The following is a 230,686-nucleotide window of genomic DNA, read 5'->3' on the forward strand; positions in this document are numbered from 1 at the left end:
AAAGAGAGTACGGCAAGTCGTTTTTTAAGTTTTAACAAGGAAACAGGCAAATATATAGTTAAGAATACAGGCGATACTCCGTTTTTCCACCATGTTGCATTATTAAAAGAATTGAAAAAGGCAGCGGACAGCGGGAAAATATATACCTATCATTTCAATATTTTGAGAAATATCCTTGAGAAAACAGCTGCATTTCACGGATTTGATAATTTCTCAGCTTGCATAAAGCGAGAAGAAGATGATTTAGACGGTGTAATCTATGCACGAATGACAAACCTACTAAGCCATGGAAATCATTCAATGTTTAATCCTGTTGAAATGGTTGATGACAATAAGGAAATTTTCAAAAAGGTATTAACCGGGTTTATGGAAACTTATAAATTTAACGATGACTTATTTACAGAGGAATAGAGGTGCCACCTATGAATGATATACAACAAAAAGAATTAGGCAAAACCCTTTGGGGGATTGCCGATAAACTACGTGGAGCGATGAATGCGGACGACTTCCGAGATTATATGTTGTCGTTTCTTTTCTTGCGTTATCTTTCTGATAATTATGAAACAGCCGCAAAAAAAGAACTTGGAAGTGATTATACTGACTGTGAAAAAGAGATAGCAAACACTGTTGCCAATGAAACACATAATAAAGTTATTAGTCAATTAAAGAAAAAGATAATCGATTATTTTGAAGCATTGCCTGTTAATAAGCTACCTGTAAAAGAAGATGAAACTGATAAAAAAGTTATTCAAAAAGCAAGACAGACATTAATTGACGAATATGAAAGCTTACTTGAAAGTGGCAAGTTAACTCCCCTTGGTATCTGGTATATTAGAAATTTAGATCAAGTAAGTGTCTTCGAAAAGCAAATGCGTAGAAAGGTTCACTTTGTTATAAAGCCTCATTATTTATGGAGCAATATATATGAATTAGCAAGAATACAAAGCAATCAGCTTTTAAAAACCTTGCAGAGAGGTTTCAAATTTATCGAAAACGAATCCTTTGATAGTACTTTTCGTGGTTTGTTTTCAGAAGTAAATCTCGACTCTGAAAAGCTTGGTAAAAACTATGAAGCGCGTAACGAAATGCTGTGCTCAATCATAACCGAAATTGCTGAGGGCCTTGCTGAGTTCACCAATGAAATTGACCTTTTGGGTAATGCTTACGAATATTTAATTGGCCAGTTTGCTGCAGGTTCGGGAAAAAAGGCTGGGGAATTTTATACGCCACAACAAATTTCCACCATCCTTTCCCGGATTGTAATACTTGATAGTCAAGAGCCTCAAAATGGAAAGAAAAAATATATTAACAACCTTTTAGATTTTGCCTGTGGATCAGGATCATTGCTTATAAATGTAAAAAAGCAGCTTGAGCCGAATAGTATTGGTCAGATATATGGGCAAGAAAAAAATGTTACAACTTATAACCTTGCTCGTATGAATATGCTGCTACATGGCTTCAAAGATTCAGAATTCCAAATTTTCCATGGTGATTCACTACTAAATGATTGGCCAATACTTAGCGAGATGAATCCGGCGAAGAAACTAAAGTGTGATGCCGTGGTAGCAAACCCACCGTTTAGTTATCGTTGGGAACCTAATGATACTCTTGCAGAAGATTTCCGCTTTAAAAGCTATGGGCTTGCGCCAAAGTCAGCAGCAGATTTTGCTTTCCTATTACACGGATTCCATTTCTTAAGCGATGAGGGTACAATGGCAATAATCTTGCCACATGGTGTCTTGTTCCGTGGTGGAGCAGAAGAAAAGATCAGAACTAAGCTACTCAAAGATGGTAATATTGATACAGTCATCGGTTTACCTGCCAATCTGTTTTTCTCCACAGGTATACCCGTTTGTATTCTTGTGCTTAAGAAATGCAAAAAGCCAGATGATGTGCTATTCATAAACGCAAGTGAGTATTACCAAAAAGGCAAACGCCAAAATGTTCTTTTGCCTGAGCATATAAATAGAATTGTTGAAACTTATCAATTCCGTAAAGAGGATGACAAAAAGTATTCTCGCCGTGTTTCTTTGGAAGAGATAGAAAAGAATGGATACAATTTGAACATATCAAGATATGTAAGCACGGTACCAGAAGAAGAAATCATTGATATTTCAGAAGTGAAAAAGGAACTTGATAAAATCGAATCTGAAATAACTAAAGCAAAAGATAAGCATAATAAATTTTTAAAAGAGCTTGGATTAGCAGAATTGCATTAAACAAATTTTTGAATAGTATATATTAAAACTGTATCGAATTAAAAACAGTAGGTCTACCCTAAAATGAGGTATATCTACTGTTTTTCTAACGCTTAAAACTTCCTCATAATCTCCTTATACTCAAAATCCGAAAGTTCACCGCTTTGATTTTGCTCCATATAAGAAACAGCAAGCGCCACTTGTTTGTTCCACTCATCAACAGAAATTTTGCCACGATTTTTTCGTGTTTTTAATCGGTTATAAACCTTGTCGTACTCCTGCTGAGCGGGGGTACGTTTTTCTTTTTTCTGTGTTTCTTTAATGTGAGCACCAATATCTCGGCAAGTTTTAGTTTCGCCGACTTTCTTTTGATTCGGTGCAAGGTTTGAACAATAACAAGTGTTATGCCCCGATAGTAATAAAAAGTATGTTCCACAGTTATGGCATCTGCGTGGACAATGTCCATTCATTAGTGCTCGAAATAAATCAAAGTGCAAAAATGCACCCATGCTTTTAAATACAATACGCTCTGCAATTAAATATTCTTTCTCATTCTCGGGATTACGCATGGGAGCATATTCGATGCCAACTTCTCTTGTCTGTGCAAAATCAAAAGTTGGCATGGGTGGCATAGTCATACGGATTTCATTTAAAAGTTTTGTATCGGTGAAAAAACTGTAAACTCCAACAGAGTAATGTTCCTCATTGCGTTTATTTAGTTTCTCAAAATACAAATCAAGCATTACACATATATATTTTTTGAAAGCAATAGTTTCATCAATAATAGAAATCAGCTTGAAAATAAAGTGATACAGTACTTCACCTTGATGAGTGGTTCTATCAGTCATCAAGGTGAAGCCTTGTGGTTGAGAGTTAAAAATATCAACAAGCATGGAGTGCCCAAACTCTTTATCAATTAAATAGCAAAATGGCGGTAAATCAATCACTAAGTCTAAAACCTTGTTTAAATTGTTCTGTATTTCAGTAACGGTGGCAAGGTCTTTTTTTATGCGCGAATCAAATAAGGTCTGCATTGCACCTACAAGAGCATTGCGACAGTTATTCATTTCAACTAAATAATCATCACTTAAATTTAAAATATCAGTTGTGCACTGCCCCAAAGGAATTTTGTTGTCGTTAATTAATATTTGGTTTTTCCAAAACATCAAGGTGAATTCCTGCAATGTATTCACTTTTTCGTTTGTTCTTTTTGTTCCCTCAATCATAGCTTCCTCTTCCCTTGTATCAGATAAATTTTTGAAATGTACCTGACCTTGCGATACACCCCCAAAAGCTATTGAAAAGTTTTTTTAATGTGTTACCATTATTGTATCAGATATATTTGCAAATATCAATCAGTAACTTTGTATCTTGAAAATTGAATGATCGTCTAAAGGTGATACGGTTGCCAAGAACTCGAAAGAGCGAGCAACGGAAACGACGGAGAGAACCTCGGTCAGGAACTGCTTTAGGTAGAACGACAACAACAGAATTTATTATCACAGGAGGATTTTATATGTCTAATAAACTTGAAACCATGGATGCCGAAACTTTAATGACAACACCACTTGTACAACTAAAATTTATTGTAGGTGGACTAATTCCACAAGGACTGCATATTCTCGCAGGCTCACCTAAAATCGGTAAGAGCTGGCTGTCGCTGTGGATTTGCTTACAGGTTGCAAAAGGCGAAAAGGTTTGGGAGTTTGAAACTCTGAAAAGTGATGTCCTCTACCTCTGCTTAGAAGATAGCTTTGCAAGAATTCAAAATAGGCTGTTTGAAATTACGGATGATGCACCGCCAAATCTTCACTTTGCAATTATGAGCGACACTATCGGCAACGGTTTAGAAATTCAGATTGAAAACTTTATCAAGGAACACTCAGAAACAGGCTTAATTGTAATTGATACCTTGCAAAAAGTTCGTAGCAATTCTACCACAAATGTAAATCCCTATGCCGCCGACTACGATGATATCAACACACTAAAACAAGTTGCAGACAAATATAAAATTGCAATTGTTTTGGTTCATCACCTTAGAAAAACAGGTGACAGCGATCCACTCAATATGATTTCGGGCACCAGTGGAATTGCGGGTGGTGCTGATACCAACTTCGTGTTACAAAAAGAAAAAAGAATTGAGAACCGAGCAGTGCTCATCTGTACAGGACGAGATATTGAACAACGAGAATTGTTTTTGGAATTTAACAAAAATACTTTTCTTTGGGAACTTCGTGAACCAATTGAAATTGAAAAATTAGTAATTCCAGATGAGATATTTCTGCTTTCTGATTTTATTAAATCGGTTAAAAGTTTTACAGGTACAGCAACGGAACTTGCAGAAAGACTTAAAGAGTATAGCGGAACTGAATGTTCACCGCCAATTTTAAAAAAGAAAATCATCAAGCACATGGATTTCTTAATTGAAAATAGCTTTAGTTATTCTGAAAACAGAACCTTTGAAAGGCGAGAATTTACACTTGTTTATGACGGTAAAAGTGAAAATGACGGTATGACGGTTGAAAACCTCCCCCTAAATTTGCCGTCTTTACCGTCAGCACTGTCAGCAGAAAGTAATTCTGCCACCGTTGCCCCCTGTTCGCCAACGTGTGAGCCTTTGACGGATACGGTTGGATAGTAACACGGAAACGATACAGAACCGTAAATTGAGCCACCGTTGCGGACAAATTTCCGATTTATACCTATTTTAGATTAGCAGAGGGGCTTTCGGCTACGAAATCCTACCCTTTAGGGTAGGGCGAGCATAGCGTCCGCCTATACGGCGGTCACTGCTCGGCGGGAGACCCGCACCCCTTTAGAACGAAGAAACGACATATCAATGTGAAACGGAGGAATTGAATGAAACAAACAAAAGACAAGAATTACGCATTTAGAATATCTGAAAAAGACCTAAATACCATAAAACGAAAAGCCAATAAAGCAAAAATGTCGGTTACAGACTACATCACAAAATCAGCCTTAGATAAGGAAATTATTATAATTGATGGACTTCCCGATATAGTAAGTCAGCTTAAAAAGATTGGAAACAACCTCAATCAGCTGACAATGCTCAGCCATCAAGGTGTGATTAACACAGTTAAACTTGATGAAACCGAGGAAAGTCTAACCGCAATCTATTGGAAAATCAATGAACTTACAAAGGCGGTGGACGATAGTGGCAGTGTTTAGTGCAGTCAAAAACAAGAAACAAACCAAGGGTGCAATGGCAGGTGTTCTCAATTATATTTCCGACAGCAACAAGGTTTATTACAACGATATACCTCTTCGTACAGGAATTAACTGCAATTATTATAGCGGCTTTGCAGAAATGTGCCTAACCAAACAGCAGTACAAAAAAGATGATGGCAGACAGTTTTACCAGTTTGTGCAGTCATTTTCAGAAGAAGATAATGTCACACCCTTGGAGGTTCATCAAATAGGTTTGGAGCTTGCAGAAAAGTTGTTCCCCGATTTTGAGGTTATGGTTGCCACTCACTGCAACACCAAGCACCCACACAATCACATCGTCGTGAACTCTGTCAGCTTCAAAACAGGCAAAAAGCTACACCAAAACCACGATATTTTAATGGAACAGCGAATGGTAAACGATGAGATTTGTATGGCTCATGGTCTTAGTGTTTTGGAAAAATACCAAAAATTGAAACGAGGTCAAGCCTTAAACCAAAAAGAATGTCGTGCAGCACAGAGAGGTCAAAGTTGGAAGTTGCAACTCATTGCAACCATTGAAGATGCACTTTTATACTCCACCGACAGGGAAAGCTTCATTCACAATATGGAATATGAGGGTTATGAAGTCAACTGGAGCGATACAAGAAAATACATTACCTACACCACACCAGAGGGTTACAAATGCCGAGATAACAAGCTACACGATGACACTTACCTCAAAGGAAATTTAGAAAAGCTGTTTATTTTCAGACAAGAAACAGGATTTAAACCACTGACCTATGAGCCACCCGAGGGTTGGTTGGGTGAAATGCAAGCACACTATGGACTTACCGAAGATGTCATTTCACTGGGCAAAAACCTTGAAAGTATGGGCGATGTTAAGCCACCACTTACCCCAAAGGTTTGGACGGACAGAAAACAAAAACAACGTGAAAATCTTAAAAAGCTTGCGGCAGGTCATAAACTGCAAAGCGAGCAAGAGCAAGATTTTGAAATGCAGATGTGAGGAGGAAACATATGATATTAAATAAAGACTCAATGCGTGTAAATGCAACGGAAATTAGAGGAGTAAACTATGTGACCTTTAGCTTTTTTGAGGGTGAAGATTTGGTCTTTGACCACATTGGTAAGCTGATAGAAAACTCCTTTGAAACAACAGACACCGACGAAATTACGAACGGTTTTTCAGTGGATAATGGTATAGCTATTGCATAGTGATTAGGATATACTGGTACTGTCATAAACCGCTTCGTTAAAATGACAGGGTTGCACATCACATTGAAAAGCAACCCTGTCGTCAGAAAGGAGTAAATTATGCTAACGAAGCAAGACAAATATACAGCAGCACTTTACTGCAGACTAAGCCAAGATGATGGTCAAGTTGGAGAAAGCGGTAGCATACAAACACAAAAAGCTTTACTCACAAGTTATGCAAAGGCTAACGGATATGAGATTTACGACTGTTTCAGTGACGATGGATTTAGCGGAACTAATTTTGAGCGCCCAGAATTTAAGCGCATGATAAAGGCAATTGACAGTGGAAAGGTCAACATGGTAATCGTGAAAGACCTTTCCAGATTCGGCAGAGAATACGCTCAAATGGGACTGTACATTGAGCATTATTTTGAAGAAAAGTCGGTAAGATTTATTGCAATTGGTGAAAACATCGATACGATCAATGGCGTGGATAACATTCTAATGCCAATCACCAATGTTATCAATTCCATGTATGCAAGGGACTGTTCGAGAAAAACCAAGGTGGCACATCGCACCAGAGCTATGGAGGGCAAGTACCTTGGCAATCATGCTCCATTTGGTTATCTAAAAGATCCGAACGACCGTCACCATCTTGTTGTAGACCCCGAAGCTGCCGAAATTGTTAAGAACATTTTTAAAATGTTCAGCGAGGGTATCGGCTATGTTCGCATGACGAAGATACTACGTGAGCGAAACATCTTAAATCCACAAGCATACTTCAACCGAAACAATCCCGATTTTTATAAGAGTGACTACTGGCGGCAGCCATTCGATTGGCACGCAACCTCAATCCGTTCAATCATTTCAAACCCCGTATACTTAGGGCATATTGTATTCGGCAGAACCAAAACTAAGGGCTTCTATGATAAAACTCGAGTAAAGACAGGAGAAGAAGATTGGATTTTGGTTGAGAATATGCACGAGCCAATCGTTACTCAAAAAACATGGGATACAGTTCAAAAGTTGATGCAGTCCAAGCGGAGAGAAACTATTGCAAAAGAAGAAATTCAATATTTTGCAGGCTTAGTAAAATGCTCAGATTGCGGTTCTTCTCTGAATGTTTCCTACGATAAACGCAAAGGCAAGTACACAGGTTTCTCCTGCTGGGTGTATAAAAACTACGGTAAACAGCGTTGTTCCTCCCATGCCATCGGTTGGAAAACTCTCAATCAGCTTGTACTTGAAGATATTCAGCGTAACGCTCAAATTGCAAAGAAAGCCTCACAAAAATATATGGACACTTTGATTGCAATGAAAACTGAGAAACAAAAGAAAGAGGTTTCCAAATATCGCCGTGAACTTACTGCTACAGAAAAGCGTTTGGGTGAGCTTGAAAAGATTTTAAACAAGCTTTATGAGGATAACGCACTGGGTAAAATCAGCGATGAGCGGTATATCACCATGTCTAACGGCTACGAAAATGAGCAAGCAGAGTTAAAAGAGAAAAGCAAATATCTTCTCTCTGAAATTGAAAAAGCCGATGAAATATTTACAAATGCTGAAAACTTTGTTAAGCTGATAGAGTGCTATACAGATATAAAAGAACTCAATGCAAAAATACTCAACGAGTTAATTGACCGTATTGTAGTGCATGAAAAAACAGAGAACACAGACGGCAGCAAGAGCCAGAGAGTGGATATTTACTATAAATTTATCGGTTATATTTCGCTGAGCGAGATGAAGCAGGCGGTTAAGTTAGAAAAACCAGCCGATGCTGAGACCAAAAGAACAGCGTAAAATAGCCACCCTTAAATACAACCAACGGTCGCCGGTTCAAATCCGGCCAGGAGCTCCACGATTATCAGGTTATAAAAGATGCAGTTTGTGTCTTATATAACCTGATTTTTTATGTTATGATGCAGGTGAGATTATTTATATAACAAGAAAGAGAATCAAAATGAAAATTATTAATGTAAAAGACCGAAATTCCATGCTGATAAAACAACTTGTAAAAGTGTGGAAAGCTTCGGTGAAAGAAACACATTTGTTTTTGTCTGATTTGGAGATTGAAAATATTGAAAAATATGTTTCGCAGGCTTTAGCGGAGATTTCTCATTTGATTGTTGTAGAAAATCAGAGTGGTGTTCCGGTTGCATTTATGGGAATCGATGAACAAAAACTTGAAATGTTGTTTATTGATCCTAAAGAACGTGGGCACGGTTTAGGCAGAAAATTAGTTGAGTATGGCATGAAGGAATATTCTATTAATGAGCTGGGAGTTAACGAACAAAACCCACAAGCAAAAGGATTTTATGAACATATGGGATTTGAAGTTTATAAAAGAACTGAAGTAGACGAGAATGGCATGCCATATCCTATTTTGTATATGAAATTATCATAAGTTATTTTATATATGTTTTTAAATAAACCAATCGATGAAGTGAAGATCGTGGATACGCACAGCTTAATGTGGGAAGACAGCGGAGTCTTTTATATCCTTTCAGAGTATGAAGGAATGTTGGATAAACAACAAATAATGGATATGGCGAAAGAAATAGCCAACAAATAATAATTTCAAATAAAAACATGGCAGCATTTTTAAAATACTGCCATGTTTTTTTGTAGCAATCATTATTATATCAGATGATATAATCTAGGTGCATTCTTTTGTTGCGGGTCAGGCTATGCAATAAAATACAAAAGCGAAGAAAAAATGTAGGGTTTTATAAGTATCTTGCGTCTAATTATATAAAAGGAGGTAGAAGATGGAGCAATGTTCGGTACCGAATAAAGATGATATACCTGATATGGAACGGCTTATCAATCAATATGGCGATAACCTTTTACGTATGTGTTATCTTTATTTACATGATTTACAATTAGCGGAGGATGCAGTGCAAGATACCTATATTAAAGTCTATAAAAACTGGGATACCTTTAAAGGAGAATCCTCTGAAAAAACATGGATTACAAGCATCGCAATCAATGTCTGCAAATCACGTCTGAGAAGCTCATGGTATAAAAACCTGCTGTTTCACCGTGAATTAAAACAAGAACCTTATTATGAAGATAATATAAAAGATGATACCGTATTGAATGAAATATCGAAATTAAAGCCGAAATACAGAGAGGTAATTTTATTGTTTTATTACCAAGAATTGAAAGTAAAAGAGATTGTGGCCGCTTTGAATATTACAGAGTCTGCGGTGACTGTTCGGTTAAGCAGAGCTAGGGAGCAGCTGAAAAAATCTTTGAAAGGGTGGTATTTTGATGAATGAATTAAAAACTTATATTGATAATCGGCTTTCCGATATTAAAACAAACAGTAAATTAAATGAAACCATTATAAATAAAACGATTAATAATGGATCAAATAATGAGAAGCAGTATTTACATTTTTCAGTAAAAAAATTAGTATTGACAGTAAGCGTTATTTGCTTGGTTTTTGCGGCTTCTGTAACCGCATTTGCATCGGCAGTTCCTATGTTTAATGATTGGATATATTCAATCAGTCCGAAATTGGCAGAACTGCTTTATCCAGTCAATGAAAGTGCAGAGGATCAAGGAATCAAAATTGATGTATTGTATGCCGGAAATGATAATCATAATGCAGTGGTTTATTTTACGGTACAGGATATTACAGGGATGAATCGGGTCGATGAGGATTTAGATCTTTGCGATACGTGTAATATTGATGGACCATGTGCATTTAACGTAGAGATGCTTTCGTTTGATGAGAAAACCAATACGGCATTTTTTATCATGCGTGGTCTAGGCGGAGAAGGAATGTCGAATCGATTGGCAAATTTTAAAATCGGTAAAATTCAGAGTGATAAAATAACACATGACTGGTACCATACGGGAGTCGATATGGAAAGCTTGATTGACCATAAAGTAAAGAGTTTTCCGGTATCAGAGTATTTTTATACTGGGGGAAGTGAACAACCTGAAAACGGTTTATTTGTTCTGGAGCCTGATGTGATGAATGTTTCTTTCGGAGACGATATTGATTTTGTTACGATTAGTAATATTGGTTTTGTGGATGGGAAATTGCATATACAGACAAAATGGGAAGCCAGCTTTGACAACCATGGACAGCTTGTACTTTTAGATAAAAATAAGACTTCCTTTGATGACGAAAATGCGATTCTTTTTGATAATTATTACTTTAAAACAGAAGAAGATAGTGAAAATTGCAGCAAGGATAAATTTGCGCATCACATTGAATATGTGTTCGATATAAACAGTTTAGAAGAATTGTCAAGTTATCAATTATGGGGAAACTTTGTGGAAGACGGCAGTTTTATCGAAGGTGAGTGGAATGTGGATTTTCGATTGTCTGATACGGAAAAGATGAATATCAATCAAACAGATGGAATTGCAGATTATGTGGAAGTAAGTACGATTGGTGCGTATATCAAAGGTTACAACGGGGAGTATGAACAATGTGATTTTTCCATTGTTTTGAAGGATGGAACGGTAGTTTATTTTTCGCAGTTTGGTTCCAATGATTCTTATTACGGTAATTCAAATAAATTTGACGTGGATATGATGTTTGTTGATTCTCCGATTGTGTTGAATGATATTGCAAGCATATCGATTGATGGTACAAAAATTTATAATAAATAAACAAAAAAATATAGCATCCCGCAAGGGGTGCTAATTTTTGTCGTCTTTTAAATAAATATAGTAATTCCTCATAAATTCCCTTATAATTAGCCATATTAAAAGAAGATTCCAAAAGATGGAATGGTTGAAAATAGAGTTTAGAAAGTAGAAAAAAGGAGGATATTATGGGAAAAATAATTATGTCACCAAGCAAGTATATTCAAGCAAGAGGTGCGTTGAAAGAGCTGAAAACTTACACGCAAAATTTTGGAAATAGGTTTTTGATTATCACGACCGATTCCGGACTGAAACGTACACAGGCAAGCATAGAAGCAAGCTTTAATGGGACCGACAAGGAAATCGTCTTTGCAAACTTTAATAGAGAATGCTGCAAGACAGAAATCAATCGTTTAATGGGCACCTGTAAGATAGAAAACTGTGATTGTGTAATTGGAGTTGGAGGGGGAAAGCTTCTTGATACTGCAAAGGCAGTGGCACATTACCTTGGACTTCCTGTTGTGATCATACCGACAATTGCATCGACGGATGCACCTTGCAGTGCGCTTTCTGTTATTTATACCGAAGACGGCATTTTTGAAGAATATTTAGTGCTTCCAAAGAATCCGGAAATTGTTGTGATGGACACTGAAATCATTTCAAAATCTCCGGCAAGATTCCTGGTTGCAGGTATGGGGGATGCCTTGGCAACCTATTTCGAAGCAAGAGCAGCAAAGCAATCGAATGCGAAAAATATGGCAGGACTTTTACCTGCAAAATCCGCTTTTGCACTCGCAGAGCTTTGCTATGAAACCTTGATTGCAGAAGGATATAAGGCTAAGTTGGCCGCAGAAAATCAAGTGGTAACTCCGGCAGTGGAGGCCATTGTCGAAGCGAACACATATTTAAGTGGCATTGGGTTTGAGAGTGGTGGATTAGCTGCAGCTCATGCAATTCATAACGGATTTACGGTACTGGAGGATTGCCATCATTTGTACCATGGAGAGAAGGTTGCATTCGGAACTCTTGTTCAGCTTGTACTTGAAAATGTACCGGAAGAAGAATTGTATGAAGTACTCGAATTCTGCGTATCCGTTGGTTTACCGATTACTTTAAAAGAAATGGGTGTAAAGAAAGTAAAACCGGAAGAAATTATGGAAGTTGCAAAAGCAGCGACTGCACCGGGAGAGACGATTTATAATATGCCGTTTGAGGTCACTGCAGAGTCAGTTTATGATGCAATCATTGCTGCCGATGCGATTGGCAGTGATTTTATATAATTATAGATTGAATTTAAAGAGAAAACTGGTTTTAGGAAACCTTTCAACTGTAGGCAATGATACTTTACTTTGCCTACAGTTTTTTTTATACACATGTAAGACTTTTTTTCGTGTAATTAAACAAAAGTTGCTAAAAATATTGAATTTTCAACATTTGCAAAAATATTCCAGAAAACTCAGAAAAAAATTTTTATTGACTCTACATTAAATGTGTGTATAATAAGACTCAAATTCATATAAGTTTTAAAGGGCATAATCGTCGAAAGGCGGTGACGCAAAGCTATAGGGGCTAAGGCAAATAATTGCTATGCCAGCCAGTTGCAGACTTTAAAAGCATATGCATATAAAAAATCGTATTTTGCAAACGGTTTATTATATATGCTTAGTTTGTTGCACGCCCCTTACGTAATGGATTAGGAGGTGTGTTTTTTTTATTTCATCACTTTATATTCTCTTACTGGGGATATTAAAGAAAGAATTTAAAATTACATATAAGTTTTAAAGGGCATAATCGTCGAAAGGCGATGACGCAAAGCTATAGGGGCTAAGGCGAAATGATTGCTATGCCAGCCAGTTGCAGACTTTAAAAGCATATACATATAGGAATCGTATTTTTGAAACGGTTTATTATATATGTTTAGTTTGTTGCACGCCCTTTTATTTCATTTTAGGAAGCGTGTTTTTTTATTTTATAGGATATATGAGATATCATTTCCAATTATTGAAAAACAGTCTTTGTTTAGGTTTATCCGTTTGAGGACTTTATTATGAATATTTTAATAGCAATTATTTTTGGTGTATTCGGCATCGGCGTAGGATTGATTCTTCCTGATATTACCAATCAAATAATCCGATACAAAAATAAAAAAAGAACCATTGAAATCATCAATAGGAGCTTCAATAAAAAGTTCTGGGCATTTATTATAGTGTTAAATGGACTATTATGGACATATTCAGGGATTCGAATTGAAAATAGCTATATTGCTGTTTTGATTTCGCTTATTTTTTCAGTTGCAATTCTAATCGCGGTCATTGACATGCAGATACGTCTTATACCGAATGAGCTAGTTCTGCTTTTGTTTTGTCTAAGCATACCGTTTCAGCTGATTTTTTTCGGATGGAAAGCGTTATTCTATGCATTTATATGTATGGTTTTACTCGGATTTGCATTTGTCTTCATAGGCAAAATTTTGGGACTGGAACAAGTTGGAGCAGGAGATGTAAAGTTGGCAGCCGTAATGGGATTGCTGCTTGGTTATCCAAATATTACGATTGCACTTATTGGCATGAGTATTGGGATACTTCTCTTTTGCGGCATCGGGTTAATAACAAAAAAATTAACGTTATCCAGTTTTTTTCCATTTGCCCCCTTTCTTATGTTTGGGACAATTTCTACCTTTATTTATCTGATGGAGCAGATATAAATAATGGTTTTAATTTTATATAAAACAATAAAAAACGTTAAAGAAAGGAGGAAAAATGCATGAAAAATTTTTTTAATTGGCTTAGAAAGGAAGAAAGTGGTCAAGGAATGGTGGAATATGGTTTAATCATTGCTCTTGTGGCAATTATTGCGGTTGTTACATTATCGCCATTAGGTACGAAGATAGCGGCTACCTTTACTTCCATTTCTTCAAATCTCCCTTAATAACATATCGCTTTAGTGGCGCAACCCAACAGTTAGCTTTAATTATTTTGCAAGGAGGATAAGTTGGATGAAAAAGATTTTAAATTGGCTTAAAAACGAGGAAAGCGGTCAAGGAATGGTTGAGTACGGACTGATTATTGCTTTAGTAGCGATCATTGCAGTTGTTACATTATCTCCGTTAGGAACAAAGGTTGCAGCTGTATTTACTTCAATTACTTCTCAGTTGCCATAAATGAATACAGCTTAAAATGATTCTTATTATTAGTAATGATTGTGTAAAATGGCAGACCTTGGTCGCAGGGACTGGGTCTGCTGTTCTCATTTTAAGAGCATTGCAAGATTGTAAAAGTAATTTGAGAGGTGGTGGAGCTTTTGCATATCAGAAATGAAAAAGGACAGGCAATGGTAGAATTTGCATTGGTATTGCCCATTCTTTTATTGCTCCTCTGTGCTATTTGCGAATTTGGTTCTATTTTTTCCAATCAGATTCTAGCGAATAATGCCTGCCGTGAGGCAGTTCGATATGCAGCGGTCCATTATAAGGACGATGGATTAACAAAAGTGGAAGACGAAACAGACATCATAGTTAAGAACTATTCATCAAGCTTTGATATTCAAATTTCAATCTCTGCAACCGAAGAAATCAAAGCAGATGTTTCGGCAAAAGTAAAACTACTTACTCCGGTATTTAGTTTTTTGGACGATGGAAACGGTTATATCAATCTTAATTCACAATGTACTATGAGGATTGAATAAATTCATTTTGCAGGAGGAAAACGTTTGAAAAAGGTTAAAATATTTGCACTTATAGCAGCAATAGTGACGGCTACCTTACTGTTTATTTTCTTAAATTCTCTTAGTCATCGCGGAGAAGTAGAAAAGACTGGTGTATATGTTGCCGTTCAGAATATTCCTGCGGATACACTTATTGATCAGACCATGATTAAGTTATCACGATTACCAAATGAAGCGGTGATTACGGAATCGATTTCAGAGGCATCTTTAGTAATTGGGAAAGTTGCGAAGTCGGAAATATTTACAGGCGAGCAGATTTTACAGTCAAAGCTTATTACAGCCGGAAATGCCGATGAAGCTGAGTTGAGTTATGTCATTCAACCAGGGATGAGAGCCATTACGATTGCAGTGGATGGGGTCACCAGTGTTGGCTATATGATAACACCCGGCAATCATGTTGATTTAATTGCACAGTACAATGAGAATAATGTAGCTGAGACGAAACTTTTAGTAGAAAATGTGACTGTTTTAGCTATAGATTCTAGTTTATCGAAGAAAGATGAACTTGTTGATAAGGATACCACTTACTCTACAATGACACTTCAAGTTACACCGCAGCAGGCAATGGATATCAGTTATTATGAATTTACAGGTGAATTATGTGCAGTACTGCGGTCACCATTGGATGATAAAAAGGCAAGCATAAGGAGTGGACAATGAAAATTAATGTTCTGGTTATCAGTAAACTGCAAAAAAATCTTGAGGCAATGAAAAATATGATTGATGATGAAGAGATTGTCGTCCTTGGTGATTCTTCGGGAGGCGCGCAAGCATTGGAAAAAATAGAAAACGTGTCTCCAGATATTGTGCTTCTGTTTCTAGGTTCTGGCGATACGGATGTTCTTAGCTTAACAGAACGTATCATTTTGCATCGCCCAAGAACACATGTCATTCTATTGACCGAATATATGGATATAGAAATTCTTCAAAGCGCAATTAAAGTAGGCGCGCACAATGTAATTGAATTTCCGACTTCTCCAAAAGAGTTTTCAGAGTATATAAAATCTGTGTATCATAACGAAACGATACGCATTCAGTCCTTAACTGAAAAGAAAAATATTGCTTGGATGTCAAGAGTTATAACCGTATTTGGTGCAAAAGGAGGGCTTGGAAAAACGACAATTGCAACTAATCTTGCCGTTAAGCTAGCAGAAAATCATAAAAAAGTGGCACTTGTTGATCTTGATTTGCAGTTTGGTGATGTCCATATTTTTCTTGATATGGAACCGGCAGATACCATATCTGAGTTTGTACAGCAAGTACATACACCTAATATTGATTCAGTCAGAAGTTATATGACGGTACACTCGAGCGGTGTCCATGTTTTGTGTGCACCGAAGAGTCCGGAATATGCAGAATTGATTTCTGCGGAAAAGGTTCAAAACTTGCTTAGCATACTACGTACTTATTACGATTACGTAATTATTGATACACCTCCTTTTTTTTCCGATATTACCATTACTGCCATTGAATCTTCTTCAACCCTTCTTTTTGTTACCGGGCTGGATATATCGATTCTAAAGAATTCTAAACTGAGCCTATCCCTTTTGGATTCTCTGCAGCAAAGAGATAAGATTCGTTTAATTGTGAATCGTGCTGTGGATATGAGTTCCATCACCGTTCAGGATGTTCAAACCATCATTGGCTGCCCAATTTGGGCGAAAATTCCCAGCGATTATAATATAGCGGTAACTGCGCTCAATCGAGGTATTCCTTTTGTCATTAGTGCTCGGGGGAGTAAGCTCAGCCAATCTATCTCTACAGTCGCGGATGTTTTAATCTCAGGAACCGATGATTTTAATATTCAATATAATTCAAATAAAAAAATAAAAGGTTTTGGTCATAAGAATGGACGAAAAAATTTTAGCCTATTTAAAAAAAGAAAAGAAAGATACTAAAAAGAAAGTGAGCCCAATATGAGTCTTTTGGAAAAACTGGAGAAGCAAAAAATATTGCAACAGGGTAACGCATCTTCTGAGCCGACAAAAAGCATTCACAATAATGTTCCTAATATAGACGGATATTCAGACTTAAAAGAAAAAGTTCATAAGGAAATTATTGAATTGATTAATCGTGAAGCGGCCAGTGGAAATGAAATCTTTGCAAATCAAGAAGATTACATACTAAAGTCTTTGGAAGTGCTGATTGAAGAAAATTCGACTGGAATTACAAGAGCGGATCGTATGCGTATACAGAAAGAAATCTATAATGATGTAGTTGGTCTCGGTCCGTTAGAACCTTTGCTTTCCGATTCGGATATCAGTGAGATTATGGTGAATGGTCCATATAACGTATATGTTGAGCGTCGAGGAAAGTTAGAACTCAGTAATGTCGTATTTAAGGATAACAGCCATCTTCTAAATATTATAAACCGGATTGTTTCTTCTGTAGGAAGACGGATTGATGAAACAAGCCCAATGGTTGATGCACGGCTTACCGATGGTTCCAGAGTAAATGCGGTGATTCCTCCAATCGTACTGAATGGACCTACAATCACCATACGAAAATTTTCAAAAAATCCTCTAACAGTAAGTGATTTAATACGGAATTCATCGGTATCTCCAATGATGATGTCTTTTTTAGAAGCTTGTGTAAAAGGGAAATTAAATATCATTGTATCTGGGGGTACAGGCAGTGGAAAAACAACGCTTTTGAATGTTTTATCAGGTTATATTCCAGACACAGATCGAATCGTTACGATTGAGGATGCAGCAGAACTTCAATTACGGCAAAATCATGTGGTTACGATGGAAAGCCGTCCGGCAAATTTAGAGGGTGCTGGTCAGATTACCATAAGAGAGTTGGTACGAAATGCACTGCGTATGCGTCCAGATCGTATTGTAGTCGGTGAAGTACGGTCAGGGGAAACGTTAGATATGCTTCAGGCCATGAATACCGGACATGACGGTTCCTTAACTACGGCGCATGCAAATACGCCCAGAGACCTTATGTCAAGACTTGAAACAATGGTATTGATGTCAGGAATGGATTTACCGATTCGAGCCATAAGGGAGCAAGTATCCTCTGCGTTGGACGTAATCGTCCAACAGGCAAGACTAAAGGATGGGTCTCGAAAAATCATTAATATAACACAAGTTGTTGGTATGGAAGGGGATACCATTACACTTCAAGATTTGTTTGTTTTTCGACCGCGAGGCGTAGATGCACAAGGGAAAATTACAGGTGATTTTGTATCGACAGGCATAAGGCCCACGTTTTTAGAAAAGATGGTTTCAAGCGGTATTCTTGTAAAGGATGACTGGTTTATGAAATGAGGTATAGGCATGTTAATTTATTTTGTCGCAGGAAGTACAGCCATTTTCGTTTATTTATTGTTCCTTTCTGCTCTGCAACCACATGGAAAGGAATTTATTGCGGGAAGAATTACGAAATATCTTAACACTGAGAGCATTTCGGATATTCACGATCAAGTATTTCGAGAAAAGTTAAAAAAAACACGAAAGAAAAAAGGACAGAATTTTAAGATTGCAAGCAAAGAATTGAGTGATTATCTGGCAATGTCAGGCATTAAGCTTAGAGCCTCGGAATTTATTTATGGCTGGGCAGGGATGACCTTTTTACCAATTTTTCTTGTTGCATTTGCCGATACAAATTTGATTACCGGAATCGGTTCTGCAATTGTTGGTTTTATAATACCACCATTCTTCGTTCAACGTGCACGAAAAAAACGCCAAACAGACTTTAATAAGCAGCTTGGAGAATCTTTGGTTGTAATGAGTAACTGTATTAAAGCAGGATTTTCCTTTCAACAAGCCATGGAAAGCATAGCAAATGATATGCAACCGCCCATTTCTACGGAGTTTGCACACGTTATTCGAGAGCTGCGCTTTGGAGTCAATAAAAATGATGCACTTCATCATATGGTAGACCGTGTACAAAATAACGACCTTGGATTGTTAGTCTCTGCGGTAATGACGTCAGAGAAGGTAGGAGGAAATCTATCAGAGATTTTAGATGTGATTTCTGATACCATCAGGGATCGAATCCGAATTAAGCAGGAGGTTCGTGTATTAACCGCTCAAGGACGTATGTCAGGTATCGTGATAGGATTGCTGCCGGTATTTATCATACTGCTTTTAATGATTTTGAATCCGGATTATTTTATGTCATTTTTCGAAGCTACCATTGGAAAAATCATGCTCAGTGTTTGTGTGGCAATGGAACTCATCGGTTTTATTATTATAAATAAAATTGTAGATATTGAATATTGAGGGAAAAGGAATGGTTTATTATATTGTAATTGCCTTTGGAGTTTTTATCTTTTGCTGTATTGTTATAATATTTAAATCTTATGGCGAACAGCAGGATACCGTGCAAAGGCGGTTGGATGGCATTGCTAATAATTTTCAAAAGAGCTATCTGCAGGATGATGAGCTCAGTCTTCCTTTTTCAAAGCGAATGATGAAGCTTATCGTAAAACCTTTTCTTACAAAAATTAAAATATACTTAAAGAAAAAACCTAGCAGATTAAATTTATTTAAGAATATTGAAAATGATAAATTAAAGAAAAATATATACAAAGCAGGCCTCTCTATGGAGATTCATGAATATCAATTGATGCGAATAGTTGTTATTTTAGGAATCGCATCACTTGCCTTTTTGGTTGGAAAAGTCTTTCATCTAAATAGTTTGTACTGTTTAATTGCAGCTGTTTTAGGAATGTACACAGGGTATATTGCTTTAAGGTTTCACCTCTCCTCCCGAATCAGTGAACGGCGTAAAGCAATGGAACGGCAATTGCCTGAGGTTTTAGATTTACTTAGCATTAATGTAGAAGCCGGCCTTGGTTTTGAACAAGCAATTTCTCATATTATCAATCAAATGGAGGGGCCTCTTATTGATGAAATGACGATAACCTATAGAGAAATGTCGATGGGAAGAACAAGACGAGATGCTCTTTTGATTTTGGGTGAACGTTGCGATATTAATGAAATTAAAACGTTTGTCGGATCAATCATTCAAGCAGGAGAGCTAGGCATATCTATTCGTAATGTACTTCGTTCACAGGCAGCTGCAATGCGACAGAATCGTAGAAATAAAATTGAAGAAAAGGCACAGAAAATTTCTACGAAAATTCTCTTACCTATGGTTCTATTTATTTTTCCAGTTATTTTTATTATTCTAATGGGACCGGTCGTCGTTAGAATTATCCAGCAATTTGGATAAGGAGGATTATGAAGATATATTGTAATCATTTGGTCATTGCAGATAAAGTCAACATTGCAGATACTTTTATGAAACGTTTTTTCGGCTTAATGGGTAAAAAGAAACTTGATTTTGGGGAGGGATTGCTTCTTTTAAATTGTCCATCCATCCATTGCTTTTTTATGAAGATATCGATTGATGTGATTTATCTTTCAGAAGAGATGACTGTTGAAGGAGTGGAAACGCTTAAGCCGTGGAGCATAGGAAAGCATTATAAAAAAACAGCTCATGTTCTTGAGCTTAGGGAAGGAAGCGTAAATTCAAAAGTGAATTTGGGAGACCGTATCGTTTTAAGTAGAGACAGCAAGTGAAAGAAGGAAGTGATTTGTAATGACAGGGAAAATGGATGATATGAGTATAATAGAAACATTACGTTCAAAGACGGAAGAAATTGATATGGATCAATATTTAAAACGGATTATAGGAGGATATTCAAAACAGTCTGTCTTAGAATATTTAAATGTTTTGCGAAAGCAGCAGCAAACGACAGCGGAGACTTTTTATCGAAATTTGCAGGCAGTCTACAATGAAAAAGAAGAACTGAATAAAGAAAATGAAGCCATTCAGTGCAGGCTAAATAAAATAGAATCCGAATATAAAAATCTCAGCGAATCTATGATTGCAATTCAGCATGAGGATTCAGATCTGACGATGCAGGATATTCTTAATTTGAAAAAAATAATTGCAGCTTTGGAAGAGGAACTAAAGAAGAGTAAAGTAGAGAAAGATTCTTTAGAAAATAAGATGAAACATCTGAATCATACGATTGAGGATTTAAATGAAAAACGGAGACAGTGTGAACATGAAGTAACAGCAGCAAAAGAAATTATTGTCTCTGAGAAGCAAGAATCAAAAGAATTACGTGATAAGGTTGTTGCGCTATCGCTTTCCATTGAAGATAAGCTGGATGAAATAAAATATTTAAAAGCGCTACAGACGGAAGGAGAAGTTGCAGATCTATCAATACATATTGAAGAACTGACGAATCAATTGGCTACCCAAACGGAAGTGATGTCAAATCTCAATTCTACGGTAAGCATAAAGGATAAAACGATAGAAGCATTAACTTCTGAAACGGAAATGCAAAAGCAAATGATTTATGAATTAAATCGTACAGCAGATGAATTACAAATACAAAATGAAAAACTATTAAATACAAATAAAACCTTAGCAGATCAACTCAAGAATCACTATAGTGAAACAATTGATTTACTGAATGAAAAATCCGATATTACCATTGAAAAAATTGCTGCACAGCGAAAGCTGAATGAAGCAAATTCTAAAATTTCCATGTTAGAGTTAAAAATTGAAAAAGGTAATAAATTAGAAAAGCTAAAAACGACAACGGGTGATTTTAATGAGGAATGAATTCTTCAGCGAACGTGGTTCGGCAAGCATAATATTAGCGATTTCCATCAGCGTACTAATGGCTTTTTCTGCGATTGTAATTGATGTAGGAAGAGTTGCTCTTGAGAAACAGTCTCTTCAGAATGCATTGGATGCCGCAGCTCTTGCAGGCGCGCAAGAATTACCGATTAGTACGGGAAAAGCGGAACAAATGGCCATTGCTTACTTTGAAAAAAACGGATATTCAAACAATGACATTCAAAGCATAGAATTTCTGTATTCCAATGAAAGAATACGAATTTCTGCTGTTCAGACAGTAGAATATACCTTTGCAAAAATATTGGAGAATGAAGAAAATACAACGGTAAGTGTAAGTGCATCTGCACAGAGAAGCAGTGTTTTTGATGGATTTAATTATACTCTATTTTCTGGAAGTGATATGGATTTGCTGCAGTTCAAAGGACAGAATGTAATTAATGGTAACGTACACTCAAATAACAGCATTAAAAACGCAGCCGAGGTAACCGGTGTAGTTACGGCTGTGAATACAATTGATTCAAAAGTTCACGCTACGGAAGGCATCATTGAAGGATCTCCTTATGTTACTATGCCAGACCTTACCGACGTAAAGAATCTAGCAACTTTCATTGACCAAAGCACGCTAATAAATAATTATGGAGCTATATACACAGCAAATAAAAATGAATATGCGATGTCAGATGGGCAACTGAATGATTTATTAAGTATGTACCCAACTATTTTTATAAACGGAAATCTTGTGATTAACGGAAGCGGTGTTGACTCTACGGGAGGTATTATCGCAACGGGAGATATTATATTTAATGGCAGTAATGTGAATATGACTTCCTCTGCATCGGTATGCTTTTGCTCTTTGAATGGAGATATAACCTTTAACGGCGGGAATGGAAATGTAAACGGTATTCTTTATGCGCCAACCGGTACAATTACTTTAAATGGAAGCGGCGGAGTCTTTTATGGAACGATTGTAGGTGATTTGGTTACTTGCGATGGCGGAATCAACCTTTCGTACAATGAACAAGCAGCAGATAGTTTGCCACTTACGATAACAAGACTGGTTGAGTAAAAATAAGAAACCTCTTGGTTTGTGTAATGAGGCACAAACCAAGAGGAAATTTATCAAATCATCAAATTAGATTTATCTATCTTAATGGTTATTCCGTTGTTACTGTGTGAAGCTCCGGTGTAGTTGCGGTATAGTTAATTGTAGTTGCGATATCAAATACAACATTACCTTCTGTACTAGAACTGGAAATTGTTGCACTCGTACTTACATTTGGAAAGTCTTTCGATACTTCTGAAATTGAAATCCAGTCTGAGGTTCCCTGAGTTTGTGCCAATCCGGTACCTCCGGTAGCAGTAGTATAGGTCTGATATGCCATATAACTATATTGCAATCTTGCATTTTCGAGATCTAATACCTCACCAAATACCGTTACAGTCGCAGAACCGATTAGTGTTGCTGCAGCTGGTGTAACTGTTAATGTTACATTAATGGAGTCGGTAGCCGTTTCTGTTGAAGCTACATTTAAAACTGCTAAAACAGCCATAAATATCTTCCTTTCGTAAAAACACATAAAATATAGGATAAAGCATTTATCCTATTGTATTATATTCAAAGATGCTATTTTGGTGTAGAGTTAATGTTAATTACTGAAAGAATATGCAGATTTACTCACTTTTAATGCCAACCATAACTTTAGTAATATAATTATTACTGCATAACACCGATAAATCATTTACAACGGTTTCTTCATAAAAAATTTCATTAAGAAATAACTTGTTTCTTTCAGCGAATTCGAATAAACGAGTATATGCATCCGATATATTATCAAAGTTTCCATGGTGATAGGTTACTAAGTAATTTTCTTTTGATTTTATAAAATAAGAATTTTTTATTGTTTTATCCAATAGCTTTAAATAGAATTTACCATTAAGGATAAAATTATTTTTTTTAATATCATTGGAAAAGTGGAGCATACCTAGTATATTATAATACATAAAATCTATCGGAACGCTATTAATTAGATTTGCGATATTAAGAGTCATATCATAATCATTTGCTTCTGTTATTTGCTTTGAAAGTAATAGATATTCTTCTTTTTGCTCTTCTATAAATATTGATTTATCATCCATTAATACCGCTTTTTCAATTGCATCTTTCTTACTTTTGAGTACTTTTTTTAAAGCCTTTAAATGTTTTATTTGAGCTTCTATTTTTTCTTCTTGCATTTGTAAGAGATGAACCGTTTTTTCAGGCGTTCTTTGATCTAAGTATTCTTTAATTTCTTTTAATGACATTCCAAGCTCTCTTAAGGAAGCTATGGCACAAAAAGTATCATATTGTAGTGCAGAATAATACCGATAGCCATTTTTTGCAGTTATTTCAGGAGAGAAGACTCCAATTTCATCGTAATGAAATAATGTATGTTTTGTTACATTACATAGCTTTGCAAATTCACCTGTAGAAAAATAAAATTTCTCGTTATACATTTTTCTTCTCCCTATTGACTGTTGGGTTACCCTATACTTTATAGTAACTTTAGATAGGAATTGAGTCAAGGAGAAACAAATATGAACCAAATAATTTCAAAAGAATTTAAGTTTATCCAACTATTGCAATTTGCAGCTCCATCTATTGTAATGATGGTTTTTTTATCGCTATATACAATTGTAGATGGTTTTTTTGTGTCCCATTATGTCGGAACAGATGCATTGTCTTCCGTAAATATAACTTATCCTTTTTCTAGTATTTTTGTAGCATTAGGCGTTATGTTTGCTACGGGCGGAAGTGCAGTGGTAGCTACTCGAATGGGCGAAAAAAAGATGGAGGATGCTAATAATTCATTTAGTCTTATTGTGCTTTTTTGTTTTTGTATATCAATCCTTTTCGCTATACCGGCTTTAATATGGATTGAACCACTTGTAAAAGTGCTTGGTGCAGAAGGAAATTTGATTCCATTATGTATGAAGTATCTGTTCATTCAGGTTTTCTTTTCACCGATTGCAATATTACAGATTTTATTTCAAAATTTTTTTGTAACAGCAGGTAAACCAATATTTGGATTGATTTTAACTGTGATTGCTGGGCTATGCAATATGTTATTTGATTTTGTATTTTTGGGTGTAATGCATATAGGAATTGAAGGTGCAGCATATGCATCGGCAATCGGTTATTGTATCCCTGCTTTGGGTGGAATTCTTTTTTTTATAAAAAATAAGCAAGGACTTCACTTTATAAAGCCAAGATGGAATAAGATTGTTCTGATTAAAAGCAGTTTAAACGGTTCTTCAGAAATGGTTACCAACCTTTCAGTCAGTGTAACTACGTTCTTATTTAATGTACTAACCATGAAATATTTAGGATCGGATGGTGTTGCAGCCATTACTGTGATATTATATTGTCAATTTCTAATGACATCGCTATTCATGGGGTTCTCTATAGGTGTTGCCCCTGTAATCAGCTATCATTATGGTGCAGATAATTCAACGTATCTAAAAAAGTTAAAACAAATGTGCTGGAAATTCGTCATATTTTCTTCATTCCTTGTTTTTGCTTTTTCTTTATCCTGTACAGAATTGATCGCAGCTCTTTTTTCCGATCAATCATCTGACGTGTATTCATTAATATGCCGTGGAATGACTATTTTTTCTGTCTCTTTTCTATTTGCAGGAATTAATATTTTTGCTTCTGCAATGTTTACGGCAATTTCTGATGGGAAAACTTCTGCAATAATATCGTTTTCAAGAACCTTTTTATTTATCATCGTAGGATTCATTATAATGATTCAGTTATTTCATGTGGATGGAATATGGCTTTCGATGCCATTTGCAGAATTTATTACTTTATTATTGGTTATCTGGTTGTTATACAGAAGGAAAGTTAATTTAAAAAGGGATATTTTAAATTTCGATGGGAGAGAGTGAATAAAAATGAAGATAGCTAAGCCTAATTTAAATTGGAGCATGCTGCAAGAAAGCGATGATTTACATTTTTTAATTGATCAGAGCATTATGGATAATGAGGATGTATCTTTAAAACTTATTAAGGGTGTATATTTGGAAGATGTGAATTTTGATGATGTAGCCTTTGATCAAGTGGTATTTGAGAATTGTAATTTTATAAATGTATCCTTTGAAAAAGCATCCTTTAATGATGTTTTATTTCAATCTTGTGACTTATCAAACAGCAATTTCTCAGATAATTGGTTTAATCGATGTACATTTAAAAATGTTAAGAGTACAGGAGGTGATTTTGGCGGAAGTAAGTTTATTCATACAGAAATAGAAAACAGTAACTTTAAATATGCAAATTTTACGGAATCAAAATTTGATACTTGTTCTATGGCAAAATGTGATATGAGTGATGCTTTTTTTTCAAATTGCAAATTTAAACTGTTAGGTTTGAATGAGAGTAAATTTATACGAACCGAATTTTTTAAAACACCTCTTAATAAAATCGATTTTACTAGCTGTGAATTGGAAGGAATTCGTATATCTTCTGAATTTAGAGAACTTAAGGGGGCAGTGGTCAATATGTATCAAGCAGCAGAATTGGCTAAGATTTTAGGGATAGTAATAAAAGTATAGTCTTAATTGATAAAAAACTTGTAGGACAGTTGACAAATGAAATGTGTTTTGATAATATTTTAATATAAAAGTTAGCGTATGCTAACAAAAGCGTAAAGGATTCTTAATCGAATCCTTTCTTTTTCACTATGAGTTAGCAAAGGCTAACAAACAAATGAGTCTAATATTTAAATTATAGTAAAAATAAAGTTTTGAGAGGATAGAGATGAAAAATAGATTTGAAAATCTTTTGATTGAGCATTGTGCACCTACATTAGCAGGATTAAAAACTGCTAATTTATTTTGCTATGAAGCTGATAAAGAAGAATTACAAAGGAACATAGAATTTTGGAATAAAACACTCTTATCATTGGGTGTAAAGATAAAAATTATAAAAAATTGTAATTTGAAAAATAGCTCCCTTATTTACGTATTCCGAGAAAAGAGCCTGATGGAAGATTTAAAAAGTCCCGGTGTAATAGATTATTTAAAGTCTGCCGGATACTCGGAACCATTAAAGATAGAAACCTTATTATCCCAATTATCCTTCCGGTTAAAGGATTCAGTATCTTTTCCTCACGAAATTGGTATGTTTCTAGGATACCCATTGCATGATGTTATGGGATTTATCCATCATCAAGGCAGAAATTTTTGTTGCAGCGGATTTTGGAAGGTTTATCAAAATCCCGAGCAGGCACAAAGACGGTTTTCACAGTATAAGAAATGTACCGATGTTTATCGGAAAATGTATCAAAATGGAAGCTCAATTGTAAAGCTTACGGTAGCGGCTTGATATAAAAAGGATGAATATATAAGCGACAAGTTCCAATTCCAATTTAAAACCTCCTTCGCATCTCATTCGAAGGAGGTTTTAAATTATTTTTCCATTACCATAAAATATACATCTTTATTAAAATTATGATTAAATTGGTTTTCAACATTTTTTAATTCATTTTCTTCTTCTTGAGAAAGATTTGAATAATTTAATGTTTTTAATGGATTAAGATATTGTTCCTGCATAAGAATCCTCCTTAAATGTTTAATAAAAGTATGTGTAATTTATCCTATTTCATTCATGAATTTAAATTAAGAAAACAGATAAAATCCTTATTGACTCTCTATTATAAACAAGCATATAATATACAACTGATACAAAGAGAGATCGCAAAAACATAAATAGGATTTCACGATATACAAAGTAACAATGATAGAAAAATAGCATGGAAGAGGTATTGGAAAATGGTACGAAAATGGATGTATTTACTGGTTTGCACAATCGTTTTAGCAACTACGATTTTTACAGGAACATCTTTGGCAGCAGAGCCTGCTGAATACGACAATGAAATGGATTCAAAAATGGTCATTCATTTTATTGATGTAGGAGAAGGTGACTGTACTTTCATTGATTTTGGAGAGTATGAGGTTTTAATTGATGCCGGATCAAACATGGCTGGAGAGACTGTCGTGGATTACATAGAACCTTATGTAGATGGGAGCTTGGACTTGGTGATTGCGACTCATGTACATCACGATCACATCGGCGGAATGGATGATGTGCTGAAAGCGTATGATGTAAAAGAGATAATTCATAGCGGGGATACTTATAATACCCAATCCTATTTGGATTTTTATGACGCTGTTTTAGCGGAACCCAATTGTATGTATACGGAAGATGAAGATCGTATCATTGACATGGGAAACGGTGCAACGTTACGGATTATCGATGGCATTGACGGCAGTGAAAATATAAATGATAACAGTGTAATTGCATTGCTTGAGTATGGCGTGACGAAAGTACTCTTTACCGGTGATCTGGAGGAAAGCGGAGAAGCTTACTATTTAAATCTATTAGAACCGGTACAAGTATTAAAGGTAGGACATCACGGATCAGCTACTTCATCTGGAACGAATTTTTTATCGGTTGTAAACCCTCAAATCGGTATTATCAGTGCTGGATATGCAAACAATAGTATACATCCACATATTCGTGCAATGCGGCGTTTGTTTCAAGCAGAAACAGAACTATATGGAACGTTTAAAGTTGGATGTATTGTAATGACATTAGATGGTGAATCTTATTCTTTAAATACAAGTCAAACTTTGCAATATGCAGATGCAGGTATTTACCATATCATACGTGAATTTGAAGGAGAGGTTTGGAAGTAGATGTAAGAAAAACTTAAGTTTTTTTTAAAAGAACGTTAAGGGAGCTTTAAGGGAATTTTAAAACAAAGTCTTTTTGGAACTGGTATATTAAGTATATCAGCTGAAAAGGCTTTTTTTATTTATAAATTTTTGGGAAGGAGATTCATAAAAATGCAAAGGAAACGAATTACACAGATTTTTCCGTGGTTGCAGCCGTTACGCAGTAAACAAAGATGCTTGTGTTTTTATACAAAGATGTATTTTGATGGAAATCATTATGCAAAACAGAAGGATAATGAATGTTTACCTTACCTTTGTTTTGAGGCAAAGTCGATATTAATTAATGAAAATACCGGGTTTGATCGAATCTATCAGGAAAATAAGGTTTTCAATTTAAAGCTTGTGGCAGAAACTATGGACAAGCTATTGATTAAACCGGGAGAGACTTTTTCCTTTTGGCAATTAGCACGGTATGCAGAGAAAAAGGAAAAATACAAGGATGGATTGTGTTCTGTTAATGGAAGCATTGTTGCACGTCCTGGAGGAGGGCTTTGTCAGATGAGTAACTTGCTCTTCTGGATGTTTTTGCATACCCCTTTAACGATTGTTGAAAGGCACCCTCATGCAGTCAGAGAGTTTCCATATCAGGATGATGAAATACCAGAGGGTACGGATGCGACTGTTAGTGAAGGGTGGCTGGATTTAAAGATTCGAAATGATACCATGCGGCAATATCAAATTGCCTTTGGTTTTGATGAAGAAAATATATACGCAAGAGTATACAGTGATGAACCTATGGGGCATCAATACGACATCTATGCAAAGGATACATTCTATTTTCAACAAAATAAGAAAGTGTACCAAGAGGCAATCATTTGCCGGAAAAAAACAAACCTTGCAATGAATAATGAAGAACCGGAGCAAAAGCTTTATGTCAATCGTACAGAAATAGCTTATTCATTGCCTGATTCGGTTAAAATTGGCTATCGTTAATGGGGAACTAGGGGGTAATAATATGCGTCAAATGAAAGTGTTTGAACAGAATAGCAAGAAAAAGAGAATCGGAGTTTTATTTGGGGGATGTTCCTCAGAATATGCAATTTCATTGCAGTCTGCATATGCAGTTGCACAGCATTTTAATAAAGTACAGTATGAAATGTTATTGATTGGCATTACAAGACAGGGTGAGTGGTACCTTTATACGGGAGATGCTGAGAATCTTTTAATGGATACTTGGATGAATGAAAAAGACTGTATGCCAGTTGTTATTTCACCAAGTCGTGAGCTCCATGGGCTTTTACTGTTTGAGAAAAATAAGGTAAAACGGATTTCTTTGGATGCGGTACTTCCAATGCTGCATGGAAAAAACGGAGAGGATGGAACGGTACAAGGACTGCTTGAGCTTGCTGGAATTCCTCTGATCGGTTGCGGTACTTTAAGCTCTGCTTTGTGTATGAATAAAAAGTTAGCACATACTATCGTTGAATCTTATGGCATTCGTGTTCCAAAATCGTTTGTAATCGGAAGAGACTTTGATCCAAATACATTAAGTAAAAGTGCCGCATCAATTGGGTATCCTCTTTATATAAAGCCGGTAAAATCTGGATCTTCGTTAGGGATTACAAAGGTGGAGAAAGAAGAACAATTGCAGGATGCAGTACAGCGTGCTTTTTTAGAGGATGATGAGGTTATTGTAGAGGAAAATATAGAGGGATTTGAAGTTGGATGCGCATTGCTTGGAACGAAGAATCCAATTGTTGGAGCAGTCGATAAAATTGAATTGCAGCAGGGATTTCTAGATTTCAACGAAAAATATCGGAACCGAACAGCCACCATTCAAATGCCGGCTTTACTTTCGCCGGAGACGATAGATAAAATTAAACAAACTGGGATTGCGGTCTATGAAGCACTGGGATGCTGTGGATTTTCCAGAGTAGATTTGTTTGTAACTCCTGAAGAAGAACTAGTGTTTAATGAAGTGAATACGATTCCGGGATTTACAGTTCATAGCCGTTATCCAAGTATGCTTCAAGGGATTGGGTTATCCATGACGGAAGTACTTGATAAAATGATTGCAAGTATACTTCCATAATTGTTTTTAAATTTTTTCTTCTTCTTTCTTGACAAAACAAATAGAGCAATGGTATATTGAAGAAAAGAAGGGCTTTCATTACTGACGGATAAGTGGGCAAAACCACAGGGGAATGAAGGCTAATATTAAGCCGACCGTCTGGGCAACATCGTATATTTCGACGTTGTCCTTTTTTATTGTAAAAAAAGGGATGTTTGAGAAATTATGGTGTGTATAACTAAGAAGTACAAGAGACAATGGAGGTATTTATTATGTTTACACAGTGGGCCGGTTTTGTGCCGGGAGAATGGCAAAAAGAAATCAATGTAAGAGAGTTTATTCAGAAGAATTATACGCCGTATGAGGGCAATGAGGATTTCCTTTGTTCTGCAACCAAAAGAACGGAAGAATTGATGCATAAATTAAACAATCTATTTGCTTTAGAGAGAGAATTCGGTGGGGTTCTAGATATAGATACGCAAACTGTTACATCACTTTTAAATTATAAACCGGGATATTTAGACAAAGAAAACGAGCTGATTGTTGGTTTGCAAACAGATCGTCCTTTAAAAAGAGGTGTTAATCCATTTGGCGGTTTGAAAATGACAAGAGATGCCTGCAAAGCATATGGTTATGAATTGTCACGAAAGGTTGAGGATGAATTTCAATATCGTACCACACACAATGATGGTGTATTTCGTGTTTATAATGAAACGACAAAAGCAGCCAGACATTGCGGTTTGATTACTGGTTTGCCGGATGCTTACGGAAGAGGACGTATCATTGGAGATTATCGCAGAGTTGCTCTTTACGGAATTGATCGATTGATTGAGGAAAAGAAAAAAGATAAAGAAGCCATTGGGGAAGAATTGATGGACGTGGATAACATTCGTCAGCTTGAAGAATTATTCCAGCAGATTAATTTCCTTGGTAAGCTAAAAGAGATGGCAGAGATGTATGGGTTTGATATTTCAAAGCCTGCACAGAACGCGAAAGAAGCAGTACAATGGTTATATTTTGGCTATTTAGGTTCCATTAAGGAACAAAACGGTGCTGCAATGAGTCTTGGAAGAATCACAACATTTTTAGATGTTTATTTTGAACGCGATTTAAAAAACGGGGTACTAACCGAATCTGAAGTTCAGGAAATTATGGATGATTTTGTAATAAAGCTTCGCATGGCCCGTCATCTTCGAACTCCGGATTATAATGAATTGTTCGGCGGCGATCCGATGTGGATTACAGAAGCCATTGGTGGTATGGGTGAGGATGGAAGGACATTAGTAACTAAGAATTCCTATCGAATCCTTCATACTCTTTACAATTTAGGTACGTCTGCAGAACCAAATTTAACCGTTCTTTGGTCGAATGATTTACCGGAAAATTTTAAACGTTATTGTGCAAAGGTATCTTGCGAAACCGATGCCATTCAATATGAAAATGATGATTTAATGCGTCCTAAATTCGGAGACGATTATGCGATTGCTTGCTGTGTTTCTGCAATGCGTGTTGGTAAGGAAATGCAGTTCTTTGGGGCAAGAGCAAACCTTGCAAAGCTGTTGCTGTTGTCTTTAAATGGAGGAAAGGACGAAAAGAAAAACGTTCAGGTAGGGCCTGTTTCGGAAAGCTACACGGAAGAATATCTTGATTATGATAAGGTAATTACACTTCTTGATTTTTATCGTCCATGGATGGCGAAAATGTATGCAAATACTATGAATGTCATTCATTATATGCATGATAAATATGCTTACGAAAAAACACAGATGGCATTGCACGATACAAAGGTGCATCGTTATATGTCCTTTGGTGTAGCAGGAATGAGCGTTTTGGCAGATTCCTTATCTGCAATAAAGTATGCAAAGGTAAAATGTATTCGAGATAAAGAAACTGGTTTAATTTCTGATTTTGAAATCGAAGGAGAATACCCAGCATTCGGAAATGATGATGATCGTGTAGATTCCATCGCCTGTGAACAAATGGAACTTTTCTTCAAGGAATTACAAAAAACACCTCTTTATAAGGATGCAGAACACACATTGTCCATTTTAACAATAACTTCAAATGTAGTATATGGGAAGAAGACAGGCTCAACACCGGATGGAAGAAAAGCAGGAGAAGCATTTGCACCAGGAGCGAATCCAATGCATGGAAGAGAGAAAAACGGAGCATTAGCTGCACTCAATTCGATTGCGAAGATTTCGTATGAGTACTGTAAGGATGGCATTTCCAATACATTCTCAATTGTACCGGAAGCACTTGGAAAGACGGAGAGTGAAAGAATCTCAAATTTAGTGGCACTTTTAGAAGGATATTTTGCGCAGATGGCACATCACATTAATGTGAATGTATTGAATCGTGAAACGTTGTTAGAAGCTTATGAAAATCCAGAAAAATATCCGAATTTAACCATTCGTGTTTCCGGATATGCTGTAAATTTCTATAAGCTGACAAAGGAACAGCAGAGGGAAGTAATCTCTCGTACCTTCCATCAGAGCGTGTGAGGTGATTTATGCTAGGGAGAATACATTCCTTTCAATCTATGGGAGCGGTGGATGGTCCGGGACTTCGGTATGTCGTGTTTATGCAGGGTTGTCCGCTTCGCTGTGCCTATTGTCACAATCCCGATACTTGGGATAGCAGCAGTGGAACTCTTTATGAAGTGGATGAAGTGGTAAAGAAGATTTTGAGATACCGTCCATATTTTCAAAAGAATGGGGGTGTCACCGTTACAGGAGGAGAACCTCTTTTACAGATCGATTTTATAACACAACTATTCAAAAGATTAAAAGAAGAGGGGATTCATACTGCTTTGGATACCTCAGGTATTGGCTGTACAGATACGGAAAAGATAAAAAAAGTTTTCTCGTATACTGATTTGATATTATGTGATGTGAAATTCCTTTCCGAAGGAGGATATCAAGAGTATTGCAGAGGGAGCTTTAAAACGGTTTGTTCTTTTTTGGAGCTTATGAAAGAGCAAAAGAAACCGTTTTGGGTACGCAATGTAATCGTTCCTGGTCTTACCGATGCAAAGGAACACATTCAAAAACTTGGTGCATTTTTAAATCAATATCCTGATTTGGAAAAAATAGAGCTTTTGCCGTTTCGTAAGCTTTGTTTGGAAAAATATCAGACACTTGGCATTTCATTTCCATTCGAGAAGGTACCGGAGATGAAGAGTGATGATGTAAAAAAATTGTATCAATATTTAGATCGTAATATAAACTAAAAATATATTTAATAAATATTTTAATAAGAAGGGGGCACTTTTTGAATGGTGCTCCCTTATGCTATATTTTTTATCTAATAGAAAAAGCTAACGATATTTCCTATTAGATAAAAAGGGAAGTGCACCTACATTCGCAAAGCTCATTTCGCTGTCCGTTTTTCCATTACAGCTAAAGCTGTGGAAAAAAGGCATTGGGCGGAAGCCTCTTTGCCCATAAAGGAGGGTGCTCAGCGAATAAAATGAGCGCCAAAGGGAACCATGGGGTTCCCTAGTGGAGTGGCAAAGCCACTTTTTTTACTTAAGTCTTTCTTCTTAATTCATTAAAGTCTATAATGAAATGGAATGTCCCAATAGGAAGAATGAAATAGTAATATAGAGATTAATAAGGAGCTAGTATGAAACAGAGTATGGAAGAACCAAATGAACAAAATGATGCATTTTCGAGTAACTTGATTGCAATCCGAAGAGAACTGCATCGCTATCCCGAGTTGGGGTGGCAGGAATATCGTACAACAGCACGCATTATCGAGCATCTTGAAAAATGGGGTGTGGAATATCATTTTGGAAAGGAAATTCTTGATGCAGAGCTACGAAGGGGATTTCCGGATGAAAGCAATGATAAAAAAGCAGTGGAACGTGCAATTAAAGAAACCGGACGTGAAGATTTAATCGAAAAAATGACAGGCGGTTTTACTGGGGTCATTGCAGTAATTAAAGGAGAAAAAACAAGAAGTTTAAAAGCGCCTACTATCTTGCTTCGCTTTGATATCGATGCAAACGAGCTTCAAGAATGCATGAGTGAAGAGCATCGTCCTTATAGAGAAGATTTTGTATCTCAACATTCTGGGGTTATGCATGCCTGCGGGCACGATGGTCATGTGGCAATTGGATTAGGTGTGATAAAACAGCTGCAGGAAAATAGAGAATTGTTTTGTGGTGAAATACGTGTATTGTTTCAGCCAGCAGAGGAGGAAGTTCGTGGAGCAGTTGCATTTGCGCAAACGGAATTGACGAAGGGTGTCGATTATATGCTTTCCGGACATATCGGACTAAAAGCAAATCGTTTGGGAATGATTGCAGCTGCCACAACAGAATTTTTGGCAACGACGAAAATAAAGGTAACCTTTTATGGGAAATCTTCTCATGCAGGGAATTGTCCGCAAGCTGGACAAAACGCTTTAGCTGCTGCTTGTAATGCTACATTGAATATCTTGGGAATTTCACGTCATAGTGAAGGGATTAGCCGCGTTAATGTCGGGACATTATGTGCGGATGGACCTACCAACGTCATACCGGATTATGCTATTTTGGTATTAGAAACAAGAGGCAGTACAGATGAAGTCAACCAATATATGCAAAAGCAAGTTGAGACCATTTGTGAAGGTGCCGCAACCATGGAGGGCTGTGACTATAAGATAGAAATTGTAGGAGGTGCAGGCTGTGCGCAATGCAACGATGAATTAGCAGAATTTGTTGCAGAGCAAGCGAGCACCATACCTTTTTTCAAAGAAGTCATTGATGAATTGGAATTTAGCGCGAGCGAGGATGTAACCGAGCTTATAAATGCAGTTTCCGATAATGGCGGAAAAGCAACCTATATGCTTATTGGCAGTACATTAAGTGCGCCACATCATAACGATCATTTTGATTTTGACGAAGCTGTTTTGGCTCCGGCGGCAAAATTATTTTTTGAAAGCATTCTCGCATTATGCGAAGAAAGGTCACAGGATTGATTCTCTTTTGTAAGCAATCTTGTATAAGTGGCGTCAATACTGAAAGCACCAATTGGTGCAGTCAATAATATGGAAAGAACGGCAACGGTTAGTACAAGTTGACCACAGGGCAGACCCATGGAAAGTGGTATGCTTCCAATGGCGGCCTGCACCGTTGCTTTTGGTGTATAAGAAAGCATTGTAAAAATTCGTTCCTTGACAGTAAAATTTGTTTTAATGAGACAGAAGGCAACTCCAATCATACGAACGATGAGTGCTGCAAAAATAAGCAGAACTGCAGTAAAACCCGCCGACATTGCATAATTCAAATCAACGATAGCTCCAACTAAGACAAATAAAATGACTTCAGCAGCAACCCAGAGCTTGTTATATTTTACAGAAAGCAGCTCTGCTGTCTCGCTGTTAAATTTATTTAGGGCAATGCCCATACTCATGATTGCCAAAAGACCGGAGAATGGAATGAACCCTTTGATTGCTTGCTCTAATGCAATCATCAGAAATGACAGACTAAGAAGATTTATAACTTTTACCGAATCTCGTGTATGAAACTTTTGAAAGAATCGACTGAGAAGGTACCCGCAAATAGCGCCAAAAGCAATACCGAGAAGGATGGAAATCGGAATGTTAATGAAGTTTTGTGCTTCAATTCCTTTTCCACTAGCCAAAGCGACAAAAGAAGTAAATAGAACAATTACAAAAACATCGTCAACGGATGCTCCGGCTAATACAAGCTGGGGTATGCTTTTTTTAGTGCCGTAACCTTCATGAATTAAGCGAATCATTCGAGGAACAATGATTGCGGGAGAAACGGCTGCAAGTACACTTCCCAAGATTGCAGCTTCCAATGTGGAAATTCCAAATAACAATGGGGCAAAAATAGAAATGGCTATAATTTCAAAGCTTGCAGGAACAAAACACATGAGAAATGCTGGGCGGCCAACTTTTTTTAGGTCTTCCAAACGCAGGGAAAGACCGGCACGTGTTAAAATGATAACCAATGCCAATTGACGAAGATCCGCTGAAATGGAAAGAATCGACGAATCGAGTAAGTTAAAGAAAGAAGGGCCTAAAAGTATTCCGGAAAGGAGCATCCCAAGCAAACTTGGCAGTTTGATTTTTTGAAAAACCCAACCTAAGAGTAAACCCAATAAAAAAATATACGCTAGACTTGTTAACATAAAAAAATACCTCCTAAAACGCAGAAAAAGCTGACACTTCCTGCGATAAAATCACAGAAGTCATCAGCTTAATTACGCGGTTTTAGTGAAGTATGTTCACTAAGGGAGAACTTCATTCCCAAAGAATACTATATCTAATTCGTCGGAATCTGTCAATTACTTTCGCTTCATACTGCGAAGCATATTTTTAGTTTCTTTTTCCACCCGAAGCGATTCAATGGTCTTCTGTAACGCTTTATTATAAGTAAAGTTGTCTAAATGATTGTTTTGCAAGAATATCAATGTTTTTTCCGGAAATTTTACAAAGCAAACGGAAATCGCCCAAGCAATTGCCATTTTTACATAGTAACCTTCGTGTTTGATGGAATCCATCAGAGAAAGAACCATATCAATATATTGCTCAGATATGTAGTAATCCATGAGCATTACAATTGCAAAACGCAATGAAAATTCTTCCTTTGAATGAATGTAAGGCTGTAAAAAAGAAAGCATTTCTTCTTGATGCTTTTTTGTGTCTTTTAAACTGCTGCAAAAGCTGTCGCAGACAGCCCAGTTATTTATTTTAGGTACAAATGCTTTGATATAAGAAAGCCGAAATGAAAAATCCATTTTCGCACAGCCGATGACTAATCCTTGCAGTATGACTTCCTCATAATATTCATTTTCGGCACATTGTAAAAAGGACTCCCATTCTCCTTTTACAATTTCTTTTGCAAGGGTGCGTAGCATTGGAAGACGAACACCTATAATATTATGTACGCCTGGAACCAAATTACTATGGAAGTTTCGGTAAGACTCATCTGCCATAGAAAATAGCTGTTCTTTTATTTCCTTTGCTAAAGTATTCATTCATCTACCATCCTTTTACGTTTTTTTCTTCGGTTATATTTCATCCAATTTTTTGTCGCAAACAAGGCTAAGATGGTTACGACCGGAGCAAAACCCCACGAAAGAAAGCTTCCTTTGCTTGCAAGTACTTCTGTCCAAAGTTGATCCATTCTTAGATTTGTTTCATCGGATAAATTAATAAACTGTTCGGATTGCTCTAAAATCTCCATTGATGGATAAATGATTTCATTGTTTTGAATTTCCTCATCTAATAAATCGAAAGCTGCTAGATTTGGGCTGGAATAGCCAATGTATTCGATGTTATCCGCAGCCACTTTCGGTTCATTTAAAAAATTGATGTACATTTCAGCGGCTTCTTGATTGTCGCTGTTCGCTGGAATGCAAACAGCATCCACAAAGAGATTGGTACCTTCCTTTGGAAATGCTACGGCAAGATCCTCGTTTGATTCCATCATTGAAATGGCATCTCCGGCATAGTAAGGTGCAATCATAGCTTCATTTGCTTCCATTTTGTCAAAAATTTGATCCATGACATACGATTGTACAAAAGGTTTCTGTTCTTTTAAAAGGTCAGTAGCTTCACGCAATTCTTTTGGATCTTCACTGTTGAGAGAATATCCGAGTGCCTTTAGTGCAATTCCAAAGGCATCTCTGGAATTACTGAACATCAATATTTCATTTTTATATCGTTCATCCCATAAAACTTGCCAGCTTTCTATGGGTTCTTTTATTTTATTTTTGTTATAAATGATAACGACCGTTCCCCAAGTATAAGGAATCGAATAAACGTTTCCCGGGTCGTAGCTGTTATCATGAAATAATGGATTAATATAGGATGCATTTGGAATGTTTTCATGATTCAGTGGCGCCAGCATGTTTTCTTTCATCATACGTGCAATCATATAATCCGACGGAAAAATAACATCGTAATTTGATCCGCCGCTTTTCATCTTTGCATAAAGCTCTTCGTTGGTTGCATAATTCGTATAGTTAACTTTGATATCGGTTAGTTTTGTAAATTCTTCATTTACATTCATTAATCCGTCACCACCGTTGCATATATACTCTCCCCAGTTATAAACGCTGATAGATATACCTTTTCCTTGAAAGCGTTCATAATAGTTTTGATCCTTCGGCTCAAAGGCATAAGCAGGAGTTAGAGTCGAGGAAAGAAGAATTACGGTTATGGCTGCCCAGCAAAAAAATAGTCGAAAATTTTGTTTCATCGCAGTGCATCCTCCTTCTTTCGTAATTCTTTTTCTCTTCGCACATCATTAATATTTACCAAAATAAGAACTAGCAGTACAACAATAAAAATGATGGCAGATAAGGCATTGATTTCAGGACTTACACGTTTTCTCGTCATAGAATAGATGAGAATCGGCAGAGTCTGGAATTTATCCCCGCTTACAAAATAACTAATGTTAAAATCGTCCAAAGAGAATGTAAATGCCATTAGAAAGCCCGTTACAATACCTGGCATAATTTCAGGAAGGGTCACCTTCATGAAAGCCTGTAAAGGGGTACATCCAAGGTCCATTGCAGCTTCAAACAGGTAATGATCCATTTGACGAAGCTTTGGCATGACACTCAGTATGACATATGGCAAATTAAAAGTTATGTGAGCCAGTATTAAGGTTATGAGACCAAATTTAATCCCCATTAAGACAAATAATAGCATAAGGGATACACCCATAACAATTTCTGGATTAATCACCGGTAAATAAGTGATATTCATTATTGCAGTACGTGAGCGCTTCCTCATATTATGAATACCAATGGCTGCCGCAGTACCTAAAACGGTAGCTATTACGGACGCTATAACTGCAACGAGCAGTGTCGTCATAAAAGCATTTAATATAGCATCGTTATGAAATAATTTTTCATACCATCGTAAGCTGAATCCTGTCCAATGTCCTCGACTTTTACTCTGATTAAAGGAATATAAAATCAACACAAAAATTGGTGCATAGAGAAAGGTAAGCACAAGACCGATGTAGCTTCTTGAAAGCCATTTACTCATAGCAGCATACCCTCCTTTTCTTCAACCCCTTCAAACATATTGGTCAATGCCATACAGATTAAGATAATGACCATTAGTACCATGGAAAGGGCAGAACCTAAGTTTGGATTATAGGCATTACCTAAAAATTGCATTTCAATCAAATCACCAATTAACATGTTGGAGCCGCCTCCAAGCATGCGAGAAATAACAAAGGTAGAAACTGCAGGGACGAAAACCATAGTTACTCCTGTGGTGACACCGGGCATACTAAGGGGTATAATAACATTTTTTAAAACTTGGATGGAATTGCAACCCAAGTCTTGTGCTGCTTCAATCAGAGAATGGTCAATTTTTGTCATGACAGAGTATAGCGGCAAAATCATAAATGGAAGGTAGTTATACACCATACCCAAAACTACAGCTCCTGATGTATTAATCATTTCAAAGGGTCCAAGACCAAAGAGACCAAAAAATCGATTGATTAGACCGTTGTTCTCCAGTAAAGTCATCCAAGCATACGTACGAAGTAAAAAATTCATCCACATAGGGAGCATAATCAGTAATATGAGTGTTCTTTGATGATTGGCACTTTTTCTGGAAAAATTGTAAGCCAATGGATAAGCTAAAATAAGGCAAATCACCGTTGCAATAATCGCCAGCCAAATAGAGTTAAAAATGACTGGAGAATAAGCGAGAGAAGCCCTATAATTTTCTAAGCTGAAATTTCCCAAACGATCGGTTACAGAAAAATAAGCAACCAAGCCCAGAGGAATAATAATAAATAATGCCATCCATAAGAGATATGGGGAGGCAGTCGCTTTTACTTTCATGCTTCTTCCTCCTGTTTTGAATCCCCCTCAGGAGGCATCTTATGCATAATATGTATATCTTCCGGAACAACAGACATACCAATGCTTGTCCCAACTTCGTATTTTTGAGTGGTATGAATCATAAAGGATAGGTCATCATGTTTTGCGATGATTTCCCAATGAACGCCCTTGAAGATAATCGAATCCACAATGGCACTGAATTGTCCCTGTTCTGATGCGCTGATTTTCCAGTCTTCTGGACGAATGACAACATCCACAGCTTCTTTTTTTGCAAAACCAAAGTCAACACACTCTAATTTTTTTCCTGCGAATTCAACCAAATAATCTTCATGCATGATTCCATCTAAGATATTGCTTTCACCAATAAAATCAGCAACGAAAGCATTCACTGGCTCGTTATAAATATCGGTTGGTGATCCGATTTGAAGAATGTTACCATCTTTCATAACAATGACACGATCGGACATCGTAAGCGCTTCCTCTTGATCATGCGTGACATAAATAAATGTAATGTTAAGCCGCTGCTGAATACGTTTGAGTTCTATTTGCATTTCCTTACGCAGCTTTAGATCTAAAGCACCCAAAGGCTCGTCTAAAAGCAATACACGAGGATGGTTAACCAGAGCCCTTGCAATTGCAACACGCTGCTGTTGTCCACCGGATAGCTGTGTTACTTTACGTAACTCAAAGCCCTTTAGATTGACCAAAGCGAGCATTTCTTTAACCAATGCTTTTCGTTCGCTTTCTGGTAACTTTTTGTTGATTTTTAGACCGAATTCGATGTTTTCGTAGACATTCAAGTGTGGAAAGAGTGCATATCTTTGAAATACAGTATTGATATGCCTTTTGTATGGTGGTACACCATTCAGTCTTACGCCATCAAAAAAAACGTCACCCTGGTCCGGATCAATAAAGCCTCCAATGATACGAAGCGTGGTTGTTTTTCCACACCCGGAAGGACCCAGAAGTGTAACGAATTCCTTATCATTAATGTCGAGGTTAATCCCATTTAGGATTTTTTCACCATCGAATTCAACAGAAATATTTTTTAGACTAATTAAAGTATTTTTGTGCATTTTATGCATCCCCCTTTGCGGATTTAGTCATGCAGGACACTACCTCCTGCGTGGCCACAGTTGCTTTTGATATCACTCCCCCGCAAAAGGTTTTTGACCGCACCTACGGGTTTTCTATGGTACGGATTAAGGTGATACATACGCAGCTGTAAAATGGCTAGATGCTAGTTAAAGCAAGGTAAAATATATCGAGAAACGCGAAAAATGTCAATAGATTTTCATAAATAAAAAAAAAGAGGCAGTTAACCCAGCTCAAACTGGCTTTGCTGCCTCTGTATGTTATAGTTCTTTTGCGGCACGGCGCACGGTATCCATTCCACTGATCAATGCATCGAGCTGATCGTTGAGTAACGTTAAATCATCACCATGAACATTGTGATTTAGAAACAATTCTTCCATGCGGTCTGTAATGGTACAAACTTTTTCCGTTACACCAAGAAATGTTTGAAAATTACTGCTTCCAGTCGCATTTCTAAATTTATTCACATCTTTTGTTATATAATCTACAATTTCTCTTTCATCGGCAAATTTACCCTGAGGAATTGGATATGGTTTCACACGCTGCAAATAATACTTTTCTTTATGCGTGATATTATAAATATAAGATATCGTTAAGGTATCCGTTAATTCAAATTCTACAAAATACATAACACTGCAGATTTCTTTTATTTTTGTTGCACCCAATTGTCTTAAGCTTACTTCAATTAAATCGCCTTCAATTGTATTACGATTCATCATTCCACTCCCTTTCTGGATTATAACAGAGAACGATTATTAAACAAAGCGCACTACCAAATAAATAGTAGCAAGCAGCACGGATAGAATCATCATGGGGTATCCGATTTTGAGATATTGAACAAAGGTAATCGGGTATCCATGCTTGTTACTGATGCCAGATAGCACAACATTTGCAGAAGCGCCGATCAAGGTACCATTTCCACCGAGACATGCACCTAATGAGATCGCCCACCAAAGAGGCATAACATCAAGACCGCTTTGCTCCATGGTAAGAATTAATGGAATCAAGGTGGCAACAAAAGGAATGTTATCTAAGATGGAAGATAGTATAGCAGAAATCCAAAGAAGGACTAACATGGTCATAACCAAGTGGCCTTCCGTCACATCCATTAGAAGGTGTGCTAGCTTATCGATGATTCCTACTTCAACCATACCACCAACTACGATGAATAGTCCAGTAAAAAATAATATGGTGGACCATTCTACATTTGCAATGATTTCATCGACATCTTGTTTTCCAATGATAAGAATAATAGAAGCAGCAGTTAATGCAATGATGGAAGATTCAATTTCCAAAGCGCTGTGAAAAAGAAAGCCAAGTGCAACGAATGCGGTCATAATAAGACTTTTTCTCATAAGAGAGGCATCCTTAACTGATTTTTTTTCATCCAATTTCAGAACTTCTTCCATTGCAGAATCATCAACAATTAGTTTTTTTCCATAAATAAAATAGATACAAACAATTGTAATGGATAAAATTACAATAATACCCGGACCTAAATTTACAACAAAGTCCATGAAACTTAAATGTGCAGCACTTCCAATCATAATATTTGGAGGGTCACCAATTAAAGTAGCGGTACCTCCGATATTTGATGATATGATTTGCGTCATTAAAAACGGTACCGGATTAATTCGAAGCATACGAGTAATGGCGATCGTCATAGGTCCAATTAATAGAACCGTTGTTACATTATCTAAAAAAGCAGATAATATAGCAGTTAAAATCATGAAAAACATCATAATTTTCCAAGGGTCACCTTTTGCCAATTTTGCTGCTTTAATTGCAACATATTCAAAAAGACCCGAATTTCTTACAACAGCTACAAAAAGCATCATACCGATTAAGACTCCGATTGTATTAAAGTCGATGTATGAAATGCATGTATCAATAGTCAACACTCTTAATAGTACTAATAATACAGAGCCGGCTACAGCGGCTACAGCACGATGTACTTTTTCAGACATGATTGCGACGATTACCACAAAAAATATGATAACTGCGATAAATTGCTGTGATATCATTCTATTACCTCCAAGTAAAAATATTTTTTTGGGTCTATATTTCGATCTATATATAGTAAAATAAACAGATTAGACCAACTTATACATAATAGACCTTTCTATTCTTAAGTGCAACAAAAAAATTAACTTTTTAACACGACGGTAAAAAGTTAATCAAATGAGAATTTATATAATATTCAATTAATTTTCTAATGTTATTTTGGCTGACGTTCAGATAATAAAACAGCCGTTTTATAAATATGCTCTTGCTCCTCTACGGTCATGCTTTGCAAATAAGATAGTGTCTTTGTGATCAAGTAATTTTCAGTAGGACAGGAAATTTTGCTTTCAGAAAAAAATTCCACAGGTGTAAGATGCAAAGCATTCAATATTTTCTCTAGGCTGCCTATCGTAAAATTCCGCTCGCCGCGTTCAATTTTGCCTAAATGAGACGGGTTCAATCCTGCTTTATGGGATAATTCTTCAATGCTGTATCCTAAAGCTGTACGAAATTCACGTATTTTAATTCCGATTTGTACTTGTAAATCATCCATGAATAAACTCCTAACACCTGTACTTTCAATTATCATAACTCTTTTTATTTATTGCAACAAAGCCATAAAAGCAATAATAAATAGTCCTTAAAAGTATTGACATAATATCACAATCGCAATACACTAAAGATATATTTGGTTATAAAGAAATAATAGAGTGATAAATAAAATAAATGTACATTAAAAAATGAAATGAAAATCAAAAGTGAGGAGCGTATTATGAAATTACTTGGTGATTGGAAAGGTGTTACATATTTTGAACGAATTCATAATTATATTCCGGATAATCCTTTGATATTATGTATTGAAACCGTAGATGAAAAGGGCAATGTGAAAGGGAAAGTAACAGAAATTATTTTCGATGAAAGGGAAGGAAATAGTCTGCAAGAAAATAAAAGCAATACCTTTCTAGTGAGCGGTCGCTTTGAAACAAAATCAGGAGAGTTATATTTAAAAGAAGTCATTGCATCAGAGAGAGGAAATGAAAAATTATTGGAAGGAAATTTTGAGATTGTTGCCAAAGTTGATCTGGAAAAAGAAATGATGAGAGGTAAGTTTTATAATTGTCGCTGGAAAGAGAGTGTACAGGTACTAGAGCTATCAAAATGTCATTTTGAGTCTAGCGAATCTGGTTATTGCATGGGTTTAAAAGCGTTTCCATTGATTGATGCGCTTGCAGATGAAATATGCAATAATGCCGATTAAAATACCTGTAATCATACCGGAAAAAACAAGTACCGGAAAATAGTAAAAGATTTTTAAGCTTTCAATGAGCAGCGAAGCAGCTATAATTTGCCCTAGATTATGCGCAACTCCGCCTGCCATACTTACACCAGTAATACTAAACCATCCTGTTTTTTTCAAAGCAAGCATACAAAAAAAACTAAAAACAGCTCCGGCTAACGAATAAGCAATTGCAAAGACATTCCCAAAAAGGGCGCCAGACAGCAAAACGCGAAGAATGTTAATGGAAAAGGCATAAGATTCCCCGATGGTGTAAAGTGCTACGACGATTACTACATTTGCAAGCCCTAATTTAATACCAGTATTTCCGAAAGAAAACGGAATTAAAAATTCAATGTAGGAAAAAATAAGCGCGAGTGATGTTAAAGCTGCACTTATGGATAATTTTTTCGTTTTTGTGTTTAATGTTGTAATAGACATGGATTACCTCAAATAGCCGACACCATTTGGTGTCTTTTTTTAATACGAAATAGAATCGGTTGTCGTGTTTTTTTCGCCTTCAATGGTCACAATTACATGGTTAGGCAAACATACAATGCTTTGATTTACTTGCTCAATACGGCCCTGCTCGATACAGACTTTATTTTTACAATCCGATTCTATCATTTTCACTTGTTGATTTAAAATTTGAATTACATTGGTATGTCCGTTTTTTTTGATCGTTATATCTTGATTTTGTGACAAATCATAGGTACCATAGAGTTCAGAGCCTACTGACACTCTGACAAATTTTGGAGAAACATCGCTTTGGGCAAGTGCAAAGGATAAAGTAAGACAAAGGATAATCAATGCAATTCCCAAGAAAATGTCGGCTTTTTTAATCATATTTTACCACCTAAATATTTATTGAAAGAATGCGAGGAACTTATGAAAAAATTACAACGCAGACTATTAGTATGTGTTTTAATACTAATCTTTATTTTATCACAAACAGCGTGTGCAGGGAAAGCCCCTGTTTCGCAGACGGATTTTCTGTTAAATACAGTATGTACCATCACTTTATATGAGGGTGGGGATGAAGGGCTGATAAAAGAAACCTTTGCTCTTTGCAGAGAGTATGAAAATCGATTGAGTCGTACTATAGAGGAAAGCGACATTGGTAAAATAAATGCAGCAGGCGGACAAGCGGTTAAAGTGGATGCAACAACGGCAGAGGTCATAAAAAAAGGGATGGAATATGGAACGATTTCACATGGTCTTTTTGATATTACCTTAGGAAAACTGGCTGAGCTTTGGAATTTCAGCGGAGAAAATCCGTCGGTACCGGATGCAGAGGAGATTGATGCTGCATTGCCTCATATTGGTTATCAGCAAATTCATATAAAATCAAATGAAGAAATGATTGAAGTCTTTTTGGATGACCCGCAGGCGAAACTGGATTTGGGAGGGATTGCAAAAGGATACATTGCAGATAAAGCTGGAGAGTTTCTTAAGGAAAATGGGGTATCGAAAGCGGTCATTAACCTAGGAGGAAATGTAGTTTGCATTGGAGAAAAGGAAAAGGATGTTCCTTGGAGTATCGGAATTGAAAAACCGTTTGGTGAGAATAATAATGGTGAAAAAGAATTGTTAGGTACCGTTGAGATGAAAGACAAATCTATTGTTACTTCTGGCACATACGAACGAAAGTTTATTGAGAATGGAACATTGTTTTATCATATATTAGATCCGAAAACCGGGTATCCAATGGAAACTGACTTAGATGGGGTAAGTATCATTGGAGATAAATCGACAGATTGTGATGGACTCTCGACAACTTGTTTGATGCTCGGTTTTGAGAAAGGAAAGGCTTTGATTGATTCTATGCCCGAATACGAAGCGATATTTGTTAAGAAGGATGGAACAATCGTAAGTACAGATGGCGTGGTTCTAAGAGAAGAATAGCGGCCTTAAAAATGATTGTAAAGCATGGATAAATATGAAACATAAGGATATGCAAATTGACAAATGAGCATATGTTCAATATAATAGTAATTGTGATTCTTTATGCAAAAGAAAGCATTTTAAAATATGGAGGATAAAAATGAGTCAAGTGAGTGAAAGCTGCAATCATGATTGTGGAAGCTGTGGTGAAAATTGTAGTGAAAGAGATCCAAAGAGCTTTCAGGAGAAGCCACATGCAAAAAGTAACATTAAAAAAGTTATCGGTGTTGTAAGTGGCAAGGGTGGAGTTGGAAAATCTTTGGTTACCGGAATGCTGGCTGTTCTGATGAGTCGTCAGGGTTATCGTGTAGGCGTATTGGATGCCGATATTACAGGTCCATCGATTCCTAAAATGTTTGGAATTAAAGAAAAGGCAACAGGAACAGAAGAAGGTATTTTTCCTGCATTAACGAAAACTGGAATACAGGTGATGTCAGCTAACCTATTGTTGGAAGATGACACGGATCCAGTTATTTGGAGAGGTCCAGTTATTGCTGGTACTGTGAAACAGTTTTGGACTGAAGTAATTTGGGAAGATGTAGATTATTTGTTTGTGGACATGCCTCCAGGAACTGGTGATGTGCCACTTACGGTATTTCAGTCATTACCGGTTGATGGCATCGTAGTAGTAACATCTCCACAGGATTTGGTTTCTATGATTGTTGCAAAGGCTGTGAATATGGCAAAGATGATGCATATTCCAATCATTGGGTTGGTAGAAAACATGAGTTATGTGCAATGTCCACATTGCAATGAAAAAATCAATGTTTTCGGAGAAAGTCATATTGATGAAACCGCAGCAAAGTATCAACTTAAGGTTTTATCTAAGTTAGCGATGAATCCAGAAATTGCAAAAGCTTGCGACGCTGGTGCCATTGAATCTTTCAATAGCGAAGAGTTGAATGATGCTGCTCGAGTTTTGGCAGAAATAAAATAAGAAATAAATGAAATATAAAAACCGGTTGTATATGCAACCGGTTTTTTATATTTTTTACTTTGATAAGCTCTTCTTGGAGAGATCGCTTATTCTGTTTTTGCTTCCTCTGCTTTTTCAGCTGCAGGAGCTTCTTTTTTTGGTTCTGCAGGTTTTACAACTGGCTTTGCACCTGGTTTTGGAATCATATGGATGATGTGACGAGGACAAGCCTTTACGCACAATCCGCAATTCTTACACTTTTCTGGATCTATGATTGCGTGGTTGTTTTCCACATGAATCGCATCAAAGTTACAAGCCTTTTCACATAGCTTACATGCAATGCATCCAACTTCGCATACATTGCGTGTTTCTTTGCCGGTATCGCAAGAGCTGCATCCAACATAGACTCTGCTTGTTTTTGGAGCAATGCTGATTAATTGGTTTGGACAAGCTTTTGCACAAGCACCGCAACCAACACACAGATCTCTGTTTACCTTAGCAATGCCGTTGCAAATTTCAATGGCATTATAGTTACAAGCATCCTGACAGTCACCATAGCCCATACAACCGTATTTGCAAGCACCATGACCTTTAAAGAACAATTTGCTTGCTGCACAGCTTTTAAAGCCTTGGTATTCCATGTCGGATTTTGTTTTTTCTACAATACCGGAGCAGTGAACGGTTGCAACCTGTGCAACAGAAGCACCGGCATCTACGCCTAAAATAGAAGCGATGGAACTAGCTGTGTCTGCACCGCCTGGGATACAAAGGTTTGCTGCAACATTATCAGGATCTGCTGCGATAGCAGCAGCATAATCGTCACATCCTGCATAACCACAAGCACCACAGTTTGCACCAGGAAGTACTTCTCTCACTTTTACAGCGGTTTCATCTACAGGGACTGCCATAAATTTAGCAGCCAAAGTCAATATGACAGCGGCAATAAGGCCGATGACACAGACTAAAAATACTGGAGTCATAAATGCTGACATTGTGGCACCTCCTTACAGTCCGAAAATGCCATCTATTACGCCTGAGAATCCCATGAAGGATAAAGACAAAATAGAAGCAGCGATTAAAACGGATGGAATACCTTTAAAGCATTCCGGATAGTCATTGAATTCAATTCTCTGACGAACGCCGGAGAAAAGAACCATAGCTAAAAGGAAGCCAAGGCCTGCACCGAAAGCATTTACCAAAGATTGAGCAAAAGTAAAATCTTCGTCAATATTTAATACGCAAACACCTAAAACAGCGCAGTTTGTAGTAATCAATGGAAGGAATACTCCCAATGATTTATGAAGAGCCGGTACGTACTTTTTCAAAATAATTTCAACCAACTGTACAAGGGCTGCAATTACTAAGATGAATACAATGGTCTGTAAATAACCAATGCCCTTCGGCTCTAATAATAATATCTGAATTGGCCATGTTGCTGCAGTTGCAAGTACCATAACGAAGATTACGGCGCAGCTCATACCGAATGCAGAATCTAATTTCTTGGATACACCAAGAAATGGACAAATTCCAAGGAACTTTACCAATACAAAGTTATTTGCAAGGACGGCTCCTAAGATAATGATTAACATTTCTTTCATTAGTTACAACCTCCTTCGCTTGCCTGGCTGCATGCCGCTGCGGAAGGACATCCTGCACAACCATTTGCCTTATTCTTGCTTGGCTTACCATTGGTAAGCTTATTAACGATAGCAATAAGGCAACCAAATACAAAGAATCCACCCGGAGCCAATACGAAGATTGCCATTGGATCAATGAATCCAGCGGTAATGTCATGGCCGAATAACTGACCAGAACCTAAAAGTTCTCTGCTTGCACCCATTAAGAATAAAGCGAGTGTAAAACCAAGACCCATTCCGACACCGTCTAAAGCGGAATCAATAACAGAGTTCTTGTTTGCAAACATCTCGGCACGGCCTAAGATGATACAGTTTACTACAATCAACGGGATAAATAAGCCCAAAGATTTGTCCAGTGCAGGTAAATATGCCTTTAATAAGAACTGTACAATGGTTACAAAGGTTGCAATAACAACAATGTAACAAGGGATTCTAACTTTATCCGGAATGATTTTTTTCAATATAGAAATAAAAATATTGGAACAAATTAATACTGCGGTTGAAGCAAGACCCATACCGAGACCATTGACCGCTTGTGTGGTAACTGCCAACGTTGGGCAAGTACCTAATACCAGTACCAATACTGGATTTTCTTTGATGATGCCTTTGGTAATAATACCCAATTTACTTGGTTTGTTTTCCATTATAAAGCACCTCCTAATTCTGCAAATTGTTCTAATGCTGCGTGAACACCATTGAAGACTGCATTAGAAGTGAACGTAGCACCGGTAATTCCGTCAACTCTTGTTCCTTCTCCACCATCTACATTGGTAATTGCGGTTTGACCTACGAATTTTGCTAAATGTTCCGGAGTGGTTGCTTTCGTACCAAGACCCGGAGTTTCATTTGCAGCATCCGTTACTTTAACAGCAGTAATTTCACCGTTTGTATCAATGCCTGTCATAACGGTTACAGCGCCACCAAAGCCCTTGAATGCAGTTGTAACAACTACACCGGCACCGTTTGTCGCTTTGTATACTTCGGTAACACCCTCAAGAAGGGTAACATCCATTTGTTCAAATCCATCTGCTGCACTTAGTACTTCAGCACGAGCAGCATCCGCATTTTCTTTTGTAATTTTTTCAATAATAGGAGTGGTCACTTGATACGTACCTGCTAAAAGCAAAGTGGCAACAAGACAAATCACTACAAGCACAACGGTTGGTGCAAAATTTTCTTTAAAACTATTGTTTTGCATTATTTGTCACCTCCTGCAGGAACACCGTTTAACTTCAAACGAGTTAAATTATCAATATGAGGAGTCAAAATGTTCATTAACAGAATTGCGAAAGAAACGCCTTCTGGATATGAAGCATATAGACGAATAACCATGGTTAAAAGGCCGCAGCCAATACCGAAAATAATTTTACCTTTTGTAGTAATCGGAGAAGTAACGTAGTCGGTTGCCATAAAGATCGCACCAAGCATAACACCACCTGCAAAGATGTGGAATACAGGATCCAATCCTGCAGCTAATGCAAATACGAATACGGTACCGATAAAGCATACCGGAATCGTAGGTTCAATAACCTTTTTGATTACAAGGTAAACTCCGCCGATCAATAATGCAATTGCACTGACTTCACCAGTACAACCACCGATGAAACCTAAGAACATATCCATGTTGGAAGGAACATCCATACCTTTTGCAAATAATCCTAAAGGAGTTGCGCCGGTAATCGCATCTACAGTCTGCTGCGATTTAGGAAGAACCCAAGTCGTCATTGGAGTTGCGAAGGAAATGAATAAAACAATACGACCTACAATTGCAGGGTTTGCAAAGTTTTGTCCAAGTCCGCCGAATACTTGCTTTACAATGACAATTGCAACGAAACATCCAACGACTGCCATCCAAAAAGGAAGGCCGGCAGGTAAATTATAAGATAGTAAAATACCGGTTACAACAGCACTTAAATCGGAAATGGTATCCGGACGACCTAATAGTTTTCTAGTAACTGATTCAAATAATACACATGCAACGACACAAACGGCTGTCAATGCCAATGCACGAAAACCGAAAACAACAACTTCCATAATCATTGCAGGAATCAATGCAATGCAAACATCCAACATAATTTTGGATGTGTTTACAGGGGCCACTACATGCGGTGCGGAAGAAACAATTAAGTTTCCGTTTTTCATCTTACTCATTATTTCTTTCCTCCTTCCGCCAATACAAGACTTTTTGCTAATTTGTTAATAAAGCTTAACTGCTTTCTTGCAGGACAGACATACGTACAGCAGCCACAGTCCATACAAGACATAACATTATACGTCTTTAAGGCATCTACATCTTTGCGTTCAAATGCCTTGAATAGAGCAGTCGGCATTAAATTCATAGGGCAGGCTTTTACACATCGACCGCAATTAATGCAGGCAGTTTCCGGATTCATATTTGCAAAGGTTTCATCAAATGCCAATATTGCATTGTTTCCTTTAATAATACATTTTCCGTCATCCGGTAAAGCACGACCCATCATTGGTCCACCCATAAGAATCTTCTTTGGTTCACCGGTATATCCACCGCAGAACTCAATAATATCAATGATTGGTGTACCAATTGAAACTTCTACGTTCTTTGGTTCTTTTACCACATTACCGTCTACGGTAAGGCTCTTAGTAACTAGAGGCATGCCTGTAGTTAAGAACTGTTGAAGTTTTAATACTGTTGTTACATTCGAAACAATCACACCGACATCAGCAGGAAGCTTTCCGGCAATCAAGTGCTTTCCGGTGCACTCATAAATGAGAACACGTTCTGCGCCTTGAGGGTATTGTTGTAATAATTCACAAACACTGATGTTTGGCTCATTTTTTACCAATTCATTGAATTTTGCAATGGCATCTGGTTTGTTTCCTTCAATACCGATGATGGCTTGTTTCAGATTTAAATATTTTAGAATGTTTTTTGTACCTTCTACGATTTCTTCCGCATGTTCAAGCATGGTCATGTGGTCAACCGTAATATAAGGTTCACATTCTGCACCGTTTAAAATTAAAGTATCAACCTCTTCCGGATTTCTTGGATTGTACTTAATGTGGGTAGGGAATGCAGCACCGCCCAAACCTACAAGCCCAGAAGCACGTACTGCCGTTAAAAATTCTTCCTTGTTATTAATTGTAGGAGGAACTACGGTTTCGGCAACTTCTTGTTTGCCATCGGTTGTAATTTCGATGCTGGTATCAACGATACCCTGTGCAGTCATGCCCTTAACAAGAGCTGTGACTTCTCCCGATACACTGGAGTGAATCGGAGCACACACCGGAGCCGCATTGTCTCCGATTAATTGGCCAACCTTAACATGATCGCCGACTGCGACCGTTGGCTGGCAAGGTGCACCTATGTGCTGAACCATTGGAATGTACACTTTTTCCGGTACAGGCATTTTGACGATGGACTGTCCGGCGGTGTTTTTACAATGGTTGACATGGATACCCTTTAGATGTTTTGAAACTGAACTCATAAACTCTCTCTCCTTATCTAGCCTTGTCAAAAATTGTAGAATTTTAACCATTTCTTTCGTAGTTTTGTCTACACTTGAAAAGGTGGAAGACTCTTTGCTTTGCAGAAATAATACTGCCAAATTTGCATAAGGGCCTACAATAATAAAGAATACACCTATTTTTCAATTATGTAAAGTCCTTTTGTCGAGAAGAATGGTGGAAAAGCGATGCAAATTGAGATTTCCTGTCAAAAATTAAGGTGTAAATTAAGGATAGTGTTTTATTTTGTGGAAACACTAGGTAAATTGGTATAAATTATTTGGTATAAAGACAAAAAAAAGAATCGTAGTTTCTCCTTTGAAAGCGAGAAGCTACGATTCTATCTTATGCTATGGCTTTTCTTTCTAACACTTTTCTTTAACAATTCAAAAGTTTTTCAATTAAGAAGACTTTTTTCCGTAAAATATCCAGCCGCCCAAAAGACCTAAGAAGCAGATGAATACGTAAATTAGGAACAATGGATTCTGAAGTCCGGCAATCATGATAAAAAGAGAACCCATTGTTGCAAGAACCGGAAATACAATTCCCTTAATCACACCTTGTATCTGCCCTTTTTTCCAAAGACGGAAAACTTGATAATATAAAACAATGTATAAAATATAACTTACAACAATTGCAATTTCGGAAACATCTGAATTTGCTAAGATGTTATATCGCATCGTAAAGTAATGGATTGCCCACCAAATTAAGGTGATAATAAAACAAAACAGGGAAGAGTAAATCGGAATATTAAAGGATTCGTTTACTTTCTTTAAGCTGGGAATCGGTAAAGCTTCTTTTAATGAAAGGGAGTATGGAATTCGAATGTATCCGAGGATAATACCGTTTACAGTGCCCATAACTGAAATTACGACAAAGACCATAAAGAGTTTTGCAATGTTTTCTCCAAATAAAGAATTACATGCAGCGATTGCACTGCCGTCGCCCAGAGCCATTACTTGATCCGTGCCAACAGCAGAACAGATGCCAATAAAATACAGCAAGTAGCAACCTAGGATGAACAGTGGGGCTGCAACCAATGCACGAGGCATATTTTTTTTCGAATCTTTTACTTCATGTGCCACTGCGGTTGCAATAATCCAGCCATCAAAGGAATAGGCAATCGGTCCGATTCCGGCCATCCATAAAAGAGATTTTGTGGCATTGGCTGCTTCTGGAGAAGGATTATTAAATACGTTAGCAGGCTCACCAAAAAGAAGACCAGAAATGGCGATAACAAATAAAGGAATTAGTTTAATAATTGTTGAAGCATTCTGAAAATAACCGCCGATTTTTGCAGACAGCGTATTATAAGCAAAGCAAAGAATAAACCATAAAATGCCGATGAGTACTTGACCATTTAAACCCAAATCCCAACCAAAAAGCTGTGACATATAAATGCCGATAACCCATGACACGACGACGACTAGAGAAGGATAATAAATAAATACTTGGAACCAGCCGAAGGCGGCACCGAAACGAGGACTTACAAACTCTTCCGCATACGTAATAAATCCACCGGGATTATCAGTTAAGCTTGCAAGTTGGCTAATGGATAGGGAACCAAATATAATGGCGAAGGCGGCAATGCAGAATAATAGGATTCCAAGCATTACATTCCCTTGTGTATAGACCAAAATATTGTCAGATTTAAAGAAAATTCCCGAACCTATTACAATGCCGACAATCATTGCAATGGAAGTAAAAAGGCCATATTGCCGTTTTTGTGTTTCCATTCTTTTTTACTCCTTTTTAAATTTTTTGAATTTTTTATATTCTTATAATATAGAAAACACTTTCACGGGTCAAGCGTGAAAATCATTGCCTTATCAAGGCGAGAGTGATAAAATAAACAACGAGCTTCTATTATTACATATAAAATGTAAGAAAAGATTAGAAACGGGGTATACGTTATGAGTAACAGCAAATATAAAGAGGATTTTTATGAAAATCGACCGATACGGGACTTGAAGGATATGATTCACAGTTCCGCAGAACTTTATAAGGATCGAGCAGCTTATTTAGTAAAAGACAAACCCGGCGGCGTGTATCGTCCCATTTCCTTTCAGCAGTTAAAGGAAGATATTGATTGCTTAGGTACGGCATTTATGGATTTAAAGCTAACCGGACAAAAGGTTGCTTTAATTGGAGAAAACCGATATGAATGGATTGTATCCTATTTGGCAATTGCCAACGGAACCGGTGTCATCGTACCATTAGACCGTGAATTATCTTCCGGTGAAATACAAAATTTATTAATTCGTGCAGAAGTAAGTGCCATTGTTTTTTCTGCAAAGGTGGAGCGTAAAGTTTTTGAAGCGTTAGAAGGTGTAGAAGGAATTGACTGCATTATTAGTATGGACGCAGCTTCCGATAATCATAACATTTTATCTTTAAAACATTTGATTGAACGTGGAAAAAAACTCATTTTAGAGGAAAACCGTTATTTTATTGATGCAGAGATTGATCCGGAAGCAATGCATATGCTTCTATTTACCTCCGGTACAACCGGAATGGCAAAAGGTGTCATGCTCTCTCATAAAAATATCTGTGCTAATGTATATAATATGTCTAAATATGTGAATGTAAGAGACAATCAAACGGGACTTTCCGTATTGCCGATGCACCATACCTATGAGTTTACATGTCATAATATGACAGCGTTGTATCAAGGGTGCAGCATTGCTATTTGTGAAGGATTAAAGTACATTGTAAAAAATATGGCAGAAGCCAAGGCAACGGTTATGCTAGGTGTACCGCTTATTTTTGAATCCATGCATAAAAAAGTATGGAAAAAGGCAGAAGCAAGCGGAAAAGCCGATAAGATGCGTGCTGCAATTACGGTTTCAAAAACATTAAATAAGTTTAATATAAAAGCAACGAAGAAACTTTTTAAGAGCGTACATCAAGCCCTAGGCGGACATATGCGTTTACTGATTGTAGGTGCTGCGGCTATAGACCCTCAGGTAGTTTCTGATTTTAATGCTATGGGCATCACAATGATTCAAGGGTATGGAATGACTGAGAATTCACCGATCATTGCCGTTAATACGGATCGATATTATAAAGATGCTGCGGCAGGTCTTCCGATGCCGGGAACGGAGATTCAAATCATCAATAAGGATGAGAATGGAGTGGGTGAAATCATTTGTAAGGGTGATTCGGTCATGATTGGATATTATAAAGACCCAGAGGAAACGGAAAAGGTCTTAAAAGATGGCTGGCTTTATACAGGTGATTACGGTTACTTTGATAAAGATGGTTTTTTGTACATAGCAGGACGTAAAAAAAATGTAATCGTTACGAAAAACGGAAAGAATATTTTCCCGGAGGAAGTTGAGTTTCACTTAGGAAAGAACGACTACATCAAGGAAGTGCTGGTTTCCGGTATAGAAGATGAAAAGTCTGGGGAAACCGTTGTATTTGCGGAAATAGTACCGGAATATAGTGTGATTGAGGAGAAATTAGGAAAGTTGTCGGAAGAAGCGCTGCGGAAGTTGTTAAAACAAGTGATTGATGATACGAATGATCATATGGCAACGTATAAGCGAGTAAAACGTTTTAAAATTCGAGAGGAAGAATTTGAAAAAACGACAACAAAAAAAATAAAAAGAACTTACAAGTAAAAGAAATGGGGAATTGGGGATGTCAAATTTAAACAAAGAACAATGGGCAATGCAACAAATAGAAAAAATAAAAAACAGCTCGGATTCGAGGGTACGATATAAAAACGTTCGTCCCATTACTGACATTCGGGATATGTTTGTTTCAAGTGCAAAGCTGTACGCCGATCGCCCAGCGTTTTTTGTAAAAGATGAGCAGGGCGGACCGTACCGTGCTGTCACCTATCGTAAGGCTAAGGAAGATGTAGAGGCACTCGGTACGGCGTTGCTTTCCATGGGTCTATCCGGAAAGCGCATCGGCGTGATTGGTGAAAACAGCTATCAATGGGCCATTACCTATTTGGCAACCGTAAGTGGAGTTGGCGTTGTGGTTCCTTTGGACAAGGAACTTCCGGAAAATGAATTACTGCATTTGGTTCAGGAGGCAGAGATTGAATGTATTTTTTACGATAAAAAATACGAGGAAATGTTTCGACGCATGAAACAAAGTGGACAAACCAAATTGCTGTTTCTAATTAATATGAAAGGTTCAGAAATTGCAGAGGACACACTTTCTCAGAAAAGCCTGCTTGAGATTGGTTACAATCTATTGCAAACTGGAAACAGAGCTTTCTTAGATGCGGAAATTGATGCAGAAGCGATGAGCATATTATTATTTACTTCCGGAACGACAGGACTTTCAAAGGGTGTTATGCTCTCAAACCGGAACATTGCCGCCGACTTAATGTCAATGGTGACATTAGTTCGAATTGAGAAAGAGGATGTCTTTTTTTCTGTATTGCCAATTCATCATACGTATGAGTGTACGTGTGGATTTTTGTGTCCTTTGTTTTGCGGTGCGTCGATCGCTTATTGTGAGGGGTTAAAGTATATTGCAAAAAATTTAGCCGAAGCAAAGCCAACTGTTTTTTTATGTGTACCACTTATATTAGAAAACTTATACAGCAAAATATGGAAAGCGGCAAAGAAAAAAGGAGCCGATAAAAAGCTAAAGAAAATATTGAAAATTAACCATTATACAAAAAAGGTGAAATTAAATTTGGCGCCATTGCTTTTAAAATCAGTTACTTCTGTATTTGGAGGGCGCTTACGGCTTCTGATTTCCGGCGGTGCACCGGTGGATCCTGCAATCATTGAAGGAATTCAAGATTTTGGAATTAATTGTTTACAAGGATACGGTTTGACAGAATGTGGGCCGATTGCTGCACTGAATCCAGATATAAAGCGAATTCAGCATCAGCGGGTTGCATGCCTCCCGGAATGGAATGTAAGATTGTGGATGTCGATGATGCAGGCATTGGAGAAATCTGCATTCGCGGGGAAAACGTTATGATAGGCTATTATAAAAATCCGGAAGCCTCTGCTGAAGTATTGAAGGAAGGATGGTTTCATACCGGAGATTTAGGTTATATGGATCAAGAAGGCTTTTTACACATTACCGGTCGTAAAAAGAATGTTATTATTACGAAAAATGGTAAAAATGTATTTCCAGAGGAACTGGAGTATTATTTAAATAAAATTCCTTATGTAGAGGAATGTCTTATATCCGGAAGAAGGCGCGAAGAGGATGGCGAGACGGTAATTTTTGCAGCCATAAAAGCCGATCATGAAGAATTGGAAGAAGCCTTGGGAATTGGATATGAGCAGACGGAAGCAGAGCAGCTGCTTTGGGAAAAAATAGATGAGCTGAACAAGCAGCAGCCAATATATAAGAGAATACAGCGAATGGAGCTTCGAAAGGTAGAATTTGAGAAAACGACTGCTAGAAAGATAAAACGGTATGCAGAAGCAAATCGGTAGGAGGGTGAAATGAGGAATTTGAATGTAGCGATGATAGGCTTTGGAAATGCGGCAAGGGCATTTGCTGGAATACTCGCAGAAAAACATGAAGTTATAAAGAAAACTATGGGTTGTGATGTTAATGTTGTTGCAATTACAACAGGAAGTCGTGGTAGTCTGGTTTGCCAGGAGGGAATTGATTTAAAGGAGGCTTGTCGACAGATTGAGGAGGAAGGTTCTTTTAATAAAGGCTCATCGCAGTATTCAAAATTGACATCGATGGAAGTCATCGACACAGTAGATTATGATGTAATGCTTGAATTAACACCGCTTCAAATTTTCACGGGACAACCTGCAATCGATCATTTAAAGTGTGCAATGAAACGTGGGAAGCATGCGATTACAGCGAATAAGGGTCCAATTGCATGGGCATACGATGAATTAAAGGAACTTGCAAAGAAACAAGGTGTTTGTTTTTATTATGAAACGACAGTAATGGATGGTACTCCAATATTTAACTTAGTTGAAGATACGTTAAAATTCTGTAAAGTAACAGAAGTAAGCGGCATTTTGAATACCACAACCAATTTTGTGCTTGAGGAATTAGCAAAAGGAATCCCTTATGATGAGGTAATGGAAGAAGGACGCAGAAGAGGGTTTGTCGAAGCCGATCCATCTATGGATATGGAAGGCTGGGATGCAGCTGCAAAAACGACCGCATTGTTGAACGTTCTTATGGGTGCGAATATCACTCCTAAGGATATTGATCGGAAAGGCATTGAAGACATTACGGAAGAAAACATCAAAGAAGCAGCAAATAGAGGGTGCTGCATTAAGCTTTTCTGTCGTGGTGTGATAGAAGACGGGAAAGTAGTTGGAACTGTGAAGCCTATTGAAGTGCCGATGGATGAATTGATTGCTCATATTGATGGGACATCCAGTGCAGTTTCTATTACGACGGATTTGATGGGCAAGTTAACGATTGTCGAGCATAATCCGGAGCTTTTGCAAACCGGATACGGTGTGTTCAGTGATCTGATCAGAGTGATAGCAAATAGTAAATAAACGATTTATAACACAAGAAAGTAATGGTTTGATACAAATAGAAAGAGCAGAGAATTCTCTAATTAATATAGAGGACTTCTGCTCTTTTAATTTCAAACAATATCGTTTAATGACAATTTACGTTTAAATACATTGTGTATTTACATTTTTTGAGTTGGTTAAAAATAACATTGTTGTATAGCAAATATCAAATTCTAAAATATCTCCTACCTGTAAATTATCAGTATTGTCTTCAACGTCGATTATGGTATGGTCAGAACTTCCTCCTAATATTTCAATGTTTTCTGTACGCGGAAGAAGCTTGGTGAGATCGCATGCATCTAGTTTACCGAGTCCAAGCAATGCTCTTCTTCGAATACCTCGATCTTCGTATTCACACACATTCCCAAACGCATCAATAAAGATTTCTCCGACCGGGTAAGTTGGTTTGTCTTTTACTTCGATAATCTGAGCTTTTAAAGTAAATGCGTCCATATTGAGATAGCTCATGTCATAACCCCAGTCTTTTTGTAAATCATAAGCTAAAATGATACCTTCGCCGATACGAAGATGGTTAATCCTTTTTGGCATAGTACCGTCATGTACCATTGTGAAGGAACTTGTCGCACCTCCGGAGATGACTTCAAGCTGTCGTCCGATGGTATCTTCAATCTTTTCTGCAACTTCAATCAATTCGTTCATTTTTTCTGGAGTCGGCTTAATAGAGCCGTAGCATCCTAGGTTTGTACCAATACCGAGTAGATGAACGTTTTCAAGGTCTTTTTCAATGTGAAGAGCTGCCTTTGCCATTTCGTCTTTATCCCAGAATCCTTCTCGGAGATCCCCCATGTCAGCCATTAAAATAATACTATGCTTTTTATTTTGACGAATGCATTCTTCATTTAATGCGTCAATCACGGAAATTTCACTTTGTAAACTGTATTCTGCCAGAGAAACCAATCTTGGAATTTCAGTCGGCATTGGAATTCGGATCAGCATAAAAGGTCCTTCAATGCCGTAATTCTTTGCATCTTCGATTTGTTCAAGACGGGAAGAGGCAATGTAACGACAGCCGCCTAGTTTAAATTGCTCTGATACCTGAGGGATTCCGTTAAAGCCTTTGATGACACCGGCAACTTCAATTCCGACTTTGCTGCAACGGTTCACTACCTGTTCGATATTATTTCTTAATTTTTTTAAGTCAATTTCAAGTAATGGATATTGATTTGTTGTATGTTCCATTTTAATCCTCCAGTTTGGTGATTTAGTATTTTCTATTATTATAATAATACAGGATAGCTATTATTCTGACAATAGTTGTAGGGGATTTGTTACGAATATGTTAAAGAATATGTTTAAATTGGAAAACTAAAATTAGTATGATAAAATAAGTTAGATTTTTACAAAAAGGAGACGGATTTTATGTTACTAATTAAAAATACAAGTACAAACCCTTATTTTAATTTAGCTGCAGAGGAGTACTTTTTGGATCATGTAGAAGATGAAATCCTTCTTTTATGGCGAAATGATCGAACTGTAGTTGTAGGGCGTAATCAGAATGCGATCGAAGAGATAAATTTAGATTATGTAAAGGAGAATGACATTTCTGTTGTCCGAAGATTAACAGGAGGAGGAACGGTTTTTCATGACATAGGCAACATTAATTATACAATCATCCAAAAATATGATTCTAGTTTATTTTCTGATTATGAGTTTTTTACAAAACCGATTTGTGAATTCTTAAAGACACTAGGGGTAAATGCAGTATTGTCTGGTAGAAATGATTTGTTCATTGATGGGAAAAAATTCTGCGGCAATGCACAGGCACGAAGAAATGGAAAAATCATGCATCATGGTTGTATTTTGTTTTCGGCGGATGTAGCCGATCTTACGGGTTGTTTAAAGCCGAATCCATTTAAAATAGAAAGTAAGGGTGTAAAGTCAGTACGCAGCTATGTGACAAATATATCAGAGCATCTGAAAGAACCTATGGATGCTGATACTTTTTTTAACCAACTTTATTATTCTTTTAAAGAGAATATTTCTGAAATCAAAGAAGGTTCTCTTAATGAGAATGACATTTATGCTATTAATAGCCTTGCAAAAAAGAAATATGAAACATGGGACTGGAACTTTGGGCAATCACCGGATTATACAGCTAAAAAAAGCTGTAAATATGAGTTTGGTGTGGTAGAAGTTTGTTTCTCGGTTGAAGATGGAATCATACAAAAAATGAAAATTTACGGTGACTTTTTTGGGACAAAAGATATTTCTCAATTAGAAATGCAATGCTTAGGAGTTTTACATGAAAAAGAAGCGCTGCAGAATGTACTAAATAATTTTCCTATTGGTGAATGTATTTGGGGTATCAATGCAAAACAATTTTTAGAATTATTATTTTAGGGGGAGCAAATGAATATTAAAGATATTTCAATGAAAGAAATTGATGCAATTAAAGATGTCTGGGAGAAAAACAGAGAGTATCATCAAAGATTGTCAAAGGAATTTGGATATTTGTATGATGGACTGAATTTTCATGATCGGATGAAAGGGTTTTTAAGCTATGATCCATCGTTGCTTAAGATTAGTGTTGCTGAAATCGATGGAGTGATTGTAGGATATTGTATTTCAGTTTGTGATGGGCAAATAGGTGAAATTGCAACACTTCATGTTCTTTCTATGTATCGGAAAGAAGGTATCGGAAAAAAACTGATTTTGAGGCACCTTGATTGGTTGAAAAAAGTAGGATGTAAGGAAATTACCATTACCGTTTCCTATGAAAATATAGAAACGATCGAATTTTATCGTTCGTTTGGATTTGGAGAAAATACAATTGAGATGCGATTAAAAATGATTTAAATAAAAAGCAAAAAGTGGCTTCTGGAGAAGCCGCTCAGACTGTAGACAAGGATATCTCTATCTTTGCCTACAGTTTTTTTTACATAATGTAATACATTTTATTGTATTTATGGTAAAATATATGTATAAATACATGGAGGTATTTGCTTTATGATGGGTAAGAAAGATTTATTAGGTCGTGATCAATTTCAAATGGTAACCTTGAATTCTCTTGTTCCACAAGATCATATTATTCGTAAGATAGATACTGCGATTAATCTCTCTTTCATTTATGACCTTGTAAAAGATTTGTATTCTGATGTGGGAAAAGAAAGCATCGACCCTGTCGTCTTAATTAAAATTACCCTCATTCAATATACCTTTGGTATTCGATCCATGAGGCAGACCATTAAAGAAATTCAAACGAATGTAGCTTATCGATGGTATCTTGGTTATAGTTTAGAGGAAGAAATTCCTCACTTTTCTACCTTTGGTAAAAACTACTCTCGTCGGTTTCAAAATACTGACTTATTCGAACAAATCTTTCAAAGAGTCATTGCTGAAATTATGGAATATGAATTCATTAATTCAGAAAGCATTTTCATTGACGGTACACATATTAAAGCAAGTGCAAATAACCATAACAGTGAAAAAGAAACCGTTTTGGAATCCGTTAAATACTATGAAAAAGAACTAATGAAAGAAATTAACGAAGATCGCATTGAACGAGGAAAACAAGCTTGTAAAAAAAAACGGAAGCCAAAGAAAAGACAAAAGTAATCAAGAAAAGTACCGTAGATCCGGATTGCGGTGTATTTCATAAAGGAAAGCATAAGGTAGTATTTGCTTATGCTGCAAATGTAGCTTGCGATCGAAACAATTACATACTTGCTTTTCATACAAATCCAGGAAATGTACATGACTCAGTTGCATTCCCAAAGATTTATGAAAAAGTAAAAAGATATAAAGGTGTAAAAAATATTGTAATGGATTCCGGATATAAAACACCTGCAATTGCTAGAGAAATACTCAAAGATAAACGAATTCCTATCCTACCATACAAACGACCTATGACAAAAAATGGTTATTTTAAAAAACACGAATATGCTTATGATGAATACTATGATTGCTTTGTATGCCCAGAAAACCAAGTGTTAAACTATACTACAACAAATAGAGAAGGGTATCGGGAATATAAGAGTAAAGGAGAAATTTGCAAGAGTTGCCCTTCCTTATCAGAATGCACAGCAAGTAAGGACCATGTAAAAGTAGTCACACGTCATATATGGGAAAACTACATAGAGCAATGTGAGGACATTCGTCATACTCCAAAGTATCGAGATCTTTACAAACTACGGAGTCAAACCATTGAGCGAGTCTTTGCAGATGCAAAAGAAAAACATAATATGCGTTATACACAATATCGAGGGATTCAGAAGATAGAAATGGAACTGAATCTTCTTTTTGCGTCCATGAATCTAAAAAAACTAGCAACATGGATTCATAAATCTGAAAGAAGGAATCAAATGGCATAGAGATATCCTTTTATTTTTTCTTTTTTTAAAAGCTTTATAGAAAAAATAGAAAATACCTTGCAGAAATTATAAGAATATAAATTTAGCAAGGTATTTTGTCTACAGTCTGAGTGGCTTCTGGAGAAGCCGCTTTTTTTGGTATAATCATTACTTTTATTATTAAAACCGTAATCCGATAAACTGTATTCAAGAAAGTAGTTAAAAAATTAAATATAACAAGTTACTTTAAAATCGTATAGGCTTCGAACAAGAGTATGTAACTCATAAGCATCATCATCTAAGTTTTTGTTGCTTAGAACAATAAATGTTTTACCAAGCATTGGTTGTTTTAAATAATACGTTGAAAATCCTTGTGTAGAACCGTTATGATTTTGTTCTATGATATCATTTTGAGATTCGAAGATAAACCAGCCACATCGATATGTATATGATTGTGAAGGAAAGTTATGGGAAGGTATGTGATAAGCTTCATTGAGTGCTTCTTTGCTAATGAGTGTACCGTTATCAAGTGCTTGATCCCATTTATATAGATCTTCTAAGGAAGAATACACACCTCCGTCCCCGAGGACTCCGCTTGAGTAGCTTTGATCATGGGTAACATAGATACCTTTTCGTCGTTCTGCACCCAAAGCTCGGTTTGGAATGGTAGGGTCATGAACTGGATCATAAGCGACTGTTTGTGTCATATTAAGTGGCTTAAAGATGTTTTCTGTCATGAAATCAGCCAAGGAAGTACCGGAAACGGCTTCCACTACTTGACCTAGAACGGTATAGCCTGTATCTGAGTATTGAAAGTCTTTGCCTGGTTCAAAATACGTTCCGTCCATCCGTTTCACAATTTCATATACATCATGATCGGTTAATTGATTGGTTTCGGTAAATCCGCCTCCGATGAGTTCGGTAGGCTCTCCGTAATAGTCTTTTAGACCGGAAGTGTGGGTTAAAAGATGGCGAACCGTAATATCTTTTCCGTACTCAGGAAAATCTTTTAAGATTGTATGTACCGGAGCTTCGTAATCAAGACGGCCTTGTTCTTTTAATAGAATGATACACATAGCGGTAAACATTTTTGTAACGGAGGCCAAACGATAATTTGTACTTGGTGTTGCAGGGATTTTCTCTTCCACATTTGCATAACCAAATGATTTTTTATATACAACTTTCCCATGATCAGCAATCAGAACAGAGAGGGAGGGAGAGTTGGAGTCCTTTGTTAGTTTCATTAAATGGTGATCCAGTTTTTGTTCCGGTGTTCGGCTGACTGTACAGGATGTAAAAAGAAAAATACAAATTAATAGAATTAAAAATCGTTTCATTTTAAATTTCATTGATATTCTCCTCTCATTAAAACGATAAGAAAATAGATATAAGAAAGCAGGGAATTTAAATTTATTAAAGTATGATTTACTTAATAAACAGTATATCATTGCTATACTGAAACTTTATATAAGAGTTGTAAAAATTAAGAAAAATTAAGAAAATAAAAAAACGGCTCTTTTCAGAATATAAAGAGCCGTTTTTGATTTATAACTTAAAGACCATATATTTGATCGAGAAGGTTGTTTCGTTTGGATTAATGTTGTGCTTGGAAGCACGAAATAACTGTTGTACTTAATCCTGCACCTAAAGCAGCAATTGTAAATGATGCGTATTTTAAGAAGTTTGTTACAGTGATCATTTTAGATTCATCTACTGCTACGGTGATGGTGTCCCCAGTATCATCCATCCAATTGGTGTTATCAGGACTGATTTTGACTACTAATGTGATATCTTGTGAACCGGTATTTTTAATAAACCAATTATAAGAAGATTGTTGTGAAATGTCTTGTGCGTCAGCTACTACAGCAGCAGTTTCATCGACAGTTTTTGGTGTTAAAATTGTACCAGCACCGAAAGAGTCTACATTTGTGAATATGAGATCATTTTGGACTTTACCAATTACATTTGTACCTGCGGAAAGTCCTACGTTGAGTGGGGTGGTACCGTTTATAATGCCAACATCATTCGTGATATCTGTAACAGCGGTTACTGTACCTACGTTTAGCGGTGTAGCACCATTTATAATACTGACATCATTGGTAATATCGGTAACGGCAGTAACTGTGTTAACCGTATTTACAGTATCAATTGTGCTGTCGGCAGCAAAATTGACAGGCAGGTTACCTGAATTGTCAACGTGTAAAGGTACTACATTATCAGTGGTATTGTCTACAACATAAATTTGACCTTTTAATTGACTCGGTGAATTTTGGAATATAGGCATTCCTGGCATGTTTAATCACTCCATATTAAATTTTGAGTAAAAAAATTTTACTCTCATTCATAATATGAAAATTTTATAAAAAGTTTCCTTAGTACTTTACTCTTTTCCCTGATACCATACTTTGATCGGAGTCGGCTGAGAGGAAGAAATTGTTTTATACGATACTCTTACATATCTTGCAGTACGAAGTGGTTCTTGATAAACGACTTCGTTTGGCTTTATTAAAGTTGGTCCGGAATCATTGCAGATCATATTTTTATCGGGACTGATCTGAATATCTATTTCCACCTCTTGATGACCCAGATTTTGTATAAAGTAGGTATAGTCATCCATAGAACTGCAATCCATCCAATTGCAATATTGTACATGTTCTCTTGCAACGCAGTCTTCGATGATATTGATCAATCTATGACTTGGATCCGGTGGTACTGTTTCCAAAAATACTTCTAAAATAGGCTTTTTGTCGTGATAAAAAGGTTCAAATTCTTTAATGCTGCAACATTCAGATTGATTATTTGTGTATGCCCTTAAATCAAAAGGTTTTTTTCGAATCGTCTTTATTATATTTGTTACATCCCATTCGTAATAGCCTTTTTCAAAAATCATAGTACCTACATTGTTGCTGTTTATACAAATAACAGTCGGATTATGGTTGCCCCAAATCTTTTTACAGTACATTTTAAGAGTCGCTCTTACAATGGTTTCGTTTGGATTTGTGATAAATGGAAGAAAGGTTAGTTCTGCATTAAAATAAATGCAATCACTCCCTTTTCCTACTAATATGGTATCATTTATAATATTATCGCAATGCCTAGCAAAGCTTTTTATTTCTATGGGATTTATTTGTAGGATGCGCATAGGTTCACTCCCTTAAAAATTTTCTTGTATTAAAATATTCATTTTATTTCGGAAGGTTACAACAGGGTGAAAGAAACACGCCATTAAAAAAGCCGTTTTACAGTATTTGTAAAACGACTTTATAAAAACAATATTTATAGCAATTTTAAGGTTATTTTGAACGAATGTGAGCTGCTACTTTCACATCTTCTTTTTTGATGTGATTGAGAAGCCATCCTGCAATGCTGCTGTTTACTTTACCTACTAATACAACAGTAGGCCCATCTTTTTCCAATTGGGACATTAAATCATGTACAACCTTTTTAAATTCTTCGTGATATCTTTTATGATTCACATAATCCGGATATTTACTTGCTAGTTGAAGCTTTTCTTCATCTGCAAAGTGCTTTGACGTATAATTATATAAAAAGGTAGTGGTTTCTTTCAGTGCATCTCGGCCTTTTCCTTGTGAACAAGAATTAAGTAAATTATTGAGTGCACCGATTAATTGCTTGTGTTGTTCATCAATTGTTATATTTCCGGTTTCTAAATCAGCAGTCCAATTATATGCCATAATTATTACACTCCTTTTTTTTAATGCGTTTCATTTGTTAACGTCACGTTTGCTAATCTTAAGTGAGATTAACCGAAGTATCTGTTTAATAGACCTTCAAACGCGCATCCATGTCTTGCTTCGTCTTTTGCCATTTCATGAACGGTATCGTGAATTGCATCTAAATTTTGCTGTTTTGCCATAGTAGCTAATGCTTTTTTACCTGCACATGCACCATTCTCCGCTTCCACACGTAACTCTAAGTTTTTCTTTGTAGAATCAGTAATTACTTCTCCTAAAAGCTCTGCGAATTTCGCAGCATGTTCTGCTTCTTCCCAAGCTGCCTTTTCATAGTACATACCAATTTCTGGATAACCTTCTCTATGAGCCACTCTAGCCATAGCAAGATACATTCCGACTTCTGTGCATTCACCCATGAAATTATCTCTAAGACCCTGTACAATTTCAGGATCAACGTCTTTTGCAACTCCTACAAAATGTTGGTCAGCCCATTCTTTTTTACCCTCTTCTGCAAGCTTAAACTTTTCAGCAGGCACTTTACATTGTGGACATTGTGCAGGTGGCTGATCTCCTTCATGAACGTAACCGCATACGGTACAAACCCATTTTTTCATTTTTAAATTCCTCCATTTCAAATTATCATTTTTATCGGCATTATGCCATTTTATCAATTTTATGTGATTGCTCACGATTCATATATACCACATAACTCAAAGTTAAAACAAAGAAAATTTTATTTATAATAAATATATTGTTCAATGCATTACTCAATTTTTTGGTTGTTACTCGATCAAATCATCCCGAAATATTTAGTATATAAAGCAGAAACTAAGATTAAAAAATGAAGTCATTGAAAAAATTGTTCGAAAATTCGAAGTTATTTATCATTTCCTTGTAAAAACGCACAAGAATCCTTGCTTTTTCACGGTAAATTGATATAATTAAAAGGGTCTTATTAAATAGGGAAACCCTATCATTTTAAGGAGGAGAGACAATGAAAAAGATATCCCTTATGCTGGTATTAGTGATGATTTTATCAGCATTTATGGCGGGCTGTGGCGACAGCGGCGCCGATTCCGGAGCGTTACCGGAAAAAATTATTGTTGGAGTGTTCGAACCGCTTACTGGTGCCAATGCAGGCGGTGGTGAACTAGAGCTACAGGGAATTGAACTGGCTCACGAAATGTTTCCGACTGTGACCATTGATGGAACAGAAATACCTGTAGAACTTGCAATTGCTGATAACAAGTCAGATAAAACAGAAGCATCCAATGCGGCAAGAAATCTTGTTGACAGCAAGGGTGCACATATTGTAGTCGGCAGCTGGGGAAGTGGATTCTCCATGGCAGCAGGTCCGATTTTTGAGGATTCAGAAGTGCCTGCAATCGGTACATCATGTACAAACCCTTTGGTAACCAAAGGCATGCCATACTATTTCCGTGTTTGCTTTATTGATCCGTTCCAGGGTACAGTAATGGCAAAATATGCATTTGATGAAGGATTTAAAAAGATTGCGGTTGTTCAGGAAGTATCCAATGATTACGCAGTCTCCTTAGCAGCTTTCTTCAAGGATGCATTTACAGAATTAACGGGAGATGATAATTGTATCGTAAGCACTTTAAACTATAATACAAACGATCAGGATTTCAGTGCACAGCTTACAGATATTAAGAATTCCGGTGCGGAAGCGATTTTTGCACCAGGTAATTTTACAGAAACCGCTCTTTTGATGAAACAAGCAAGAGAATTAGGAATTGATTTACAGTTCTTAGGCGGAGATACTTGGGAAACACCACCGCTTCTTGAAATTGCAGGAGACGCTGCAGAAGGTGCTGTTTATTCTTCCTTCTATGATCCGGCAGCTCCTTTAACTGAAATGACTGCAACATTCTTAGATGCTTATGCTGCAAAGTATGGTGATGAACAGCCGGCAGGTGTAACTGCATGTGGATTTGATGCTTACTTACTTGCACTTGATGCGATTCAAAGAGCAGGAAGTGCAGATGGTCCGGCAATTCGAGATACTTTAGCAGAGACAAAGGATTTTGAAGGTGCAGCTGGTTTTGTTACTTTAGATGAAAATGGCGATGCAATTAAGCCTGCCGTAATTAAAACGGTTAAGGATGGGCAGTTTGTATATAAGAGTTTTGTAGAGCCGTTCTAATGAATTAATAGATTTATTTTGAATCATGAATGCAGCTTCCAAATGAAGCTGCATCCATGATTCTGTTTTAAGTAGAAATTAGAGGAGAAATTATCATATGACATTGTCCGCTTTTATGCAAAATGTGGCAAATGCGGTGTCTTTGGGAAGTTTATATGCTTTGCTTGCCATTGGCTATACCATGGTATACGGAATCCTACGTCTGATTAACTTTGCACACGGCGAAATTTTTATGCTGGGTGCATATTTTGCTTTTTATGCGGTTTCCGTTTTCCTACTACCTTGGTATATTGCATTTCCAATGGCGATTTTAATAACTGCAATTTTTGGTGTTTTACTGGAGAGAGTAGCTTATAAGCCCCTGAGAAATGCACCGAGAATTGCGATTATGATGTCTGCCATAGGCGCATCTTATTTAATTCAGAATGTAGGAATTTTAGTGTTTGGAGGTGTTCCGGTATCTTTTCCGAACATCCCGATTTTTAGTCAAGTTTGCAAGGTTGGAGGCATTAGTATTGCCCGTGTTTCTTTCGTGATTCCGGTTGTTACTTTAATTGCACTGGCTGTTTTATTTTACATAATTAATAAAACAAAGGTTGGAACCGCAATGCGTGCTGTTTCCAAAGATTATGAAGCTGCGCGTTTGATGGGTATTGATGTAAATACGATCATTACCTTTACCTTTGGAATCGGTTCGGTTATGGCTGCAATCGGTGCAATCTTATGGGGAATGAAATACCCTTCCTTGATTCCAACGTTAGGTTTGATGCCTGGTTTAAAATGTTTTATTGCAGCAGTTGTTGGCGGTATTGGAGATGTACGCGGTGCTGTAATCGGAGGTTTTATAATTGGTATCCTTGAAATTATGATCGTGGCTTTTTTCCCAGATCTATCCGGCTATCGTGATGCTTTTGCATTTGTATTACTGATTGTCATTTTGCTTGTAAAACCAACTGGCTTAATGGGAAAATCAGCGATTGAGAAAGTATAGGGGGTGCCATGATGAATGCATTAAGAACGATGAATCATGACCGACGTAATCAAATTTTGACGGCGCTTGCTATTGTATTGGTTGCTGTTTTGTTAGTCATTGCAAATATGACCTTAAGTAAATATCATTTAAGATTATTAAATTTAGGTGGAATTTACGTTATTTTATCTTTAAGTATGATTTTAATCAATGGATTTGTCGGATTATTTTCCTTGGGGCATGCAGGATTTATGGCGATTGGTGCCTATACCTGTGCTTTGCTTACTATGGAACCGGCAGAAAAAGCAGTAAACTTTTATTTGAAGCCAATTGTGCCATGGCTTGGTGAAATGCATATGGGATTTTTACCAGCAATGCTGATTGGCGGTATTTTGGCTGCAATCATAGGATTCTTGATTGGCTGGCCGGTACTTCGATTAAACGATGATTACTTGGCAATTGCTACATTAGGATTTGCTGAAATCATTCGTATCGTTTTAACAAATTTACAAACGATAACAAATGGTTCTTTAGGATTAAAGGGACTCCCTAAAATGGAGATTGATGTTTTTGGATTGTTACCGGAATCCATGCATGGTATACTCGTATTAAATTTGTCTGCATGCATTTGGATTGCAGTTATCATTACAATATTGTTTTTTGTACGCTTGATACGAGGAAGTTATGGTAAGGCATTTAAAGCGATTCGAGAAGATGAAATTGCAGCCGAAGCAATGGGAATTGATGTGTTTCACCATAAACTCTTGGCCTTTGTCATTGCCAGCTTCTTTGCAGGAATCGGCGGTGCGCTTTTGGGAAACATTATGCAGACAATCGATCCGCTTATGTTCCGATTCCTTATGACATATAATGTTGTCTTGATTGTTGTAATCGGTGGCATCGGAAGCTTGACTGGCGGAGTTTTGGCAGCTATTATTGTAACCATTTTTATGGAATTGTTAAGATTTTTAGATGCATCTTGGATGCTGGGACCGGTACAAGTACCTGGAACTGCTGGTGTTCGTATGGTGGTATTTTCTATCATATTAATGGTAATGGTTATTTTTAAACCGCAGGGTATTATGGGACGACGTGAATTTTCTTGGGATTGGTTTCTTAGTATTCCAACTCAAATAAAAGAATTTTCTTTGAATAGATCCAAGAAAGAAGCATCTGCGGATTCTAAGAAAGGATGTGAGTAATATGTCTTTGCTTAGAACGCAAAATATGACGATACGTTTTGGTGGTGTTGTTGCGGTAAAGGATTTGAATTTACGCCTTGAAAAAGGTGAGATTATTGGCTTGATTGGTCCGAATGGTGCAGGAAAAACAACTGCATTTAATATGGTTTCAGGCGTATATAAACCCACTGAGGGAAAAATTTTCTTAAATGAAGGGGATATTACTGGTCAAAAACCGAATAATATTACTAAGCTTGGTATTGCAAGAACGTTTCAAAACATTCGTTTATTCAAAGATTTGACCGTTTTGGATAATGTTATTATAGCGAATCATCTTCGCTTAAAAAGCAATTGGATTTCTTCTGTTTTAAGAACATCGAATTATGTAAGCCAAGAAAATGAAATGGAAGAACGCTCTTTAGATTTATTGGAAAAAGTAGGTCTTTTGGATGTGAAAGATGAAAAGGCGTATTCTTTGCCTTATGGGAAGCAGCGCCGTCTAGAAATTGCAAGAGCTTTAGCGACTAAACCTCAAATTCTTCTTTTGGATGAACCGGCTGCCGGCATGAATCCGCAGGAATCCGATGAATTGATGCAATTTGTTGGAAGAATTCGTGATGAATTTGACCTTTCTGTGCTGATGATTGAGCACCATATGCAGGTAGTTATGGGTATTTGTGACCGTATTTATGTATTAGAGTATGGTATTAACATCGCGGAGGGGACTCCAAAGGAGATACAAAGCAATCAAAAAGTTATCGATGCTTACTTGGGGGTGGAATAATCATGTTAAAAATTGAGAATTTAAACGTACATTATGGTGGAATTCATGCCCTGCGAGGTATCAGCTTGGAAGTGCCGGATGGCAAAATCATATCTTTGATCGGTGCAAATGGCGCTGGTAAAAGTACAACTTTAAAGTCAGTTATGGGTCTTGTTCCTAAAACAGAAGGCAGCATTGTATGTGATGGGGTAGATATTACAAATTTAAAGACGAAGGATATGGTCAAGGAAGGGATTATTCTTTGTCCAGAAGGTCGTCGTGTATTTCCGGATTTGACGGTTGCAGAGAATGTTATGCTAGGAGCGTATGTAAGAAAAGATAAAGAGCAGATTGCAAAGGATGAAAAATGGGTGTATAATTTATTTCCGCGGCTGGAAGAAAGAAAATGGCAGCAGGCGGGTACACTTTCCGGCGGAGAACAGCAAATGCTTGCAGTGGCTCGTTCGCTTATGAGTAAGCCTAAGCTGTTAATGATGGATGAACCATCTTTAGGATTGGCTCCGATTATTGTAAAAAATATTTTTAATATAATTAAGGAAATCAATCAAGTTGGGGTAAATGTACTACTCATTGAGCAAAATGCGAAGGCTGCTTTGGAAATATCGGATTACGGTTATGTAATGGAAACCGGGAAAATTATATTATCCGGGCCGGGAAAAGAACTGTTGCAAAACGATGGAGTTCGAAAAGCATATTTAGGAGAATAACAAAAGGATGGCACAAAAGAGAAAGAGAAGGATTGCATTGCTTTGCAGTGTGGTTGTCTTACTAATGAGTCTGCTTGGTGGCTGTGCGACTTTCGAAAACTTCCAACAGGGTTTCTTTACAAAGAAAACAGAGGAAGTGGTTCGCTTTGGAGTTTATCAGCCTTTATCCGGTGCAGATAAAGAAGCGGCAGCACTGGAAGTAAAAGGAATTGAACTTGCACATAAATTGTTTCCGCAAGCTTTAGGGAAACAGGTGGAACTGATTTATGCAGATAATAAATCGGATGTATTTGCTGCAGAAGCGGCGGCAAAGGAATTGGTAGAAAAACGTGTGGCTTTGGTATTAGGGAGCTATGGAAATGCGTTGAGCTTGGTTGGAAGTGATGTTTTTAAAGAAGAAAAAATTCCTGCCATTGCTGCAACCTGTACAAATCCATTAGTAACCAGCAGTAGTGACTTTTATTTCAGGGCATGCTTTGTAGACTCTTTTCAAGGAAATGCAGCGGCGAAGTTTGTAAATGAAAGCTTAGGCGTTACGCAAGCGATTGTTATGAAACAAACGGATAACGATTATGCCTCTGCAATGTCTCAAATGTTTTCGGATAAATTGGTTGCTCTCACAGGTGATCCCAATGCAATTATAAATACTTTGGAATTTAAAAAAGGTGATACAGACTATTCGGCACAATTGGATGCAATTTCAGCCTCTGGCGTACCGATTGTTTACTTGCCTTGTACCGAAGAAGAAGGAATTACAATTTTAAAACAAGCAAAGGAAAAAGGGATTACTGCTACTTTTGTAGGAACCGATAAATGGGATACGGAGAACTTCTTAAAAAAAGGTGGACAAGCAGTGGAAGGTGCAGCTTTCACAACACTATTTGATGCGGAATCATCTTTGACAGAGATGAGCCAGCTTTTTTTAGAATCCTATCAAAAAGAATATGGAGTAGAAGAAAAACCTGAAAGTGCAGTTGCTTTAGGTTTTGATGCATATTTATTGGCGGTGAATGCATTGAATAATGCAGGAACGGCGCTTAATGGTGAAGCAATTCGCGACCAGCTTTTTAAAACCAAAGAATTTCAAGGTGCAACCGGAAGTATTTCATTAAACTTAACTGGCGATCCGGTTAAATCGGTTGTCATTGAAGCGGTTGAAAATGGCGCGTTTGTGCATAAATATACAGCTGAACCTACTTGGGGACAGTAAGAAAGAAAGGAAAAAATGATGGAAGAAAAAATTATAGCTGCATTAGATAATATTAGACCGTTTTTACAAAGAGACGGTGGTGATGTGGAATTTGTCGAGCTTACTGCAGATAATGTGGTAAAAGTAAGATTGCAGGGACATTGTGCAGGTTGCCCACATGCACAGATGACGATTAAGCAAGGTATTGAACGTTTATTAAAAGAGCAGTATCCGGAAATTACTGCAGTTGAAAGTGTGTAAAGAGGGTTAGGAATGACAGCAATGCAGGGGGATAAAAGAAGAAACAACAGAAGAAGACAGATGCGTACAAGAAGACGTATATTTTTTGGAGGGTTAATCGGAATAGTAATGTTCATAGCGGGAGTATTTTTATTCCCGCTATTTTCGCATAATGGGTTAGACATTGCATTAGAACCGGAACCTATGATAGAAGAGCCCATTGATTTGAAAATTTCTTGTGTGGGTGATGTAATGGTTCATAAACCACAGTTGGAAGCACAATATAACATAGAAACAGATTCCTATGATTTTACAAACAACTTTGAATATGTAAAAAAATACATAGAGAGTGCTGATGTTGCACTTTGTAACGTGGAAACGACATTTCGAGGAGAACCGTATTCAGGGTATCCATTGTTTAGTGCACCGGAAACCTTAGCGAATGCATTGAAAGATGCTGGATTTGACGTTGCCATAACCGCAAATAATCACATGATGGATACGGGATTTTCAGGAATGCAGCGAACCATTGATGTATTGAGAGAAGCTGGGTTTGCTACGGTTGGATCTAGGAAAGCTGGAGAATCCAGATATGCATTAGTTAATGCAAAAGACGTTAAAATTGCAGTGATGGCTTATACTTATGAGACACCAAGCCAAAATGGCCAGACATCAATTAATGGAAACGTATTAAATTCAGAAGCGGAAGAATTAATCAATCATTTTAATTACAATACTTTAGATGAAGACCTGCAACATCTTGCGGATGATATAAAAAAAGCAAGAGAGGAAGGCGCTGACATTGTAATTAGTTATTTTCATTGGGGTGAAGAATACCAGCGTTCACCGAATGATTGGCAGCAAAACATTGCACGAAGAGCTGCTGATATGGGAGTCGATATCGTTTTTGCTTCACACCCACATGTACTTCAGGGAATGGAAATCATCGAAAACCCAAATACGGGAAAGAAAGTACCGGTTTTCTATTCTATGGGAAATTTTATTTCCAATCAGAGATTGGAAACATTAAATAATCGATACACAGAACAGGGTATGATCGCAACGGTAAATCTTTCTTATATGAAAAGTACGGGACAGATATTAACGATAGCTCAAGAGGTAATGCCGACATGGGTGGATAAGTATATTTCCAAAGGAAAATTAGTTTATACCATTGTACCGCTTAATGAAGATTTAGTAAACAATCCATCTTTAAAGAATTCTGGGCATATCAACCGTGCGCAGCAAGCGTTGGATGATGTAAATGCATTGCTTTCAAATTAAAGGAGGTATGTGAATGGATTTTCTCAAACAGAATAGCGAACAACATGAGATTGCATTGTCTGAGATCCAACATAGAGTAAAAGTGAACGAAGCGGAAATGATTCAAACTTTGCAAGAACTGGTTGCAATAAAAAGTGTGGAAGAACCTGCAACGGAAGCGTTTCCTTTTGGGGCAGGTGTACATAATGCATTGCATTATATGCTGGATAAGGCAAATGCCGATGGATTTCAGAGTTTAAACGTGGATGAATATGGTGGTCACATAGAATTCGGCGGTACTTTGTATAGTGAGCAAGGTGAAGTCATTGGATTTGAAAAAGAAACCATGGGGATTTTAGGACATTTGGATGTTGTACCCGAAAGCGATGGATGGGAATATGAACCTTACGCCGGAGAAATTGTAGATGGGAAAATGTTTGGAAGAGGAACCAGTGACGATAAAGGGCCGTTGATTGCAGCCTATTTTGCAATGCGTGCAATTAGGGATGCCGGCTATGAACCGCAGAAAAAAGTGCGTTTGATTTTGGGTTTGGATGAAGAAACCAATTGGAAGGGTATGGAGTATTATTTAAAAAAAGTTCCTGCCGTTGATTTTGGATTTGCTCCGGACTCCAAATTTCCTGTGATACACGGTGAGATGGGTCTTTTAGTTTTTGAACTGGCAAAAAAATAAACAAGTCAATTTCAAAAGGTTTAACTTTTCGTAGTATGAGTGGTGGACTGGCAGCAAACGTTGTTGCAGATCATGCAAAAATGTTGGTTCGAGGCGATTCCTATGATACCATCAAGGAAAAATTACATACATTTAAAGAAGAAACGGGATATGATTTAAACGCTCGGCAACGAGGGAAAAGTTTGGAGATAGAAGCAACAGGAAAAACAGCACATGGAGCAACTCCTTGGAAGGGATTAAATGCAATTTCAGTTTTGATGGCATTTGCAAAACAGATTGGTTTTGCAAATGAAGATGTGAGTGATTTTATTGACTTTTATAATAAACATATTGGGTTTGAAACAGATGGCAACTCTTTGGGATGCGGCTTATCGGATGATATTTCCGGTAATTTAATATTAAACGTTGGAGTTGTGAAAGTCGATGAAGGAGCAGCGCGTCTTTTAATCAATGTTCGCTATCCGTTGACTGTGACGGAAGAACAAGTTTATGACGGAATGAAGGAAATCGTTGAATCCTATAACTTAGGCATTATAAAGCTGGAACATAAAGGGCCGTTATACCGACCTGCTGAAGATTCTATGATTTCTACTTTAATGGAAGTGTATCAAAAGTATACAGGTGATACTAGAAGTAAACCAGTTGTTATTGGAGGTGCGACTTATGCACGCTCGATGCCGAATACGGTTGCATATGGATCTATGTTTCCAAATGAAGAGGATCGCATGCATCAAAAAAATGAATACATCTCACTAGAATCCTTAAAAAAGGCAACATCGATTTATGCAGAAGCAATCTTTCGATTGACGAATGCAAAGAAAATATCAATAGATAATAAATAAGTTAGACAAAACTCGATCTTAAAGTAAGAAAGATAATGGTTATAACAATAAATAACCGAATAACTGATTATGTTTGATTAAAATAAATAAACTCTAAAATTATTTAAAATTATAAGTTGGTAACAACTTATAATTTTGTTTTTTGAAACCATTATTAAAGATAGAATAAATTTAAAAAGTAAGCTCATAAGTCGTTTGTAACTTAAATTTTAAGTCAAGTAAAACTCCATTCCAATGCAGCTTTAAATAAATAATATTTTAAAATTGCTCAAATGATTGCAAATACTAAAGTTCCAGGATAATTAAACCTATGGCACGAACCTTGCTATATATAATAGTGCACGTTGTCATTTATTATTACTAATATAGTTTTGTGGATAAAGATAAGGAAAAAACGATGATACAAAAAGAAAAAAGCATTGGTTATGGTATGATATTTATTTCAGGTAGTTTATGGGGAACGATTGGTTTATTTGTGAATCTTTTTAATGGTTTGGGTGCAGAGTCTTCATTAATTGCATTTTTACGATTATTTATAGGATTTTTGCTTTTAGTACCCATTATGTATATAATGGGTGGTAGACAGATTTTTTTAATTAATAAGAAAAGTTTATTGTTTTGTTTTCTTTCGGGTGTTTTTTCACAAGCTGGGTTTAATCTTTGCTACACAGAAGCCGTAGGAAATGTAGGAGTAGCAACGGCATCGGTATTGCTTTATACAGCTCCTATTTTTGTTTGTATAATGTCAAGGATCTTTTTTAAAGAAACCATTGGCTGGAAGAAACTCGCAGCATTAGCTGTAAATATTGTTGGGTGTACATTAACAGTAACTGGTGGGAATTTTTCTACTGTCCAATTCTCGGTATATGGGGTATTGATTGGTGTTGCAGCTGGGTTCTTATATGGATTGATGACGATTCTTGCAAAAAAAATATCTGATAATTGTCCACCTATGACGATTGTTTTTTATAGTTTTCTCTTTGGATGGTTAACTATGGGAGTTTTCAGTCATCCTTGGGATAGTATAGGGTTGATGATAAATTGGAAATTTATTATCGTATCCATTGCGTATGGCATGATTCCTACAACGGGGGCTTACCTGCTTTACATGAAAGGATTGTCAAAAGGGTTAGAGGCATCAAAGGTACCGATTATTGCATCGGTAGAAACTGTGGTTGCGGCATTGATTGGATTTTTACTCTTTCGGGAAGAGGTTGGGATCATTAAGATTATAGGAATTGCATGTGTGTTATTTTCTATTGTAATTATGAACATTTCAAAAAATAGAAAAGACACCCCTAATTTAAAGGAAACGGTAAAGAAAGGAATGATAGCTTGAAAATTGTTGATTTGACTCATGTAATTGAAGAAAGCATGCCAGTTTATCCGGGTACCGAAGGTCCAAATTTGGTTCCAGCGAATACTTATGAAAAAGATGGATTCAAGGAAACTATACTGCACATGTTCTCGCACACAGGTACACATATGGATGCTCCGGCACATATTAAACCCGATGGGATGACACTTGATGCATTTGATGTATCCCAATTTGTAGGGAAAGCAATTGTGGTAGATTGTCATGACTTATGTGAGGGTGACCGAATTAATATGTCATACATATTAAAACAACAGAAAGAAATAGACGAGGCAGATTTTGTTCTCTTTTCTTCGGGATGGAGTCATTATTGGGGTACGGATAAGTATTATGGTGATTTTCCCGTTGCTGATACAGATGTTCTGGAATATCTTGTAAATACAGGAAAGAAGGGAATTGGAATGGATGCAATCTCCATTGAACCGATTTCAGATGAGCATTTACCACATCATCATTTAGTACTAGGAAGTGGCATGATAATCATTGAAAATTTAACAAATTTAGAATTATTGGGAACAAATTTGTTTACACTTGCAGTTCTTCCGTTAAAGTGGAAGGAAGCAGATGGTTCACCTATCCGTGCAATTGGTATTTTGGAAAAATAAGATGAAAATTATATTTTCTTTTGTATTGACAGTATGGAAGAATTTGATTATGATAAAATTAAATATAATATTCGGATGAAGGATGTGGGAGACATTGCAGCTTGTCTGCAAGGCCGAAGGTGTAATTGCGAAAAACTCTCAGGCAAAAGTACCGCATCTGGACGAAACTCTGGGAAGTTCGAATGGCATTTTTATGTTGGCGGACACCGAAGAAGCAACCCTAATAAAGGGGAATCTTTCAGGTCAGTGGACAGAGGCGTATTGAAATTTATTTCAGTACGCTTTTTTTGTTTTATAATATATGTTTTTGTGAAATAAAAAAGTGTACAGAATATCATTTGTTATTTATATATTAAAAATAATGAAATGAAAGGAAAGAATATGGAACGAAAAACTCCTTTATATGACTGCCATGTAGAATGTGGTGGAAAAATGGTACCCTTTGCAGGCTTTTTGCTTCCGGTTCAATACCAGACGGGCGTCATAGCTGAGCACAATGCAGTTCGAACAAAAGCAGGATTGTTTGATGTTTCCCACATGGGAGAACTGTTACTTTTTGGAGCGGATGCTTTGGATAATTTGCAAATGCTTTTGACCAATGACTTTACAAATATGAATGATGGGCAATGTCGTTATACTCTTTTATGCAATAAATCGGGTGGAATTGTAGATGATTTATTGGTTTACCGAATGGAAAAAAATCAATATTTACTCGTGATTAATGCAGCGAATGTAGAAAAAGATGAACGTTGGATCAGAGAACATATTTTTGGGGATGTAACTCTTAAAAATCTTTCTTCAGAACTCGCACAAGTTGCGCTGCAAGGCCCGTTATCTTTAAAAATATTAGCAAAACTCTGCATGGAAGAAAGTCTTCCAAAAAAATATTATACTTTCGTAAAAGATATAAATGTAGGGGGCATTAATGCTTTGATATCAAAGACCGGATATACCGGCGAAGATGGATATGAACTATATTGTCAAGCGGAGGATGCACCGAATTTATGGAATAAACTGCTGGAAGCAGGAAAAGAGGATGGTTTAATTCCTTGTGGATTGGGTGCAAGAGATACCTTGCGTTTTGAAGCAGCAATGCCGCTTTACGGACATGAAATGAATGACGAAATTACACCATTTGAAGCAGATTTGAATTTTGCGGTTAAAATGCAGAAAAGAGACTTTATAGGAAAAGAGGCGCTGCAAAATAAGGGCGAAAGAACACGTAAGCGTGTCGGATTAAAAATTTTAAGTCGTGGGATTGCACGAGAAGAGAGTGTTGTTTTTTTCAATGATACAAAAATTGGGATTACAACTTCCGGAACCCATTGCCCATTTTTAAAAACACCTTATGCAATGGCTCTTTTAGATATGGAATACACAAAACCGGGAACCCGTGTACAAGTTGAGGTACGTGGACGAATGTTAGACGCTGAGGTAGTAGAACTGCCTTTTTATAAAAAAGATGAACGAAAAAAATAATCATTTGTAAAGGATGAAAATGTGTGAATTGCACAGAATAGTTGAAAAAAGGAGGATGTAAAATGGAATTCAGAAGTGATCGTAATTATTCAAAATCCCATGAGTGGGTTAAAGAAATCGGTACGGATAAAGTAGAAATCGGTATCAGTGATTTTGCACAGGACGCGTTGGGTGACATTGTATTTGTAAACCTTCCGCAGGCTGGAGATGAAGTGGAGGTTCAAACACCTTTTTGTGATGTGGAATCAGTGAAAGCTGTATCCGATGTTTACAGCCCCGTAAGTGGCATTGTCTGCGAAGTAAATGAGGATCTATTAGATAATCCTGCACGAATCAATGAAGAACCTTTTGACGCATGGCTCATTCGTGTAGAACAAGTTACACAACGGGAAGCTTTGCTTTCCGCAGAGGAATATGAAGACTTTACAAAAAAGGAGGCATAACGATGGCTGGTTATGTTCCTTCTACGATAGAAGAACGGAAAGAGATGTTAAAGGTATGTGGTGTTGAATCGATTGAATCGTTATTTGAACATATTCCTGACGAATTGAAATTAAAATATCCATTGAATTTGCCGAGTGGGTTGAGTGAAATGGGAGTCAGCCGGACAATGCAGAAGATCGCTGCAAAAAATCATGTATTTGCGAATGTGTTTCGTGGTGCTGGTGCTTATCATCACTATATTCCTTCTCAAGTAAAATACATTACGGCGAAAGAAGAATTTTTAACTGCCTATACGCCTTATCAAGCTGAAATCAGTCAAGGCTTATTACAGTCAATTTTTGAGTTTCAAACGATGATTTGTGAGCTGACAGGGATGGATGTTTCAAATGCTTCCGTTTACGATGGAGCAACGGCTGCTGCGGAAGCCATTGCTATGTGTAGAGATCGAAAGCGTTCTGTGGCATTGGTTTCTGATTGTGTAGATCCGAAAAATCTGCAAGTCATTGAAACATATTGTGAAGCCAACGGTATTTCGATTCGCTCGCTTGCTTCAAAAGATGGAAAGACTGATATTAATGCACTAGAAGATGAATTGAATGAAACCATAGCCTGTGTTTTATTGCAGCAACCTAATTATTATGGTTTGTTTGAGGATGCTGAAGCAATTGGGAGCATTGCACACGATAAGGGTGCAAAATTGATTATGAGTGTGAATCCTATTTCACTCGGTTTAATGAAAACACCGGGTGAATGTGGTGCCGACATTGCAGTTGGCGAAGGGCAGCCTTTGGGTATTCCTCTCTCTTTTGGAGGTCCATATTTGGGATTTATGGCTGCTAAAAAGGATCTTATGCGAAAATTACCGGGGCGTATTGTAGGAGAAACTGTAGATGTCGATGGGAAACGTGCATTTGTATTAACACTGCAGGCGAGAGAACAGCACATCCGAAGAGAAAAGGCTTCCAGCAATCTTTGCTCCAATCAAGCATTGTGTGCCATGACTGCTGCAATTTACCTTTCGGTTTTAGGAAGCAAAGGACTTGAAGAGGTTTCTAAGCAATGTTTTTCCAAAGCACATTATGCTTTAGAACAAATATTAAAAATTGAAGGATTTGAACGAAAGTTTTCCGGTGAATTTTTTCATGAATTTGTTACATCATGTCCGATTTCAGCAGATAAGCTCCTTGCAGAGCTTGAAAAATATGATATTTTAGGAGGATTGCCGCTTTCGGAACATGAAATTCTATGGTGTGTTACAGAAATGAACCGTAAGGAAGATATTGATTATCTTATAAAGGCTATAAAGGAGGTATCGCAACATGCAGTTGATCTTTGAAAAAAGCAAAGAGGGAAGAGGCTGCGCTATACTTCCCGAAATGGATGTAGCAACTACGGAATTTCCAGTATTTCTTAAAAGAAGTACTGCACCGAAGCTTCCACAGATGGCAGAGGTAGATATCAGCCGCCACTATACAGAATTAGCGAAATGTACACATGGTGTTAACGATGGATTTTATCCGCTTGGTTCTTGCACTATGAAATACAACCCCAGAATCAACGAAGAAATGGCAGCCTTGAAAGGATTTACATCCTTGCATCCTTTGCAGCCGGAACATACAGTACAAGGTGCTTTGGAAGTATTACAGCTTGCAGAAACCTATCTTTGTGAGATTACAGGGATGGATGCTATGACGTTTCAACCATCCGCAGGTGCGCACGGTGAATTTACGGGATTGCTGTTGATACGTGCGTATCATAAAAGCCGTGGAGAATTAGAAAAGAGAAGAAAGATTCTTGTTCCAGATGCGGCACATGGAACCAATCCTGCCAGTGCTGTGATGGCTGGATTTACTGTTGTAAACATTCCTTCGAATGAGCAGGGGTGTGTAGATATTGAAAAACTGAAAGAGGCTTGCGGTGATGATACAGCAGGACTAATGCTGACTAACCCAAATACAGTGGGTCTCTTTGATCAAAATATATTAGAAATCACTAAAATTGTACACGAAGCCGGCGGTTTAGTTTATTACGACGGTGCAAATCTCAATGCAATCATGGGTATTGTACGCCCAGGTGATATGGGATTTGATGTTGTACATCTAAACTTACACAAGACATTTTCAACACCCCATGGTGGTGGAGGACCGGGTAGCGGTCCGGTAGGCTGCAAGGAAATATTGGCACCTTTTCTTCCAAGGCCTACCGTAGATAAGGTGGGGGATACAGATTGGTCTTTGGCATGGAATCATCAACCTTCAAAGTCCATCGGTGCAGTACGAAGTTTTTATGGAAACTTCCTAGTGGTCGTAAAAGCATTGACTTACATTATGTCATTGGGTCAGCAGGGTATTCGAGAAGCGGCACAAAACGCGGTGCTAAATGCGAATTATCTCATGCATTGTCTCTCCGACTTATACCCAATGGCATTTGACCGCTACTGTATGCATGAATTCGTGATGACTCTGGAGCAGAGCAAAAAAGAAATGGATGTATCTGCTTTAGACATTGCAAAGGCATTGCTCGATTATGGTATCCATCCACCAACCATGTATTTTCCTTTGATTGTACATGAGGCTTTAATGGTTGAACCTACGGAGACAGAATCAAAAGATACATTGGACCAAGCAGTTTGCATCTTACGTAAGGTTTATGAAGAAGCGATGGAAGACCCAAGTGGAATGCATCAAAGACCACTCAATACGCCGGTTCGTCGCTTGGATGAAGTGGGTGCAGCTCGCCATCCAAAATTAAGATATGAATTTTAATTGAAAAACCGCGAAGGATAAGGCTAATAGACCATCCTTCGCGGATTTTTGGATTTTTGTACGCTTTCATTTTTTATGCAAAGTGCTGAAACAGCGCAGATTAAGGAGAAAAAATATTGGATGTAAGTATTTTTGAAGTGGCAGGGCCGATTATGATTGGGCCATCAAGTTCACACACGGCTGGCGCTGCAAAGTTAGCTCGAATCGCCAGACAGATTGTAGGGGTACCTTTTACTCATGTATCATTCGGATTGCATGGATCATTTGCTAAAACTTATCAAGGACATGGGACAGATAAAGCTTTGGTTGCTGGAGCATTAGGTCTAAAAGAGGATGATGAAAGATTGCGGCAAGCATTCTCTTTGGCAGAGAAAGAAGGCATTAGCTTTGATTTTTATGAAATCAACTTGGATGAAATGCATGAAAATTCTGTGAAAATGACTTTTTTCCGGACAGATGGGATAGAAAGTGAGGTTATCGGTTCTTCTATCGGTGGCGGACAAATAGTAATCAGGTACATTGACGGATTTGAGACGGAAGTGACTGCACAATCTCCAACGCTTCTTATTCGACAATATGATCGTAAAGGCGTTGTCAGTGATATTTCAACGGTTCTTGCAAATAACAATATTAACATTGGAATTATGAAGCTCTCGCGTCTTGAAAGGGGTCAGATTGCATCAACGGTAATTGAAACTGATGATGTTATTCCGCAAGAAGTTGTTAAAAGCTTAGAGGAATTAGAAAATATTATTTCGGTAAAATCAATTTAAAATGCCTTAAGTGACGGGAGGATTTATGTATCACAATATGGAAGAACTTTTAAAGCTATGTGAAGAAAAAAGAGCACCGCTTTGGGAGATAATCTTAGAAAATGAAAAAAAACTAAGCGACTGTACAGAAGAGGAAATATGGCAGAAGGTAGAAACACGTTATGAGGTTATGGAAGAATCAACAAAAAGGGCGAGAAAAGAGCCTCTTACCACTGCTGGGAATTTAATTTCCGGTGTGGCTTTTGCACAGCAATTCTACTCTGAAAAAGAGAATACTATTTGTGGATCCTTATTAAATCGGGTAATGGCATATGCGCTTTCTTGCAGTGAAGTTAATGCTTCGATGGGAAAAATCTGTGCATTACCAACGGCAGGTGCTTGCGGTATCGTTCCGGCAGTATTGCTTTGTTTGGCGGAAAATAAAGAGCTGGAGCATAAATCTGTCTTACAGGGACTAATGACAGCATCTGGAATTGGAGCAATCATTACGAAAAATGCTACGGTTTCCGGAGCGGAAGGCGGTTGCCAAGCGGAGTGCGGCGTTGCAGCCGCAATGGCAGCAAGCGCAGCGGTAGAAATGAACGGTGGAAGTCCGCGACAGGCCTTGCATGCCTGCTCAATTGCTTTAATGAATGTAATGGGACTTGTTTGTGATCCAATCGCAGGCTTAGTACAGGTACCTTGTGCGCAGAGAAATGCGTCACAAGCAGTCAATGCATTGATTAGTGCTGATTTGGCACTGGGGGGAATGGAGAGCATCATACCTCCGGATCAAGTGGTTGAAGCAATGTATCGAGTAGGGAAATTACTTCCTTATCAATTAAAGGAAACGGCATTAGGAGGATTGGCTGCAACGAAGCGAGGGAAAGAATTATTTGAAGAAATTTTAAAATAATATTAGAATAATAATAGAAAAAAAGAGGGGGACAAACTTTTGGAAGAGAAGAAATATGATATCGTTGTGATTGGTGGAGGACCGGGAGGCTATGAAGCAGCACTCAGGGCTTCTGAGCTTGGAATGAAAGCTGCGGTTGTAGAAAAAGAGCATATAGGTGGAACTTGTTTGAATCATGGCTGTATTCCGACCAAAACACTGCTTCATACAGCAAACTGGTATCGTCATGCTAAGGAATTTGATTTGATGGGGTTGCATATAGATCACTTATCGTATGACATAAATAAAATGCAACAACGAAAAGATGAGGTAATAAAAACGCTGCGCGGCGGAATTTTATCCTTATTTAAGTTAAATAAAATAGATTATTGGAATGGGTGTGCAACCATTACCGGAAACCATGAGATAGAAATTCAACTAAACATAAATGAACAGGAAGATAGTTTAAAATCAGAAAAGAAGATTCTGTATGCTGAAAATATATTAATTGCAACAGGGGCAAAACCTGTGAAACTTCCAATTCCCGGAATTGAATTGCCGAATGTGTTTACAAGCGAACAGATTCTTGAAAAGAATGATTTATTTAAAAGGATACTTATCATTGGCGGTGGTGTTATGGGAGTTGAATTTGCCACAATGTTTAATGGATTAGATTGTGAAGTAGTTATATTGGAAGCAGAAAAACGGATTTTACCTTTATTGGATCGTGAAATTTCTCAAAAATTATCCATGATTCTGAAAAAAAGAGGTGTTCGTATTGAAACTGGTGTTCAAGTGGAAGAAATAATGCAGATGGAAAAGGATAAAAAGGACACACTGCTTATTCGTGCTTCCAACGGTCTTTCAATTGAGGCGGATGGCGTTCTTGTTTCTGTAGGCCGAAAGCCAAATATAGACAGTTTATTTTCAGAGGAATGGAGACAGTCGGAGGGGATATCTTTACAATTAGAAAGCGGAAAAATTATTGTAGACGAAAACTATGAAACTACAGTACAGGGTATTTATGCTGTAGGTGACGTAATTGGGGGAATTCAGCTTGCGCATATGGCAACGGCAGAAGGAATTTCTGCGGTAGAGCATATAGCCAATGTAAAACGTAGTATACAGTTAAAGGTTGTACCTTCCTGCATCTATAGCAATCCGGAGATTGCTACGGTAGGCATCACAGCAGAGGAAGCCAAAGCGCAAGGAATGGCTGCAAAAACCGGAAAGTATTCTATGATGGCAAATGGGAAATCTCTCATTGAAAATCAACAAATGGGATTCATTAAGGTTGTGTATCTAGAGGAGACAGGTGTTATAATTGGAGCTCAGATGATGTGTGAAAGAGCAACGGATCTTATCTCAGAATTAGCAACGGCAGTTGCAAATCAATTAACGGTAGAACAGCTTGCTTCTGTTATTCGTCCGCATCCTACTTTTTGTGAAGGCATAGGACTTGCAATTCGATAGCTTTTATTAGCAAAATCAATCAAAATATTTTTATTCTTGACAAAGAAAGACAAATTGAACTATAATAAGTTGTTATTAAGATATCTGTTTCAGGGCGAGGTGTGATTCCTCACCGGCGGTAATGAGCAATGCTACGAGTCCGCGAGCCAAAAGGCAGAATCGGTTAGATTCCGATACCGACGGTATAGTCCGGATGAAAGAAACACGACTCATTTTTAATGGATGTGTGCGTTTGGCCTTGAATATATTTCAAGGCCTATTTTTAATTACCTGACAGATTCCTACATTGCAGCAGTGATAATGAGAGCAGAAGGAGGAATCATTATGAACGATTCACAACAGATGAAAAATAAGGTAGTAAGCCGATCGGAACGAACGGCAAAACTGGTAAAAATGGCTATGTTAGGTGCAATTTCATTGGTATTGGTTATGATTGTACGTATTCCTTTCCCGCCGGCACCTTTTCTAGTGTATGATCCCGCGGACGTACCTATTTTTATAGGAACATTTGCCTTTGGGCCATTGGCAGGATTAATGATTACGATCATTGCCAGCTTTATTCAGGCATTTCCTCTAGGCGGAGACGGATTGATCGGATTTATCATGCATGTATTTGCAACCGGCAGCTTTGTACTGATTTCAGGTTTTCTGTATCAGAAAAACAAAACAAAAAAAGGTGCAGTTATCGCACTGCTAAGTGGTGTGATAGTAATGACAATCACCATGCTGTTATGGAATCTTCTCATTACACCAATTTATATGGGTGTTCCACGAGAAGCGGTAATAGGTATGATTATGCCGATTCTTTTACCTTTTAACCTCTTAAAATCAGGGATTAATGCTATTGTTACGTTTATTACGTACAAGTCCATCGCAAGATTTTTGCATAAATAAGCTTTCTTTTTAAAACAGGTTCACCAAAAAACGAAAAAATGACTGCCGAACAAGAAATAACAGGGTTTTTGTCGGCAGTTTTTTCATGAAATGGAAATGTATTTTTGCGGATTTTCATCGACAAAAAGTGTATAAAAGTGATATGATAAATTGAATATATTTAAGAGAATGAGAAAGGGAAAGTATGAAAATGAACAAGTCGGTAAAAGGTATGGTTGCTGCCATTGCGGCATCTACATTGTTTGCATTTAGTTTTTTATTTACAAAGCAAGTAACAGCTACTGTGTCGGCATTCTCCCTTTTAGGATGGCGCTTTTTTCTTGCATTTTTATCAATGAGCTTATGCATTGCAGTAGGAATTTTTAAAGTAAATTTTAAAGGAAAGAATTTTAAACCGCTATTTTTAATGGCCGTCTTTCAACCTGTTATTTATTTTACAGCCGAAACGTTTGGTATTAGTATGACTACAGCATCGGAAAGCGGGACGATTATTGCTTGTGTACCGATTGCAACCTTGTTGACGTCTACGTTGTTTTTAAAAAAATCTCCTTCAAAGGTGCAAGTAACTGGAATCTTGATTTCTTTTGTAGGCATTGTATGGATTGTTATGATAAAGGGGGCATCGGCTTCTTTTAATCTGATTGGGTATTTGATTTTGTTTGCTGCGGTTTTGTCTGCTGCTATGTTTACCGTTTATTCCACAAGAGCAGAAGAATTTTCCAGCGTAGAAAAGACTTATATTATGTCATTTTTCGGTGCAGTAGCCTTTATTAGCTTTGCTTTTATTGAGCAGGCAATGAATGGATCGATTGTTGCTTTTTTGACACTGCCGATTCATAACATACAATTTTTACAAGCGATTCTTTATTTGAGTGTAGGCTGTTCTGTGCTTGCTTTTATTTTGACAAATGCTGCGATTGAGACCATTGGAGCGAATCGGATGACTTCCTTTGTTGCATTGACTACGGTAATCACCGTTATTGCAGGCGTGGTCTTTTTAAAAGAGCCGTTTTCTTTGCTACAAGCATTTGCGACTGTTCTTGTTTTAGTAGGAGTTTTTATGGCAAACCAAGTTCCAAAGGAACCATTGCCAGAGGAGAATGCAGAGCAAAACACTCAAGAATCGGAACAATATTCCGATAGGGAGGAAATGACTTTATGAAGCAGGCAATAAAATGGGTTATGAAAAGTGAAGAAGATACGAAAAAGTTTGGACTAGCCCTTGCCAAACAATTAAAGTCAGGAAGCATTGTTGCTTTAATTGGTGATTTAGGAACCGGCAAAACGACTTTAACAAAAGCGATTGCAGAGGGACTTGGTGTAAAAGAGATGATTACAAGTCCGACCTTTAGCATAGTTCATGAGTATCATGATGGAAGATTACCTCTTTATCACTTTGATGTTTATCGTATTGGAGAGATCGAAGAGATGTATGAACTTGGGTATGAAGAATATTTTTATGGAGAAGGTATTTGCATAGTGGAATGGGCAGACTTGATTTGGGAACTGATGCCTGAAGAAAGTGTAACGATTCGGATTGAGTATGGAGAATCGGAAAACGAACGAATTTATCATGTTGAAAATTGTAATATAAAAGAGGAATAGATATGAACTTATTAGCCATTGAAACAACAGGTGCAAAAGCATCTGTTGCTATAATAGATGAAAACAAACAAATTTGGGAAGAACATTGCGATGAAACGTTAAATCATTTACGTCTTTTGATGCCTATGATTGAACGTTTACTTAGAAAGTGCAAATTAAAAATAGAAGATATTGATGGGATTGCTGTATCAGAAGGACCGGGTTCTTTTACAGGGATTCGAATTGGCATATCGACAGCAAAGGCACTTGCACAGGCTTTAAATTTAGATATTGTATGCGTTCCAACTTTAAAAACCTTTGCATATAGTGTTCCGGAAGAAAAAAGAATTTTATGTCCTATTTTTGATGCAAGAAGAAGTCAGGTATATGCAGGTGCATATGTTTGGAAGAACAGTGAAACTTGTATGCAGCTGGTTGCTGACGGTGCGTATGTATTGGATGATTTCTTAGAACAAATTAAATTAGTAATGAAAGAAACGTCAAGTATGGAACTGCTTTTTTTTGGAGATGGCATCCTGCCTTATAAAAATAAAATTGAAGAATGGACAAACCATCAAAATGGCATTGACTTCGGTTTAACGGTTTCGTTTGCACCCGAAGAATTATGTTTTCAAAAAGCATCTTCGGTTGCAGCATTAGGGTATGAACTTTGGGAAAAGGGAAATGCACAAAATTTATTTCAGATAAAGCCTGTTTATTTACGTCAGGCTGAGGCACAAAGAAAATTAGAAGAGGCAGAGGCAAAAAGGAGGACAGTGCATGAATGAACTTTTGATTCGAAAGGCTGAGGAACGTGACATCAAGGAAATGGCAGAATTGGATCAAATGTGTTTTGCAATGCCGTGGAGTGAAGAATCGTTTTATGATGAAATCGTAAAAAATGAATTGGCATTTTATATAGTAGCAGAGATAGAGAAAAAAGTGGTCGGATACGTAGGTTCTTGGATGATCTTAGATGAAGGACATATTACACATGTAGCTGTGCATCCTGGTTATCGAAAAAAAGGAATTGGACACGCAATGCTTTCACTTCTTTTTGATCATTGTGAGAAAAATGGTATTTTTAGCCATACGTTGGAAGTTCGTCCGTCGAATCAAGCTGCATTAACTCTTTATGGGCAGTTTGGGTTTAAGGAAGCAGGAAGACGTAAAGCATATTATGAGAACAACGGAGAAGATGCATTGATTTTATGGAGACGTGCAGAAGATATACTGTTGAAGGCGCAATAATAAACTTTAAAAAAGAGAATAGAAAAAAAGGCAGCAAGCTATACTATTTTTAAGCCAACAAACTTTTAAAAATACGTGTAGCCGAGGTCATACTTCTCGGCAGAGGAGGAAAAAATGAGATGGAATACCACTTCCGGTGATGATTACTATGCAGATGATTATGATTATTATCCAAATGATCAGGATTTTTATGCGAATTCATCCTATTGCAGTCGATTTACACGACGCGGGGATGTGACAGTATTCAATATGAGTGATTATCAATCGTGTGAAAATTGCAGACATATGACCGCGGACAATCAGTGCCTTTTAAAAATGCAGGGTCAATTTATTAGTGGTCGCTAAAGTTTAACAAGGCGAGAGGAAATTTCTTTGACCTGCTAAGAAAGGGAGATAAGAAATGAAAGACGGCAAATGGATAACGATGGGAATTGAAAGTAGCTGTGATGAAACTTCTGTAGCAATTTTACAAGAAGGAAGAACTGTACTATCAAATGTAATTTCCTCTCAAATAAAAGTGCATCAAGTATTTGGCGGTGTTGTACCAGAAATTGCTTCAAGGCATCATCTAGACAATATTAACGGTGTTTTAAAACAAGCTTTGGAAGAAGCACAGGTTACGCTTAAAGATGTAGATGTCATAGGTGTTACTTACGGACCTGGGCTTGTAGGAGCATTGCTGATTGGATTAGCAACTGCAAAAGGTATCGCATTTGCAATGAAAAAACCTTTAGTTGGAGTACATCACATTCAAGGACACATCAGTGCAAATTACATTGAACATGCCGATTTAGAACCTCCATTTTTAGCGCTTGTAGTTTCAGGTGGTCATACTCATATCGTAGATGTGAGAGGCTATAATGAATATGAGGTTTTAGGAAGAACAAGAGATGACGCGGCAGGAGAAGCCTTTGATAAGGTGGCTCGCGTCTTAGGATTAGGTTATCCGGGCGGTCCCAAGATTGATAAAATTGCCAAAGAGGGTAATCCACAAGCAGTTGAATTCAAACGAGTTTATTTAGGAAAAGGCAGCTTGGATTTTAGCTTTAGTGGAATAAAAACCGGAGTACTAAATTATTTGAATGCAGAAAAGCAAAGAGGCAGAGAAATCAATCCTGCGGATGTTGCGGCTAGTTTTCAGCAGGCAGTGATGGAAGTGATTGTAAACAAAGCTATTTTAGCAGCTAAGACGCATGATAAGAAGAAAATTGTATTGGCTGGTGGGGTTGCAGCAAACAGCAGACTGAGAGAAATGCTTTCTTATGAATGTAAGCGAGAGGGAATTGATTTGTATGCTCCTTCACCGATTCTTTGCACCGACAATGCAGCTATGATTGCTTGTGCAGCTTATTATAAATATCAAGAAGGACTGCTGGATGATTTAACCTTAGATGCATATCCAAATTTACCATTGTAAATAAAATAAAACAGTAGAGGAACGTATCTGTTTTCGTGAACTCCGATAAGCACATTTCTAATTTCGAAGTCGTTACTCAAACAGTTACGTTCCTCTTTTTTTTCTTATTATTCTTTATTTCTAATTTTTATAAATTTAAAGCAGTTTCAATTGCGATAAACAGCCATGGTAAAAATATTGCTGGGATCATATTTGCAACTTTAATTTGTTGCTTGTCCAAGATAAAATTAAGACCGATGGCGGCAATGATTAAGCTGCCTACTGCAGACATTTCTGTGACAATTTCAGGCGTCATGAGGTCTTTTACCATACTGGAACATAAAGCAATGGCGCCTTCGTATAGAAAAACTGGAATTGCAGAAAAGGCAACGCCGATTCCAAGGGAGGAACCGAACATAATTGAAAAGACGCCGTCTAAAATAGACTTTGCAAACAGCATTTCATGATTGCCTTGCAGACCGCTGTTCATACCTCCGATAACTGCCATAGAGCCTGTACAGAAAATGACGCTGGCAGTAACAAATCCCTTTGAAAAGTTCCCTTCACCGAAGCCCATTACTAATTCTGCCCATTTACCGAAACGATTCATCTGTTTATCAATGTCAAGCAATTCGCCAATGGCACTACCGATAACTAAAGATAAAATTAGAAGCATAACTCTTTGATTTTGTAAAGAACCGCTGATTCCTATGTATAATACACTTAAACCAAGAGCTTTGTTGGTAATATCTTCGAAGCGTTTTGGCAGACCGTTTAAAACAAAACGGCCAAGCAAAGCACAAATGATAATTGCAATTCCGTTGACGATGGGTCCTATTAATTGTTGTAACATGTTTTGTCATCCTTTTCTTCAAATTGAGGTATTTATAATTCTTTTAGATTATACACTTTATCTCTTTCTATTTTTCACTAATTCTTTTCTATTCTTTTTATTTTTTTATAATATTAGTAAATTCGTTTTATCTTAATCCACGAATTTCAATATCTACACTTGTTATATTAAAAGCAGTCATTTTTTCGATCTCTAGGGCAATCTTTTTTTGAAACTGCTTCGCTGTTTGGAGCATATTCGTTCCGTATTTTGCATAAATAAGAACACGAATGCTTAAGCCATCTGGCGTGTTATCAATGGTTGTGCGATTGATAGAAAAAATTCCTGGAATTAAAGTGCTGATATAACCAACAATTTCTGAAATCACTTTATCTGAAATCGAATAATCACCCAAATAGCTGTAAGTAGGTCGTACCACAGTTTTTTCATTAAAAGAGGATCGTTCCATGTTTTTTCCTCGAAAGATTCGCATCGGATCCAAAAAATACCCGGAAAACTGCCTTTTTACTTGAAAAGTAGGTGCAGGTATTACATGTTTCCCAAGCTCCTGTCGTTGTTTTCTAGCGGTTTCCCTCTGTGATTTCGACGTAATGGTTTCAATTGGAATTATTTCCAAAAGTGGAGGAAGCTCCAGACGATCAATGATACGTAAAATCATATCTTTTGATGTGCCTAATATCAAAATACTGGAAGGCTGAATTTCTTTAATTTTTTGAGAAACTTCTAAACGGTGTGTTTCCTTTGTAAAAAGTGCAGTCTTTACGGCACCAATCTTTGTCGATTGTCTCTTTGCAGAAATTCCTGCTTGAATTCCAGTTCCATAAATAAATAGACCATCATCAATGACTGCTTCGATGTTTCGCTGGCGACAAAGTGTCATTGCTTGAAAGCTCTTTCCAGTTCCACTTTTTCCCACTAAACCATAAATTTTCATAATCACCGTACTTTCTTCGTTCTATACGCACAAACTTCAATATGAAGCATTGGCTCTTTCTGTAAAAATAATCTTAACAGGAATTTATGCTTTCTGACAAAATATTATTGTTAAATCGAAGGCAATCTGCTATAATAACGGTACTTGTTTAAATTACAATAAAGGAGGAATTAAATTATGGCATATGTAATTGGTGAAGCTTGTATCAGCTGTGGAGCTTGTGTAGCAGAATGTCCTGTAGATGCAATTTCTGAAGGTGATGGCAAATATGTGATTAATGCTGAAACTTGCATCGAATGTGGTGCTTGTGCAAACGCATGCCCTGTAGATGCTCCAGCACAGGAATAATCTAAAGGATTAAAACAAAAATACGTAAATAACCGTTTCAAGCGAAACGGTTATTTTTTTACTCCATATGATTGATGTGGTAAGCGAGAGAATGTAAACTGTCACTTAAATGTACATTTTCTAACGCAATGTTATCCCCGACATCTAAATCCATTGGTGCAAAGTTCCATATTCCCTTAACTCTACCTAAAACCAATTTGTTTGCAATTTCCTGTGCACTGTCTTTGTTTGTGCATATGATACCGATATCAATTTGATTTTCTTCTAAATAAGCTTCTAACGTATTGGAATCCATGACTTCAATGTCATTAATTCGGAGACCGATTAATCTTGGGTTGATGTCAAACATCCCGCAAACGATGAAACCGGCTTTATAATAGTGGGTGTAATTAGCAAGCGCCTGCCCTAAATTACCACATCCCACAATAATCATTTTATATTCTTGGTCCAAGCCTAATATGTTTCCGATTTGTGTGTAAAGTCCTTTAATGTTATACCCATAGCCTTGCTGACCAAATCCGCCGAAATTATTTAAATCTTGTCGAATTTGTGAGGCGGTGTAACCAATTAATTTACTCAAATCATTAGAAGAAATCCGGTCAATGTCCTTTTTCATTAATTCTTCAAGGTATCTTCGGTATCTTGGAAGGCGTTTAATTACAGCCTTTGAAATTTTTCCATTGTCTTTCATTCTCTTTCTCCATTTCAGCAAACATTGATTTGCATTGTAAATTCTTTATAAAAAAAGCACAATGCAACGATGTGTGCCATTATAGTTTGTATTGTTTTTATAAAAATAAACACAATTTCAAGTTCATTATAGCATTTAAGTACTGGCGATACAATAAAAAAAATGATAAAATATAGTCTTGGCTGAAAGAATCTATGCCAAAAAACGTTTAAAAATGAGGTTGAACAATGATTGTATTATCAGCAAACAATTTAACAAAGCTATATGGTGTGGAACCTGTTTTGACAGGGCTTTCTTTTCATGTTAATAAAGGAGACCGAATTGGAATCGTAGGTGCAAATGGCGCGGGAAAAACGACCTTGCTTAACATATTGGCAAAAGAATTGCATCACGATGAAGGTGATTTCTTTGTATCGGAAGATACGACGTTTGGATATTTAAAACAAAAAGATCAGTTTGAATCAGAGAAAACAGTTTATGAAGAAATGCTTTTTATCTTTGATGAAGTCATTACAATGGAAAAAGAGCTTGCAAAGCTATCCCAAGAAATTGCAGATCGTTCGGCTAAAGGAGAAGATGTACATCGACTTTTACACAGATATGATGAAATGGCTGAAGTATTTAAAGATAAAAATGGATATGGGTATAAAAGCGAAATAAAAGGCATATTAAACAGTATGGCTTTCTCAGAAGAGTTTTTTGAAAAAGAAATTTCATTACTAAGCGGTGGAGAAAGAACAAGATTAGCATTGGCTGCGCTGCTTTTAAAGAAACCCGATATTCTTCTTTTGGACGAGCCAACAAATCACTTGGATATTGGTACGTTAAAATGGTTAGAGCAGTATTTAAAAGCCTATTCAGGTACCATTATATTAATTTCCCATGACCGTTACTTTTTAGACCAGACTGTCAATCGAATTTTTGAAATTGAACATCATAAACTGGTCTCTTATGATGGAACTTATACACAATATGTGCAAAAAAAACGTTTTCGGGAAGAAGATGATTTGAGACAATATGAAAGCCAGCAAAAAGAAATTGCAAGGCAAGAAGAAATGATAAGAAGGTTTAAACAGCATGGCACAGAAAAGCTTGCTAAGCGTGCACAATCGCGAGAGAAACGTTTGGATAAAATAGAGCGATTGGAGAAACCGGAAGCAAGACTTGGAAAAATGCGCATTCAGTTTAAAGAAAAATTCTCTAGTGGAAACGATGTCATTTTTGCAAGAGATTTATCAAAATCCTTTGGATTTGGACCAGAGCAGAGGCAGCTTTTTTCTGGTGTCGAGCTAGACATTAAAAAAGGCAGCCGAGTTTGTTTGGTTGGACCTAACGGAATTGGAAAGACATCTTTGCTTAAAATAATTATGGGAGAGCTGCAACCGGATACAGGTCAAATAAAAGTAGGTCATAATGTTGTATTTGGTTATTATGATCAAGAACAAAAAATGCTCAATGGTGCCAATACGGTGCTGGGAGAGCTGCATAATGAGTATCACTTGTACACTGAGACGGAATTAAGATCCCTGCTAGGACGCTTTTTATTTCGTGGGGAGACGGTATTTAAGCAGGTAGGCATGTTAAGCGGCGGAGAGAAAGCAAGGCTCGCATTGCTTAAATTAATGTTTTCTGGTGCAAATGTATTAGTTATGGACGAACCAACCAACCATTTAGACATTGCATCGAAGGAAGTATTTGAAGAAGCGCTGTTGGATTTTCCTGGCACTTTACTTTTGGTATCGCATGATCGTTATTTCTTAAATAAAGTACCTACAAATATCTATGAGTTATCTGAGACTGGAATAACAGCGTATGCAGGTGGATACGATTACTACCTGGAAAAAAAGCAGTCAATTGTTTCAGGAAAAAGTTACTTAGATGAATTAGGAAAGCAGGCGGTTTCTACACAGAATAACGCACAGGATATTTCGTCAAAAAGTGATAAGGAAATAAGACAGGAACAACGACGCCTTGCAAAAGAAAAAGAGACAGCAAAGAGACGCAGAGAAAAACGTTTAGGAGAATTAGAATCCACAATTGCGTCGTTAGAAGAAGAAATTTCTAAACTAGAAGTAGCAATGTGCAAAGAAGAAATTTTTTCGGATTTTGAGAAGAGTAAACAGTATAACGAACGTTGTGAAGAAACAAAATTACAATTAGAAAAAAATTATGAAGAATGGATGCTTCTAAATGAAGAGAAAGGTGAATAGAGAATAGAAAGTAGAAAATTGGTATCTTATTTTTGTGATTATTTTTAAATAATAGTTGCAGACTAAAGGGTGTATGCTTATAATGGATTTTGACATATGTAACAGAATCCTAAGGTTAGGATACCAAGATTCAAAAAAACAATAGAAGCGTATGCTATTTGGAGGTACATTATATGGTATTTGAAAAAATTAAGGAAATCATAGTAGAGCAGCTTGGAGTGGATGAAGATGATGTGACGATGACCACTCATCTTATGAAAGACTTAGAGGCAGATTCTCTTGATGCAGTAGAAATCATTATGGGAATTGAAGATGAATTTGAAATCGAAATTCCTGATGAGATGGCTGAAAAGTTTGAAAGTGTCGGCGATATCGTAAGATATGTGGAAGATAAAACGAACGAATAATTTGTCATTGCATAGGGCATTATTATTTGTATAAAAAGACATTTAGAAGAAAAAACAAAAATAAAATTAAGGAGCTGTTTTTTTAAAAGAAAAAATAGCTCCTTTTTTTAAAAAATATTGAGTAATACTATTGACAACAAGGAATCCGTGTATTAAATTAGTGTTAGCACTCGATAAAGGTGAGTGCTAACAGGGTAAACAATGAATTAAAATACATAATTCGAAAGGAGAGTTTGTTAAAATGAACATCAAACCTTTAGGCGACAGAGTCGTAATTAAGAAATTAGAGGCCGAAGAAAAAACCAAGAGCGGTATTGTTCTTCCTGGTGCGGCTAAAGAACAGCCACAGATGGCAGAGGTTGTAGCAGTAGGTCCTGGCGGAGTTGTAGAGGGAAAAGAAGTAAAGATGGAAGTCAAAGTTGGCGACCATGTTATTTTTTCTAAGTATGCAGGAACCGAAGTGAAGTATGATGGTATAGAATATACAATCGTTTCACAGCGTGACATTTTAGCAGTTGTAGAATAATAGGGAAGGGGAGTATTTAAAATGGCGAAAGATATTAATTATGGCGAAAATGCTAGAAGAAAATTACAATCTGGTGTAGATCAGCTTGCGGATACAGTAAAAATTACATTGGGACCTAAGGGAAGAAACGTATTAATTGAAAAGAAATTCGGTTCTCCGTTGATTACTAATGATGGTGTTACCATTGCAAGAGAAATTGAACTTGAAGATGGCTTTGAAAACATGGGTGCGCAGCTTGTAAAGGAAGTTGCAACAAAGACCAATGATGTTGCAGGAGATGGTACAACAACTGCAACCTTGCTTGCACAGAGCATTATCCGTGAGGGCTTTAAAAATGTAGCAGCTGGTGCAAACCCTATGATTTTAAAAAAGGGAATTCATGGTGCTGTTGATGTTGCAGTAGAAGAAATTAAGAAAATTTCCAAAAAAGTAGAATCCAAGGAATCCATTGCGCAGGTTGCTTCTGTTTCTGCGGCTGACGAAGAAATCGGTAACTTAATTGCAGAAGCGATGGAAAAGGTTGGAAACGAAGGTGTTATCACCGTTGAAGAATCCAAATCCATGGGAACTACTTTAGACGTAGTAGAAGGTATGCAATTTGACAGAGGTTATTTGTCTGCATATATGGTAACTGATACTGATAAAATGGAAGCAGTTGTTTCCAATCCATATATTTTAATTACTGATAAGAAGATTTCTAACATTCAAGAAATTCTTCCAATTTTAGAACAAATCGTTCAGCAGGGCAGAAAGCTGATTATCATTGCTGAGGATGTGGAAGGTGAAGCTCTTGCAACAATCGTTGTAAATAAATTAAGAGGAACCTTTGATTGCGTTGCAGTAAAGGCACCTGGATTTGGCGACAGAAGAAAAGAAATGTTGAAGGATATTGCAATTCTTACCGGTGGTCAGGTTATTTCCGAAGAAGTTGGTTATGATTTAAAGGAAGCTACCTTAGATATGCTTGGTACTGCAAATACAGTAAAGGTAAACAAAGATACTACCGTAATTGTAGATGGCGGCGGACTGCAGGCTGAAATTGAGGCTAGAGTTCATCAGATTAAGAATCATATTGAAGAATCAACTTCTGATTTTGATAAGGAAAAATTACAAGAAAGACTTGCTAAATTATCTGGTGGGGTGGCAGTGATTCAGGTAGGTGCTGCAACTGAAACCGAATTAAAAGAAAAGAAACTTAGAATTGAAGATGCCTTAAATGCAACAAGAGCTGCTGTAGAGGAAGGTATTGTTTCCGGAGGTGGTACAGCACTTGTTAATGTAATCCCTGCTGTAGCTGAATATGTAAAGACACTTTCCGGTGATGCAAAGACTGGTGCGTCTATCATTATGAGAGCTTTAGAAGAACCGGTTCGCCAGATCGCAGAAAATGCTGGCTTGGAAGGATCTGTTATCGTAGCTGAAGTAAAGAACAGCAAATCTGGTACTGGATTTAATGCAGCTACAGAGCAGTATGTGGACATGATTACAGAAGGTATCGTAGATCCGGCAAAGGTAACACGTTCTGCGTTACAGAATGCTGCTTCCGTTTCTGCAATGCTTTTAACGACAGAAGCTGGTATTGTTGATGTTAAAAAAGATGAGCCTGCAATGCCTCCAATGGGCGGTGGAATGCCAGGCATGATGTAATATCAAAGCAGATTTAAAAATAAAAACAAAGCTTCGGTGCATTTTCTTTGCATCGAAGCTTATTTTTTTTAAAAAAAAGATAGCAAAAATGGGAGCGGTTCGGATATAATAGAATGCGTGATTATTATGGGAGGCAAAGTATGGATACAACAACAGCAGTAGCAATGGCACCAACACAAGCAGAACGTAGAAAAGCAATTCTATATATGGTTATCTGTGCGACGATGTGGAGCATTGGCGGTATTTTTATTAAAATGATTCCTTGGAATCCTCTTGCGATTGCAGGCATGCGCAGTGCAATTGCGGCAGTGATTGTATATGCATACATAAGAAAGAAAAAAATTAAACTGCAATTTGTAAAATCTGCATTCTTCAGCGGTCTATTTATGAGTGGCATATTTTTAAGTTTTGTCATTGCAAATAAGCTGACAACAGCTGCGAACGCAATTGTTTTACAGTTTACATCGCCCGTTTTTATTTTAATATTATCCGCAATTTTTTTACATAAAAAAAGTCGAAGAGGCGATTTAATTACCGTAACGGTTACGCTTATCGGTATTTCGCTATTCTTTTTTGATCAATTGACACCAGGTGGTATTTTAGGAAATTGTTTTGGAATTTTAGCCGGACTTATGGTGGCTTGTGCTTATTTGGTCGTAGGGGAAGTGGATGAAGAAACGAGAATGACCGGAATTCTTTTTGGGCAGATTTTTACAGCAATAATTGGAGTTCCTGCACTTTTTATAACGCATGCGCAAATTTCTACTCCGGCAGTACTCAGTATTTTAGCTTTAGGAATCTTTCAGCTAGGTATCCCATACGTATTGTTTGGTATTGCAATGAAAAATGGCTCGGCATTGGCTTGTAATTTGATCGGTGCCATTGAACCTCTTTTGAACCCGGTATGGGTATTTCTATTTAACGGAGAGGCGCCGGGATTTTATGCTTTAATTGGAGCACTGATTGTAGTCGTTGCTATTACTTCATGGTGTGTATGGAATGAGAAGGTGAGTCGAAAACAAGAGGAACTGTCTCAAAAAATTCCTTGTGATTCTAATGTAGCAGAAAAAACAATTTAAAAGTATCGTTGATACCAATTTTTAATTAAATAGGATATTTTATAATAAAGGTGTTTTAAGAAATAGATAAAGCACCTTTATTTTTCTTTTACAATTAAATTGTATTCTGTTTCGCTCTTTTGTAAAGTCAGGTTTTTGAATTTAATGATAAGAAGGAAGGAACTTTATCAAGGCAGTAAGAACTAGATAATTTCATTTTATTATGCCTATAATAAAATAATGGAGTTTAAATTGTGATTAAAAGAAGAGGTAATAGATGGAACAGATTGCGGTGATTGCCAATAATAAAAAATACGCGAAATATCTGGCGGATAATCTAGAGACTTATTTTCGAAATGAGGTAGCATTTCATTATTATGGAACACATGAGATTGAGAAGATGGAATGCATTCGTGAGAAATATATAGTATTGTCTGCATTTACAATTTTTCAGCAAGTAAAGAGAAAAACGACGGAAGAAGCAAAACTGATACTTGCAGATTTGACATTAAACCGAAGGTACATTGATCGACTTTATAAATTACCTAAGGCAACCAAAGCACTGCTGGTTAATATAGATTACCGATCTTGCATGGAAGTCATAACCATGATATACAGTGCAGGATTTCAGGATTTGGAGTTAGTTCCCTTTTATGCAGGGTGCAAATATGATAAATCCATCCAGGTTGCCATTACCCCTGATGAAGAACAACTGGTGCCTGATGGAATTACTACGGTAATTAACATTGGAGAAAGAGTTGTAGATTTAAGCTGTGTATGGGAAATTGCGGACATCTTGAATATCACAGATCCGTTTTCTTCCGAGGAAGCAGAAAATGCTAAAAAAGATATCATATCCTCTAATGTAGGAATGGAACGTTTTCTTGGTGAAAATGAGAGCTTGACAGAACAAATTAATGTACTTTTAAAATTAGTAAGACAAGGTTTTTTGGTCACGGATGTGAAAGGGAAAATCTATTTAAGCAATGACATGGCGAAACAAATGCTAAAAAGCCGTACAGAAATTATTGATGGCTTTAACATTGCTGAGGTACTTCCGGAATTGAGAAGTACAAATAATCGCTCTTGCAATGAAGAACGCAACGGAGAACTGATTAATGTTAATGGCGTGAATTTAATTGTCTCTATTACAAAAATTATTTCTCATGATGAAGTTAAGGGAAGCGTTGTTATGCTGGATAGTTTTTTAGAGGTAGAAAACAGACAGCATAAAATCAGAAGTAAAATTACCGGATACGGACACACTGCCAGTTATACCTTTGACGATATTTTGGGGGAAAGCAAAGTATTAGAGGAAACCAAAAAAATAGCAATGCGTATGGCTAAGTCGGATTCTTCCATGATTTTATATGGAGAAACAGGAACTGGGAAGGAGCTATTTGCGCAATCCGTGCATAATTACTCTAACCGTGCAGGTTATCATTTCGTTGCAGTAAATTGTTCGGCATTGCCTGACAATCTGTTGGAAAGTGAGCTATATGGTTATGAAGACGGCGCCTTTTCGGGGGCAAAAAAAGGTGGGAAAATTGGTTTGTTTGAGCTTGCACATCAAGGAACCTTATTTTTAGACGAAATTGGAGAACTTCCATTATCTTTGCAAGCAAAGCTTCTACGTGCCATTGAAGAAAAAAAGATATTAAGAATCGGTGGTATGAATCTGATTGATATCGATGTCCGTATTATTGCAGCTACAAATCGAAATCTTTTGGATATGGTAAAACGTAAAGAATTCCGAAGCGACTTGTATTATCGCTTAAATGTACTACCGGTACACATTCCTAGTCTTAAAGACAGAGGAAAAGATATTTTTATGCTATTTGACTCGTTCAAAAAATCACTGAATGTAGAATTTGCGTTGTCCTCTGGTGCTAAGGCTCGTATGCTTTCGCACTCCTGGAAGGGAAACATCAGAGAGTTAAAGAATACAGCAGAATATTTAGCGAACTTGGGGAAAGCGGTGATTGAAGAATGTGATTTGCCTTTTAATGATGAATGCGAAAACAAAGGACTCTCTCATATTGTTTTGGAAGAAGATCAACACTTAATGGAAGAATTTTTGCAGAGTGAAGGCAGGGAATTAAATAAATATTTTTTTATTTTAGAGGAAATGGAACGATGTTATCAACAGCGTGAACGAATTGGAAGACGCCGATTGTTAGAATGTGCAGTCGAAAGAAATGTATTTATTACAGAGCAAGAAATTAAAAATGCCCTAATAAGGCTATCTGCTTTTGGGTTCGTTGTTTCCGGACGAGGACGGAAAGGAAGCACAATTACCGAATCGGGGAGATCTTTATTACAACAATTAAGAAAGATGGTATAAAATATAGGGTCAATGGGAGTGTTAAAAACCCATTGACCCTATATTTTCTTAAAATGGAATTAGAATTAAAGATTAAAGTAGGTTTGCATACCCTTTTAACATTTTATTTAATATTAAACAAATGCTTTGTTTTCAAGGCAAGCTAGTTATTATGAGATTAAAATAAAAGATAATTAAGAAAATTATATAATTTTGGCATAAACATTGCTTTAATAAAAGAGTGTCGTATTAACTTAGCTTAGAAATTTGACAAAAAAGACGAAAAGGAGGTTTGTCTATGGATGCAACTCAAGTAGTAGACTATGGAATGTTAGCACTTATACCGCCAATTCTTGCGATCGGGTTGGCTGTTTGGACAAAGAACATTATTGTTTCTTTGTTTGTTTCTATCATCGTTAGTACAACCATTTTAAATGGCTGGAATCCGGTGATTGGATTTACTTCAATGATTAAAGATTATATGTTTGTATCGCTTGAAGAATCGATGAACACACAGGCACTTTTTATGATGGTAATCATAGGGGGTTTGTGGCATTGCTTACACAATCGGGAGGTGCCATGGCATTTACCGATATGGTTACAAAGAAAGTTAATACACGTGCAAAATGTGAATCCGGTATTTGGTTAGGTGGTTTGTTTGTTTGGTTTACAGACAATGGAAATTCATTAATCGTTGGACCGATTTTTGAAGCGTTAGCAGAACGTTTAAGGGTTTCCAGAGAAAAATTTGCCTATATTTTAGACTGCACAACATCACCAATTTGTGCAATGGTCCCAATCATAGGCTGGGGCGTATACGCAATGAGTTTAATTGAAACAGAACTGGAAGTAGCGGGAATTAGCGAATTTACCAGTTGGGATGTTTTTATGCAAGGTGTGCCACTTAATTTTTACGCAATTTTAACTTTATTTATGGCTGGAATTATGGCGATAACACAGTGGGATTACGGTCCAATGCTGAAGGCTCAAAATCGTGCAATGAAAACTGGTGAAACGTTAAGAGCGGGTGGTACTCCAATGCGAAGTGAAACAAAGAAAATTGAGCTTCCGGAGGGTGTGACTCCTAAGATTTATACAATGATTGTACCATTACTTGTTTTACTTGGCGTTATGTTCTCTTATCTAACCATGAAAGGATTGTGGTATACAAAGGTAGCAGGAACGGATATCCGAACCGCAATTGCTTCTGGATTCCTTTGTGCAACCCTAGTGTTAATCGGAATCTGTATAAAAGAAAAGATTTTTACTTTTAAAAAGTGTTTGGATATTATCACGGGAGGAATGAGCAACATGATGTTTATGTGCGTTGTGTTGGTTCTGGCATGGTCTTTATCCGGCGTAACCAAAACCATTGGAACGGCTGCGTATTTAACGGATATTTCTCAAGGACTCCTAAATCCGGCATTGCTGCCTTGCATTGTCTTTGCGATTGGAGCGGTGATGTCTCTTGCAACCGGTACTTCTTGGGGTACTATGGCTATTTTAATGCCGATTGGATTGCCTATGGCAATTACCTTTGGTGTTTCCTTGCCGTTAATCTCTGCTGCAATCATCAGCGGAAGTTTATATGGAGACCACTGTTCTCCGATTTCGGATACTACGATTTTGGCTTCCATTGGATCTGCGTGTGACCATATTGATCATTTTGAAACGCAGATACCTTACGCTACTACCGTTGCTGCAATTTGTGTTGTAATGTTCTTGGTAGCAGGATGGAATCCAACCCCTATGATGACTTTGGTAGCGATAGTCGTATTAATTGCAGTTATCTTTGTATTACATAAAATCTATGTGAAGAAATATGGCTACGAAAAAGACATTGTAAAAATGAAAGCTTGATTATTTGTGCAGATGAATAGAACTATCTTTGGAGGGAAAAATGGAAAATAAAATTATTAACTTAGATGAATGCCTTGCAGAAAAAAGACCTTTACCGGATATTCAGGCAATTGACGGGGAACGTTGGTTTCCTTTAGATTCGACAATTATAGAAGATATGCCAACATACTGGGGAGGCGAATGGGGCTGTTCTTCAGAAGTTAATAAGCTTAGAGCAGTATTAATGAGAAGACCGGGTAAGGAACTGGAGAATTTCGATTATAAAGAAGTTCGGTTCCGAGCACCTGTTGATGCGGAAAAATGCAGACAGCAGCATGACTTGCTTGCAGACTATTACAGAAGCCACGGTGTAAAGGTATATTATGTAGAAGAACAAAGAGAGGATCGCCCAAATGCGATTTTTGAAAGAGATAATTTATTTATGACTCCCGAAGGAGCTATTATTACCCGATTGGCTATGCCGCTTCGCAGAGGGGAAGAAAGATATACTGCACAGACAGTTGCAAAGTTAGGAGTGCCGATTGTAAAAACGATTGCGGGAGATGGTATTTTTGAAGGAGCCAATGCAGCTTGGGTTGATCGCCATACCGTCATTCTTTCTCTGTCCAGCCGTGCAAATGCATCCGGCTATCAGCAAATGGCAGATGAACTAAGACGACAAGGCGTAACAGATATCATTACAATGCAAATTCCTTATGGGCATGCGCATGTTGATGGACTCTTAAATTTTGCAAGCAATGATACCGTCGTTCTGCATGCATGTCAGGTACCTTATGTTGTAGTAGAAGCTTTAAAGAAAAAAGGATATCGCATTATTGAGACTCCATCACTAACCGAAACGAAATATTGCTATGCAACAAACTTTGTTGCCATAGAGCCAGGACATGTAGTGATGAGTGTCGGTGCGCCAAGAACAGTAGAATTAATGGAAAAAGCAGGAATCAAAGTAGATGTATTGGATCTTTCTGAATTGAATAAAGGCAGAGGATCTGTACACTGTATGACCGCATTCCTGAAACGTGATGAACAGTAAACATCGGAAAACTTTTCTTATATAGAAGAAAAGCATGAAATCCTTTAATCACTCTAAAAGGAAAGAAGCAGTTTTTATACTGCTTCTTTCCTTTTTATAAAAATTATTTATAATTGATTATTTAATCAGTCCACCAGCTTGTACAATGCTTTCTTTTGCTAAAACTAAGAGAGGATCGACAAAACGTTCATCAAACGTATAGTAGTCAGTTGCTGCGGATAACTCCGTACAACCTAAAATGAAGACAGAAGCACCAAGCGCTTCCATTTCTTGTACTGCTTCAAACAAACCTTCTGTTCCAATGGTTAGGTTATTTTTTTTAATGCCTTCGTAAATAAAATCCATGACCTTTTTTTGATGGTTCACAGGTTTTATGAGCTTCATTTCTGCTTTTTCAAAATAATGATCGTATATTTTAGATTGTAAGGTACCGTCTGTTGCCAAAAGACCTACGGTTTTTGATGTGCCAAATTTTGTTTTGATTGCATTCACTGTTAAATCGAGCATGTTTAAAATAGGAACGCTTGCAATCTTTAATAAGTCATGGTAAAAGTAATGCGCGGTGTTGCAAGGCATAATTAAAAAATCAGCACCTGCAGTTTCGAGTCGTTTTATCGAGTTAGACATTTCCGGAATGGGACTATCACATCCTGTTAAAATACATTTGGTACGATCAGGGATCGCTGTGTTGCTGTCAATAATAATGTGTAATTGTTCTTGATCGGATTTTGCTATTGTATTTATAGTAATTTTTTTATATAAATCAGCCGTTGCCAAAGGGCCCATACCGCCTAAAATACCGATTGTTTTCATTTTTTTGTCCGTCCTTTGCTTTATATTTTGGAAAAAATTATTATTGTGTTCCTACTAAATGATTGTATAGTAAAAAAATTGTATACGCAAGAGAAACAATGAGTAACTTTTCCTTGATTGAACCATCGGTATGATGTACAATAATATACTAAAGATTAATAAAATGTAACGCAAAATGTTGCTTTTTAGGGAAAAGGGGTTTCAGAGGATAACATGAAGAGAAGAAGGAAGAATAAAAGAAACAGGGGCTTATTATTGGTTGCTTTTTTTGTTGTTTTGGCAACGATTTTTTTTACTAAAATAGTAGGGAATTCATTATTGGGGGATAAGGATAAACCGGAAGCTCTTATCTCATCAGAACAACCCAGTCAAGAGAAGACAAATGGAGAAAAAAGTGAAGAAGTGATTCAAAATCAAGAAATGCTGATTTTGGTAAATAAACAGCATGCGGTAGACGCATCCTACATACCGGAGGATTTGGCACCGATTAAATATTTTGCATCCGATCGGTCTGCTCAAAGCCGTTTTATGAGGCAAGAGGCTAGTGAACATTTTCATCAGCTTGTGGAAGGCGCAAAGGAAAGTGGATATGAACTGGTTATGACTACGGCATATCGTTCTTATGAGTTTCAAAATACACTCTATACGAATTATGTAAATAAATATGGACAAGCCGAGGCAGACACCTTTAGTGCGAAGCCTGGGCAAAGTGAACACCAAACCGGATTAGCGGTGGATATTTCTACTCCGACCGTTCAGTATCGATTGACCAGTGAGCTGGGAGAAACCGCAGAAGGTCAATGGATGGCAGAGCATGCACATGAATATGGTTTTATTTTACGATATCCTAAGGGGAAAGAAGATATCACAGGGTATCAATATGAACCGTGGCATTTACGTTATGTCGGACAGCCTGCTGCAGATGAAATATACGAGCAAGGCATTACACTGGAAGAATATTTGGAAGAATAAGGGCAAAACCCTATTTTATATAAAATGTAATACTAATAACTAATATCTAATTAATGATTAAAATAAGAATGGAGGATTCAAATGGCAACCTATTTTAATGAACCATCTCGTACCTTTAATGAATACTTGTTGGTTCCGGGGTACTCTTCAACAGAGTGCAGACCGGAGAATGTGAGCCTTAAAACACCAGTTACTAAATTTAAGAAGGGTGAGACCCCAAAGATAACAATGAACATTCCGTTGGTATCTGCTATTATGCAGTCTGTATCGGATGACAAGATGGCAGTTGCTTTAGCGAAGGAAGGCGGAATTTCTTTTATTTATGCTTCCCAGTCCATTGAGAGCGAAGTCGCTATGATTAAGAGAGTAAAGAGCTATAAAGCAGGGTTTGTAACAAGTGACTCAAATATTCGTCCGGATCAAACACTTGCTGATATATTGGCTTTGAAAGAAAAAAGCGGACATTCCACAATTGCAGTTACCGATGACGGTACTTCGGCAGGAAAGGTTGTTGGTTTAGTTACAAGTCGTGATTATAGAATCAGTCGTATGTCTTTGGATGAAAAGGTGTGTAATTTTATGACACCGCTCGAAAATCTGATTTATGCAGAGGAAGGTGTGACTTTATCCGAAGCCAATGATATGCTTTGGGAACATAAGCTGAATGCACTGCCTATTATTGATAAGAACGGAAGACTGACCCATTTTGTATTCCGAAAGGATTATGATTCACATAAAGCAAACCCGAATGAACTTTTGGATGCCGATAAGAGCTATGTAGTTGGTGCTGGAATTAACACGCGTGACTATGAAGAACGTGTACCGGCTTTAGTAGAAGCGGGAGCAGACATTCTTTGTATTGACTCTTCAGAAGGCTTCTCAGAGTGGCAGGGAATTACAATAAAATACATTCGTGAAAAATATGGAGATACGGTTAAAGTTGGTGCCGGAAATGTAGTGGATCGAGAAGGCTTCTTGTATTTGGCAAAGGCCGGAGCGGATTTTATCAAGATTGGTATCGGTGGAGGCTCAATTTGTATCACACGTGAACAAAAGGGTATTGGTAGAGGACAAGCAACCGCTGTGATTGAGGTTGCAAAAGCTCGAGATGAATATTATGAACAGACTGGTATTTACATTCCGATTTGTTCAGATGGTGGTATCGTATATGATTACCACATGACGTTGGCTTTGGCAATGGGTGCTGACTTCATTATGCTTGGAAGATATTTTTCTCGTTTTGATGAAAGCCCTACAAACAAGCTTAACATCAACGGAAACTATGTAAAAGAGTATTGGGGAGAAGGTTCCAACCGTGCAAGAAACTGGCAGCGTTATGATTTGGGCGGAGACGGAAAGCTATCCTTTGAAGAAGGTGTTGATTCTTATGTTCCTTATGCCGGAAGATTAAAGGATAATGTAACACTATCTTTGAATAAGGTTCGTTCCACGATGTGCAACTGTGGTGCGTTATCGATACTGGAATTACAGAAAAATTCAAAAATAACATTAGTATCCGCAACCAGCATTGTAGAGGGTGGCGCGCATGACGTTATTTTAAAGGATAGTTCATCGAACCCTGTAAGATAGTTTGAATTATAGATTGTAATAACAAACCTTAAAATATGCTATGAAGTGATTCGTAGCGAGGAACGACATAAATGTAAAGTGATGATAAGTAAGAAAGGAATTTCTATGGAGTACCAAGGAATCTTAGTCGTTGATTTTGGTGGCCAGTATAATCAGCTGATAGCCAGAAGAGTCAGAGAAGCGAATGTGTATTGTGAAATTGTTCATTACACAAAGTTGATGGAACGCATTGCAGAAGAAACACCAAAGGGACTGATTTTTACCGGAGGTCCAAACAGTGTTTATTTGGATAATGCCCCTACTTTACCAAAGGAATTGTTTGAGAAAAACATTCCAATCTTAGGCATTTGCTACGGTGCACAATTTATGGCGCACGTTTTGGACGGTAAGGTTGTAAGCCCTGATAATAAAGAATATGGTCGTGTAAAAATCTACAGTGGCAGCAGAAATAACCCGACAGAGAAGCATGAGAGTCTTCTGTTTGAAGGAATTGAAGCACAAACGCTTTGCTGGATGAGTCACACGGATTACATTGATCAAGTACCGGAAGGATTTGTGGTTTCTTCTTATACGGATCACTGTCCGACTGCATCAATGGAAAATGCAGCTAAGAAGCTGTATGCAGTACAGTTCCATCCGGAAGTACATCATACACCGTTTGGACAGCAGCTTCTCAAAAATTTCTTATATAACGTTTGTAAGTGTGAAAAAAATTGGGCAATGTCCAGCTTTGCAAAGCAAAAGATTGAAGAAATCAAAGAGTTTGTGGGAAATAAAAAGGTGCTTTGTGCGCTTTCCGGCGGTGTAGACTCTTCCGTTGCCGCTGTATTGGTGCATCAGGCAATCGGCGATAATCTGACTTGTATTTTCGTAGATCACGGTCTTCTTCGTAAAGACGAAGGCGATCAGGTTATGGAAGTTTACGGCAAGCAGTTTAATATGAAAATCAAACGCGTAAATGCACAGGAACGTTTTCTTTCAAAATTAAAGGGTGTAAGCGATCCGGAACAGAAGAGAAAAATCATTGGCGCAGAATTTATCAATGTATTTGATGAAGAATCCACAAAGCTTTATGAAGAAGAAGGCGGCATTGATTTCTTGCTTCAGGGTACCATCTATCCGGATGTAGTGGAAAGCGGTGCCGGAGAAGCGGCGGTTATCAAGAGTCATCACAACGTAGGCGGACTTCCAGAAAACATGAAGCTGGATCTTTTAGAACCGCTTCGTCTGCTCTTTAAGGATGAAGTGCGTGCCGTTGGTGAAGAACTTGGCATTGCGCATGAATTGGTATGGAGACAGCCATTCCCTGGCCCTGGTCTTGCTATCCGATGCTTAGGAGAAATTACAGATGAGAAGCTTCTAATCATTCGTGAATCCGATGCTATTTTAAGAGATGAAGTTGCAAAAGCAGGATTGACTGAATCCATTTGGCAGTACTTCACCGTTTTGCCAGGTATCCGCAGTGTCGGTGTTATGGGTGATTTTAGAACCTATGACTACACCGTTGGCATTCGTGCAGTAACTTCAGTAGACGGTATGACCTCTGACTGGGCTCGTATTCCGTACGATGTACTTGAAGTAATCAGTAATCGTATTGTAAACGAGGTAAAGGGTGTAAACCGAATCGTGTATGATATTACGAGCAAACCACCATCAACGATTGAGTGGGAATAGTTGATTTTATATAAACTAACCCCCGAAGTCCTGATAAACAAAGGACTTCGGGGGTTTTGTTTTTTATTATGGCTCTACTTTGGCACTAAAACTTCATTTTTTGTAATTCATCAGCCAACGCTACACCTTTATTGGGATACAGATGTGCATAAGTGTTCCAGGTAGTATCAACAGTTTCGTGTCCGAGACGTTCTGAGATTAGCAATATGGGTTGCCCCATCTCAATGAGTAACGATGCATGAGAATGTCTGAGGTCGTGAACTCTTATCCTCTTTACTCCGGCCAAGTTTGCATAATAATCTAAGTTTTTATTTAAGGTTGATTTCGCAAAATAAAAAATCTGCTCATCTTCTTTTATGCCATAGAGCTTCCCAATATAATCTTGAATCTCATCATATAGAAAATCAGGAATTGGAACTTTGCGAAAGCTCTTTGTTGTTTTGGGGTCGTAGAAGTTATCAATACCATCTTTCCTCGAGGTGGTTTTATTTATGTCTATCATTTTTTCAAGTAAAATATCTCTTGGAAACAATGCTAAGGTTTCTCCTACCCGCAATCCTGCCCAAAACATAATTTCAAAAGCTAATTTCACAGCCGGCTTATCAACTGCAGAAATAAACCGCTTAAACTCATCTAAGGTCCATATATCCATTTCATCTGCTTTCTTTCTCCCCATACTACCTGCAAGGCGAACGGGGTTCTCGGGAAGCTTATAGTATCTTACAGCATAGTTAAAAATGGCACTTAACTGATTGTTTATGGTTTTAAGATATGTTTGTGCGAACCCTTGTGAAATCAAATCCGCTTGCCATTTCCTGATATGAGAGGGCTGTATCTTGTTTATTGCTAAACTTTGAAAGGCTGGCAGTATTTTCGTGTCAAAGATATTTCTTTTATTGTCGATAGTTGTTTCTCTCAATCGAGTTTTCATATCTTCAAAATAGAGATCGACCAAAGAAGCAAAGGACATATCACAACTTGATTGTTCTTTATTAAGAAATTCTCTCTCATAATCTTGTGCGTCCTTTTTTCGGGGGAATCCTCTTTTTTTGGTTTTATGCCTTACCCCCTGCCAATCGGTATAATAAAAGGAACAATACCACGTTCCTCTCTTCTCATCTTTATATACAGGCATAATTCTACCTCCTTTCGTTCTTAGCTGAAATCATTTGTATTCAATTACCTGCAAAAGCTACACTAATCCAATCCAATCCGAATCCGAATCTAAATCCGAAGTATTGCCCGAAGCAGAACCTGCTTCAAGCAGTACTACACTATTTCTTTTAGTTTATTAATAATTTTACGATATCTACGGTCTAACTCCTTAGATGATAAAGAGTATTGTTGGTGACATTTTAAGTGTTCTACATTTTTCCAGGTATTTTTCTTTTCGATTTTTCGCTTTATTATTTGATACCGCTCATCGGCCGCATATAGGAAATGGAGCTTAACCGCAGCATTTTTCTGTTCTATGATATATACATCAGGCACAAAAAAACTAGGGGGCTCGTAGTATTCAAAAAACAAGTCTTTTCTCTTTAGTAATTCATCAAAGTGCAATATATATTCGCTCCACAAATTTTGCCTGTCATATAGGAATAACAAAAAACGACTTAATTTAATGGACCATAGCTTCTTTTCTTCATCGGAACAATTACTGTTGCTATATTCTATAACACAAATACAATAATTTATAAAATCCATTCCTCCTGTGAAATCACGCATATATGCGTAGTATTCCTGCACCCAATTCCACAACGGATAAGATAGCAGAGTTTTCACACAAAGGAATGGATTTGGTGATGTTTGTATTGCGTTGTGTAATTCGTAGATCGGCTCGCTTTTCATTATCTTGTGATAGTTGGCGGTTCTTTGCCTACCCTTTCAACCATAGCTACATCATAAGCACCAGCTTTGATTGCTTCGGAGGACGAATAAACCCACATGGTCGTTTCTTCGTATTTGTTTTTATCCACTTCATCAAAAATCAAAAGCAGTTGTTCGTCAGATACTTCATCTTCAATTATCACTCTCCACGAATGATTTTTAAGAGCAATTCCATAATCTTCTTCAGTTTCTATTTCATATTCAGGAACAGAAACAACTTCTTTAGTTTTTCCACAGCCAACCATACATAAAATCACGAATATTGTTATAAAAACAGCATAAATATGTTTTTTCATACTAAGTCTCTCCTTCTTAATAACGCATTTCGATATTTTTTAACAAACGACGATAATCGACAACAGTTTGAGCTACCATTATGTTGTACATCTCCTTTCAACCTTACAATTATTTGTATTGGTAAAGAAAGGAGGTTTTTTTATGCAATCTACATATGAAGAACTACTCAAAGCGATTGAAGATTTGAGCGATGAAGAAAGTGCAGAAGTTATTGCTTTCGTTTTGTCTTTACAAACTCAACAAAATCAATAACCTGATTTAATTCATCATCAGACAGGCCTCGCGTAGCAACAGCAATTTTCTTTTGCTCGCTGGTCAAAGACTGCTCTTTTGGAGCAGTCTTTTCCTTTCCCAAAAGATAATCAACCGATACTCCGAATATATTGGAAATCATTTTAAGTGTTTCTATGTTAGGCTCAACTGTTCCGGCTTCATATTTAGATATATTAGCCTTAGATAAATTTAGCATTTCAGCTAATTGTAACTGAGTAAGACACTTCTGGGTTCTTAAATTCTTTAATATCTGTCCGAATGCCATTAAATCACCACCTTATATAACAATTATATAGTTTCAAAAATTGAAAGTAAACGTAAGTTTCAAGAAATGAAAATTATTTTTAAAAAAAGTATTGACAGTTTCAAAATTAGAAACTATAATGGATACATAGGGTTTCCAAAAGTGAAACAAGAAGGAGGTTATAACGTGAGCAGACTTCGTGAACTACGAGAGCAGTTAGGCTTGAAACAAGATGAATTGGCTCTTGTAATTGGAACTTCATTGCCTAATTACAGCAAAAAAGAAAACGGAGAAATACGGGTTTCACTTATTGAAGCCAAGCAAATCGCTGATTTTTTCAATATGCCCATAGAGGATATTTTTTTTGCAGTTGAAGTTTCAAAAAGCGATACTTTATAATTCTATATCATAATTATAAACAAATAGGCAGGTGAAATAAATGGGAAGCAACCCAACGAAAGCGGCAAACAACATCTACTGCAAGTGTAGATACGAAGCTGCAAAATACAACGACAGGCTATATAGCAGAGAAGGTGCTTCCGAACTCTTAGGAATTTCGGTTTCCACTTTGTCTGATTATGAATTAGGCAACACCAAAGTTGTCCCAGTGGACAAGGTGGTCCTAATGGCAGATTTATATAATTCCCCTGAACTTCTCAACAACTACTGCACCACCGAATGCCCTATCGGATGCCGAAGTATTAGGAAGTTAGAGGTTGCCGAATTGGACAGGCTAACCTTAAAAGTGCTGTCTGCATTTCAAAAGGTAGGCTATATCAAAGAGACCTTAATTGATATAGCTGCAGATGGTGTTATTACAACAAGCGAAAAACCACAATTTGAAGATGTGATTTCTGCTTTGGAAAACATATCTCAATATGCACAGGAACTTAAATTGTGGGCAGAAAAGAATATGGCAAAGGAGGAATAGGTATGCAATTCTATGGAGCTCCTGATCTTGTAACAATACTTGGGGTTTCTCGTTCCAAAGCTTATGAGATTATAAGAGATTTAATATCAGACCTTGAACAAATGGGGAAATTAAGCCCAAAGGCAGGAAAAATACAAAAAACATACTTTTGTGAAAGGTTTATGCTAAATCCTGATGATTGCGATAAATTGTTACAAAACTCAAATCAGGAAAAGGAGGCTATTTGATGTGCAATAACTGTACCAAAGATAACTGCTGCGAATGTTCTATGGTTTATGGAACAGCCGAAGACGCTATTGTTCTTAGCAAAGAAACTATCAGGCGATGTAACGATGTGAGCCAATTTAACGCAGGCGATGTAATCGACCAAGAAGCTCAGACGACTTATAAAAGGTTTTTCGATACTTTCCCTAAAGTATCCAGTTATACGATTGAACAACAACAATTCCTTGACGAAAGAGCCATTCAATGGAAAGACCTTATCGAGAAAGCATATTCAGACCAACTGCATAGACGGGCAAATTATGTACCTGTGAATGTAGCCGGTGCTTCAAACTACAACTCTAAACGAATGAATAAAATTGCAGACAGTGCACTGAACAAGGCAAGTGAATGGTCCGACAAGATAAACCACTTCATTGAGAATACAAGTAAAATGCTCAATGACCTGACACCTATAGAAATTATTTTAGAAAAAATCCGTACAGGCAACATCAAGGATTTGGTTGTTCAGTCAGACGATCCTTATGCTATTGAGAAGTTGGAAGCTAAATTGGAATTTCACACAACCAAACATGAAAAAATGAAATCTATAAATGCTTACTATCGAAAGCATAAAACAATGGTTGGTTACGATGGTATTTCTGAGGAAAAAGCAAAACTATTTGATAAAAAAATTAAAGAAGCATTTAACTTTGATAGAAAACCATATCCTTCATATCATTTGTCAAATAACAACGGAATAATTAAAGCCACTCAAAAACGCTTGGAGCAACTTCACTACCATAAGGAAAAGAGTAGTTTTGAAGAATATGAGTTTACCGGAGGTTCTGTTGTTCCTAACTACGAATTGGAAAGATTACAGATTTTCTTTGATGAAAAACCCAATGATGAAACTCGCAACAATTTGAAATCTAATGGCTTCAAGTGGGCACCCTCACAATCTGCTTGGCAAAGACTCCTTAACTCAAGAGCAGAAACTGCTGCAAGAATAGCATTAAAGCAATCAGGATTATTGGAGGAATGGCGATGAAACGATTCTATAAATTGTTACTAACTGAAGCCGTCTTGGTAGTTGCTGCCATATTTTTTGCAGTCGGAATTTTTACACCTTGTGCCGAAGCAAGAGAAATGGGAAAGGTTAATAATCAAGCTGTTTTGTCGGTGGTTTCGTTGGAGTACACAATTCAAGCAAAGTATAATGCACCAAACAAAGAGCCTGTCCCTACTCCTTGTTACGATGTTCCTATATCTCAAGATACTCAAAATTATGTTTCCAAATTATGTAGGAACTATTCAGTGCCGGAAACACTGATTTACGCAATTATGTCAAAAGAAAGCAACTTTACACCTGACATAATCAGCTATACCGATGATTATGGAATTATGCAGATTAACGAAATGAACCACCCATGGCTTAGCGATGAGTTAGGAATTACTGATTTCTTAGACGAAAGACAAAACATTTTAGCAGGAGTTTATATATTGAGCGAGCTTTATAAGCAATTTGATACTACAGAGCAAGTTCTACTCGCTTATAACTGTGGACCCACTGGTGCAAGGAATCTAATTAAACAAGGAATTACACAAACCGAATATACGCAATCCGTATTGAAAGAGATGGATTACATAAGGAGGATTGAAAATGAATGACAGCAAAATGTGTCAAATGCAACTTGCTTTGGAAAATAAGCATTTACAACAAAATACCCAAAACGGGATATATATGTCCCCATTGTACTTTCAAAGAACGACAATTGAAAAGCATACAAAGAAAATGCAAAAAATCGTAAAAATTACTTTTAATGCCGTGGTATCATTAGCAGTTTCAAATATAGTTGCTCTCGTCTTAAAACCTATTGCTTATGCAGAAAGAGGATATCACGCATACGGAGGAGAAACATTTTTAGCAGTAATGCTTGTTGTGCTATTGTTCTGGCTGCTCTCCTCTGATCCAAAGAAAAGGAGGTATAGAAAATGAGTGAGGTTAGATGTGGAAGATGCAACAGGGTGTTGAAAGATATTTCTTGTATTGAAACAGGATATGGCAGAAGTTGTTATAGAAAATTGTTTGGTAAATCCATATCTAAAAAAGGAAAACAACCGAAGATTGGTAAACATCAGCCACTGAAACCGATTAAACACAAAAATGAAGAAACCCCGCCCTTATTTATGGACGAGGAAAATTTTAAGGATATGGAGGACAAGCCTGATGAATAGCTTGAAATGCTTGGTTGCGGAATATACTCAATATATTTTCACAAATGAAGAATACATAAATGCAATTAAGCCAGCGAGAAATAAATTAGAACGTATCATTGACCGCTATGGTGATGAGAATGGCGAGAGAAGAAAACCATTTTATTTTGCTCAGCTCATATCGGAACAAATCACATCGGAGCGTATGACTAATTATTGCATCGTTAAAAGTATGCTGAATATGGAAAAAGAGTGCGTTGCCAAAGCAAACGCACCCTCTATATAACAACCATATTGTAGCATATCAAAATAAAAAAATCAATATGGAGGATTTATTATGAACAACCAAAATCAAAGCAATTCCCTCGCTGTAATCAGCGAAAAATATAAGAACTGCAATCTGTTGTTACCGGCTTCTACCGAAATACAGCTCAATCCGTTTTATAAGTATACCGTAATGGAAGTACAGGCTGACATAAAGGAAAACTCGGGAGATGTTTTCAAAGTAGGAAGCACTAAACAAGGCAATAGCTATGTGGATTTATTTTCTCCTGCAAAACCACTTTTGATGAAGTTGGCTTCTGCAGCCGGCATACAGTTTGATCCAAACAACACCTATGGAGAATATCTTACAAAGAACTGCTACAAAGCAAAAGCTTATGGTGCAATGCGTATGCCTGACGGCACCGGTAAAACTCATTGTGATGAAAAGGTAATCAACCTTGATGACGAAGAAGATCGTTTTCGTTTGGAATTTATGGACAAGAGCTTGCAAGGTATCAACGACGAAAAGCAGGCTCAGGAAGCTGCCAAGTTATTTAAGGGCAAATGGATAGATTCGCAGAACAAATGGGGTAAGCCTTGTAAAGCCTATGTGATTGACGATGTTGACCGTCAAAAATACATTGACAGAGGTGTATTAGTAAATATGACCTTACTCCGCAAGACTTTTGCAGAAAAAGCTATGACTGGTGCTATTCTCCGTGTTGTGCGTGCCTTAATCGGAATGAAAGGTCAATATACTCTTGATGAATTGAAAAAGCCTTTTGCCATTCCTCGTGTTACTTTTAGTCCTGACTACAGCGACCCAGCTGTAAGAGCTGCGATGATGGAACAAGGTATGAGTTCTGTTTCCAATATGTTTGGCAGTAGCCACCCTATGCCTGCGTTAACCGCACCAAATGATGGGATAACAGGTACGATTGATACGTTCAACCCCGAAGAATTTGAAGATAATGCGGCTTTTGCTTCTGATTATCAAGAAAATCCTGCTGAGGATTTTGCCACTTCAGAACACGAAGAACCACAAGGGCAAAGTTATCAACAATCCCCTAACACACCTGTTAATAACAAAAATAACGAGGCTTTAGATATGTCTCATTGTGTAATGTGCGGAACTAATATTTCCGAAAAAGTCGCAAAGTTCTCTATGGACAAATTTAAACAACCCCTTTGTATGAATTGTCAGAAGGAGGCTTTGTAATATGGCTGAAATCAAGAAAATTACTGTTGAAAATACAGACGGAACAATCGAAGTTATTTCAAAAGGTCTTGTTGCTAATTACAGTGATGGAGAAGATAACACAGTTACTTTCAATATGGTAGGCATTGGAGGAAAAGACCTTTACGCAATCGTAATGTCAATGGTTTCTTTAGGAGAGCAAATGGGTTTTTTCGGAGATAAGGAGGTTTCACGATGAAAATATTGCATACAGCCGATTGGCACATAGGAAACTTCCCCGGACCGGAAAAGGACGGAGTAAATCTCCGTTCTGTTGACACAGGGAACTGCATTAACCATTTGCAAATGGTTGTAATGGTTGAAAAACCTGATTTTATTGTAATTTCGGGAGACCTATTCCATCAAGCGAGAGTTTGGGCAGACAGAGGACTGAATGAAGTCAAAACTGCAATCAGAGCATTGGAAGTTATCTCCGATTATGCTCCTGTTATCGTTCTCAGGGGAACACCAAACCATGATGGATCAGAGCAATTTGCAATGCTTCAAGAACATTTTAATGGTAATGATGCTGTTCGCATTATTACAGAACCTACGGTGCTTCAATTCAAAGGATACGAAACGGACCAACAATGGGCAAATGTAGCCTGCTTACCAGGTTTCGATAGGGGTGTTTATAGAGCAAAGTTCCCCGGTTTATCAAAAGAAGAAGAAAATCAAGTGTTTACTGAAGAACTTGGGAAAATCACACTTGGCTTAAAAGCGGAATGTAAACCTGAATTGCCTTCAATTTTTATTTCACATTATACTATCCCTGGTTGCAATACGGAAAGCGGACAAACTCAATTTCTTGCTCAATTTGAGCCTGTCATTCTTCCTGAAGCTCTCGATGCCGCCAATTTTGACCTTGTAGCTTTTGGGCATATACACAGACCCCAACAGCTTAAAAGTTGCAAAAACACTTTTTATTCAGGGGCAATTAATGCAATGAACTTTAATGATGAAGGTCAGGATAGAGGCTTTTATATCCATAATTTTGACGGAAACACCCTCATCAAGAGTGATTTTTACAAAACACCAATCAGAGAATTTTTAACATTGCGACTTGATGATGAAAAGATTTCTCGTTGGAATGCTGACGGAGACGATTTGTTTATCACCGACAATGTAAAAGACAAAATCGTTAGAGTTATTTATAGCTGCACCGAAGCAAATGCCAAGGCCTTAAACAAATCCTTACTGGAACAGCGACTATACGAAAACGGAGCATTTTGGGTTTCTGAGATTACTCCTGAAAAAATCAGCATTTCTGTAAACCGAAATACTCTTGATGATAAAACAGACCCCGTTGCAAATCTTACGGAATATCTTAGAGATAAGACATACACAGATGAACAGATTGCAAAAGCTATTGAAATAGGTACACCTATTATCGATGAAGTATTGGCAAACACAAAGATTTCTCGCCTAACAGGTATTTTTGAGCCTGTGGAAATCTCAGTTAGAAATTACAGAAACTACGAAGAGGAAATCTTTAATTTTAATGATATTACTTTTTGTACAATCAATGGAAAGAATGGTGCCGGCAAATCTTCTCTCTTTATGGATGCAATCCTTGACTGTTTGTATGAAGAGCCGAGAGAGGGAGAACTGACAGGTTGGATTAGAGCTGATGAAAAGGCACGTAGTGGCTCTATTGCTTTTACATTTAAAATTGGAGAAAAGACTTTCAGAGTAACACGCACAAGAGCAAAGTCAGGAAAAGCCACCCTTAACCTATCCGAATGGGTTAACGATGAATGGGTAAATCGTTCAGCTGAAAGAATTAAAGATACCCAAGAAGAGATTATTAATATTCTTGGAATGGATAGCCTTACTTTTCGTTCTTGTGCCTTGATTATGCAGGATCAATACGGATTATTCCTACAAGCTGATAAAGAAAGTAGAGTTAGCATTTTGAGCAATATCCTTGGACTTGGAATGTATAGTGATATGCAGGAATTAGCAAAGACAGCATTGGCTGAAACAAACAGAGAAATCGCATTTAATAATGCTGAAATTACTAAGCTTGGAGAGAAAATCACAGGTGCGGATGATATTGAGTTACAAATATGCGAAAGCAATATGGAACTCAAAGCTAATCAAAGCAAGTACAATGAATTGTCTTCTGAGAAGGGCAAGCAAACTCTGTCCCTTTCTATGCTCCAAAAGGCACACGAGAGGGCTATCCAAATCAAAGTCGATGTAAACACCCTTGAAGCTAAAAAGACTTCCACAGTGTCACAGAGAAGTATACAGGCTAACATTGTAGAAGAAGCGAATAAATTACTTTCTTTGGAAGATGAGATTTTGCAAGGAGTGGAAAAGCATAAGGAACTGCTTGAACAAGAAAAACATTTTATTGCTGGAAAGAACTCATATGACAGCAAAATTTCTGAACTTGCAAATGTTTCAAGTAGTATCAATGCTACCGTTTCTAAAATTACATCATTAGAAATGCAAAGTGATTCTATCTACTCCAAGATTTCTGAGATGGAAGAAAAGCTAAAGAGAGAAAATGAATTAAAACAGGCTTTTGATAGTTGGAGCTTAAAGAAATCAGAACTTGAAACCGCAAATCAAACCTACGAACTATATAAAACACTTGCTAACGATGAAATGAATATAGAGAGAGAACTCATTACTCAAAAATCGTTTTATAGCCAACATTACAACGAAAAGGCAATCCAAGTCAAGCAGCTAAAATCAAAAATGGAACTTCTCCATAACGCACAGTGTATTGATATTGAAAAAGCCACCTGCAGATTCCTTGCAGATGCCATCGAAGCTAAAAAACAGTATGAACCTTTGATGGAGGAATGCAAGATTTGGAAAACTGCTGAACTTGCAAAGTTAAGCAAACTGGAAGAAAAGCACAATTTAGCAAAGAAAAAAATTATTGATCTTAATTTCGACACTTATTTACCTCGAAAGCTGCAGGTTGAGATATCAACACTTGAAGCAAAGGCTATGGTGTATCAAGGCCTACAAGCGGTTAAAAACCAATTGGATACTACTAGAGAAATGCTCAACACCATTACTTCTGAAATTACGTCTCAAAAAGCTGAGTTGGAAGAAATGCGTAATAAGGAACATTCTCTGAAAACAGAAGTAACTGTCTTATCACAAGCTGCAGCTGCTTTTAGCGAAACACAAAAGAAGATTACCGAAACATTGGTTTGGCTTGAAAAAGAAAAGCAACTCCCTGTGGCTAAAGAGAGAAAAGTAACTGCGGAGCAACGCATTAGTGAATTGTCTACTGCATTGGCCGAGCTTGATGTGGAAATTTCGATTAAGAATTCCGAGTATCAAAAGGAAATGGAAAGTGCCTTAGGCAAAGAAGAAGTAGAGCAAAAGCTATCTCAACTAAGCTCTTTGCTAACGAGTTGTCAAGTTGAATGTGAAGAACTACAACGCAAAATAGGCTCGCTTACAAATCAGTTGGATAGTATTCACAAAGATAAAAAGCAAATGCAAGAGATTGCCCAGAAGGTGAAAAAACTATCTGAAAAGTCTGAGACACTTGATGTTCTAAAACAAGCATTCTCTTCCGATGGTGTTCCCCACAACATCATCAGAGCAATGTTGCCTATGATTACTGCAACAGCAAATAACATCTTGGGACAAATGACAGGTGGAAAAATGGGAATGGAATTTAGGACGGAAAAAGTCTTGAAATCAAATAACAAGAAGGAAGTTGTTACTCTTGATATTTTCATTGAAGAATACGGAAAGCCGTCATTGCCTTATTCCTCAAAGTCAGGTGGCGAAAAGGTTAAGTCTTCATTGTCAGCTATCCTCGCATTGGCCGAAACCAAGTCTACATCGGCAGGAATTAGATTAGGCATGTTATTCATTGATGAACCACCGTTCCTTGATGGAGATGGAATACAGGCATATTGCGATGCCTTAGAAACGATTAGGCAAAGATATTCAGACATTAAAATTATGGCAATAACACACGATCCAACAATGAAAGCTCGCTTTCCTCAAAACCTTGATGTGGTCAAGACAGATAATGGGAGCAAGGTAATCTTTGAATAATGCAAACAGGGGTGGCACCTCCACCCCTGTAATCTAAGGGAGGTGAGCGTGTGCCAAATAGGATAATCAAAGAGAGTATTTGCACGAGCGATAGCATTGAAAAATTATCGTGGTTTGAAGAAGCATTTTTTTACAGACTTATGGTAAATTGTGATGATTACGGACGAACAGATGCAAGACTGGCTATATTAAAATCCCGACTATTTCCACTGAAAAGTGTAACGGAAAAGCAGGTTGGTGAATGTCTAAATAAGTTGGCGACTGTTGGTATGATTTTTCTCTATGAGTATGATGAAAAACCGTATCTTCAATTGTTATCTTGGGAAAAGCACCAAAATGTTAGAACGAAAAAGAGCAAGTATCCACCCATGGATATTAAAACAGTCGATGATTTATTAAAAAGATACGAGCATCTGCATACAGATGAAAACACTTGTGGCACTAATCCAATCCAATCCGAATCCGAATCTAAATCCGAAGTATTGCCCGAAGCAGAACCTGCTTCAAGCAGTCCTGCCGCTATAAGTTTGATGTTGAATGATAAAAGCTTATATCCAATAACTCAGGAGCAAGTTAACAAATGGTCTAAATTATATCCAGCTGTTGATGTAATGCAAGAGCTGCGAAAAATGGTAGGTTGGCTCGAAGCAAATCCTAAAAGACGAAAAACAAGCAGTGGAATATTGAGATTTATAACGAATTGGCTTGCAGGAGAGCAGGACAAGGGTAACAAAGGAATGTTTACTCCAGTAAAAAACAAGCAAGTTGTTGATGGATCAAAATATGAAACAGACAGTAGCTTCATTAGGGGGTGATGAAATGGAGGCTATCGGTAACATAATCAATAACATTGCCGTAACACACGAAAACAATGGCGATTATCGTGACGAAGAGGGGTTTCTTGTTTGTGGAAAGTGCCATACTCGCAAGGAATCCGATATCGAAGTAAGTAAAGATTGGAAAGCTAACGGAATTTGGAGGGTTGCCACTCCCTGCGAATGCAGAAAAAAGGAAATTGAAGCAAAAGAAAAGGCAGAAGAAAGACGGAAATTCCTACAAGAGTTTGAGAGGATTCAGAAAAACGGAATAACCGATCCTCAGTATTTACAGTTTAAGTTTGAAAATGATGATATGCAAAATGCAAAAGTATCAAAGGTCTGCCGAAATTATGTAGATGAGTGGGAAACAATGAAAGCTGAAAATATGGGAATATTGTTTTCCGGCACGGTAGGTACTGGCAAATCATTTTATGCTTGCTGCATTGCAAATGCTTTAATCGAAAATTTAGTGCCGGTATGTGTAACGAATTTTCCACGCATCTTAAACAAACTTCAAGGATTGGGCCAAGATAAGCAAGCATTTATAGATAAATTGCAACGGTACTCATTGCTTGTGATTGATGATTTAGGAGTTGAAAGAGATACATCTTATAGTTCGGAACAAATTTTTAATGTAATAGATACTCGTACAAGGTCAAATAAACCAACGATTATAACAACAAATCTAACCATTCAAGAGATGGAAAAAACAACCGATATGCAATATCGCCGTATTTATGACAGGGTTCTTGAGATGTGCCCTATTCGATTGGTTATGACCGGACAATCTCGTAGAAATCAAAATGCGGCCGAGAAAAGAGAAAAAGCTTTATCTCTATTGCAGGGCAATAGTGATGAGTAGAGGAAGAATTACAACGGAAAACCCCGAGTTTATAAAACTATTTCGTACCCTTTGTGGTGGCAAATACCAAACTTGGCAGGTATGGAGCGATTTTATTTATATGACTGCAGCTGCCATATCAAACAGAGTTGATAACACTCATTTTGATGAACGAGAAGAACAATACTTAAACATCATAAGCAAGTACACAAAGACGGAGGCAGAAATATTTCCTAAAATGTATGCTGAACTCGTAAAGGCTATGGAAATTTCAACGGAGCAGGATTTCCTCGGCAATTTATATATGCAGTTGGAGTTGGGAAACCATTGGAAAGGACAATTTTTTACACCTTACTCTATTTGCAAATGTATGTCAGGAATAAATACTAAAAACCTTGTAGAGCGAATAGAAACCGATGGATATATAACCGTAAACGATCCCTCTTGTGGTGCCGGCGCAACATTAATTGCCTTTGCCAATTCGGTAAATAATGAGCTTTATCATAAAAAAAGTAATCTAAATTGGCAAAATCATATTTTATTTACTGCACAAGATATCGATACCGTAACAGGACTTATGTGTTATATTCAACTATCTTTAATGGGTTGTGCAGGATATGTAAAAATAGCAGATAGTTTGCTATATCCAATGGTTTCAAATGATGACCTTACATACTATTGGTTTACTCCAATGTACTTTAGCAGAGTATGGCAATATAGAAGAATTTTTCACGGTTTAGACAATTTGATGTTTTCATCCAAAAAGTCAAAGCCAAAAGATATTAAAACAAAAAAAGAGCCTTCCCCTCCTGAGTATAATGTAAAACTGACAGAGGTAAAGGCCGGACAGTTAGCCTTGTTTTGAAAGGAGAATAAACAATGAGTGAAATTACAAAGTTGGCAAAGGCCAAAATCGAATCAGAATTAAAAAGTTTTAAAGGTGGTCAAAAAGCAAAGGCTGTATCAAGTTATGTAGCAACTACCCTGAAAAATTTCTGTGGAAATGAGATCTTTGCTAAGGCTGTTATCGAACAGAAAAAGACATTGAGTGATTGCTGTGAGCAAATTATGAAGAGTGTAGGTAATTCAATTTCTGACATTCAGGTATATCGCAAAGCCACAGCCTTCTACTTCCCTACTGCAAAGATTGATTTCAAAATGGAAATTGTGATTAATGGAGAATTTGCAGAAAGTGACGAAGTGTTACACGGTGCAGAGGATATCAGATTACCAGAACAAAGAAAAACAAAAAGAGAGAAAAAAGACAAATCCGCAGAAACAATTCAACTTACTCTTTTTTAACGGAGGAAGTAGTTATGGATAAAAGATTTTTAGCGAAAATTCCAATCATTGAAGCATCTTTATCCACAACAGAGCTTGCTTGTAAATGCACAGGAGACAAGGTTGTGGAAGCAAAACTATATGGAGAAAAAAACGAACTCCTACTCTTATATCTCTTTAGCAAATCGCAGTTGCTTAAAGGAAATACAAAAGCAGAAGTCCGAATGTTTATTGATAAAACCGATTATATCACTCAAGATTTGAAAAGTCAAAAAATTAAATGGTATACAGGAACGCTCTCCTCGTTTCTAAATTACTATTGGAAAGGATATTCATCAACTGCAACAACAGAGACAAAAGAAATTATTGCTAATTACTTCAATTCAGAGTTTAACGAAAACGATCCGTACAGACCAATTTTTGATTTTCAAAACAAAGTGCTTGCAGAAAGATTAGCGATAAAACACCTGAAAATTACTAAACCGATAGACGAACTGATGGAGACTGTACCTGCCATACCATCAAACTTTATGGAGTGGGCAGAAAATGAGGCACTTTTAAAAAGTAGATATATTTACTATCAGTATTCGCCTAAAGTGAGAGTTAAGGGCTTCTGCACTCATTGTAAATGCGATGTAGAACTATACAAGCCTAAACATAATGCACAGATCGAGTGCCCCAACTGTAAAAGCAGAGTAATGCTTAAATCAATGGGAAAATCAAAACATGTTTCAGACGACAAATATGTTTGCCTACTGCAAAAAATTGATACAGGTTTTATTGCGAGATATTTTCATATTCGCAAGGATTATCAATCGCATTACAGAGAACCTAAGTTCTATTGTAGTGAAGAAAACAGAGATTTCTTCGACTTTGAACTACAAATAAAGTGTTATGAATGGGGTTTATTCAAGCAAAAAAGTGTCCGATGGAAAGATGATGAATATGCTTATCGTGGAAATGTTGTGGTGTACCCATACAACATCAATGAAATAGAGCAAATCATTCCTTATGCGGGATTATCACTGTTGACAAAACACGAACCTGATTTTGCTTTCGGGTTTAATGCGTTGATGGATGATTACAGAGCAGGAATATTCAATGGTGAAAGGCTTGCAAAAGTAGGATTGTTCAGATTAGCTCAAGATTATTTGCAGAGAAGAGGCTATTTCTACAAAAGCCCCGTAAACAAAAATGGAAGAAAGTTAAATAGATTTCTTGGGGTAGAAAATGACGATGCGAAATTATTGATTTCTGCAGATGTAAACCAACAGGAACTTGATCTATTTAAATTCTGTAGAAAAAACGGAAAAAGATTATCAACAGAGCAACTTATAACATTCCGAGACAACCATTTGAATTTAGATATTTTCAAGGAAATTATTGAGATTGTTCCAGTAGGAAAAGCTCTCAAATACCTTTCATCATTCAAGATGGCAGAAAAAGATATAGTATATCGAGATTATCTCAATTCCTGTAAAGAGTTAAAATATGACCTCAGCAATCCATTTGTAGCATTTCCAAAGAATCTGAGGGAAAGACACGACCAAAATGTAGAAACCATTAACGAAATATCACTTACTAAGGAAAGCAAGACGGCTAACAGCAAATATGCGAAAGTGGCTAAGAGAAAAGATACGCTAAATCAATACTATGCTTTTGAAAACAACAAATATTTCATTCGTGCACCTTCAGACGCAGGAGAGATTATTCGTGAAGGACACACACTACGTCATTGTGTAGGTGGAAGGTTATATTTAAGCTCAATGGCAGAAGGACAAACAGTAATCTTATTTTTAAGAAGAAAAGAAGCTCCTGGTACCCCGTACTACACAATTCAAATTGAAGGAAATAGATTGATTCAGTGTCATACTTTTGGAAACAAAGACAGAGATAAATCTAATATCAATGGTTTTCTAAAATTGTGGCAAAAGTATTTAGATAGAAAAGTCAAGACATCTGAAAAGAACCGGAAAGTGGGGTGATTGAATGAGGATATATAGCTTAAAATCAGGCTCACTTAACGAAGCTGATCGTCTTGAAATAGCAAGGCTTTTAATTAAGGCAGGATATACAGTAAGAATTGGGAGAGAAAAACCTTCGGGGAGGAAATCTTCCGCTTATGTTCACTTTGTAGAGTTTGAGGAGGGCGATTTGAATGCAACAGGACAACCCTAAATTAAATGCCAGCGGGTGCAAGGACCTTGTGGCATATGAAGCTATTAAAACTATCACTAAAGAGAATTGCGAAAACGACAAAAAAGCAGCTGAGCTAATCAGGGTGCTAAAAAGATTTATTCGTGGCTGTGGCTATGAACCACTCAACAGAATCGCAATTAAAAATAAGGCTACAGGAAAGGAGTACAGATGATGAATAGATATTATCCACTTATTGATAAACTCATTTATATTAAGGACCATTACTCTATGAGTATGTCTGATGTAGAAGCCATCAACGAGGCTTGTAATGCACTTTCAAGGGAGGGAGAAAAGGATGCACAGAACGAAGATTGATTGGGCAGATTATGTTTGGAACCCTATTACCGGTTGCTTGCATAGCTGCGAATATTGTTATGCGAGAAAACAAACTGTACGTTTCTCAGGTGATGTAAGATTAAACATGACCGATGAAAGGTGTAAGAGATATCAAGATGATGAAAGGCTTTTTGTGTTGGACGAGCCGTTTATCACTCGAAATAATAGGTCTGTATCTTATCCTTTTGGATTTGCACCAACTTTACACAAATACCGGATGAAAGACCTTGCTTCTCGGAAGAACGGAGCGAATATATTTGTTTGCTCGATGTCGGATTTGTTCGGAGATTGGGTACCTGATGAATGGATTGAAATGGTCTTCAAGGCTTGTGCAGAACATCCCAAACACAACTATCTGTTCTTGACAAAAAATCCTAAAAGGTATTTTGACCTTGCCAAAGCAGGAAAACTTCCTACAGGCGAAAATATGTGGTATGGAAGCACAATTACTGATGAGTACAAGCCTTATTTCCACGCAGAAGAATTTAACTGTTTTTTGAGTATTGAACCGATATTTTCTTCTTTTGATGATGGTACACCTCACGAGCATATTAAATGGATTATTGTAGGAGCAGAAACAGGAAACAGAAAAGGAAAAGTTGCACCGGAAAAGTTATGGATTCATAATTTGATGAATTCCTGCAAGCAGAAAAACATTCCTTTGTTTATGAAAGACAGTCTTGAGGGCTTAATGGGCGAAGAATTTTCACAATGTTTCCCCGACAAACTCGGAAATGAAAAACCGCTAAGTGCTTCAAGAGAAAAGCAGCGAATGATAAATTGTTTGGAATGCAAAAAATATGGCAAAAAAGCAGAAATGAACTCGGTTACTTTGAGAAAAGGCAGACGAGGTCAAAACAAAACTATAGGCTATTTCTGCGACAGTTGTTTAGCAAAACTTTCAAAGAAATGGGGTGTTGACGATGAAGAGCATATCGGAGATTAAAGCTAATCCACGCATAAAAATTATGGAAATTGGCTTGGACGGTGGATATGCTATTGTTAATCATCTATCTCCAAAAGCTAAACCAATTATGGCTGTTTTTAGTTGGGGCGATGGTTGGGATCACGTTTCGGTAAGTTATCCGAACAGGTGCTTAACTTGGGACGAGATGTGTTATATCAAGGATTGTTTTTTCGAAGAAGAAGAGTGCGTGGTGCAATTTCATCCCAAAAAATCTGAATATATTAACATTCACCCTTATTGCCTACATTTATGGAAACCTCATAATGGGGATTTCACAACTCCTCCGAAAGGAATGGTGTGATAACTATGCCAAGAAAGAGCAAATATCCTAAAACACAAACAGAGGGCATAGAGCAATCAACTTTAATGGAGTGGGCAGAATTATCTAAGGGAAAGTTTCCTGAATTAAGATTGCTTTTCCATATACCAAACGGAGGAAGCAGACATTTGATTGAGGCTGCTAACCTTAAAAAGCAAGGAGTTAAAGCAGGAGTTCCAGACTTATGCTTACCTGTTCCTAAAGGAGAATACCACGGACTGTATATTGAAATGAAGGCAAAAACTAACACTCCAACAAAAGAGCAAAAAGAGTGGATAAAAGAACTTACACAACAAGGGTATTTTGCCACTGTTTGTTGGGGGTGGATGCAGGCCGCAAAAGTGATTACCGATTACTTAACGAGCAGGCTCTAAAAAGAAGGAGAGAAAAGATGATTATAGAGAAAGCTGAAATTTCAGGTAAATTACAAAAAATCAAAAGTGCTATTCCTACAAGAGTTCAAATTGAATGCCTAAAAGGAGTATTGCTTAAAAACAACACACTTTATGCAAACAATCTTGAAATGGGTATGTCAGCAAAATTAAGCGTTGACACAGACGAAGAGTTTATCATTCCGCAAAAAGCTATTGATATGATTTTAAGTCTTCCTGATGGAGAAGTTTCAATCACCTGCGATAAAAACAATAGCCTTACAATTAAAACAAAGAACATTAAAAATAAATTTCGGAGTTTTTCTGCAAGCGAATTCCCTCCTATGCCATACATCGAAGGTCCAACGGACACAAGTGTTGGTATTGACTGCGAGAAGCTCTGCCAAGCACTTAACTCAGTTATTTATGCTGTTGCAATAAATGAAGCAAAGCCACAAATGAGTGGGGTTCTGTTTGAAGCAAGGGATGGAAAGCTTAACCTTGTTGGTTGTGATGGTTATAGACTTGCTTGGGCCAAAATTGATTATGATGTTGCCCTAAACATAATTATTCCTCGTGAAACTATACAGAGACTATTACAGTTCAGCTTGAAAGGCAATGTTTCAATTTTTATGAATGCCAAAAGCTCAATGTTCAGAATGGAAGAGTTTTCTATCTACACAAGGTTGTTAAACGGGAGCTATATTGACTACGAAAAGATGTATCCAACTCCTTCTAACTCAACCATTGTCAATAGAAATGCTTTAGTAGAGAGTGTAAACAGGGCTTCTATCTGCACCGATGATAAAGGAAAACCAAAAATTATTCTTGATATCGAAAATGACACAATGAGGATATCAACAACCTCAGCTATTAGTGATTATTCAGAAGAAATTAGATTAGAAGGTCCCATCGATGAACCGATAAGAATTGGGTTTAATGGTCGCTATCTAATTGATTGTTTAAAGTCTTACGATTATGAACATATAGAAATGGGTTTTACAGGTCCTCAGTCCCCTGTGGTGGTAGGAGATAATTCTCTTAAATCTTTAGTATTACCGATAAGATTAAACAATTAGCTAAAAACAAACAAAAAATTTACTGCTTGTATCAGACGGAAATATTTTTAATAGTCAGTTAAATTAAAATTCTATTAGATGTATGCAAAAGGTGTAGAGACAATGTAATCTATGCACAAGAAGATTTAGAAAATTATCTAAGGACTAAAGATTAGAGTTCAAGAATGGAGAATTTGCAAAAAAATGAAAATTAAAGATATGCAGGAGGTTAAGGTCGAATGAAGCCGATTTTATTCAACACTGAAATGGTGAAAGCTATTTTAGATGGTAAAAAAACAGTTACAAGACGAATAATCAATCCTCGCTACCGTGATGACGAAGGTGGATTTCAAGTTGTTACTACTCGTAATGGTGAGTTTATAAGAGTTGAAAAAGTAGATGAAAACGAATGTGGAATATTTGCAGATGGCTCGGAGAGATCCGTAAATTCTCCGTATGATGTCGGTGATATTCTCTATGTGCAGGAAACTTGGCGGGTTTTTCAAACTTATCCAGATGTTTTCGGATATGATATTCTATACAAATCGGATGAATATATAAAACCGTGTATTTTTTCTGACACAAATAGATACCTCAATAAATTTATGAAATATGAAGATAAAAATGGTTGGCAATCTCCGTATTTTATGCCAAAAGAAGCTGCAAGAATATTTCTTCGTGTTACTGATATAAGGGCTGAACGGTTACAGGATATTACCGAAGAACAAGCGACAAAAGAGGGATGCACCACATTTAGCAAAGTGATTGGAGACGGAAAATTTGAAGATGTAATTGAATTTGATTTGACGGCAAAAGACGCATTTTCAGAGTTATGGGACTCCACAATCAAAAAACAAGACCTTGATACATACGGTTGGGAAGCTAACCCTTGTGTATGGGTAATAGCATTTGAAAAATGCAATAAGCCAGAGGAAATATAAATGATGTGTTCAGAGTGTTTATGCAGTACATGTGTTAATAATTGCAATGGCGAACATTGGCCTTTTGTGTTTAAAAAATATTGCGAGGATGTGCAAGAAAAAGATTTTTGCTACCATTGCGAAGATGATTGTTATCAATACGATTTTGGAGAGGGTAAAAGCCAATTACCTGTTACAGAGTGTTCAAGATACAAAAAGTCAACTTTCTATATTGAACGAGAAAATAAAAGAGCGGAACAAATCGCATTAGAACGAAGAGCTATGTTCAAATGCGTAAGATGAAAGGAGATAAATATGCCAAACATTAAAAAAGGAGACCGAGTAATTATCTCAGGAAGTGCAGAAGAGATAAAATATCGTGGTTGTATTTTCGAGGTCCTAACAGAACCATACATAGTCAGTGGGTCAGAACTTGTCAAAATGAAATGCCACGAAAATGGAAAGTATTTTGGTGGCGGATACTCTACTGAGTTTTTGTTAAAAGTTCCTAAGAGGTATGATGAACAGAAGTGCAGAATATGTGGCTGCACATGGTACAATGCCTGCCCGGGAGGTTGCTATTGGGTAGAAGAAGATTTGTGTAGTGCATGTGTGGATGTAGCAAAGGAGATTGAGTAATGGAACTTACAGTTAAGAAACCCAACTCTACAGAGTACTGTTTTAGATTTGAACCGGGAGATGAAAATTATCACCAATGTGTATGGGCAAGAATAACACTGGATCACGACAACTACTGTTTAACTGCAGTTACGGACTGTGGAGAATTTTCATATCAATGGGTTCCCACCCCATATACCGAAAGTTTTCTTCATTTGATGGCGAGAATTGATAATAGTTATTTACTAAACAAAATATCCAGTGAAACTGTGTTTGACCTTGAAGCAAGTAAGAAAAAGACCATCGAAGGTATCGAAGCATATTTAGGCTTTGAAGACGCGACAATTGAAGAGCTTGAGGATTCCTCTGAGTGCAAACTGGTTATAGACGAGATCAACCAAATTGAAGATTATGGAGAAGAATTGTTTTATAGCAAGTGTGATGAAATTTGCTATAAATATAATATCCGAGACACATTCGAACTGATAGAAATCGTTAAGAATTATCCCCGTGGTGCCGTTAGGTTTTGTGAAATTTTTAAAAATTATCTTGTTCCAGAAATAAAAAAAGAATTGCAAGCACCTGAAAACAAATGATTTCAAGTGATTACAATTCCAAGTAGCCGGACAATCTCCGCTCTGACTTATAAGTACATTCTATTATACAGCAGAAAAATAAAATATTCAATAGATTGAAGAAGGAGTGGAGATATGTCTGAAAAAGAAATTATAATCAAAATGGCGGCTGAAGCTGGGGCAAAGGCAGCTCTTGAAACCTTGGAGATGGAAAGAAACAAGAGCATTAAAGGGCGACACGATAGGCGGTTGAGAAATACTAAGCTCCTTTTGAAAAACTATCGTGTGTTCAAGAAACATCGAGATAATGCAGTCTATAGAGCTTCTCAAATGGATGAAAGTGCTATTGATATACTTGATTTGATGTGGGATCCACACAACAGCCAAGAAATGAAAGTCGAGAGCATTAAGAAAAGTGCTGTTCGTACATCAATCATTATGGAACACATTGATGAAATGGTTGGTATCTATAAAGTAATCTGTAGCAATTCAGGCAAAGCAGAAATCGAAAGAAAATATAGAGTTTTATATGCTATGTATATTGCTGATGAACCGACTACGGCAGAAAAAATTGCAAAATCTGAAAATATTGATACTCGAACTGTCTATAAGGATATCGATGCAGCTTGCGACAAAATGGCAGCTCTTATCTTTGGAGTAGATTGGCTCACAAAGGAATAGTTGACAGGGGCAAAAAGTGGGCATTGTCAGGGCGATATTCAATATGTTATACTTATGCTTGTAAAATTCTATATTCGCAATACCTAAGCCGTTACCTGATATGGTAACGGCTTATTTGCTCCTTTGAATAATAAAACATACCTGTTTCGCCAACAGGAAAATCAAAGGAGGTATCGTCAAATGTACGGAGTAATCGTACTGCTTATCTATGCTATTGCAATGATAGGCGCAACCCTTATGTTCACCAAAAAGGAAAGAACAGCAGAAGGGTTTTTCGTAGGAAACAGAAATATGGGAACTGTGAGTTCAGCTATGAGTATAGCAGCTACCTGGATATGGGCACCGGCTTTGTTTGTTTCGGCAGAAAAGTCCTATATCAACGGTATACCCGGATTGTTTTGGTTTCTTGTTCCCAATGTTTTATGTCTGATTATCTTTATTCCATTTGCAAAAAAAATCAGGGATAAAATGCCTAATGGAATTACGCTGTCTGGATTTATGGGAAACGCATACAAGTCAAGTAAGGTTAAAAATGTATACCTGTTTCAACTTGGAAGTCTTGCAGTTTTGTCAACAGCGGTGCAACTTCTTGCTGGAGGTAAAATACTGAGTTCGATCACAGGGCTACCTTTTGAAGTTATGGCAATAGCATTGTCGGTAATAGCTTACTCTTATTCGCAATTTTCGGGTATAAGAGCTTCTATCATTACGGATATGGTACAGATGATATTTATATTAATTGCTTGTGTAGTGTTCGTTCCGTGGGCGCTTGCAGATGGAAATGGAATTAATAATTTAATAAATGGTCTGTCGGGACTTACAGGGGAATACACCTCGTTGCTTTCTAATAAAGGCATTGAGGTGTTTTTTGCGTTTGGACTGCCTACTGCAATAGGTTTGATTTCAGGTCCGTTCGGTGATCAATGTTTTTGGCAAAGAGCTTTTTCGGTTTCAAAAAAGAAAATTGGGAAAGCATTTTCGCTTGGTGCTATATTATTTGCAGTCGTACCCCTGTCTATGGGTATTCTCGGATTTATAGCAGCCGGCTCAGGATTTATAGCACAAGACAAAGGGATGGTAAACCTTGAATTGATTACACACCTTTTCCCAAGTTGGGTGGCACTTCCTTTTCTATTTATGCTAACTTCAGGACTACTTTCGACGGTTGACAGCAACCTGTGTGCAGTCTCATCACTTACAAATGATTTACAAATTACAAGTAACTTAAAAAACAACGACAAGATGAAGCTTTCGAGGTTATCAATGATACTGTTGCTTATAGTCGGCAACTTGATCGCAAATATTCCAGGACTAACAGTAACTCATTTATTTTTGTTCTATGGCACATTTAGAGCGACAACATTACTGCCAACAGTAATGACTTTGTTGGGTAAAAGACTGTCAGCAAACGGAGTAAGTGCAGGTGTTATAACCTCCTTAGTCGTAGGTTTGCCTATCTTTGCCTATGGTAGCATTTGTGGGTTATCCATATGGAAGACACTTGGAAGTCTGTTAGCTGTCCTTTTGGCTGGCACAGTTGCAGTATTGGTAACTAAGATGGAGGAGCACAAATGAAAAAAACAGCTTTAAAGAGAAAACAAAATATGTCCAATGATGATTGGATTTTAGCTAATAATCATATTGAAACTCTTGTATCAAAAGAAGAATTAGATTTGCTCGTTTCTATTACAGCAGATGAGATTAAAAAGGCAACCGAAGGGAAAAAGGTTGCTTATGCATGGAGCGGTGGAAAAGATAGTGTTGTTCTTGGTGCAATTTGCGAATCAGTCGGCATTGAGAATTGTGTTATCGGTCTTTGTAACTTGGAGTATGCTGCTTTTGTTGAATGGGTGTCCAAAAATAAGCCTATGAAATGCACTGTTATCAATACAGGACAGGATTTAGAATGGTTAAAATCACACCCTAATATGTTATTTCCTCAAGACAGCGGAACAGCAGCAAAGTGGTTTTCTATTGTGCAACACAGAGCTCAAAAGAAATATTACAAAGAAAACAAGCTTGATATGCTCTTGCTTGGTAGGAGAAAAGCTGACGGAAATTATGTTGGCAGAAAAAGCAACATTTACACCGATGGAAAAGGTATAACACGATTTAGCCCTCTTGCGGATTGGAAACACGAACATATCCTTGCGTTTATTCATTATTTCAAACTACCTCTCCCTCCTTTTTATGATTGGGAAAACGGTTTTAAGTGTGGAACGCACCCTTGGGCGGCACGACAGCACACACAAAGCAAAGAAATCGGTTGGAAAGAAGTAATGACCATTCAGCCTGACCTTGTAAACGCAAAAAAGCAAATGGAGGACCGTTAAAATGAAAATTGTTAAGATAAATATCTCTGAGCTGAAATCTCCTGAAAAAAATGTACGAATTCATACAGAAAAGCAAATCGAAGAGTTTGTACGCAGTGTTAAGATGTTCGGACAAATTCGCCCTGTTGTAGTTGATGAAAACTATGTTATTCTTGCCGGAAACGGATTGGTTGAATCACTAACCGTAATGGGTGCAACAGAAGTGGACGCATTAGTTATGGAAAATCTAACCGAAAATCAAAAGAAAAAGCTGATGATTGCTGATAACAAAATTTTTAGCTTAGGAATTGAAAACCTTGAAACCCTTAATTCTTTTCTTGAAGATTTGCAGGACGATTTGGATATTCCGGGTTTTGATGAAGAAATCCTCAAAACAATGGTGGCTGATGGCGAGGAAGTGACCGAAAAAATTTCCGAGTATGGCACTCTTGACGAAGACGAAATTAAAGCCATTAAAGAACGACAGGAAAAAAGAAAAGTCGCTGAACAGAAAAGCGGAGATTTAAGCACTCCTGAAACAACATTACAACAGAACTCTGTAGTAATGGCTACAAATGAACATAGTGAGGAGGAAGCAGAGCCGGCTGATGTTCGTAAATTTGTAATTTGTCCGAAGTGTGGTGAGAAGATATGGCTGTAAAGAGATGCCAAGCAAGCATTAATATTGAAGAAGCTGCAAAAATCAGGTTGATAAATGTTTTCAAAAACGGTCTGCCTGTTTATTTCTCTTTTTCAGGTGGCAAAGACAGCTTGGTTATGGCACAGCTTATCGTTGAACTGATACAGCAAGGTAAAATAAATCCTGCCCAGCTTGTTGTTCAATTTGTTGATGAAGAAGCTATATTCCCCTGCATTGAAAAAACCGTATTATCTTGGCGAAAAAAGTTCATTATGCTTGGGGCAAAATTTGAGTGGTACTGTATTGAGGTGCGACATTACAACTGCTTCAACGAATTGTCGAACGATGAAAGTTTTATATGTTGGGATAGCGAAAAGGAGAGCGTCTGGGTAAGGCGCCCTCCTTCTTTTGCAATTAGAAACCATAAAAAGTTAAAATCAAGGAAAGACAGCTATCAAGACTTTATGCCAAGGATATGTGCGGATGGATTGGCTATTGTAGGCATAAGAACAGCGGAATCCGTTCAAAGACTGCAAAATATTGCAGCTATGACTAAAGACGGCAAAAGTTGCACCACAAAACAACAAATCTTTCCGATTTATGATTGGACAAATAATGATGTGTGGCTCTTCTTAAAGCAACATAAAGTAGAAATCCCCGAAGTATATCTATTTCTTTGGCAATCTGGAACAGGTAAAGGACAACTAAGAGTATCTCAGTTCTTTTCAGTTGATACAGCCAAAAGTCTTGTGAAGATGAATGAATATTATCCTGATTTGATGGATCGGGTTATAAAACGAGAGCCAAACGCATATCTTGCAGCTCTTTATTGGGATAGTGAGATGTTTGGAAAATCAACCAGAGCAAGAGGAAAACTTGAAAAGAATAAACCAGAAAAAGATTACAAAGCACAACTACTGATTATGTTCAATGATATGGATTCCTACTTCCCTAATAAACACAAAAGATATGTTGCAGACCGATACAGAAATTTCTTTTTACAGGTATCTACAATTGTTACACAAAAGGATTGTAAGGAAATATATAAAGGACTTATTTCAGGTGATCCAAAATTGAGGGCATTTAGAGCTTTGTATCAAAGAATTTACGGACGATATATCTCAGAAGCAAAGAAAAAGGAGGCTGAAAAGAATGGACAGTAAAGTAGCTGCACCACTTCAATCGCTCCAATGGGTAGACAGAAACCTTTTGAAGCCTAATGATTATAACCCGAATAAAGTATCAAAGGAAAACCTTATACTTCTTACTCAATCAATTTTTGTAAATGGTTGGACATTGCCTATCGTAGTTCGACCTGACTATACAATTATAGATGGATTTCACCGTTGGACTGTTTCAGGTCCAGAATGGAAAGCAAAGGACAAAAGGACAGGAAAAACACTTTATGAGTTGCTTGGAGGTACAGTTCCTGTGGTTATTGTGGCTCATACAGATGAAAGCGATAACATCTATGGTACTGTAACTCATAACCGTGCGAGAGGTACTCACCTTTTGGAGCCAATGAAGGTAATTGTAAAGAAACTGTTAAACGCAGGGAAAACGGTTGAGGAAATCGGAAAACAACTTGGAATGAAACCTGAGGAAGTATTTCGATTGTCTGATTTTTCAAGAGATGATTTCTTGGAGATTATGACAAAAAATGTAAAATACTATAGCAAGGCTGAGTTCATTACTAAGATATGAGCTTATTTTTTAAGGTTCAACTCAAATAAGAAAAGATGTGAGGTGGTGATGATGTAGTGGACAAGAAAGCTGAAGCCTTTAAAGATTGGAAAAAAGGTGTAAAGTACAAAGATATAGCCGATAAGTATGGGGTTTCCTTGTCTACTGTAAAATCGTGGGCCTCTCGTTATTGGAAAAAAGAAGGTTGCAACCAAAATAAAAAGAAGGTTGCAACCTCAAATAAAAAGTTGCAACCCAAAGGAGCTCCTAAGGGAAACAAAAATGCAGTTGGAAATTCAGGTGGAGCTCCCGAGGGGAACAAGAATAACTATAAACACGGCATCTATGAACAGGTTTACTGGGATACTCTTGATGAGGAAGAAAAGGCTCTCATTTTCGATATGCAATTTGAGGAAGAACAGAGCCTTATTGACCAAATACGATTACTTACCGTCCGGGAACGTAGGCTTATGATGTCAATAGCGAAAAACAAAGAAGCCAAGGGTGGGCTTGCTCTTGATAGTGTTGTGAAACGAAAACTTGAAATTAAAGGAAATATCATTGAGGATGATAATCAAATCCAAGAAGAAACGACAACGAGAACAATATCTACTTTCGAGGTTTTAATGAAACTCGAAGCTGAACTTACAAGGGTACAGTCAAAAAAAACACGATGCATTGAAGCCTTAAATAAAATCAGGACAGAGCGAAAGAAACTCGAAGAAGGAGAAAACGGGAATGATTTGGTAGATGATTGGATTAGTGCTGTAACGGGAGGTGAGGACAATAGCTAAAGTTAACGCTCACCGAAAGACCTTTTTTAATCAAAGACTTCCATTGTATCGTAGTGATATAACCTTGTTTGCAAAAGAGGTGCTAATGTTTACTCCTGATGAATGGCAGGAAACAGCCTTTAAGGATATTGTCGCAAGTAACAGGGTATCTATCAAGTCAGGTCAAGGTGTAGGAAAGACAGGTTGTGAAGCCATTGTCTTGCTTTGGTTTTTGTGTTGCTTCCCCTTCCCTCGTATAGTTGCGACTGCACCAACTAAGCAACAGCTCCACGATGTATTATGGTCTGAGGTAGCTAAGTGGCAAGCTAAAAGCCCCGTGCTTTCGTCTATACTCAAATGGACAAAGACATATATCTATATGGTTGGTTACGAAAAGCGATGGTTTGCAGTAGCAAGAACAGCAACAAAACCTGAAAATATGCAAGGCTTTCACGAAGATAATATGCTTTTCATTGTAGACGAGGCTTCGGGTGTAGCTGATCCGATTATGGAAGCAATACTCGGTACTTTGTCCGGTGCAAACAATAAATTGTTTATGTGCGGGAACCCTACTAAAACAAGCGGTGTTTTCTATGATAGCCATACACGAGATAGAGCCTTGTGGAAATGCCATACGGTAAACTCGGCGAACTCACCACGAACCAATAAAGAGAATATCGATGCCCTTAAAAGAAAATATGGAGAAAACAGTAATGTTTTCAGAGTTCGTGTTCTCGGGGAGTTTCCTCTGCAAGAAGATGATGTTTTTATTCCACTTTCTTTAATTGAAGCAAGCATAATGACAGAAGCTCTCGAACAAGACGAGGTATTAACTATTGATATTGGCTGCGACGTTGCAAGGTTTGGTGATGATAAGACCGTTATAGGTTACAAGGTTGATAGGCAGGCTTACATATACAAAAAAATTAACGGACAAGACACAATGAAGACAGCGAAAGTGATTGCCCAACTTGGACTAAAACTAAGAGATAAATACAAATACACTGGCTCTATTCCTATTAAGGTAGATGATGGTGGTGTCGGCGGTGGTGTGACCGATAAACTAAATGAATTAAAAAAAGACTATCCTCAACTGTATGGATGGATGCAAATAATGCCGGTGCATTTCGGCCAACCTATTAGACACAAATATTATCACGATACCACAACATATATGATGTCTGTTATTCGTGATTTAATTTCCAATGTAGACGATGATGGAAACCCCAAGGAAGTTGAGTTGATACTTCCTAACGATGATGACCTTGTGGGACAATTAAGCTGCAGAAAATACTCATATCAAGGCAATGGAAAACAGAAAGTTGAAAGCAAAAAGGAGATGAAAGAAAGAGGACTTTCCTCCCCTGACGAAGCTGACTGTATGCTTTTGGTTTGTTTGCCTGTAAAATTAAAACAGAAAGGAGCAGATAAGTAGTGAGTAAAAGCAAAAAGCCAAATATTGAAGTCCGTACGATTACGGCAACAGAAAAACCTATAACAAAGGCAGCGAACCCTACGAATATAGAAAATGACAAGGGACTGCCTTGGATAGAGCCTCCTATTCAGCTTGACGGATTAAATACCATGGTGGAACATTCCACTATCCTTCCTCAGTGTATACGAGCCTATAAGGATAATATTGCAGGATTCGGCATAGGTGTTCGCTATATTGATGATATAGAAGAAACAGATGAAATGAGAACTGAGTATTCTAAATTAGAGGCTATTATAGACCAACTTAACCTCGAAATGGACACTAAGGAGGTTTTTGAGGATATAATTGAAGCAAGAGAGATTTTTGGTATAGCTTATTTGGAGGTTATCCGTAATATCGCCGGCGAAGTCAATCAGATTGATTTCATTAAAGAAACAAAAACCATTAGAAAAACTGCTCCAATTGGTGAAATTGTACCTACTGAATTTTTTTATAAAGGGCAGCCGATAATAAGACAGAAGAAATTCAGAAAGTACAAACAAGAATTAAACGGAAAGACAGTGTTTTTCAAAGAATTTGGTGATTCCCGAACTATGGATAGTCGCACCGGCCAATATTCCGAAGATGTCGATATCTCATATCAAGCAAACGAAATCCTTGAATTTGTTATTGGTTCTCGTGACTATGGTACAGTTAGGTGGATAGGTCAATCGCTGAATGTTGATGGAAGCAGACGTGCAGAAAATCTGAATAACAACTATTTTCAAAACGGAAGGCATACCCCACTGATGATTATTGTTCGTGGAGGTAGTTTGTCAGAAGAAAGTTTCACAAAGTTACAAAGCTATATGGACGGTATTAAAGGCGAAAACGGACAACACTCTTTTATGGTCCTCGAGGTTGAAGACACCGACAGTAAGGTCGGCTTTGAAGATGATAAACAACCGAGTGTCGATATCAAAGATATGGCTTCCATTCTGCAAAAAGATGAGCTATTCCAAGATTATCTCGATAACAGTAGAAAAAAAGTTCAATCTGCATTTCGCCTTCCCGACCTATATGTTGGATATACCACAGATTTTAATCGTGCAACTGCTCAGACTGCACAGGAAATCACAGAACAGCAGGTGTTTATCCCGGAAAGAAAATCACTTGCATGGGCCATTAACAATAAACTACTTAATTCCTACGGTTTTAAGCATGTAGAGGTATATTTCAAAGCCCCAGATATTACAAATCCTGATGATATGGTTAAAATCCTTAATGTCACAGAAAGAGCCGGAGGATTAACCCCTAATATTGCAAAAGATATCACTCAAAAAACTCTCGGAAAGACTTCCGAGGACTATACGGAAAAATGGGGAGATATTCCGCTTGCTGTGTCTAAAACTCAGGCACAACATTTATCTGCAACTGATTTTGATGTGACTACGCAGCTTGATAATGCAATTAAAAAAGCTACAGTAAATGAGGATCAAGACGTAGTTGCTGTGATGAAAGCTGTCAAGAAAGAGCTTCTCCGAAAGGAGGAGTAATGTATGAGAAAATATCCTCAACTATTAAAAGCAGTTATAGCCTACATCCAAAAAGCAGATGAAGACCTTGAAAAAAAGTTAAAAAATGAAGGTTATATTGAACCAAAAGAAACCGTTGCAGATATAAACTCTGTGGACGATGATTTATCGGAAGTCCTTGAAACTGAAAAAAACTTGTTTATCGATGGAATAAGTGAAGAAACAGATATTGAGGTTATTCTCGATGAAGTGTTGCCCACTCTTGCTTTATCTGATACGACAGATGAAGAGATCCAAAAATTATTTTTCGTGTTCTTTGAAGATTTTATTAAGAGTAAAGCTAATACCTATATGCAGAGCATCGACAACGAAATGGCTTTTAATATATTTTGTGACAGAACAACGGATTGGATTACCGAGTGGAGCCAAGACCTTGGCAAGTTGATGAAACTAAACTCTCACAATAAAATACAATCTGTATTATCAAATGGTTTGGAAAATGGCGAAAGTATAGATAAAATAGTAAATAAGTTAATCGATGCCTACGAATTTTCGCCTATGAGAGCAAGACGAACAGCCATAACCGAAGTCTTAACCGCTCATTCCTATGCTAAACAAGAAGCTCTAATCCAAAGTCCTGTGGTGGAAAAAAAGGAATGGAGGCATACAGGAAATCATAAGAATACACCCCGGCCACATCACCAAGCTATGGATGGGCAAGTTGTTGATAAAAACGAGAAGTTCATTATCAACTCTCCTACCGGTGTTTACGAATGTAATTTTCCTCGTGATACCTCCCTCCCTGCTTCCGAACGAGTAAATTGTCATTGTACTCATAGAGCTGTTATAAAAGATGATATATTTGGTTTATCAGTGGAAGAGAGGAAAGAACTTCAACAGCAAGCGATTGAAGATAATAACGGAGAATGGGAAAAGGAGCTCAAAGCAAAAAATAAAGCAAAAGCAGACATCAATGAGGAAGTTATTAAATATGATTGGATTAGAGCTAAAAGTAAAGAGGAACAAATTAAATATTTGGGCAGTGTGAAAGGAAAATGGGCACTTCTCGAAAGCGGTGTCATTAAAAATGACAAAGACCTAAAAAAAATGTTCAAAACGGTAAAGGTCAATAGTAATGGCAAGGAAGTGTCTCGAGATGTAGTTAAAACCATTGACGAACTACGTGATGATGGTATAATTGTAATAAGGCATACTCCAATTAGACACTCATACGAAGGAGAGTTTAAACCATCAAGCAAGGAATATCCTAATGGAAGGCTTTATACAGGTGGACACAGCAAAACATCAAAGGACCTCTGCGATGATAAAGAAATAGCATACGAAATTAAAGGTACATTCTCAAATGGTGTTTCTGTTGGTAATGTCCCAAGTGCAAAAATCAAAGCGAAAAAAGTATATTCCGGGCAAGCTTGGTTCCCTGATGATTGGTCTGAAGATGATATACTTGTTGCAGGAACATTTGTTGCCAATTCATCGGTTGCTTCTAACGATTATCATAAAACAGATGTATGGAATGATGTAGCGGTTAGAATTTTATTTGATGAAGAAGGCGAAATAACAACAGTATGTCCTGATTTAGACCAACATTTGTATGTGAAAGGAGTCGATAAAATTTGAAAAAATTCTTAAAGAAACTTGATAAGTTGTGGAGTTCTTCTGATGAACGGCTACAAGGCGAAAATCCAGCTTGCGACAAAGTCCTGTCAGCCATCGAAAGTAAAATGAATGAGATGGATGATGATGAAATCGTAAAGCAACTTTCAAAGTTAAGCAACATTCAACTATCGCAAATATTACCTGTGTTAGAGGATATGGTTGACGAACACCCTAAAATGAAAGATTATATAGCAAAAGCTATGAATTAACACACGAAACGCACACTCTGCGGATATCGTGTGTTTTTTTATACCCTAAAACAATTACATGTGTTTAAAGAGGTATTTATGTTTAATAGATTATTTCGTAGGAGAAAGCAGAAAAAACCCGCACAAACAAATAAAGGAGTTCCCCCTATCCAACACACCTTTTACTGATGAAACAGGCATAGGCGGCAAAACAGGCTATACTGTGGTTAACTCTGAGCAAGCTGACTATGGCAAAGTAAAAAGAATGAATTATCGTGTAGTCGTTCCTCAAGGTATTACCGATGGAGAACTGATTTCAATGTTCAAAGAAGTTACTCCTCGGAAATGTGATGAGATAACAATTTGGTGCTACTTATCGAGGGAGGAAATCAACCAGTATAAGCCATATACTGTTGCCATGGTAGAGAAAACAAGAAAGACTGCCGTAAGAATAACAAGGAGGTAACTATGGCTCAAAATAAATCTGAATACATTTGTTCTTTAGAGGAACAGCTTGCGAAGTTGAAAGAATTGCAAGCAAATTGCTCTGACGAGAATAAAATTTTTGATTTTATTAAGATCTCAAATCAAATTATAGAAGTGTCAGCAAGGCTGGATAAAGCAAGATTAGGGCAATAGAAATATGTCGGTTTTATACCGGCATTTTTTTATACACAAAAACGACGAAAGGAGGTGAATAGAATGAGCCAAATCAAAAAAGCGTTTGAAATAACAGACGCAAAAATTTCATTTGTCTCCCTTGTAGATAAGGCGGCCAATCAAAAACAGTTTTTAATTACCAAATCCAAAAATAAGGACGAGAGAGGGTTTGCTACACTTGGCAAAATTGTTAAGTCGGATAGCGAATTACATCATATTACTGGTGTGGTATATGAGCCACTGGTGAAAGATGCTCACGATAACTATATGACAGAGGAAGAAATTCAAAAGGCAGCATATTGGTTTGCTAAAAATGGAGATAAGGTAGATTTACAACACGACTTTGAAGAATGCGATTCCTGTACCGTGGTAGAAACTTGGGTTGCAAAAGCTGATTTCTCTATTGAAGATGAACTCATTACTAAGGGTACTTGGCTTATGACAGTAGAGATTGCCGATGATGATATATGGGAAAAAGTTGAAAAGAAAGAAATCACGGGATTTTCTATGGGTGGTGTCGGAAAGTACAGTACCGAAGATGTTGATGTAAGTTCTATTGAGAAAGGAGCCAATGTCAAAATGGAAGATAAAGAAAAGAAGGGCATTTTCAAACAGTTAGCTGAAATGATGGGCTTCTCTGTTGTAGAAAAAGGTGCGATGGCTGATGAATACAACGAACGAATTAAAAGTTCAAACTTTTGGGAAGCGATAAATACGCTTACTTCACTTATAGCAAAAGGTCGTTGGGACTATCGCACAGACCGATACGTTTATGATTTTGAGGAAGACGAAGAAAATCTAAAAGAGGTCCTCACAGACTTCTCAAATATCATTACTGATATTCTTTCTCAAAAGAGTATCACAAAGGCACTGCTTGAAACAGCACCCCAAAAACCAATCACTAAGGCCGGCAAAAAAATGTCCGGTAAGAACCAACAAAAGTTAACTGAAATTATGGAATCCCTTTCTGCGTTTGCAGAAGAATTTAAAATGGATGAGGAGGAAACCGAAGTGAAAAAAGACGAAATCCAAAAGATGATTGATGAAGCGGTAACAAAAGCTCTCAATCCTACCCAAGTACAGGCAAGTGAGCCAGAAGTAGATATTACGGGTGAAAGTATTACTAAAATGGTAGAGGCTGCTGTGGCTAAGGCTACCGCTCCTACAAGCGAGCCTGCATCTTCTCTTAATCCAGAACCCTCAGCTGGGCCTGTCGGAGAAGAACAAATCGAAAAGATGATTTCTGCGACAATAGAGAAAGCACTTGCACCTATTCTTAAAGCAAAAGGCATTCCAAGCAACTTGAATGCTGAGGGAGAACCTATTGAAAAGAACGAATCCCACTACCTTACGGGCATTCTTTAATTATTGAAGGAGGAAAATGATATGAATACTAACAACAATATCATCAACAAAGCTGCACTCACTACCGGTAATGTGACAGCTGGCTTGCTAAACCCTGAACAATCTCGTAGATTTATCAAGCAGACTATGGAAAATACCGTTTTGGGAGGTCTCATCCGTACTGAAATGAGGAAAGCAAAGACCGGTGAAATTGACAAAATCGGTATCGGTCGCAGATTGGTGCGTAAAAAGACTGAAGATACTGACGATGGAAACAGAAACAAACCTATTTTCAGCAAGGTAGAGTATTCCGCAGTTGCCGTTCGCTTGCCTTGGGAAATCACAGAGGAAACCCTTCGTGAAAACATTGAAGGTCAAGGCTTGGAAGCTACCATAACTTCTTTAATGGCTCAGGCTGTTGGAATCGATATGGAGGATTTGTGGCTCAATGCGGATACCGCCGTACCTGCAGAGGACCCCGATGTGGATTTCTTGAAGGTCAATGATGGTTGGATTAAACAATTGCTTGCAGGTTCTCACGTTATAGACCGTGCAACTGTAAATGGCGGAGCCCTTACTCTTGATGTATGGAATGACGCACTTCTTGAAATGCCTAACAAATACAACAATGGTAAACTTCGTTGGCTTATGTCTCCGCACCGCAAGCAAGCTTGGGAAACTTATCTTTTGGATAAGGCAATTACTGCCGGTGGCATTATCTCTGACCGCAGAATTGAAAACCCCTATGCTATACCTGCTGTAGCTGTACCTTCTATGCCTGACGATATGGTAATTCTCACTGATCCAAAAAACCTTATCGTTGTAAATACTTATGACGTGAAAATCCGTAAGACTACTGAGGGCAAGGAAGCAATTATGCAAGATAAACGTTTTTATGTTATCCACCTTGATTTTGATCCTATCATTGAGGAAATGGATGCTGCTGTAATCGTAAAAGGTCTTGCTGATATCGTGTAATCAAAGGAGGACAATTTTATGTATGTACTTAAATTAACGAAAGGCCTTTCCTGCAAAGCTGGAAAGGTTCGTGCAACAAAAGAAAAACCATTTTGTGAAGTAGCTGATAAGAAAACTGCTCTTCAAGCAGTAAATACTGGATATTTCGCTATCGTAAAGGAAACAGGCGATGAAACACCAAATAGCAATACACCTATTGAAAAAATGACGGTTGCTGAATGCAAGGTTTATGCAGAGGAACACAACATCGATATTAAGGGACTTTCCAAGGTTGGTGAACTTCGCCAAAGAATTACCGAAGCTTTAGAACCAGACAGCGAAACACCAAATAGTAATGACAAGGATTTAGAGCCTGATATGGGCGAAGAATAGGAGGTACTGTTATGGCAACAAGACCTTGGCTAACTCCTGAGGAATTAAAGGAATATACAGATTTTGAAAAAGTGAAAAATCGTTCTGATGGTAAATTAAAAACGGACATTACAAGAGCCGAAAATTATATCATTCATAGGACGAATAATGAATTCCCAAACGAAAAGTTCCCCGAAATTCCTGCGGACATTAAGTTGGCTGCACTCCTTGTTGCTGAGCATTATTCTGTTATTGCTTCGACCGCTCCACAAAGTGAATATCAGTCCGAAACATTCAAGGATTACAGTTATACTAAAACAACTTCGATTGATAAGAGCGTTGATGATGTAGATATTGACGCTCTTATCTCTCGTTATGTTATATTGCCTACTATTGGCACTGTAAACTTGAAGTTAAGAAAGCTGTAGGTGAGAAAATGGGAATAGAACATTTTTTTCGTCATACCTGCAACATATTTCCAGCCAAAAGCACCCCATATTCTCCAAATTATGGACTTCCAACCGGCGATGTTGTCAGCTATGATAAAACCCCTACCGTTGAGGATTGTCCTTGTTTTTTTGGAAGTATAAATACTTCTCCCAAAATTGTTTTGTCTGAGCCTATAAATATTTATGATGGCTATGATGAAGTTTCCCTCCCTGCCAACACCCAAATAAAAAAGGGAGATAAGGTGGTAGATTTAAGATTTAATCTTGAATACACAGCAGGTTTTCCTGAGGATATTAGAGGTAAATACGTCTCGGTGCCATTACATCGAAAAGCCTCTCAGGAGCGATTGTAATGGCTCGAGATAATGTGTTTGAATTTGATTTCTCAGATTTTAACGAGTATTTCAAACTTCTTGACAATATAGCAAGAAAGGATTTTAAGGAAGCGGTTGCTTCTTGGCTTGAGGCGAGTGGTTTCGAGTTCTTGTCTGTGGTACAAGATGAAATTATACGAAGAAGAGTAGTGGATACTCGCTTATTGCTGAACAGTTTTCAGAAGGGCAAAGATGAAAATATATGGGAAACAAAAGATGGAGGGTTGACACTCATTGTAGGTACTAATGTCGAATATGCGGGATATGTAAATGATGGGCATTGGACTTGCAAAAAAGGAGAAAAGTCAAGGTGGGTACCAGGAGAATGGAACGGTAATACATTCACATATAACCCAAGTGCAAAAACAGGAATGCTATTAAAGCAACGATATATTGATGGAGCTCATTTTTGGGAAGCGGGTATTAGAATATTTGAAAGAATGTTCAGAATATCCGTTGAAAGAAAAATGGAACAATGGAGAAATCATTATTGGAGGAGAGGAGGACGATAAATGCTTGAAAATCTTATTGCAAGTATCACGAAAAGAATGTGTGACATTGCAAACATTAAAAAAGTGTATTTTGATGAAGTAGATGATGGCTTTGTTTCGCCTTCTATATTTATTCCCACAGCAGAGCAGGCTCCACAGGGAGATACTCTTACAAGTTTTCGCTTTGATACTGCGTTGTACTTCAAGGTTTTTGCCAACACAACAAAAGAAGCTGTTAAATTAGCCGAAAATATCACAACGCAAATATCGAAACATAAAAATATTATCAATATTCTCAACGAGGATGGCAGTAATACCGGTGAAACATTTAGACTTAAATCAATCAGTTGTAAAAAAGCAGACACAGGAATTGCACAAATTTATGTTAGATTCCAAACTGTGTTTGCTTTTGATGTTGACACCTCTCCAAATGCTGCACAAATTGTTTGGAATACAGGTATTAAATAGGAGGTTATTATGGCAAAGGAAAAAGAAGTCACTCATACAAATATTTTTCCTGAAACACCTACATTTTCTTATGAATCACTTAGGAAATGCTCGAGAAAGTTATTTGGTGTAAGTGAATCCACATTTGATGGTGCAACAACTGCCCTTGATAAAAATGGAAAGTATGCAACCAATTATGTTAAAAACATTATCGAAAAATGGTTGAAAGGAGTGTGCAAATAATGGGTGCAGGAACATTTAATAAGCAAACCGGCAAGGTACGCCCCGGTACCTATGTCAATTATGAAACAGCAAGACAAGACCTCTTAAAAGCTTCCGAACGAGGAACTGTTCTTCTTCCCCTGACATTGAATTGGGGACCTGTAAAAGAATTTATCACCTTAACTAACGGAAACCCTGATGGTGAGTTCGCAAGGCTCGGATATAGCGTTTACGAAGATGATCCAAACGGCAGCACCTTATTCATTAGGGAAATCTTTAAGCTTGCTTCAAAGGTTATTTTTTATCGTTTGACAGGCGGTGTAGCGGCAACAGCGTCGATAAGTGGACTATCCGTTACAGCTAAGTATCCTGGAACAAGAGGTAACGCAATAAGAATTGTTATTGAAAGCAATCCTCTCGGAGGAATGAATATCAAGGCTTATCTTGATACAAAGCTCATTCACGAACAAGAAGGGGTTAGCACTATCGCAGAACTTGCTGAAAACGATTTTGTTGTATGGGGTGGCGATGGTGCAACCGAACTTTCCGCAAGTGCAGGAACAAACCTTTCAGGTGGTACAGATACCGAAAAAACCAACTCTGATATCACACAGTTTCTTGATGATTCAGAGGTTATTGCATTTAACACTATGTGTTTTCCTTTTGAAGATACAACGTTGCAAACTGCATTAAAGACTAAAATCAGCTACTTCCGAGAAAATGTAGGAAAGAAAGTATCTGCTGTTGCTCCTTTATTTGAAGCCAATTATGATGGAATTATCAGTGTATGCAATGGTGTTTTACTTGCTGATGAAACAAAGGTTGATCCTGTGAAAGCTTGTGCTTGGGTATCAGCTGCAGATGCAAGTGCAGGCAACACAACCTCCAATACTTATGTAGAATATGATGGTGCAACTGATGTTTTCAACAAGAAAAACAATGAGCAAACCATTGAAGCTATCAATAAAGGACAGTTTGTTTTCTCGGTTGTTAATAACAAGGTTGTAGCCGAGTATGATATCAACACATTGGTTGATTTTACTCCTCCAAAGAGTAAAGATTACCGTAAAAACCGAGTTCGTAGGGTGCTTGATACCTTTGATGAAAGTTTGCAGCTTAATTTCCCTCCAAATAAGTTTGCTAATTCTCCTGAGGGTTGGGATTTGATGGAGAGCCTTGGAAAGCAAATCATCATTTCTTTCCGTGATGCAGGAGCGATTAAGGATGTTGACCTTGATAATGATTTCTTGGTAAGCAGACCTGAATCTATTGGAGATGAAACATATATCAATATCGGAATTTCTCCTGTTGATAGTGCTGAAAAGCTTTACTTTACAGTTAGAACACGATAAGGAGGTGTAGAAAATGGGAAAACAAAGACCAAGTTTACGAGAAGGTAAGTTGTATCTTGATGGTAACTGCGTAATGGATGCTATTAAAGCAGAGTTTTTCTTTGCTCCTGAAGTTTCTGAGAGCCGAGCTATCGGTCAGAAAGGCAAATCCCGTAGGTGGATTGGTAGAGATGTAACAGGGAATATTAGTGAATATAAATCTACCCCTTGGCTCAAAGAAGCTGTTAAAAAATATGAAGAAACCGGAAAAACTCCACAATTTACTCTTGTTGGTGTAAATGATGATCCAAACTCTGATTATGGTGCAACATACGGAAATGATGTGGTTACATTGGAATCCGTTGTTCTTACAAGTGAAATCCCCCTTATTCAGCTCGATAGCGAGGGAGAACACGTTATTTGTGATTATGAGTTTGGTGCCGAAAATGTGATTATTGGATAAGGAGGTAAATTATGCCTAATTTTGACCTAAAATATTTTATGCGTGAAGAACTGAAAACCGATGAGATTGTAGAAGTACCTGGTCTTGCTACATTCAAAGATGATAAGGGTGCTCCTATCCCCTTTCAAATTAAAGTCATTGGTATTGAAAGAATTAACGAACTTCGCAAGGCTTACAGTAAAAACCGTATTGTCATTGATGAAAAAGGAAAAAGACTTTTTGACAAAGCTGGAAAGCCTGTCCTTGAGAGGGATGTTGATAGTGTAATGGCTACCAATCGTCTAATCGTTGAGGCTCTTGTGTTTCCTGACCTTAAAAATCAGGAACTAATGGAGTTTTATGGTTGCCACGATATAGACCAAATGCCTTTTAAGGTGTTTAAGAAAAATACAGACTATCAATATGTATCGGAAAAGGTTACAGAAGTCCTTGGACTTTCTTCTCAGGAAGATGAGCCTTCTGATGATGAATTGGTAGCGGAAGCAAAAAACTAATAAAGTCCGACAATTTAGCGGGTTGGTGTTGTGCAATGTTTCAAAAGCACAACATCGACCCTTTTTATTTTGCCGGACTTGATAAGAGAAAGCAGGCTTTTCTTATAGCATGTGAGCAATTAGAAGAAAAGGACCCTCAAAGCTATATGGGACGAATTTTCCTATTACTTAAAAATTACATTACTCGCAAAAGGAAAAGGAGGTGAAATGATTGTCAGTAGATTTTACTGCTATATTCAGGGCACAAGATAGGGTATCCAAAGAGCTTGGTAGTATATCTAAACAAGGAAACTCTTTAAATTCTACTTTCAAAAAACTGGCAGCGACAGCTGCAGGAGTTTTTTCTGTTGCGAAAATTGTGGAGTTTGGCACAGAGAGTGTATCTGCTTTTACTTCATTTGAAAATGGCATGAATGAGGTCTTTACCTTGCTACCTCAGGTAACTGGAGAGGCTATGGCGGAGATGAGCAAACAGGCGAAGCAAGCGGCTAAAGATATGGGTGTATTGCCTGAGCAAACTGTTCCTGCTCTGTATCAAGCAATATCAGCAGGTGTACCTAAGGACAATGTATTTACATTCTTGGAGGATGCGAACAAAGCCGCTGTTGGTGGTGTAACTTCTCTTGAAACGGCTGTTGACGGATTATCAACTGTTGTAAACAGCTATGGTGCTGACATTATGGATGCCGGTAAAGCTTCTGATATTATGTTCACCACTGTAAAACTTGGTAAAACAAACTTTGAAGAGCTTTCAGCAAGTTTATTTAATGTATTGCCTACAGCAGCTTCGGCAGGAATTAAATTTGAGGAAGTTTCTGCAGCTCTTGCCGCTATGACTGCTCAAGGTGTTCCAACTTCGGTCGCAACAACTCAGTTAAGACAGGCATTTGTGGAACTTACGAAATCAGGTACCGATACAGACAAGACTTTTCGAAAGCTTGCAGGAAAGGGCTTCAAAGAGTTTATAGCTGAGGGTAACACTATTCAAGATGCTTTTATATTACTTGAAGAACACGCAGAAGCTACAGGACTTGGTATCAATGACTTATTTGGTTCGGTTGAAGCAGGAAACGCTGTGCTTTCATTGACAGGCAGAGGCACGGAAGCGTTTTCTAACGCTCTTGCCGAGATGGAAAATTCAGCAGGGGCAACAGATCAGGCCTTTTCCACAATGGAGCGAGGTTTTGCTCGAACAATGGACAAGATAAAAGCCAAAATCGCTCTTATAAAGATTGATGTTGGAGAAAAACTTGTTGCAAGTTTTTGGACCTTGTATGACACTGCTGTTCCTGTATTTCAAGATGTAAAAGATAAGGCACAAGAATTCTATGATTGGGGAAAAACCAATTGGCCAACTATTAAGGCTTGGGTTGTGGGCATAGGATCAGCTTTTCTTGCTTGGAAGGCTGTTGATGTAATTGGAGCAACTACGCAGGCACTTCTTAATCTGCCAGCAACTTTATTAACGGTAAAAACAGCACTAACAGGAACTACGGTTGCTCAAATGGCTCTTGTTAAAGCAAAGATTGTGGACAAATACGAAACCCTTGCTCTATCTGCTATGTATGCAGGAGATTTTCTAAAATCAATATGGACCACAATATCCGCAGTTGGTGCTTCCACAACTGCGTGGATTGTAAACACTGCTCAGGTGGGTGCACACACAGTGGCAACTATTGCACTAAAAGGAGCACAACTTGTTTCTACCGGTGTAACAGCAGGACTTACAGCTGCACAGTGGGCACTTAATGCCGCTTTTATTGCCTCCCCTATTGGGTGGGTTGTTCTTGGTATCGGTGCTTTAATCGCTATCGGAGTGGCTCTATGGAAAAATTGGGATACTATTAAGATTAAAGCAGTTGAGCTATGGGAAGGAATTTGCACAGCCTTTGCACCTATTGGAGAATTTTTTGGAGGTATTTGGGAAGGTGTAAAATCTGGATTTAAGGCTTTTATCAATTTTATTATTGGTGGTCTTAATATGATGATTAGAGGTATTAACAAACTTTCTGTGGACATACCTGATTGGGTACCGATTGCAGGCGGTAAAAATCTTGGGTTTTCAATCCCTGAAATTCCGATGTTTGCAAAAGGCACAAAGAAGTCGCCAAACACCTTTATTGCTGGCGAAGAAGGTCCTGAATTGATTACAGGTGCACAAGGCTCAAGGGTATTTCCGTCTGATGATACGGACAGAATACTATCTGCTATTAGCAACAGAAATGCACCTATCAATACTTCATTTCCGGCCAACGCTGATTATGATTATGACGATGGTGAAAGTGGAGGAAAGACATTTAATATTAACATCAATGGAAAAGGTGAGATTTCAGCTAAAGGAATTTCAAAAGATGATGTCCTTGATATTCTTATTGCACATTTGAAACCTATTTTGATGAAGATTATTCAAACAGAAATTTTTGAGGAGGGAGATTTAGCTTATGATTTCTAAGTACAAAATGTATTTAACTTTCAACAATGAAAGGTCGAAAATTACTCTCCCTCAGTTACCTGAAAAAATCGAAGTAACTCAGGGAACGAACAACAAATCGGTCGATGTGGTTGGCTTGGGCGAGGTCGTTATTATTAGCGACCGCCCAGCTATCACGATTTCATTCGATAGTGTTTTCCCAAGCGAAAGCTGTGATCCACAAGCAAATGCGGATAAAATAGAAAGCTGGATAAAGGCTAAAAAACCTGTGCATTTAATTGTTTCAGGTGTTGACATCAATATGTTTTGCTCAATAGAAAATTTTAGCTATTATGAGCAAGGTGGAGATGTTGGGAGTTTTTATTATTCCATTTCTCTTAAAGAGTATAGAAAGCCAACAGTAAGAAGCATTAAGATAAAAAAGAAGAAAGCTGTTGTTCAAACACTATCTGCAAGAGTTGATAATCGTATCAAATCAAAGACATATACCGTAAAAAGTGGAGATTGCCTTTATAATATTGCAAAATCCCAACTTGGAAATGCGAATAGATGGAAAGAGATTGCTTCGTTAAATGGGATTAAATCTCCATATTATATCTATTCCAATCAAGTTTTGAAGCTACCGGGGTGATAATATGATAAAACTTTTTATTGTCAAAAACGGAAAACTTTATGATGTTCCGATTTCAGGGTTTAGCCATACTGGAAGAAAAGGAGCTGCCGGTCGAAGTTTTTCGGCTGACCTCTTGGATTCATCATCTTTTAGCCGGCTTAGAATTGATATTGAAGATGGTATTCAATGTATCGCCTACGATGGTGACGTGGAAGTCTTTCGAGGACTTACTATTTCTCAGAGTCGGTCTAAAAGCAAGGTGCAACAAATTACTGCAAGAGATAACCTAATTTATTTTGCAAACAACGATGATACATTTAACTACAAGGATAAAAAGGCAAGCGAAATTTTTCTTGACCTATGTACTCGTTTTAACATTGCTTATGGAAATATAGCAGACACCGAATATATTATTCCTACATTGTCTATTGAGAACGGTAAGTTATGGGACTGTGTTTTAGAATCTCTACAATCAACATATAAAGCAACAGGCAATCGTTTTTATGTAACGAGTATCAAAGGTAAAGCACACCTATTAAAACGCAAAGAGCAGGTACAAAAGTGGATTATAGCAGAGGGTGCAAATCTACTTGATTATTCATACAGCAAAAGCATTGATGGTGTTTCTACTCGATTGAAAGTTATTTCTGATAACGGTATTGTATCTTCCTTCCAAAAAGACGAAGAACTCGAAAAGAAAATTGGTGTTTTTCAAAAAATAATACAGAAGACTGATAATCTTAATTTAGGGCAAGCGACGCAAGAAACGCAAACCTCCTTGAAAATCGAGAGTGCCTGCAAGGAACAATTAACTGTTTCGGGGTTAGGCATAAATACTGTTGTTTCAGGATGTGCGATTTATGCTATCATACCTGAGATTGGTATCAACCAAAGTTATTATGTGGACGAAGACACTCATACATATCAAGGTGATCTACATGAAATGAGTTTAACGCTCAATAAAACCAACGAAATATAGGGGGTGAGATTATGAATGAAGCCGGTAATCCTACCAGCTTAAAGCAAATGTTTCAAGGGATGGTGCCTGAAAATTGCACTATGATACAGGGAGTTGTTACAAAAGCTTCCCCTCTAACAATTCAGATAGTGAATAATCCCAAAATGATTTTAAGTGGGAAAGTACTTATCTGCCCTCGGCATCTAACGAATTATACGGCTGCTATTAACATAGCTCTCGGTAAGGGGGAAATTGACAGTGAAACTCCTTCCTCAGGTGAACACGAAGGACATATGACAGGAACAGGAGAACATACGCATAAGTTAAATACATTCAACTTATCAGGAGCGGCAATAACTGTTTTAAATGCTTTAAAAGCTGGGGAAAAAGTGTGGTTGCTTCGATTTCAAAATGGAAAGCAATACTATATTTTAGATAGGGTGGTGAGCTGATGAGCTTAGATATTCCTATCAATATTCCCGAGTTGGAAACAGAGATTCAATCTGTACCTACAAAAACACCATACTTTGATCCAAATACAGGTAAATTCGCAGGTTATTGTGATGGTCTTGTTGCTATGGCACAGGCAGTAAAATTTGCTTTGCTTACCCCAAGATTCCGTTTTATTGTACTTGATAATCAATACGGAAGCGAATTGTCAGACTTAATCGATAGCGATTATGATGAGTTGGTTTTTCAATCTGAAGCAAAAAGACGGATAAAAGATGCGTTGCTTTGTGATGAAAGGATAACAGATGTTTACGATTTCGATTTTTCCGATTATAAGGACGATAAAATTGTTCGTTTTTCGGTTGGAACCATTTACGGAGCATTACACGAACAGGAGGTGACAATAAATGTTTAGAGATAAAACATACGAAAATATCTTAGATGAAATACTTGAAATGGCTCCTGAAGACATAGACACTCGAAAAGGTGGAATCTATTATTACCACGTTGCTCCAGTTGCCTTTATGATTTCGAGATATTATTCCGAACTGCAAATTACAATAGATCTAATTTCAATCGATACAGCAGAGGGAGAGTATCTTGACCAAAAGGCTAATGAACATAATCTAGAACGCATACCTGCTCAACCATCCATAAGAAATGGTATTTTTGATGGTACAAATGTAGCTGAAAATATGCGTTTCTTTGCAAATGATTTTTATTTCAAGTTGGTATATAACGAAAACGGACAGCTCGTGCTTGAGGCCGAAATTGGTGGAGAAACACCTAACAATATTCCTACTGGAACGGAGCTTGTACCAGTAAACACCGTTCAAGGGCTGAAGTCGGCAAAACTTGGCACAGTAATTACTCCTGGTACTGAAACCGAAACAGACGAGAACCTACGCAGAAGATTACGGGAGAAAATAGCCGGTCCCGCAGAAAATGGAAATGCTCAACACTATAAATCTTGGTGTGAGAGTGTTCAAGGAGTAGGGCTTGCAAGAATAGACAGCTTATGGAATGGAAAAAACACCGTTAAAGGTATTATAGTGGGTGCTGATGGGCTTGGTGCTACTCCTACGATTGTTGACGATGTGCAAAGATATGTTGATCCGGGAAGCTTGGGGCTTGGTGAAGGAGCTGCCAATATCGGTGCTTTTTTTACAGCGGTATCTGCAGAAAATACAGAAATCAATATTTCCTTTGATGTTCAACTATCTGTAGCAGCTAATCTTGAAGATGTGAAAAATAAGGTTTCAACTGCTCTTATAGAATATTTCAAAACAGTTTCCCTCGAAAGTAGAGATAAGTCGGATATGGTTATTCGTGCTTCTGCTATATCCAATGTAATTTACAGCACCGATGGGGTAATTGATTATAGTAATCTTTTGATAAATGGGAATACCGCTAATGTGATTGTTCCTTTTACCAATGCTCCAAAATTGGGGGTGCTGACGATTGAACAAATATAACGAACTAAAAAGCTATCTTCCTGATGTGTTTGCAGGGATTACTGATGTTGAAGCATTTTTACAAGCTGTCGGTAAGCAGATGGATGATGTAGAGGCAGACACATTCCGAATGAGAGATAACAATTTCATTTTATTGGCCGATGAAGAAATGGTTGCTCGATGGGAAAAATTTATGTATATACCGCAAGATAGTAGCAGGACGCTTACAGACAGAAAAAAACTTATTATTTCATTTTTTACTGGCACAGGAAAAATAGGAGCAAAAGAGATAAAAGATATAGTGCATGTCTTTACCCCCTCGCCTACGGAAGTAGCGTTTTCCCACAGTACAATTAATATTAAAATCACAAGAGATATTTCTGATACTTTTATCTTGGATGACTGCTATTTCATCCTTAGGAAGAAGCTACCTGCTCATTTAGAGGTGGTTATAACCGTAATTAGCTCTTTTATATCGGACTACTTTATAGGCTCTGAAATGACAAGCTACAAGGAGGAGGTAATAAGCTAATGGCAAACACAGGACAAACAAGATGGACTGCAAAAATAACAAAAGCCGGTGAGACACTTTTAGCAAGAGTTCCCGGGAATTCTTTTTCGTTTACAAGAGCGGCTTGCGGATCGGGAAAAGTTGATATTGATGTGCTTGAAAATCAAACAGCCATCACAGGATATCAAAAGGCATTATCTATCACATCTATTACGAATGCAGGCAATGCTACAAAGTTAAGAGTACAGTTAAATAATGATGGACTACAAAACAGTTTCAATCTTCATCAAGTAGGCATATTTGCAAAGTTAGGTAGCGATAGCACTGATGTGCTATATATGATTATTCAAGCGGAAACACCTGATTATATCCCATCGGCAACGGAAAACCCAAACTATGTGAATGACTATGTTGTGAATGCAATTGTAAAAAATGCTTCGAGCATTACTGCCACTATAGATTCAGCGGCTTATGTTACAATCGGACACCTTGATAATATTGAGGAACAAATGGCGCAGGTATTGGCTACTGCAAATCAGGCAGTGGCATTAGCTGAGGAAGCAAACAGGGCTGTTGCATTGCAGGGTGCTTCTCTCTCTGACTTGACAGGCGATATAGCAGACCTTACCTTTCAGCTTGCTATCAATGGATTGGTAGAAACCGACGGAATGAAACACGTTGTAGTGGATAAATTTGATGGTGTTGATGACCTCGAATTGATTTCAGGAAGATTTATCACAGGAAAGGTCTTTATTTAACGAAAACCGATATAATATATCAAAATACAGTCAAGTCTACTCGCTTATGTTATAATCTATCGCAATGTGCTTTAACACATTTAAAGGAGGTAGATATGAGAAAAGTTGCTTGCTCCAAAAAGGAGTTAAGTTGCCTTATCTCTAATCTTTTTAGCGAACTATCATCATTATGCGATGGAGACTGCAGAATGCTATCCCCCGATGATTTTGTCATTTCAGGAAAATTGATAGGGTTAGATGAAATTGCAACTGTAAAGATTACTGAGTATGGCTGCGAGTATTTTGGTAACGAGGAGGTGCTTGATAAAATCTTAGCTACGAGGTGTTTAAAGATATGGAACCTTTGATTTTGCAAAAGAAAACCGAAGTACTGTTAAACAAGGAAATCTATCCTGTATTGCAGAAGTTCCCAAAGGCTGAAAAATTTGCACTATGTCAAGAAATCAAACAAGCCTTTTACCGCATTATCAGGAACACGATGCTTGCAAACAATGTAAAAACAAAACGACTTGAGTATTTTCATCAAGTAGATGCAGACTTGAAGCTGTTGTTAGTGCTTCTGTCCATCTCGAGAGAACAGAAGTATATTACCGAGAGGAAAGCTCTACAACTGCAAGAGAGGGTTTCTGAACTTGGAAGAATAACAGGAGGTTTGATGAAGGCTCAGGTAAGATGATTTTATAGGGTTAATTCTGTATGGGCTTATCGTGCGAACCGGGGTTACAACTCCGCTCGCAACTACAATTACAACACTGCTTCCAACGACAACCCGAACATCGGTTGGCGCCCCGCCCTGTAAGGCATTATGATTGGTACGACTACGGTTTTACCAACGAGACCTTGAAAGAACTTCAGGGGAGAGTTAATCCTTCACCTTAGGTGTAAACACAAGATTCAATGGCATAATGCCAAGTCCAAGAAAGGAATGCCGTTATGTCGAAATTCCCTTTATATGAAAAACTTTGCGATTATGAATTTCTAAAAATCAGTTACAAACAAACGCAGATTGGGGAAAGAAAATATCGCAAAGAAGCAATTATCTTTGATATGGCAAGAGAACGAAATTTAGTAAAACTTTGGCGAGAGCTAAAGAATGAAACTTATCAGCCACAACCTTATATTTCCTTTAAGGTGTATGAGCCAAAAGAACGAGAAATAAATGCACCAAGAATTAGAGATAAAATCGTTCAGTATGCCGCACACCAAATTTTGTTTGATGTCTACAAAGATGTATTTATTAAAAATTCCTATGCTTGCCTTGTCAACAAGGGAGTTCATAAAGCTGTCGATGCCTTGCAACATAATATGCGACTATGCAAATGGCAATATGGAACGGGGTGGATAATCAAAATTGATGTACGAAAATATTTCTACTCCATACAACCCTCTATTATCGACAAGCTAATTCAAAAGAAAATTAAGGACGAGAAGTTTTTGAATTTCTTACGAAAAATTATTTACAGCTATCCATATCCTCCATTGGGAAACGCAACCTCACAGGACTTTGCAAACATAGTCGGCAACGAGATAGACCAGTATGCCACAAGGTTTTTAGGACTTAAATGGTATATTAGGTATATGGATGATATTGTAGTTGTTGTACCGACCAAGGAGCAGGCACAGGAAACATTATCAAAGCTCAACACATTTGTAGAGGAAAGACTACAATTAGAGTTTAATCAAAAAACAAAGATCTTCCCTATTGAGCAAGGTGTAAATGCCTATGGCTTCAAAATCTACACTACACATCGTTTGGTTCGTAACTCATCAAAAGCTTCGATGAAGAGAAAGATTAAGGCGATGGACCGTAAACTGAAAGATGGGACTATCAAAGAAAGAGATGTTTTGCAAAGTGTTAATTCTTGGCTTGGGCATGCAAGACATTCCAACAGCTATAATTTGGCAAATAAGATTTTTACTAAATATGACTATGTGAAAATTGAACACCCTAAATACAATTTTGGGGGAAATCCAAAAGACACCTAACCGGGTGTCTTTTTTCTTTATTTTAGGAAGGAGGAAAACAATATGGCTAATGGTGATATTCATAAGCTGGGTACGTTTTATATGAATGGCACAAAGCAAGTGCAACCGACCAAGCCTTGGAGAAACGATAGTGATCCCGGCGGTGCAGGAAGTGCAGGAAATATACCTAATTACACAAGTGGAAATTTAGAAATTAGAGATACGGATGCTTATGATAATTACAAAATCAAATGGGTTGAGGTTAACATTGGCGATACCAAACTGCTTGTTTGCGACAGGAACTTAGTTGTAAATGTTCAGTGGGATCATCTTAATTCCCAAAACCTTATTTTTGGTAAAACTATCACGATTGACGGACAGCAATATAAAATCAGGTGCCTTACAGGCGGAACGGATCGTAGAAATAGCTCTGATTCATATGCCGGAGGAAAGCTCCCAAACGAATGGGACAATATCATAGTTAACGAGGGTAATTATCCAGGTCTACTAAAACCAACATCAGCAGACTTAGATTCTGGACCTGATAGTGCAGATAAAGTTTCTGCTCACAACTTAGTGTGGAATTGGTATGGCTGTTACTCTTGGTGCCAAGATACTTATTCGCCGAATACGGCTTGTCGTGCGTACCGGGGTTTCAGCTCCGCTCGCTACTACGGTTACGGCACTGCTTCCTACGACTACCCGAACCTCGGTTGGCGCCCCGTTCTTGAAGTTCTGAACACTGCCCCTCTGATATCTGATACTGACAAAGACTTAGGTAATTATGCTGCACCTTTGGTAAAAACATATACCGTCGGCGAAGCCGACGGTGACGATTTTTCGATTTTTGAGAAATTGGACGGAGTAACAATTCAATCACTTTCAGGGCAAAAAGACGGAACATCGTTTACGATTGACCTTACATCACGCTGGGGAAATCTGACGAAGAACAAACACACCTTACAAGTAGTAGCAACCGATATAAATAACGCTTCATCTACGAGGACTTGGACCTTTACGAAAACAAATTCCCCTCCAAACACTCCTACAATAAACTCTCCCTCCCAAGGACTGAGAGTTGGACAAAGTTTCTATGTAGAATTTACTCCTCGTGCTGATGATGATGGAGATACGCAAAGCTTTAAGATTGAGGTTGCCGATAACAGCTCTTTCAATACAGGAAAACAAACCTTTTCAAGCGGCTTACAGAGATATAATTCAACTACTCAATCTTGGGAAAATGTTTCGTCTTGCTCTCCTGCAGATGTAGGAAAAAAATTCCGTATTCAAGTAACAGGAATGGACAACTATAAAACAAAATATGTGAGAGTTGGAACGACTGACACCAGCGGAAGCAATACCACAGTTTATTCATCTTATCTCACTGTTAATATTGGAGATGTTCTCGAATTTAAGACATTGCCTTACGAGGTTGATTATCTTCCAATGCGTATCACTGTAAAGGAAAAGAAATCTATTGACAGCAGAGCAACCATTACTGTTAAGGCTTGCAACAATGGCAATGATACTTCCCCAACATGGGAGGATATTACTGAGGAATATCTTGCAGAAAAGATTTACCAATTTCAAAATACAAGCAAGACAGCGGATAAATATGCTGTTCGACTTCATTTCAAGATTGTTGCAAATACTTCAACGGGAACCATTGAAGTACAAGCTGCAGGTGTGGGGGTGAGTTAATATGGCAAGAGAAGTAAAAAAAACAAGGACACAGCTTGAGGCTGAGATTGCCGAGAAAGACAAAAAAATTGCAGAACTAAAAGAAAAAGCAGAAACAGCCGAGTTTAATGCTATTACAGCACTCGATGTTTCTGCTTCTCTTTATGAAATGCTACTTTCGGGAGGTGGTGAAAAATGAACGGACTTGAAGAAAGAATCGTAGAAACCTATGTTGCTCTTATTAAATATCAAAAGAGGACGATCGTTCCAACTAATGTTCCTGAAAGTGTTCAATCAGCAGTTTATATTAAATTGCTGACAATGGGGGATATTGCAAAACTCCCCGATGGTGTACCTGATGCCGTAGTCGATGTTGTAACTGCAAACCTCGAGAAAGGCTTGGTAAAATAAATGAAAAACTTAATATTTAAAATCGAAACAACGATATTATTGTGGAAAGGAAGTATAGCAATGAATATTTACATCGATATGTATGTTGCTCTCGTTATCGCAAGAAGAAGAAAGGGAGCAAATGTTCCATCAAATATTAGACAGCAAGTAATTGCTGATTTAGCAGCTATCGGTTTAGACGAAAACGGAGAACCGATTGAAAATGTAGTAGAATAATCGAATATTAACTTGGAGATAGGGTGCAGTTACCTATCCCCTTTTATTATTAGAAAGTTGAGGTGCTTTTATGGAAACTTTAGGAGTTAAAGCAGGATTTTTTAGCAGTATTGGTGTTGTTGGTGCGTTTCTTTCCACCTTGTTTGGAGGTTGGGACAGTGCATTGACTATTTTGGTTATTTTTATGGCTATTGATTACGTTTCAGGGCTTGTTGTTGCCGGCATTTTCAAAAAAAGTCCAAAAACAGAAAGTGGTTCCCTTGCAAGTGGAGCTGGTTGGAAAGGACTTTTCCGAAAAGGAATGACTTTACTTATGGTACTTATTGCAGCACAGCTTGACAATGTAATCGGTAGCACTTTTATCAAAAATGCAGTAGTTATTGCGTATATCGCAAACGAAACTATCAGCATTGTAGAGAATGCGGGACTTATGGGAGTTCCTATTCCCGATGTAATTAAAAAGGCAATTGATATTCTCAATAAAAAAAGTGAAGGTGATACTAATGAAACAAATTAAAGTTTGCCTCGATGCAGGACATTATGCGAAAGTAAATCGAAGCCCTGCAAATAAGACATATTACGAAAGTGAAGCAATGTGGAAATTACATCTGCTCCTTAAAGCGGAATTGGAGGCCTTTGGAATTTCTGTAATTACTACAAGACCAAAGCAGGATCAGGACCTGAGCCTTTGGAACAGAGGGCAAAAAGCCAAAGGTTGTAATTTATTTTTGAGCCTGCACAGCAATGCCGTAGCAAACTCGGTCAATGAAAATGTTGATTATCCTGTTGCTCTTTGTTATTCGGAAGACGATAAAATCGGAACTGATGAAGTGTCCAGAGAATTGGGTGGGAAATTAGCTAAGGTTGTAGAAGCAACAATGGGAACTGCCCAAAAGGGAAGAATTTTCACCAAAAAAATTGATTATGACCGAAATGGTAATGGCTTTTTAGATGATGAATGGTACGGTGTGCTTCATTCCGCAAAACAAGTTGGTGTTGTAGGTATTCTTATGGAGCATTCCTTTCATACCCAAACGAAAGCTACAAATTGGCTACTAAAAGATGATAATCTAAAGAAGCTCGCTAAAGCGGAAGCTGCTACGATTGCTGAATATTACGGAGTGAAAACTCAGTCAGAAAATAAAACTCTCATTATGGGAAATACCGTTGCAACAGCTGGACAAATGGCGACTTATTGCCTGAAACGTAACGCAAATCCTAAATTGGTTGATTGTTCTATCTATGAATTGGCTCAAATGTTCCTTGATGAGGGAGCAAAAGAGGGTGTTCGAGGAGATATTGCTTTTGCTCAAGCTTGCCTTGAAACAGGAAATTTTGCTTTTGGTGGTGATGTCGATTATGAGCAAAATAACTTTTCAGGTCTTGGAGCAACAGGAAATGGTGTGCGAGGGAATGAGTTTGATACTCCACTATTAGGAGTAAGGGCGCAAATCCAACACTTGAAAGCCTATGCTTCAACAGACAAGCTTAATCAGGAGTGTGTCGATATCCGCTTTAAATATGTAAAAAGAGGTACTGCTCTTTATGTTGAATGGCTTGGTATTCCCGATAATCCAAATGGCACCGGTTGGGCGGCAGGTAACAGCTACGGAGTAAAAATCCTCAATATTTTAAGTGGAATTCTATCCACTGCAGCTATTGAGGTTCCCCCTGTTCTTGATTGGTTGAAAGAAGCTGTTAATTGGGCCAAAAGCAAAAAAATCATCGTTGGTAATGAAAATGGCGATTTAATGCTCGATAAGCCTCTTACAAGAGGTGAGTTTTGCATTATGCTATATCGATACTACAATCTAAAATAAGTAAATCCCCCTATACTATGTTGTTTTTTTCATAGTATAGGGGGATTTTTTTGATTTGCACACCTTCTTCTATCGAAATACGATATAAAATATCGTTCTTAAGACTGGATTATCAAAGAATGATAATATATAACGGAAGGAGCAAGGTGTATGGCGATAAGAATTTTACTGTCTAAGAAGTTGGGCGAGCTTCGGTGGACACAGGCTGACTTGGCGAGAAAAACCGGCATACGGCCAAACACCATAAACGAAATATACCACGAACTATGTGATAGGGTTTCCCTTGACCATTTAGACTTAATCTGTGAAGTACTGGAGTGTGATATCTGCGATATTATGGTATTGGTGCCCAATAAGGTTTCTAAACTGCCTACATACAGACCTACACAACAAAAGAATATTGATGAGTAGATGTTACAGCACCTACTCATCGATACACTGGGCAACCTCGGTTTTGGGGTTGCTTTTCCCTTGCCATAAAACAGCTCCTGAGCTATCTACAATTTGAAGTGAAAGACTTTTCTTACTCAGTAAAACGGTTGCAAGTGCTTTCAGGCTATCAAGCTCATAGCTCTTTCTGACACTAATAAAAGTATCATCTTTTGCAATTTTTTGCAATGTGAAATCTTGGACATCGGGCATAAACTCACCTCCTTTCGAGGAGGTTTTATGGCTTATACCTTCTTAGACATTGTTACTTTTTATTGGCCAATCCTTTGTTGGAGTTAGTGTGGTAAAATGGTTTTCAATAGCTTCCTGTGTTCCGCAGTCATCACAAATATAAACATCACATACCCTGCTTAAAGCGTTGGTATGTAGTCGTGATTCCATTTTCTCTTTACCACATCGAGGGCATACCCCGATTTTCGTATCATTTCCTTTTTTCCACCCATTAAAATATGCTTCCAAAATATCCACGGAATAATTGCTTTCAATCATTCCAAGAACAATATCATTCGTAATCGGTATTTGCGGTATTCCTTTTAAGTTGTCATTATACCCATATGCAAAAGCAACATCTAATATTGTCATTTCATATCCTCCTATAATTTTAATTTTGACTTGCTTGTTTGTACGAAATTTCGGTGGCCCTCATAATATCACCTTATTCTTAAATTTCTTCTACATAAGTATATGAAATTCTAATCAGATGGAAAGCGACATTTTCCATAAACTCTTTGAAAGTATGATCTGCATCTAATTCGCTGTGCAAAGCGAAATTATAAGCAATTTGCATTATGTCTAAGGTGGTAACATTTTTAAGTTTGCTGGCATTGCTAAGCATATCTCCATATTCTTCATTGGAACCCATCGTGTACCAATTTTGCCTAATACATAAACCCCTAATTTCAATTGCTTCAATCTTGCGTATTTCTTTATAGTTAGTCATTGTGATTATCCTTTCTCCATGTTTCCCGATAGGTCAGGCTCACTCTGCTGATGTATTTAATGCTGTAAAGGCTGAGAAGGCATAAAGTTAAACTCACATAGGCAACCAATCCAGTATGATGGACCAGGGGTATGCCTAAATTCTCCAGATTCAATACGGCGAGTTACCTCTTCTACTTTACTTTTGATTTCCTCTGGGTGGTCGTAATATAATTTTCTGGCATCCTGTCTGCCTTTTTCGTAAACCTCAAAGTCGAAAGCCTCTCCCATCATCTCTCTCATAGATTGGGCGGTCATTTTAACTGTTAGCATAGATTGTCCTTTCTGCCCTCGTGATCTCCGGGGCGGGTATGAAGTGTTATCGAACTGTATGATGGCAACCTTTAATCCAATAAGTATCATTTTTTTCTACAATGTAATGCTCATTTCCGAGGTGTTCAGTTTCTAAAAAACCATTTTTAATAGCTCGCTCTACCTTTTCAACTGAACAACCAATGATTTGTGCAAACTCTTTTTTGCTTTTTAGATTGTGATTACCGTCATCTAAGTTCCAAGGATAAGATACTGAACTGATACAGGTTATTTTTCTTCTGCCTTCTTTCTCAACTTTAGAGATAAATAAATCTCTTTTTTTAGAGGTGTTAAATTGAACACTTACCTTGTTGTCGATGATTGCTTGATACATAATTTTAACCGACTTGTGTTTGTTATACATTTATTCCACCCTATCTTTCTGCTGTTGTTTCATTTATAATTATTAGTGTTTCGTTTATGATTACATATTACACTATTGAGATTACAGTGTCAATACCTTTTTTGATTATTTTTATAATTATTTTGTTGACAAACGTAATCAATTTTGTTATTCTTGTATTTGACGGGAGGTGGCTGTATGTCGGTGTCCGATAAAGTAAAAGCTTCACTTAATTTAAGTGGTAAGAAAATATATGAGTTAGCAGAGTGCTTTGAAATTTCTCCGCAAGCAATGAGGAATAAATTAAGCCGGCAGAGTTTTTCAGCTGCCGACTTGATAAAGTTGTGTGATTTCATTGGTGCCAATCTCGTAATTGATTTTGGAGAAAACCAAAGAGTAGTATTTGATTCTTCGGATATTCAAAAAGGAGAATAATCCATCGTGGCTCTATTTTGGCTCTATAATGTTTTAGAAATAAAAAAATATACTGTACTGAAAAAACAGAGTGCCTGAATTAGACTTTAAAATTATCCGATATTACCTAAAAGTATATATCCGTCGTAGAGTGGGAATAAATAAATATAAATCCCACAGACCTTGAAATATAGGTGCTGTGGGATTTTTTTATTGTCTGTGACTGTAAAATGCTTGTAATTATTAAGTAAATTTTTATTTTTGTTATCTGTTTTAACTATTGATTCGGATTAGTATTAATTCGTAAAAATATACAAAAAATTGACGAGAACATATTATTTAAATTTGGATGAGCTATTGGTAAAATATAAATAAATAAAACACTTTAAAGTGATTAAAGCATTCCTATTACTCTAAGATGAACAATCGAAAATATTGAGCAATTTGAGCAAATCTCAATCACTCCGTTATTCGAGATAACAGGTGGGTTATTAATGTTAAGTAAAGGAGTACATATGAAAGAATCAAAGTACAATGTTTGTGTGGAACACAACGGTCGACATCTGATGTTTAACAGTAGAACTACAGCGACTGCCGCTTTGGACAAGCCTGCAATGGCCATACTGGATGCGGTAAGGCAAGGAGCAGAGGTGGAAGAAACTGACCTAGTGAAGGCGATGAAAAAGGCTGGATTTCTGGTTGACGATTGCATCAATGAATTGCAGCAGCTCGAAGTGCGATACAATTTGGGTAAATACGAAAAAACAGGCTTAGATCTGATAGTGGCACCGACCATGACTTGTAATTTTACATGTCCGTATTGTTATGAAGATCCCAAAAGTGGCATCATGTCAGAGGAAATCCAAGACAAAATCATTTCCTTGGTAGAGGCTTTTGCAAAGAATAATCAAAAGATCAGGATTACTTGGTTTGGGGGGGAACCGCTTCTGGCCAAAGATGTAATCTATCGTATGTCGGAGAGATTGATAGAAATCTGTGAAGAGAACAAAGTGGAATACGAGGCAAACATTATCACAAACGGATATTTTATGGATGAAGCGACTGTTCTCAAACTAAAAGAATATAGAGTATCTGAGGTGCAGATTACCATTGACGGGCTTCCGGAGACACATAATCAAAAACGAAGACTAAAGAACAATAGCGGCGAGCCGACATTTGACCGGATTGTGGAAAACGTGATTCTGGCAAAAAAACATGTGATTGTACCAGCGATTCGGATCAACACTGATAAGCAGATTCAAAGCGAATTGAAGCAACTTGTGGAATTAATGATAGAAAAAGGGTTGGGTGAAGACCTATACTTAGGATACCTAGAAGGGAATACAGATAGCTGTAAAGGATATGCTGCAAACTGCCTAAGCCATGAAGAGTTTGCTAAAACCTATGTGGATTATGAAAAGCTGTTGTTATCCAAAAATCTCAAGCCAGGTTATCCGCTGCTTCACCATACATATTGTGGTGCTGATTACCTGTATTCTTATGTGATTGAACCGAATGGAAACATGTACAAGTGTTGGAATGAGGTTGGAATTGAAAAAAATAGTATTGGAAATATTGGAACCTGTGAGAATTATGAGCAGCTAATAAAAAATCCAATTCAAAATTGTACTAAATTCATGACATGGTCTCCTTTTAGCTTTGAAAAGTGCAGAGAGTGCAGTTATCTGCCCATCTGTGCTGGAGGATGCCCATATAATGGGCAAAGAGCTGGTGAACCCGTCTGTGATAGGTGGAAATATGTATTGGAGGACTACATAAAGCTGACCTGCGACGCCTCCTAACTTACTTATGATAATGTGAACTGCATTATAAATCTTGGGGAAAGGAGGGAACAATTATGAAGATGATCATTGAACCAATCGAATTTGACACACGTAGTGCTACGTGCAGCTACACATGCTCAAGGTCATGTCAGAAACATTAGAATAACACCATGAAGGCAGGGCAGCGTATGAGTCCGATTACATAGTTCATACACTGCCTTCTGCTTTTTTAAAATAGAGGATAGTGAGTATTATGAAATTACGCGGCAGTGGAACTTTTATACAAGCGCTGAAACGTACCCATCAGATTGTCAAGGAATACGATGAAAGTATGTGGGGGTATTTGTTTTTACTTATTATATATGCGGGAGTAACGCTTTTATTGCCTCTAATTACGGTACATGTGATCAATGCATTGGTGGATGCGGACAATTTGTCTCGATTCCTTTTGTTGGCTTTATTGTTTTTTGTCATTAACATGACCAAAGCTACTTTGAGGACAATCATCAATATTTATACTGAGAAAAGAGAGTTTCAATACGGAAAGAAATTAGAAAGAATTTCTATGGATCGCTTTTTTGATAAGAAAGGCGAGTTTTATATTAAAAATAAAACCGGTGACATGATGGAAGTGATCATGGATGATAATATGCAGGTGGCGGCCTTTACTTATCAGGTGTACAGAACTGTAGCAGATCTGGTGAACTCACTGGCGATTCTTGCTATCCTGGCGTATTTGCAGTGGGATCTAGCGTTGATTTTAATAGCAATTCTTCCCTTTATTCTCATTGTTCAAAACAACTTGGAATGGAAACTGGATGATCATTATATCAAACTGCGGGAAGAGTTGGCGCGGGAAATTTCTTTAACAGAAGAATTTGTGTCAAACGCGGCTCTCATTGCCTCTCACGGTATCAAAGAAAAGTGCAAGAGGAAATACGGACAGATGTTGAACAATTTGTCTATAATCTATAAAAAGATTGCAACGTTATCGCATATCAGTTATGGTGCGTTGGAAGGGTTCATCATCCTATCCATCGCGATAGCCATGGCCTATGAGGGATACAAAATCTTTATGGGAATGTCGAACATCGGTGTGCTGGTGGCCTTTATCCAGTACTCGGATTTTTTGATTGAACCTGGAAGAATACTCGCTGCTCTGCGCGTTCAGGGCAATAAACTCATGCCTTCCATCAGGAGAGTTCATAAGATATATGATACCATTGGCACGTACGATGGTCAGGAAAAGCCTGCTTTTGAGCACTTTGGTATTGAGTTTCACAATGTGGAATTTCGTTATCCGACGGGCAAAGAGGTTTTCAAACAGGTAAGCGTAAAGATGGAATCGGGAAAAACCCACGTTATCGTGGGGGCGAGCGGTCAGGGGAAAACAACCATGATTCACCTGATTACCGGTCTTTGGGATACAGCAGAAGGGTCGCTCACCATCGGCGGGCATTCCATTCAAGATATGAACTTAGCCTATTTGCGAAAGCATATTTCTCTGGTTTCCCAGGACAACTTGTTTTTTAACGAGACCATAAGAGAAAATCTGGTGGAGGAGCAGGGCCAGTATACGGATGAAGATATTTTTCACGTATTAAAAAAAGTAGGGATGTTGGAGGAGATCATGGACCTGTCTCACAAGTTAGACACGGAGTTGGGCGATAGGGGATACACCCTCTCAGGCGGACAGCGGCAGCGGTTGGCTATTGCCAGAGCATTGCTGAAGAACGCGCCCATTATTATTTTTGATGAGCCAACTTCCGCACTGGACGAAGGGACAGAGCGCATTATTTTTGATACCATCAAAAACCTAAATGAAAAAACTGTTCTCGTCATCACACATCGCAAGAGCCTCATGGATATTGCCGACTATATGTATCAAATTGTCGACAGGGATATCCGACCTATGTAATTTCTGGGGAGGGAAAGATGAAGCGCTTTTTTTTGAAAATAGACCGAGTTCTGCCACATGCTTGGAAGCAGAGAGAGAAACTTTGGGACCCGAATCAATTTCTATCTAAGCAGTTTGCAATCCATTCGGAAGTATTTTATCTACCGGTGAGAGACGATTATATGATGCTCTCTTCCGGCGTCAATCACCTTTCCGCACCAACAATATGGAAGGAGACCATGCAGAAAGAAATCGAAGAAGACTTTTTGTATCAAAGGTATACATCCATGTATGGCTTTCAGACGGTGAATTACGCGGTCAAGCTTTACGAGAGATTTCTTTTTTCAAGAGGGAATATATCCCTCAAAGCGAATCTTGAAGTTTGCATGACAATCGGCACAAGTCAAGCCGCCTCTCTAGCTGTCGCCTACCTACATTCCATTGGGAAGAAAAGGATGCTTTTAGTTGGGATGACTTACCCACTTTATATGACCCTTGGGAATGAATACAGTTATCAAGTGAGGGAAAGCCGCTCCGCTTTGTTCAATAGGGACATGCCCACAGTAAGTGAGCTGAAGGAGGATATTGAACGATTCAGGCCTGATGTCCTTGTATTTACATACCCTAGCAATCCGTCCGGTGAAAAATACACGGATGAAGAGCTGGGTCAGATCATGCAAACATTATATAAAAAAGGAATCTATTGCATTTTTGACTGCGTGTGTAATATGATCATGTCTGAAAAAGAGGTAACTGTTCCGGAACCAATAATTATGGAGAACAAAATGATGGGAAAAAGCATCATTGTTAATTCCTTTTCTAAAACCGAAAGTGTTCCTGGCTTTAGGATCGGATACATTGTAGGTCATTTTAACGTGATTCAGTTTGTTAGGTCGAAGCAAGTGAGTATCACTAATCCGCCGAACATGCCCACAATCGCAGTGTGGGTTACGTTACTTTTTCGGTGTTTGTATTTGAGTGAGCAATACGGGCAGGAAGAAAGGGTGAGGAAGAGGATCATTCTTTGCTTCAGACGGATGTTTTTTGTCACTACGGTGCTATGTCCCCAGGCAATAAGGGACTATGTATCAGAATTAGTGGACGAGCGTCTTTTTGATGAATATGAGAAATACAAAGAGGAAATGTTCGCGAATGAAAAAGTTTTCGCCTCAAATAAGGAATATTTGAGCAAGAAATTATCTCCTTTTTTGATGGGTTCAACCAAGATGGATGGTGGCTTTAACTATTTAGTAAAGTTAAAGCCTTGTTGCAATCTCGGTGAAATGGATTTTTGCAAAGATCTTCTCCAGAAAACAGGGATTGCGATATTCACAGAATCAGGTTTTGCCCTGACGAAGGCAAAGGAGGATGATTACTGGGTGCGTATTTCTCTGGCCGCGCCAAGTGATATATTTCAAAAAACGATAGACAGTCTCTATCTTTACCTGTCTGAATTGGAAGCAAGGTGCAAAATGTCGCAGTTTGAAGAACTGAGTGTTGATTTTGATATGACCGTTTAGTTCCCCTCCTTAGGATTACGATAATTCAATTAATCTAACGAATTTATGAACTGATATATGAATGATAATATCGAGTGGGAATAAAATAAATTGACACTGTAAGCCTTTAATCTCAAGGAGTCTCGTTCATAGGGCCACGGCAAGCAGGGTAGGGAAACAGCAACTGCACAGGAAAAACCTGTGCGGTTGCTGTTTTTACATGATTTACATGGGGCAGAAACTACTTTTAAATTAGAAAGTGGACGTGTAAGGTAACTTGCGATATAATCATTGTGTATATTCAAATGCAATATCATTCGGCAAGGAGGTTGTCAATGAAAAACCGAATTCCAAAGTTCATTCATACCTATTTTGACACCGCCCTTGATTTGCGTGTCCGCATTTTTAATGTGCTGGCACTGGCAGGCGGTATTGTGAGTTTGATCGAAGGACTGGTCAATTTGTTCTCCGGCGCAGGTGCGATGGAAACGCTGTCCGTCCTCGCCACTGCTGTTCTCTCTGCCGGTCTTATGGTTTATGCCCAGCGGACACAGAAATACAAGCCGTGCTATCTTGTCACCATTCTGGTGATTTTCATTGGCCTGTTTGGGTATCTCTTTTTCCAAATGGGTGGCTATCACGGTGGCGTTCCGCTGCTGTTCATTTTTTCGGTGGTGTTCACCGTGTTTATGCTGGAGGGGCGCATCATGTTTCTTGTGGCGGCATTGGAACTGGCACTATATAGTGCAATGTATGTCTGTGCCTACCGATGGCCGGACAGCATTGTTGCGCTTGCCACGGAACGCGCCTATTTTATCAACCACCTGACGGATTTTCTGATGGTTAGTATAGCTCTGGGCACAACTATGTATGCCCAGGTTCGCCTCTACCGTGCGCAGCAACGGCGGGTGGACGAGCAAAACGCCGTACTGGCACAGGTCAACCAAGCCAAGACACAGTTCCTCGCCAATACCTCCCATGAAATGCGAACGCCCTTGACGGTCATTTCCGTAGACATTCAAATAGTGATGGGATTGCTGCAACGGATGGACGGCGTCACCGAGGACGCAGAGGTGCAAGACATTTTGCAAGATGCGCAGGCGGAAATCATGCGTCTTTCCCGCATGGTGGGGGGGATGCTCTCCCTCAACGCCATTGCCGACAGCACGGAAAAGAATAAAACGAATTTTTCTGCTCTGCTAGGCAATACGGTAGAAATGATGCGGCTGCTTCTTGCCAAACAGGGCAACGAGCTTGTTGCGGAAATCCCCCATGAATTGACGGTGTTCGGCAACGCCGATTTGCTCTCGCAAGTGGTCATCAATCTGCTGCAAAATGCCAATGCACATACCAAGAACGGCACAATTTCTCTGGAAGCCGCAGCCAATGGGGGTGAAGTCACCGTCACGGTCAGAGATAACGGCAGCGGCATAGCGCCTGCGTTGATGCCCCATGTATTTGAGCGGGGCATCAGCGACGGCGGCACCGGCTTTGGACTGTTTCTCTGCAAAACGGTGGTGGAATCCCACGGCGGCAAAATATAAATTGAAAGCATAGAGGGAAACGGCACCATCGTTACCTTTACCCTGCCCGTTTATCAGGGACAATTCGGAGGTGAGGACGAATGACAATTGGAAAAAACACAGGCAAGCGGATACTGCTGGTGGAGGACAACGAGAAAATCATGCAGGGCAACAAGCGGATGCTGAAATGGGAAGGCTACACTATCGATACCGCTGTGACCCTTGCTGAGGCATACATAAAGCTGGAGCTACACCGCCCGGATTGCATCGTACTGGACATTATGCTGCCCGACGGTAGCGGCCTTGACTTTATGAAAAAGCTTCGAGAAAGTACCGATGCAGGGATTCCCATTCTGTTGCTCACCGGGTTAAATGCACAAGAAGATATTCTGCAAGGTCTAAAAAGTGGCGGCGATGATTACCTCACCAAGCCCTATGATTTCAAAATATTGCTGGCCCGGATCGAGGCGCTGCTTCGCCGGTCTGAGCGGGTGCCGGAGCGCATCACCAAAGGCCGTCTGACTCTGGATATGTCGGCGGCAATTGCGTTCATGGATAGGGTTGACCTTCTGCTGACAAAAAAGGAATTTGCCCTTCTGCTGATTTTCGTGCAGAATCCGGAGCGATTTATAGACAGAGAATATCTGTACGAAAAGGTATGGAAGCAGCCCATGACCGAGGATGCCAACGCCCTTAAGAGTACCATCAAGCGCCTGCGGAGCAAAATTGAAGGCAGTGGATGGCAGATTGAGTGGTCACGGGGTGAGGGCTACTGCTTCGAAAAAGAATAAGAATCAGTCCATGAAAAATACTTTTCAGTGGCGAGAGTGTCAATTTTGACACTCTCGCCATTTTTTGTTTTCCGCTCTTCTATAATGATACTGAAGGAGAAGGACTACTCGATTTTATTAGGAGGCGATGACATATGACATGGAAAACGGCGGAAGCAGAGTTGCCCACCATCAACAAAGTGAATTCGCTAGACGGCGACTGTTTCGACATTCTATTGTCTAACGGTCACAGCATTTTTCTGGAGCTGGGCGACCGAATCGGTGAGCCTGCCTTTACCAAGCTCATTGAAAAGCGTCTGTTTGACCGCCCACAGACAGACGGAAAACGGCTCTATTGGGTGGGCGGCCCCTCGTTCACCGTGGCGGAGATTTTCGCTATGCTGGCAAAGGGCAAAGAGAAACCAGAAACACACAATTTGAAGGGAGATGAACCCAAATGAAGAAAACACGAGCAAGATTTTTAAGCATCCTGCTAACGGTGTGCATGGTGCTTTCATTGATGCCCACCGTGGCATTTGCCACAGAGGGCGGTGTAACCGGCGATACTACCGCAGGCACAAGCACTACCACCTACACCATCAGCGGTACCGTCAGCGATGGAAGCGGTGTTCTTGCAGATGCCACGGTACAGCTGTTGAATCATCAAAACACCCCTGTTGGCAGCGCAGTCACCACCGATACCGATGGCAACTACACCATTGGCAGTGTTGAGACAGGCTGGTATACTATTGAGGTCAGCAAAGTTGGCTACACTACAGTCAATATGGGAAGCTTTCAAGTATACAATACCGATATCACAGGCAAGGACACTACCTTGGATGCAATCATAGTAACCTATACCGTCAGCGGTACGGTGAGAAATGCAGACGGTACTCTTTCCGGTGCCTCGGTACAGCTAAAAAACTTATCAAACAATAATGTAGGCAGTGCTGTCACCACCGATGCCAGTGGTAACTACACCATTCCCGGTGTCGCACCGGGTGACTATACCATTGAAATCAGCAAGGAGGGCTATATCACAGCCACCATTGAGACTTTTGATGTGACCGATGCTGATATAACCGACAAGGATATAGCCCTGGTGGAAATGATCGGAGAAGAAATAACCACCGCCGCAGAGCTCAAATCCGAATTGGAAAAAACTGCTCCTGCCACCATCAATGTGGCAGCAGACATTACAATGAGTGGTGACATCAATGTAGGAGCAGATCACACGCTAAATATTGCAGCGGGCAAAACCGTTTCAACTGCCGACAGCACACTGGGAATTCCGGAAGGCAAAACCCTAACCCTTGCAGGAACGGGTACACTCAACGCAAATGGCACAGCAAGCAGAAGTGATATTAGCGTTTCCGGAACCTTAAAGCTCAGTACCGATAGTAAGCTGTCTGTAACCAATAGCGGTAACCATAGCAAAGGCATCTCATTGCTTTCGTCCGGCTCGCTGATCAGCGAGGGAGGTATCATCACCCTATCTAACAGTGCCGGCAATGGTGTTTTAGCCCAGAACGGGGTGAACGTGACCCTTGATGGCGGCAGCTTGACGGTGGCAAACAGCGGAGTATACGGTATGGGCATCTCCACTGCCGATATGACTGTTAGTAATGGATGTGTCATCACCATAGAAAACGGTGGCGATGCAACTACCTATGGAATTGCTGTTCCCTCTCTATCCCTCACCGATAGCACGGTGCGTATCGTCAATACGGCAGGGATAGGTATTAATGTTGTTGGTAGCAGTATGACGCTCGATAATTCCACAGCCAGCGTTGCGGCAAGTGGTGGCACGGGAATTTTGATAGACGATAGCACTACCCTCACTGGGACAAATAATGGAAAGCTGACCCTTTATGAGGGGGCAAAGCTGCAAGTGGGGGCAGGTGTGCTCAGTGACCGTGGCTATATCTACCAAAATAACGACGTGGTTACGGTAGCAGCGGCAAGCGAGGAACCCGCTACCGGGAAGATCACCGCAGGTGATTATATCTGGAAGGACACAACCTTTTACAAAGGCGTCACTGTGTCTACCTATACAGTAAGTGGCACGGTCAGTGATGTAAACAGTGCTCTGGCAGGTGCTTCGGTGCAGCTGAAAAACAGCAGCAATGAAAACGTGGGTAGTGCAGTCACCACCGACAACAGTGGAAGATACACCATTTCGGATGTCGGAAATGGCACTTCCTATGTGATAACTGTCAGTAAAGCAGGCTACAAAACAGGTTACATTAATTATTTTGACGTAAACGGTGCCAATGTAACAGGCAAGGATATTACCCTACAACCCTTTGGAACCGCAAGCTATGTCCTAAAGCTGGGCGACACCGCGCTGGATGCCGACAGCACCACGGCAATCAGCGGTAGCGGCTATTCCTATCTCTATGATAGCAGTAGCGATTCGGGAACGCTGACCTTAAACGGATATACCAACAGCACCATCGGCACAACAACCGACAGTGATGATTATGTGGTTCAGTCCGCCCTTTTTGCTAACTTCCCCCTTACCATCGTTTTGCAAGGGGAGAATAATCTTCATTCAAGTAATACCACCGATGCCGAGAGTGCAGGCATTTATATCGATAACGCTCCTTTGACTATCCGAGGAAGCGGCACATTGTATGCATTCGGTGACGATGCTGCTGGCAACGGCAGTAGCAGCTATGGCATCTATGCCGAGGATCTTTCCGTTGAAGGTGGAACTATCCATGCCCAAAACGGCAATGCAGATATAGGCAAGGGCGCCATACATTGTGGCGATATCACCGTCATCGGCGGCACCGTCTTCGCAACGGGCATGGTTGTCGGTATCTCCTGTACGAACTTGACGGTCAGTGACACTGGCAATATTGAGGGACGCTCCCGGACAGTAGTCGGTATCGAGGCAAGAGGCACGCTCACCGTCAGTGGCGAAGCCATAGTCAGAGGAGCAGGCGGTGGAGTCACCGGAGCTGACTGCAACAGCATTGGCATTGATGCCAATGCAATTACCCTCAGTGATAATGGAATAATCGTTGGCACAGGCGGCATAGCCGATGGTGATGGTGCCGGAAGCTACGGTGTCTATGCAGACACAAGTATCACTGTAAACGGTGGCAGACTCACCGGTAAGGGAGGAAACGGCACAGGCACAGACAGCAAAAGCTATGGTGTGTTTTTGTTTGGATTTGCAGATCCCGATATCACAGGCGGTGAAATTGTGGGGATTGCAGGTGAGGGCACAGACACTTCCGCAGGGCTATCTGTTCGGGACGGGAATAGCGGCGTTGTGCTATATGTCAGCCAAAACCGTGACGGCTCAGATTTAATCGAGCTGCCTTCGGGAGAAAATATAAAAGAGTACCCTTATGCCGTCAACTATATCCCGGTTTTAGACAACTATGCTTTTTATCGAGATGGTGTAAAGCTGGGGGAAACCACCGAATCCATCAAAATCCCAACGGTAAACCAAACGACAATATACTACCAATACAAGGACTTTGACCAATTTGACATGCCAATGGACAGTACCGTTACCTGGGAGCACTGTGGTAATATACCAAAAGGTGTAACGGTGGGCGCAGCCGATACAAGCGGAATTCCTGTTACAGTATCATCGGGCGCCTCCACAGGCTTCTTTGGACTAAATGCCAAAAAGGGAGGTACCACTGTAGGCTTAACGATCAATATTGTGGATAAGGTGGATGTGTCGGGCGATATTACCTTTGCAGACGGCTCTGCCATCTACACAGGCAGTGGGCTGACCCACGAAACCACCGTCTTTAACGGCACAGAAAGCGGAACAGGTTCATTTACCTACACCTATACTGTTCCCATAGGCTCTACGGGTGATTTGAATACAGACGGCAAGCCGTTAGGCGCAGGGAGCTATAACGTCACCGCCGTCTATGAGGACGACACACAAAAGGGTGAGAAGACAGCTCTCTTTACCGTAAACAAGGCAACCCCTGTGATTATAGGTGTAGATGTGGTGAATGATACCATCTATCCAACTACGCTTATTGTGGTGCTGTCACACACCGATGGAATCGAAGGTAATTTGGCACTGACCGATGGGCAAACCCTTATGGTGGGTACAAAGGATTATAACTGGACATTTACCCCAACAGATACAGATAACTACAACCCAGCTACAGGTACAATATCCATCACTGTGGTCGAGGATAGCATTGTTACCCTTGAAGTCACAACACCACCTACAAAAACCACCTATAAGCATGGAGAAACCCTTGATAAGACAGGAATGGTGCTAAGAGCAACTCATGAAAGTGGCTCATATACCTTTGTAGGCCATAATGATATGACCGTGACCTACCAAAATGGCAGCTCCTTTAGCACAGGCGATACCTCAGTCACCTTGGGATACGGCGGCGAAACTGTTACTCAAGCAGTGACGGTTGGTAAGGCAGATTACACAGGGATGAAAACAGTCAGCGATACAGTAGTGACCGGTGGCGAAACAAATGCAACGCTGACACTTCCGGCTCTGCCTGACGGTGCAAGCTACGGCACACCGACAGATGGTGGTGGTGCAATTACCATGACAGCCATGAGTGTTGCAAATGGAGTGCTAAATTACACCTCCCCTGCAAGCACGTCAGGTCAAACAGGTACCATAACAATCCCTGTAACAGGAGCAACCTACTACAACGATTACAGCGTTACAGTGACGGTGACCTCCACCGACAAAGCCCTGCAAGACATTTCCTACGCTGTGGGAAGTGTCAGCAAAACCTATGGAGAGATATATACCAATGAGCTCACCAAAACCACAGTAAACGGCGATATTACCTATGCAAGTGACGATACAGCCGTTGCAACGGTAAACAGAAACACAGGTGAGGTGACCCTCAAAGGTGCAGGCACTGCCACCATTACCGCAACCGCCCAAGAAACCGCTACCCACGCAGAGGCAACGGCAAGCTATACGATAACGGTGGCGAAAAGAGCAATACTTGTAAAGCCTAGGGATTTCACCATTAAATCCAATGAGAATATGCCGACCTTTGACTGGACCATATTTGGCATAGCAGCAAATGATAATCTTGTTCCAACCAATCCCGATGCCATTGCTATGCAGGCACAGGAAAATGGCGTACCGCTAACCACTGTCAAGGTAGGTACGTTTGATATTGTCTTTACCACACCACCAAGCTTTACAGAGGCGGATATGAAAAATTACAATATCACATTTGGCACAGGCACACTGACTGTAACACAATATAACTCTGGTGGCGGCGGCTCCGGTGGCGGTGGCTCCACAGGCGGCGGCAGTAACACCACAGTAACCACGCCTCCGTCGACAACCGAAAATCCGAATCCACCTACCGAGGTAATTGTGGCGGTAAAGCCTGCTGTTTCCGGCGACACGGTAAGTGCGGATGTATCTGAAAAGACCGTGGATAACGCCATCACAAAGGCACAGGCGGAGGCCAAGAAAAACGGTACAACGGACAATGGTATTATGGTGGAAATCAAGGTGGACACTAAGAATACCAAAGCAGAAAACATTACCACAGGCCTGCCGAAAGAAAGCGTAGACGCTCTTGTGAATGCAGGTGCAAAGGAGCTTCGTATCACAAGTGAAATTGCCGATATCAGCTTGAATTTGGATACCCTAAAGGAAATTCAAAAGCAAGTTGGAGCAGATGTAAAGGTTACAGCGAAAAAAATGGATAACAACACACTTTCTTCTGAAGCAAAGAAAATCGTAGGCAATCGCCCTGTGTATGATTTTGCTATCACAGGAACAAACGGTAAAAAGGTAACGGACTTTGGCAGCGGCAGTGTTTCCGTTTCTATCCCTTACACCTTGGGAGCAAACGAAAATGCCGCAAATGTAGTGGCTTATTACATTGACAGCAACGGCAATATAACCGAAATGCCAAACTCAGTTTATGACCCTGTAACCAAAACACTCAGCTTCGTCACCGATCACTTCTCGAAATTTGCGGTAGGTTACAAGGCGATCAATGTCAAATTTACAGACATTACAAACCATTGGGCAAAGGATAGCATTGAATTTGTAGCAGCCCGTGGATTGCTGAAAGGAACAGGCGATAACAAATTCTCGCCTAACACCTCTATGACGAGAGGAATGTTTGTCACCGCCCTCGGCAGACTAGCTGAAATTGATCCTGCGAAGTATACTAAGAGCAGCTTCACCGATGTAAAAGCAGATGCCTACTATATGCCGTATGTGGAATGGGCAAGCAAAAATGGCATTGTAAACGGCATTGGCGATGGAAAGTTTGCACCTGAGCAAAGCATTACCCGTGAACAAATGGCTGTGATTATGGCAAACTACGCAAAGGTAATCGGCTTTGAACTTTCAAAGGTTCATGCTGAAAACATCTTTGCGGACAGTGCTAAAATCAGCAGCTACGCAAAGGACGCAGTAAAAGCTATGCAGATGGCTGGCGTCCTTGCAGGCAAAAACGGCAATAAGTTTGACCCACAGGGTACAGCTACCAGAGCAGAAGTTAGTGCCGTCCTCAAGTGCATTTTGTAGAACTTGCCATCACTATCTGCGATTAAACATTAACAAACGGCAGTGCCGGTGCTTGAAAATCTCAAGCTACCGACACTGCCGTTTCCTTTAAAACCTTTTCATAATCTCCGTATATTCAAAATCAGAAAGCTCGCCTCTCTGGTTTTGCTTCCCCTGATTTCTTTTGCTTGGGTGAAATGAAGAGAGGGTGTGACATAAGTTAATCATAGACTTCACATGTCCATATTGATTAAGTAAACATGATATAGTAATATTATATGTAAAAATAAATTCCTAGTGGTAGTTATTGTATGATTATATGGGAGTGAAAAAATAAAGTGTTTTTAATTAGTATGAGGTGAAGTACGTGAAAGAGGCATATTTGCAAAATTATATTTTTGAAAACTATATACTTATTGCAATGGTAGTGGGTACATACTTTGTTGTTTCCATGAAATCTGCAGTAGATATATTAATAAAAAAACGAATGGTTATAAATATGACATTGCTTTTGATTCTGTCTATAGCGGAGTTCTATATGAATTATCTTAAGGAACAAGCTATGATGGGATTGCCGCTTATCATAACTGGTATAACCTATTACTCTCTAAAACCTTTGGTTATGGCTACAGTCATAAATATGATAGAACCAAAAAATAAATTAATCTATGTTCCCGCTATAGTGAATTTCCTTATATACTGCGGTGCATTTTATAAAAATAATGTATTTTATTTCGGGTCAGATGGGAGACTTGAGCTTGGACTTTTGGGAGATACCTTTATTGTTACGGACTGGGTATATTGGGTTATATTCCTTTTTATATTGAATATGAAATTTTATAGAAAAAAACATATAAATCGTCTTGGAGCCTTCTTCTGTATAGCCTGGCTCATGACTGCAAATATTATGGATTCAATGGCGATAGGAACAGGAATATTGAACGAAACTTATGCTGTAGCATTTTTGTTTTATTTCCTTGTAATACATGTATATATATCACAGCAAGTAAATGAGGAAAAGGAAATAAAGCTGAGGGAGCAAAGAGTATCATTGATGCTTTCACAGATACAGCCCCACTTCTTATATAATACATTAAATACGATCACCGCACTTTGCCGAGCGAATCCAAAGCTTGCAGAGGAAACAACTATAAAATTTTCCAGATATCTTAGGGAAAATATGTGCAATATGGGTGAAAATCACATACATCCTTTTTCTCATGAGCTAGAACATACTAATATTTATCTTGATATAGAAAAACTGAGATTTGGGGACAGGGTAAAGGTAGAATATGATATAAAATCAGATGATTTTAATATGCCAATGCTGACTCTACAGCCAATTGTGGAAAATGCAGTCAAGCACGGAATATGCAATAAGCTTGACGGAGGAACAATAAAAATTTCTACAGAGAAAAAGGGAAGGGATCACATCATAACAATTTCAGATAATGGAATCGGTTTTGAAATGGATAAGGCATTAAATGATGGAAAACCTCATCTTGGCATACAGAATGTAACGGAACGGCTAAAAAGTACGGTTAGGGCAGAAATGGAAATTACAAGTCTCATAGGACTTGGAACAACTGTAAAAATTATTATTCCAGGGGAAAGAAAAAAGATAAGACTGGAGAGTGGCAAACGACGTGAAATACTTAGTATTGGACGATGAGATACTTGCAGCGGAGTATCTTGCATCATTAATATGTGAAGCGGATGAAAAAGCAGAAGTTGTAACGGCAAATAATTCTGTTCAGTCACTGGAACTTGCCAGGCAGCAGCAGTTTCATGTGTGCTTTATTGACATACAAATGCCCGGATTAAATGGCATAGAGTTTGCCAACGAGCTTAAGAAATTGTACCCTAAGACCAACTTCATATTTGTGACTGGTTATTCGGATCATATGGGGGAGGCCTTTAGACTGGATGCGAGTGACTATATCATGAAGCCTGCAAATGTGAAGCAGATACGTCATGCACTCGAAAATCTTAGATATTCCTCTCAGGAGAATTTAGTAGGGAAAGAGGAAAAGAGAATACAAATAACTTGCTTTGGAAATTTTGAGATACTTATAGATGGAAAACCTGTAAAATTTAAATTTGATAAGACAAAGGAACTTTTGGCATATCTTGTTCACAGAAAGGGTGCAAGATGTACTTCAAAGGAAGTAATTGCAACGCTATGGGAGGAAGATGGTCATGATTCGTACTATAGGATGCTAAAAAAAGACTTGCAGGATGTGTTGAACCACCTTGGATGTGGAGAAATAATATATAGTGCAAGAGGTCAGATTGGACTGTCAAGTTTAGAATGCATCCAGTGTGACTACTTTAAATGGGTAGAAAACAGCGTAGAGGGTAGAAAGCTTTATCATGGCGAGTATATGGCTCAGTATTCCTGGGCTGAAGAGGTGAATGCTCTCATCGAAATTGAGAAATATCTAAAATAAATATTTTAATGTAAAAAAATTGTCTAATATTCGCATTTATTGACACTTCCTTGACGGAGAGAATATTATGATGCAATTGTAATTGTATTAATCATCATATTTTCGGAGGTGTTTTTATGAACGAAAAAAACAAAACAGTCAGATTGCCTAACAAAGTGGAAGCTCTTATTCCAATTGTTTTTCTTCTGACAGTAATGATTTCAAACTATGCACTTGGATGGGGACAGGATCCTCATATTCCTGTAACTCTTGCATGTGGAGTTGCTATGATTATTGGAAAAATGTGCGGCTACGACTACAAGGAAATGCTTGCTGCAGGTCTTGAAGCGGTTAATCAGTCCCTTGAAGCAATCATTATCATTCTTCTTGTAGGATGCCTGATTGGTTCCTTTACTGCATGTGGAACTATCCCGGCGGTAGTATATTATGGGTTGAAGCTATTTACACCGGCTGTATTCCTTCCATTTGTAACAATTCTTTGTGCAGCTGTAGGTATTGCACTTGGATCAGCATGGACAGTATGCTTTGGACAAACAATCTTGTAATCGTTGCGGTTGCTTTTGGTGGTATACTTCAGAAGATTGGTTCAGTAGAATCACTTCTTGGCGGACTGATCAAGAAGGTTAAGACTCCATTCCAGTTAGTTGTTGTTACCATTTTGACTTCAATGTTCTGTATCACAACTATGTGTGACCAGTACTTAGGATTAATCATCCCTTCATCAATGTATAAGAAAAACTTTGATGAAATGGGTCTTGGTCGAAACATGCTGTCAAGATCACTTGAAGACGGTGGTACTTTATGGTCACCACTTATCCCTTGGTCATCTTGCGGTGCATACCACTCAGCAGTGCTTGGAGTTCCAACACTATCCTACTTGCCATATTGCTTCATGAATATCATCAACCCTATTTTTGCGATTGTTACGGTAAGCTGGGGTGGAAATATTTTATATGCTGATGGTTCAAGAACGAATATGTTTGGTAAGCTAAAGAAGGGTCATGGACCTGCTGATGCACCTGAAGAAGCACATGAAACGGCTATGAAGGCTCTTGCAGAAAAAAGAACTGCTGGAATATATAAGAGCCTATATGACAAAGCTAGCTAGTATATGAGAGGAGATACTATGGAATATTACGGAATCATGCCAGAACGAAAACTGTGGGTAAAGATGGCAGTTATCATCTTTGGAGCTTATGCTGTTTTTAACGCTGCTATGAATCATAACTGGTTTTACCTTCCATTTGGAATTATAATGATTCTTGCCACTTTTTCTGACAGAAAACATGTAATTTCACAAGAAGGAGTGGATATTCTATACACTATCTGCGGAGTTCAGTTTCATAATATGTGGGACTGGACTGAAATAAACACAATTCATACAGATTCAATCAAATCCAGACCAAATGTGGAATTGCATATTGGTAAGGATGTGGTATCTAGAAGATTTATTTTTTCAGTGGATGATGCCAGCGAAGCAATAGATATTGCAGGCAGAATGAATTCAAAGATTTATATCGCAGAAATGAATCACAAATAGTAAATAATAAAATAAACCCCGAAATCCTTGTAAATACAGGGATTTTGGGGTGTTTTTTTATGCATCAATTCTATTTTGAGTGCAAATTATTATATTTTTATATAAATTACTCCTTTATTTCGTTTCTGATTTCCTTTTTACTAACTGAAAAATTGAAATGCAAACTAATACGAAAAGAACTGGTAAAATAAATAATAGATCTACTCGAATAATCGGTCCTTCTATTCCTTTTGCCCAGAGCTGAACGTAAATTTCCCATCCTACAGAAACAATAATAGCAATAATCGTTAATATTTGTAATTTAGTAATTTTCTTCATTGTAATATCCTCCTTTTATATGTTTCGAACCAGTTATAAACTTTGTTTATTAATCCATCGTATGTAATCTTTATTGTAAGATATCATTATTTACATTATACATCCTATTTATTAATTATTTATAAATAATACTAAATATAAATTTAAGTGCTCGAAGTATAAAAGAGTATCCGAATTGGGGTACTTTTTCAAGTTGTGGACTCGGCTCAGCATTCTTTAAAACGTTATATAGAATAAAAGCCAGTTATTTTTTAGTGGAAAAAATAAAGAGATATTAAAATATAAAAAATTATAAAATGCTACACAATTTAATTAACTATGATATTATGAGAAATATAATGGAAAGATATAGTAAATATATAAGAACTATATGGATAAGGGGGTAATAATGAAAAAGCAAATTGGTTTCTATATTGGATGGGATGTTATATTGTTCATTATTATAAATTTAAATTCGTTATATGAATTTAAATTAAAGGAAATGAATTTACGTATGCAAGTGAGCACGGGTGCTTTGGGATGGTGTTATGTAGCGTTATTACTACTCATTGGCTTTTGGTTTTTTGTTTTAATTTTCTTTAACAGAAAAACAGAGATGACACGGAAAAGAGCTATTTGTGAATTGGTCTGTATTGGTGTTCCATCACTATATTTAGCAACTTATCGAGCAATTATATTTAGCTTATTACAAATATATCATAATTTATCTGTTCTATATCCTTATTCTCTTACTAAAATATTAGGGCGATTTTTATTTATAACTGCTTTTGTGTGAAGTTTAAACAGATCAACAACTAACGTTTTAATTAAAGATTTAAATTTATATCTAAATTGGAATATTTGATTTCTTTACCTCTTTATAAAGAGCACCATAACGGTGCTCTCAGACTGTAGACAAAATACCTTGCTAAATTTATATTCTTATAATTTCTGCAAGGTATTTTCTATTTTTTCTATAAAGCTTTTAAAAAAAGAAAAAATAAAAGGATATCTCTATGCCATTTGATTCCTTCTTTCAGATTTATGAATCCATGTTGCTAGTTTTTTTAGATTCATGGACGCAAAAAGAAGATTCAGTTCCATTTCTATCTTCTGAATCCCTCGATATTGTGTATAGCGCATATTATGTTTTTCTTTTGCATCTGCAAAGACTCGCTCAATGGTTTGACTCCGTAGTTTGTAAAGATCTCGATACTTTGGAGTATGACGAATGTCCTCACATTGCTCTATGTAGTTTTCCCATATATGACGTGTGACTACTTTTACATGGTCCTTACTTGCTGTGCATTCTGATAAGGAAGGGCAACTCTTGCAAATTTCTCCTTTACTCTTATATTCCCGATACCCTTCTCTATTTGTTGTAGTATAGTTTAACACTTGGTTTTCTGGGCATACAAAGCAATCATAGTATTCATCATAAGCATATTCGTGTTTTTTAAAATAACCATTTTTTGTCATAGGTCGTTTGTATGGTAGGATAGGAATTCGTTTATCTTTGAGTATTTCTCTAGCAATTGCAGGTGTTTTATATCCGGAATCCATTACAATATTTTTTACACCTTTATATCTTTTTACTTTTTCATAAATCTTTGGGAATGCAACTGAGTCATGTACATTTCCTGGATTTGTATGAAAAGCAAGTATGTAATTGTTTCGATCGCAAGCTACATTTGCAGCATAAGCAAATACTACCTTATGCTTTCCTTTATGAAATACACCGCAATCCGGATCTACGGTACTTTTCTTGATTACTTTTGTCTTTTCTTTGGCTTCCGTTTTTTTTTACAAGCTTGTTTTCCTCGTTCAATGCGATCTTCGTTAATTTCTTTCATTAGTTCTTTTTCATAGTATTTAACGGATTCCAAAACGGTTTCTTTTTCACTGTTATGGTTATTTGCACTTGCTTTAATATGTGTACCGTCAATGAAAATGCTTTCTGAATTAATGAATTCATATTCCATAATTTCAGCAATGACTCTTTGAAAGATTTGTTCGAATAAGTCAGTATTTTGAAACCGACGAGAGTAGTTTTTACCAAAGGTAGAAAAGTGAGGAATTTCTTCCTCTAAACTATAACCAAGATACCATCGATAAGCTACATTCGTTTGAATTTCTTTAATGGTCTGCCTCATGGATCGAATACCAAAGGTATATTGAATGAGGGTAATTTTAATTAAGACGACAGGGTCGATGCTTTCTTTTCCCACATCAGAATACAAATCTTTTACAAGGTCATAAATGAAAGAGAGATTAATCGCAGTATCTATCTTACGAATAATATGATCTTGTGGAACAAGAGAATTCAAGGTTACCATTTGAAATTGATCACGACCTAATAAATCTTTCTTACCCATCATAAAGCAAATACCTCCATGTATTTATACATATATTTTACCATAAATACAATAAAATGTATTACATTATGTAAAAAAAACTGTAGGCAAAGATAGAGATATCCTTGTCTACAGTCTGAGAGCACCATAACGGTGCTCTTTTTGCATGCTTTCTTTTTTATACACTAATATTTGTCCATTTTTTCGCATACCTATAGATTTAGATGGTGATAAAAAGATAAAAAAAATACACTTATGTGTAGATGCAATTTATATTAATAAAAGGCAAACCAGAAATTGGTTTGCCTTTTATCCTGTTAAATTACTTTTGGAAACTTCCGCAATCTGTGCATTCAACAGTATCTGCGCTTGCAGAACTCTTAATTACATTAATCTTATCCAATGTGCAATAATTGTCATCTTTGCAGTGGAATTTACATTCCGATACGGAACAACCGATACTTGAATTGTGATTCATTTTTTTTCTCCTTTCATATTAAAAGCTTTTTGCAACAATATTATTTTGCGCATATTCAAATAAAGAATACTAGGTAAAATTTTATGATATATAAGCAAAAAATTTTAAAATTGGTTAAAATAAATCTTATCAATGACAATATAGAATTATTATTGAATATAAAAACAAAGGATGGAAAAAATGTCTAATTTAAAAAAAATAGTCTATATCATTTTACATTTAATTATATTATTTTCACTTATCTTTGCTTTGATGATTTATACTTCATTAAATAAAAGTGTTCCTTGGTATGATGCCTATGGCATGCAATTTTTATCCATTTTCATTATTTGTGTTCCAATATTACTTGTTGTAGGTATCGCACTTCAGATTTTAAATACAAAGTATCGAATCATAAAAAGCGATTTACTGCTCCCTTTTTACTCTTCGGCAGGAATTGCAATACCAATTCTTATTGATGAAAATTTAAATGATACGACATTAACGATAGGTATTATATGTTGTTTTAGTGCAATCATTCTCACAATAGCATTTGTAATCAATCAGTTTAGAAAGGATAAATATCATGAAGCGTACTAAAATTCAAATTTTAACCTTAGTTTTTTTAGTTTTTTATGTAATATGGGAAATTAATGTTGATAGATGGTTAACTACCGTACTAGGACCTATTATTCGAATTGATTTGATTTTTGTTTATCCAATTTTGATTGTATTAATTAGTATTTCTATTTATCAAATGGAAAAGAAGAGCAACAAGTAATTTTTTTTAAGATATGTTTTGAACAATATAAAATGGGTAAACTATAATTAGCTTACAAAATTAAGAACAAAGGGAAAGGATTGGTGAACATATGGCAGTTTATGTTTGTGAAGTTTGCGGCTGGGAATACGATGAAGAGGCCGGCTACGAAGAAGGAGGCATTGCACCTGGAACAAAATGGGAAGATGTTTCGGAAGAATTTGAATGCCCACTGTGTGGTGTAGGAAAAGATCAATTTGAGAAAAAATAAAAAATGAATATAAGAACAAAAGCACCGAAACGTTTGATGAAAATCCACGGTTTCGGTGCTTTTGCTTAGAATAGAAGGAAAATGATATTAGAATTCATATTCGGTTCTGCGCATTGGTAAGTCATTGTTGGTTTCTTTTGTAAGAAGCAACTGGTGCAAATCAATAACGCCGTTATTAAAGGAAGCTGCACATGCGCATAGATAAAGTTCCCACATACGTGCAAAGGAATCAGAATATTGAGCCATAACTTGTGGCTTTGCTTTTTCAAAATTTCGATACCAGCAAAGAAGGGTTTTGACGTAGTGACGGCGAAGACTTTCCACATCTACGGTATAAAAATTATAGTCACCACAAAGTTTTAAAATTTCTCGCAAGCTAGGGATGACACCTCCTGGAAAAATATATTTCTTCATCCATGGATCGCCTGGATTTTCTCTTAAAGCACTGATATATTGCAGTAAAAATACTCCTTTTGGTTTTAAAACGGAATCTACATTTTCAAAAAATAAGTCGTAATTGTCACGACCAACATGTTCAATCATGCCGATACTTACCACTCGATCAAATTGATAGTGTGAGCGTCGCAGCTTTCGATAATCCATACATCGAACCTCAAGCTGATCTTCTAAATGTTCTTCTTCAATTTTTTGCTGAAACGTTCGATATTGTTCTTCACTTAACGTGATACCCAACCCTTGGATTCCATATTTTTTGGCTGCTTCAATTAAAAGATATCCCCAGCCGCATCCAATATCTAAAAGAGTCATACCTTTTTTCAATTGAAGCTTTTTTAGTATCTTTTCTACTTTATTTACTTGTGCTTGATAAAGCGTATCATCATCATTTTTGAAGTAGCCGCAAGAATAGTTTAATGTTTCATCCAACCATAGCTGATAGAAGTCATTGCCAATATCATAATGAGAGCAGACTTCTTTCTTCTGGTACTTTTCTTTTGTGGATGTATGCAAAATCGTGTCAAGTGCTTTCGAGTTGACAGAGAATTTATCAATATGACTAAGTACTACATTTAAAGCGGTAAATAAATCACCTTCTATTTCAATATCACGGCGCATGTATGCTTCACCTAACGCTAAGGAAGTGCTTTTGATGAGTTCTTTTTTGGGAATTGGTTTATGGATGGTGGTAGAAAAAACGGGTTCGCCTTTGCCAACGGTAAATACATCTTCCCCCATAAATTGTACTTGAAAGGGAACCTGATCCCATTGATTAAGAAGTCTTTTTAGAGCAATTTTTTCAAAAATCATAAGAAGCTTTCCTCCTGAAACATACTAACAATACTATCATTTAGCATGGACGAATTCTGGTGCAATTATGCAGTAATTCTATGTCTTGAATAAAGTCATTTTATGGTGTAAGATAACACTGAAAGAGAGGAAATTTCATGAATCGTAAGGAATTTATCAAACAGCTGGATGAACGTGTGAAATTAATAAGAACCGAATATGATTTTAATCAAGAACAAATGGCACATATATTGGGTATTTCAAAAAAAACACTCGTTGAAATTGAAAAGGGCCGGTCTTCTTTGGGATGGACGGGAGCGGTAGCAGTTTGTACACTTTTCTCTAATAGCGAAATTCTTTCCGGTATCTTTGGCGGAGAGCCTACCGATATGATTGTGGCAATTGCATTTGAAGATAATGAACCAAAATATCCGAAAACAATGGGCGGAAAAGTATGGTGGCGTATTATTGAAGAACGAAATGGCTATAAGCTTCAACAAAATATAGTATCTCAGCATTATCGAATATTAAACCAAGAGGATGAAAGAATACGAGCATCGTTTGATTTTGAACTGATGAAAAAGCAATTTGAAGAATTACAATAAAGCGATATAAAATTGACAAAATAGTTACTTATAGTGTAATATTACACTATAAGTAACTATTTTTTTATATTTAAAATTTTCATATAGAAAACAGGAGGCAAAGAACTTTCCCTTATCCTTGAATGTTCAGCAAACATAATGTTTTTTATTTTTATTAAAATAACTGCGTATAAAGAGGTATTGATATGAAGAAAAAAGGAGTATTAATCATACATGGTTTTGTTGGAAATCCCAACGAAGTAAGTTTTCTATCGGAACGTTTAGAAAAACAAGGATATTTTGTAAGTGTACCCTTATTGCCAGGTCATGGACAGGGGAATAAACCACTTCAAAAAGTAAAAGTGATAGAATGGATCAATGCAGTGGAAAAAGCCTATTTGGAACTTAAGAAAAGTTGTGATTGTGTTTTTGTCGTGGGTTTTTCTATGGGTGGACTATTAGCTGCACATCTTTGGAATTATAAAATTACGGGGTTGGTAACGGTAAACACACCGGTTTATTATTGGAATTTAAAACAAATGATTTTTAATCTTACATCTGATTATACAAAATACTCATTAAAATATTTGAATAGCGGAAAGGGAAAACCGTTGAATGCCATGACGCAATTTCAAAAGTTATTGTTTTTCACAATACCTGTTTTTAAAAGACTAAATTGCAATACGCTTGTATTGCAGGCGGCAGATGATGATACCGTAGTTCCAAAGAGTTCGGATTTTATATTTTCTAGAATTACGGGGGAAAAACATTTGATTAAGCTGGCAAAAGGCGGACATCAGATTTTTCAAAGTGAGAGAGCACAAGAAGCTTCGTTGATTATTGAGAGATATTTTGAAAATTTATCTTAATTTTGTAGTAATATTTTCAAGAAAAAACATAGAGGATAGAAAAAAACGACATATTTAGAAAAATTGTTTGTTTTCTTTTTGTACATTTCGAAGTAATCTAAAATAGAACAACACGTTGTTGGGTATAATAGGATAAACTTTAACGGAAGGGAATCAAGAATATGGATGACAGTATTATCCTCGAAGGTGTTAATAAAATTTATGGAGCCAAACAAGTACTGAACGATGTATCTTTCTCGGTACCAAGGGGAGCGATTTATGGACTTTTAGGACCATCTGGCTGTGGGAAAACGACAACTGTTAAGATTGTTGCAGGTATTTCGGAAGCTACATATGGAAAGGCTTATGTACTGAATCAAACCATGCCGAACCTTACCTTAATGAATAAAATCGGTTACATGGCACAATCCGATGCCTTATATGGAGATCTGACTGCAAAGGAAAATCTTGAGTTTTTTGGATCATTGTATGGATTAAATAGAGCATTTCTTTCCAAAAGAATATTAGAAGTGATGAATTTGGTAAATTTAACAGAGGAAGTTAATCGAAAGGTTGCTTTGTTTTCGGGAGGAATGAAACGAAGACTTTCCTTAGCGTTGACTATTTTGCATGAACCTGAGATTTTAATTTTAGATGAACCTACGGTTGGGATTGACCCTTTACTACGTAAGGATATATGGGAAGAACTTTATTCTATGACCAAAAACGGTGTAACAATTTTGGTGACAACACATGTGATGGATGAAGCGGAAAAATGTACACACCTCTCTATGATGCGAGACGGAAGACTGATTGCAAGTGGTACTCCAATCGAAATTCAAAACAGTGTAGGTGTTTCTAAATTAGAAGATGCGTTTTTGATCTATGGTAAGGCATCAGGGGAGAGTCCAAATGAAAGTTAGAGCATTGGCAAAAAGGATTTTAATTCAAATTAAAAACGATAAAAGAACACTGGCACTAATGTTAGCGGCACCCTTATTGATTTTGACATTACTTTATTTTGTATTTGAAGGTACAGTATCGGGCTTGTCTGTTGGCATAATAAATGCGCCAAGTCATTATGAAAATGCATTATATGAAAATAATATAAAAACCATAAGGTATTACAGTGAGGAGGAGGCATTTAAAGCATTAGATGATGGTGAAGTTATTGCAGTTGTGTCGATCCGCTCGGGAAAGCTGCATGCATGGCTGGATGGAAGCAACTCTGTAGATGCCAATACAGCAAGACAAGCAATTGAAATGGCACAAAGAGGACAAAATACGGTTCGAAAGGATTTGATTTTGGATGTAACTTATGTTTACGGGCAAGAGGATTTATCCTTATTTGATAATTTTGCGGCCATTTTGATGTCATTTTTAGTATTCTTTTTCGTATTTCTCATTACCGGAATTTCTTTTTTAAAGGAACGAACGACTGGAACACTAGAGAAAATTCTTTCCACGCCTATCAAACGATGGGAAGTCGTAGTTGGTTATGTATTAGGTTTTGGAGCTGTTAATGTAGTGCAATCAGCTATTATATCTTTTTACTTAGTGTATGTATTAAATGTAATGATGGTTGGGTCAGTATGGCTGGTACTTTTAACGACTTTAGTCACCGCTATTGCAGCATTAACACTTGGAATCCTGCTTTCTACAGCTGCAAATTCGGAATTTCAAATGATACAATTCATTCCAATTGTTATTGTACCTCAGGTTTTCTTTGGTGGGTTATTTCAATTATCATCCGGTTGGGAAGCCTTCGGTCATCTGATGCCGCTTTATTATTCGGCACATGCATTGGAAGAAATTATGATGAAGGGAAGCGGCTTGGATCGTATTTATCCAGACTTATTAATATTAATCGCATTATCCGTTATTTTTATGACAGTCAATACAAAAATGCTTAAACATTATCGAAGAATATAATAAATTTATAATGGAATGAGGATGGAAAGGAAACGAAAATGCATGCAAATAAGAAAAAAATAGTGGCGATTATTCTATTCGTTGTGATTTTTGGATCCATTGGATATTTAAGCTTTGGAAAAAGTGCTCATTATATCGGGACGGTGGAAGCAAACCCGATTGTTCATGTAAGTGAAGTATCGGGAAAAATATTGGAATTTCCGGTTGAACTGGGTTCAAAGGTAAAAAAAGGAGATGTTATTGCGATCATCGACAGTGAAACACAGCAGTATCGAATTGAACAGTTGGAATTGAAAATAAAAAAAGCGAAGATAGATTCCTCAAGTCTTAAGCTTGGAGGAGGAAGTTCTGCAGATAACCGTTATGAACAAGCAAAAGCGAATTATGAAGGAGCCGTAGCCATTGCAAGAAAAGCCTCAGAAGATTACAGTAAGGCACAAACGTTATATAAGCAGGCAGCTATTGCAAAAGAGGAATTGGAGAAAGCGGAATTGAATCATCAAACGGCTCAAAGCTCTTTGCAAGTTGCGGAAGCTCAGCTGGCGCAAGCAAAGGATCGTACCTTAGAAAATGCTGCAGATATTGATATAGCACTTTTGGAAAGTCAATTGGAAGAGCAGAAGGAGAAGTTAAAGAAATATACCGTTACTGCATCTTGCGATGGTGTTATAATGAGTAAAAATTATAGCGAAGGGGATGTAGTACAGTCTGGATTCGATTTAGCGGACATATCCCCTATGACGGAGAAATATGCAGTTGTGTATTACCCTAAGGAAGCAATCAATGATTTGACTTACGATCAGAAGGTAACGGTCGTGTATAACAAAAAGAAGATTTCTGGGACGATTAAGTACATTGATGTGAAGGCACAATATACACCAAAAGATTTTCAAACAGCTGCAAATAAAAATGTGGAGAGCGTAAAGGTAAAAATACTACTTCCAGTGGATTGCAGTATCAACCCGGGTCAGCAAGTAGAGATTACATTGGAATAGGGGGAAAGACATATGGAATCAAAAAGGGTAAATGAAACGAAAGAGCGTATTAAAACAGCTTTTTTAGAGTTATATGCAAAAAAGACAATTGATAAAATTACAATTAAAGAAATTACGGAAAAGGCACAGATCAATCGAGGAACCTTTTATGTGTATTATATGGATATTTATGATTTACTTGAAAAAATAGAGGATGAAGTGGTTGCCTTATTCGAAGAAAGAATTGAAACTGTAATTTTAACCTTGCTTAGAGGAAATAAACTGGATTCTGATGTCCTTCCGGAAGCTTTCTTTCGAGAAAATCCAGAAATGATCTCTCTTGTATTTGGGGAGCGGGCAGAGCCTCGTATGATAAATAAGATCAAGGAAATTGCAAAGCGGATAGCAATTCATGAATTACAATTAAACGTTCAAGGAGATACCATTGAAGCGAAAAAGACTCGGTACATTTTAGAATACATTTCTGCAGCACAGGTAGGATTGGTTACAGCTTGGTTTCGAAATCATATGGATATGCCGATGGATTTTTTGGGAGAATTGATCGTTGGATTAAATTTTAAAGGAGCATTAACCTGTTTGAAAGAATTGGAATAAGAAAAGGAGATTTGATACACATTCAAATCTCCTTTTTTTCTATTTTCTATAGGAATACTTCAATTTAATATATTAGGAAATATCATCCCAATTTATATTAAATTATTAAGATTCTAATTCAGTTAGCCACATTTCATAGTCGGCATCGCTTGGCATACGCCAATCTCCACGTGGCGATAAGCTCACGGAACCTACCTTAGGTCCATCTGGGATACAGCTTCGTTTGAATTGTTGTGTAAAGAAGCGACGATAAAATACTGCAAGCCATTTTTTAATAAATGTTTCATCATATTCATCTGAAAAAGCTGTTTTAGCAATATATAAAAGCTTCTTTGGCGGCATTCCGTATCGTATGGTATAAAACATAAAGAAATCATGCAGAACATAAGGTCCTACCGTATTTTCTGTTTTTTGAGCAATTTCACCTTTTTCATCTGGCGGTAAAAGCTCCGGAGATATCGGAGTATCCATAATAGCTTGTAACGTTTCTTTTAACAATGCATTATTACTGCTAAAGGATTTATCTTCTTTTTGACCGCTGAGTTTGTTATCCATAACCCATTGAATGACAAAGCGAACCAATGTTTTTGGAACACTGCTGTTTACACCATACATAGACATGTGATCCCCGTTATAGGTGCTCCATCCAAGTGCAACTTCAGATAAATCCCCTGTACCGATGACAAGTCCATTTGTCTGGTTTGAAAGATCCATCAGAATTTGTGTACGTTCTCTTGCTTGTGAATTCTCATAGGTCACATCATGAACGCTTTCTTCATGACCAATGTCTTTAAAATGTTGTAAAACTGCGTCTTTAATTGGAACTTCACGCACTTCGGTTCCCAAAAGCCGCATAATTGTCAAAGCATTGCGATAGGTTTTTCCGGTAGTTCCAAAACCAGGCATTGTAACCGCAAGAATATCTTTTGGATCTTTGCCGAGCAGTTTAAAGGTTTGCACCGCAACGAGAAGTGCAAGTGTCGAATCAAGTCCGCCTGAAATACCGATGACTGCGGTTTTTGCGTGAGTATGCTGTATACGTTTGGCAAGCCCCGTTGCTTGAATATTAAAGATATCACGGCATCTTTGATCAAACGTTTTTGGATCTGAAGGAACAAATGGATTTTTTGCATATTGTCGCATCAACGTGTCTTTTTGACTATCTAAGACGCGAAGTGGCTGCAATGCAACCGTTTGAACCAATTCCCGACTGCCATATGCAGTGTTGCATAATTCAAAAGTTTGTCCATAAGTTCGCTCAAAACGAAGGTGTTCATAATCAATTTCTCCATAGAGTATGGCGCTCTCTCGTTCAAACAAGGGGCGCTCTGCAAGGAGACTGCCGTTTTCTGCAATGAGGCTGTCCCCACTGAAAACGACATCAGTAGTTGATTCGTGTACACCACAAGAAGTATACACATAGCCACATACATTTTTTGCACTGTTTTGACGTACTAAGTTGTGTCGATAGTCAGATTTTCCTACGGTTTCATTGCTTGCAGAAGGATTAAACAGAATATGTGCGCCATTGAGTGCAAGGTGTGTACCTGGAGTAATCGGAACCCAAAGATCCTCACATATTTCAATGCCTAAATTTAAATCATTGTGTGAATCACAAAACAGTAGGTTGCCAAATGGAATTTCTTCTCCAAACAAAGTGACATATTTGCAGGATTTTGCAAGAGCAAATCCGGATGCAAACCAACGAGTTTCATAAAATTCTTTGGAATTTGGTAAAAACATTTTTGGAACAATACCTACGAGTTTTCCACCCTGTATAAATGCGGCACAATTATAATAATTATTTTCAACTTTCAAATAAAATCCTACAATGAGAGCAGCATTCATATTAGAAGTAGCGTCAATGATGGTTTTTAAGCCACTTAAGTTCTGCTCATATAAGAAGGTTTGATAAAACAAATCTGCGCATGTATAGCCTGTAATACAAAGCTCAGGGAACAAAATAACGCCTGCCCCTCTTGCATCCGCTACACGAGCACATTTTAAGATCTCTTGAGTGTTGTAGGCTGTATTTGCAACCTTTAGCTTTGGAGAGACCGCAGCGGTACGAATTAAGCCCAATTGATTCATAAGGAGTCCTCTCTTTTTATGTGATAAATTTATTATATACCAAAATACACGAACTAAAAATACCATTTACTTTATTTTTAAAGAACAAAGGAAATAATATAAATATTTTTACCTATTTTTGATAGATAACCATTGAATTCCATTGATTTTCCTTGCTCTTATCTTGCAGGCAAGGGTTTAAGTAGTATATAATAAATAATGGAAATAAATGAATAAATCGCAGTGAAAAGAATAGACAGTGAATTTTTAAGAGTCTGGATATCTTTAAAAGCTGGATAAGATAGATGGAGGATGAGAATGAAAGAGCGTTATATCATAGAGTTGCGTGCGGAAGAGGAACTGCAAGATTTCTTTTTAGTAAAGTCCCTTGCAATAAAAATAGGGTCAAATAAAAAACAATATTTAGACCTCCTGCTTGCCGATAATACAGGAGAAATCACCGCAAAAAAATGGGATGTTGCCGATACAGAATTACCATCTCTGAATGAAATTAAAGATGGTGATATTGTAAAGGTAAAGGCAAATGTTACAGAATGGAATGGAATGAAGCAACTCCGCGTCCTACGTATTCGAAAAGCGGTCGCACAAGATCAGGTTGACTTGATTCAATTTATAAAGGCAGCACCGGAAAAAGCAGAGGATATGTTTGCATATATTATGGATGCTGTTGAAAAAATGAAGGATATTGATTTAAAAAAACTATGCACACGTATACTTCGAGATAATCATGAAAAATTGTTGTATTACCCAGCCGCCTCAAAAAATCATCATGCAGAGCTTGCAGGACTTCTTTATCATACGAAACGAATGTTGGATATGGGTGAAAGAGCTTGTTTAGTATATACCAATCTTAAGCGTGATTGGGTAGTGGCTGGTGTTGTTTTACATGATATGGAAAAAATAAATGAAATTGATGCAAATGAACTTGGCGTTGCATCTGGATATTCATTTGAAGGACAGATGCTTGGACATTTAGTTCAAGGGATAAAGACCGTTGATCGTTTGGCAAGAGAGCAGGGAATGGAACGGGAAAAGGCAATCTTATTGGAACATATGATCTTAACACATCATTATGAGCCGGAATTTGGAAGTCCGAAGAAACCTTTGTTTCCCGAAGCAGAAATATTGCATTATTTAGATATGTTAGATGCAAGAATGTACGATATGCAGGAAGCCTTAAATGGGGTAGAACCGGGTGGCTTTTCTGATCGTATATGGACCTTAGATAATCGAAAGCTGTATAAACCGTTAGAAGAAGAAGGAGAAGCAAAACATGATTAAAATGCCTAAGGAAATCAATCGAATCGTACAAAGCTTAGATCAAAAAGGTTATGAAATTTATTTGACCGGAGCGTGTGTCCGTGAAGGATTACTTGGAAAGAATAGTAATTCATGGGATTTGATTGGGAATGCACCATTAAATGCAATCAAAGAATTGGTACCTGAACTGGAAATTGTAAGAGAGGATTATGGATACGTAGAGATTTCTGAAGGGGAATTACTCGTAGAGTTTTCTGTAACAGATAACGTTGAAGAAGCTCTGAAAGAGGCTGTTTATACCATTGAAAGCATTGCAGATAATCCAAATCGTACATTACTTGATTTATATGGCGGGAAAAATGATGTTTCCAAAAAATTGGTTCGCACCAATGGTGAACCAAAGCCGTATTTTGAAAAAGAGCCGCTTTTAATTTTAAAAGGGATAGCATTGGCGGCAGAAGCAGATTTTGATATTGAAATGGATACTTTTGAAGCAATGACACAGTGCGTTTCCGGATTGCAGGATAGCAGGATGGAAGACATTCGAGATGCGTTTGGGGAAATTATCACTTCGCAGTACGCCGCTAAGGGCCTTAGAATGGCTATGGCGATAGGTGTCATGCCATATGTTTTAGGAGAAAATTGTTTTCCGCCGAAAAATAAAAATGAAGCAAATGATTTTTCAATTTTGATGGAAAACTATGATCGTTGTCGATTTGAATTAGAATATCGTTATGCATTGCTTTTCTTATGCTTTGAAAAGAAAAGAGCTTTAGAAGCCATTGAGCGTTTGAAATTTGATTCAGAAATGGAAGAGAAAATAATTTTAGCTCAAAATCTAGTTCCCGAACTTTATTTTGTTGTACAACCATTTTCTTTTAAAAAGTTTTTGGGAAAATATGGATTTGAAACGTATGAATATGCAGAAAATGTTACCAAGCAGCAGAGAAAAGTCTACGATCATGCTGAAAATCGTGTCTTAAGCCGATTTTATATGCTTCAAGAATTTGAGAAAGTAAAAATGCCGGTTTATGTGGATGATTTGGTTTTAAAGGTTGAAGATTTAACAGAAGTAGGCATTACTGATGAAGAAGAAGCAAAGGAAATGTTAAAAATGCTTTTGGATATGGTACATGCTTATCCGAGAAAAAATGAAAGAAAAATTCTTTTGAAAAAAGCAAAAGAATTTAAGAAAAATCCAATTAAGCGCATGTTCCGAGGCGTGCAGTGGATGAAATAAAAGAAATAGGCGGAAAAATGGAAGAAAAGAGAGGGAGTATAGCGGAGATTATTTATTATAACAAGGAGAATTGTTATACCATTGCTGTGATAGAAAATGAGGAAGAAGAATTCACAGCAGTGGGTTATCTTCCGGTAGCAGAAAAAGGAAGAACGTTTACTTTTCAGGGAATGTGGAAAAATCATCCTGTTTATGGAGAACAATTCGCATTCTCTGTTTTTCATGAGGAAATGCCGCAAACTACGCAGGGAATCGAAGGTTTTCTTGCATCCGGTGTCTTGAAAGGGATTGGCAAGAAGACGGCGGCTGCAATTGTCAATCAGTTTGGAACGGATACCTTTCGTATCATTGAAGAAGAACCGGAGCGGCTTTGCGAGGCAGAGGGGATTGGTCAAGTGAAGGCAGCTTCTATATGTGAAGCGTTTCATGCCCATCGTGAGTTTGCTCAGATTACATTGTTTTTTCAGCAGTATGGAATTTCAGCAAATTATGCAATGAAGCTATATAAGGTTTATGGCTCGGATACCATTAAAGCAGTGGAAGAAAATCCTTATCGTTTGGTGGATGATGTTTTTGGAATCGGATTTCGAAAAGCGGATCAAATCGCAGAAAAGATAGGAATGAATAAAAGGGACGAAAATCGCATTCGAAGTGGTATTCTATATGCGTTATGGCTATTCGTCAATGAAGGGCATACATTCGCACCGCAAAAACTATTCTGTGAACAGACAGGACAGCTTTTGGATGTTAGTGCAGAAGAAGTCTATGAGATTGTTGTAGAGATGTCACTGGATGGAGAAATTCATTTAGAGCACCTCGATGGTCGGAATGTATTGTTTCTTTCTGCGTATTGGAATGCAGAACAGTCAGTATGTAAAAAGCTTATAGCATTAAATCAAGCAACCTTAAAGCATATTAATATTGACGTGAATCAATTTATTGAGGGTAAAGAAGTGCAAACTGAAATGGTGCTTTCGGAGAATCAAAAATATGCCATAACCTCATGTTTAAAAAATGGGGTATCCGTAATTACTGGGGGACCGGGTACGGGAAAAACGACAATTATTAATACCATAATGGGTATTTTTGAGCAATGTGGTTTTCAAACTGCAATTGCAGCACCTACAGGACGTGCTGCAAAGAGAATTACAGAGACTTCCGGATATCCTGCTTCTACGATTCATCGCCTTTTGGAATATTATTATTCCGAAGGAGAGGATGTAATGCGGTTTGGAAAAAATGAAGAAGAACCTTTAGCGTATGATGCAATTATTGTTGATGAAGCTTCAATGATTGACATCATATTGATGAACGGGCTTCTTGCAGCCATTCCGGAAGGAACTCGTTTGATTATAGTAGGAGATGCGGATCAGCTGCCGTCTGTGGGGGCAGGAAATGTTTTAAGAGATATTATTGAAAGCGAAATCATTTATTCGGTACAGCTGACAGAAATTTTTCGACAGGCAAAGGAAAGTATGATTGTTGTGAATGCACATCGAATCAATAAAGGAGAATATCCTGACTGCAATGGAAAGGATAAGGATTTTTTCCTGCTCCGGAAGAATGGAGAAAAAGATACTGTAAACACGTTGTTGGATTTGTGTGCAAGAAGATTGCCGAATTATTATGAGAATTGTATGGCTGTTCGTGACGTTCAGGTATTGACTCCAGTACGAAAAGGCATATTGGGAAGCATTCAACTGAATAAAGAATTGCAATTAATTTTAAATCCGGAAAGCTTGACAAAAGCAGAAAAGAAATTTGGAGAGCGTTTGTTTCGAGAGGGAGATAAAGTAATGCAGATTCGAAACAATTATCAGCTTGCATGGAAACGATTGGATGATCTTTCAGATGGAGAGGGTGTATTTAACGGAGAAGTAGGATTCATTCAAACCATTGATAATGAAAATGGTGAAATTCATATACTCTTTGAAGAAAACAAACATGTTACGTATGATTTTTCACAAATGGATGAAGTCGAACTGGCCTATGCGATTACAGTGCATAAAAGCCAAGGAAGTGAATTTCCAATTATAGTTATGCCGATTAGCTGGTTTCCACCAATGCTTGCGACTAGAAACCTTCTTTACACAGCCGTGACTCGCGCCAGACAAGCTGTAGTTTTAGTTGGTTCGGAAAATAAGCTCCATGCAATGATTGATAACAATCGCATCGTTGAACGTTATTCTGGACTTGGGAAGAGACTCAGAGCTTTTTTGCAGCCAGTCGGTATGCAATAATTAGCCTGCAAATAAAAAGTCAATAGTAAAAAGTTGATTTTTTTCAAAAGTACAATGAGGAAATATGACCATCACAAAAAGACCACCGGATATGGCTGGTCTGAAATAAGGGTATGTATGTGGTAATTACTGCGGAAGAGATGCTAAGTATTCTTTCACTCGTCCATAGTAGATACGTAAGAACTTATTGGCACCTGCAGTCATGTAGACATAATAAGGTTTACCTTGAGCACGTTTCTTGTCCATAAATAGATACACGGCATCATCCTGTGGCTTATTTTTGATAAGAGCGTCCATGACCTGAAACAAAGTTTTACGCAAGGTAGAAGATCCTCTTTTGGAAGCATGAACACTCTTTTGTTCATAGGTTCCAGATTGATTTACACCTGGATCGACACCAGCAAATGCTGTAATGGCGCCTTTGTGAGTAAAGCGTGTAACATCTCCAATTTCAGCAATTAGCTGAGGACCTAGAGACGAACCAACGCCTTTCATTTCCATGACGATAAAGTACTCTGGCAGTTTAGATGCAGTTTCATGCATTAAAGAACGAAGTTGTTCCACTGTTTGAGAGGCGATATTTAGCTGTTCTACAGCCTGTTTAACAATCAGTTTGGTTAAGTCATCTTTAGGAAGTACGGGAATAAGCTCCTTAGCTGCACCATAGATTTCTTCAGCTTTTGATTTACTGAAGTTGTACTTCTTTCTCTTGCACCATTTCTGATAATGGTCGGTGAAAGCATTTAGAGACATTTTACGAACACAGTCCACATGCCAGTATGTAGTGGCGAAATCAACCCATTTCTGACTACCATCATTACGGGCAGGGCTATCGAAGTAAGTATTAACACCTGGATAGGTTTGATCAAGAATGCCGATAAAGTTGTTTTTCATAGCCGTTTTGTGCTTCATATAGAAACCAAACTGACGGTTCATTGTTTTTAACTGATTGCGTATTTCATCCATAAGACAATACTGTTTCAAATCAGTCCAGCTGTCAAGAGCATAACGAGCTATTTTAACAGCATCTGCCTTATCAGACTTGACTTTACGGAGAGAATTATCTCCGAAATCTTTAATAAGTTTTGGATTTACGGCACTTACGAAAAGATTTGCCTGAGAAAGCTCATGAGCTAATGGTTCGTAATAACGACCAGTATGCTCCATGACAATCCGTGATTCACCTTCAATGGATTTGATTTGTTCAATTAAGAAACTAATTTCACTTGAAGTGTGGTGAATCTCAAAAGGTGAAGAAACAATCTCACCATATGGGCGGAGAATAGCAATCATGCTTTTGCCCTTAGAAACATCAATACCTACTGCGTTCATAAATTTGTCACTCCTATAGATTATTGCAATGGATAAACACCAGTTTTACTCATTGCCTATTCCATCTACTGTGGTGTGACCCGAACGTACTGTAGGAAGCAGTTCAACCTGCATAAAACGAACGCTGCGAATGAGGAGCTGGTTAGCAGTCTAATTTACGGACGCGAAGTCCAAGAAAGGAAGACGCCATACCTATTGCTCCATACATTCTAACAGCTTAAGCAACAAGATGGATAGTGACCTGACTGGCTGTCAAGCACATTAACCATAAATATATTGTAGTAGAAAGGTGGGTGAAAGGTCTGAACGTACAACGCATTAGACAGAAGATGGATAAAATAATAAGAGAAGCATTAGAGTTTCTCTTTCCTTCCAATATTTATTGCATTTGCTGCAATGATTTTATTAATCGTGAGCAGCCCTATGCCTTGTGTCCTAGTTGTGTACGTAAACTGCATTGGATTGTTGGCTTAACCTGCCCAAAATGTGGGAAAACGGTGACCGAGGAAGGATTATGTTCAGACTGCTTATTAACTTTTCGCTATTTTGATCAAGGAATTTCTTGTGTTCAGTATGGTAAGCTTGAGAAGGATATTATACATAAGTTTAAATATCACGATGGTGCATATATTGGAAAAAAATTAGCCCAGCTTATGATGGAACGCTTGGAAGTTGAGGACTTTTCCATTGATGCAATTGTATCGGTACCTATGTTTTTAGAAAAAGAAAAGAGCAGAGGATACAACCAAGCTACGGTTTTGGCAAAAGAATTATCCAGATTAATTGAAATACAGTACATAAATAATTTATTGATTCGTAATCGAAATACGGTGCCTATGAGCGAACTTTCTGCAGAGGAAAGAATAAGAAATGTGAAAAATGCATTTACGATTAACGAAAATTATTATAATATAGTACAGGATAAAATAATATTACTTGTAGATGATGTTTATACTACAGGAAATACTGTGAATGAATGCAGTCGTATTTTAAAAGAATGCGGTGCGGGAAAAGTATATGTTTTAACCTTCGCCTCTGGCGTAGGCAAATAAGAATCGAATGAGGAGACCGTTTTGGTCTGTGGTTGAAAGTCCATGCTAGTTACGGGCAAAGGGACCCACGTAAGCTGGACCGCAAGGCGGCAGTGATCATGGCGTAGCTTAGAGGTAAGTCCTTGGGTAAAAACCCAAAGGCAGGTGTGGGGGCAAAGACCAGGTCAGCGAAGCGGTTTCCTCAATCGGTTCTTTTTTTATTTCATGAATAATATGGTTTAATAGAATAAGAAAATGGCATTAATAAAAGAGTTTATAAATAAATATTAAAATAATTCACAGTTTTATCCACAGGGCTGTTTATATTTTATAAAAAGAGGGTATTTTAAAATAAATGAATAAAAATACAGAGATGAATAAATACTAAAAACGTTGAAAAATAAGGGTTTTAATAAAAATAAGTGATATGTGCATAAAATACAAATTCAAATTAGGAATTGTTTTTTTTCCACTATTGTAAACGTTGTATTTTCAATTATGCACAGAGTTATCCACAATATTAACAGTGGATAACTTAAAAGAAGATTTATTAATTTTTTGAATAGACTGCCAATAAAAAAGAGGAAAAGATATGTTATTGTCGAATAAGAATACAAACAAATAACAAGGGGGTCATGTTATGAAAGTGATTATTACAAGCAAGAATTTTAGTTCTAGCGCCAATTTGAACGACACCGTTACAACAAAATTTGAAAAACTTTCTAAGTATTTCTCTAAGGATATCGTAGCAAACGTTACGTTAAGTGTAGAGAAAGAAAGACAAAGAGTTGAGGCAACAATTAATGCAAATGGAACTCTTTTCCGTGCTGAGGATACTTCACTGGATGCTTATACAAGCGTAGACCGCGTTGTGGATAAGTTGGCTTCTCAAATGTCTAGATTTAAAACAAAACTTTTACGTAAGCATAAGGGACAAAAAGAAATTAATTTTACAGAGCTTCCTGATATTGAAGAGGATGAAATTGAAGATGTAAAAGTTGTTCGTAAAAAAACATTTGAGTTACAACCAATGTCAGTGGATGAAGCTGTTATGCAAATGGAATTGTTAGGGCACACATTCTTTGTATTTTTGAATATTGAGACAGATAGTGTAAACGTAGTTTATAAGAGAAAGGACAACGATTACGGTTTATTAGAAACACAGTATTAAAACGCATATGGTGGATTGCTGTAAAGGCAATCCACTTTTTTGTTTTTGGCTTCAATTTTTCGGATTTTATCTATCGTTTTCTATTGAACAATAATGTATTTTTCGGTACAATAAAAGTAATATTGATTTATTGTGAGGGAGTAAGCGAATGTCAGATATTTTTTCTAACATTTTTTCTGGAATTGGGATTTCAGATGTAATTGATGTCATGATTGTTGCATTTGTAGTCTATAAAATAGTTGGTTTCATTCGGGAAACGAGAGCAGAGCAATTAGCCAAAGGATTATTGGTATTGGTTATTGCTAATTTTGCATCTCGTCTTTTTCATCTTTACACCTTAAATTGGATTTTAGTAAAGACGATGGACTTAGGTGTGATTGCATTGATTATTGTATTTCAGCCGGAACTTCGTCGTGCTCTTGAGTATTTGGGAAGAAGTAAGATTATTACAAAGCAATTCGCACAAATGGATAAAGAAAAAGCAAAACAGCTTACTTCGATTTTAATAAAGACCGTCGAATATTTTTCTTCGAATAAAGTTGGTGCTCTCATTATTTTAGAGCGTGAAACGACGTTAACGGATATTGCAGAGACAGGAACTGTGGTTGATGCGAAAGTTTCGTCTGAACTTTTAGGTAATCTTTTTTATGAAGGAGCACCGCTTCATGATGGTGCTGCAATCGTAAGAGGCGATCGGGTTTTAGCAGCCGGTTGTGTTCTTCCTTTGACTCAAAATAAAAATCTAAGTAAGGATTTAGGAACAAGGCATCGTGCAGGAATTGGAATTACCGAAAATTCTGATGCAATTAGTTTAATTGTATCAGAAGAAACGGGCATCATTTCTGTTGCCACTGATGGTAAATTATCTCGGTTTTTAGATTTAAAAACCGTTGAAAAAACACTTTTAAATTTATATTTAAGCCAGCTGAACGCAGATGGAAAGAAGATGCCGTTCGTAAGTTGGTTAAGGAGGCGAGATAAGGATGAGCAATAGTACGTTTAATAAGGTGCTCTCTGTTGTGATCGCCTTATTACTATGGGTTTATGTAATTGGAGAAGTCAATCCAACGACTCAGCATACTTTGACGAGTGTGCCGGTTTCACTTCTAAATATGGAAACACTTACTTCAAGAGGGTTAGCAGTAGCTGGAAACAGTGAATATACCGTCGATATTGTAGTAGAAGGACAAAGAGCAGATATGTCGAAATTGACGATGGATGATGTCGTGGCGACTGCTGATCTATTTGGTTTTGGAAAAGGTCAGAGCTATATAGAGGTTTCTGTAAAAATTCCGGATCCATTAAAGAAAGTTGAAGTTCGACCTGCTAGAATTCCGGTTAATATTGAAGAATTGGTTGCAGTAAGTAAACCTGTTCGAGTTGCGGTAAATGGGTTAGAATCTGAAGGACAAGAAGTAGGAAACATAAAATTGAAACCCAACCAAATTGAAGTTTCAGGGGCAAAATCTCAAGTCGACTCTGTGGAATATATTCAAGCGACGCTTGATGCAACAAAGATTTTAGAAAATGGAAGTACCTTGCAAGTAACTGCGGTTCCAATTGATAGCAGTGAGGCACCCGTTCGCAATGTTAGACTTTCCTCTGAATATGTGGAAGTTAGTGCAAAACTATATAAATTGAAAGATGTAAATTTAAAAGTAGAAACGACAGGTGATTTGGCAGAAGGATATGAAGTATCCAGTGTAGATCTGCCAAGTAGTATTAAAATAAAAGGGGCAAGGTCTACACTACGTAACATTTCCGAAGTAAGTATTGAGCCAATCAATTTAACAGACATTTCTTCAAATACAACGCAAACGGTAAAGGTACAATTACCGGATGGAGTTGAACTTGCAAATACGAATAAGTACATTGAAGCAAGAATTTTTGTTCGGGAAGTCGTATCAAAAGAGTTTATTTACGATGCAGATGAAGTACAGATTGAAGGCTTGCCGGAAGGATATCATGCAACCATTCAAACTCCTGAAGTGAAAATAAAAGTAATAGGAGAAGAAACATTAATGGAATCTGTGGAAAAGCAAGATTTCACATTGTCCATTCAACTTGATGATGCAGATGTTAGTACTGCATCGGCTAAAGTAATTGTAAATCATACGAAAACAGTAAGTCGTATTGTTGTTACACCAGAACAGTTAAATATAATGGTAAACGAGGAATCATAGCCTCGTTTCCTTTTTCTGTGTTCCTTTTTTGGGGATGCAATGTATTTAGAATAAAATGGAATCCAAAATAAAAGGAGAATAAAAAGATGGGTAGATTATTTGGGACTGATGGAGTCAGAGGTGTTGCAAATTCTGAATTAACACCAGAGCTGGCATTTAATTTAGGTAAAGCAGGGGCATATGTTTTAAGTAAAGAGGGTCAACGTCCGGTAGTTATTATTGGCAAAGATACCAGAGTTTCTGGAGATATGCTGGAGGATGCAATCAGTGCCGGAATTTTAGCTATGGGGGGGAATGTTATCAAGATTGGTGTTCTTCCAACACCAGCAGTTGCATATTTGGTAAGATATTTTCATGCAGATGCTGGAATTGTTATTTCAGCATCACACAATCCTTTTGAATATAATGGAATTAAGTTTTTTAACAATGATGGTTTTAAACTGGATGATGAGATCGAAGATGAGATTGAAGACATTATACTTAGAAATACGGATGTACACAGTCATATTACCGGAGAACTTCTAGGTAGGTCTTTGGAAGCAAAAGAGGATGCTTTATCGTTATATGCAGAATTTTTAAAGGGAACCATTGATGTGAATCTAGTTGGAATGAAAATTGTGATTGATTGTGCCAATGGAGCATCTTATCAGGTTGCAGAACGTGTATTCCGAGAACTTGGTGCAAAGGTAATTGTACTTTTCAACGAACCAAACGGACATAATATCAATGATCAATGCGGCTCTACGCATCCGGAAAAGCTCCAAGCCGCTGTTTTACGTGAAAAAGCAGATATTGGACTTGCATTTGACGGAGATGCTGATCGGCTGATTGCCGTAGATGAGAAGGGTCAAGTGCTTGATGGTGATCGTATGATCTATATTTGTGCGAAAATGTTAAAACAAACGGGTAAGTTAAAAGATAATTTGGTTACAGCAACTGTGATGAGCAACATCGGTTTTCATAAAGCGATCGAAGCTATTGGAGGAAAGGTAGATACAACACAGGTAGGAGACCGCTATGTATTGGAAAGTATGTTAAAAACTGGTTGTGTAATCGGAGGCGAACAGTCCGGACATATTATATTTTTAAACCATACGACAACAGGAGATGGTATTTTATCTGCCTTACAACTTTTGCAGTCAATTAAAATATCAGGGAGAAAACCTTCCGAATTATCTGAGGAAGTTACCATATATCCACAAGTATTAAAAAATGCTAAAATCAAAAATGAAAATAAAAAGAAATATATGGAACATCCGGAAATTAAATCCGAAATAGAAAAAATGGAAAAAATGATGGGAGGAAAAGGAAGGATTTTAATTCGTCCTTCCGGTACAGAACCTCTTGTGCGAGTGATGCTTGAGGGCGAAAATATTGAGCAAATTACAGCTTTGGCAGAAAACTTAGCGAAGATTATAACAAAACATTTATCTTAGATTATTTGTTAAAATTGTAAAAAACAACCTTTTAACCGACTAAAATCGTTTTTTAGTCGGTTTTTTTTTGCCAATTGTATAAATATACATAAAAAATTTTCTTGATAAGCTGTCGAACTTTATGTTATTATGGAAAAGTCGTTGCGCCAAAAATGGTGCAGCTTGGTATTTTATCTTATTTTTTTTTTACTAGGAGGGTAAAAATGAAAGCATTTATCAAATTCTTACCGGTTGTTGTTCTTGCGGTTCTTATGATCTGCAAATTCGACGCCTTACTTGCAGCTCCGATTGCAACAATTTGTGCGATGGCAGTTGCAATGCTGACTGACAAATTAAAACTTCAGGATTGTCTTGATGCAGCAATGGAAAGTGTCAGCAAAATTTTAATTGCACTATTCATTTTAATGTTTGCTTATGCGATGGCAAGTGCATTCATGTCCACAGGAGTTGGTGCATCCATTGTAAACATTGCACTTTCTTTAGGTGTAACAGCTAGAACGGTTGCTGCGGTTGGACTTATCGTAACAGCAATCTTATCAGTTGCAACCGGTACTTCTTGGGGTACTTTTGCGGCTTGTGCACCAATTTTCTTATGGTTGAACCATATTGTAGGTGGAGATTTGTATTTGACAACTGCAGCAATTGCAGGTGGTGCTTGTTTCGGAGATAATATCGGTTTGATTTCCGATACAACTGTAGTATCTTCCGGTATCCAGGGCGTTGAGGTTATTGACCGAATTAGACACCAAGGTGTTTGGTCAGTATCTTGTTTGGTATTTGCTGGAGCAATCACATTTGTATTGGGTATTGCTTTGGGTCTTCCAAATGAATCTACAAATGCGGGAGCAGTTATCAGTCAAATTCCAGACGAAGTTTGGACGGTATTAGCTGAGAAAAAACCGGTTGCGGTTGACTTGCTAACACAGGTACAGACTGGAGTGCCGGTGTACATGGTAATTCCTCTTATTTTAGTAATTGCAACTGCAATTATGGGATTGTCTACCTTTATTTGTTTGGGTGTTGGTTTGGTTTCTGCTTATGTATTAGGTCTTTTTGCAGGAACAGTTACCGATACTATGGCTTATTTAAATATGATTACAGAAGGATTTGCAGATGCAGGTTCTTGGGTTATCGTAATGATGATGTGGGTAGCTGCATTTGGCGGTATTATGAGAAGAATAGCAGCATTTGCACCGCTTTCACGTTTTGTTGCAGCAATTTCTCATAATGTTAGACAGCTTATGTTCTGCAACAGTATACTTTCTTTATTCGGAAATGCATGCTTAGCGGATGAAATGGCACAGATTGTAACTGTAGGTCCAATCATTAAGGACTTGGTAGATGAGAATGTAGTTGCCGAGACGGAACAGGATATGTATAAATTAAAGCTAAGAAATGCAACATTCTCTGATGCTTTAGGTGTATTTGGTTCTCAGTTAATCCCTTGGCACGTATACATGGGATTCTATTTAGGAATTGCAGCTGCAGTATATCCGCTTGAAGAAATTGCAGCGATTGATATTATTAAGTTTAATGTAATGGCTATGACTGCGGTTGTTTCTATTATGGTATTGACCTTAACTGGTTGGGATCGATTTGTTCCTCTGTTTGGTCTTCCAAGAGAACCTAAGGTTCAGTTAAAGAAAAAAATTAAAAAAGCATAATCATACATTAATTAAAAATCCCCCTTTTAAAAGGGGGATTTCAGACTGTAGACAAAATACCTTGCTAAATTTATATTCTTATAATTTCTGCAAGGTATTTTCTATTTTTTCTATAAAGCTTTTAAAAAAAGAAAAAATAAAAGGATATCTCTATGCCATTTGATTCCTTCTTTCAGATTTATGAATCCATGTTGCTAGTTTTTTTAGATTCATGGACGCAAAAAGAAGATTCAGTTCCATTTCTATCTTCTGAATCCCTCGATATTGTGTATAACGCATATTATGTTTTTCTTTTGCATCTGCAAAGACTCGCTCAATGGTTTGACTCCGTAGTTTGTAAAGATCTCGATACTTTGGAGTATGACGAATGTCCTCACATTGCTCTATGTAGTTTTCCCATATATGACGTGTGACTACTTTTACATGGTCTTTACTTGCTGTGCATTCTGATAAGGAAGGGCAACTCTTGCAAATTTCTCCTTTACTCTTATATTCCCGATACCCTTCTCTATTTGTTGTAGTATAGTTTAACACTTGGTTTTCTGGGCATACAAAGCAATCATAGTATTCATCATAAGCATATTCGTGTTTTTTAAAATAACCATTTTTTGTCATAGGTCGTTTGTATGGTAGGATAGGAATTCGTTTATCTTTGAGTATTTCTCTAGCAATTGCAGGTGTTTTATATCCGGAATCCATTACAATATTTTTTACACCTTTATATCTTTTTACTTTTTCATAAATCTTTGGGAATGCAACTGAGTCATGTACATTTCCTGGATTTGTATGAAAAGCAAGTATGTAATTGTTTCGATCGCAAGCTACATTTGCAGCATAAGCAAATACTACCTTATGCTTTCCTTTATGAAATACGCCGCAATCCGGATCTACGGTACTTTTCTTGATTACTTTTGTCTTTTCTTTGGCTTCCGTTTTTTTTTACAAGCTTGTTTTCCTCGTTCAATGCGATCTTCGTTAATTTCTTTCATTAGTTCTTTTTCATAGTATTTAACGGATTCCAAAACGGTTTCTTTTTCACTGTTATGGTTATTTGCACTTGCTTTAATATGTGTACCGTCAATGAAAATGCTTTCTGAATTAATGAATTCATATTCCATAATTTCAGCAATGACTCTTTGAAAGATTTGTTCGAATAAGTCAGTATTTTGAAACCGACGAGAGTAGTTTTTACCAAAGGTAGAAAAGTGAGGAATTTCTTCCTCTAAACTATAACCAAGATACCATCGATAAGCTACATTCGTTTGAATTTCTTTAATGGTCTGTCTCATGGATCGAATACCAAAGGTATATTGAATGAGGGTAATTTTAATTAAGACAACAGGATCGATGCTTTCTTTTCCCACATCAGAATACAAATCTTTTACAAGGTCATAAATGAAAGAGAGATTAATCGCAGTATCTATCTTACGAATAATATGATCTTGTGGAACAAGAGAATTCAAGGTTACCATTTGAAATTGATCACGACCTAATAAATCTTTCTTACCCATCATAAAGCAAATACCTCCATGTATTTATACATATATTTTACCATAAATACAATAAAATGTATTGCATTATGTAAAAAAAACTGTAGGCAAAGATAGAGATATCCTTGTCTACAGTCTGAAATCCCCCTTTTAAAAGGGGGATTTTTTTATATCATTATTTAATTTGTTAAATAAATTGTTTTAAATCTTTTATAAATTGATCTACCTTCTCTTCTGGAGTTGCCCAAGAGGTAACTAAGCGTATCGCGCTGTGATCATGATCGACGACTTCCCAAATATAGAATTGATATGATTTTTCTAATTCTGAAATGATGGAGTTTGGTAATATAGGAAAGATTTGATTGGTTGGGGATTGAGTTAAAAAAGAAAAACCTAATCCTTCAAGTTCTTTCGCCATTTTTTGTGCCATTTCATTGGAATGCTTTGCTAGTTTAAAATACAGGTTATCGCGCATTAATTCTTCAAATTGAATTCCAAGAACACTGCCCTTTGCCGTTAAAGCACCTCTTTGTTTAATATGAAAACGAAAATCAGGCTTGATTTTGTCGTTTACAATGACTAATGCTTCAGCCATAAGTGCGCCGTTTTTTGTGCCGCCAATATAGAAAATATCAGCAATTTCAGGTAAGTCTTCCATCTTAACATCATTGCCTTCTGCCATAATGGCACAGCCTAGACGAGCCCCGTCAATATAAAGATACATATCGTTATCATCACAAATTTTTCGAATTGCTTGTAATTCAGCTTTTTTATAAATTGTACCATTTTCAGTTGGATTTGTGAGGAATACCATTTTTCTTCGAACTGTATGTTCATCTTCAAACCCATTTAAAATTTTCTGGATGTGTGATGGCGTTAGTTTTCCATCTGGTGTTTCAATAGGGAGGATCTTATGACCAGCGGCTTCGATTGCACCTGTTTCATGAACTTCAATGTGACCAGTGCTTGGTGCAATGATCGCTTCATAGGAACGTAAGCAAGCTGTAATCGAAATTAGATTGGTTGGAGTCCCTCCCGGTAAAAAATAAACATCTACATCATCCCGTTTGATTTCTTCTTTAATTCGTTTTGCAGCTGTTAAACAATGTTGATCATAGTTATAACCTTCGTTTTGTTCATAACAGGTATCAGCGAGTGCTTTTAAAATATTTGGATGTGCACCTTCGCTGTAATCACAAATAAAACTATACATAATTTAATACCTCCATCGTAGTTGTATAAAATAAGTATAGCATATTCTAAGCCAAACCGCGCAATAAGATTAAGAGAGGTTGATAAATTACTGGTATTTTTACAGTTTTTTTTATATAATGTTATAGATAACGAAAGGGGGGACGGAAAAATTATCTAAAAAAAGCGCCAGAGCTTATGAAAAAAATAAAAAAGCTGACGAGGACAGGGGAGTATCGAAATGTTCGGCGGATGCCCCTGGGGTTCAATAAGGAATCCTTAACGACGGAATAAAACCTACAGGTAACTGCTGGGACAAAAGCGTCGTAGTATTTTATAATTGATAAGGAGGGCACAATATGTGCGGAATCGTTGGTTATGTAGGCGATCAAAATGCTTGTGACATTATTATAGATGGATTAAAAAAATTAGAATATAGAGGATATGATTCTTCTGGAATTGCTCTTTGCAAGGATGGAAAGTTAGAAGTGCATAAATATAAAGGTCGTATTTCTAATTTAGAGGATGCCATTTCGGAAAAGAATTTAAGCAGTTCTATCGGAATAGGACACACCCGTTGGGCAACACATGGAGCACCGTCGGATGTAAATGCACATCCCCATACTAACTTGAATAAGACAATTGCAGTTGTGCATAATGGCATTATCGAAAATTTTGTGGAATTAAAGGAATGGCTTATAAAAGATCATGACATTGTTTTTAATTCCGAAACCGATACAGAGGTAATTGCACATTTAATTAGTGTATTCTATGAAGGTGATTTAACGGATGCAGTTTATAAAGCAGTTGAAAAGATGCGAGGTGCCTATGCTTTAGGTGTCGTATGCAGCAAAGAGCCAGACAAATTAGTAGCTGTTCGTAAAGATAGTCCGTTGGTTGTAGGATTAGGTGAAGGATGTAATTTTATAGCTTCTGATATTCCGGCATTGTTAAAGCATGTTCGAAAGATATATTTAATTGAGAACAATGAAACTGTGGTATTGACAAAAAATAAGGTCACCTTATACAATGCAGAGCGTCAAGAAGTAAAACGTGATGTGTTTCATGTAACCTGGGATGCAGATGCAGCCGAAAAAGAAGGCTATGATCATTTTATGCTTAAGGAAATTTATGAGCAGCCAAAAGGTATTTTTGAGACATTAACTAGACGTTTAAACGAGAAGGATGAAATTAATCTAGACGGAATTAGTATGACAAAAGAAGATATAGAGCGTTTTAATAAAGTCTATATCGTAGCTTGTGGAACGGCATACCATGCTGGTATGGTAGGTAAATTTATTATTGAAAAGCTAGCAAAGGTTCCGGTAGAAATTGATGTTGCTTCTGAGTTCCGTTATCGTGATCCTTTTGTAGATGATAAGACATTATTCATTGCAGTAAGTCAGTCAGGAGAAACCCTTGATACTTTAGCGGCATTAAGAGAAGCAAAGCGTAAGGGTGCGAGAATTTTATCAATTGTTAACGTTGTAGGAAGTTCCGTTGCTAGAGAATCCGATGATGTTTTTTATACGTGGGCAGGTCCGGAAATTGCAGTTGCTTCGACAAAAGCTTATACAACACAATTAGTGTGTATGTATCTGATTGCACTTTATATGGGGAGAACAAAAGACTGCTTGCCAGTGGAACAATACAATCATTATGTAAGTGAGTTAAAAGATATTCCAGATAAGATAAAGCAGATATTAAATCAAGAAAAAAATATTCTTAACATGGCGAAAGAGCTGTATAAGCAAGAACAAGTTTTCTTTATTGGAAGAGGACCTGATGTAGGTGTCTCTTACGAGGGATCCTTAAAACTAAAAGAAATATCCTATATTAATTCTTTTGCTATAGCTGCAGGAGAATTAAAACATGGAACGATTGCTTTGATTGAGCAGGATACTTTGGTAATTGCACTTGCAACGCAAGATGCATTGTTTGAGAAAATGTTATCAAATATTCAAGAAGTTAAGGCAAGAGGCGCTTATGTTGTAGGGCTTGCAAAGGAAAACAACAAAGAAATTGAACGCCAATCGGATAAAGTAATTTATATTCCTGAATGTATGGATGAGATTACTCCGTTGTTGTCCGTAATTCCTCTTCAAATCCTAGCATATCATATTGCAAAGTTAAGAGGCTGTGATATTGATAAACCAAAAAATTTGGCTAAGAGTGTTACGGTTGAATAAAAAAATAAAAAATAAAAGGCGGTGGTTTTTACCGCCGCCTCAGACTGTAGACAAGGATATCTCTATCTTTGCCTACAGTTTTTTTTACATAATGTAATACATTTTATTGTATTTATGGTAAAATATATGTATAAATACATGGAGGTATTTGCTTTATGATGGGTAAGAAAGATTTATTAGGTCGTGATCAATTTCAAATGGTAACCTTGAATTCTCTTGTTCCACAAGATCATATTATTCGTAAGATAGATACTGCGATTAATCTCTCTTTCATTTATGACCTTGTAAAAGATTTGTATTCTGATGTGGGAAAAGAAAGCATCGACCCTGTCGTCTTAATTAAAATTACCCTCATTCAATATACCTTTGGTATTCGATCCATGAGGCAGACCATTAAAGAAATTCAAACGAATGTAGCTTATCGATGGTATCTTGGTTATAGTTTAGAGGAAGAAATTCCTCACTTTTCTACCTTTGGTAAAAACTACTCTCGTCGGTTTCAAAATACTGACTTATTCGAACAAATCTTTCAAAGAGTCATTGCTGAAATTATGGAATATGAATTCATTAATTCAGAAAGCATTTTCATTGACGGTACACATATTAAAGCAAGTGCAAATAACCATAACAGTGAAAAAGAAACCGTTTTGGAATCCGTTAAATACTATGAAAAAGAACTAATGAAAGAAATTAACGAAGATCGCATTGAACGAGGAAAACAAGCTTGTAAAAAAAAACGGAAGCCAAAGAAAAGACAAAAGTAATCAAGAAAAGTACCGTAGATCCGGATTGCGGCGTATTTCATAAAGGAAAGCATAAGGTAGTATTTGCTTATGCTGCAAATGTAGCTTGCGATCGAAACAATTACATACTTGCTTTTCATACAAATCCAGGAAATGTACATGACTCAGTTGCATTCCCAAAGATTTATGAAAAAGTAAAAAGATATAAAGGTGTAAAAAATATTGTAATGGATTCCGGATATAAAACACCTGCAATTGCTAGAGAAATACTCAAAGATAAACGAATTCCTATCCTACCATACAAACGACCTATGACAAAAAATGGTTATTTTAAAAAACACGAATATGCTTATGATGAATACTATGATTGCTTTGTATGCCCAGAAAACCAAGTGTTAAACTATACTACAACAAATAGAGAAGGGTATCGGGAATATAAGAGTAAAGGAGAAATTTGCAAGAGTTGCCCTTCCTTATCAGAATGCACAGCAAGTAAGGACCATGTAAAAGTAGTCACACGTCATATATGGGAAAACTACATAGAGCAATGTGAGGACATTCGTCATACTCCAAAGTATCGAGATCTTTACAAACTACGGAGTCAAACCATTGAGCGAGTCTTTGCAGATGCAAAAGAAAAACATAATATGCGTTATACACAATATCGAGGGATTCAGAAGATAGAAATGGAACTGAATCTTCTTTTTGCGTCCATGAATCTAAAAAAACTAGCAACATGGATTCATAAATCTGAAAGAAGGAATCAAATGGCATAGAGATATCCTTTTATTTTTTCTTTTTTTAAAAGCTTTATAGAAAAAATAGAAAATACCTTGCAGAAATTATAAGAATATAAATTTAGCAAGGTATTTTGTCTACAGTCTGAGGCGGTGGTTTTTACCACCGCCTTTTATTAGGTCCTTAATTTAATAACTTTGTTAGAGATTACTCCATAGATTTTGCAGCAATTTCTGCATCCAATTTTCTTTGCTCTATTAGAGCTTCGTATTCTTCGTCTGTCATCTTTTCCATAGAGATTCCAGTAAATCCATAGAAGATGGAGACAAGTGGATTAATCCAGTTTAAGAATGCATATGGTGCATATGCAAATGTTTCAACACCCAAGAACTTTGTCATGGAAGCACCGCAAGTGTTCCATGGAACCAATGCTGAAGTAATGGTTCCGGAGTCTTCCAAGCATCTGGAAAGATTCTTTGCTTTGAGTTTTTTGTCTTCAAACGCTTCTTTATACATACGACCAGGAAGAATAATAGCTAGATATTGGTCAGAAGCGATGATGTTAACAAAGAGACAAGAGAATACTGTAACGGTTACTAATGCACCAGTACTCTTTGCTACCTTTAACAGTGCTTCTGCTAAAGCAGCCAACATACCTGTGCAGTCCATAACGCCACCAAAGGTCATAGCGCACAAGATTAAGTTTACTGTCCAGAGCATAGATTTCATACCGCCGCCGCCAAGAAGGTCAGCAACTGTATAATCATCGTTTAAAGCAACTTCACTAATGGATTCGTATCCATAGTGCATAATTGTAAACCAATCGCCTACCGGAATACCTTGCATGGTAACCATGAAGATGAGACCAACGGCAATACCGCCAATTAAACCAGGCAGCGCAGGAGTCTTAAATACTACAATTGCAATTAGAAGAACTGGAGCGATTAATAAGATTGGAGAAATTGAAAATTCATTTAAAATTTCATCCTGTAAAATGTTGGCGGTACTCATGTCGACTTCGCCGCCACCTTTACCCATACCAAGAATACCATAAATAACAAGAGCGATAAGTAAGGAAGGAGTTACGGTCCAAACCATATGCTGGATATGATCAAATAAAGTTGCACCTGCAGCAGTAGGAGCTAAGTTCGTTGTATCGGATAGTGGAGACATTTTGTCACCGAAGTAAGAACCGGATACAACAGCACCAGCTGCGATAGCAGGGTTAATACCAAGACCAACAGCGATACCAATCATAGCTACACCTACGGTACCTGCTACCGACCAAGAACTTCCGATCGCTAGAGCAACAATACCGCAAAGTAGACAAGCGGTTACAAGGAAAATTCCCGGAGAAATGATATTTAATCCATAATAGATCATTCCCGGAATAACACCGGCAGCTTTCCATGTACCGATTAGAATACCAACAGTTAATAAAATTAAACAAGATTGCATTGAACGGGAAATACTAGAGATGATACCTTGCTCTAAGAAACTCCATTTCCAACCATTAGAGATGGCTACGCCTGCAGCTACGATTGCTGCGATGATTAAAGGAATGTGTAATTCGCCATAACTAGTAAAGACAATGGAATAAATCAGAAGTGCAATTGTAATGATCATTACAACGGCAATCTGCCACATAGGAATTTTTTTACCCATAGTTTTTTTCCTCCTTGAGATAAAAAGAGATAAGATAAAATAAGTAAAATATAAATGTGTTGAGGACCTACCAACATGTGTATTATACCATTAATTATTGATTTGTCAATATATATCGAATTATCAGTTTCTTCCGATAGTTGAGAAAACACAAGCAATGGTAGGGCGACGGATGGAAAAATAATTGCATTTTTTTAGATACTCCGTCTATTAATACATAGTATTTGTGTAGATATTAATTATTCTTATTAATGCCAAAAACTGCTTTAAGTGGTTCAAATATAATTATGTAAATGCTCAAAATAAGTATCATATTTTGTTATACCATAGTTGTCACCCCTCTCTTTATACATTAATGTAGCAAAAGGCAAAAAGAATTATTTGAAAATTCTAATATTATGAAGCAAGTATACTTGTCCACATATTATATGTCAACGGATTGTGCTATGTTTAAATTTATGTCTAATTTAATTGAAACTGGGTTGTTATTTATCGAAATAAATAAAAATGATATAATTTATCAATAATCCAGACAAAAAATAGGAATGTAAAAAGTATTTTTTTAAGGAATAATGCTAAATAAATTTGTATAAAAATATAGTGATTATACATTTTTCCTTAATATGTTAGAATATTTTTGAATCATAATATAGGAAGACCAAGGGATTTATATAAGAGAAAAGTTTTCTAAAATACTATATATATAAAGGAAGGAAAAATATCAAAAATATGTATCATAAGATAAAATACAAAAAAAATAAAAAAAGTATAAAAAATCGGTTGACAGAATGTAAATACTTTGCTATTCTAATATAGCTGTCACGCGAGACAACAAAAAACAAAAATCGCGAAAACATCGAAAAAAGTTTGAAAAAAATAAAAAAGATGTTGACAAAGACAAGCAAGTGGGTTATACTAAAAAAGTTCCGTCAAGACGGAGCGGCGCTTGAAAAAAGCGCATCGGACGATAAAAATCTACAAATTAAAGTTTGTGATTTTTCAGTCCAGAGCCTTCTGGCATTTGCGCATTGCACAAATGAAGATAGGTTCACGAACCTTGAAAACTCCATAGTGTAGAAATTGAGTCAAAGAGATTTTTAAGTAAATCTCAAACGTCGAAACAGTGCAAACTGACAGAGACGAAAAAGACTTAAGTACAAAAACAATCTGCAAAAGATTGGTAAGAAACATTCAATGAATTGGATGGATCTTCGTACAATTTCTTAAAAACAATAATTTCAGATTCGTATGCAAATATGAAATGAAAAAAAGAAGCGAAACGCAATGCGTTTGGCTGAGCTAGATTTGAAGGCTCCGTAAGGAGCGTTTAGATACCAAATTTATTAAGAGTTTGATCCTGGCTCAGGATGAACGCTGGCGGCGTGCCTAACACATGCAAGTCGAGCGAGAAGCTCATGAATGAAACTTCGGTCGAATGATTGAGCGGAAAGCGGCGGACGGGTGAGTAACGCGTAGGCAACCTGCCCCATACAGAGGGATAGCCTCGGGAAACCGGGATTAATACCTCATAACGCGCGAGTGTCACATGACACTTTCGCCAAAGATTTATCGGTATGGGATGGGCCTGCGTCTGATTAGTTAGTTGGTGAGGTAACGGCTCACCAAGGCAGCGATCAGTAGCCGACCTGAGAGGGTAATCGGCCACATTGGAACTGAGACACGGTCCAAACTCCTACGGGAGGCAGCAGTGGGGAATATTGCACAATGGGCGCAAGCCTGATGCAGCAACGCCGCGTGAGCGATGAAGGCTTTCGGGTCGTAAAGCTCTGTCCTTGGGGAAGAAAAAAATGACGGTACCCTTGGAGGAAACCCCGGCTAACTACGTGCCAGCAGCCGCGGTAATACGTAGGGGGCAAGCGTTATCCGGAATTATTGGGCGTAAAGAGTACGTAGGTGGTTATGTAAGCGTGGGGTGAAAGGCAATGGCTCAACCATTGTTAGCCTTACGAACTGCATGGCTTGAGTGCAGGAGAGGAAAGCGGAATTCCTAGTGTAGCGGTGAAATGCGTAGATATTAGGAGGAACACCAGTGGCGAAGGCGGCTTTCTGGACTGTAACTGACACTGAGGTACGAAAGCGTGGGGAGCAAACAGGATTAGATACCCTGGTAGTCCACGCCGTAAACGATGAGCACTAGGTGTCGGGGGAGCGATCCTTCGGTGCCGTAGTTAACGCATTAAGTGCTCCGCCTGGGGAGTACGCACGCAAGTGTGAAACTCAAAGGAATTGACGGGGACCCGCACAAGCAGCGGAGCATGTGGTTTAATTCGAAGCAACGCGAAGAACCTTACCAGGGCTTGACATCCCTCTGACCGTCTCTTAATCGAGACTTCTCTTCGGAGCAGAGGTGACAGGTGGTGCATGGTTGTCGTCAGCTCGTGTCGTGAGATGTTGGGTTAAGTCCCGCAACGAGCGCAACCCTTGTCATTAGTTGCCAGCAGTTCGGCTGGGCACTCTAGTGAGACTGCCGGGGATAACTCGGAGGAAGGTGGGGATGACGTCAAATCATCATGCCCCTTATGTTCTGGGCTACACACGTGCTACAATGGCCGGTACAGAGAGAAGCAATCTCGTGAGAAGGAGCAAAACTCTAAAACCGGTCCCAGTTCGGATTGTAGGCTGAAACTCGCCTACATGAAGTTGGAGTTGCTAGTAATCGCGGATCAGAATGTCGCGGTGAATGCGTTCCCGGGTCTTGTACACACCGCCCGTCACACCATGGAAGTTGGGGGCGCCCGAAGTTGGCCGAGTAATAGGTTACCTAAGGCGAAATCAATGACTGGGGTGAAGTCGTAACAAGGTAGCCGTATCGGAAGGTGCGGCTGGATCACCTCCTTTCTAAGGAGACTACAATTTCTACACTATGAGTTTATATATATTTTATATATGGGTTAGCTCAGCTGGAGAGCACCTGCCTTGCACGCGGGGGTCAGAGTTCGATCCTCTATTCTCCACCATACACCGCAAGGTGTAAGTTATGTACCTTGAAAACTGAACAATGTAAATCTTAAAATTCAAATTAAGACGAAATCGAGAGCACTTGTCGAAAGACAAGAGCAAAACAGTAAGTAAAAACTAAGACAGTCTTTTCGAGAGCAATTCGGAAACGAATGTTCAGGAAAAAACTGCATAGGGTTTACTACAATTTCAAATTAATTTAACCGAGAAACCAGAAAATTACTAAGTTTTTTAACATAGTATTAAAATTAGTCCATAATTACTCAGTGGACGATTCACTTAGGTCAAGTGAATAAGAGCATAAGGTGAATGCCTTGGCACTAGGAGCCGAAGAAGGACGTGACAAGCTGCGATAAGCTACGGGCAGGTGCAAATAACCGTTAATCCGTAGATTTCCGAATGGGGCAACCCACTTGTGGTAATGCGCAAGTATCCTATACTGAATCAAATAGGTATAGAGAAGGTAACCCGGGGAACTGAAACATCTAAGTACCCGGAGGAAGAGAAAGAAACATCGATTCCCTCAGTAGCGGCGAGCGAACGGGGAAGAGCCCAAACCGGATTTATCCGGGGTTGTGGACCACTCATCACTTACAAGATTTATAGTCGAAACGATCTGGAAAGTTCGACCGTAGAAGGTAAAAGTCCTGTAGACGAAATAAATCGAGTAAAGAGTGGCACCAGAGTACCACCAGGCACGTGAAACCTGGTGGGAAGCAGGGGGGCCCACCCCCCAAGGCTAAATACTACCTAGTGACCGATAGAGAATAGTACCGTGAGGGAAAGGTGAAAAGAACCCCGGAAGGGGAGTGAAATAGAACCTGAAACCTTATGCTTACAAGCAATGGGAGCGCAAGTGACCATGTACTTTTTGTAGAACGGGCCAACGAGTTATGGTATGCAGCGAGGTTAAGGTGTTCAGCACCGGAGCCGAAGCGAAAGCGAGTCTGAATAGGGCGTCGAGTTGTATGCTGTAGACCCGAAACCGGGTGACCTATCCATGTGCAGGTTGAAGTATCCGTAAAAGGATATGGAGGACCGAACCCATGTCTGTTGAAAAAGGCTGGGATGACGTGTGGATAGCGGTGAAATTCCAATCGAACTCGGATATAGCTGGTTCTCCTCGAAATAGCTTTAGGGCTAGCCTCAAGGTAAGATACGCGGAGGTAGAGCACTGAATGTCCTAGGGGCCTTCACCGGTTACCGAAGACTATCAAACTCCGAATGCCGCAGTATTATACTTGGGAGTCAGACTATGTGAGATAAGTTTCATAGTCGAAAGGGAAACAGCCCAGACCAACAGCTAAGGTCCCAAAATGTAAGTTAAGTGGAAAAGGATGTGGAGCTGCATAGACAACTAGGATGTTGGCTTAGAAGCAGCCACTCATTTAAAGAGTGCGTAATAGCTCACTAGTCGAGTGGCTCTGCGCCGAAGATAAACGGGGCTAAAACTTACTACCGAAGCTTTGGAATTGCGTATGCAATTGGTAGAGGAGCATTCTGTACGGGCAGAAGCTGTACTGTAAGGTATGGTGGACTGTACAGAAGAGAGAATGTTGGCATGAGTAGCGAGAGGTAGGTGAGAATCCTACCCGCCGAAAATCTAAGGTTTCCTGAGGAAGGTTCGTCCACTCAGGGTTAGTCGGGGCCTAAGCCGAGAGCGAACGCTGTAGGCGATGGACAACAGGTTGAGATTCCTGTACCACCGAAAATCGTTTGAGCGAAGTGGGGACACAGAAGGATAAGTTGAGCACGCCGTTGGTTGAGCGTGTCTAAGCGTCAAGGGAGTTATGGTAGGCAAATCCGCCGTAACAATTCTGAGGCGTGATGGGGAGGGAAATAAAGTACCGAAGCAACTGATTTCACACTGTCAAGAAAAGCCGCTAGCGAGATTGTAGGTGCCCGTACCGCAAACCGACACAGGTAGATGAGGAGAGAATCCTAAGGCGAGCGAGAGAACTATTGTTAAGGAACTCGGCAAAATAACCCCGTAACTTCGGGAGAAGGGGAACCACAGAAATGTGGTCGCAGTGAAAAGGCCCAGGCGACTGTTTACCAAAAACACAGGTCTCTGCTAAAGCGAAAGCTGATGTATAGGGGCTGACGCCTGCCCGGTGCTGGAAGGTTAAGGGGAAGTGTCAGAGCAATCGAAGCACAGAACTTAAGCCCCAGTAAACGGCGGCCGTAACTATAACGGTCCTAAGGTAGCGAAATTCCTTGTCGGGTAAGTTCCGACCCGCACGAAAGGCGTAACGATCTGGGCACTGTCTCAACAATAGACTCGGTGAAATTGTAGTACCGGTAAAGATGCCGGTTGCCCGCAGCAGGACGGAAAGACCCCGTGGAGCTTTACTGCAGCTTGATATTGGATTTCGGTGTTGCATGTACAGAATAGGTGGGAGGCTAAGAATCTAGGACGCCAGTTTTAGAGGAGCCGCCTTTGGGATACCACTCTTGTAACATTGAAGTTCTAACCACGTGCTGTAATCCAGTACTGGGACAGTGTCAGGCGGGCAGTTTGACTGGGGCGGTCGCCTCCTAAAGAGTAACGGAGGCGCCCAAAGGTTCCCTCAGCGCGGTCGGAAATCGCGCGAAGAGTGTAAAGGCAAAAGGGAGCTTGACTGCGAGACCTACAAGTCGAGCAGGGACGAAAGTCGGGCTTAGTGATCCGGTGGTTCCGAGTGGAAGGGCCATCGCTCAACGGATAAAAGCTACCCCGGGGATAACAGGCTTATACCCCCCAAGAGTCCACATCGACGGGGGTGTTTGGCACCTCGATGTCGGCTCGTCTCATCCTGGGGCTGAAGTAGGTCCCAAGGGTTGGGCTGTTCGCCCATTAAAGAGGTACGCGAGCTGGGTTCAGAACGTCGTGAGACAGTTCGGTCCCTATCCGCTGTGGGCGTCGGAAATTTGAGTGGAGCTGTCCTTAGTACGAGAGGACCGGGATGGACATACCTCTGGTGTACCAGTTGTTCTGCCAAGGGCACGGCTGGGTAGCTAAGTATGGACGGGATAAGCGCTGAAAGCATCTAAGTGCGAAGCCCCCCACAAGAATAGATTTCCTTCAGTTTACTGATAAGACCCGTGAGAGACTATCACGTTGATAGGTCGGAGGTGTAAGTATGGCAACATATTCAGCTGACCGATACTAATAGGTCGAACGCTTGACCAATGGTTTCAAGTAAGAAGTAAAAAGATTACATTGTTTGGTTTTGAGGGTACTAACCTTCAAAAAAATCTGGTGACTATAGCAAGGAGGTCACACCTGTTCCCATATCGAACACAGTAGTTAAGCTCCTTTGCGCTGATGGTACTTGGCGGGCAGCTGCCTGGGAGAGTAGGACGTCGCCAGTTTTGCAAAAAAGCGAACTTACAAAAGTAGGTTCGCTTTTTTCATATGAATGTAAAGCAAAAGACGATAAAAATCTATGAATCAAGATTCATGATTTTCTAGCCTAAATTCTGTCAGCAGCATTAAAATGCTGGACAGAATGTTAAAACAGGACAGCGAAGCGAATGAAATGAGCGGAAGAGTGCCTAGTAGAGGCACGTTGCTAGTTTTAGCAGTAAAATTCTACAAAGTATAACTTTGTGAATTTCTTGCATAAGTCTGCTGACAATTTATTTTATAAATTGAGCAGGCTAGTAAGTGAGAGCAGTTCTTGAAAAAGGACTGATTTTTTCTTTTTTTTGTACATAGGAGGCACTATGCATAATCTAATAAAAAATTTTATTAAATACGTAAGTCTCAATATTATCGGTATGATTGGATTATCCTGTTACATTCTCGCAGATACGTTTTTCATTGCTAAATCATTAGGTACCGCCGGATTAGCAGCGCTAAATTTTAGTATTTCTATTTTTAGTATACTTCAAGGGTTAGGATTAATGATTGGCATTGGAGGTGCAACACGTTTCTCTATTTTAAAAAATAATGGAAAGAGTGAAAAGAGCAATTCCATTTTTGTTCATTCCTTATTGATTGGTGCATTGGTTTCTTTATTTTTTGTTACAATAGCTATCTTTTTTACTAAACCTTTATCGGTAGGACTTGGTGCTGATGAAGTGACGTTACCATTAACGAAAATTTATTTGACAATTATCCTTAGCTTTTCTCCTTTCTTTGTATTAAATAATATTTTGCTTGCATTCATTCGTAATGATAATAATCCAAAGTTATCAATGACAGCGATGCTTATCAATAGTTTTTCAAATATAATTTTGGATTATATTTTTATGTTTCCTTTATCAATGGGTATCTTTGGTGCAGCCTTTGCAACGGGGCTTTCACCGGTTATTAGCTTGGGCGTTCTTTCATTGCATTTTATGAATAAGAAAAAAGGATTTCATATCTGTAAGTGCAAAGTGCGTATTTCTATAATAATAGATATTGTTTTACTTGGATTTTCTTCTTTTATAGGAGAATTAGCATCTGCAATTTCACTGATTACATTTAATTTAGTTATCTTGCGAATTGAAGGAAACACTGGAGTAGCAGCTTATGGAATTATTGCCAATATAGCATTGATTGCCGTTGCTGTTTTTACTGGAGTTGCACAGGGAATACAGCCTTTGGCAAGTGAATATTATGGAAAGAATGATACAAAATCATTAAGATCTATTTTACAATATGGGATAATAACAGCCTTTTCTCTGTCTTTATTCATTTATTTAACTGTCTTCTGCTTTTCAAGCACGATTGTTGCTGCCTTTAATAGTGAATGTGACAACATACTTGCATATATTGCAAACAAAGGGCTAAAGGTATATTTTTTAGGTTATTTCTTTGCAGGTATAAATATTGTATCTACAGCATTTTTAAGTGCAACGTCTAATTCAAAACAAGCAATGTTAATATCAATTATGAGAAGTAGCATTTTACTGGTACCTAGTGTATTAATTCTTAGTATGACATTTAAAATGAATGGTGTTTGGTTGTCTTTTGTTAGCACAGAATTTTTAGTCTTTCTAATTTCATGTTTCTCTTTACATAGTTTTAAAAAGGATAGTAAATTATAATATCAAAATGATTTGATATAAGTAAATGCAACTGATAAAATAGAGAAAATAAAATGATTGACGGAGGTGTTTATGAAACTTTTTATTGATACAGCAAACGTTGATGAGATAAGAGAAGCAACATCTTGGGGGATATTATCGGGTGTTACGACAAACCCGAGCTTGATTGCAAAAGAGGGGCGTGATTTTAAAGAGGTTGTAAGAGAAATAGCTGCTATTATTGATGGCCCGATCAGTGCTGAGGTATTGAGTGACGATAGTAAGGGTATGATTAAGGAAGCTTTAGAACTTTCAACCATCCATAAGAATATTACCATTAAGGTGCCTATGACAATAGAAGGACTGAAAGCAGTTACAGCTTTGAGAAAAGAAGGGATTAAAACGAATGTTACATTAATCTTTTCGGCGAATCAAGCGCTGCTCGCAGCAAGAGCAGGAGCATCTTATGTAAGCCCATTTGTTGGAAGAATGGATGATATTGGGAACAATGGGGTTGAATTGATACAAGAGATTGCAGATATTTTTGCAATCCATAGCATAGAAACAGAGATTATTGCTGCCAGCATTCGAACAACAATTCATGTAACGGATTCTGCAAAGGCTGGAGCAAATATTGCGACTGTTCCTTATACGATATTAAAAAAAATGTTTGATCACCCATTAACTGAAATCGGAATTGATCGTTTTAAAAAGGATTGGGCTTCGGTGAATCAGTAAAAGCTTTATTTTGTTTGGCTGGGGTTCATTTTTATGCTATACTTAACTTTGGTACAATGGAATTTTGTCAGAATAACAAAGTAAAAATTACAAAGGAAGAGAAGGTGCGCGATAATGACTATAATTAAAATTGTTTTTGTGATACTTCTCTGCATTCCAATTGCATGTGTTTCGTTTTTTTTATTTGAGAAATTGCTGGACGAATATATACGGGTTAATAAATGCAGTAAGATAAAAAATGGAAGAGTGGAGCATATTGAAAAGTATAGGCAAAGAAAACGTAGATACCATTAAGGAGAAGCAGCATGAGTAAAGGGTTGTTTATTACCTTTGAAGGGCCAGACGGCTCCGGAAAAACAACACAGATACAAGAATTAAAGAAGTATTTAGAGAAAAGTGGATTTAATGCCATTATAACAAGAGAACCAGGTGGAACACCAATTGGAGAAAAAATAAGACAAATAATATTAGATAAGAATAATCAAGAAATGGATTATGTCACAGAGGCTTTACTTTATGCAGCTTCTAGGGCACAACATGTAAGCCAGGTAATTAAACCTGCACTGGAGCAAGGACGTATGGTTATTTGTGACCGATTTATGGATTCAAGTATTGTTTATCAAGGGTACGGAAGAAAACTAGGAGATTCTGTAAGAATCATGAATGAAATAGCTGTAAGGGATTGCTTACCGGATGTAACGTTTTTACTAAAGCTCAATCCAGGTATTGGAAAAGCTCGGATTGAGGAAGGAGAGCAGGATCGTTTAGAATTAGAAAAAATGGAATATCATAATGAAGTATACAGGGGATATATAGAGCTTTCAAAGCAATATCCTGAACGTATTATTTGTATTGATGCAGGACGTAGCATTGAAGAAATAAGAATTGAAATTTGTAAGCATATGGATTCCTTGTTGGTTTCAAATAGCAAGAGATAAACTTAATCGCTGAAAAAGAGGGTTGATACAATGGCGTTACAGGATATAAAAGGAAATGAAAAGGTCATCCGAAGATTGCTACAATCCATTAAAAATGAAACGATTTCTCATGCATATATCTTTGAAGCAGATGGATGCATGGATAAATTAAAATTTGCTCAGAATTTTATAAAGGCTGTATTGTGTAAGCAACCGGGAATGGATGCATGTGATCAATGTATTTCATGCCAAAAAATAGATCATGATAATCATGAAGATGTTATATATGTCTGTGCAGATGGCAGCAGCATTAAAGATGAAGCAATTGAAGGACTGCAAAGTCAGTTAAAAAAGAAGCCTTATGTAGGTGACCGAAATGTAGTAATTGTAGAAGATGCCGATACGATGACACTTCGTGCACAAAATCGTTTTTTAAAGACGTTGGAGGAACCAGCACTAGGAACTATCATTATTTTGCTTTCTGAAAATATCGAAAATCTAGTAAAAACAATATTATCACGCTGTGTAGTTATTCATCTTAATTCTGATGACATTGGTGAATTCTTAGAATATCGAGAAGGTGCAGGCAGCATTGGAGAGTCTCTTTTAAAAGGCAGCCCATTCTATAAAATTGTTAAGGCAATGGAACCTTTTATTGAAAATAGAGAGAAAGCATATCTTTTTTTAGATGCATTAGAAGGTTGGTTTCGGGATTTGATGTTAGCACCTTATGATCATCAACAAACACTTCTAATTGACAAACAAAGAGTGGAAGAATTTAAATTAATGCATCAGATGTATGATAAAAATAGAATTTATTATATTATTGATGCAATTGAAGCCACTAGACAGGAACTTAAAAAGAATATTAATGTTTCTTATGCACTGAAGCATATGGTGTTGGAAACTTTAAAATAGAAGCCATAAGGCTGGAGGAGAATATGGTAAAAGTAGCAAGTGTACGGTTTAAAACAGCCGGTAAAGTATATTATTTTGACCCGGATGGGTTGGAACTTTCAGAAGGAAATCATGTTATAGTAGAAACGGCGCGTGGCATGGAATATGGTACCTTGACAGCGGATATTAAGGAGGTAAATGAAGAAGAAATTGTTCAGCCTCTTAAGAAAATAATTCGTCTGGCAGATGAGAAAGATGCGGAAGTTCATGCAGAAAATCAAAAGAAAAAACAAAGAGCAATGGCTCTTTGCCAAGAAAAGGTAGATAAACATAAGCTTGTAATGAAACTAATTGATGTAGAATATACGTTTGATAACAGTAAAATAATTTTTTATTTTACTGCGGATGGACGAGTTGATTTTCGTGAATTAGTAAAAGATTTAGCAGGCGTTTTTAAAATGCGTATTGAGTTAAGACAAATAGGTGTACGTGATGAGGCAAAGATGATGGGTGGAATTGGAAGCTGTGGAAAAGCACTTTGCTGTCATTCATGGCTTCCTGAATTTGAACCGGTATCAATTAAGATGGCGAAGGTGCAGAATTTATCATTAAATCCAACTAAAATTTCCGGAATTTGTGGTCGCTTGATGTGTTGTTTGAAATTTGAAAATGATGTATACAATGAATTGAAGCGAGGTATGCCTGATATTGGTGAACGCATTAAGACAGAAGATGGTATGGCGCTCGTGGTAGACTGTAATATACTTGAAAATAAAATTAAAACTCGATTGATCCTTGAAGAAAAATCAGGAGATAAACCTGAAAAACTTTCCACCGATTTTTATTTTTATAAAAAAGAGAAAATTCGTCGTGTTGATTCAAAACGCCGCAAGGAAAAGGAAGAGGAAATCGATCCGTCCTTGTTAGAAGAAATTAAGGAGTTATTAGAGGATTAAGTAATGAACGATATAGATCAGTTAATGCATGGTGAACGCATAGATGAAATTGGTTTTGGAGAGCTTTGTTTGATTCAGAAACCACAAGCTTTTTGTTATGGAATCGATGCGGTTCTTTTGGCTTCATATGCGAGAGTGAAAAAGAATAGCCGAGTATGTGATTTAGGAACAGGAACAGGAATCATACCTTTAATTC

The 230,686-nt window shown here is 37.7% G+C and carries 235 protein-coding genes, 3 rRNA genes, 4 pseudogenes and 7 riboswitches (2 of these 249 cut by a window edge); of the genes and pseudogenes, 192 read left to right on the plus strand and 50 right to left on the minus strand.

Going from position 1 to position 230,686, the window contains the following annotated elements; translation table 11 throughout:
• Window positions 1-411 carry the 3' portion of an AAA family ATPase gene (locus I2490_RS04320; RefSeq protein ID WP_206458550.1) on the plus strand. It extends 711 nt beyond the left edge of the window, so only the last 411 of its 1,122 coding nucleotides appear in the window; its start codon lies off the left edge, out of view; the stop codon is at window positions 409-411.
• 11 nt (window positions 412-422) lie between these two features.
• Window positions 423-2,219 carry a type I restriction-modification system subunit M gene (locus I2490_RS04325; protein WP_206458551.1) on the plus strand — a complete coding sequence of 599 codons (1,797 nt, stop codon included), beginning with the start codon at window positions 423-425 and terminating at the stop codon, window positions 2,217-2,219.
• 92 nt (window positions 2,220-2,311) lie between these two features.
• Here I2490_RS04325 and I2490_RS04330 read toward each other — a convergent pair whose 3' ends face one another.
• Window positions 2,312-3,424 (minus strand): DUF6076 domain-containing protein, encoded by a 1,113-nt coding sequence (locus I2490_RS04330; protein ID WP_206458552.1) that lies wholly within the window; start codon window positions 3,422-3,424, stop codon window positions 2,312-2,314.
• 290 nt (window positions 3,425-3,714) lie between these two features.
• Here I2490_RS04330 and I2490_RS04335 point away from each other — a divergent pair, with 290 nt between their 5' ends.
• From I2490_RS04335 to I2490_RS04435, 21 genes are all read left to right on the plus strand, one after another.
• The gene (locus tag I2490_RS04335) at window positions 3,715-4,836 is read left to right on the plus strand and encodes an AAA family ATPase (protein ID WP_206458553.1); all 1,122 of its coding nucleotides are present in this window, start codon (window positions 3,715-3,717) and stop codon (window positions 4,834-4,836) included.
• 221 nt (window positions 4,837-5,057) lie between these two features.
• Entirely contained in the window at window positions 5,058-5,387 is a 330-nt protein-coding gene (locus tag I2490_RS04340) for a plasmid mobilization protein (RefSeq protein ID WP_206458554.1), read from the plus strand.
• Complete coding sequence (locus tag I2490_RS04345) at window positions 5,374-6,393, plus strand: relaxase/mobilization nuclease domain-containing protein (RefSeq protein ID WP_206458555.1); 1,020 nt, start codon at window positions 5,374-5,376, stop codon at window positions 6,391-6,393. The genes I2490_RS04340 and I2490_RS04345 overlap by 14 nt, the downstream gene beginning before the upstream one ends.
• A gap of 11 nt (window positions 6,394-6,404) precedes the next feature.
• Window positions 6,405-6,602 carry a hypothetical protein gene (locus tag I2490_RS04350; protein WP_206458556.1) on the plus strand — a complete coding sequence of 66 codons (198 nt, stop codon included), beginning with the start codon at window positions 6,405-6,407 and terminating at the stop codon, window positions 6,600-6,602.
• Window positions 6,603-6,701: 99 nt separating this feature from the next.
• Window positions 6,702-8,381 (plus strand): recombinase family protein, encoded by a 1,680-nt coding sequence (locus I2490_RS04355; RefSeq protein ID WP_206458557.1) that lies wholly within the window; start codon window positions 6,702-6,704, stop codon window positions 8,379-8,381.
• Window positions 8,382-8,541: 160 nt separating this feature from the next.
• Window positions 8,542-8,985 (plus strand): GNAT family N-acetyltransferase, encoded by a 444-nt coding sequence (locus tag I2490_RS04360; RefSeq protein WP_206458558.1) that lies wholly within the window; start codon window positions 8,542-8,544, stop codon window positions 8,983-8,985.
• Between the two features lie 364 nt (window positions 8,986-9,349).
• A complete protein-coding gene (locus I2490_RS04365) occupies window positions 9,350-9,862 on the plus strand; it encodes an RNA polymerase sigma factor (RefSeq protein WP_206458559.1) in 513 nt (170 codons plus the stop codon).
• Complete coding sequence (locus I2490_RS04370; protein WP_206458560.1) at window positions 9,855-11,213, plus strand: DUF4179 domain-containing protein; 1,359 nt, start codon at window positions 9,855-9,857, stop codon at window positions 11,211-11,213. Before I2490_RS04365 ends, I2490_RS04370 begins: the two co-directional genes overlap by 8 nt.
• Before the next feature lie 164 nt (window positions 11,214-11,377).
• Window positions 11,378-12,469, plus strand: a complete 1,092-nt coding sequence (locus tag I2490_RS04375) for a glycerol dehydrogenase (RefSeq protein WP_206458561.1) — start codon at window positions 11,378-11,380, stop codon at window positions 12,467-12,469.
• Between the two features lie 239 nt (window positions 12,470-12,708).
• Window positions 12,709-12,795, plus strand: a riboswitch (cyclic di-GMP riboswitch).
• Window positions 12,796-12,963: 168 nt separating this feature from the next.
• Window positions 12,964-13,051: riboswitch (cyclic di-GMP riboswitch) on the plus strand.
• Between the two features lie 185 nt (window positions 13,052-13,236).
• Window positions 13,237-13,893, plus strand: a complete 657-nt coding sequence (locus I2490_RS04380) for a prepilin peptidase (RefSeq protein WP_206458562.1) — start codon at window positions 13,237-13,239, stop codon at window positions 13,891-13,893.
• A gap of 59 nt (window positions 13,894-13,952) precedes the next feature.
• Window positions 13,953-14,117 (plus strand): Flp family type IVb pilin, encoded by a 165-nt coding sequence (locus tag I2490_RS04385; protein WP_206458563.1) that lies wholly within the window; start codon window positions 13,953-13,955, stop codon window positions 14,115-14,117.
• 67 nt (window positions 14,118-14,184) lie between these two features.
• On the plus strand, window positions 14,185-14,349 hold the full coding sequence (locus tag I2490_RS04390) for a Flp family type IVb pilin (protein WP_206458564.1): 165 nt from the start codon (window positions 14,185-14,187) through the stop codon (window positions 14,347-14,349).
• 140 nt (window positions 14,350-14,489) lie between these two features.
• Window positions 14,490-14,873 (plus strand): TadE/TadG family type IV pilus assembly protein, encoded by a 384-nt coding sequence (locus I2490_RS04395; RefSeq protein ID WP_245157088.1) that lies wholly within the window; start codon window positions 14,490-14,492, stop codon window positions 14,871-14,873.
• 24 nt (window positions 14,874-14,897) lie between these two features.
• Window positions 14,898-15,572, plus strand: a complete 675-nt coding sequence (gene cpaB / locus I2490_RS04400) for a Flp pilus assembly protein CpaB (protein ID WP_206458565.1) — start codon at window positions 14,898-14,900, stop codon at window positions 15,570-15,572.
• Complete coding sequence (locus tag I2490_RS04405) at window positions 15,569-16,810, plus strand: AAA family ATPase (protein WP_206458566.1); 1,242 nt, start codon at window positions 15,569-15,571, stop codon at window positions 16,808-16,810. Before cpaB ends, I2490_RS04405 begins: the two co-directional genes overlap by 4 nt.
• 18 nt (window positions 16,811-16,828) lie before the next feature.
• A complete protein-coding gene (locus I2490_RS04410) occupies window positions 16,829-18,187 on the plus strand; it encodes a CpaF family protein (protein WP_206458567.1) in 1,359 nt (452 codons plus the stop codon).
• A gap of 9 nt (window positions 18,188-18,196) precedes the next feature.
• On the plus strand, window positions 18,197-19,144 hold the full coding sequence (locus I2490_RS04415; RefSeq protein WP_206458568.1) for a type II secretion system F family protein: 948 nt from the start codon (window positions 18,197-18,199) through the stop codon (window positions 19,142-19,144).
• Window positions 19,145-19,154: 10 nt separating this feature from the next.
• Window positions 19,155-20,099: a type II secretion system F family protein gene (locus tag I2490_RS04420; protein WP_206458569.1), complete on the plus strand. Its 945-nt coding sequence runs from the start codon at window positions 19,155-19,157 to the stop codon at window positions 20,097-20,099.
• An 8-nt stretch (window positions 20,100-20,107) separates the two neighbouring features.
• Complete coding sequence (locus I2490_RS04425) at window positions 20,108-20,449, plus strand: DUF192 domain-containing protein (protein WP_206458570.1); 342 nt, start codon at window positions 20,108-20,110, stop codon at window positions 20,447-20,449.
• A 19-nt stretch (window positions 20,450-20,468) separates the two neighbouring features.
• Window positions 20,469-21,506 carry a hypothetical protein gene (locus tag I2490_RS04430; protein WP_206458571.1) on the plus strand — a complete coding sequence of 346 codons (1,038 nt, stop codon included), beginning with the start codon at window positions 20,469-20,471 and terminating at the stop codon, window positions 21,504-21,506.
• The gene (locus I2490_RS04435; protein WP_206458572.1) at window positions 21,496-22,590 is read left to right on the plus strand and encodes a pilus assembly protein TadG-related protein; all 1,095 of its coding nucleotides are present in this window, start codon (window positions 21,496-21,498) and stop codon (window positions 22,588-22,590) included. The genes I2490_RS04430 and I2490_RS04435 overlap by 11 nt, the downstream gene beginning before the upstream one ends.
• Window positions 22,591-22,678: 88 nt before the next feature.
• On the opposite strand, the gene I2490_RS04440 is transcribed toward I2490_RS04435, so the two are convergent.
• Both I2490_RS04440 and I2490_RS04445 read right to left on the minus strand, forming a co-directional pair.
• Window positions 22,679-23,074: a hypothetical protein gene (locus tag I2490_RS04440; RefSeq protein WP_206458573.1), complete on the minus strand. Its 396-nt coding sequence runs from the start codon at window positions 23,072-23,074 to the stop codon at window positions 22,679-22,681.
• Window positions 23,075-23,195: 121 nt separating this feature from the next.
• The gene (locus I2490_RS04445) at window positions 23,196-24,017 is read right to left on the minus strand and encodes a MerR family transcriptional regulator (RefSeq protein WP_206458574.1); all 822 of its coding nucleotides are present in this window, start codon (window positions 24,015-24,017) and stop codon (window positions 23,196-23,198) included.
• Window positions 24,018-24,098: 81 nt separating this feature from the next.
• Here I2490_RS04445 and I2490_RS04450 point away from each other — a divergent pair, with 81 nt between their 5' ends.
• The 3 genes from I2490_RS04450 (at window position 24,099) to I2490_RS04460 (ending at window position 26,886) form a co-directional block, all read left to right on the plus strand.
• Window positions 24,099-25,451 (plus strand): MATE family efflux transporter, encoded by a 1,353-nt coding sequence (locus I2490_RS04450; protein ID WP_206458575.1) that lies wholly within the window; start codon window positions 24,099-24,101, stop codon window positions 25,449-25,451.
• A 6-nt stretch (window positions 25,452-25,457) separates the two neighbouring features.
• Window positions 25,458-26,114 (plus strand): pentapeptide repeat-containing protein, encoded by a 657-nt coding sequence (locus I2490_RS04455; protein WP_206458576.1) that lies wholly within the window; start codon window positions 25,458-25,460, stop codon window positions 26,112-26,114.
• Between the two features lie 205 nt (window positions 26,115-26,319).
• On the plus strand, window positions 26,320-26,886 hold the full coding sequence (locus I2490_RS04460; protein ID WP_206458577.1) for a DUF3793 family protein: 567 nt from the start codon (window positions 26,320-26,322) through the stop codon (window positions 26,884-26,886).
• Between the two features lie 83 nt (window positions 26,887-26,969).
• Here the strand turns inward: I2490_RS04460 and I2490_RS04465 are convergent, their stop codons facing one another.
• The gene (locus I2490_RS04465) at window positions 26,970-27,113 is read right to left on the minus strand and encodes a polynucleotide phosphorylase (RefSeq protein ID WP_206458578.1); all 144 of its coding nucleotides are present in this window, start codon (window positions 27,111-27,113) and stop codon (window positions 26,970-26,972) included.
• 219 nt (window positions 27,114-27,332) lie between these two features.
• Here I2490_RS04465 and I2490_RS04470 point away from each other — a divergent pair, with 219 nt between their 5' ends.
• From I2490_RS04470 to I2490_RS04495, 6 genes are all read left to right on the plus strand, one after another.
• Entirely contained in the window at window positions 27,333-28,259 is a 927-nt protein-coding gene (locus I2490_RS04470; protein WP_206458579.1) for a ComEC/Rec2 family competence protein, read from the plus strand.
• A 150-nt stretch (window positions 28,260-28,409) separates the two neighbouring features.
• Window positions 28,410-29,231, plus strand: a complete 822-nt coding sequence (gene vanW, locus I2490_RS04475; RefSeq protein WP_206458580.1) for a glycopeptide resistance accessory protein VanW — start codon at window positions 28,410-28,412, stop codon at window positions 29,229-29,231.
• Window positions 29,232-29,262: 31 nt separating this feature from the next.
• Window positions 29,263-30,330: a D-alanine--D-serine ligase VanG gene (gene vanG / locus I2490_RS04480; protein ID WP_206459655.1), complete on the plus strand. Its 1,068-nt coding sequence runs from the start codon at window positions 29,263-29,265 to the stop codon at window positions 30,328-30,330.
• A gap of 67 nt (window positions 30,331-30,397) precedes the next feature.
• Window positions 30,398-30,481: riboswitch (ZMP/ZTP riboswitch) on the plus strand.
• Between the two features lie 100 nt (window positions 30,482-30,581).
• A complete protein-coding gene (pflB, locus tag I2490_RS04485; protein WP_206458581.1) occupies window positions 30,582-32,813 on the plus strand; it encodes a formate C-acetyltransferase in 2,232 nt (743 codons plus the stop codon).
• 8 nt (window positions 32,814-32,821) lie between these two features.
• A complete protein-coding gene (pflA, locus tag I2490_RS04490; RefSeq protein ID WP_206458582.1) occupies window positions 32,822-33,541 on the plus strand; it encodes a pyruvate formate-lyase-activating protein in 720 nt (239 codons plus the stop codon).
• 395 nt (window positions 33,542-33,936) lie between these two features.
• Window positions 33,937-35,274: an amidohydrolase gene (locus tag I2490_RS04495; protein WP_206458583.1), complete on the plus strand. Its 1,338-nt coding sequence runs from the start codon at window positions 33,937-33,939 to the stop codon at window positions 35,272-35,274.
• Here the strand turns inward: I2490_RS04495 and I2490_RS04500 are convergent.
• From I2490_RS04500 to I2490_RS04540, 9 genes are all read right to left on the minus strand, one after another.
• On the minus strand, window positions 35,181-36,452 hold the full coding sequence (locus tag I2490_RS04500) for a cation:proton antiporter (protein ID WP_206458584.1): 1,272 nt from the start codon (window positions 36,450-36,452) through the stop codon (window positions 35,181-35,183). The two genes, I2490_RS04495 and I2490_RS04500, sit on opposite strands and share 94 nt — an antisense overlap.
• A 47-nt stretch (window positions 36,453-36,499) precedes the next feature.
• A riboswitch (Fluoride riboswitch) is annotated at window positions 36,500-36,581 on the minus strand.
• A gap of 27 nt (window positions 36,582-36,608) precedes the next feature.
• Entirely contained in the window at window positions 36,609-37,301 is a 693-nt protein-coding gene (locus tag I2490_RS04505; protein ID WP_206458585.1) for a DNA alkylation repair protein, read from the minus strand.
• Window positions 37,298-38,527 (minus strand): ABC transporter substrate-binding protein, encoded by a 1,230-nt coding sequence (locus I2490_RS04510; RefSeq protein WP_206458586.1) that lies wholly within the window; start codon window positions 38,525-38,527, stop codon window positions 37,298-37,300. Before I2490_RS04510 ends, I2490_RS04505 begins: the two co-directional genes overlap by 4 nt.
• Window positions 38,524-39,324, minus strand: a complete 801-nt coding sequence (locus I2490_RS04515; RefSeq protein ID WP_206458587.1) for an ABC transporter permease — start codon at window positions 39,322-39,324, stop codon at window positions 38,524-38,526. Before I2490_RS04515 ends, I2490_RS04510 begins: the two co-directional genes overlap by 4 nt.
• Entirely contained in the window at window positions 39,321-40,136 is an 816-nt protein-coding gene (locus I2490_RS04520; protein ID WP_206458588.1) for an ABC transporter permease, read from the minus strand. The genes I2490_RS04515 and I2490_RS04520 overlap by 4 nt, the downstream gene beginning before the upstream one ends.
• Window positions 40,133-41,212 carry an ABC transporter ATP-binding protein gene (locus tag I2490_RS04525; protein ID WP_206458589.1) on the minus strand — a complete coding sequence of 360 codons (1,080 nt, stop codon included), beginning with the start codon at window positions 41,210-41,212 and terminating at the stop codon, window positions 40,133-40,135. The genes I2490_RS04520 and I2490_RS04525 overlap by 4 nt, the downstream gene beginning before the upstream one ends.
• Before the next feature lie 279 nt (window positions 41,213-41,491).
• The gene (locus I2490_RS04530; RefSeq protein WP_206458590.1) at window positions 41,492-41,947 is read right to left on the minus strand and encodes a hypothetical protein; all 456 of its coding nucleotides are present in this window, start codon (window positions 41,945-41,947) and stop codon (window positions 41,492-41,494) included.
• A gap of 39 nt (window positions 41,948-41,986) precedes the next feature.
• The gene (locus I2490_RS04535; protein WP_206458591.1) at window positions 41,987-43,255 is read right to left on the minus strand and encodes an SLC13 family permease; all 1,269 of its coding nucleotides are present in this window, start codon (window positions 43,253-43,255) and stop codon (window positions 41,987-41,989) included.
• A gap of 194 nt (window positions 43,256-43,449) precedes the next feature.
• Window positions 43,450-43,788: a helix-turn-helix domain-containing protein gene (locus tag I2490_RS04540; protein WP_206458592.1), complete on the minus strand. Its 339-nt coding sequence runs from the start codon at window positions 43,786-43,788 to the stop codon at window positions 43,450-43,452.
• A 219-nt stretch (window positions 43,789-44,007) separates the two neighbouring features.
• Here I2490_RS04540 and I2490_RS04545 point away from each other — a divergent pair, with 219 nt between their 5' ends.
• The gene (locus I2490_RS04545) at window positions 44,008-44,493 is read left to right on the plus strand and encodes a hypothetical protein (RefSeq protein ID WP_206458593.1); all 486 of its coding nucleotides are present in this window, start codon (window positions 44,008-44,010) and stop codon (window positions 44,491-44,493) included.
• Here the strand turns inward: I2490_RS04545 and I2490_RS04550 are convergent.
• Together I2490_RS04550 and I2490_RS04555 are read right to left on the minus strand one after the other, a co-directional pair.
• On the minus strand, window positions 44,434-44,952 hold the full coding sequence (locus tag I2490_RS04550; RefSeq protein ID WP_206458594.1) for a Gx transporter family protein: 519 nt from the start codon (window positions 44,950-44,952) through the stop codon (window positions 44,434-44,436). The two genes, I2490_RS04545 and I2490_RS04550, sit on opposite strands and share 60 nt — an antisense overlap.
• A 39-nt stretch (window positions 44,953-44,991) precedes the next feature.
• Window positions 44,992-45,357 (minus strand): NusG domain II-containing protein, encoded by a 366-nt coding sequence (locus I2490_RS04555; protein ID WP_206458595.1) that lies wholly within the window; start codon window positions 45,355-45,357, stop codon window positions 44,992-44,994.
• 42 nt (window positions 45,358-45,399) lie between these two features.
• Here I2490_RS04555 and I2490_RS04560 point away from each other — a divergent pair, with 42 nt between their 5' ends.
• Both I2490_RS04560 and I2490_RS04565 read left to right on the plus strand, forming a co-directional pair.
• Complete coding sequence (locus tag I2490_RS04560; protein WP_206458596.1) at window positions 45,400-46,416, plus strand: FAD:protein FMN transferase; 1,017 nt, start codon at window positions 45,400-45,402, stop codon at window positions 46,414-46,416.
• A 139-nt stretch (window positions 46,417-46,555) separates the two neighbouring features.
• On the plus strand, window positions 46,556-47,392 hold the full coding sequence (locus I2490_RS04565; protein WP_209010578.1) for an Mrp/NBP35 family ATP-binding protein: 837 nt from the start codon (window positions 46,556-46,558) through the stop codon (window positions 47,390-47,392).
• A gap of 86 nt (window positions 47,393-47,478) precedes the next feature.
• On the opposite strand, the gene I2490_RS04570 is transcribed toward I2490_RS04565, so the two are convergent.
• The 7 genes from I2490_RS04570 to I2490_RS04600 all read right to left on the minus strand — a co-directional run bounded on the left by I2490_RS04570 (window position 47,479) and on the right by I2490_RS04600 (window position 54,227).
• On the minus strand, window positions 47,479-48,363 hold the full coding sequence (locus I2490_RS04570) for an RnfABCDGE type electron transport complex subunit B (RefSeq protein WP_206458597.1): 885 nt from the start codon (window positions 48,361-48,363) through the stop codon (window positions 47,479-47,481).
• Window positions 48,364-48,375: 12 nt separating this feature from the next.
• Window positions 48,376-48,969, minus strand: a complete 594-nt coding sequence (gene rsxA, locus I2490_RS04575) for an electron transport complex subunit RsxA (protein WP_206458598.1) — start codon at window positions 48,967-48,969, stop codon at window positions 48,376-48,378.
• Complete coding sequence (gene rsxE, locus I2490_RS04580) at window positions 48,969-49,652, minus strand: electron transport complex subunit RsxE (protein ID WP_206458599.1); 684 nt, start codon at window positions 49,650-49,652, stop codon at window positions 48,969-48,971. The genes rsxA and rsxE overlap by 1 nt, the downstream gene beginning before the upstream one ends.
• On the minus strand, window positions 49,652-50,206 hold the full coding sequence (locus tag I2490_RS04585; protein ID WP_206458600.1) for an FMN-binding protein: 555 nt from the start codon (window positions 50,204-50,206) through the stop codon (window positions 49,652-49,654). Before I2490_RS04585 ends, rsxE begins: the two co-directional genes overlap by 1 nt.
• A complete protein-coding gene (locus I2490_RS04590; protein WP_206458601.1) occupies window positions 50,206-51,159 on the minus strand; it encodes an RnfABCDGE type electron transport complex subunit D in 954 nt (317 codons plus the stop codon). Before I2490_RS04590 ends, I2490_RS04585 begins: the two co-directional genes overlap by 1 nt.
• Window positions 51,159-52,472 carry an electron transport complex subunit RsxC gene (rsxC, locus tag I2490_RS04595; protein ID WP_206458602.1) on the minus strand — a complete coding sequence of 438 codons (1,314 nt, stop codon included), beginning with the start codon at window positions 52,470-52,472 and terminating at the stop codon, window positions 51,159-51,161. The genes I2490_RS04590 and rsxC overlap by 1 nt, the downstream gene beginning before the upstream one ends.
• A gap of 420 nt (window positions 52,473-52,892) precedes the next feature.
• Entirely contained in the window at window positions 52,893-54,227 is a 1,335-nt protein-coding gene (locus I2490_RS04600) for an APC family permease (protein ID WP_206458603.1), read from the minus strand.
• Window positions 54,228-54,404: 177 nt separating this feature from the next.
• Between I2490_RS04600 and I2490_RS04605 the strand changes: the two genes are divergently transcribed.
• Genes I2490_RS04605 through I2490_RS04620 form a run of 4 tightly spaced genes read left to right on the plus strand, consistent with a single transcriptional unit; the run spans window position 54,405 to window position 58,958 of the window.
• Window positions 54,405-56,117: an AMP-dependent synthetase/ligase gene (locus tag I2490_RS04605; RefSeq protein ID WP_206458604.1), complete on the plus strand. Its 1,713-nt coding sequence runs from the start codon at window positions 54,405-54,407 to the stop codon at window positions 56,115-56,117.
• A gap of 19 nt (window positions 56,118-56,136) precedes the next feature.
• Window positions 56,137-57,447: an AMP-binding protein gene (locus I2490_RS04610; protein ID WP_206458605.1), complete on the plus strand. Its 1,311-nt coding sequence runs from the start codon at window positions 56,137-56,139 to the stop codon at window positions 57,445-57,447.
• Window positions 57,375-57,914 carry an AMP-binding protein gene (locus tag I2490_RS16985; protein ID WP_206458606.1) on the plus strand — a complete coding sequence of 180 codons (540 nt, stop codon included), beginning with the start codon at window positions 57,375-57,377 and terminating at the stop codon, window positions 57,912-57,914. Before I2490_RS04610 ends, I2490_RS16985 begins: the two co-directional genes overlap by 73 nt.
• Before the next feature lie 9 nt (window positions 57,915-57,923).
• The gene (locus I2490_RS04620) at window positions 57,924-58,958 is read left to right on the plus strand and encodes a hypothetical protein (protein WP_206458607.1); all 1,035 of its coding nucleotides are present in this window, start codon (window positions 57,924-57,926) and stop codon (window positions 58,956-58,958) included.
• A 123-nt stretch (window positions 58,959-59,081) separates the two neighbouring features.
• Here I2490_RS04620 and I2490_RS04625 read toward each other — a convergent pair whose 3' ends face one another.
• Complete coding sequence (locus I2490_RS04625; RefSeq protein ID WP_206458608.1) at window positions 59,082-60,179, minus strand: alanine/ornithine racemase family PLP-dependent enzyme; 1,098 nt, start codon at window positions 60,177-60,179, stop codon at window positions 59,082-59,084.
• A gap of 180 nt (window positions 60,180-60,359) precedes the next feature.
• Between I2490_RS04625 and I2490_RS04630 the strand changes: the two genes are divergently transcribed.
• The 3 genes and pseudogenes from I2490_RS04630 (at window position 60,360) to I2490_RS04640 (ending at window position 63,310) form a co-directional block, all read left to right on the plus strand.
• On the plus strand, window positions 60,360-61,340 hold the full coding sequence (locus I2490_RS04630) for a lipoate--protein ligase (RefSeq protein WP_206458609.1): 981 nt from the start codon (window positions 60,360-60,362) through the stop codon (window positions 61,338-61,340).
• Between the two features lie 9 nt (window positions 61,341-61,349).
• Entirely contained in the window at window positions 61,350-61,796 is a 447-nt protein-coding gene (locus tag I2490_RS04635) for a GNAT family N-acetyltransferase (protein ID WP_206458610.1), read from the plus strand.
• Window positions 61,797-61,946: 150 nt separating this feature from the next.
• A pseudogene (locus tag I2490_RS04640) lies at window positions 61,947-63,310 on the plus strand (IS1182 family transposase).
• 206 nt (window positions 63,311-63,516) lie between these two features.
• On the opposite strand, the gene I2490_RS04645 reads toward I2490_RS04640, so the two are convergent.
• From I2490_RS04645 to I2490_RS04665, 5 genes are all read right to left on the minus strand, one after another.
• Window positions 63,517-64,638 carry a serine hydrolase domain-containing protein gene (locus I2490_RS04645; RefSeq protein ID WP_206458611.1) on the minus strand — a complete coding sequence of 374 codons (1,122 nt, stop codon included), beginning with the start codon at window positions 64,636-64,638 and terminating at the stop codon, window positions 63,517-63,519.
• A 245-nt stretch (window positions 64,639-64,883) separates the two neighbouring features.
• Complete coding sequence (locus I2490_RS04650) at window positions 64,884-65,582, minus strand: DUF6385 domain-containing protein (protein ID WP_206458612.1); 699 nt, start codon at window positions 65,580-65,582, stop codon at window positions 64,884-64,886.
• Between the two features lie 87 nt (window positions 65,583-65,669).
• On the minus strand, window positions 65,670-66,431 hold the full coding sequence (locus I2490_RS04655; RefSeq protein ID WP_206458613.1) for a DUF6385 domain-containing protein: 762 nt from the start codon (window positions 66,429-66,431) through the stop codon (window positions 65,670-65,672).
• A gap of 151 nt (window positions 66,432-66,582) precedes the next feature.
• Window positions 66,583-66,984: a bacteriohemerythrin gene (locus tag I2490_RS04660; RefSeq protein ID WP_206458614.1), complete on the minus strand. Its 402-nt coding sequence runs from the start codon at window positions 66,982-66,984 to the stop codon at window positions 66,583-66,585.
• Window positions 66,985-67,052: 68 nt separating this feature from the next.
• Window positions 67,053-67,598 (minus strand): NADH peroxidase, encoded by a 546-nt coding sequence (locus tag I2490_RS04665; protein WP_206458615.1) that lies wholly within the window; start codon window positions 67,596-67,598, stop codon window positions 67,053-67,055.
• 380 nt (window positions 67,599-67,978) lie between these two features.
• On the opposite strand from I2490_RS04665, the gene I2490_RS04670 reads away from it, so the two are divergent.
• From I2490_RS04670 to tsaD, 26 genes are all read left to right on the plus strand, one after another.
• Complete coding sequence (locus tag I2490_RS04670) at window positions 67,979-69,148, plus strand: ABC transporter substrate-binding protein (RefSeq protein WP_206458616.1); 1,170 nt, start codon at window positions 67,979-67,981, stop codon at window positions 69,146-69,148.
• A gap of 97 nt (window positions 69,149-69,245) precedes the next feature.
• Complete coding sequence (locus I2490_RS04675) at window positions 69,246-70,139, plus strand: branched-chain amino acid ABC transporter permease (protein WP_206458617.1); 894 nt, start codon at window positions 69,246-69,248, stop codon at window positions 70,137-70,139.
• Between the two features lie 8 nt (window positions 70,140-70,147).
• On the plus strand, window positions 70,148-71,320 hold the full coding sequence (locus tag I2490_RS04680) for a branched-chain amino acid ABC transporter permease (RefSeq protein ID WP_245157089.1): 1,173 nt from the start codon (window positions 70,148-70,150) through the stop codon (window positions 71,318-71,320).
• Window position 71,321: 1 nt separating this feature from the next.
• Entirely contained in the window at window positions 71,322-72,083 is a 762-nt protein-coding gene (locus tag I2490_RS04685; RefSeq protein WP_206458618.1) for an ABC transporter ATP-binding protein, read from the plus strand.
• 2 nt (window positions 72,084-72,085) lie between these two features.
• The gene (locus I2490_RS04690) at window positions 72,086-72,790 is read left to right on the plus strand and encodes an ABC transporter ATP-binding protein (RefSeq protein ID WP_206458619.1); all 705 of its coding nucleotides are present in this window, start codon (window positions 72,086-72,088) and stop codon (window positions 72,788-72,790) included.
• 7 nt (window positions 72,791-72,797) lie between these two features.
• Window positions 72,798-74,000, plus strand: a complete 1,203-nt coding sequence (locus I2490_RS04695; protein WP_206458620.1) for an ABC transporter substrate-binding protein — start codon at window positions 72,798-72,800, stop codon at window positions 73,998-74,000.
• Between the two features lie 18 nt (window positions 74,001-74,018).
• On the plus strand, window positions 74,019-74,240 hold the full coding sequence (locus tag I2490_RS04700; RefSeq protein WP_206459658.1) for a NifU family protein: 222 nt from the start codon (window positions 74,019-74,021) through the stop codon (window positions 74,238-74,240).
• 12 nt (window positions 74,241-74,252) lie between these two features.
• On the plus strand, window positions 74,253-75,503 hold the full coding sequence (locus I2490_RS04705; protein WP_206458621.1) for a CapA family protein: 1,251 nt from the start codon (window positions 74,253-74,255) through the stop codon (window positions 75,501-75,503).
• A gap of 13 nt (window positions 75,504-75,516) precedes the next feature.
• Window positions 75,517-76,176: a Sapep family Mn(2+)-dependent dipeptidase gene (locus I2490_RS16855; protein WP_206458622.1), complete on the plus strand. Its 660-nt coding sequence runs from the start codon at window positions 75,517-75,519 to the stop codon at window positions 76,174-76,176.
• 8 nt (window positions 76,177-76,184) lie between these two features.
• Window positions 76,185-77,018, plus strand: coding sequence for a Sapep family Mn(2+)-dependent dipeptidase (locus I2490_RS16860; protein WP_330634621.1), 834 nt, complete (start codon window positions 76,185-76,187; stop codon window positions 77,016-77,018).
• 397 nt (window positions 77,019-77,415) lie between these two features.
• Window positions 77,416-78,357 (plus strand): DMT family transporter, encoded by a 942-nt coding sequence (locus I2490_RS04720; protein WP_206458624.1) that lies wholly within the window; start codon window positions 77,416-77,418, stop codon window positions 78,355-78,357.
• Window positions 78,354-78,998: a cyclase family protein gene (locus I2490_RS04725; RefSeq protein WP_206458625.1), complete on the plus strand. Its 645-nt coding sequence runs from the start codon at window positions 78,354-78,356 to the stop codon at window positions 78,996-78,998. The genes I2490_RS04720 and I2490_RS04725 overlap by 4 nt, the downstream gene beginning before the upstream one ends.
• 75 nt (window positions 78,999-79,073) lie before the next feature.
• Window positions 79,074-79,162, plus strand: a riboswitch (glycine riboswitch).
• A gap of 3 nt (window positions 79,163-79,165) precedes the next feature.
• Window positions 79,166-79,254, plus strand: a riboswitch (glycine riboswitch).
• A 125-nt stretch (window positions 79,255-79,379) separates the two neighbouring features.
• Window positions 79,380-80,477 (plus strand): glycine cleavage system aminomethyltransferase GcvT, encoded by a 1,098-nt coding sequence (gene gcvT / locus I2490_RS04730; protein ID WP_206458626.1) that lies wholly within the window; start codon window positions 79,380-79,382, stop codon window positions 80,475-80,477.
• Between the two features lie 62 nt (window positions 80,478-80,539).
• On the plus strand, window positions 80,540-80,920 hold the full coding sequence (gene gcvH, locus I2490_RS04735) for a glycine cleavage system protein GcvH (RefSeq protein ID WP_206458627.1): 381 nt from the start codon (window positions 80,540-80,542) through the stop codon (window positions 80,918-80,920).
• 2 nt (window positions 80,921-80,922) lie between these two features.
• Entirely contained in the window at window positions 80,923-82,257 is a 1,335-nt protein-coding gene (gene gcvPA, locus I2490_RS04740; protein ID WP_206458628.1) for an aminomethyl-transferring glycine dehydrogenase subunit GcvPA, read from the plus strand.
• The gene (gene gcvPB, locus I2490_RS04745; protein ID WP_206458629.1) at window positions 82,241-83,686 is read left to right on the plus strand and encodes an aminomethyl-transferring glycine dehydrogenase subunit GcvPB; all 1,446 of its coding nucleotides are present in this window, start codon (window positions 82,241-82,243) and stop codon (window positions 83,684-83,686) included. Before gcvPA ends, gcvPB begins: the two co-directional genes overlap by 17 nt.
• A 116-nt stretch (window positions 83,687-83,802) precedes the next feature.
• Window positions 83,803-84,459: an L-serine ammonia-lyase, iron-sulfur-dependent subunit beta gene (gene sdaAB / locus I2490_RS04750; protein WP_209010579.1), complete on the plus strand. Its 657-nt coding sequence runs from the start codon at window positions 83,803-83,805 to the stop codon at window positions 84,457-84,459.
• Between the two features lie 25 nt (window positions 84,460-84,484).
• Window positions 84,485-85,354, plus strand: coding sequence for an L-serine ammonia-lyase, iron-sulfur-dependent, subunit alpha (gene sdaAA / locus I2490_RS04755; RefSeq protein ID WP_206458630.1), 870 nt, complete (start codon window positions 84,485-84,487; stop codon window positions 85,352-85,354).
• 39 nt (window positions 85,355-85,393) lie between these two features.
• Window positions 85,394-86,806: a dihydrolipoyl dehydrogenase gene (lpdA, locus tag I2490_RS04760; protein WP_206458631.1), complete on the plus strand. Its 1,413-nt coding sequence runs from the start codon at window positions 85,394-85,396 to the stop codon at window positions 86,804-86,806.
• An 81-nt stretch (window positions 86,807-86,887) separates the two neighbouring features.
• Window positions 86,888-87,015: riboswitch (FMN riboswitch) on the plus strand.
• 115 nt (window positions 87,016-87,130) lie between these two features.
• Entirely contained in the window at window positions 87,131-87,700 is a 570-nt protein-coding gene (locus tag I2490_RS04765; RefSeq protein ID WP_245157090.1) for an ECF transporter S component, read from the plus strand.
• Window positions 87,701-87,884: 184 nt separating this feature from the next.
• Window positions 87,885-88,862, plus strand: a complete 978-nt coding sequence (locus tag I2490_RS04770; RefSeq protein WP_206458632.1) for a DMT family transporter — start codon at window positions 87,885-87,887, stop codon at window positions 88,860-88,862.
• Complete coding sequence (gene tsaE / locus I2490_RS04775; RefSeq protein WP_206458633.1) at window positions 88,859-89,305, plus strand: tRNA (adenosine(37)-N6)-threonylcarbamoyltransferase complex ATPase subunit type 1 TsaE; 447 nt, start codon at window positions 88,859-88,861, stop codon at window positions 89,303-89,305. The genes I2490_RS04770 and tsaE overlap by 4 nt, the downstream gene beginning before the upstream one ends.
• Before the next feature lie 2 nt (window positions 89,306-89,307).
• Window positions 89,308-90,072: a tRNA (adenosine(37)-N6)-threonylcarbamoyltransferase complex dimerization subunit type 1 TsaB gene (gene tsaB / locus I2490_RS04780; protein ID WP_206458634.1), complete on the plus strand. Its 765-nt coding sequence runs from the start codon at window positions 89,308-89,310 to the stop codon at window positions 90,070-90,072.
• Window positions 90,065-90,535 (plus strand): ribosomal protein S18-alanine N-acetyltransferase, encoded by a 471-nt coding sequence (gene rimI / locus I2490_RS04785; protein ID WP_206458635.1) that lies wholly within the window; start codon window positions 90,065-90,067, stop codon window positions 90,533-90,535. The genes tsaB and rimI overlap by 8 nt, the downstream gene beginning before the upstream one ends.
• Before the next feature lie 114 nt (window positions 90,536-90,649).
• Window positions 90,650-90,880, plus strand: a complete 231-nt coding sequence (locus tag I2490_RS04790; protein ID WP_206458636.1) for a hypothetical protein — start codon at window positions 90,650-90,652, stop codon at window positions 90,878-90,880.
• Between the two features lie 55 nt (window positions 90,881-90,935).
• Window positions 90,936-91,952 carry a tRNA (adenosine(37)-N6)-threonylcarbamoyltransferase complex transferase subunit TsaD gene (gene tsaD / locus I2490_RS04795; protein ID WP_206458637.1) on the plus strand — a complete coding sequence of 339 codons (1,017 nt, stop codon included), beginning with the start codon at window positions 90,936-90,938 and terminating at the stop codon, window positions 91,950-91,952.
• A 127-nt stretch (window positions 91,953-92,079) separates the two neighbouring features.
• Here tsaD and I2490_RS04800 read toward each other — a convergent pair whose 3' ends face one another.
• Window positions 92,080-92,784, minus strand: a complete 705-nt coding sequence (locus I2490_RS04800; RefSeq protein ID WP_206458638.1) for a DUF554 domain-containing protein — start codon at window positions 92,782-92,784, stop codon at window positions 92,080-92,082.
• Between the two features lie 127 nt (window positions 92,785-92,911).
• Window positions 92,912-93,718 (minus strand): Asp23/Gls24 family envelope stress response protein, encoded by an 807-nt coding sequence (locus I2490_RS04805; protein WP_206458639.1) that lies wholly within the window; start codon window positions 93,716-93,718, stop codon window positions 92,912-92,914.
• 177 nt (window positions 93,719-93,895) lie between these two features.
• Here I2490_RS04805 and I2490_RS04810 point away from each other — a divergent pair, with 177 nt between their 5' ends.
• Window positions 93,896-94,066: a DUF362 domain-containing protein gene (locus I2490_RS04810; RefSeq protein ID WP_206458640.1), complete on the plus strand. Its 171-nt coding sequence runs from the start codon at window positions 93,896-93,898 to the stop codon at window positions 94,064-94,066.
• A gap of 58 nt (window positions 94,067-94,124) precedes the next feature.
• Here the strand turns inward: I2490_RS04810 and I2490_RS04815 are convergent, their stop codons facing one another.
• Window positions 94,125-94,757 (minus strand): redox-sensing transcriptional repressor Rex, encoded by a 633-nt coding sequence (locus tag I2490_RS04815; protein ID WP_206458641.1) that lies wholly within the window; start codon window positions 94,755-94,757, stop codon window positions 94,125-94,127.
• 227 nt (window positions 94,758-94,984) lie between these two features.
• Here I2490_RS04815 and I2490_RS04820 point away from each other — a divergent pair, with 227 nt between their 5' ends.
• From I2490_RS04820 to I2490_RS04860, 9 genes are all read left to right on the plus strand, one after another.
• Window positions 94,985-96,967 (plus strand): ABC-F family ATP-binding cassette domain-containing protein, encoded by a 1,983-nt coding sequence (locus I2490_RS04820; RefSeq protein ID WP_206458642.1) that lies wholly within the window; start codon window positions 94,985-94,987, stop codon window positions 96,965-96,967.
• A gap of 173 nt (window positions 96,968-97,140) precedes the next feature.
• Window positions 97,141-97,374 (plus strand): acyl carrier protein, encoded by a 234-nt coding sequence (acpP, locus tag I2490_RS04825; RefSeq protein ID WP_206458643.1) that lies wholly within the window; start codon window positions 97,141-97,143, stop codon window positions 97,372-97,374.
• Between the two features lie 241 nt (window positions 97,375-97,615).
• Window positions 97,616-97,900 carry a co-chaperone GroES gene (groES, locus tag I2490_RS04830; RefSeq protein ID WP_206458644.1) on the plus strand — a complete coding sequence of 95 codons (285 nt, stop codon included), beginning with the start codon at window positions 97,616-97,618 and terminating at the stop codon, window positions 97,898-97,900.
• Between the two features lie 21 nt (window positions 97,901-97,921).
• Complete coding sequence (gene groL, locus I2490_RS04835) at window positions 97,922-99,547, plus strand: chaperonin GroEL (protein WP_206458645.1); 1,626 nt, start codon at window positions 97,922-97,924, stop codon at window positions 99,545-99,547.
• 140 nt (window positions 99,548-99,687) lie between these two features.
• Window positions 99,688-100,626, plus strand: coding sequence for a DMT family transporter (locus I2490_RS04840; RefSeq protein WP_206458646.1), 939 nt, complete (start codon window positions 99,688-99,690; stop codon window positions 100,624-100,626).
• Window positions 100,627-100,882: 256 nt separating this feature from the next.
• Complete coding sequence (locus I2490_RS04845; protein WP_206458647.1) at window positions 100,883-102,949, plus strand: sigma-54 interaction domain-containing protein; 2,067 nt, start codon at window positions 100,883-100,885, stop codon at window positions 102,947-102,949.
• Window positions 102,950-103,226: 277 nt separating this feature from the next.
• Complete coding sequence (locus I2490_RS04850; RefSeq protein WP_206458648.1) at window positions 103,227-103,577, plus strand: hypothetical protein; 351 nt, start codon at window positions 103,227-103,229, stop codon at window positions 103,575-103,577.
• A complete protein-coding gene (locus tag I2490_RS04855; RefSeq protein WP_206458649.1) occupies window positions 103,508-104,788 on the plus strand; it encodes a Na+/H+ antiporter NhaC family protein in 1,281 nt (426 codons plus the stop codon). The genes I2490_RS04850 and I2490_RS04855 overlap by 70 nt, the downstream gene beginning before the upstream one ends.
• Window positions 104,789-104,828: 40 nt before the next feature.
• Window positions 104,829-105,821: a dimethylarginine dimethylaminohydrolase family protein gene (locus I2490_RS04860; protein WP_206458650.1), complete on the plus strand. Its 993-nt coding sequence runs from the start codon at window positions 104,829-104,831 to the stop codon at window positions 105,819-105,821.
• A 117-nt stretch (window positions 105,822-105,938) separates the two neighbouring features.
• On the opposite strand, the gene I2490_RS04865 is transcribed toward I2490_RS04860, so the two are convergent.
• Complete coding sequence (locus I2490_RS04865) at window positions 105,939-106,634, minus strand: aspartate/glutamate racemase family protein (RefSeq protein ID WP_206458651.1); 696 nt, start codon at window positions 106,632-106,634, stop codon at window positions 105,939-105,941.
• Window positions 106,635-106,847: 213 nt separating this feature from the next.
• Here I2490_RS04865 and I2490_RS04870 point away from each other — a divergent pair, with 213 nt between their 5' ends.
• The 3 genes from I2490_RS04870 (at window position 106,848) to guaA (ending at window position 110,870) form a co-directional block, all read left to right on the plus strand.
• Complete coding sequence (locus tag I2490_RS04870) at window positions 106,848-107,606, plus strand: M15 family metallopeptidase (protein WP_206458652.1); 759 nt, start codon at window positions 106,848-106,850, stop codon at window positions 107,604-107,606.
• A gap of 81 nt (window positions 107,607-107,687) precedes the next feature.
• Window positions 107,688-109,196 carry an IMP dehydrogenase gene (locus tag I2490_RS04875; RefSeq protein ID WP_206458653.1) on the plus strand — a complete coding sequence of 503 codons (1,509 nt, stop codon included), beginning with the start codon at window positions 107,688-107,690 and terminating at the stop codon, window positions 109,194-109,196.
• Between the two features lie 105 nt (window positions 109,197-109,301).
• A complete protein-coding gene (gene guaA, locus I2490_RS04880) occupies window positions 109,302-110,870 on the plus strand; it encodes a glutamine-hydrolyzing GMP synthase (RefSeq protein WP_206458654.1) in 1,569 nt (522 codons plus the stop codon).
• Window positions 110,871-110,955: 85 nt separating this feature from the next.
• Here the strand turns inward: guaA and I2490_RS04885 are convergent, their stop codons facing one another.
• From I2490_RS04885 to I2490_RS04900, 4 genes are all read right to left on the minus strand, one after another.
• On the minus strand, window positions 110,956-112,005 hold the full coding sequence (locus I2490_RS04885) for a site-specific integrase (protein WP_206458655.1): 1,050 nt from the start codon (window positions 112,003-112,005) through the stop codon (window positions 110,956-110,958).
• A gap of 134 nt (window positions 112,006-112,139) precedes the next feature.
• Entirely contained in the window at window positions 112,140-112,574 is a 435-nt protein-coding gene (locus I2490_RS04890; protein WP_206458656.1) for a hypothetical protein, read from the minus strand.
• A 143-nt stretch (window positions 112,575-112,717) separates the two neighbouring features.
• Window positions 112,718-113,053, minus strand: coding sequence for a hypothetical protein (locus tag I2490_RS04895; protein ID WP_206458657.1), 336 nt, complete (start codon window positions 113,051-113,053; stop codon window positions 112,718-112,720).
• 209 nt (window positions 113,054-113,262) lie between these two features.
• Entirely contained in the window at window positions 113,263-113,592 is a 330-nt protein-coding gene (locus tag I2490_RS04900; RefSeq protein WP_206458658.1) for a helix-turn-helix domain-containing protein, read from the minus strand.
• 165 nt (window positions 113,593-113,757) lie between these two features.
• Here I2490_RS04900 and I2490_RS16865 point away from each other — a divergent pair, with 165 nt between their 5' ends.
• The 68 genes from I2490_RS16865 to I2490_RS05240 all read left to right on the plus strand — a co-directional run bounded on the left by I2490_RS16865 (window position 113,758) and on the right by I2490_RS05240 (window position 164,950).
• Window positions 113,758-113,970, plus strand: coding sequence for a helix-turn-helix transcriptional regulator (locus tag I2490_RS16865; protein WP_330634577.1), 213 nt, complete (start codon window positions 113,758-113,760; stop codon window positions 113,968-113,970).
• A 40-nt stretch (window positions 113,971-114,010) separates the two neighbouring features.
• Window positions 114,011-114,502 carry a helix-turn-helix domain-containing protein gene (locus I2490_RS04910; RefSeq protein WP_206458660.1) on the plus strand — a complete coding sequence of 164 codons (492 nt, stop codon included), beginning with the start codon at window positions 114,011-114,013 and terminating at the stop codon, window positions 114,500-114,502.
• Window positions 114,503-114,504: 2 nt separating this feature from the next.
• Window positions 114,505-114,729, plus strand: coding sequence for an ICEBs1 excisionase (locus tag I2490_RS04915; RefSeq protein ID WP_206458661.1), 225 nt, complete (start codon window positions 114,505-114,507; stop codon window positions 114,727-114,729).
• Window positions 114,729-115,754 (plus strand): hypothetical protein, encoded by a 1,026-nt coding sequence (locus I2490_RS04920; RefSeq protein ID WP_206458662.1) that lies wholly within the window; start codon window positions 114,729-114,731, stop codon window positions 115,752-115,754. The genes I2490_RS04915 and I2490_RS04920 overlap by 1 nt, the downstream gene beginning before the upstream one ends.
• Entirely contained in the window at window positions 115,751-116,374 is a 624-nt protein-coding gene (locus I2490_RS04925) for a lytic transglycosylase domain-containing protein (RefSeq protein WP_206458663.1), read from the plus strand. Before I2490_RS04920 ends, I2490_RS04925 begins: the two co-directional genes overlap by 4 nt.
• Window positions 116,367-116,702 (plus strand): hypothetical protein, encoded by a 336-nt coding sequence (locus tag I2490_RS04930; protein ID WP_206458664.1) that lies wholly within the window; start codon window positions 116,367-116,369, stop codon window positions 116,700-116,702. Before I2490_RS04925 ends, I2490_RS04930 begins: the two co-directional genes overlap by 8 nt.
• Window positions 116,699-116,941, plus strand: coding sequence for a DUF6011 domain-containing protein (locus I2490_RS04935; RefSeq protein WP_206458665.1), 243 nt, complete (start codon window positions 116,699-116,701; stop codon window positions 116,939-116,941). The genes I2490_RS04930 and I2490_RS04935 overlap by 4 nt, the downstream gene beginning before the upstream one ends.
• The gene (locus I2490_RS04940; RefSeq protein ID WP_206458666.1) at window positions 116,934-117,206 is read left to right on the plus strand and encodes a hypothetical protein; all 273 of its coding nucleotides are present in this window, start codon (window positions 116,934-116,936) and stop codon (window positions 117,204-117,206) included. The genes I2490_RS04935 and I2490_RS04940 overlap by 8 nt, the downstream gene beginning before the upstream one ends.
• 51 nt (window positions 117,207-117,257) lie before the next feature.
• A complete protein-coding gene (locus I2490_RS04945; protein ID WP_206458667.1) occupies window positions 117,258-118,403 on the plus strand; it encodes a hypothetical protein in 1,146 nt (381 codons plus the stop codon).
• A gap of 1 nt (window position 118,404) precedes the next feature.
• Complete coding sequence (locus I2490_RS04950) at window positions 118,405-118,620, plus strand: hypothetical protein (protein WP_206458668.1); 216 nt, start codon at window positions 118,405-118,407, stop codon at window positions 118,618-118,620.
• A complete protein-coding gene (locus tag I2490_RS04955; protein WP_206458669.1) occupies window positions 118,617-122,462 on the plus strand; it encodes a metallophosphoesterase in 3,846 nt (1,281 codons plus the stop codon). The genes I2490_RS04950 and I2490_RS04955 overlap by 4 nt, the downstream gene beginning before the upstream one ends.
• A 50-nt stretch (window positions 122,463-122,512) precedes the next feature.
• Window positions 122,513-123,277, plus strand: coding sequence for a hypothetical protein (locus I2490_RS04960; RefSeq protein ID WP_206458670.1), 765 nt, complete (start codon window positions 122,513-122,515; stop codon window positions 123,275-123,277).
• Window positions 123,246-124,142: an ATP-binding protein gene (locus I2490_RS04965; RefSeq protein WP_206458671.1), complete on the plus strand. Its 897-nt coding sequence runs from the start codon at window positions 123,246-123,248 to the stop codon at window positions 124,140-124,142. Before I2490_RS04960 ends, I2490_RS04965 begins: the two co-directional genes overlap by 32 nt.
• Entirely contained in the window at window positions 124,135-124,986 is an 852-nt protein-coding gene (locus tag I2490_RS04970) for an N-6 DNA methylase (RefSeq protein WP_206458672.1), read from the plus strand. The genes I2490_RS04965 and I2490_RS04970 overlap by 8 nt, the downstream gene beginning before the upstream one ends.
• A gap of 14 nt (window positions 124,987-125,000) precedes the next feature.
• A complete protein-coding gene (locus I2490_RS04975) occupies window positions 125,001-125,423 on the plus strand; it encodes a hypothetical protein (protein WP_206458673.1) in 423 nt (140 codons plus the stop codon).
• Window positions 125,424-125,437: 14 nt separating this feature from the next.
• Window positions 125,438-127,387: a PcfJ domain-containing protein gene (locus tag I2490_RS04980; RefSeq protein WP_206458674.1), complete on the plus strand. Its 1,950-nt coding sequence runs from the start codon at window positions 125,438-125,440 to the stop codon at window positions 127,385-127,387.
• Between the two features lie 4 nt (window positions 127,388-127,391).
• Window positions 127,392-127,580, plus strand: coding sequence for a resolvase (locus I2490_RS04985; protein WP_206458675.1), 189 nt, complete (start codon window positions 127,392-127,394; stop codon window positions 127,578-127,580).
• Window positions 127,561-127,773, plus strand: a complete 213-nt coding sequence (locus I2490_RS04990; protein WP_206458676.1) for a hypothetical protein — start codon at window positions 127,561-127,563, stop codon at window positions 127,771-127,773. Before I2490_RS04985 ends, I2490_RS04990 begins: the two co-directional genes overlap by 20 nt.
• Complete coding sequence (locus tag I2490_RS04995; RefSeq protein WP_206458677.1) at window positions 127,770-127,916, plus strand: hypothetical protein; 147 nt, start codon at window positions 127,770-127,772, stop codon at window positions 127,914-127,916. Before I2490_RS04990 ends, I2490_RS04995 begins: the two co-directional genes overlap by 4 nt.
• The gene (locus tag I2490_RS05000) at window positions 127,897-128,883 is read left to right on the plus strand and encodes a DUF5131 family protein (RefSeq protein ID WP_206458678.1); all 987 of its coding nucleotides are present in this window, start codon (window positions 127,897-127,899) and stop codon (window positions 128,881-128,883) included. Before I2490_RS04995 ends, I2490_RS05000 begins: the two co-directional genes overlap by 20 nt.
• Window positions 128,861-129,205, plus strand: a complete 345-nt coding sequence (locus I2490_RS05005) for a DUF7694 domain-containing protein (RefSeq protein WP_206458679.1) — start codon at window positions 128,861-128,863, stop codon at window positions 129,203-129,205. Before I2490_RS05000 ends, I2490_RS05005 begins: the two co-directional genes overlap by 23 nt.
• 5 nt (window positions 129,206-129,210) lie before the next feature.
• Complete coding sequence (locus I2490_RS05010; RefSeq protein WP_206458680.1) at window positions 129,211-129,597, plus strand: VRR-NUC domain-containing protein; 387 nt, start codon at window positions 129,211-129,213, stop codon at window positions 129,595-129,597.
• A 17-nt stretch (window positions 129,598-129,614) separates the two neighbouring features.
• Window positions 129,615-130,673, plus strand: a complete 1,059-nt coding sequence (gene dnaN / locus I2490_RS05015) for a DNA polymerase III subunit beta (protein WP_206458681.1) — start codon at window positions 129,615-129,617, stop codon at window positions 130,671-130,673.
• 218 nt (window positions 130,674-130,891) lie between these two features.
• Window positions 130,892-131,593, plus strand: a complete 702-nt coding sequence (locus I2490_RS05020; RefSeq protein WP_206458682.1) for a hypothetical protein — start codon at window positions 130,892-130,894, stop codon at window positions 131,591-131,593.
• Window positions 131,594-131,887: 294 nt separating this feature from the next.
• Window positions 131,888-132,211 carry a hypothetical protein gene (locus I2490_RS05025; protein WP_206458683.1) on the plus strand — a complete coding sequence of 108 codons (324 nt, stop codon included), beginning with the start codon at window positions 131,888-131,890 and terminating at the stop codon, window positions 132,209-132,211.
• Window positions 132,211-132,786 (plus strand): hypothetical protein, encoded by a 576-nt coding sequence (locus I2490_RS05030; RefSeq protein ID WP_206458684.1) that lies wholly within the window; start codon window positions 132,211-132,213, stop codon window positions 132,784-132,786. Before I2490_RS05025 ends, I2490_RS05030 begins: the two co-directional genes overlap by 1 nt.
• Before the next feature lie 114 nt (window positions 132,787-132,900).
• Window positions 132,901-133,446 carry an HTH domain-containing protein gene (locus I2490_RS05035; RefSeq protein ID WP_206458685.1) on the plus strand — a complete coding sequence of 182 codons (546 nt, stop codon included), beginning with the start codon at window positions 132,901-132,903 and terminating at the stop codon, window positions 133,444-133,446.
• A gap of 180 nt (window positions 133,447-133,626) precedes the next feature.
• Window positions 133,627-135,021 (plus strand): sodium:solute symporter family protein, encoded by a 1,395-nt coding sequence (locus I2490_RS05040; protein ID WP_206458686.1) that lies wholly within the window; start codon window positions 133,627-133,629, stop codon window positions 135,019-135,021.
• On the plus strand, window positions 135,018-135,779 hold the full coding sequence (locus I2490_RS05045) for a phosphoadenosine phosphosulfate reductase domain-containing protein (RefSeq protein ID WP_206458687.1): 762 nt from the start codon (window positions 135,018-135,020) through the stop codon (window positions 135,777-135,779). The genes I2490_RS05040 and I2490_RS05045 overlap by 4 nt, the downstream gene beginning before the upstream one ends.
• 1 nt (window position 135,780) lies before the next feature.
• Window positions 135,781-136,419 (plus strand): ParB/Srx family N-terminal domain-containing protein, encoded by a 639-nt coding sequence (locus I2490_RS05050; protein WP_206458688.1) that lies wholly within the window; start codon window positions 135,781-135,783, stop codon window positions 136,417-136,419.
• Window positions 136,410-137,561 carry a phosphoadenosine phosphosulfate reductase domain-containing protein gene (locus I2490_RS05055; protein ID WP_206458689.1) on the plus strand — a complete coding sequence of 384 codons (1,152 nt, stop codon included), beginning with the start codon at window positions 136,410-136,412 and terminating at the stop codon, window positions 137,559-137,561. Before I2490_RS05050 ends, I2490_RS05055 begins: the two co-directional genes overlap by 10 nt.
• Window positions 137,551-138,102, plus strand: coding sequence for a ParB N-terminal domain-containing protein (locus I2490_RS05060; protein ID WP_206458690.1), 552 nt, complete (start codon window positions 137,551-137,553; stop codon window positions 138,100-138,102). Before I2490_RS05055 ends, I2490_RS05060 begins: the two co-directional genes overlap by 11 nt.
• Window positions 138,103-138,158: 56 nt before the next feature.
• A complete protein-coding gene (locus tag I2490_RS05065; RefSeq protein WP_206458691.1) occupies window positions 138,159-138,875 on the plus strand; it encodes a helix-turn-helix domain-containing protein in 717 nt (238 codons plus the stop codon).
• Window positions 138,859-140,289, plus strand: coding sequence for a DEAD/DEAH box helicase family protein (locus tag I2490_RS05070; RefSeq protein WP_330634578.1), 1,431 nt, complete (start codon window positions 138,859-138,861; stop codon window positions 140,287-140,289). The genes I2490_RS05065 and I2490_RS05070 overlap by 17 nt, the downstream gene beginning before the upstream one ends.
• Window positions 140,289-141,824 (plus strand): phage portal protein, encoded by a 1,536-nt coding sequence (locus I2490_RS05075; protein WP_206458692.1) that lies wholly within the window; start codon window positions 140,289-140,291, stop codon window positions 141,822-141,824. Before I2490_RS05070 ends, I2490_RS05075 begins: the two co-directional genes overlap by 1 nt.
• Window positions 141,825-141,827: 3 nt before the next feature.
• Window positions 141,828-143,441 (plus strand): phage minor head protein, encoded by a 1,614-nt coding sequence (locus I2490_RS05080; RefSeq protein WP_206458693.1) that lies wholly within the window; start codon window positions 141,828-141,830, stop codon window positions 143,439-143,441.
• The gene (locus I2490_RS05085; protein WP_206458694.1) at window positions 143,438-143,689 is read left to right on the plus strand and encodes a hypothetical protein; all 252 of its coding nucleotides are present in this window, start codon (window positions 143,438-143,440) and stop codon (window positions 143,687-143,689) included. The genes I2490_RS05080 and I2490_RS05085 overlap by 4 nt, the downstream gene beginning before the upstream one ends.
• 202 nt (window positions 143,690-143,891) lie before the next feature.
• The gene (locus I2490_RS05090) at window positions 143,892-144,134 is read left to right on the plus strand and encodes a hypothetical protein (RefSeq protein WP_206458695.1); all 243 of its coding nucleotides are present in this window, start codon (window positions 143,892-143,894) and stop codon (window positions 144,132-144,134) included.
• A 2-nt stretch (window positions 144,135-144,136) separates the two neighbouring features.
• Entirely contained in the window at window positions 144,137-144,307 is a 171-nt protein-coding gene (locus tag I2490_RS05095) for a hypothetical protein (RefSeq protein ID WP_206458696.1), read from the plus strand.
• A gap of 63 nt (window positions 144,308-144,370) precedes the next feature.
• Window positions 144,371-145,693 carry an XkdF-like putative serine protease domain-containing protein gene (locus I2490_RS05100; protein WP_206458697.1) on the plus strand — a complete coding sequence of 441 codons (1,323 nt, stop codon included), beginning with the start codon at window positions 144,371-144,373 and terminating at the stop codon, window positions 145,691-145,693.
• Between the two features lie 21 nt (window positions 145,694-145,714).
• A complete protein-coding gene (locus tag I2490_RS05105) occupies window positions 145,715-146,650 on the plus strand; it encodes a hypothetical protein (protein ID WP_206458698.1) in 936 nt (311 codons plus the stop codon).
• Window positions 146,651-146,668: 18 nt separating this feature from the next.
• On the plus strand, window positions 146,669-147,022 hold the full coding sequence (locus tag I2490_RS05110) for an SAP domain-containing protein (protein WP_206458699.1): 354 nt from the start codon (window positions 146,669-146,671) through the stop codon (window positions 147,020-147,022).
• An 11-nt stretch (window positions 147,023-147,033) separates the two neighbouring features.
• The gene (gene yqbG, locus I2490_RS05115) at window positions 147,034-147,429 is read left to right on the plus strand and encodes a protein YqbG (protein ID WP_206458700.1); all 396 of its coding nucleotides are present in this window, start codon (window positions 147,034-147,036) and stop codon (window positions 147,427-147,429) included.
• 8 nt (window positions 147,430-147,437) lie between these two features.
• On the plus strand, window positions 147,438-147,803 hold the full coding sequence (locus tag I2490_RS05120; RefSeq protein WP_206458701.1) for a DUF3599 family protein: 366 nt from the start codon (window positions 147,438-147,440) through the stop codon (window positions 147,801-147,803).
• Window positions 147,803-148,336, plus strand: coding sequence for an HK97 gp10 family phage protein (locus tag I2490_RS05125; protein WP_206458702.1), 534 nt, complete (start codon window positions 147,803-147,805; stop codon window positions 148,334-148,336). The genes I2490_RS05120 and I2490_RS05125 overlap by 1 nt, the downstream gene beginning before the upstream one ends.
• Window positions 148,337-148,783, plus strand: coding sequence for a hypothetical protein (locus I2490_RS05130; RefSeq protein ID WP_206458703.1), 447 nt, complete (start codon window positions 148,337-148,339; stop codon window positions 148,781-148,783).
• A gap of 9 nt (window positions 148,784-148,792) precedes the next feature.
• Window positions 148,793-149,005: a hypothetical protein gene (locus I2490_RS05135; protein ID WP_206458704.1), complete on the plus strand. Its 213-nt coding sequence runs from the start codon at window positions 148,793-148,795 to the stop codon at window positions 149,003-149,005.
• Window positions 149,005-150,336: a phage tail sheath family protein gene (locus I2490_RS05140; RefSeq protein WP_206458705.1), complete on the plus strand. Its 1,332-nt coding sequence runs from the start codon at window positions 149,005-149,007 to the stop codon at window positions 150,334-150,336. Before I2490_RS05135 ends, I2490_RS05140 begins: the two co-directional genes overlap by 1 nt.
• 13 nt (window positions 150,337-150,349) lie before the next feature.
• The gene (locus I2490_RS05145; RefSeq protein ID WP_206458706.1) at window positions 150,350-150,778 is read left to right on the plus strand and encodes a phage tail tube protein; all 429 of its coding nucleotides are present in this window, start codon (window positions 150,350-150,352) and stop codon (window positions 150,776-150,778) included.
• A gap of 11 nt (window positions 150,779-150,789) precedes the next feature.
• Window positions 150,790-151,272 (plus strand): phage tail assembly chaperone, encoded by a 483-nt coding sequence (locus I2490_RS05150; RefSeq protein WP_206458707.1) that lies wholly within the window; start codon window positions 150,790-150,792, stop codon window positions 151,270-151,272.
• A 211-nt stretch (window positions 151,273-151,483) separates the two neighbouring features.
• Complete coding sequence (locus I2490_RS05155) at window positions 151,484-153,724, plus strand: phage tail tape measure protein (protein ID WP_206458708.1); 2,241 nt, start codon at window positions 151,484-151,486, stop codon at window positions 153,722-153,724.
• Window positions 153,714-154,334 carry a LysM peptidoglycan-binding domain-containing protein gene (locus tag I2490_RS05160; RefSeq protein WP_206458709.1) on the plus strand — a complete coding sequence of 207 codons (621 nt, stop codon included), beginning with the start codon at window positions 153,714-153,716 and terminating at the stop codon, window positions 154,332-154,334. Before I2490_RS05155 ends, I2490_RS05160 begins: the two co-directional genes overlap by 11 nt.
• 4 nt (window positions 154,335-154,338) lie before the next feature.
• Window positions 154,339-155,295 (plus strand): XkdQ/YqbQ family protein, encoded by a 957-nt coding sequence (locus I2490_RS05165; RefSeq protein ID WP_206458710.1) that lies wholly within the window; start codon window positions 154,339-154,341, stop codon window positions 155,293-155,295.
• An 11-nt stretch (window positions 155,296-155,306) separates the two neighbouring features.
• On the plus strand, window positions 155,307-155,726 hold the full coding sequence (locus tag I2490_RS05170; protein WP_206458711.1) for a DUF2577 family protein: 420 nt from the start codon (window positions 155,307-155,309) through the stop codon (window positions 155,724-155,726).
• Window positions 155,726-156,139 (plus strand): DUF2634 domain-containing protein, encoded by a 414-nt coding sequence (locus I2490_RS05175; protein WP_206458712.1) that lies wholly within the window; start codon window positions 155,726-155,728, stop codon window positions 156,137-156,139. The genes I2490_RS05170 and I2490_RS05175 overlap by 1 nt, the downstream gene beginning before the upstream one ends.
• Window positions 156,132-157,199, plus strand: a complete 1,068-nt coding sequence (locus I2490_RS05180; protein WP_206458713.1) for a baseplate J/gp47 family protein — start codon at window positions 156,132-156,134, stop codon at window positions 157,197-157,199. Before I2490_RS05175 ends, I2490_RS05180 begins: the two co-directional genes overlap by 8 nt.
• Complete coding sequence (locus I2490_RS05185; RefSeq protein WP_206458714.1) at window positions 157,186-157,710, plus strand: putative phage tail protein; 525 nt, start codon at window positions 157,186-157,188, stop codon at window positions 157,708-157,710. The genes I2490_RS05180 and I2490_RS05185 overlap by 14 nt, the downstream gene beginning before the upstream one ends.
• Window positions 157,710-158,447 carry a hypothetical protein gene (locus tag I2490_RS05190; RefSeq protein ID WP_206458715.1) on the plus strand — a complete coding sequence of 246 codons (738 nt, stop codon included), beginning with the start codon at window positions 157,710-157,712 and terminating at the stop codon, window positions 158,445-158,447. The genes I2490_RS05185 and I2490_RS05190 overlap by 1 nt, the downstream gene beginning before the upstream one ends.
• Before the next feature lie 95 nt (window positions 158,448-158,542).
• Window positions 158,543-158,794 (plus strand): hypothetical protein, encoded by a 252-nt coding sequence (locus I2490_RS05195; RefSeq protein ID WP_206458716.1) that lies wholly within the window; start codon window positions 158,543-158,545, stop codon window positions 158,792-158,794.
• A complete protein-coding gene (locus I2490_RS05200) occupies window positions 158,782-159,123 on the plus strand; it encodes a four helix bundle protein (protein ID WP_206458717.1) in 342 nt (113 codons plus the stop codon). Before I2490_RS05195 ends, I2490_RS05200 begins: the two co-directional genes overlap by 13 nt.
• 257 nt (window positions 159,124-159,380) lie before the next feature.
• Complete coding sequence (locus I2490_RS05205; RefSeq protein WP_206458718.1) at window positions 159,381-160,433, plus strand: reverse transcriptase/maturase family protein; 1,053 nt, start codon at window positions 159,381-159,383, stop codon at window positions 160,431-160,433.
• A 42-nt stretch (window positions 160,434-160,475) separates the two neighbouring features.
• Window positions 160,476-162,113, plus strand: coding sequence for a hypothetical protein (locus tag I2490_RS05210; protein ID WP_206458719.1), 1,638 nt, complete (start codon window positions 160,476-160,478; stop codon window positions 162,111-162,113).
• A gap of 1 nt (window position 162,114) precedes the next feature.
• On the plus strand, window positions 162,115-162,291 hold the full coding sequence (locus I2490_RS05215; protein WP_206458720.1) for a hypothetical protein: 177 nt from the start codon (window positions 162,115-162,117) through the stop codon (window positions 162,289-162,291).
• Window positions 162,288-162,503: a hypothetical protein gene (locus I2490_RS05220; RefSeq protein ID WP_206458721.1), complete on the plus strand. Its 216-nt coding sequence runs from the start codon at window positions 162,288-162,290 to the stop codon at window positions 162,501-162,503. The genes I2490_RS05215 and I2490_RS05220 overlap by 4 nt, the downstream gene beginning before the upstream one ends.
• Before the next feature lie 60 nt (window positions 162,504-162,563).
• Window positions 162,564-162,719 carry a hypothetical protein gene (locus I2490_RS05225; protein ID WP_206458722.1) on the plus strand — a complete coding sequence of 52 codons (156 nt, stop codon included), beginning with the start codon at window positions 162,564-162,566 and terminating at the stop codon, window positions 162,717-162,719.
• Between the two features lie 70 nt (window positions 162,720-162,789).
• A complete protein-coding gene (locus I2490_RS05230) occupies window positions 162,790-163,236 on the plus strand; it encodes a phage holin family protein (protein ID WP_206458723.1) in 447 nt (148 codons plus the stop codon).
• Window positions 163,223-164,539, plus strand: coding sequence for an N-acetylmuramoyl-L-alanine amidase (locus I2490_RS05235; protein ID WP_206458724.1), 1,317 nt, complete (start codon window positions 163,223-163,225; stop codon window positions 164,537-164,539). The genes I2490_RS05230 and I2490_RS05235 overlap by 14 nt, the downstream gene beginning before the upstream one ends.
• Before the next feature lie 150 nt (window positions 164,540-164,689).
• Window positions 164,690-164,950, plus strand: a complete 261-nt coding sequence (locus I2490_RS05240; protein ID WP_206458725.1) for a helix-turn-helix domain-containing protein — start codon at window positions 164,690-164,692, stop codon at window positions 164,948-164,950.
• A 12-nt stretch (window positions 164,951-164,962) separates the two neighbouring features.
• Here the strand turns inward: I2490_RS05240 and I2490_RS05245 are convergent, their stop codons facing one another.
• The 5 genes from I2490_RS05245 to I2490_RS05265 form a co-directional block, all read right to left on the minus strand.
• Window positions 164,963-165,181 carry a hypothetical protein gene (locus tag I2490_RS05245; RefSeq protein ID WP_206458726.1) on the minus strand — a complete coding sequence of 73 codons (219 nt, stop codon included), beginning with the start codon at window positions 165,179-165,181 and terminating at the stop codon, window positions 164,963-164,965.
• A 42-nt stretch (window positions 165,182-165,223) separates the two neighbouring features.
• The gene (locus I2490_RS05250; RefSeq protein ID WP_206458727.1) at window positions 165,224-165,571 is read right to left on the minus strand and encodes a hypothetical protein; all 348 of its coding nucleotides are present in this window, start codon (window positions 165,569-165,571) and stop codon (window positions 165,224-165,226) included.
• A 79-nt stretch (window positions 165,572-165,650) separates the two neighbouring features.
• Window positions 165,651-165,929 (minus strand): hypothetical protein, encoded by a 279-nt coding sequence (locus I2490_RS05255; protein WP_206458728.1) that lies wholly within the window; start codon window positions 165,927-165,929, stop codon window positions 165,651-165,653.
• 56 nt (window positions 165,930-165,985) lie between these two features.
• Window positions 165,986-166,240, minus strand: a complete 255-nt coding sequence (locus I2490_RS05260) for a hypothetical protein (protein WP_206458729.1) — start codon at window positions 166,238-166,240, stop codon at window positions 165,986-165,988.
• Between the two features lie 46 nt (window positions 166,241-166,286).
• Window positions 166,287-166,643, minus strand: coding sequence for a hypothetical protein (locus tag I2490_RS05265; protein ID WP_206458730.1), 357 nt, complete (start codon window positions 166,641-166,643; stop codon window positions 166,287-166,289).
• Window positions 166,644-166,820: 177 nt separating this feature from the next.
• On the opposite strand from I2490_RS05265, the gene I2490_RS05270 reads away from it, so the two are divergent.
• The 13 genes from I2490_RS05270 to I2490_RS05325 all read left to right on the plus strand — a co-directional run bounded on the left by I2490_RS05270 (window position 166,821) and on the right by I2490_RS05325 (window position 185,004).
• Window positions 166,821-167,057: a hypothetical protein gene (locus I2490_RS05270; protein WP_206458731.1), complete on the plus strand. Its 237-nt coding sequence runs from the start codon at window positions 166,821-166,823 to the stop codon at window positions 167,055-167,057.
• Window positions 167,058-167,530: 473 nt separating this feature from the next.
• A complete protein-coding gene (locus I2490_RS05275; protein WP_206458732.1) occupies window positions 167,531-168,838 on the plus strand; it encodes a radical SAM/SPASM domain-containing protein in 1,308 nt (435 codons plus the stop codon).
• 235 nt (window positions 168,839-169,073) lie between these two features.
• Window positions 169,074-170,738, plus strand: a complete 1,665-nt coding sequence (locus I2490_RS05280; RefSeq protein ID WP_206458733.1) for an ABC transporter ATP-binding protein — start codon at window positions 169,074-169,076, stop codon at window positions 170,736-170,738.
• A gap of 17 nt (window positions 170,739-170,755) precedes the next feature.
• A complete protein-coding gene (locus tag I2490_RS05285) occupies window positions 170,756-172,237 on the plus strand; it encodes a pyridoxal phosphate-dependent aminotransferase (protein WP_206458734.1) in 1,482 nt (493 codons plus the stop codon).
• Between the two features lie 314 nt (window positions 172,238-172,551).
• A complete protein-coding gene (locus tag I2490_RS05290) occupies window positions 172,552-173,760 on the plus strand; it encodes a sensor histidine kinase (protein WP_206458735.1) in 1,209 nt (402 codons plus the stop codon).
• A gap of 80 nt (window positions 173,761-173,840) precedes the next feature.
• Window positions 173,841-174,530 (plus strand): response regulator transcription factor, encoded by a 690-nt coding sequence (locus I2490_RS05295; RefSeq protein WP_206458736.1) that lies wholly within the window; start codon window positions 173,841-173,843, stop codon window positions 174,528-174,530.
• Window positions 174,531-174,664: 134 nt separating this feature from the next.
• Entirely contained in the window at window positions 174,665-174,970 is a 306-nt protein-coding gene (locus I2490_RS05300; protein WP_206458737.1) for a hypothetical protein, read from the plus strand.
• The gene (locus I2490_RS05305; protein ID WP_206458738.1) at window positions 174,967-181,035 is read left to right on the plus strand and encodes an S-layer homology domain-containing protein; all 6,069 of its coding nucleotides are present in this window, start codon (window positions 174,967-174,969) and stop codon (window positions 181,033-181,035) included. Before I2490_RS05300 ends, I2490_RS05305 begins: the two co-directional genes overlap by 4 nt.
• 346 nt (window positions 181,036-181,381) lie before the next feature.
• Window positions 181,382-182,686: a sensor histidine kinase gene (locus I2490_RS16990; protein ID WP_206458739.1), complete on the plus strand. Its 1,305-nt coding sequence runs from the start codon at window positions 181,382-181,384 to the stop codon at window positions 182,684-182,686.
• A complete protein-coding gene (locus I2490_RS05315) occupies window positions 182,649-183,464 on the plus strand; it encodes a response regulator (RefSeq protein ID WP_206458740.1) in 816 nt (271 codons plus the stop codon). Before I2490_RS16990 ends, I2490_RS05315 begins: the two co-directional genes overlap by 38 nt.
• Before the next feature lie 116 nt (window positions 183,465-183,580).
• Window positions 183,581-184,009 carry a hypothetical protein gene (locus tag I2490_RS16600; RefSeq protein WP_245157091.1) on the plus strand — a complete coding sequence of 143 codons (429 nt, stop codon included), beginning with the start codon at window positions 183,581-183,583 and terminating at the stop codon, window positions 184,007-184,009.
• Window positions 183,943-184,572 carry a Na+/H+ antiporter NhaC family protein gene (locus tag I2490_RS05320; protein WP_245157092.1) on the plus strand — a complete coding sequence of 210 codons (630 nt, stop codon included), beginning with the start codon at window positions 183,943-183,945 and terminating at the stop codon, window positions 184,570-184,572. Before I2490_RS16600 ends, I2490_RS05320 begins: the two co-directional genes overlap by 67 nt.
• Window positions 184,573-184,590: 18 nt before the next feature.
• Window positions 184,591-185,004: a hypothetical protein gene (locus I2490_RS05325; protein ID WP_206458742.1), complete on the plus strand. Its 414-nt coding sequence runs from the start codon at window positions 184,591-184,593 to the stop codon at window positions 185,002-185,004.
• A 114-nt stretch (window positions 185,005-185,118) separates the two neighbouring features.
• Here I2490_RS05325 and I2490_RS05330 read toward each other — a convergent pair whose 3' ends face one another.
• Window positions 185,119-185,322: a hypothetical protein gene (locus I2490_RS05330; protein ID WP_206458743.1), complete on the minus strand. Its 204-nt coding sequence runs from the start codon at window positions 185,320-185,322 to the stop codon at window positions 185,119-185,121.
• Window positions 185,323-185,710: 388 nt separating this feature from the next.
• On the opposite strand from I2490_RS05330, the gene I2490_RS05335 reads away from it, so the two are divergent.
• The gene (locus tag I2490_RS05335) at window positions 185,711-186,097 is read left to right on the plus strand and encodes a hypothetical protein (RefSeq protein WP_206458744.1); all 387 of its coding nucleotides are present in this window, start codon (window positions 185,711-185,713) and stop codon (window positions 186,095-186,097) included.
• Window positions 186,098-186,315: 218 nt separating this feature from the next.
• Here the strand turns inward: I2490_RS05335 and I2490_RS05340 are convergent.
• Together I2490_RS05340 and I2490_RS05345 are read right to left on the minus strand one after the other, a co-directional pair.
• Window positions 186,316-187,679 (minus strand): annotated as a pseudogene (locus I2490_RS05340) (IS1182 family transposase).
• Between the two features lie 298 nt (window positions 187,680-187,977).
• On the minus strand, window positions 187,978-188,133 hold the full coding sequence (locus I2490_RS05345) for a DUF1540 domain-containing protein (RefSeq protein WP_206458745.1): 156 nt from the start codon (window positions 188,131-188,133) through the stop codon (window positions 187,978-187,980).
• 180 nt (window positions 188,134-188,313) lie between these two features.
• Between I2490_RS05345 and I2490_RS05350 the strand changes: the two genes are divergently transcribed.
• The 3 genes from I2490_RS05350 (at window position 188,314) to I2490_RS05360 (ending at window position 189,143) form a co-directional block, all read left to right on the plus strand.
• Entirely contained in the window at window positions 188,314-188,712 is a 399-nt protein-coding gene (locus tag I2490_RS05350) for a hypothetical protein (protein WP_206458746.1), read from the plus strand.
• Window positions 188,699-188,893, plus strand: a complete 195-nt coding sequence (locus I2490_RS05355; RefSeq protein WP_206458747.1) for a hypothetical protein — start codon at window positions 188,699-188,701, stop codon at window positions 188,891-188,893. The genes I2490_RS05350 and I2490_RS05355 overlap by 14 nt, the downstream gene beginning before the upstream one ends.
• Before the next feature lie 91 nt (window positions 188,894-188,984).
• Window positions 188,985-189,143, plus strand: a complete 159-nt coding sequence (locus I2490_RS05360; protein ID WP_206458748.1) for a rubredoxin — start codon at window positions 188,985-188,987, stop codon at window positions 189,141-189,143.
• Window positions 189,144-189,230: 87 nt separating this feature from the next.
• On the opposite strand, the gene I2490_RS05365 is transcribed toward I2490_RS05360, so the two are convergent.
• Window positions 189,231-190,409, minus strand: coding sequence for an SAM-dependent methyltransferase (locus I2490_RS05365; RefSeq protein WP_206458749.1), 1,179 nt, complete (start codon window positions 190,407-190,409; stop codon window positions 189,231-189,233).
• 137 nt (window positions 190,410-190,546) lie between these two features.
• Here I2490_RS05365 and I2490_RS05370 point away from each other — a divergent pair, with 137 nt between their 5' ends.
• The 6 genes from I2490_RS05370 (at window position 190,547) to I2490_RS05395 (ending at window position 195,341) form a co-directional block, all read left to right on the plus strand.
• Entirely contained in the window at window positions 190,547-190,993 is a 447-nt protein-coding gene (locus tag I2490_RS05370; RefSeq protein WP_206458750.1) for a helix-turn-helix transcriptional regulator, read from the plus strand.
• Window positions 190,994-191,178: 185 nt separating this feature from the next.
• The gene (locus I2490_RS05375; protein ID WP_206458751.1) at window positions 191,179-191,841 is read left to right on the plus strand and encodes an alpha/beta hydrolase; all 663 of its coding nucleotides are present in this window, start codon (window positions 191,179-191,181) and stop codon (window positions 191,839-191,841) included.
• 161 nt (window positions 191,842-192,002) lie between these two features.
• Window positions 192,003-192,743, plus strand: coding sequence for an ABC transporter ATP-binding protein (locus I2490_RS05380; protein ID WP_206458752.1), 741 nt, complete (start codon window positions 192,003-192,005; stop codon window positions 192,741-192,743).
• Window positions 192,733-193,752 carry an ABC transporter permease gene (locus tag I2490_RS05385; RefSeq protein ID WP_206458753.1) on the plus strand — a complete coding sequence of 340 codons (1,020 nt, stop codon included), beginning with the start codon at window positions 192,733-192,735 and terminating at the stop codon, window positions 193,750-193,752. Before I2490_RS05380 ends, I2490_RS05385 begins: the two co-directional genes overlap by 11 nt.
• Before the next feature lie 38 nt (window positions 193,753-193,790).
• A complete protein-coding gene (locus tag I2490_RS05390; RefSeq protein WP_206458754.1) occupies window positions 193,791-194,747 on the plus strand; it encodes an HlyD family secretion protein in 957 nt (318 codons plus the stop codon).
• A gap of 12 nt (window positions 194,748-194,759) precedes the next feature.
• Window positions 194,760-195,341: a TetR/AcrR family transcriptional regulator gene (locus I2490_RS05395; protein ID WP_206458755.1), complete on the plus strand. Its 582-nt coding sequence runs from the start codon at window positions 194,760-194,762 to the stop codon at window positions 195,339-195,341.
• 105 nt (window positions 195,342-195,446) lie between these two features.
• On the opposite strand, the gene I2490_RS05400 is transcribed toward I2490_RS05395, so the two are convergent.
• On the minus strand, window positions 195,447-197,432 hold the full coding sequence (locus tag I2490_RS05400) for an NAD(+) synthase (protein ID WP_206458756.1): 1,986 nt from the start codon (window positions 197,430-197,432) through the stop codon (window positions 195,447-195,449).
• A 297-nt stretch (window positions 197,433-197,729) separates the two neighbouring features.
• On the opposite strand from I2490_RS05400, the gene I2490_RS05405 reads away from it, so the two are divergent.
• Genes I2490_RS05405 through recD2 form a run of 3 tightly spaced genes read left to right on the plus strand, consistent with a single transcriptional unit; the run spans window position 197,730 to window position 202,172 of the window.
• On the plus strand, window positions 197,730-198,713 hold the full coding sequence (locus I2490_RS05405; RefSeq protein WP_206458757.1) for a 3'-5' exoribonuclease YhaM family protein: 984 nt from the start codon (window positions 197,730-197,732) through the stop codon (window positions 198,711-198,713).
• The gene (locus tag I2490_RS05410; protein WP_206458758.1) at window positions 198,706-199,932 is read left to right on the plus strand and encodes a CCA tRNA nucleotidyltransferase; all 1,227 of its coding nucleotides are present in this window, start codon (window positions 198,706-198,708) and stop codon (window positions 199,930-199,932) included. Before I2490_RS05405 ends, I2490_RS05410 begins: the two co-directional genes overlap by 8 nt.
• A 17-nt stretch (window positions 199,933-199,949) precedes the next feature.
• Entirely contained in the window at window positions 199,950-202,172 is a 2,223-nt protein-coding gene (recD2, locus tag I2490_RS05415) for an SF1B family DNA helicase RecD2 (RefSeq protein ID WP_206458759.1), read from the plus strand.
• Window positions 202,173-202,298: 126 nt separating this feature from the next.
• Here recD2 and I2490_RS05420 read toward each other — a convergent pair whose 3' ends face one another.
• Window positions 202,299-203,504, minus strand: a complete 1,206-nt coding sequence (locus tag I2490_RS05420) for an IS110 family transposase (RefSeq protein ID WP_206457925.1) — start codon at window positions 203,502-203,504, stop codon at window positions 202,299-202,301.
• A gap of 293 nt (window positions 203,505-203,797) precedes the next feature.
• Between I2490_RS05420 and I2490_RS05425 the strand changes: the two genes are divergently transcribed.
• The 6 genes from I2490_RS05425 to I2490_RS05450 all read left to right on the plus strand — a co-directional run bounded on the left by I2490_RS05425 (window position 203,798) and on the right by I2490_RS05450 (window position 210,989).
• Entirely contained in the window at window positions 203,798-204,556 is a 759-nt protein-coding gene (locus I2490_RS05425) for a ComF family protein (RefSeq protein ID WP_206458760.1), read from the plus strand.
• Window positions 204,557-205,175: 619 nt separating this feature from the next.
• Window positions 205,176-205,706: a ribosome hibernation-promoting factor, HPF/YfiA family gene (hpf, locus tag I2490_RS05430; RefSeq protein ID WP_206458761.1), complete on the plus strand. Its 531-nt coding sequence runs from the start codon at window positions 205,176-205,178 to the stop codon at window positions 205,704-205,706.
• Window positions 205,707-205,854: 148 nt separating this feature from the next.
• Complete coding sequence (gene cdaA / locus I2490_RS05435; RefSeq protein WP_206458762.1) at window positions 205,855-206,700, plus strand: diadenylate cyclase CdaA; 846 nt, start codon at window positions 205,855-205,857, stop codon at window positions 206,698-206,700.
• A complete protein-coding gene (locus tag I2490_RS05440; RefSeq protein WP_206458763.1) occupies window positions 206,690-207,889 on the plus strand; it encodes a CdaR family protein in 1,200 nt (399 codons plus the stop codon). Before cdaA ends, I2490_RS05440 begins: the two co-directional genes overlap by 11 nt.
• Before the next feature lie 86 nt (window positions 207,890-207,975).
• Window positions 207,976-209,325 (plus strand): phosphoglucosamine mutase, encoded by a 1,350-nt coding sequence (gene glmM / locus I2490_RS05445; protein WP_206458764.1) that lies wholly within the window; start codon window positions 207,976-207,978, stop codon window positions 209,323-209,325.
• Between the two features lie 203 nt (window positions 209,326-209,528).
• Complete coding sequence (locus I2490_RS05450) at window positions 209,529-210,989, plus strand: Na+/H+ antiporter NhaC family protein (protein WP_206458765.1); 1,461 nt, start codon at window positions 209,529-209,531, stop codon at window positions 210,987-210,989.
• A 150-nt stretch (window positions 210,990-211,139) separates the two neighbouring features.
• On the opposite strand, the pseudogene I2490_RS05455 reads toward I2490_RS05450, so the two are convergent.
• Window positions 211,140-212,503 (minus strand): annotated as a pseudogene (locus I2490_RS05455) (IS1182 family transposase).
• Between the two features lie 163 nt (window positions 212,504-212,666).
• Window positions 212,667-213,692 carry a threonine aldolase family protein gene (locus I2490_RS05460; RefSeq protein ID WP_206458766.1) on the minus strand — a complete coding sequence of 342 codons (1,026 nt, stop codon included), beginning with the start codon at window positions 213,690-213,692 and terminating at the stop codon, window positions 212,667-212,669.
• Between the two features lie 337 nt (window positions 213,693-214,029).
• Here I2490_RS05460 and glmS point away from each other — a divergent pair, with 337 nt between their 5' ends.
• Both glmS and I2490_RS05470 read left to right on the plus strand, forming a co-directional pair.
• Window positions 214,030-215,859, plus strand: a complete 1,830-nt coding sequence (glmS, locus tag I2490_RS05465; protein ID WP_206458767.1) for a glutamine--fructose-6-phosphate transaminase (isomerizing) — start codon at window positions 214,030-214,032, stop codon at window positions 215,857-215,859.
• Window positions 215,860-216,014: 155 nt separating this feature from the next.
• A pseudogene (locus tag I2490_RS05470) lies at window positions 216,015-217,378 on the plus strand (IS1182 family transposase).
• 169 nt (window positions 217,379-217,547) lie between these two features.
• Here the strand turns inward: I2490_RS05470 and nhaC are convergent.
• Window positions 217,548-219,005, minus strand: coding sequence for a Na+/H+ antiporter NhaC (gene nhaC, locus I2490_RS05475; protein ID WP_206458768.1), 1,458 nt, complete (start codon window positions 219,003-219,005; stop codon window positions 217,548-217,550).
• 1,339 nt (window positions 219,006-220,344) lie between these two features.
• Here nhaC and I2490_RS05480 point away from each other — a divergent pair.
• The 9 genes from I2490_RS05480 to I2490_RS05520 form a co-directional block, all read left to right on the plus strand.
• Window positions 220,345-221,864: ribosomal RNA gene (locus tag I2490_RS05480) — 16S ribosomal RNA — on the plus strand.
• A gap of 402 nt (window positions 221,865-222,266) precedes the next feature.
• Window positions 222,267-225,156: ribosomal RNA gene (locus tag I2490_RS05485) — 23S ribosomal RNA — on the plus strand.
• 65 nt (window positions 225,157-225,221) lie between these two features.
• A 5S ribosomal RNA gene (gene rrf / locus I2490_RS05490) occupies window positions 225,222-225,338 on the plus strand.
• The 16S, 23S and 5S rRNA genes sit together here, the layout of an rRNA operon.
• 354 nt (window positions 225,339-225,692) lie before the next feature.
• Window positions 225,693-227,003, plus strand: coding sequence for an MATE family efflux transporter (locus I2490_RS05495; protein WP_206458769.1), 1,311 nt, complete (start codon window positions 225,693-225,695; stop codon window positions 227,001-227,003).
• Window positions 227,004-227,075: 72 nt separating this feature from the next.
• On the plus strand, window positions 227,076-227,720 hold the full coding sequence (gene fsa / locus I2490_RS05500; RefSeq protein WP_206458770.1) for a fructose-6-phosphate aldolase: 645 nt from the start codon (window positions 227,076-227,078) through the stop codon (window positions 227,718-227,720).
• Window positions 227,721-228,025: 305 nt separating this feature from the next.
• Window positions 228,026-228,658 carry a dTMP kinase gene (gene tmk, locus I2490_RS05505; protein WP_206458771.1) on the plus strand — a complete coding sequence of 211 codons (633 nt, stop codon included), beginning with the start codon at window positions 228,026-228,028 and terminating at the stop codon, window positions 228,656-228,658.
• A 30-nt stretch (window positions 228,659-228,688) separates the two neighbouring features.
• On the plus strand, window positions 228,689-229,555 hold the full coding sequence (locus tag I2490_RS05510; protein ID WP_206458772.1) for a DNA polymerase III subunit: 867 nt from the start codon (window positions 228,689-228,691) through the stop codon (window positions 229,553-229,555).
• A 23-nt stretch (window positions 229,556-229,578) separates the two neighbouring features.
• Window positions 229,579-230,490 carry a PSP1 domain-containing protein gene (locus I2490_RS05515; RefSeq protein WP_206458773.1) on the plus strand — a complete coding sequence of 304 codons (912 nt, stop codon included), beginning with the start codon at window positions 229,579-229,581 and terminating at the stop codon, window positions 230,488-230,490.
• A gap of 3 nt (window positions 230,491-230,493) precedes the next feature.
• A protein-coding gene (locus I2490_RS05520) for a tRNA1(Val) (adenine(37)-N6)-methyltransferase (protein WP_245157093.1) crosses the window boundary here: on the plus strand, window positions 230,494-230,686 show its 5' portion. 557 nt of this gene lie beyond the right edge of the window; the window shows 193 of its 750 coding nt (coding positions 1-193); its start codon is at window positions 230,494-230,496; the stop codon falls past the right edge of the window.

The sequence above is a fragment of the Anaerovorax sp. IOR16 genome, from assembly GCF_017168145.1.
Taxonomy (GTDB): domain Bacteria; phylum Bacillota; class Clostridia; order Peptostreptococcales; family Anaerovoracaceae; genus IOR16.

Bases quoted from the DNA above. Each gene is read 5' to 3' on its own strand.
- I2490_RS05160 (WP_206458709.1), top strand. From the start codon at position 153,714: ATGATTTCTAAGTACAAAATGTATTTAACTTTCAACAATGAAAGGTCG.
- I2490_RS04410 (WP_206458567.1), top strand. From the start codon at position 16,829: ATGAGTCTTTTGGAAAAACTGGAGAAGCAAAAAATATTGCAACAGGGT.
- gcvH (WP_206458627.1), top strand. From the start codon at position 80,540: ATGGAATTCAGAAGTGATCGTAATTATTCAAAATCCCATGAGTGGGTT.
- I2490_RS05440 (WP_206458763.1), top strand. From the start codon at position 206,690: ATGAGCAATAGTACGTTTAATAAGGTGCTCTCTGTTGTGATCGCCTTA.
- I2490_RS04720 (WP_206458624.1), top strand. From the start codon at position 77,416: ATGATACAAAAAGAAAAAAGCATTGGTTATGGTATGATATTTATTTCA.
- I2490_RS04385 (WP_206458563.1), top strand. From the start codon at position 13,953: ATGAAAAATTTTTTTAATTGGCTTAGAAAGGAAGAAAGTGGTCAAGGA.
- I2490_RS04430 (WP_206458571.1), top strand. From the start codon at position 20,469: ATGACAGGGAAAATGGATGATATGAGTATAATAGAAACATTACGTTCA.
- I2490_RS04340 (WP_206458554.1), top strand. From the start codon at position 5,058: ATGAAACAAACAAAAGACAAGAATTACGCATTTAGAATATCTGAAAAA.
- I2490_RS04995 (WP_206458677.1), top strand. From the start codon at position 127,770: ATGATGAATAGATATTATCCACTTATTGATAAACTCATTTATATTAAG.
- I2490_RS04440 (WP_206458573.1), bottom strand. From the start codon at position 23,074: ATGGCTGTTTTAGCAGTTTTAAATGTAGCTTCAACAGAAACGGCTACC.
- I2490_RS04705 (WP_206458621.1), top strand. From the start codon at position 74,253: ATGACAGCAATGCAGGGGGATAAAAGAAGAAACAACAGAAGAAGACAG.
- I2490_RS04585 (WP_206458600.1), bottom strand. From the start codon at position 50,206: ATGCAAAACAATAGTTTTAAAGAAAATTTTGCACCAACCGTTGTGCTT.
- I2490_RS04695 (WP_206458620.1), top strand. From the start codon at position 72,798: ATGGCACAAAAGAGAAAGAGAAGGATTGCATTGCTTTGCAGTGTGGTT.
- I2490_RS05405 (WP_206458757.1), top strand. From the start codon at position 197,730: ATGAAAGAGCGTTATATCATAGAGTTGCGTGCGGAAGAGGAACTGCAA.
- I2490_RS04700 (WP_206459658.1), top strand. From the start codon at position 74,019: ATGGAAGAAAAAATTATAGCTGCATTAGATAATATTAGACCGTTTTTA.
- I2490_RS04765 (WP_245157090.1), top strand. From the start codon at position 87,131: ATGAACGATTCACAACAGATGAAAAATAAGGTAGTAAGCCGATCGGAA.
- I2490_RS05255 (WP_206458728.1), bottom strand. From the start codon at position 165,929: ATGACTAACTATAAAGAAATACGCAAGATTGAAGCAATTGAAATTAGG.
- I2490_RS04670 (WP_206458616.1), top strand. From the start codon at position 67,979: ATGAAAAAGATATCCCTTATGCTGGTATTAGTGATGATTTTATCAGCA.
- I2490_RS05125 (WP_206458702.1), top strand. From the start codon at position 147,803: ATGGCTCGAGATAATGTGTTTGAATTTGATTTCTCAGATTTTAACGAG.
- glmS (WP_206458767.1), top strand. From the start codon at position 214,030: ATGTGCGGAATCGTTGGTTATGTAGGCGATCAAAATGCTTGTGACATT.
- I2490_RS04620 (WP_206458607.1), top strand. From the start codon at position 57,924: ATGAGGAATTTGAATGTAGCGATGATAGGCTTTGGAAATGCGGCAAGG.
- I2490_RS04355 (WP_206458557.1), top strand. From the start codon at position 6,702: ATGCTAACGAAGCAAGACAAATATACAGCAGCACTTTACTGCAGACTA.
- I2490_RS04530 (WP_206458590.1), bottom strand. From the start codon at position 41,947: ATGAATCGTAATACAATTGAAGGCGATTTAATTGAAGTAAGCTTAAGA.
- I2490_RS04380 (WP_206458562.1), top strand. From the start codon at position 13,237: ATGAATATTTTAATAGCAATTATTTTTGGTGTATTCGGCATCGGCGTA.
- I2490_RS04875 (WP_206458653.1), top strand. From the start codon at position 107,688: ATGGCAACCTATTTTAATGAACCATCTCGTACCTTTAATGAATACTTG.
- I2490_RS04605 (WP_206458604.1), top strand. From the start codon at position 54,405: ATGAGTAACAGCAAATATAAAGAGGATTTTTATGAAAATCGACCGATA.
- I2490_RS05005 (WP_206458679.1), top strand. From the start codon at position 128,861: ATGAAGAGCATATCGGAGATTAAAGCTAATCCACGCATAAAAATTATG.
- I2490_RS04985 (WP_206458675.1), top strand. From the start codon at position 127,392: ATGAGGATATATAGCTTAAAATCAGGCTCACTTAACGAAGCTGATCGT.
- I2490_RS04675 (WP_206458617.1), top strand. From the start codon at position 69,246: ATGACATTGTCCGCTTTTATGCAAAATGTGGCAAATGCGGTGTCTTTG.
- tmk (WP_206458771.1), top strand. From the start codon at position 228,026: ATGAGTAAAGGGTTGTTTATTACCTTTGAAGGGCCAGACGGCTCCGGA.
- I2490_RS04425 (WP_206458570.1), top strand. From the start codon at position 20,108: ATGAAGATATATTGTAATCATTTGGTCATTGCAGATAAAGTCAACATT.
- I2490_RS05345 (WP_206458745.1), bottom strand. From the start codon at position 188,133: ATGAATCACAATTCAAGTATCGGTTGTTCCGTATCGGAATGTAAATTC.
- I2490_RS05145 (WP_206458706.1), top strand. From the start codon at position 150,350: ATGGGAAAACAAAGACCAAGTTTACGAGAAGGTAAGTTGTATCTTGAT.
- gcvT (WP_206458626.1), top strand. From the start codon at position 79,380: ATGGAACGAAAAACTCCTTTATATGACTGCCATGTAGAATGTGGTGGA.
- I2490_RS05205 (WP_206458718.1), top strand. From the start codon at position 159,381: ATGTCGAAATTCCCTTTATATGAAAAACTTTGCGATTATGAATTTCTA.
- I2490_RS04865 (WP_206458651.1), bottom strand. From the start codon at position 106,634: ATGAAAACAATCGGTATTTTAGGCGGTATGGGCCCTTTGGCAACGGCT.
- I2490_RS05120 (WP_206458701.1), top strand. From the start codon at position 147,438: ATGGGAATAGAACATTTTTTTCGTCATACCTGCAACATATTTCCAGCC.
- I2490_RS04945 (WP_206458667.1), top strand. From the start codon at position 117,258: ATGAACAACCAAAATCAAAGCAATTCCCTCGCTGTAATCAGCGAAAAA.
- I2490_RS05275 (WP_206458732.1), top strand. From the start codon at position 167,531: ATGTTAAGTAAAGGAGTACATATGAAAGAATCAAAGTACAATGTTTGT.
- I2490_RS04660 (WP_206458614.1), bottom strand. From the start codon at position 66,984: ATGGCATATAATTGGACTGCTGATTTAGAAACCGGAAATATAACAATT.
- I2490_RS05200 (WP_206458717.1), top strand. From the start codon at position 158,782: ATGGAACCTTTGATTTTGCAAAAGAAAACCGAAGTACTGTTAAACAAG.
- I2490_RS05285 (WP_206458734.1), top strand. From the start codon at position 170,756: ATGAAGCGCTTTTTTTTGAAAATAGACCGAGTTCTGCCACATGCTTGG.
- I2490_RS05130 (WP_206458703.1), top strand. From the start codon at position 148,337: ATGCTTGAAAATCTTATTGCAAGTATCACGAAAAGAATGTGTGACATT.
- I2490_RS05100 (WP_206458697.1), top strand. From the start codon at position 144,371: ATGAGCCAAATCAAAAAAGCGTTTGAAATAACAGACGCAAAAATTTCA.
- I2490_RS05385 (WP_206458753.1), top strand. From the start codon at position 192,733: ATGAAAGTTAGAGCATTGGCAAAAAGGATTTTAATTCAAATTAAAAAC.
- I2490_RS04770 (WP_206458632.1), top strand. From the start codon at position 87,885: ATGAAAATGAACAAGTCGGTAAAAGGTATGGTTGCTGCCATTGCGGCA.
- I2490_RS04855 (WP_206458649.1), top strand. From the start codon at position 103,508: ATGGCATTTACCGATATGGTTACAAAGAAAGTTAATACACGTGCAAAA.
- I2490_RS04550 (WP_206458594.1), bottom strand. From the start codon at position 44,952: ATGTCTATTACAACATTAAACACAAAAACGAAAAAATTATCCATAAGT.
- I2490_RS05140 (WP_206458705.1), top strand. From the start codon at position 149,005: ATGGGTGCAGGAACATTTAATAAGCAAACCGGCAAGGTACGCCCCGGT.
- I2490_RS04535 (WP_206458591.1), bottom strand. From the start codon at position 43,255: ATGATATCACAGCAATTTATCGCAGTTATCATATTTTTTGTGGTAATC.
- pflA (WP_206458582.1), top strand. From the start codon at position 32,822: ATGCTAGGGAGAATACATTCCTTTCAATCTATGGGAGCGGTGGATGGT.
- I2490_RS04405 (WP_206458566.1), top strand. From the start codon at position 15,569: ATGAAAATTAATGTTCTGGTTATCAGTAAACTGCAAAAAAATCTTGAG.
- I2490_RS05055 (WP_206458689.1), top strand. From the start codon at position 136,410: ATGGCTGTAAAGAGATGCCAAGCAAGCATTAATATTGAAGAAGCTGCA.
- I2490_RS05280 (WP_206458733.1), top strand. From the start codon at position 169,074: ATGAAATTACGCGGCAGTGGAACTTTTATACAAGCGCTGAAACGTACC.
- I2490_RS04600 (WP_206458603.1), bottom strand. From the start codon at position 54,227: ATGGAAACACAAAAACGGCAATATGGCCTTTTTACTTCCATTGCAATG.
- I2490_RS05110 (WP_206458699.1), top strand. From the start codon at position 146,669: ATGTATGTACTTAAATTAACGAAAGGCCTTTCCTGCAAAGCTGGAAAG.
- I2490_RS04910 (WP_206458660.1), top strand. From the start codon at position 114,011: ATGGGAAGCAACCCAACGAAAGCGGCAAACAACATCTACTGCAAGTGT.
- I2490_RS04885 (WP_206458655.1), bottom strand. From the start codon at position 112,005: ATGCCTGTATATAAAGATGAGAAGAGAGGAACGTGGTATTGTTCCTTT.
- pflB (WP_206458581.1), top strand. From the start codon at position 30,582: ATGTTTACACAGTGGGCCGGTTTTGTGCCGGGAGAATGGCAAAAAGAA.
- I2490_RS04455 (WP_206458576.1), top strand. From the start codon at position 25,458: ATGAAGATAGCTAAGCCTAATTTAAATTGGAGCATGCTGCAAGAAAGC.
- rsxA (WP_206458598.1), bottom strand. From the start codon at position 48,969: ATGAAAGAAATGTTAATCATTATCTTAGGAGCCGTCCTTGCAAATAAC.
- I2490_RS04525 (WP_206458589.1), bottom strand. From the start codon at position 41,212: ATGCACAAAAATACTTTAATTAGTCTAAAAAATATTTCTGTTGAATTC.
- I2490_RS05300 (WP_206458737.1), top strand. From the start codon at position 174,665: ATGACATGGAAAACGGCGGAAGCAGAGTTGCCCACCATCAACAAAGTG.
- I2490_RS04350 (WP_206458556.1), top strand. From the start codon at position 6,405: ATGATATTAAATAAAGACTCAATGCGTGTAAATGCAACGGAAATTAGA.
- I2490_RS04500 (WP_206458584.1), bottom strand. From the start codon at position 36,452: ATGTTAACAAGTCTAGCGTATATTTTTTTATTGGGTTTACTCTTAGGT.
- I2490_RS04330 (WP_206458552.1), bottom strand. From the start codon at position 3,424: ATGATTGAGGGAACAAAAAGAACAAACGAAAAAGTGAATACATTGCAG.
- I2490_RS05060 (WP_206458690.1), top strand. From the start codon at position 137,551: ATGGACAGTAAAGTAGCTGCACCACTTCAATCGCTCCAATGGGTAGAC.
- I2490_RS04555 (WP_206458595.1), bottom strand. From the start codon at position 45,357: ATGATTAAAAAAGCCGACATTTTCTTGGGAATTGCATTGATTATCCTT.
- I2490_RS05250 (WP_206458727.1), bottom strand. From the start codon at position 165,571: ATGACAATATTAGATGTTGCTTTTGCATATGGGTATAATGACAACTTA.
- I2490_RS05225 (WP_206458722.1), top strand. From the start codon at position 162,564: ATGAATATTTACATCGATATGTATGTTGCTCTCGTTATCGCAAGAAGA.
- I2490_RS04965 (WP_206458671.1), top strand. From the start codon at position 123,246: ATGAAACAGACAGTAGCTTCATTAGGGGGTGATGAAATGGAGGCTATC.
- I2490_RS05220 (WP_206458721.1), top strand. From the start codon at position 162,288: ATGAACGGACTTGAAGAAAGAATCGTAGAAACCTATGTTGCTCTTATT.
- I2490_RS04680 (WP_245157089.1), top strand. From the start codon at position 70,148: ATGATGAATGCATTAAGAACGATGAATCATGACCGACGTAATCAAATT.
- I2490_RS04375 (WP_206458561.1), top strand. From the start codon at position 11,378: ATGGGAAAAATAATTATGTCACCAAGCAAGTATATTCAAGCAAGAGGT.
- I2490_RS05030 (WP_206458684.1), top strand. From the start codon at position 132,211: ATGGAACTTACAGTTAAGAAACCCAACTCTACAGAGTACTGTTTTAGA.
- I2490_RS04450 (WP_206458575.1), top strand. From the start codon at position 24,099: ATGAACCAAATAATTTCAAAAGAATTTAAGTTTATCCAACTATTGCAA.
- rimI (WP_206458635.1), top strand. From the start codon at position 90,065: ATGAATGAACTTTTGATTCGAAAGGCTGAGGAACGTGACATCAAGGAA.
- I2490_RS05460 (WP_206458766.1), bottom strand. From the start codon at position 213,692: ATGTATAGTTTTATTTGTGATTACAGCGAAGGTGCACATCCAAATATT.
- I2490_RS05175 (WP_206458712.1), top strand. From the start codon at position 155,726: ATGAGCTTAGATATTCCTATCAATATTCCCGAGTTGGAAACAGAGATT.
- I2490_RS04895 (WP_206458657.1), bottom strand. From the start codon at position 113,053: ATGAAAAAACATATTTATGCTGTTTTTATAACAATATTCGTGATTTTA.
- gcvPA (WP_206458628.1), top strand. From the start codon at position 80,923: ATGGCTGGTTATGTTCCTTCTACGATAGAAGAACGGAAAGAGATGTTA.
- I2490_RS05290 (WP_206458735.1), top strand. From the start codon at position 172,552: ATGAAAAACCGAATTCCAAAGTTCATTCATACCTATTTTGACACCGCC.
- I2490_RS05420 (WP_206457925.1), bottom strand. From the start codon at position 203,504: ATGAACGCAGTAGGTATTGATGTTTCTAAGGGCAAAAGCATGATTGCT.
- I2490_RS04955 (WP_206458669.1), top strand. From the start codon at position 118,617: ATGAAAATATTGCATACAGCCGATTGGCACATAGGAAACTTCCCCGGA.
- recD2 (WP_206458759.1), top strand. From the start codon at position 199,950: ATGGAAGAAAAGAGAGGGAGTATAGCGGAGATTATTTATTATAACAAG.
- I2490_RS04630 (WP_206458609.1), top strand. From the start codon at position 60,360: ATGTTACTAATTAAAAATACAAGTACAAACCCTTATTTTAATTTAGCT.
- I2490_RS04650 (WP_206458612.1), bottom strand. From the start codon at position 65,582: ATGCCAGGAATGCCTATATTCCAAAATTCACCGAGTCAATTAAAAGGT.
- I2490_RS04365 (WP_206458559.1), top strand. From the start codon at position 9,350: ATGGAGCAATGTTCGGTACCGAATAAAGATGATATACCTGATATGGAA.
- I2490_RS04665 (WP_206458615.1), bottom strand. From the start codon at position 67,598: ATGAAAAAATGGGTTTGTACCGTATGCGGTTACGTTCATGAAGGAGAT.
- I2490_RS04925 (WP_206458663.1), top strand. From the start codon at position 115,751: ATGAAACGATTCTATAAATTGTTACTAACTGAAGCCGTCTTGGTAGTT.
- I2490_RS05400 (WP_206458756.1), bottom strand. From the start codon at position 197,432: ATGAATCAATTGGGCTTAATTCGTACCGCTGCGGTCTCTCCAAAGCTA.
- I2490_RS04435 (WP_206458572.1), top strand. From the start codon at position 21,496: ATGAGGAATGAATTCTTCAGCGAACGTGGTTCGGCAAGCATAATATTA.
- I2490_RS05215 (WP_206458720.1), top strand. From the start codon at position 162,115: ATGGCAAGAGAAGTAAAAAAAACAAGGACACAGCTTGAGGCTGAGATT.
- I2490_RS05370 (WP_206458750.1), top strand. From the start codon at position 190,547: ATGAATCGTAAGGAATTTATCAAACAGCTGGATGAACGTGTGAAATTA.
- I2490_RS04540 (WP_206458592.1), bottom strand. From the start codon at position 43,788: ATGGATGATTTACAAGTACAAATCGGAATTAAAATACGTGAATTTCGT.
- I2490_RS04505 (WP_206458585.1), bottom strand. From the start codon at position 37,301: ATGAATACTTTAGCAAAGGAAATAAAAGAACAGCTATTTTCTATGGCA.
- I2490_RS04560 (WP_206458596.1), top strand. From the start codon at position 45,400: ATGAAAAAATTACAACGCAGACTATTAGTATGTGTTTTAATACTAATC.
- I2490_RS04415 (WP_206458568.1), top strand. From the start codon at position 18,197: ATGTTAATTTATTTTGTCGCAGGAAGTACAGCCATTTTCGTTTATTTA.
- yqbG (WP_206458700.1), top strand. From the start codon at position 147,034: ATGGCAACAAGACCTTGGCTAACTCCTGAGGAATTAAAGGAATATACA.
- I2490_RS04970 (WP_206458672.1), top strand. From the start codon at position 124,135: ATGAGTAGAGGAAGAATTACAACGGAAAACCCCGAGTTTATAAAACTA.
- I2490_RS04565 (WP_209010578.1), top strand. From the start codon at position 46,556: ATGAGTCAAGTGAGTGAAAGCTGCAATCATGATTGTGGAAGCTGTGGT.
- I2490_RS05080 (WP_206458693.1), top strand. From the start codon at position 141,828: ATGAGAAAATATCCTCAACTATTAAAAGCAGTTATAGCCTACATCCAA.
- I2490_RS05025 (WP_206458683.1), top strand. From the start codon at position 131,888: ATGCCAAACATTAAAAAAGGAGACCGAGTAATTATCTCAGGAAGTGCA.
- rsxC (WP_206458602.1), bottom strand. From the start codon at position 52,472: ATGAGTTCAGTTTCAAAACATCTAAAGGGTATCCATGTCAACCATTGT.
- I2490_RS05245 (WP_206458726.1), bottom strand. From the start codon at position 165,181: ATGCCCGATGTCCAAGATTTCACATTGCAAAAAATTGCAAAAGATGAT.
- I2490_RS04950 (WP_206458668.1), top strand. From the start codon at position 118,405: ATGGCTGAAATCAAGAAAATTACTGTTGAAAATACAGACGGAACAATC.
- I2490_RS04940 (WP_206458666.1), top strand. From the start codon at position 116,934: ATGAATAGCTTGAAATGCTTGGTTGCGGAATATACTCAATATATTTTC.
- I2490_RS04805 (WP_206458639.1), bottom strand. From the start codon at position 93,718: ATGAAAATTTATGGTTTAGTGGGAAAAAGTGGAACTGGAAAGAGCTTT.
- I2490_RS04460 (WP_206458577.1), top strand. From the start codon at position 26,320: ATGAAAAATAGATTTGAAAATCTTTTGATTGAGCATTGTGCACCTACA.
- I2490_RS04930 (WP_206458664.1), top strand. From the start codon at position 116,367: ATGAATGACAGCAAAATGTGTCAAATGCAACTTGCTTTGGAAAATAAG.
- I2490_RS05375 (WP_206458751.1), top strand. From the start codon at position 191,179: ATGAAGAAAAAAGGAGTATTAATCATACATGGTTTTGTTGGAAATCCC.
- I2490_RS05150 (WP_206458707.1), top strand. From the start codon at position 150,790: ATGCCTAATTTTGACCTAAAATATTTTATGCGTGAAGAACTGAAAACC.
- I2490_RS04790 (WP_206458636.1), top strand. From the start codon at position 90,650: ATGAGATGGAATACCACTTCCGGTGATGATTACTATGCAGATGATTAT.
- I2490_RS05515 (WP_206458773.1), top strand. From the start codon at position 229,579: ATGGTAAAAGTAGCAAGTGTACGGTTTAAAACAGCCGGTAAAGTATAT.
- I2490_RS04445 (WP_206458574.1), bottom strand. From the start codon at position 24,017: ATGTATAACGAGAAATTTTATTTTTCTACAGGTGAATTTGCAAAGCTA.
- I2490_RS05295 (WP_206458736.1), top strand. From the start codon at position 173,841: ATGACAATTGGAAAAAACACAGGCAAGCGGATACTGCTGGTGGAGGAC.
- I2490_RS05195 (WP_206458716.1), top strand. From the start codon at position 158,543: ATGAGAAAAGTTGCTTGCTCCAAAAAGGAGTTAAGTTGCCTTATCTCT.
- I2490_RS05235 (WP_206458724.1), top strand. From the start codon at position 163,223: ATGAAACAAATTAAAGTTTGCCTCGATGCAGGACATTATGCGAAAGTA.
- I2490_RS05045 (WP_206458687.1), top strand. From the start codon at position 135,018: ATGAAAAAAACAGCTTTAAAGAGAAAACAAAATATGTCCAATGATGAT.
- I2490_RS04820 (WP_206458642.1), top strand. From the start codon at position 94,985: ATGATTGTATTATCAGCAAACAATTTAACAAAGCTATATGGTGTGGAA.
- tsaD (WP_206458637.1), top strand. From the start codon at position 90,936: ATGAAAGACGGCAAATGGATAACGATGGGAATTGAAAGTAGCTGTGAT.
- I2490_RS04335 (WP_206458553.1), top strand. From the start codon at position 3,715: ATGTCTAATAAACTTGAAACCATGGATGCCGAAACTTTAATGACAACA.
- I2490_RS05165 (WP_206458710.1), top strand. From the start codon at position 154,339: ATGATAAAACTTTTTATTGTCAAAAACGGAAAACTTTATGATGTTCCG.
- glmM (WP_206458764.1), top strand. From the start codon at position 207,976: ATGGGTAGATTATTTGGGACTGATGGAGTCAGAGGTGTTGCAAATTCT.
- I2490_RS05240 (WP_206458725.1), top strand. From the start codon at position 164,690: ATGGCGATAAGAATTTTACTGTCTAAGAAGTTGGGCGAGCTTCGGTGG.
- I2490_RS04850 (WP_206458648.1), top strand. From the start codon at position 103,227: ATGGATGCAACTCAAGTAGTAGACTATGGAATGTTAGCACTTATACCG.
- I2490_RS05105 (WP_206458698.1), top strand. From the start codon at position 145,715: ATGAATACTAACAACAATATCATCAACAAAGCTGCACTCACTACCGGT.
- dnaN (WP_206458681.1), top strand. From the start codon at position 129,615: ATGATTATAGAGAAAGCTGAAATTTCAGGTAAATTACAAAAAATCAAA.
- I2490_RS05360 (WP_206458748.1), top strand. From the start codon at position 188,985: ATGGCAGTTTATGTTTGTGAAGTTTGCGGCTGGGAATACGATGAAGAG.
- I2490_RS04900 (WP_206458658.1), bottom strand. From the start codon at position 113,592: ATGGCATTCGGACAGATATTAAAGAATTTAAGAACCCAGAAGTGTCTT.
- I2490_RS04645 (WP_206458611.1), bottom strand. From the start codon at position 64,638: ATGAAATTTAAAATGAAACGATTTTTAATTCTATTAATTTGTATTTTT.
- I2490_RS04520 (WP_206458588.1), bottom strand. From the start codon at position 40,136: ATGAAAGTAAAAGCGACTGCCTCCCCATATCTCTTATGGATGGCATTA.
- groES (WP_206458644.1), top strand. From the start codon at position 97,616: ATGAACATCAAACCTTTAGGCGACAGAGTCGTAATTAAGAAATTAGAG.
- I2490_RS04810 (WP_206458640.1), top strand. From the start codon at position 93,896: ATGGCATATGTAATTGGTGAAGCTTGTATCAGCTGTGGAGCTTGTGTA.
- rsxE (WP_206458599.1), bottom strand. From the start codon at position 49,652: ATGGAAAACAAACCAAGTAAATTGGGTATTATTACCAAAGGCATCATC.
- I2490_RS04935 (WP_206458665.1), top strand. From the start codon at position 116,699: ATGAGTGAGGTTAGATGTGGAAGATGCAACAGGGTGTTGAAAGATATT.
- I2490_RS05390 (WP_206458754.1), top strand. From the start codon at position 193,791: ATGCATGCAAATAAGAAAAAAATAGTGGCGATTATTCTATTCGTTGTG.
- sdaAA (WP_206458630.1), top strand. From the start codon at position 84,485: ATGTATCACAATATGGAAGAACTTTTAAAGCTATGTGAAGAAAAAAGA.
- I2490_RS04420 (WP_206458569.1), top strand. From the start codon at position 19,155: ATGGTTTATTATATTGTAATTGCCTTTGGAGTTTTTATCTTTTGCTGT.
- I2490_RS04510 (WP_206458586.1), bottom strand. From the start codon at position 38,527: ATGAAACAAAATTTTCGACTATTTTTTTGCTGGGCAGCCATAACCGTA.
- I2490_RS04515 (WP_206458587.1), bottom strand. From the start codon at position 39,324: ATGAGTAAATGGCTTTCAAGAAGCTACATCGGTCTTGTGCTTACCTTT.
- I2490_RS04570 (WP_206458597.1), bottom strand. From the start codon at position 48,363: ATGTCAGCATTTATGACTCCAGTATTTTTAGTCTGTGTCATCGGCCTT.
- I2490_RS04390 (WP_206458564.1), top strand. From the start codon at position 14,185: ATGAAAAAGATTTTAAATTGGCTTAAAAACGAGGAAAGCGGTCAAGGA.
- I2490_RS04980 (WP_206458674.1), top strand. From the start codon at position 125,438: ATGGATAAAAGATTTTTAGCGAAAATTCCAATCATTGAAGCATCTTTA.
- I2490_RS04635 (WP_206458610.1), top strand. From the start codon at position 61,350: ATGAATATTAAAGATATTTCAATGAAAGAAATTGATGCAATTAAAGAT.
- I2490_RS04990 (WP_206458676.1), top strand. From the start codon at position 127,561: ATGCAACAGGACAACCCTAAATTAAATGCCAGCGGGTGCAAGGACCTT.
- tsaE (WP_206458633.1), top strand. From the start codon at position 88,859: ATGAAGCAGGCAATAAAATGGGTTATGAAAAGTGAAGAAGATACGAAA.
- I2490_RS05040 (WP_206458686.1), top strand. From the start codon at position 133,627: ATGTACGGAGTAATCGTACTGCTTATCTATGCTATTGCAATGATAGGC.
- I2490_RS04370 (WP_206458560.1), top strand. From the start codon at position 9,855: ATGAATGAATTAAAAACTTATATTGATAATCGGCTTTCCGATATTAAA.
- I2490_RS05000 (WP_206458678.1), top strand. From the start codon at position 127,897: ATGCACAGAACGAAGATTGATTGGGCAGATTATGTTTGGAACCCTATT.
- I2490_RS05050 (WP_206458688.1), top strand. From the start codon at position 135,781: ATGAAAATTGTTAAGATAAATATCTCTGAGCTGAAATCTCCTGAAAAA.
- I2490_RS04610 (WP_206458605.1), top strand. From the start codon at position 56,137: ATGTCAAATTTAAACAAAGAACAATGGGCAATGCAACAAATAGAAAAA.
- I2490_RS05325 (WP_206458742.1), top strand. From the start codon at position 184,591: ATGGAATATTACGGAATCATGCCAGAACGAAAACTGTGGGTAAAGATG.
- I2490_RS05020 (WP_206458682.1), top strand. From the start codon at position 130,892: ATGAAGCCGATTTTATTCAACACTGAAATGGTGAAAGCTATTTTAGAT.
- I2490_RS04545 (WP_206458593.1), top strand. From the start codon at position 44,008: ATGAAATTACTTGGTGATTGGAAAGGTGTTACATATTTTGAACGAATT.
- I2490_RS04655 (WP_206458613.1), bottom strand. From the start codon at position 66,431: ATGCGCATCCTACAAATAAATCCCATAGAAATAAAAAGCTTTGCTAGG.
- I2490_RS04590 (WP_206458601.1), bottom strand. From the start codon at position 51,159: ATGAGTAAGATGAAAAACGGAAACTTAATTGTTTCTTCCGCACCGCAT.
- I2490_RS05180 (WP_206458713.1), top strand. From the start codon at position 156,132: ATGTTTAGAGATAAAACATACGAAAATATCTTAGATGAAATACTTGAA.
- I2490_RS05190 (WP_206458715.1), top strand. From the start codon at position 157,710: ATGGCAAACACAGGACAAACAAGATGGACTGCAAAAATAACAAAAGCC.
- groL (WP_206458645.1), top strand. From the start codon at position 97,922: ATGGCGAAAGATATTAATTATGGCGAAAATGCTAGAAGAAAATTACAA.
- I2490_RS05135 (WP_206458704.1), top strand. From the start codon at position 148,793: ATGGCAAAGGAAAAAGAAGTCACTCATACAAATATTTTTCCTGAAACA.
- I2490_RS05210 (WP_206458719.1), top strand. From the start codon at position 160,476: ATGGCTAATGGTGATATTCATAAGCTGGGTACGTTTTATATGAATGGC.
- gcvPB (WP_206458629.1), top strand. From the start codon at position 82,241: ATGCAGTTGATCTTTGAAAAAAGCAAAGAGGGAAGAGGCTGCGCTATA.
- cdaA (WP_206458762.1), top strand. From the start codon at position 205,855: ATGTCAGATATTTTTTCTAACATTTTTTCTGGAATTGGGATTTCAGAT.
- I2490_RS04815 (WP_206458641.1), bottom strand. From the start codon at position 94,757: ATGAAAGACAATGGAAAAATTTCAAAGGCTGTAATTAAACGCCTTCCA.
- I2490_RS04840 (WP_206458646.1), top strand. From the start codon at position 99,688: ATGGATACAACAACAGCAGTAGCAATGGCACCAACACAAGCAGAACGT.
- I2490_RS05495 (WP_206458769.1), top strand. From the start codon at position 225,693: ATGCATAATCTAATAAAAAATTTTATTAAATACGTAAGTCTCAATATT.
- I2490_RS05095 (WP_206458696.1), top strand. From the start codon at position 144,137: ATGGCTCAAAATAAATCTGAATACATTTGTTCTTTAGAGGAACAGCTT.
- I2490_RS05380 (WP_206458752.1), top strand. From the start codon at position 192,003: ATGGATGACAGTATTATCCTCGAAGGTGTTAATAAAATTTATGGAGCC.
- I2490_RS04845 (WP_206458647.1), top strand. From the start codon at position 100,883: ATGGAACAGATTGCGGTGATTGCCAATAATAAAAAATACGCGAAATAT.
- I2490_RS04465 (WP_206458578.1), bottom strand. From the start codon at position 27,113: ATGCAGGAACAATATCTTAATCCATTAAAAACATTAAATTATTCAAAT.
- I2490_RS05450 (WP_206458765.1), top strand. From the start codon at position 209,529: ATGAAAGCATTTATCAAATTCTTACCGGTTGTTGTTCTTGCGGTTCTT.
- I2490_RS04800 (WP_206458638.1), bottom strand. From the start codon at position 92,784: ATGTTACAACAATTAATAGGACCCATCGTCAACGGAATTGCAATTATC.
- hpf (WP_206458761.1), top strand. From the start codon at position 205,176: ATGAAAGTGATTATTACAAGCAAGAATTTTAGTTCTAGCGCCAATTTG.
- vanW (WP_206458580.1), top strand. From the start codon at position 28,410: ATGCAAAGGAAACGAATTACACAGATTTTTCCGTGGTTGCAGCCGTTA.
- I2490_RS16600 (WP_245157091.1), top strand. From the start codon at position 183,581: ATGAACGAAAAAAACAAAACAGTCAGATTGCCTAACAAAGTGGAAGCT.
- I2490_RS04870 (WP_206458652.1), top strand. From the start codon at position 106,848: ATGAAGAGAAGAAGGAAGAATAAAAGAAACAGGGGCTTATTATTGGTT.
- I2490_RS04975 (WP_206458673.1), top strand. From the start codon at position 125,001: ATGAGTGAAATTACAAAGTTGGCAAAGGCCAAAATCGAATCAGAATTA.
- tsaB (WP_206458634.1), top strand. From the start codon at position 89,308: ATGAACTTATTAGCCATTGAAACAACAGGTGCAAAAGCATCTGTTGCT.
- nhaC (WP_206458768.1), bottom strand. From the start codon at position 219,005: ATGGGTAAAAAAATTCCTATGTGGCAGATTGCCGTTGTAATGATCATT.
- I2490_RS04890 (WP_206458656.1), bottom strand. From the start codon at position 112,574: ATGGATTTTATAAATTATTGTATTTGTGTTATAGAATATAGCAACAGT.
- I2490_RS05355 (WP_206458747.1), top strand. From the start codon at position 188,699: ATGAAGCGTACTAAAATTCAAATTTTAACCTTAGTTTTTTTAGTTTTT.
- I2490_RS04690 (WP_206458619.1), top strand. From the start codon at position 72,086: ATGTTAAAAATTGAGAATTTAAACGTACATTATGGTGGAATTCATGCC.
- I2490_RS05305 (WP_206458738.1), top strand. From the start codon at position 174,967: ATGAAGAAAACACGAGCAAGATTTTTAAGCATCCTGCTAACGGTGTGC.
- I2490_RS04685 (WP_206458618.1), top strand. From the start codon at position 71,322: ATGTCTTTGCTTAGAACGCAAAATATGACGATACGTTTTGGTGGTGTT.
- fsa (WP_206458770.1), top strand. From the start codon at position 227,076: ATGAAACTTTTTATTGATACAGCAAACGTTGATGAGATAAGAGAAGCA.
- I2490_RS05510 (WP_206458772.1), top strand. From the start codon at position 228,689: ATGGCGTTACAGGATATAAAAGGAAATGAAAAGGTCATCCGAAGATTG.
- I2490_RS05335 (WP_206458744.1), top strand. From the start codon at position 185,711: ATGAAAAAGCAAATTGGTTTCTATATTGGATGGGATGTTATATTGTTC.
- I2490_RS05395 (WP_206458755.1), top strand. From the start codon at position 194,760: ATGGAATCAAAAAGGGTAAATGAAACGAAAGAGCGTATTAAAACAGCT.
- acpP (WP_206458643.1), top strand. From the start codon at position 97,141: ATGGTATTTGAAAAAATTAAGGAAATCATAGTAGAGCAGCTTGGAGTG.
- I2490_RS04470 (WP_206458579.1), top strand. From the start codon at position 27,333: ATGGTACGAAAATGGATGTATTTACTGGTTTGCACAATCGTTTTAGCA.
- I2490_RS05330 (WP_206458743.1), bottom strand. From the start codon at position 185,322: ATGAAGAAAATTACTAAATTACAAATATTAACGATTATTGCTATTATT.
- I2490_RS05265 (WP_206458730.1), bottom strand. From the start codon at position 166,643: ATGTATAACAAACACAAGTCGGTTAAAATTATGTATCAAGCAATCATC.
- vanG (WP_206459655.1), top strand. From the start codon at position 29,263: ATGAAAGTGTTTGAACAGAATAGCAAGAAAAAGAGAATCGGAGTTTTA.
- I2490_RS05410 (WP_206458758.1), top strand. From the start codon at position 198,706: ATGATTAAAATGCCTAAGGAAATCAATCGAATCGTACAAAGCTTAGAT.
- I2490_RS16985 (WP_206458606.1), top strand. From the start codon at position 57,375: ATGGAATGTAAGATTGTGGATGTCGATGATGCAGGCATTGGAGAAATC.
- I2490_RS04495 (WP_206458583.1), top strand. From the start codon at position 33,937: ATGAAACAGAGTATGGAAGAACCAAATGAACAAAATGATGCATTTTCG.
- I2490_RS04360 (WP_206458558.1), top strand. From the start codon at position 8,542: ATGAAAATTATTAATGTAAAAGACCGAAATTCCATGCTGATAAAACAA.
- I2490_RS05170 (WP_206458711.1), top strand. From the start codon at position 155,307: ATGAATGAAGCCGGTAATCCTACCAGCTTAAAGCAAATGTTTCAAGGG.
- I2490_RS05260 (WP_206458729.1), bottom strand. From the start codon at position 166,240: ATGCTAACAGTTAAAATGACCGCCCAATCTATGAGAGAGATGATGGGA.
- I2490_RS04325 (WP_206458551.1), top strand. From the start codon at position 423: ATGAATGATATACAACAAAAAGAATTAGGCAAAACCCTTTGGGGGATT.
- I2490_RS05010 (WP_206458680.1), top strand. From the start codon at position 129,211: ATGCCAAGAAAGAGCAAATATCCTAAAACACAAACAGAGGGCATAGAG.
- I2490_RS05365 (WP_206458749.1), bottom strand. From the start codon at position 190,409: ATGATTTTTGAAAAAATTGCTCTAAAAAGACTTCTTAATCAATGGGAT.
- guaA (WP_206458654.1), top strand. From the start codon at position 109,302: ATGGAGTACCAAGGAATCTTAGTCGTTGATTTTGGTGGCCAGTATAAT.
- I2490_RS05035 (WP_206458685.1), top strand. From the start codon at position 132,901: ATGTCTGAAAAAGAAATTATAATCAAAATGGCGGCTGAAGCTGGGGCA.
- I2490_RS04860 (WP_206458650.1), top strand. From the start codon at position 104,829: ATGGAAAATAAAATTATTAACTTAGATGAATGCCTTGCAGAAAAAAGA.
- I2490_RS16855 (WP_206458622.1), top strand. From the start codon at position 75,517: ATGGATTTTCTCAAACAGAATAGCGAACAACATGAGATTGCATTGTCT.
- I2490_RS05230 (WP_206458723.1), top strand. From the start codon at position 162,790: ATGGAAACTTTAGGAGTTAAAGCAGGATTTTTTAGCAGTATTGGTGTT.
- I2490_RS05350 (WP_206458746.1), top strand. From the start codon at position 188,314: ATGTCTAATTTAAAAAAAATAGTCTATATCATTTTACATTTAATTATA.
- I2490_RS04915 (WP_206458661.1), top strand. From the start codon at position 114,505: ATGCAATTCTATGGAGCTCCTGATCTTGTAACAATACTTGGGGTTTCT.
- I2490_RS04625 (WP_206458608.1), bottom strand. From the start codon at position 60,179: ATGGAACATACAACAAATCAATATCCATTACTTGAAATTGACTTAAAA.
- I2490_RS04920 (WP_206458662.1), top strand. From the start codon at position 114,729: ATGTGCAATAACTGTACCAAAGATAACTGCTGCGAATGTTCTATGGTT.
- I2490_RS05270 (WP_206458731.1), top strand. From the start codon at position 166,821: ATGTCGGTGTCCGATAAAGTAAAAGCTTCACTTAATTTAAGTGGTAAG.